The following is a 230,686-nucleotide window of genomic DNA, read 5'->3' on the forward strand; positions in this document are numbered from 1 at the left end:
TTTGATGTTTTCATCTAACAAAAAAAGTTTATTGAAACCAGTTTCAATAAACTTTTAATTTAATCAGTATTACAAAGAGATTCAGAGGTTTTTACCAACCATTTTTTGCCATTAAGCCTTGTTTTAAAATTAAGAATTTAATTTCTGTAGAGAGTCTAGTCTAACTTTTTCTTTAGCATGCATAGAACTCCTAATTCTTCACGTGATAAATTTTCATTCTTTTTTAGTAGTCGATTTATTTCATTTTGAAAATATTTTATAGTTTTTCCATGTATATATTCATCAATAATTCTTGGATCTATATAAGAGCTTCTTGCTACTGAAGGTGTGTTTCCTAAATGTTCACTTACTTTGACTACTGCATTTTTGATATTTTTGTCCAATAGTTTTTGATCTTTTTTATCAATTGCACCAATTTCATCTAATGCCATTGCTGCAATTACTGTTCCTGACCAAGTTCTAAAATCTTTTGCAGAAAATTCTTCACCCATTACTTCTTTTATGTATTCATTTAAATGTTCACTTTTTACATCCTGTTTTATACCATTTTCATCAATAAATTTAAAAATTTCATAACCGGGTAAATCATCAATTTCTTTTACTGTTTTAGCTAATTTTTTATCAATAATGTGTCTTTCTTGTTCTTTTCCAGATTTACCAATGTAGTTAAATGTTAACTCTTCTCCGTTAATAGTTAAATGTTTGCTTCTCATTGTGGTGAGACCATACGTTTCATTTTCTTTTGCATAATAATCACTTCCAGGTCTAAAGTAGGCTGCTTCTAATAAACGAACCATACAAGCCAACACTTTTTCTCTGCTCGGTTCTTGTTGTCTTAGATGCTGGCCAGTAACACGTCTCATGTGTTCTAATTGATCTGCAAAATTTAGGATTCTGTCAAATTTTTGTTTTTCCCGTTTTTCTATGTATTTAGGATTATAGATATATTGTTTTCTGTTTTTATCATCTCTTCCTGTAGCTAAAACTTTAGCACTCTTTTTTGAGCTAATTTCTACTTCTGTCCAAGCAGGAGGAATAACTAATGATTTGAACCACTCTTTTAATTCTTTGTTTTTTATAGTTTGATTTTGATTATCAACATAAGTAAAACCTTTGCCATGTTTTTTTCTGTAATACATTTGGAGATATTTTCTACTAAATTAGAAAAAAAATGAAATCGATATGAAAATATTATTAACTCAAATAAAAAAGCTGTTTGTAAATTAAATACAAACAGCTTTACTAATTATTGACCATTATTGTTACATCGCAACTAAATCTCCAGTAATATCTTTTGAAGGTAATTCTGATTTTCCCATTAGATAGATATCTACTTGTCTTGCAGCTTCTCTTCCTTCAGAAATTGCCCAAACAATTAAAGATTGTCCTCTTCTCATATCACCAGCAGTAAATATATTAGGAACATTAGTTTGGTATTTTCCATACTCTGCTTTGTAGTTTGAACGAACATCTTTATCTATTCCTAATTTATCAGCTAAAGTACTTTCTGGGCCTGTAAAACCAAGAGCTAACAATGCTAAATCGCAAGGCCAAATTTTTTCAGTACCTTCAATTTCTATTAATTGAGGTCTTTGTCCTGGAACCATTTTCCACTCTACATTTACTGTTTTTAAAGCGGTTAATTTTCCGTTTTCATCTTTTATAAATTCTTTGGTATTTATTAACCAATTACGTTCTACACCTTCTTTGTGAGAAGATGATGTTTTTAGTTGTAAAGGCCAAAAAGGCCAAGGAGTTGTTGGTGATCGATGTCCAGGAGGTTTTGGCATAATTTCAAAATTAACTACTGATTTTGCACCATGTCTGTTTGATGTTCCAATACAATCACTTCCTGTATCTCCACCACCAATTACGATTACATTTTTATCTGTAGCCATTACTTGGTTTTTTACTTCTTTACTAAATAATACCTTTGTTTGTTGTGTTAAGAAATCCATTGCTTGCACAACACCATCTGCATCAATTCCAGGAGTTGGTAAACTTCTTCTTTCAGTTGCTCCACCACATAAAACTACAGCATCGAAAGTTTTTAAATCTTTAACATCATAATTAACACCAACATTTACGTTGGTTTTAAAAATTATCCCTTCTGCTTCTAAAATGGCAATTCTTCTATCGATAATTCCTTTTTCCATTTTAAAATTTGGAATTCCATATCGTAATAAACCACCTACCTCATCATCTCTTTCAAAAACGGTAACTGTATGTCCAGCTCTATTTAATTGTTGTGCAGCAGCTAAACCAGCAGGTCCAGAACCAACAACAGCAACCGTTTTTCCTGTTCTTGTTTTAGGTGGTTGTGGTTTAATCCATCCTTCTTTAAAAGCACGTTCTACAATATTTTTCTCAATATTTTCAATAGAAACAGGATCTTCAATAATACCTAATACACATGATTTTTCACATGGAGCTGGGCATAAGCGACCCGTAAATTCTGGAAAATTGTTTGTAGAATGCAAAATCCAAGAAGCTTTTTTCCATTCTCCTTGATGAACCATGTGATTAAAATCTGGAATTAGGTTTCCTAGTGGACAACCACTGTGACAAAAAGGAATACCACAATCCATACAACGTGAACCTTGCTTTGTCAATTCTTTTTCTGAAAGAGGAACTGTAAATTCTTTGTAATTTTTTATACGATCTTTTACAGAAACGTATTTTTCATCTTGTCTTTCAAATTCCTTAAATCCTGTTACTTTTCCCATGACATTATGCTTTTGTTAATTCTTCGAACATTGGTTCTTCTGTTTCTATACGTTTTAATGCTTTTTTGTATTCTATTGGCATTACTTTTACAAAGTTTTTTAAACTTGTATCCCAATCATCTAATAAAGAAGCACCTTTTTTACTATCAGTATATAAAACGTGTTTTTCTATAGTTGTTTTTAAATCTAGTGCATCCATATCTGAAACTTCTTCAAATTCGATTGTTTCAGTATTACAAAGACCGTTTACAAATTTGTTTTCTGGATCATAAACATAAGCGATTCCTCCACTCATACCAGCAGCAAAATTTCTTCCTGTTTTACCTAATACAATAACTTTACCACCTGTCATATATTCACAACAATGATCTCCAACACCTTCTACAACTGCAGTTGCTCCAGAATTACGAACTGCAAAACGTTCTCCAGCAATTCCATTTATAAAAGCTTGACCATTTACAGCGCCAAACAAGCAAACGTTACCAATAATAATATTGTTTTCTGCAATAAAATCTGCTTTTGCTGGTTTTTTAATAATTAATTTTGCTCCAGACAATCCTTTTCCTAAATAATCATTTGTGTTTCCATCTAAAATGAATGTTAATCCATGAGCACCAAATGCTCCAAAACTTTGACCTGCAGAACCTGTGAAATTAATATTTAAGGTATCTTCAGGCAAACCTAAATGACCGTAGATTTTAGAAATTTCGTTACTAACAATTGCTCCAACAGTTCTATCTGTGTTTTTTATAGAGTAAGAAAGATTCATTTTTTCTTTTCTATACAAGGCTCTATGAGAGTCTTTTAAGATAGTAAAGTCTAAAACATCTTCTAAATTATGATCTTGTTGTTCTGTATTTCTTACAGGAAGATGGTTGTAACCAACTGGTCTATGTAAAATACTTGATAAATCTAAACCTTTTGCTTTGTAATGCTTAATAGCTTTGTTTGCATTGATTTTATGAGTTTGACCCACCATTTCTGCCAATGTTCTAAAACCAAGTTCTGCCATTATTTTTCTTAATTCTTCAGCAATATAATAGAAGAAATTAATGACGTGTTCTGGAGTTCCTTTAAAGTTTTTACGCAATTCTTTATCTTGAGTTGCGATACCAACTGGACATGTATTAAGATGACATTTACGCATCATAATACAACCTGAAGCTACTAAAGGAGCTGTTGCAAAACCAAATTCTTCTGCTCCTAATAATGCTGCAATTGCAACATCTCTACCCGTTTTTAATTGTCCATCACATTCTACAACAATTCTACTTCGTAAATTATTCATTACTAAAGTTTGTTGTGCTTCAGACAAACCAAGTTCCCAAGGTAAACCTGCATGTTTTAATGATGTTAAAGGAGATGCTCCAGTACCACCATCATAACCAGCAATTAAAACTACATCTGCTTTTGCTTTTGCAACACCAGCAGCAATGGTTCCAACACCTACTTCTGAAACTAATTTCACATTAATTCTTGCTTCACGATTTGCATTTTTTAAATCGTAAATTAATTGTGCTAAATCTTCAATTGAATAAATATCGTGATGTGGAGGAGGAGAAATCAATCCAACAAAAGGCGTAGAATTTCTTGCATTTGCAATCCAAGGTAACACTTTGTGTGCAGGTAATTGACCGCCTTCACCAGGTTTTGCACCTTGTGCCATTTTAATTTGAATTTCTCTTGCATTTGTTAAATAGTGAGAAGTAACTCCAAATCTACCAGAAGCAACTTGCTTTATAGCAGAGTTTCTGCTATCACCATTGATATCTTTTTGAAAACGTTTTCTATCTTCTCCACCTTCACCTGAATTAGATTTGCCTCCAATTCTGTTCATTGCAATTGCTAAATTTTCATGTGCTTCTCTAGAAATTGAGCCATAAGACATGGCACCAGTTTTAAAACGTTTTACAATTTCTGTCCAAGGTTCTACTTCATCTAAAGGAATTGGATCTAAATTATCAAACTGAAACAGACCACGAATAGTCATTAAATTTTCAGCTTGTTCGTTAATGGCTTTTGAATACACATCGTAACTTGCTTGATCGCTTAAACGAACCGCTTGTTGTAATTTTGCAACTGTAGTTGGATTGAATAAATGACGCTCGCCATTTCTTCTCCATCTGTAATCTCCACCAATATTTAGTCCTAAGTTTTTATCAATTTGTTTGTTAGGGTATGCTTGTTTATAACGTTGGTCTATTTCTTTTTCAATTTCATACAATCCAATACCTTCTATTCTTGAAGCTGTATATGGGAAATATTTTTCTACAAATTGAGAGTTAAAACCAACAATTTCAAAAATTTGAGAACCTCTATAAGAATGTAATGTTGAGATTCCTATTTTGTTCATCACTTTTAAAATACCCTTTCCTATTGCAGTATTAAAATTATCTACAGCTTTTTGCTCATCCATATCAGTAATAAAGCCTTCTTTTACTTGCATTCTGATGATTTCGTTAACCATATATGGGTTGATGGCACTTGCTCCATAACCAAATAAAGTTGCAAAATGATGTGGTTCTCTTGGTTCTGCAGATTCTATAATTATATCAAAATAAGAACGTTTTCTTAAACGATTTAATTGATGATTTACATACGAACAAGCTAACAAAGCTGGTATTGGCGCTAACTCTTGATTTACACCTCTATCAGAAAGTATAATAATATTTGTTTTTCTTTCTAGAGCTTTTTCAATTTGAATGATAATATCGTCTAAAGCATCTTCCAAACCATTTAAACCTTGTGCTTTTGGATATAAAATTTCAATAGTTTCTGTTTTGAAACTCTCTACATCTATATTTCTGATTTTTTCTAAATCTGCATTAGAAATTACAGGGTTCTGGATTCTTAATTTTCTACATTGACGTTCTGTTATGCTAAAAATATTTCTATCTTTTCCTAAATTTAAACTGATGTCTGTTACAATATTTTCTCGAATTCCGTCTAAAGGCGGATTTGTAACTTGTGCAAATAATTGTTTAAAATAATTAGAAATTAATTGAGGTCTATCAGATAAAACTGCTAAAGGAGTATCAATTCCCATAGACCCTAAAGCTTCTTTACCAACTTGTGCCATTGGTGTAATTACTTCTTGAATATCTTCAAAAGTGTAATTAAATAAACGTTGGCGTGTTTTAATATCGATAGTTTCTATTGGACAAGTTTCGCTTGTATATGGAACATCTTTTAAATGCAAACGTGTTTTATCTAACCATTCTTGATAGGGTCTTTCTGAAACAATTTTACTTTTTATTTCTTCATCACCAATAATTCTACCCTCATTCATATCTACCAAGAACATTTTTCCTGGCTCTAATCTTCCATGTTCTTTTACATCTTCTGGTGCAACATCAACCACACCAATTTCTGATGACATGATTAATTTACCACTTTTTGTTACAGTATATCTAGATGGTCTTAAACCATTTCTATCTAATAAAGCACCAATATAATCTCCGTCTGTAAAAGGTACAGAAGCTGGACCATCCCAAGGTTCCATAATACAACCATTGTATTCGTAAAAAGCTTTACGTTCTGCAGACATGGTTTTGTGTTTTTCCCAAGCTTCAGGAATCATCATCATCATAATTTCTGGCAATGAACGACCAGTATGTGTTAATAATTCTACAACCATGTCCATAGAAGCAGAATCTGATTTTCCAGGTAAAATAATTGGGAATAATTCTTCTATTTGCGGGCCAAAAACATCACTTTTCATGATTTCTTCTCTTACACGCATTCTACTTACGTTTCCGCGTAAAGTATTAATTTCTCCATTTTGACACATGTGTCTAAATGGTTGTGCCAATTCCCAAGTTGGCATAGTGTTGGTAGAAAAACGTTGATGCACTAATGCCAAACGTGTTACCAAATCTTTTTCTTGAAGATCTTTGTAATAAGGACCAATATCTTCAGGCATAATAATACCTTTATATATAATGGTTGTTATTGATAAACTTGAAACGTAAAAATATCCGCTTTCAGAAGTTTTTGATTGTCTTATTTTATGCTCTGCAATTTTACGAGCAGCATATAGTTTTGCTTTAAAAGTAGCTTCATCTAATTCTTCAATTTTAGCTACAAAAATTTGTTCAATATTTGGTTCTGATGCTAATGCAATTGGACCTAGTTGAGAAGAATCTACAGGAACTTCTCTCCATCCTAAAATAGAAAGTCCTTGTGCTTTTATTTCGTTTTCAAAAGTAGATTTGCAAAAATTATATTGATTTTTTGCTTTTGGTAAGAAAACCATTCCAACAGCATACTCTCTTTGTTCAGGAATAGAAAAGTTACAAACTCTATTAAAGTATTCATGAGGAATGTCTATTAATAAACCAGCTCCATCTCCTGTTTTTCCATCTGCACTAACACCTCCTCTATGTTCTAGTTTTACTAGGATTTCTAGAGCATCATGAATGATTTGATTTGTCTTGTCTCCATTTAAATTACAGATAAATCCTGCACCGCAATTTTCATGTTCAAACTCTGGTAAATATAAGCCTTGTTTCTCCATATTTTATTGAATTATATCGGCTAATTTATATTTTTTATTGAGAAAAACGTAGCGTTTATAAGCTTTTAATATAATTTTTATGATGAAAATAAAATATGGGTATAAATAATTCAATTATAATAATTAAACGTTATTATATTGTCATATTCATAAAAAACACAAAAACCTGCAAATCTGATCAAATTTGCAGGTAAAATTTATGTTTTTTAGTGTGATTAATGTTCGTTTAAACGAAAATCTGGATATGCGTCCATACCATGTTCATGGGCATCTAAACCTTCTAGTTCTTCTTTTTCGCTAACTCTAATTCCAACAGTTTTCTTTAAAGTAAAAATAATTAAGAAAGAAGTTATTAAACAAAATGCAGCATAACAAGCAACACCTATTAATTGAGTTAAGAAAGTATGTTCTGCATTCGTAGAAAAAATACCTACAGCTAAAGTTCCCCAAACTCCACAGATTAAGTGCACTGCAATTGCTCCAACAGGATCATCTAATTTTATTGCATCTACACAACTTACAGCAAATACAATTAATACTCCTGCAATAGCTCCTATAATTATGGCGCTTTCAGGAGTCATAACATCTGCACCTGCAGTAATTCCTACTAGTCCACCTAATATACCATTTAAAAACATAGTTAAGTCTAAGTTTTTGTATTTGATAAAAGATACAAGTGCAGCCACAACACCACCAGCAGCAGCAGCTAAACAAGTTGTAACTAAAGTTAAAGAAGTAGACTCTGGGTTTGCAGACAATACAGAACCACCATTAAAACCAAACCATCCTAACCAAAGTACTAAAACTCCTGCTGTTGCTAAAGGTATATTATGACCAGGTATTGCTTGTGGTTTTCCGTTTTTGAATTTTCCAATTCTTGGACCTAATAACCAAACAGCAACTAATGCTGCCCATCCACCAACAGAATGTACCAATGTAGAACCTGCAAAATCATAGAATCCTATTTGGTCTAAGAAACCACCACCCCATTTCCAAGAACCTACAATAGGGTATACTAAACCTACATATATGATTGTAAAAATCATAAAAGGACCAATTTTCATTCGTTCTGCAACTGCACCTGATACAATTGTAGCAGCTGTTGCTGCAAACATTCCTTGGAACAGGAAGTCTGTCCACCAAGTGTAACCACCATCTGCATATTCTGCAGTCATACCATTTTCTGGTGGTGTAATACCAAAACCTGCAAAATCTATAAAGCCAATAGAGTCTTCTGCAAAACCTGGATACATTAAGTTAAAGCCACCTATATAGTATAATAATAAACCTACTGTTATGATAAATATATTTTTAAATAGAATGTTTATTGTGTTTTTCTGTCTAGTTAAGCCAATTTCTAAAAATGCAAACCCTGTGTGCATAAAGAAAACTAATGCTGTACAGATCATCATCCATACATTATTTGTTGTAAGTAATTCCATGTTTTTTTATTTTGATATTTTCTTTAAAGTTTCTCCTCCTTTTTCTCCTGTTCTGATTCTATATGCTTCAGTGATATCTGATACAAAAATTTTACCATCACCAACTTCTCCAGTAGCTGCAGATTTAAGTAATGCATTAATGGTTATTTTTTCGAAATCATCATTCACTACTATAGATAAATATCTTCTTTGAATATCGCTTGTACTATAGCTTATACCTCTATATACATGACCTTCTTTTTCGTTACCTAAACCTGTTACATCCCAATAAGAAAAGAAGTTTACATCAACTTTATGTAAGGCCTCTTTTACAGCTGAAAATTTTGATTTTCTAATGATTGCTTCTATTTTTTTCATAATTATTAAGTTTTTAATTGATATTAGAAAGAGTAAACTGCTGCAATAGTTAGAGCGCTTACACTTTTTTCTGTAGGAAAAGCTTCTATAACACCATCTTTAGATGAGTCTAATCTTAAATCTGTAATTAATTTTAAGTTTTCTGTTAAAGTAGTATTAGCTGTTAAGGTAAATGCAGTTACACTAGCGTCTGAAGCTCCATTTGCTTGAAAAAATTCTGGTCTAAAACCTAAAGCAAAAGTATCTGAAAAAGAATTTTGCAAATACAAAGCAATTCCTTGGTAGCCAGCATCTGCATCAGAAGAGTGAGAATACGCTGCATTTATTCCAAAATAGAACGTGTCTGATAAATCAAAACCTCCTGTATAATCAAGAAAAATATTATCAGTAATTCCACTTCCATCTACACCTCCATAAATAAAATTTAAGTACTGGCCTTTATAACCAACCTGAGCACCCAATTGCATTTCACCACCAACATTACCATCTGCACTAGATATTGCATGTGAGTTTGTTACTGCTAACATTAAAGATAAATCTTCTGAAGCTGCGTAATCTAATTTTACACCAGTATGAGAAAATGGTCCAGCATTAAATAAGTAAGAAACTGTGTAGTTAAAATTTGCAGCAGGAGAAATAACTTCATACCCTAAAAAAGTGTTAAACTGACCAGCAGTAATTGTAACTTTTTCGCTAACTCTATAATAAGCATATAATTGGTTTATTGCACCAGCTAAGTTTGCATCGTCTGCTTTAGGTCCAAATGCAATATCTGCAATAACTCCAGCTTTTCCTTTTTGATATGCAAAAACGGTATTAGCAAACCCTAAACCAAAACCATTTGCATTTTGTGGGTTGGCAATTAATATACCAGGAGTTCCAGAGCCATCTACAAAATTTGTAGTTCCATAAACATCTACAGTTCCACTTAATGTAAAAGTTCCTTTTTCTTCTTTTTCCTGTGCAGTAATTATTAAACTACTTGCTAATAATAAAGTAAAAATAATTTTCTTCATGATAATTGTTCTTTTAGTTGTGTTTTGTTTTTATTGAACGGGTCAAATGTATATATTAAATTTAAATAAACAAGGGGGTGTTTTTGTAAATAGGGTATTTTTAAAGTTAATGCCCTAAAAAAATAGGGGGTATAAATAATAATAATTCATTTTATAATTTTTAAAGTATTTAAAAAATAGGGTTTTTTAAAAAATAACACATAATTTTATGATATCGATAAAAATGCACTTTCTGAAAAAAAAGTTCATTTTATTGTATTTTTGAAGTATGAAATACCCATTTTCTTATATCATTAAGCTTCAATTTTTAGGATTTCGATTTTCTGGTTGGCAAAAACAAACCAATTCTAAAGCTTTGCATGAAATGGTAGATAAAACATTATTGTATGTTTTAAAAGATGTTTCTTTTAAAACCATTGGTGTTGGTAGAACAGATGCTAAGGTTTCTGCAAATTCTTATTATTTACAGCTATTTATAGTTGATGAAATTGAAGAAGCTGATTTTTTGATTTCTTTAAACTCAAATTTTTCTTCTGATTTTAGAGCGCTTTCTATTGATAAAGTTGCAAGAAGTTATAATATTATAAATGCCCCGAAAATTAAGGAGTATCATTATTATTTTTCTTTTGATGGAAAGAACCATCCGTTTGCTGCACCTTTTATGGTTTCTGTTAATGATGTTTTAGATATTGAAACAATGATAAAAGCTGCAAAACTTTTTAAGGGAGAACATTATTTTCATAAATATTGTACGAAGCCATCTGTAAATACAATTTTTAAAAGGATAATTGATTCTTGCGAAATAGTAGAAAACGATATTTTAACTGCAAATTTTTTTCCTGATAAATCTTATATATTAAAGGTGAAAGGAAAAGGTTTTTTACGGTATCAAATTCGATTAATGATGGCGACTTTGTTTGAGGTTGGTAAAGGAAATTTAGATTTAAATTTTATCAAAGCTTCTTTAAAAGAAGATAATGATAGAATGTTTATGAGAAATATTGCGCCTGCATCTGGTTTACAACTCTATAATATTGAATTGGAACTATAGTTGGTAGATAAGCCTGCGTGAGCGATAGGAACGACATCCTCTGAACTTGTTTCAGAGATATAGTGGATAGCGCGTTTTTTGTTTTTTACAAAAACACGCCCAAAATAAAAAATCCAACTTTTAAAAAGATGGATTTATATATAGTTCTCGACTGCGCTTGAACAGACAAAATTTTATCCTTTTATAACGCCTCTTGAAATTACTATTTTCTGAATTTCTGAAGTTCCCTCATAAATCTGTGTAATTTTTGCATCACGCATTAAGCGTTCTACATGGTATTCTTTTACAAAACCATTTCCACCATGAATTTGAACAGCTTCTACAGTCTGTTCCATAGCTACTTTGCTTGCGTATAATTTTGCCATTGCAGAAGACATATCGTAATTATTACCTTGGTCTTTGTCCCAAGCAGCTTTCATAACTAACATTCTTGCAGCTTCAATTTCTGTATACATGTCTGCTAATTTAAAGGCAATTGCTTGGTGATTGCAAATTTCTGTTCCGAAAGCTTTACGTTCTTTAGAGTATTTTAAAGCCAATTCATAAGCGCCAGAAGCAATACCTAATGCTTGTGCAGCGATACCAATTCTACCTCCAGAAAGTGTTTTCATTGCAAACTTAAAACCAAAACCATCTTCTCCAATTCTATTTTCTTTAGGTACTTTTACATCGTTAAATTGTAAGGTGTGTGTGTCTGAACCTCGAATTCCTAATTTATCTTCTTTTGGTCCAATATGAAAACCTTCTGTTCCTTTTTCTACAATAAAAGCATTAATTCCTCTATGTCCTTTAGCTCTATCTGTTTGCGCAATTACCAAATAAACGTCTGCGCGCCCACCACTAGTAATCCAGTTTTTTGTTCCGTTAATTACATAATGGTCGCCTTTATCTTCTGCAGTTGTTGCTTGTGAAGTTGCGTCAGATCCTGCTTCTGGTTCACTCAAACAAAATGCACCAACAAATTCACCTGTAGCTAATTTTGTTAAATATTTTTGTTTTTGATCTTCGTTACCATAGGCTTCTAAACCATAGCAAACTAAAGAGTTATTTACGGAAACAATTACAGAAGCAGAAGCATCAATTTTAGAAAGTTCTTCCATAATTAATACGTAAGAAATAGCATCCATTCCACTTCCTCCATATTTTGGATCTACCATAATTCCTAAAAAACCAAGTTCACCCATTTTTCTAACAAGTTCGTTTGGGAATTCTTGTTTGTTATCTCTTTCTATAACACCAGGTAATAATTCTGTTTGTGCAAAATCTCTTGCAGCATCTCTAATCATTAAGTGTTCTTCTGTTAAACCAAAATCCATAAATGTATTTTTATTATATTCGTAATTTAAGGCTGTAAAGATATCGATTTCGTAACATATTTTCAATAGAGTTTTGTTATTTTTACATATATGAATAAAAGTAAGGTTTTTGTTGTAGGATTAATGTCTGGAACGTCTTTGGATGGTGTGGATTTAATTTATGTAAAATTTGATAAAAAAAATTATAAAAATTTTAAAATTTTAAATACACAAACTATTTCGTATCCAGAAGATTGGAAAAACACTTTACAAAATGCAATCCATTTTTCTTCTGAAGAATTAAAAGATTTAGACATTAAATATGGTGCTTATTTAGCGAAAGTGATTCATAGCTTTATAGTTAAAAATGAAATTAAAGTTATCAATTTTATAGCATCTCATGGACATACAATATTGCATGAGCCAAATAAGGGGATTACATTGCAAATTGGTGATGGGCAAACAATAGCAAATCTCACAAACCAAAAAGTAATTTGCGATTTTAGAACACAAGATGTGAGATTAGGTGGTCAAGGAGCACCTTTGGTTCCTATTGGTGATGAACTCCTTTTTGCTGATTATAATTTTTGTTTAAATTTAGGTGGGTTTTCAAATATTTCCTTTAAAAAGGATGGAAAAAGAATTGCTTTTGATATTTGTCCTGTAAATATTGTGTTAAATTTTTACGCAAATAAATTAGGTCTTGAGTATGATGAATTTGGAGAAATAGCATCTAAAGGAGAAATTAATCAAAAACTTTTAAATGATTTAAATTCACTAGACTTTTATCAGCAAAAACCACCCAAATCATTAGGTTTGGAATGGGTTCAAAAAGAAATTTTTCCAATAATTGATAAAAACGAAGCTAAAATACCATCCATTTTAAGAACTTTTGTAGAGCATATTTCCATGCAAATAAGTAAAATAATTATCGATGACGATTCTGTTTTAGTAACTGGGGGAGGTGTTTTTAATCTTTTTTTAATGAAACGGATTGAATATTATTCAAATATCAATATTAAGCTTTCAAGTAGAGAATTAATTGATTTTAAAGAAGCGCTTATTTTTGCTTTTTTAGGATTGTTAAAGTCTGATAATCAGTTAAATTGCTTGTCATCAGTAACTGGAGCTAAAAAAGATCATTCTTCTGGGGTTATTTTTTATCCTTAGGAATTTAATAAAAAATTTGAGCAGTCATTTTTTTACTGTAAATTTGTGTGTACTACAACGTATAAAATAATAACTCTAAAATCACTTTTAAGAATGAATCAACTTTAACTTCTCTAATTTTAATTTCGAAGAAAATTGTATCAGAAAAAAGAAAACCATAAGTTGAAAAATTATCAAAATTAGAAATGAAAGAATTATTAAAAATATACGAAAACAAGCAGCCAGAAATTGTTTTTCATTGGAAAGATCAAGAAACAGATGCAGAAGGTTGGACAGTTATAAACTCGCTTAGAGGTGGAGCTGCTGGTGGAGGTACAAGAATGCGAAAAGGCTTAAATATGAATGAAGTTTTGTCTTTAGCAAAAACAATGGAGGTAAAATTTACAGTTTCTGGACCAGCAATTGGAGGTGCAAAATCTGGAATAAATTTTGATCCAAATGATATTAGAAAAAGAGGTGTTTTAGAACGTTGGTACAAAGCAGTAACTCCACTTTTAAAACATTATTATGGTACAGGAGGAGATCTAAACGTAGATGCAGATAAGGATGTAATTCCAATTACAGAAAGTTGTGGAGTTTGGCATCCGCAAGAAGGTATTTTTAATGGACATTTTAAACCATCTGAAGCAGATAAAATAAATAGAATTGGTCAGCTACGAATGGGAGTAATAAAAGTAATTGAAGACAAAAAGTTCTCTCCAGATTTGTCTAAAAAATATACAGTTGCAGATATGTTAACAGGTTATGGGGTTGCAGAAGCTGTTAAACACTATTACAACATTTATGGTGGAGAAATAAAAGGTAAAAGAGCAATTGTGCAGGGTTTTGGAAATGTGGGTTCTGCAGCAGCTTATTATCTAACACAATTAGGTGCAAAAGTTGTTGGAATTATAGATAGAGATGGAGGTTTGATTAATGAAGAAGGATTTTCTATGGAAGAAATGACCAATTTATTTTTATCTAAAGATGGAAATAAATTAGTGTCTGAAAATATGATTCCTTTTGATGAAATTAATCAAAAAATTTGGAGTTTACCAGCAGAAATTTTTATTCCTGCAGCAGCTTCTAGATTGGTTTCTCAAGAACAAGTTCAACAAATGATAGACACAGGTTTAGAAGTAATTTCTCCTGGAGCAAATGTGCCTTTTGCAGATAAAGAAATTTTCTTTGGGCCAATTATGGAGTATACAGATAGCCACTTAAGTTTATTACCAGATTTTATATCAAACTGTGGTATTGCAAGAGTTTTTGCTTACTTAATGGAAGCAAAAGTAGAATTACCTATGCAAGATGAGGCTATATTTAAAGATACCTCTAATATTATTAAAAAAGCATTGCAAAAAACATTTAAAAAGAGTGCTTCTAAAACAAAAATTTGTTCAACAGCATTCGAAATCGCACTAAAACAACTAATTTAAACTAGTATATATGGAATCAGTAATTATCATCGTTTTTGTAATGGGCTATTTAGCCATTACTTTAGAACACAATTTAAAATTAGATAAATTAATCCCTGCCTTAATTATGATGGCAGTCTGTTGGGCTTTAGTCGCTCTTGGAGTTGATAATTTTTCTAATTGGTTTGATTCCGAAAATCATGGTTTAGTTGATGGTTTTGCATCAATGGTGCATGATGATAAATTACATTTAGTTGAAGAAACTTTGTTGCATCACTTAGGTAAAACAGCAGAAATTTTAGTTTTTCTTTTAGGTGCAATGACAATTGTAGAAATTATCGATTATTTTGATGGATTCTCTACCATTAAAGGTTATGTAAATTTTAAAGGTAAAAAGAAATTGTTATGGATGTTTGCTGTTCTAGCATTTATACTATCTGCTATTATAGATAATTTAACAGCTACTATTGTATTGATTTCTATTTTACAGAAAATTGTAAAAACAAGAGAAGAAAGAATTTGGTTTGCAGGTTTAATTATAATTGCAGCAAATGCTGGTGGAGCTTGGTCTCCTATTGGAGATGTTACTACTACAATGCTTTGGATTGGTAAAAAAGTAACCACACTAAAGTTAATAGAATACTTATTACTACCATCTCTACTTTGTATGGTGGTACCAACTTTTATTGCTTCTTTTTTACCGGCTTTTAAAGGAGAGATAGATTTTGATGAAAATGAAGTAGAGAAACCAAAAAGTCCACATAGTGCAAGAATGTTATATTTAGGATTAGGAGCTATTTTATTTGTACCAATTTTTAAAACAGTAACACATTTACCACCTTACGTTGGTATGATGTTGTCTTTAGGTATTGTAGCAACTTTTGCAGAAATTTATAGTAATTCTAAATTTTCTATTTCAAGTGTAGAGGGAGAGCAAGCAGATGAACACTCTTTAGGGGCGCATCACAGTCCAGTTCATGCTTCGTTATCAAAAATAGAAATGCCAAGTATACTTTTCTTTTTAGGAATATTAATGGCAGTTGCAGCTCTAGAGTCTTTAGGTATTTTATTTAACTTTGCCTCTACATTACAAGAAAGTGTACCTATGATGGGAACAGAAATGCATTCAGAAGGTGTAACAGGTGTTTCAGATTTAGTGGTTATGTTATTAGGTGTTGGTTCTGCAGTTATAGATAATGTACCATTAGTTGCAGCAAGTTTAGGAATGTTTTCTGAACCTTTAGATAATGAGTTGTGGCATTTTATAGCTTTTTCTGCGGGTACTGGAGGTTCTATGTTAATTATTGGTTCTGCTGCTGGTGTTGTAGCTATGGGTATGGAAAAAATAGATTTTTTCTGGTACTTAAAAAAAATATCTTGGTTAGCATTAATTGGTTTTGTGGTAGGTTCTGCAACATTTATGTTAACTAGAACGCTATTTTAATTAAATAATAACAAATTAGAAAATGTCATTTTGTAAACTAACAAAGTGGCATTTTTTTTGATTTAAATAAAATGGATTCTTTTATTTGAAACAATTTAAAAAGAGAATCCTCGTTAAAAGAGTAGAACATAAAAAAAGAAATTGAATGTTGTCATTTTTTCAAGAAAACAAAGAAATTTTAGAAGAAGCTATACCAGAAGAAAAAACATTGTCTATTTATAAATTAATAATGGATGGTGGTTTAGGAGGGCAAATTATAATTGCTATTCTTTTTATCTTATTAGCAGTTGGTCTGTATATTTATTTCGAACGTTTTTTTGCTATAAAATCTGCTTCTAAAGTAGATAAAAACTTTATGAATCAAATTAAAGATTATGTTTCTAATGGTAAATTAGAATCTGCAGACGCGCTTTGTAAAAGCAAAAATACTCCAACAGCAAGATTAATAGGAAAAGGAATTTCTAGAATAGGAAAACCTTTAGAAGATATAAATACTGCAATTGAAACAGCTGGTAAATTAGAAATTTATCAATTAGAAAAAAACGTAAGTGTTTTAGCAACAATTGCAGGAGCAGCACCAATGATTGGTTTTTTAGGAACAGTTATAGGGATGATAGTTGCCATACATGAAATTGCAAATGCAGGTGGTCAAATAGATATAAAGATGCTTTCTGATGGATTGTATACAGCAATGACAACAACAGTTGCAGGTCTAATTGTAGGGATTATATCATACATAACTTATAATCATTTAGTGGTAAGAACTAATAAAGTGGTGTATCAAATGGAGGCAAAATCTGTCGAGTTTTTAGATTTGTTAAACGAGCCAGTATAAAGGGTTCAAGACTTAAATTTTGAACATTGAACATTGAATTTTAAATTTTGAACACGAAACATGAATCTAAGAGGAAGAAATAAAGTAGACCCAACATTTAATATGTCTTCAATGACAGATATTGTTTTTTTATTGCTGATATTTTTTATGTTAACATCAACTTTGGTAACAGTAAGTGCCATAGATGTTTTATTGCCAAAAGCTGGAGGTAAAACAGAAAATAATAAATCTGTTGCAGTAACAATAACTAACAAATCATTATTTTATATTGATAAGACAAAAGTAAGTTCGTCAAAATTAGAAAGTGAAATTTTAAGAAGCATAGGTGCAGATAAAAAGAAAACTATTGTTATAAGAGGTGATAAAGATGTTCCTTACAAAAACGTGATGAAAGTAATAGATATTGCTAATAAAAATAAATTAAAAATGATTTTAGCTGTAAAAGGTAAATAACAAAAGTGCTATTCCTACAAAAGCAGGAATCTAAATATAAAATGGAATTTTTAAACACAAGACATAAGCGAAAATCAGCAGTAATTACTGCTATAATTTTGATGTTTTTAATCTTCGGAATTTTAAACTACGGAATGCAATATTTAGATCCACCAGAAGAATATGGTTTGGCAATTAATTTTGGAAATTCGGAAGTTGGTAGTGGAGAGCCAGTTTTTAAAACTAAAAAAGTTGCTACTCCAAAAGTTATAGAAAAACAAAAGGTGATTGAAGAGGTGAAAGAAACTCCTAAAGAAATTATTAAAGAGGAGGTGATTACAAATGACACAGATAAAGATGTTCCTGTTATAGAAAAGAAAAAAGAGGTTAAAAAAATAGAAAAGAAAGAAATAAAAAAAGAAAAACCAAAAGAAAAGTCAAAACCTAAGCCTTCTAAAGAAAATCAAGATGCGTTAAATAATTTATTAAATGGCAACTCTTCTGATGGAAAACCAAAAGGAGAAGGAGATGATTTAAAACCTGGTGTAAAAGGAAAAGAAAAAGGAGATGCAGAGTCATCTAAATATTATGGAAATACAGGAAATGGCTCTGGAGGAAATTATAATTTAGCAGGTAGAAAAGCATTGTCTAAACCCAAAGAGCAACCAGATTGCCAAGAAGAAGGTATTGTTGTAGTAAGAATTCAAGTAGATAAATCTGGTAAAGTTATTTATGCTCTACCAGGAGTAAAAGGCACTACAAATTCTGCAGCTTGTTTGTTAAAACCAGCTAAAGCTGCAGCTCTAAAGACTAAGTGGAATGTAGATGAAAAAGCTCCTTCTAAACAAACAGGAACTATCATTTATAAATTTTCTCTCTCTAAATAATCATGTATTTTTGCGTTTCTGTCATTCCTGTATAAGCAGGAAACTCATATTAAAATTATGACTTACAAAGAAACTTTAAATTGGATGTTTGCGCAATTACCAATGTATCAAAGAGAAGGTAAAACTGCATTCAAAAAAGATTTAACAAATACTATAGCATTTTCTAAAGAATTGGGTTTTCCTGAAAGAAAATTCAAGTCTATTCATGTTGGAGGTACCAATGGGAAAGGGTCTACAAGTCACATGTTAGCTTCAATTTTGCAAGAAGCTGGTTATAAAGTTGGGTTGTACACCTCACCACATTTAAAAAATTTTACTGAAAGAATTAGAGTTAATGGTGAAGAAATTCCGAAACGAAAAGTAACTTCCTTTATTAAAAAGAATAAGCTTTTTTTAGAGAAACAAAAACTCTCTTTTTTTGAGATGACAGTAGGTTTAGCTTTTGATTATTTTGCAAAAGAAAAAGTAGATATTGCTATCATTGAAGTTGGTTTGGGAGGTAGGTTAGATTCAACAAACATTATTACTCCAGAGGTTTCTGTAATAACCAATATTGGCTTAGATCATACACAGTTTTTAGGAGAAACATTACCAGAAATAGCTTTTGAAAAATCGGGTATTATTAAAAAAAACATTCCTGTTGTTGTTGGAGAAAAACAAGTAGAAGTCAAAGAGGTCTTTCTAAAAAAAGCCAATGAAACAGATTCAAAGTTATTTTTTGCATCAGATAGTCTAGAAAATTATCAAACAGGTTTGTTAGGAGATTATCAAAAAAATAATTCTAAAACAGCAGTACAAGCTTTAAAACATTTAAATGGTTTTTCAATATCTAAAATAAATATTAAAAACGGATTATTAAATGTCGTAAAAAACACCAACTTAAAAGGAAGATGGCAAATTTTACAAGAAAAACCAAAAGTAATTTGTGATACAGCCCATAATAAAGATGGATTAAGTATTGTTATGAATCAACTAAAAAAAGAACCTTTTAAAAAATTACATATTGTTTTAGGAGTTGTTTCAGATAAAAAGTTAGAGGATGTTTTGCCATTATTTCCTGTTGATGCGCAATACTATTTTTGCAAACCAAATATCCCAAGAGGGCTTTCTGAAGAAGAATTGTGTAAAAAAGCGTTTCATTTTAATTTATTTGGTGAAAAATTTTCATCAGTAAAAAAAGCTTTAAAAAATGCCTTACTAAATGCAAATCAACAAGATACAATTTATGTTGGAGGGAGTACTTTTGTTGTTGCCGAAATTATTTAAAATAAAGTTCATTTTTCTTTGTAGAAATGAAAAAGCACTTTATATTTGCATCCGCTAAGGGCAATTAGCTCAGTTGGTTCAGAGCACTTGGTTTACACCCAAGGGGTCAGGGGTTCGAATCCCTTATTGCCCACTTCAAAATCCTTCACAATTTGTGGAGGATTTTTTTTTTGTTTACCATTTTATTTTGGTATTACTTATAATGCTATTTTTCGTACATTCGCTTTTTGAAAAAGAATCCAAATTAGAATTAATGAATATTGATTTTTTAGAAAATAAATATCTGTAAGAAATGAAAAATTTTGCCTTAATTGGAGCAGCAGGTTATATTGCTCCAAGACATTTAAAAGCAATAAAAGATACAGATAATAACTTAATTGCTGCGCTTGATAAGTTTGACAGTGTTGGTTTTATGGATAGTTATTTTCCAAATGCAGATTTTTTTGTTGAGTTTGAAAGGTTTGATCGGCATATAGAGAAATTAAAAAGAAAAATACGATATAGGTTTGACTTACATTACTTCTAAAGGAAAATGTTACGACATTTCTTGGAAAGGAGATGAAAGTAAGTCAGGAGGAATAGCTACAAATATTGGAGTTCATTTCTATGATATGCTTTCTTGGATTTTAGGAGATGTTCAAGAAAATTTTGTTTATTTAATAGAAAAACATAGAGCAGCTGGTTATTTAGAATTTGAAAAAGCAAGAGTTCGTTGGTTTTTATCTATTGATGAAAATGATTTGCCAAAAGAAATTAGGCAAAATAATCAAAGAACCTTTAGATCAATTTCTATTGATAAAGAGGAGTTAGAATTTAGTGAAGGTTTTAAAGATTTACATATTAAAAGCTACAAAGAAATTCTTAATAATAAAGGTTTTGGACTTGAAGAAGTAAAAAAATCTATAAAAATTGTTCATGATATAAGAAATGGACAGATACTGAAAACCGGAGAAAAACACCCTTTTTTAAGTAAATAAATAAACTATATTTGCAAAAAAAAACATGAAAATAGGTATAACATTTAGTTCTTTTGATTTGCTACATGCAGGTCACATTAAAATGTTAGAAGAAGCCAAGAGAGAATGTGATTACTTAATTTGTGGTTTACAGACAGACCCTACAATTGATAGGCCAGAAAAAAACAAACCAATACAGTCAGTAGTTGAAAGGTATATTCAGCTAAAAGGATGCAGGTTTGTAGATGAAATAGTACCCTATGCAACAGAACAGGATTTAGAAGATGTTTTAAGGTCTTTTAAGAATGATGTAAGAATTATTGGAGATGAATATGAAAAGAAAAAATTTACAGGAAGAGAATATTGTGAAGAAAAAGAAATTGAACTGTATTTTAATAAAAGAGAACATCGTTTTTCTAGTAGTGGATTAAGAAAAGAAGTACGAGAAAAGGAAAATTTTAAAAAAAGTATCTCTTAAATATATGGATATTTCTATTGTAGGCTCTGGTTATGTTGGATTAGTTTCTGCGGCATGTTTTTCTGAAATGGGAAACAAGGTTATTTGTGTAGATAGTGATGTGAATAAAATAAAAGGTTTAGAAAAAGGTGTTGTTCCTATTTTTGAACCAGGTTTGGAATCTTTAATTTTAAAGAACTTAAAAAATAAAAATTTATTTTTTACAACCAATTTAAAAGAAACTCTAAATAGTTGCGAAATAATTTTTATTGCAGTAGGTACACCAATGTTAAAAGATGGTTCTCCAGATCTGAAAGATGTTTTTGAAGTTGCCAAAATTATTGGAAAATCACTAAGAAAAGATATAATAATAGTTAATAAATCAACTGTCCCAATTGGAACAGCAGACAAAGTTCAATTCATTATTAAATCAGAATTAGACAAAAGAGAAATAGATATAAATTTTAAAGTAGTTTCAAATCCAGAATTTTTAAAAGAAGGTTCTGCTATTAATGACTTTATGAAGCCAGATAGAGTAGTCATTGGTGCAGATTCAGATTTTTCTTTCAATAAAATGAAGCAATTATACTCTCCTTTTTTTAGAACTTATGATAGATTTATTACAATGGATGTTCGTTCTGCTGAAATGACAAAGTATGCTGCAAACACAATGTTAGCTACAAAAATTTCTTTTATGAATGAAATAGCTAATATTTGTGAAAAAGTAGGGGCAGATGTTAATAAAGTAAGACTAGGTATTGGGTCTGATAAAAGAATAGGCTATAGTTTTATTTATCCAGGAGTAGGGTATGGAGGATCCTGTTTTCCAAAAGATGTAAAAGCTTTAGATAAAATTGCAGAAGATTATGGATATAAAGCTAATTTAATTAGAGCTGTAGAGAAAATAAATGAAACTCAAAAATTAGTAATTGTAAACAAAATAATAAAAAAATTTGGAGAAAACCTTTCTGGACGTACTTTTGCACTTTGGGGCTTAGCATTTAAACCTGGTACAGATGATATGCGTGAAGCACCATCAATTAATACAGTAAATGAATTAGTTAAAAGAGGAGCTAAAGTCAAGGCTTATGACCCTAAAGCAATAAAAAAAGCAAAAAACCTATACTTTAAAGAGATGAAAAATATTGAATATTTTGAGTCAAAATATGAAGTTCTAAAAGAAGCAGATGCACTTATACTGTTAACAGAATGGAAGGAGTTTAGGTCACCAGATTTTAATGAAATAAAAGCACAATTAAAGTTCCCTATTATTTTTGATGGTAGAAACCAATACAACGCTTTTAATTTAGTTGAAAACGGTTTCGAATACTATCAAATAGGAAAAATCTAAGGCAATGGAAAAGTCAACAAAAATATATATTGCAGGTCATAAAGGCATGGTTGGATCTGCGGTTTGGAGAGCTTTAGAAGAAAAAGGGTACACCAATTTAGTAGGTAAATCAAGCAAAGAATTAGATTTAAGAAATCAAAAAGAAGTTGATTCTTTTTTAAACTCAGCAAAACCTGAAATTATTATAAATGCAGCAGCAAGAGTTGGTGGTATATTGGCTAATAATGAATATCCATATCAATTTTTAATGGAAAATTTGCAAATTCAAAATAATTTGATTGATGGAGCTTTAAAATTAGGTGTTGAAAAATTCATTTTTTTAGGTAGCTCATGTATATATCCAAAATTTGCATCTCAACCCTTAAAAGAAGAGTACTTATTAACAGATTCTTTAGAGCCAACCAATGAGTGGTATGCGATTGCAAAAATTGCTGGAGTTAAAGCATGTCAAGCTATTAGAAAACAATTTAAAAAAGATTATGTAAGTTTAATGCCAACAAATTTATATGGATATTTTGATAATTTTGATTTAAAAACATCCCATGTATTGCCTGCCATGCTTCGTAAATTTCATGAAGCAAAATTAAATAATAATGCCTCTGTAGAGTTATGGGGTAGTGGAACACCAATGAGAGAATTTTTATTTGTAGATGATATGGCAGAAGCAGTAGTATATGCTTTAGAAAATAAATTGCCAGAACATTTATACAATATAGGTTCAGGTAAAGATATTACTATTAAAGAATTAGCGGAAACTATACAAAATGTAGTTGGTCATAAAGGAGATATTATTTGGGATACAGAAAAACCTGATGGTACCCCAAGAAAATTAATGGATGTCTCTAAAATGAAAAATTTAGGATGGAGTTTTTCAACAGAACTTAAAGAAGGAATTGAAAAAACCTATACATGGTTTCTCGACAATATAGAAGATATAAAAGAGGTAAAATTAGAAGCTAATTAAGCATGAAAGTAGCATTTATTACAGGAGTAACTGGGCAAGATGGAGCTTATTTAAGTGAGTTTTTGCTAAAGAAAGGGTATCAAGTTCATGGAATGAAAAGAAGGTCATCTCTATTTAATACAGATAGGATAGATCATCTATATCAAGATCCACATGTAGATAATAGAAATTTTTTTCTGCACTATGGAGATATGACCGATAGTACAAATATTACTCGTTTAATCAAAGAAATTCAACCAGATGAAATTTATAATTTGGCTGCAATGAGTCATGTTGCTGTTTCTTTTGAGACTCCAGAATATACAGGTAATGCAGATGGTTTAGGTACATTACGTATTTTAAATGCAGTTCGTTTATTAGGTTTGGAGAAAAAGACTAGGATTTATCAGGCATCAACCTCAGAATTATATGGTAAAGTGCAAGAAGTTCCCCAATCAGAAACAACACCTTTTTACCCTAGATCACCTTACGCAGTTGCAAAAATGTATGCCTATTGGATAACTGTTAACTATAGAGAGGCTTATGGTATGTATGCTTGTAATGGAATTTTATTCAATCACGAATCGCCTTTAAGGGGAGAAACTTTTGTAACTAGAAAAATTACAAGAGCAACTTCAAGAATTGCATTAGGCCTTCAAGATAAATTATTCTTAGGTAATTTAGATGCCAAAAGAGATTGGGGGCATGCAAAAGATTACGTAAGAATGATGTGGATGATTTTGCAAGCAGAAGTTGCAGAAGATTGGGTAATTGCGACTGGAAAAACAACATCGGTTAGAGATTTTGTAAAAATGAGTTTTGCAGAAGTGGGTATAGAGTTAGAGTTTAAAGGACAAGGAGTTGATGAAAAAGCTTTTGTGAAATCTTGTAATAATTCAGAATACCAAGTTGAAATTGGCAAAGTAGTATTAGAGGTTGATCCAAAGTATTTCAGGCCAACAGAAGTAGATTTACTAATTGGTAATCCAACAAAAGCGAAACAGAAACTAGGTTGGGAATGTAGATATGATTTACAGGATTTAGTAAAAGATATGATGAAATCTGATTTAAAATTGATGAAAAAAGATCAATATTTAAAAACGGGTGGTTATATAACATTAAATTATTTTGAATAGAACTTAAAATCTAAAATTGATACTCATCATTATAAAAATGTTTTTCGTATTTTTGCGCCTTCAAAAAGACATCATACTAAATATAAGATGAATATAAATTTTACAAAAGAAAAAGTTTTAGTTACTGGTGGAGCTGGTTTTATTGGTTCTAATTTGTGTGAAGAATTGTTAGAAAGAGATAATATTGTAGTTTGTCTTGATAATTTTGCTACTGGAAAGAAAGGTAATTTAGCAGCTGTAATAAATAATCCTAACTTTACCTTAATTGAAGGAGATATAAGAAGTCTTAGTGACTGTTTAAAAGCCACAAAAAATGTAGATTATGTTTTGCATCAAGCTGCTCTGGGTTCTGTTCCTAGATCTATTAAAGACCCCATTACATCTAATGATGTTAATATAAGTGGTTTTCTAAATATGTTAATAGCATCTAGAGATAACAATATCAAACGATTTGTTTATGCAGCAAGTTCTTCAACTTATGGTGATTCAGAAGCTTTGCCAAAAATAGAAGATAAAATAGGAAAACCACTTTCTCCTTATGCAATAACAAAATTTGTAAATGAACTGTATGCAGATATTTTTTCTAAAACTTATGGTTTAGAAACTATTGGGTTACGTTATTTTAATGTTTTTGGGAGAAAACAAGATCCAAATGGTGCTTATGCTGCAGTCATACCAAAATTTGTCAGCCAGTTAATGAGTTTTGAATCACCTACAATTAACGGAGATGGAAATTATTCAAGAGATTTTACATATATAGATAATGTTATACAAGCAAATTTATTAAGTTTAGTTGCTGATGGTGAGGCCGTTAATAATGTGTATAATGTTGCGTATGGAGATAGAAATACTTTAAATGATTTGATGAGTTATTTAAAAGAATTTTTATCAGAATATGACTCTAAAATCAAAAATATTAATGTTATTAATGGGCCTATTAGGCAAGGTGATATTCCACATTCACATGCAAGTGTTGATAAAGCAAAAAAATTATTAAAATACAATCCTCAGTTTTCTTTACAAAAAGGGTTAAAAGAAGCTGTAAAATGGTATTGGAAAAATTTATAAATTAATGAAACAAAAAAAGATTGCAATCATAGGATTGGGCTACGTAGGTTTGCCATTAGCAAGATTATTCGCAACAAAATATTCTGTAGTAGGTTTTGATATAAACAAAAAACGAGTTACTGAATTAATGTCTGGAACAGATATTACTCTAGAAGTTTCAGATGAAGTTTTACAATCGGTACTTGTTGATAAAGTTACTGATAATAAAGGTCTTTTTTGCTCAACTTCTTTAAACGATATAAAGGATTGTAATTATTATATAGTTACTGTTCCTACTCCAGTAGATAAAAATAATAGACCAGTTTTAACCCCATTAGTTAAGGCAAGTGAAACAGTAGGTGCTGTTTTGAAAAAAGATGATGTCGTAATTTATGAATCTACAGTATATCCAGGAGCAACCGAAGAAGAATGTATTCCTGTTCTAGAAAAAGTTTCAGGTCTTGAGTATAATATAGATTTTTATGCGGGGTACTCTCCAGAAAGAATAAACCCAGGTGATAAAGAACATACAGTCGAAAAAATACTGAAAGTTACTTCAGGATCTAATTTAGAAATTGGTAAAGAAATAGATGATTTATATAAGTCAGTAATTATTGCAGGAACTCATTTGGCTCCGACAATAAAAGTTGCTGAGGCTGCAAAAGTAATAGAAAACTCACAAAGAGATATTAACATAGCATTTGTAAACGAATTGGCAAAAATATTTAATCTAATGGGAATTAATACTCATGACGTTTTAGCAGCGGCTGGAACAAAATGGAATTTCTTGCCTTTTAAACCTGGTTTGGTTGGTGGACATTGTATTGGTGTTGACCCATATTATTTAGCTCAAAAAGCACAAGAGTTTGGATATAACCCAGAAATTATTTTAGCAGGTAGAAGAATGAACGATAGTATGGGAAGTTATGTAGCATCTCAGGTTATTAAAGCTATGATTCAAAAAGATATAAAAATTAGAAATGCTGAGATTTTAGTGTTAGGGATCACTTTTAAAGAAAATTGTCCAGATGTTAGAAATACAAAAGCAGTAGATGTAATATCTTCATTAGAAGAATATAACACTAATATTACTATTTACGACCCTTGGGCAAATTCTCAAGAGGTAAAACACGAGTATGGTTTGGATTCTTTTGTAGAAAAACCAAATCAAAAATTTGATGCAATAGTTTTAACGGTTGCTCATGATGAGTTTAAGGATTTAGATTTAAACTCTTTAAAAAATGAAAATTGTGTTATCTATGATGTTAAAAATACTTTAGAACCTACACAAAAAGACGGAGGTTTATAGTGCTTATTTAATTTAACTATCTAACTAATTTTATCGTTAATTATAAAATAAAGGATTCTTAAAAATTATACGGAGAATTATTAAAAGATGAAAGAAATAAATTATTTTTCTCATGAAACTGCAATTATAGATGATAATTGTAAAATCGGAAGCCAAACAAAAATTTGGCATTTTACACATGTAATGTCTAATTGTATTTTGGGGGATAATTGCAATATAGGGCAGAATGTAGTAGTTTCTCCGCAAGTTATATTAGGTAATAATGTTAAAGTTCAGAATAATGTTTCCATTTATACTGGTGTAATTTGTGAAGATGATGTTTTTTTAGGACCATCAATGGTTTTTACAAATGTCATAAACCCTAGAAGTGCAGTAAATAGAAAAAATAAATACCTTAAGACTGTTGTCAAAAAAGGAGCAAGTATTGGTGCTAATGCTACAATTATTTGTGGTAATAATATAGGTAAATATGCTTTAGTTGGTGCTGGTTCTGTTGTAACAAGAGACGTTCCTGACTACGCCCTAGTAGTAGGAAATCCATCGAGGCAAATAGGGTGGGTTAGTGAATATGGTCACAGACTAAATTTTGAAAAAAATAATATGGCTACTTGTAAAGAAAGTGATCAAAAATATATCATAGAAAACAATAATGTAAAAAGAATTAAGTAAGAGTTTTAATTTATGAAAATAGATTTTGCAAATTTGAATTTAGCTTATCAAGAACATAAAAGTTCTTTTGATAAAGCTATAAGTAGTGTAATTAATACATCTTCTTTTATAATGGGAAAAGAGGTTACAGTTTTAGAAGAAAAGCTTGCAAAATTTACAGGAGCAGAACATTCAATAACCTGCTCTAATGGAACTGATGCTTTGTTATTAGCTATGATGGCTTTAGAAATAAAACCAGGAGACGAAGTAATTACTTCGCCTTTTACGTTTATTGCAACTGCAGAAACTATTGCTTTTTTAGGCGCTACACCTGTTTTTGTTGATATTGATGAAAAAACTTATAATATCGATGTAGATAAAATAGAAGAAAAAATTACAGAAAAAACAAAAGCAATTATACCAGTATCTTTATATGGGCAAATATCAGATATGGACTCTATTAATAAAATTGCATTAAAATATAATTTATTTGTGATTGAAGACGGAGCTCAAAGCTTTGGGGCAACATATAAAGAAAAGAAAAGTTGTAATACTTCTACAATAGGAACTACAAGTTTCTTTCCAGCAAAACCATTAGGATGTTTTGGGGATGGAGGTGCTGTTTTTACAAATAATGATGATCTAGCAGATAGAATAAAAAGTATGAGAATACATGGTCAAATAAAAAGATATTATCATAAATATATTGGTATGGGAGGACGTTTGGATACTATCCAAGCAGCAGTTTTAAATATAAAACTAGATAATTATAATTATGACATTTTAAGAAGACAAAAAGCTGCTTTTAATTATACAAATTTATTAAAAGATAAGGTTGTTCTTCCTTTTATTGAAAAACATAACACTTCAGTGTGGGCACAATATTCTATTCGAGTAAAAAATAGAGATGTAATTCAGACGGAATTAAAAAAAATGGGAATCCCAACAGCTATTCATTATCCAAAACCATTACATTTACAAGAATGTTTTAAATATTTAGGTTACAAAAGAAATGATTTTCCAATTTCAGAAAAAATTTCTAAAGAAATAATGAGTATTCCTATGAATCCATATATTACTTTCGAAGAACAAAAATATATTTCAAAAAAAATAATTGAAGTAATTTAATATGAAAAACTTTGCATTAATAGGAGCGTCTGGCTACATAGCGCCAAGACACTTAAAAGCTATAAAAGACACAAAAAATAACTTAATTGCAGCATTAGATAGGTTTGATAGCGTAGGTGTTATGGATAGTTATTTCCCAGATGCAGATTTTTTTGTAGAGCCAGAAAGGTTTGACAGACATTTAGAAAAACTTAAGCATGATAAAAATATAGAATTAGATTATGTAAGTATTTGTACTCCAAACTACTTGCACGACTCACATATTAGAATGGCAATGAGAAGAGGTGCAGATGCTATTTGTGAAAAACCATTAGTTTTAAACCCTTGGAATTTAGATGCCTTACAAAGGATGGAAAAAGAATCTGGTCAGAGAGTTTGGAATATTCTTCAACTTAGATTGCATCAAAGTATAATAGATTTAAAAAATAAGGTTGCTAATGCTCCAAAAAACAAAATTTTTGATATTGATTTAACATATTTAACTTCTAGAGGGAATTGGTATTACACTTCTTGGAAAGGAAATCAAAGTAAATCTGGAGGAATTGCAACTAATATTGGTGTCCATTTTTATGATATGCTATCTTGGATCTTCGGTGAAATAAAAGAAAACATTGTTCACGTGCAAACACATGATAGAGCTGCTGGTTATTTGGAGTTTAAGCGTGCTAGAGTTCGCTGGTTTTTATCTATTAATTATGACGTTTTACCTGAAGAAATTAAAAAAACAGGACAAAGAACCTACCGTTCAATAACAATAGAAGGGGAAGAGTTAGAGTTTAGCGGTGGATTTACAGATTTACACACTAGAGTTTACGAAGGAATATTAGATGGAAATGGTTATGGTTTAGAAGAAGCTCGACAAGCAATTCAGATTGTTCATAAAATTAGAAATTCTGAACCAATTGGATTAAAAGGTGAATTTCACCCTTTTGCTAAAAAAGACTTAACAAATCATCCTTTTACACCAAAAAAATAAAAATGAAAAAGAAAAACCTTATTATTTTTGGCACAAGACCAGAAGCCATCAAAATGGCTCCATTAGTTAATCAGTTTTTAGCTGATGATAGATTTATAACAAAAGTATGTGTTACTGGTCAGCATAGAGAAATGTTAGATCAAGTGCTAAGCTTTTTTGATATTTCACCAGATTATGATTTAAGTTTAATGAAACCTAATCAAAACTTATATAATTTAACAGGAGAAGTAATTGCAGGTCTAAAACCAATTTTAGAGTCTTTCAAGCCTGATTTTGTCTACATTCATGGAGATACAACTACAACAATGGCAGCAAGTATTGCCGGTTTTTATTCTGGTGCAAAAGTTTGTCATATAGAAGCCGGTTTAAGAACAAATAACATGTTGTCTCCTTTTCCTGAAGAAATGAATAGACAAGTTGCTGGGAGAGTTGCAACTTATCATTTTGCTCCTACCAATAAATCTCAAGATAATTTGCTTGTAGAAAATATTTCTAAAGACAATATTTTGGTAACAGGAAACACTGTTATAGATGCTTTACTAGAAAGCTCTAATAGAGTAGAAAACCTTAAAAATGAAGATGTAGAATTTTTAAATAACCATATCGATTTTAATAAAAAAATAATATTGGTCACTGGGCATAGAAGAGAAAATCATGGACAAGGGTTTATAAATATCTGTGCAGCATTAAAAGAAATAGCATTACAAAACCCTGATGTAGAAATTGTATACCCTGTACATTTAAATCCTAATGTGCTAAAACCAGTAAATGAACTTTTAAAAGACATCAAAAACATTCATTTGATAAAACCATTATCTTACCCTACATTTGTTTGGTTAATGAATCAATCATATTTAATTATTACTGATAGTGGAGGGGTTCAAGAAGAGGCACCTAGTTTAGGTAAACCAGTTTTAGTAATGAGAGATACTACAGAAAGACCAGAAGCTGTAGATGCTGGAACCGTTGTTTTAGTAGGTACAAATACTGAGAAAATTATAAAAGAAACGCAAGAATTATTAGACAATTCAGAACGCTATTCTTTAATGAGTTCTTTACATAATCCTTATGGAGATGGAAAGGCCTGTAAAAGAATTATAGAGTTTATTTCAAATTTATAAAAAATGAGAGAAGTAAAAGTTGTTACAGTTGGTTTAGGTTATATTGGTTTGCCAACCTCTGCGTTAATTGCACAAAATAAAATTCACGTTCATGGAGTTGATGTGAATCAAAATGTTGTAGATATTATTAATAAAGGAAAAATACACATTGTAGAACCAAGTTTAGATATTGCTGTAGAAGAGTCTGTAAAGACAGGCTTTTTAAAAGCAGATATAAAACCAGCTAAAGCAGATACATATTTAATAGTTGTTCCAACTCCTTTTAAAGGAAATCACGAGCCAGATATTTCTTATGTAGAAGCAGCAACAAAAAATATAATCCCTTTATTAAAAGAAGACGATTTATATATAATTGAATCTACATCGCCAATTGGAACAACTGAAAAAATGATGCGTCTTATTTATAGTGAAAGATCAGAGCTGAAAGATAAATTGAATATAGCTTATTGCCCTGAGAGAGTTTTACCAGGAAATGTAATGCATGAATTAGTTTATAACGATAGAGTTATTGGTGGTGTTGATGAAAAGTCTACTCAAAAAGCATTAAATTTTTATAAACAATTTGTAAAAGGAGAATTACACGCCACTAATGCAAGAACAGCAGAAATGTGTAAATTAACAGAAAATTCTTCTAGAGATGTTCAAATAGCTTTTGCTAATGAACTTTCCTTAATTTGTGATAAAGCAAATATAAATGTTTGGGAATTAATCAATTTAGCAAACAAACACCCAAGAGTAAATATATTACAACCAGGTTGTGGAGTTGGTGGTCATTGTATTGCTGTTGATCCCTATTTTATAGTATCAGATTACCCAATGGAATCTAAAATTATAGGAACTGCAAGAGAGGTTAATAATTATAAATCTTTTTGGTGTGCAGAAAAAATTCAAACAGAGAAATTAAAGTTTGAATTAGCACATGGTAGAAAACCAAGTATAGCTTTAATGGGCTTAGCTTTTAAACCTAATATAGACGATTTAAGAGAATCACCAGCAAAGTATATTGTTAATAAAGTTTTACAAAACGACAATAATGGAGAGTATTTTATTGTAGAACCAAATATAGAAGAGCATAATGTTTTTAAATTAACTGAGTATAAAGAAGCAGTTAGTAAAGCTGATATTGTTGTTTTTCTAGTTGCCCACAAAGAGTTTAAAGACTTAAAAATAAGTTCAACAACAACAATTTTAGATTTTTGCGGTATATAAACTTAGTACTATGAAAAATGAATACGATTTTATTATCGTTGGAGGTGGAATAATTGGTTTAGCAACAGCGTATAAATTGGCTTTAAATAGCCCCGAAAAAACAATTTTAGTTCTTGAAAAAGAATCTAAATTAGCATCACATCAAACAGGAAATAATTCTGGAGTTATCCACTCAGGTATTTATTATACTCCAGGTTCTTTAAAAGCTAAAAATTGTATTAATGGAAGAACTCAATTAATAGATTTTGCTAAAAAACATAATATTAGCCATGAAATGTGTGGTAAATTAATTGCAGCCTTTGAAAAATCTGAACTAGAAACACTTCAAAAAATATATAACAACGGAATTCAAAATGGATTAAAAGATATTAAAATACTTTCATCAGAAGATAGTAAAAAACACGAGCCTTTTATTGAATGTATAGAAGCTATTTTTGTTCCTTATGCAGGTATCATTGATTATAGACAGGTAGTTGAAGTATTATCAAGAGAGTTTCAGAAAATTAATAGTAATAACAAGGTTTTAAAAAATGTAAAAGTTGTTTCTGTTGTTAATAATCAGAATAAAAAATCTATTGTAACAACAAAAGGCACTTTTAAAACCAATTATGCTATATTTGCAGCTGGTTTGCAAGCAGACGAAATGGCAAAATTAGATAATATAGAATTAGATTTACAAATAGTTGGTTTTCGAGGAGATTACTACAATGTTGTAAATGGGGGGCTAAAGAAAGTTAAAGGACTTATTTATCCTGTGCCAAATATAGATCTCCCTTTTTTAGGAGTTCATTTAACAAAAATGCACGATGGTTCTATTGAAGCTGGGCCAAATGCAGTGTTTTCTTTCAAAAAAGAAGGCTATTCTAGAACAAGTTTTAGCTTAAAAGACACTGTTAAAGCATTTCGATTTAAAGGATTATGGAAGCTTTTTTCAGGCTATTGGAAAATAGGATTAGAGGAGTACAAAAGAGCTTTTAGTAAAAAACGTTTTTTAATATCACTACAACGTCTTGTTCCAAATTTAAAAATGGAAGATATAACAAAAGGAAAGTCTGGGGTCAGAGCTCAAGCCTTGAATAGTGAAGGTAATTTAATAGATGATTTTTTGATCAAAAAAACAAAGAATTCATTACATATTATTAATGCACCATCTCCAGCTGCAACAGCCTGTTTAGCTATAGCAGATGAAGTATTAGTAAGATTATTTGATAAAGAAGAAAATAATAAAGTATAATTAATTATATTAAAATGGGAAAATTAAAAGGTTCAAGAGTATTAGTCATTGGAGGAGCAGGATTTATTGGTGGCTTTGTAGTCAGTGAATTATTAAAACACAATGTAAAAGAAGTTGTTATATACGATAATTTTGCACGTGGAAAATCTGATAATATTGTAGAAAGCTTAAAAGACGATAGATGTACGGTTTATCCTTATGGTGGTGATGTAAGAGAAACTGATATTCTTGATACTGCAATGCAAGGTGTAGATTATGTATTTCATTTAGCTGCAATGTGGCTATTACATTGTAAAGATTATCCTCGTACAGCATTTGATGTAAATGTTGGAGGAACATTTAATGTTTTAGAAGCTTGTGTTAAAAACAAGGTTAAAAAATTAGTATCCTCTTCTTCTGCATCTGTATATGGTGATGCAGCTGAGGTTCCAATGACAGAAGCTCACCCATTCAATAATAAAAACTTTTACGGTGCCACAAAAATAGCAGGAGAAGCTATGGCAACTGCATTTAATGATCGTTACGGTTTAGAAGTGGTAAGTTTACGATATATGAATGTTTACGGTCCAGGTCAAGACCAACACGCAGTTTACAGCGGTGTAGTGCCAATTATGTTAAATAAAATTGAAGCTGGTGAACAACCCGTAATTAATGGAGATGGAAGTCAAGCTTACGATTTTATTTATGTAGAAGATGTGGCAAGAGCAAATATAGCTGCATTAGAATCGGATGTTAAAATTGGAAACTATAATGTTGGTACAGAAGTACAAACAACTATAAAGCAATTATGCGACACTATTTTAGATTTAAAAAGGTCTGATTTAAAAGTAAAATACGTACCATATTCTGCAGATGATGCTCGTGCATTAGTACAAAATAGAATTGGCTCACGTAAACGTGCCGAAAACGAATTAGGATTCTTATATAAGGATTCGTTAAGAGAAGGATTACAAAAATTAATCGACTGGAGAAAATCAGTTGGTATAGACAAAGCATAAGCATCATGAATATTCCACTAATAAAACCCTTCATTACTCAAGAAATTAAGGATAAGGTTATTGAAGTTCTTGAAAGCGGTTATTTAACTGAAGGACCAGTAACTAGAGAATTTGAAAACAAATTAAAAGATTATCTAGGGTGTAATTATTTAATGGCTGTAACTTCAGCTACTACAGGACTAGAAATGGCTCTTAGAGCCTTAAAAATTGGTCCTGGAGATGAGGTTATTGTTCCAGATTATACGTATCCAGCAACTGCATCTGTTGCACCAATTGTTGGTGCTAAAGCAGTTATTGTAGATGTTGCTAAAGAAAATATGTTAATTGATTATGATGCTTTAGAAGCGGCAATAACGCCTAAAACTAAAGTGATTATACCAGTATCATTATTTGGTGCACCTTTAGATTATGATAGATTAAATGCTATTAAAAAGAAGCACAATTTATACATTATTGAAGATGCAGCTTGTACTATTGGTGCAGATTTTAAAGGCGAAAAGGTAGGTAAACAAGCCGATATTACGGTATTTTCTTTACATCCAAGAAAATTTATTACTACTGGTGAAGGTGGTGTGGTTACCACACAAAGTAAAGAATTAGCAGACTGGATGAATTCATACAAACATTTTGGTATGGACATGACTGGTGCTTCTCGCGAAGGTATTCATTTTAGTAATATTGGAACCAACTACAAGTTAACCAATTTACAAGCAGCAGTTGGTCTAGGTCAATTAGATCATATAGAAGTATTGCTTTCTAAACGCATAGAGTTAGCAAATAACTACGAATCAATGCTTAGAGGAGTAGAAGGTGTTACTTTAACTCATTTTTCAGACAAAGAAACTTGCGCATCGTGTACCTGTGATACTAAACAATGTAAACATTCTTATCAAACTTTTTCAATTTTTGTAGAAGATAGAGATCGTATTATGACAGAAATGCGAGCTAAAGGCATAGAAGTTCAAATTGGAACCTATTCTTTACACATGCACGAAGCATTTCAGAATAATCCTTTAGTAGAAATTAAAGGAAATATGGAAAATAGCCTATGGTGTTATAAACATGCATTAGCATTACCATTGTACAACGATTTAACTCCTGAATTACAGGAACGTGTTGTTACAGAATTAAAAGCTTGTTTATAGTATGTGTGGAATTGTAGGTGTTTTTAACGTTAACCAAGAAACTGTTTATAGAGACCAATTAAAATCTATGGCAGAACAAATAGCCCATCGTGGTCCAGATGGACATGGGTTTTTTGTAAAAGAAAATATTGGTTTAGCGCATAAACGTCTAGCCATATTAGACACAACAGATAAAGGTGCTCAACCAATGAGCTCTAAAAGTTTAAAATGGACTATTATTTTTAACGGTTGTATCTACAATTTTTCAGAGTTAAAACAAGAGTTAAAATCTAAAGGACATACCTTTAATTCTGAAACAGATACTGAAGTTATTTGTGAAGGGTTAGATGCTTACGGCACAGAATTCTTTGAACGTTTAAACGGCATGTTTGCAATTGCAGCTTGGAATAATGAAACAAAAGAATTATTTTTAAGTCGTGATCGTTTTGGAATTAAACCTCTTTATTATTGGTTCAATGGAAAAACCATTTGTTTTTCTAGTGAAATAAAAGCTATTATAAAGCACCCTAATTACAAAATGGATGTAGATTTAGATGCTCTAAACGAATATTTTACATTTCAAAATGTTTTTTCTTACAACACTTTATTTAAAGGAGTACATATGTTGCCTCCTGCAAATACTATCAAAATTGATAGTTCTTCAACTTTTGTAAAACATAATTCTTGGTGGGATTATGATTTTACGAAAACGGATGAAAACATGTCTTTTAAAGAGGCGAAAAAAGAAACCAAACGCTTGTTTAAACAAGCAGTGACAAGACAAATGATTGCAGATGTGCCAGTTGGCTCATATCTTTCTGGAGGTATGGATTCAGGGTCAATTACAGCTGTAGCTTCAAGTCATGTAGATAGGTTGTCAACATTTACTTGTGGGTTTGATATGAGTGAAACCACAGGAAGAGAAGCAAATTTTGATGAGCGAAGAGATGCAGAATTAATGGCAAATCACTTTAAGACAGAACAATTTGAACAAGTAATGAATGCTGGAGATATACGTTGGTCTTTACCAAAATTAGTGTATCATTTAGAAGATTTACGTGTAGGGATGTCTTACCCTAATTATTATATTGCACGTTTAGCATCAAAATTTGTTAAAGTTTGCCTACAAGGAACAGGTGGAGATGAGTTATTTGGAGGCTACCCTTGGCGTTATTATAAAGTATTTGATTCTTTAAATCAAGAAGAGTTTTTTAATCAATATTATGATTTCTGGCAACGACTTGTTCCTGATACAGAAAAAAAAGAACTTTTTACAAATGAAGTTTTTGAAAATATTGATATTGACGAACCTCGAAAAGTTTTTGAAAGAGTATTTACCTTTAATGATAAATTAAAATATGATACCCCTGAGCAGCATATAAACAATTCATTATATTTTGAAATTAAAACTTTTTTGCCTGGACTTTTTCTAGTTGGAGATAAGTTAGCAATGGCGCACGGTTTAGAAGAACGTTTTCCTTTTATGGACAATGATTTGGTAGATTTTGCAATGAAAGTTCCAGTAAAACATAAATTAGGTAATTTAGAAAAAGAAATAGAAAAAATTGATGAAAATCAAACTGCTACCAATAAGAAAACAATTTCATATAGAGAGTTTGATGATGGAAAAAATGTGTTAAGAAAGGCGATGATAGATTTTATTCCAAAAGAAATAATCAATAGAAAAAAGCAAGGTTTCTCTGCACCTGATGAAAGTTGGTATAGAGGTGAAAATGCAGAATATGTAAAAGAACTGTTATTGTCTGAAAATACAGTAAGTACCAAGTACATTAAAAAAGAATATATTTATAAAATTGTAGATGAACATATCAATAAAGGAATTAACCACCGATTATTAATATGGTCTTTTATGAATTTTGAATGGTGGTGTAAAATATTTATTAATGGAGAATCTGTTTAATAAATTAAAAAAAATATTTCATTTAAAAAGATTAGAAATAAAAACTAATTATAACCGTGTTCTACCCTTTAATGAGTTATTAACTGATAGATGGGAAAAAGCAAAATTTCTTGGTTTTGGAGAAGGAACAAGTATATATGATAGTTCAATAGTACTTGGAGAAGTAAAAGTAGGAAAAAACACTTGGATAGGAGCAAATACAGTATTAGATGGTTCAGGAGGGTTAGAGATTGGGGATAATTGTTCAATCTCTATTGGAGTTCAAATTTATAGTCATGATTCTGTTGCTTGGGCAATATCTGGAGGTAAAGAACCTTATGTTCATAAAAAAACCATTATTGAAGATAATTGCTATATAGGTCCTAATACCATAATATCAAAAGGGGTTCAAATAGGTAAAGGATCTATTGTAGGAGCAAATAGTTTTGTAAATAAGTCAATTCCTGAAGGGAGTAAATATGCTGGAAACCCAGCCAAAAAAATTTAATATGATTGAATTAGAACCAAATATAGAAAAAGCATCAGTTCAAATCTGTAGCAGATGTATATATGATGAAAGGGTTAATGCAATTACTTTTGATGATAAGGGGGTTTGCAATTACTGTAAGCAAATTGACAGTTTACAGAAAGAATATGGTACTGGAACAGAAAAAGGAAATAAAGCACTAAAGTCTATCATACAAGAAGTAAAAAAATCAGGAAAAGGAAAAAAGTATGATTGTGTAGTGGGCGTTAGTGGAGGTACAGATTCGTCATATATGTTGTATTTAGCTTTAAAATGGGGTTTAAGACCATTGGCAGTTCATTATGATAATACTTGGAATAGTGCTATTGCAACTGAAAATATTAGAAAAGTACTATCAGCATTAAATGTAGATTTATATACACATGTTACAGATAATAAAGAATCGGATGATATCTTTAAATCTTTTTTTAAAGCCAGTGTTGCAGAAATTGAAGCATCCACAGATTTAGCTTTAGCGGAAACGATGTATAGAGCAGCTTCTAAATATAGTGTTAAATATGTTTTTGAAGGACATTCTTTTATAACTGAAGGAATTACACCTGTAGGTAGAAATTACTTTGATGGTAAGTATATTCAATCCATTCATAAAAAGTTTGGGTCTTTAAAAATGAAAACTTATCCATTAATGACCTTTTCAAGATTCTTATATTGGACAGTTTTTAAAAGAATTAAAAAAATTAGACCCTTTTGGTATATTGATTATAATAAAGAAGAGGCTCGTGCCTTTTTAGAAAAAGAATATGATTGGGAATACTATGGAGGTCATCATTTAGAAAATAGAATGACTGCTTTTTATCATAGCTTTTATATGCCAAAAAAATTTAACACAGATTTTAGAAATAATACACTGTCTGCAAAAGTTAGAATGGGTAAAATGACAAGAGCAGAAGCTTGGGAAGAATATAATACAGAACCTCATTTAGAAGAAGATTTATTAGATTATTTTAAAAAACGACTATCTTTAAAAGAAGAAGAATTTGATGAAATAATGAGCAGACCTTCCAAATCTTGGTATGAGTTTCCTACCTATAAAAAACGATTTGAAAAATTAAGACCTCTTTTTTTTACATTAGCCAAAGCTAATTTAGTGCCTATGAGTTTTTACTTAAAATACTGTTTTCCATCAAAAAAAAATTAAATTGATATGATTACAATTGTAGATTATGGTATGGGAAATTTAGGTTCTGTTTTTAATATGTTTAAGAAGATTGGAGTAGAATCTAAAATTACCTCAAATTTAGAAGAAATTAAAAAGGCAGAAAAGATATTATTACCTGGTGTTGGTTCATTCGATAATGCAATGAAGAGGTTAAATGAATCTGGTATTAGAGTAATTTTAGATGCTAAAGTTATTGAGGAAAAAAAACCTATTCTAGGTATTTGTTTGGGGATGCAGCTATTAACTTTAGGAAGTGAAGAAGGGAAAGAAAAAGGTTTAGGTTGGATTAATGCTAATACAAAGAAATTTCAGTTTTCTAAAGAAAAGAAATTGAAAGTACCTCATATGGGTTGGAACATAGTTGCTAATGCAAACAAAAGTAAATTGACAGAAAATTTTGCAGAAGAACCAAGATTTTACTTTGTACATTCTTATTATGTTGAAGTAGAAAATCAAGAAAATGCTATTTTAAAAACGAATTATGGTTTAGAATTTGATTCAGGAATCCAACATAACAATATTTATGGAGCTCAATTTCATCCAGAGAAAAGTCATAAATTTGGGATGAAACTATTTGAAAATTTTGCAAAAATTTAAACTATGCTTCAAACTAGAGTAATTCCTTGCCTATTACTAAAAGATGATAGTTTAGTAAAAACGGTTAATTTTAAAAAACCAAGATATATAGGAGATCCAGTAAATACTGCGCGTATTTTTAATGAGTTAGAAGTAGATGAATTGGCTGTTTTAGACATCACTGCCACTAATAATAAAAGACAACCAAATTTTAAAATTCTTTCAGAATTAGCAAACGAATGTTTTATGCCTTTGGCTTATGGTGGAGGAATTAGAACTTTTGAGGATGCAAAAAAAATGTTTCAAATAGGCATAGAAAAAGTAATTGTAAATACGATTGCTTTTGAAAAACCAGAATTTATAACGCAATTAGCTTCTCACTTTGGTAATCAGGCAATTGTAGCCTCTATTGATGTTAAAAAGAATATGTTTGGTAAATACCAAGTGTATTCAAATTCAGGAAAAACAAAACAAAAAGTAAATGTAATTGATTGGGCTAAAAAGCTAGAGCAATTAGGAGCAGGAGAAATTTTATTGACAGCAATTCATCAAGAAGGAACTTGGAAAGGTTTTGATATTGAATTAGTAGAAAGTATCACAAATATAGTAGACATTCCTGTAATTGCCAATGGCGGTGCTGCAAACCTAAAAGATATAGAGGTAGTTGTAAAAAAAGGAAATGCGTCAGCTGTAAGTTTGGGTAGTATGGTGGTTTATCAAAACAAAGGAATGGGCGTTTTGGTTAATTTTCCAGACAATCAAAAATTAAAAAAAGCGTTGAATGGTTAATAAGAAAGTAGCCTTAATTGGCAATATGAATAACAATTTCAGTGCTTTTTGTAAATACTTAATTAATAATGGTATTGATGCAACGCTATTTCTTCTAAATAATGACTATTTTCATCCATCACAAGATTCTTTTAATAATGAATGGGAGTCATATACACATCAATTAAAATGGGGATCTATTGAAACTTTTACGCCATTTTTTTTTAAAGAAATAAAAAAAAAGTTCTCTAAATTTGACTTCTTAGTTGGATGTGGAACAGTACCAGCTTTTTTTTACAAGGCTGGTTTAAAATTAGATATTTTTATACCTTATGGTTCAGACTTATACAGTATCCCTTTTTATAAAATAATAAATCCTAAAAGACAAATTTTAAGCTTAAAAATTTCGAATAATCAAAAAAAAGGAATTAAGGAAGCTGCTTCTATATTTATGGCGCCTACAGGTGGTCTTTTAGAAAAATCTCTTAAAAAAATAAAGATAGCATCAAAAGTTTATCAAGCTGGTGTACCAATGGTGTATTACAAAGACTATTATTCTTCTGATTTTAATAAAATGAAAGAAGATTCTGATGTCTCAAAAAAGATGATGGAATTAAAAAAACAGAATAAAATTATTGTTTTTCATAATTCTAGGCATTATTGGAAAACTAAAGAAGATTATTATTCCATTAAAAATAATGACTCTTTATTCAAAGGTTTAAAGCTATTACTGGAAGAAACAAAAAAAGAGAACAGGTTTCATATAGTTACTTTTGAATATGGTGTAGATGTAGATGAATCAAAAAAATTGATTAATGAATTAGATATTGAAAATTATGTAACTTGGCTTCCCAAGTCTAATAGAAATGATGTAATGATAGGTATGAGTTTGTCAGATATTGTTGTGGGAGAATTATATCATAGTTACTTTTCTTATGGTGTTATATATGAAGCATTGGCTTTAAAAAAATTAATAATTCACAAGAGAACAGATTCTCTATATGAAAATTATTATGATGAGCTATACCCAATGTTGTATGCTGATGACCCTAAATCAATAAAAAATATTCTCTTATCTATCCAAGATAAACCAGCATTGTTAAAAGAAATAGGAAATAGTGGATTTGATTGGTTTGTAAAAAACATGGTCAATCTACCAGTAAACACTTTAAAATCATTACTAGAAAACTAATGAGTTTACTCAAGAAGAGCTTAAAAGATACTGTTTTTTATACAATAGCAACTGCTGGTGGTAAAGTGGCGAGTTTGTTAATCATTCCGTTTTTAAATACACTTTTAAGTGTAGAGAAATTTGGAGAGTATGATTTGTTTTTAATTGCTTCTAGCTTTACAATACTTATTATTGGTTTTGGTATAGATTCTGGTTTTGCAATTCTAGTTTCAGAAAATAAAGATAATAAAAGACTTTTAGGTTATCTTTTTACAAAGTCGTTACTAATTTCTGTTTCAGCACTTATATTTTTAGCTGTTTTAGGCTACTTAATAAATTTATACAATCATTTTTTTAATTCTTATATTTTATTCTTATTAGTATTGTATGTAATGTTTTCTTACATTACATATGCAGTATTTAATTTTATAAGATGGATTGGTAATTCTAAAATGGCAGCATTAATCAACTTCGTATCTTCTGTTTCAGGAATACTTTTTGGAATTACCTTATTATATTTTTATGAAAGGGTTATCGAAAGTCTTTTTCTAGGAATGGTTATTGGTAGTTTTTTAGGAGCAGTTTTAAGTCTATTAATTATAAAAGAGTATTTAATTTTTAGAAATGTTGTGGGTGGAAAAAAGAAATTAAAAGAATTATTTAAAATATCTATCCCTTTTGTACCTACATATCTATCAAATTCTTTTTCTGCTTTTGCAGATAGATTTATTATTTTAACCTTTATTGGCGATATTTATTTTATTGGTTTGTATGCCTTACTTTATAGAGTTTCTCAAATAGGAAGTTTAACAGTTACCTTAATATCTAAAGGTTTTTTACCTGTAATGTACCAAAATTATGAATCTGAAAATGGTAGAAAATTTAATAAAAAAGTTTTTGATTTATTTGTTATAGTATTAATTCCTGTATTCATTTTTATAATTTTATCAAAAGAAATCTTAATTAAAATATTAGGGGGTGCAAATAGTCAAGATTATCTTATTTATGCGCATTTATTACCGTCTATTTTTTTAAGTTCTATTATATTTTCAGGTATGGCTATAAATGGTTTTGGTTTTACGATTAAAAGAAAAACCGTTTATGTGTCTATTATATCAATTTTTGGAGTACTAATTAATTTTATTATTTGCTATATATTTGTACCTACCTATGGTTTTCCAATTATTATTACATCCACTATCTTATCTTCAATTATTTCAGCAAGTATTTATACTATAATGTCAGAAAAATTATTTAAGTTCAACTATAATTTGAAAATAATGGGTGCTATTTATTTATTACTCTTTGTAATAAGTCAAATATTTATTTATAAAAATTAAAAATAGAAATAATGTGTGGTATTGCTGGTTTTATAGATTTTAATAATACAACAGACCAAAATGTATTAAATTTAATGATTGATACGCTTTCTCATAGAGGACCTGATGGAGATGGAGTAGAAATTGTTAAAAAGAAAAATTATACATTAGGATTAGGTCATAAAAGGTTATCTATAATAGATTTAAGAGCGTCAGCAAATCAACCAATGAACTTTGGGAGTTTAAAAATTATCTTTAATGGAGAGATTTATAACTATAATGAAATTAAAGAAGAATTAAAAAAAATAGGACATAGTTTTAAAACTGATTCTGATACAGAAGTTATTTTACACTCATTTAAAGAGTGGGGAGAAAAATGTGTAGATAAGTTTATTGGAATGTTTGCATTTTTAATTTTTGATGAAGAAGCTAATGAAATATATATTTTTAGAGATAGAGCAGGGGTAAAACCTGTCTATTATTATGAGGATGAAGGATTGTTTTTGTTTTCTTCAGAATTAAAATCTTTTCATCAACATCCAAATTTTAAAAAAGAAATAGATAATGATTCTGTAGGTATGTTTTTTAAGTATGGCTATATTCCAGAGCCATATTGTATTTTCAAAAATGCCAAAAAGTTACTTTCGGGTCATTTCTTAAAATACAATTTAAACACTCAAAAAAAAGAAGTTCTTAAATATTGGGATGTTAATACATTTTATAAAGAAGAAAAACTTAATATAACAGAAGAAGAAGCACTCTCTAAATTAGAATCTTTATGTAAATCTGCTTTTCAATATAGAATGGTTTCTGATGTACCAGTTGGGGTGTTTTTAAGTGGAGGTTATGATAGTACTTTTGTAACAGCTTTACTTCAAAAGAATCAAAAAGAAAAAATTAAGACGTTTACTATTGGTTTCGAGGAAAGTGAATATAACGAAGCTACTTATGCTAAAGAGGTTGCAGAGTATTTAGGAACAGAACATTATGAATATTACTGTACGTCTGAAGATGCAAGAAAAGTAATTCCTTTACTACCAAAGATGTATGATGAACCTTTTGGAGATAGTTCTGCAATACCAACATATTTAGTAAGTAAGATGGCTAAAGAAAAAGTAACTGTAGCCTTATCTGCAGATGGTGGAGATGAAATTTTTGCTGGATACAATAGGTATAAAAATATAGTTGGGTACTATAAAAAATTACAAAAAATCCCCAAAATAACGCAACCAATCTTAGGTTATTTTTTATCTAAAAAAGTTACACACCCTATTTTTAATTTATTTTTTGGAAAAAAATCAAAATCATATTATGATGGCTTGTCAGCTGTGTTAAGTTCAAAAGGAAATTTTAAGGAAATAGTAGAGATGTCCGTCACTAAAATGAGTACTTTCGAAATAAACAAAGTATTAATAAATAAATTTAAAAGTAAACCTAACAATTTTAAAAAGGCTAATGAACAATACAGTTTATTAGACACCTGCTTATCTGTAGATTATGGAACATATTTGGTTGATGATATTTTAACAAAAGTAGATAGGGCTGGTATGGCAGTTTCCTTAGAAGGTAGGGAACCACTTTTAGATCATAGAATAATTGAGTTTGTATCTAAATTACCAGATAATTTTAAGATTAATGGCTCTGTTCAAAAGTATCTTTTAAAGAAATTAACACATAAGCTAATACCGAAAGAGATGTTAGACAGACCCAAAACAGGTTTTTCAATCCCATTGATTAATTGGTTTAGAGAAGATTTAAAAAAATTATTACTAGAAAGTTTGGATGAAGATAGAATAAAAAAGCAAAACCTATTTAACGTAAGTTATATTAGTAGCGCAAAAAAAGATTATTTAACTGGTAATAATGAGTCATTTTATTTTATTTGGAATATGTTAGTTTTCCAAATGTGGTATAAAGAGTGGATGGAATAACTTAAAAAGAATGGCTTTTAAATCAAACAAATTTATTTTTACAGCGTCTGTTGGTGTTTTTATATTTTTACTTACTTTAAGTTTAAGTTTTTTATTTTATTACTCATTATTTATAGTTATTGGGAAAATTATTTGTTGGAAACTATCGTCTAATAAAGACGAAAAAAAAATATTATTAAACTTATTCTATATTGTTTTACCATTTTATGTTTTATATTCTTTTATTGCTTATCAAGGTTATTTATTAGAGAATAGATTTTTTATTTTTTCAGATCAAATTTTTTTTTATTCAAATATTGAAGAGTTAATATCTACATCTAATTCTTTTTGCGATGTTTTTAAAAAAACGATGATAGAAAGAATTCATTATGATTATGAAGGCTATTTTTTATTAGCAGGAACTGTTGGTTATTTTGCGGAAAACTATTTAGATGGTAATAGTTTATTTATTCAATCAATACTCGTTAGTTTTTTTTCAGTATTAATCAACATATATTTAGTTAAAGTTTTATGCTTTTATATCCCTAAAAATAAGGCATATAAATATGCACTTCTTTTTGCTTTTTGCTCTCCAATACTATATTATTCTCCCTGGATTTTAAGAGATATGCCAATTGCGCTTTTCTATACAATTGCATTTTATTTAATACATAAAAAATGGAATGTATTTAATTTTATTACATTTATTGCTTTAATTCTTATAACTATACAATTCAGAACAGAACATGGTTTATTTTTATTAGTTTTTCCCATACTTCATACCTATTTAAACAAGCAATACAATTACTTTATAAATAAGATTTGGCCAATTATATTTTTAATAACGTCTATTGTTTTTATATATATATTTGGATTGTTAATACCACAAATAGAAAAGTCAATTCAGACTATAGAAAGGTATAATAAATTCACCAATGAATCTTTAAATGATGGTTTTGGTGCTAAATTATATAGCTTACCACCTGTTATCAAAGAATTTGTTTTAATGATTAATTCACAAATCACCCCACTTCCACCTTGGGTAAATTTAAATTTTGATCATAGTTGGATAGGTGTAATTATGGGGTTGTTAACATTTGTTTTTGCAGTATATTGGTCAAAAGTTTTTTTAGTGACATTTTTTTCATTGTTTAAAAAGTCAATTAGAAAGAAAACTCCTAAAATAATTCACATCTTTTTGGGTATCTTTTTTTTATTTTTACTTTCCAATGTTTCTAATATAAATGTTAGAAGACTTATTGCTGTTTATCCAATATTTTTTTTAATTTATGTTTATATAAAAGAAAGTAATTATCAAAATTACCTTTATAAAAAATATAATCAATATGCTAATTTGGTGTATTTAACATTGATTATTCTATATATATCAATAAAATCTATTTTATGAGGATATTATGTGTTATAGATAGTTTAGGGTCTGGTGGAGCACAAAGACAATTAGTAGAGTTAGCTAAAGGGTTTAAAGAAAATGGAAATGAAGTTACTTTTTTAATATATCACAATATTATTTTTTTTAAATCGGAATTAGATAAATTTAAAATTGATGTAATTGTGGTAGAGGAAAAAAATTATTTTAAAAGAATTTTAAAAGTTAGAAAAAAGATTAATGAAATAAACCCAAATTCTATTTTATCTTTTCTGCAAAGTACTAATTTTATTACTACTTTAGCTGGTTTTCCCATTAGAAAATGGAATTTAGTTGTAGGAGAACGATCTGCAAACCCTAAAATATTAAAGTCATTTAAATTACGATTTTTTAGGTTTTTCCATTTATTTACAGATCATATTGTTGCTAACTCTACTGAAAATCTAAAAATTATAAAAAAAGTAAACCCTTTTTTATCAAAAAAGAAAATGTCATGTATATATAATATAATAGATGATATTAATTGGAATTATGATAACAATGATGATGAAAATAAGGATAATGAAAATAAATTTATAATTGTTATTGCTGCTACATACATAGAGCATAAAAATACTATTGGTTTAATTAAAGCAGTAAACCTTCTGCCTTTAAATCTTAAAAACAAATTAGTTATTGAATGGTATGGAAGAATAGGTAATGATAACACTTTTAAAGAATCTAAGAAGTTAATAGAAACCTATAATTTACAATCTTCAATTTTTTTGAACCCTCTTACAAAAGAAATAAAAGAAAAATATAAAAAGGCTGACGCAATAGGGTTATTTAGTTTTTACGAAGGATTTCCTAATACTTTATGTGAAGGAATGATGATGAAAAAACCTGTTATAGCCTCTAATGTTAGTGATGTGTCTTTATTTATAAAAAGAAAGGATTTGTTATTTAACCCAAAAAATATAGATGACATCAAAAAGAGCTTAATAGTATTGCTAAATTTAAATATGCAAGAACTAAAAGAAATAGGTGAGTATAATAATTTTTTAGCCAAAGAATATTTTAATAAAAAAGAAATAGTAGATAAGTATATTGATCTTTTACATAATAACAAATAATTGTTTTCTAAAAAAATAATGATTAAAGTGATATCTTTTTGATGCTTAAATAAATGTTTTAAAAAAATGATAAAGAAAAAAGTACTTTTTGTAGGGTCTTTTAAAGAGCAAGGAAAAGACGGTACTGTTGGTGGTCAAATGTTTGCTTGTAAGTCTTTAGTAAGTTCAGAAATTTCAAATAAAGTAGAATGGATTTTATTAGACACTACAGCAAAAACAAATAGACAAAGAAACTTTCTTTCAAGGTTTTATCCAGCTTTTATAAGGATAATTAAATGTACTTACCATATAGTTTTTTCTAAAGTAGACATTGTTATGGTATTTACATCTAGTGGCTATAGTTTTCTAGAAAAAGGACTTATAATAAAAATAGGATCATACTTTAATAAAAAAACAATAATAGCACCAAGGTCTGGTTTTTTAATTGACGAAATTCAAAAAAACAAGAAATTCAAAAAAAAAGTTAAAAGTATATTGGAAAAGTGTACTTATGTAATTTGCCAAGGAACATTTTGGAAAGAGTTCTTTAAAAATAAATTTAAAACCTCAAAAGAAAAGTTAGTGGTAATACCAAATTGGATTTCTGTAGATTCATATTATTCAAATAAAAAAACTGTAAATTCTCCTATAAAAATACTGTTTTTAGGATGGATTACTAAAAATAAAGGTATTTTTGATCTAATTAATGTAATAAAAGAAATAAAAGACAAAGATTTTATATTAGAGTTAGGTGGTAATGGGGATGAATTTGAAAATATAAAAGAAATCATTTTAAAAGAAGGACTGCATAATAAAGTTAAACTTTTAGATTGGGTATATGGAGAAGAAAAAAAACAGTTATTAGGTAAAGCAGATATTTTTGTTTTGCCTTCATATAGAGAAGGAATGCCAAATGCACTTATTGAAGCTATGTCTTCAAATACGGCTGTAATATCCACAAATGTTGGAGGTATTCCTGATTTAATTACTCCAGGTTTCAATGGTTTTTTAATCGAACCAGGAGATGTTGTAAGCTTAAAAAAAGCTTTATTAAGTTATATAGAAGATAAAGAAAAAATTACATTATTTGCAGAAAAAGCTTTAATTCATGTTAAAGAGAATAACTCTGTAGAAAGTGTCGTACAAAAATTTAAGAATATATTTGAATAATAAATTAAGGTTTATTCAAAAAAATAAATTTATGAAACAAATATTACAATCCTTTAAAACAGGAGTTACAGAATTAGCAGAATTGCCTTCACCTAAAGTAAAATCTGGACAAGTATTAATTCAAACTACTAGAAGTCTAGTTTCTTTAGGTACAGAACGTATGTTAGTTGAGTTTGGTAAAGCCTCTTTAATACAAAAAGCAAGACAGCAGCCAGATAAAGTTAAAATGGTTTTAGATAAAATAAAAACAGAAGGCTTAATGCCAACTATAGAAACTGTTTTTAATAAATTAGAACAACCATTACCATTAGGTTATTGTAACGTTGGTAAAGTTGTTGCTGTTGGTAAAGGTGTTACAAATTTTAAAGTTGGAGATAGAGTAGCTTCTAATGGACAACATGCAGAATTTGTTTCTATCCCAGAAAATTTGGTAGCACATATCCCAGACAATATATCTGATGAAGAGGCTTCTTTTACAGTAATTGGTTCCATAGGTCTACAAGGTATTAGATTGGTAAATCCAACTATGGGAGAAACAGTTGTAGTCATAGGTTTAGGTCTTATTGGGCTTTTAACAGCAGAAATGTTAGTGGCAAATGGTTGTAAAGTTATTGGTTACGATTTAGATGATGCTAAAGTAGAAATTGCAAAAAGTAAAGGAGTTCTTGCTTTTAATCCTTTAAAAGGAAATGATCCAGTTAAATTTGTACAAGAAAATACAAACGGAATTGGAGCAGATGCAGTATTAATTACAGCATCAGCAAAAACAAATGAAATCATATCTCAAGCTGCTAAAATGAGCAGAAAAAGAGGTAGAATAGTTTTAGTAGGTGTAATTGGATTAGATATTTCTAGAGCAGACTTTTATGAAAAAGAACTAAGTTTTCAAGTATCGTGTTCTTACGGACCTGGAAGATATGATGATGATTATGAATTTAAAGGAATAGACTATCCACTACCATTTGTAAGATGGACAGAAAAAAGAAACTTTGAAACTGTTTTACAATTAATTTCTTCTGGTAAATTAGAAGTTAAAAACTTAATTTCTGAAGTAATTCCTTTAGATGATTTTGATAAAATATATGGAGATATAGGTAATTCTAAATCCATAGCCTCTATTATAAAATATAATGAGAATAATGTTCCAGAACATACTATTGTTGTAAATAAAAAAGAAACTTCTCCAACAAAGGGAGGGATAGGAATTATTGGTGCAGGTAATTTTACAAAAATGACAATGCTGCCAGCCTTAAAAGGCACCAATGCAAATATAAAACATATTGTTTCTTCTGGTGGTGTTAATGGTACAGCACTAGCGCAAAAGCACAATATTGCACAAAGTACTACAGATTATGATCTGGTTTTGGATGATAAAGCAGTAGATTTGGTAATGATTACCACACGTCATAATTTACATGCAGATATGGTAATTAAAGCTTTAGATAAAAACAAACATGTTTTTGTAGAAAAACCATTAGCTTTAAATAATGAAGAATTAGAGAAAATACAAGAAAGTTACCAAAACAGTAAAGGAACTTTAATGATTGGTTTTAATCGTCGTTTTTCTCCACACACTCAAAAAATAAAATCACTAATAGGTAATGCACCTATGAATATTGTTGCAACCATGAATGCTGGAGAAATTCCATCAGATGTTTGGGTACATGATATGAAAATTGGTGGAGGTAGAATTGTTGGTGAAGCTTGCCATTATTTAGACTTAATGGTTTTTTTATCTGGTAGTAAGATAAAATCGGTTTGTATGAATGCTTTAGGAGAAAACCCTGCAGAAAATACAGATAACGCTTCTATTTTAGTAAAAATGGAAAACGGTTCTACAGGAGTTGTAAATTATTTTGCAAATGGCTCTAAATCTTACGCTAAAGAAAAGCTAGAAATTTTTTCTCAAGAAAAAGTTTTGGTAATGGATAATTTTATAAAAACTTCAGGTTATGGAGTAAAAGGTTTTTCTAAATTAAAAACCAAGTTAGATAAAGGACATAAGTCACAATTTGGTCAAATAGTCGAAAAAATAAACCAAGGTTCTGTAGAATTAATTCCTTACGAAGAATTAATAAACGTTACAAAAGCAAGTTTTGCAGCGATACAAAGTTTAAAAGAAGGTGCTTGGGTAACTGTAGAATAGTCTATTATAATAATTATGATACAGAAATTAAAAAAAATAACAAACCTCCTTTCCAATATGGGAATGAGGTATGTTTTTTTTAGAATATTTTATACATTAAAAACTAAATTAGGGGGGCAAAAAAAAACGTTTCCTATTCAGCCAGATTTTAAAGAATACACAAATTTAAAAAATTGGAAACAAAATTCACCTCCCTTTTTCTTTTACGGAAAAGAAATTAATGGATTAAAAAAACAACCTAGCGAAATACTTAAAAATAACTTAGAAGATTTAAAAAATGGGATTTTTACTTTTTTTAATAAGACTAAAATTGATTTAGGTATAGATTACGATTGGCTAACTAATCCATTAACAAATTATAAATATGATATTGATAAACATTGGTCTGAAATTCAAGATTTATCAAGCGAAGCTGGAGACATTAAGTATGTATGGGAAAAGGCTCGATTTTCTTTTTTATATGATGTAATTCGTTATGATTATCACTTTAATGAAGATGAATCTGAATTTGTTTTCAAAGAAATTGAGGGTTTTATTGATAAAAACCCAATTAACCAAGGGCCAAATTACAAATGCAGCCAAGAAACAAGTTTAAGAATATTAAACTGGACATTTGCTCTAAATTATTATAAAGATTCGGAAAACTTAACAAGCGAATTATTTAATAAAATAATGCATAGTATTTACTGGCAAATTCATCACGTATATCATAATATTCATTTTTCTAGAATAACAGTTCGTAACAATCATGCTATCACAGAAACCTTAATGCTGTATCTTTCAGAAAAATTATTTCCTTTTTTTCCAAATGTAAAAAAATGGAGTGTAAAAGGTAAAAAATGGTTTGAGCAAGAAGTTGCATATCAAATTTATGAAGATGGTACTTTTTTGCAATTTTCTATGAACTATCATAGAGTTGTAATACAATTATTAACTTGGGGTATTCAATTGGCAAAGTTAAATAAAGACACTTTTAAACCTGTTGTGTATGATAGAGCTCAAAAATCACTCGATTTTTTAGATGCTTCAAGTGATATAGTTACAGGAAAATTACCAAATTATGGTTCTAATGATGGAGCATTGTTTTTTAAATTAACCAATGATGATTATAGGATTTATACTTCTCAATTAGACGATTTACGAGCTGTTTTATATGGTTATAAATATTCTGATTCCAAAAGTTCATTTTGGTATGGAATTCAGTCCAAATTGAAAAAAAGTAAAGAATTATCTACATTAAATAAATTTGAAAAAAGTGGTTATTATATCATTCAAGATGGCAATACAAAAACTTTTATAAGATGTGGCAGTTATAAAGACAGACCTTTTCAATCAGACAACCTGCATTTAGATATTTGGGTAGATGGTGTTAATTATTTAAGAGATTCTGGTTCGTATAAATACAACGCAGATATTGAAGATGTTAATTATTTTACTGGAGTAGAAGGACATAATACAGTTAGTGTGTCTAAAGAAAATCAAATGTTAAAAGGAAGTAGGTTCATCTGGTATTACTGGGTAAAGAAAGCTAAAGCAACCCTGCTAAAAGAAAATAATGTTTTTAAATTTGATGGGACTATAAATGCATTTCAACAAATTAATCATAATATAGAGCACCAAAGAAAAATAACAAAACCTAGAGGAGATAATTTTTGGGAAATAAAAGATATAGTTACTAATATTGGAAATAGGAAAATATATCAATATTGGCATTTAGATGCAATGTATTTAGATAAAATTGAAATTGTAACTAAAGATAAAAATGGTAAAAAAATAAAACCGTTAATTGAAGAAAAATGGTTTTCTGGCTATTATGGTTTTAAAGAGAAGTCAATAAGACTTACATTTGCCACAGAAGAAAATGTATTTAATACTACAATAAGAATTCATAACTAGATGAGAATATTACTTATTCATCAATATTTTTTAGAGAAAGGAGATGGAGGAGGCTCTAGGTTTAACGAAATGTCTAAAGTTTGGGCTAGTGAAGGACATGATATCATAGTTCTTTCTGGAATGGTTCATTACAATACAGGTAAAAAGGAAGACAGGTACAAAGGGAAATTTACTTATAAAGACAATCAATTTTACCAAAATGTAGATGTGATTCGTTGTCATGTTTCAGAAAGTTACAACGTGAACTTTATTGGAAGACTTTGGGCATATTTTTCTTTTGTGTTTTCTAGTATATATGCAGGTTTATTTAAAACAAAAGGCAAATTTGATGTTATTTTAGTAACTTCTCCACCTTTATTTGTTGGTATAACTGCTTATGCTTTATCTAAAATAAAAAGAGTTCCTTTTATATTTGAAATTAGAGATTTATGGCCAGAATCTGCTATAGATACTGGAGTGTTAAAGAACAAGTTAATTATTAAATTTGCATATTGGTTTGAAAAATTTATATACAAAAAAGCAAAACTAATTAATGTATTAACACCTGCTTTTAGAGATAAGTTGATAAATGATAAAAATATACCCAAAAGTAAAGTTATTTTTATACCAAATGCAGCAGATTTTACTTTGGCAGAAGAAATTCAACAAAACTTTAATGCACAACAATTTAAAAAAGAATTAAATTTAGAAGATAAATTTGTTATAACTTACGTTGGCGCTCATGGGGTTGCAAATCATTTAATTCAAATTATAGATGCAGCAGAAAAACTAAAAGATACTAATGTTGTATTTCAGTTGATTGGAGCAGGAATGAGAAAAGAAATTTTAATAGAAGAAGCGAGAAAAAGAAATTTAACAAATGTTATTTTTAGGGCTCCAGTTTCAAAAAAAGAAGTTTTTAAATATATTTTAGCTTCAGACGCAGGGGCATCTATATTAAAAAAAGTAGACACTTTTAAAACGATATATTCTAATAAAACCTTTGATTATATGTCATGTAAAAAGCCTATATTGTTAGCTATTGATGGTGTTTCTAGAGATTTAATAAATCAAGCAAAATGCGGAGTTTATGTAGAGCCAGAAAACACAAATGCTATTGTTAAAGGTATTAAAGAACTTTTAGATAAAAGTGATGAAGAAATTATTAGAATGGGAGAGAATGGGTATAGTTTTGCGAAAGAACATTTTGATAGAAACCAATTAGCAAAAGAATACTTAAAAAAAATTGTAATAATTTTGTAAATGATTTATAAAAAATTTTTTAAACGTTTTTTTGATATCGCAATTGGAATGATTGGTGTTGTTATTTTTCTGCCTTTTTTTATAATTGTATTTATTGCATTAGCTATAAGTAACAAAGGTACACCATTTTTTTATCAAAAAAGACCTGGTTTGCATGGGAAAATCTTTGAAATTATCAAGTTTAAAACTATGAATGATAAAAAAGATGAAAATGGAAATTTACTACCAGATGCTAAAAGAATAACAAAAGTTGGCCAGTTCGTTAGAAAAACCTCTTTAGATGAGTTGCCTCAAATAATTAATTTATTAAAAGGAGATATGACCATTATTGGTCCAAGACCATTATTACCAAGTTATTTACCTCTTTATAATGATAGACAAAGAAAAAGGCATTTAGTAAAACCGGGAATTTCTGGTTATGCCCAAGTAAATGGTAGAAATAATATTAGTTGGGAGAAAAAATTTGAGTTAGATGTTTGGTACGTAGAAAATTACTCTTTTTTAGTAGATCTTAAAATATTTTTTAAAACTTTCTTAAAAGTTTTTAAATCTGATGGGATAAATACGGAAAATGAAGTAACCACTAAAAATTTTGAAGGAAATGGATAGTATTTGCTTTTATGGTGCTAGTGGTCATGGAAAGGTATTGTTAGACTTGGCAATAGATTGCAATAAAGGAGTAGTTGTGTTTGTTGATGATAACCCAGCAGCATCAAGTATTAAAAGTATTCCAGTTGTTTTATCTAAAGAAATAGAGAAGTATTCAAATTTTAAATTTATAATTAGTATTGGGAATAATTTAATTAGAAAACAAATTTCTGAAAAAATAGATTGTAATTTTATAAAATTAGTCCACAGTAGTGCAATTCTATCCGAATCTGTAAGTATTTTAGAAGGCACTGTTATAATGCCAAGTGTAGTTATAAATGCAGATACAAAAATAGGAAAACATGTTATAATAAATACTGCAGCTGTAGTAGAGCATGATTGTTTTATAGATGATTTTGTGCATATTTCTCCTAATGCAACTTTAACAGGAAATGTTTCTGTTGGCAAAGGAACACATATTGGGGCTGGTTCTGTAATAATTCCTAATATAAAAATTGGAGAAAATGTTACTATAGGAGCAGGATCCATAATAATAGAAAATATTCCAGATAATGCTGTAGTTGTTGGTAATCCTGGTAAAATAATAAGATACAATAGTTAATATGAAGTCAAAAATCTGGTTATCCTCACCACATATGGGAGGTAACGAATTAAAATATATTAATGAAGCTTTCGAAAATAATTGGATAGCACCTTTAGGACCAAATGTAACTGGTTTTGAAGAAGATTTAAAACAATTCTTAAACTCTAGAAAAGAAGTGGCAGCACTTTCATCAGGAACAGCTGCAATTCATTTGGCTTTAATACAATTGGGGGTATCTAAAGGAGATGAGGTTATTTGCCAAAGCATGACTTTTTCTGCTTCTGCAAATCCTATAGCGTATCAATTTGCTACACCAATTTTTGTTGATAGTGAAAAAGATACTTGGAATATGTGTCCTGTTCACTTAGAAGAAGCAGTTAAAGATAGAATTTCTAAAGGTAAAAAGCCAAAGGCTATTATTTTAGTTCACTTGTATGGTATGCCTGCAAAAGTTGATGAAATCCTTGCGATTTCTCAAAAATATAATATACCCATTGTAGAAGATGCTGCAGAAGCTTTAGGCTCTAAATACAAAGGTAATTATTGTGGCACTTTTGGTGAATTTGGAGCTCTATCTTTTAATGGTAATAAAATTATTACTACTTCTGGAGGAGGAGCATTAGTGTGTAATAATATAGAATCAAAAAACAATACTATTTTTTTAGCTACACAAGCAAGAGATAATGCACCTCATTACCAACACTCTCATATAGGTTTTAATTACAGAATGAGTAATGTAGTTGCAGGTATTGGTAGAGGTCAAATGGAAGTTTTACAAGATCATGTTTCTTTAAGGAGAGAAATGAATAAATTCTATGAAAACCTTTTTAAAGATGTTCAAGGAGTAACTGTATTTAAAGAACCAACAAATAAACTTTACTCTAATCATTGGTTAAGTTGTATCCTAATAGATCCTAAAAAATCAAATTTTTCTAGAGAAGATTTAAGGCTATCTTTATTAGAAGATAATATAGAGTCTAGACCTTTATGGAAACCAATGCACTTGCAACCAGTTTTTGAGAAACACCCATATTATGGTGAAACTATTGCTGAATCACTTTTTGAAAATGGTTTATGTTTACCATCGGGATCTAATTTATCTAAAGATGATAAGGAAAGAATTTCTTTATCAATCAAGAAATTGTTGTAAATTGCGCTCGTATATTTATATGTATGTTAAAAAGATTTGTTTTACAAAGCCTAAATAAATACACCTCTAAATGGTTGGTTTTATTTATAGATACACTATTAGTTCTATTATCTTTTGGGTTTGCATATTTAGTTCGATTTAATTTATCATTAAACTTTAACTTAGAAACACTTTACAGACAGTTACCATTAATAGTAATAATATCTATTTTTAGTTTTTTGGTAGTAGGGTCTTATAAAGGTGTAATTAGACATACAGGTACTAAAGATGCTTTTAATGTTTTTTTAGCGACTTCACTTTTGTCTTTTTTAATAATAATATTTGTTTTAACTAACAGAGTCTTTAAGATTGTTGAAAGTTTTACAATTCCAATTTCAATTGTTTTAATTCACTACTTAATAAGTAATTTTATTTTAATATTAAGTAGGTTTGTATTTAAAGCCTTTTACGAAATAATTTCAACAGAACTACAATCAGTTACAAACGCACTAATTTATGGAGCAGGAGATTCTGGATTGATTACTTATGGAGCATTAAATAGAGATACAAAAAACAACTATGATATCTGTGGTTTTTTAGATGATGATCCAAACAAAATAAATAAAAAAATAGATAGAATAAAAATATTTGACCCAGCTAAACTCACAAAAGAATTTATTCAAAAGAATGATATTACTGAAGTTATTATATCAATACAAAATATAAAGCCTAACCGTTTATTAGAAATTACAGATAAATTATTAGAATTTAATATAAAAGCTAAAATAGTCCCACCATTGTCACAATGGATTGGTGGAGATTTGCAAGCCAACCAAATAAAACAAGTTAATATTGATGATTTATTAGGAAGAGATAAAATCGATATTAATAACCCTATTGTAAAAAAAGAAGTTATTGGTAAAAAAATATTAGTTACTGGTGCAGCTGGCTCTATAGGAAGTGAAATATCTAGACAACTAGCATCATATCAATTAGATAAATTGATATTGGTAGATCAAGCAGAATCTCCTTTATATAATCTACAACAAGAATTGTATCAATCTGGGCATAAAAATTTTATTGCAATTGTTGGAGATGTAAGAGATAAAAAAAGAATGGACCAGATTTTTTCTGAATACTTACCAGATAAAGTTTTCCATGCTGCAGCCTATAAGCATGTTCCTTTAATGGAACTATCTCCTTATGAAGCCATTAAAATAAATATTTGTGGGACTAAAAATATATCAGATTTATCTATAGCGTACAATGTAGATAGATTTGTAATGATTTCTACAGACAAAGCTGTGAACCCTACAAATGTAATGGGTGCAACTAAAAGAGCTGCAGAAATGTACATAAGTTGTTTAAGTCAGCAAAAAAATATAAAAACCAAATTTACAACAACAAGATTTGGAAACGTTTTAGGTTCAAATGGTTCTGTGATTCCACTATTTAAAAATCAAATTAAGAAAGGAGGTCCATTAACAGTAACTCATAAAGATATTACACGTTATTTTATGACTATACCTGAAGCCTGCAGATTAGTTTTAGAGGCTGGAACAATGGGAGAAGGTGGAGAGATTTATATTTTTGATATGGGTAAGTCCGTTAAGATTTTCGACTTAGCCAAACGAATGATATCTTTATCGGGTTTAACTTATCCTACAGATATAGATATTAAAATTACTGGACTTAGGCCAGGAGAAAAGTTATATGAAGAATTGTTAGCCAATGGAGAAAATACATCGAAAACCTATCATGAAAAAATAATGATTGCTAAAACAAATTTTATCGACAGAGAAGTAATTAAAGAGGAAATAGAAAATTTATGTTTAAATAATGAAACATATTCGAATAATAATATTGTTTTAGCGTTAAAAAAAATAATACCTGAATATGTTTCTCAAAACTCTGTTTATCAAAAATTAGACTTAAAAGTTGATAAATAAAAAAATTAAATAGTATTTTCGCAGCAAATTTTAACTATGAAATTATTTTTTGAAAAATCCTTTTTTTTAATAGGTTTATTTATAATATTAACATCTTGTGTTTCTAATAAAGATATAGCTTATTTTCAAAATGATCATATAGATCAAGAAAATGTAAATAATGTTTATGAAACGGTTTTTAAACCAGATGACTTGCTGCAGATAACAATTTCTTCGGATGATTTAGAAGCTGTAAAGCCATTTAACCTACCAGCAGTTTCTTTTTCTACCTTAACTAATTCTGCTATAGGGCAACCACAACAATTATCTTATTTGATAGATAGTAAAGGAGAAATTGATTTTCCAATATTCGGTAAAATAAAAATTGGTGGACTTACAAGAGAAGAAACGATATCTTTACTTAAAAAAAAGTTAGATCCCGAATATGTGAAAAATCCTACAATTAATATTAGGATTGCAAATTTTAAAATAACCGTTCAAGGAGATGTTAAAAATCCAGGTACTTATACTATACCTAATGAAAGGATTAGCATTTTAGATGCAATAGGTTTAGCAGGTGATCTTAATATTTCAGGTAGAAGAGATAATATTATGGTGTTAAGGGAGGAAGGTAATAAGAAAAAGCAGTATAAATTAGATTTAAGATCTAATAAAATATTAACCTCTCCCGTTTTCTATTTACAACAAAATGATGTTGTATATGTAGAACACAATTATGCAAGAATACAATCTGCTTCTAGCAATAGCAATACGACTTTATTTATTTCTATTACGGGTTTAATTATTACAATTGTTTCTTTGTTAACAAGATAATTTATGAACGAAAATAATTTATTAAATTCTCAGTTAGAAGAAAATGATACTTTAAACATTAGAGAGCAAGTAGAAAAGTATCTTTATCATTGGAAATGGTTTGTATTTGCTATTATTTTCTCTACGTTAAGCGCTTTTTTATATTTAAGGTATTCAACAGCTAAATTTAGAGCGTTTGCTACAATAATGATAAAAGATAATCAGAAATCAGGTATCTCAAAAGAATTATCTGCAATAGCAGATTTAGGGATTGTAGGGACAGGCTCAGTCAATAATACTGATAATGAAATAGAAATCATTAAGTCAAGAAAAATTATTGGTAAAGCGATTGATTCACTAAATTTAAATATTTCTTATCTAGTAGAAGGTAGAGTTAAGCAAACAGAATTATATAAAAATAAACCTATAAGGTTTAGACCATTAAAATTTAAATCAATAGATAAAAACTCTAATTTTTCTCAACTAGATACATTGTATATAGTTGCAATAAAAGATTTAAAATCGTATGATTTTATAAATTCAGAAAAAAAAATCATAAAATCTCATAAATTTGGAGAAACTATCAGAACTAAACACGGTAATTTTGAAATAGAAGGTCTTCCCTTTTTAAAAGATTATCTAGGCACGGAAGTATATATTAAATTAAATAGAAAAGAAAGAGTTATAGATAGTTATAAATCTAGGGTAATAATTAATTCAATCGGTAATAATTCTAGTGTATTAAGATTATCTATTACTGACCCTTTAAAAAATAAGGCAGAGGATTTTTTAGATGAATTAATAAAACAATACAATTTAGATGCTGTTAATGATAAGAATGAAGTTTCTGAAAAAACAAGAGATTTTATTGCTGATAGGATTGAAAAAATAGGTCAAGACTTAAGTCAAATTCAAGATAGTGTCAAAAATTTTAAAGATATAAATGATATTTCTGGTCTCTCAATTGAAGGAGAGCTAGCTTTAGAAAACTTATCAGTAAATAATAATAAAGTTATTGAAATTAAATCTCAACTATTGCTATCTAGAAGTATTTATAATAATTTGAGTAAAGATAATAATGGAGACGAAACATTACCACCAAATTTGGGGTTTAAAGATTCAAATATATCAGAATCAATTATAAGATTTAATGAGTTAGTTACAAGAAAAAATGCATTAAGTATAAATGCAGGAGAAAAGAATCCCTTATTAGTACAATATAAAATTGATATTGCAACACAAAGAAATAATTTGAAAAGAAGTATAAGAAATACTATCAAATCTTTAGAAGCAGATTTAAACCAATTAAATAATGCTGCACTAATAGCTAAAAATAAAGTTTCTTCTATCCCATCTCTAGAAAGGGGATTTATAGATATTGCTAGGCAACAAAAGATAATATCAGGTTTGTATTCATACTTACTAAAGAAAAAAGAAGAAACTGAAATATCTTTAGCGGTGACAGTTTCTAATGCAAAAATAATTGATAAGGCTTATAGTTCTGGAGTTCCAGTATCACCAAAAAAGAATATTATATATTTAGCAGCTATTCTATTTGGACTTTTAGTACCATTTATAATAATCTATCTAAGAAACTTATTAGATACAAAAGTTCATAATAAAAAAGATATTGAAAGTCTTCTTTCAGTTCCTTACTTAGGAGATATTCCTAAATCTGAATCCAATGAAAAAGTTATTGTAGGAAGTGGTGCTCGCTCAAGTGGTTCTGAAGCCTTTCGTTTAATACGAACCAATTTAGATTTTATGTTAGCTAATAAATCTGCAAATGCTAAAAAATTTCTATTTATTACTTCTACTACTAGTGGAGAAGGAAAATCTTTTATATCTATAAATTTAGCTGCGACTTTAGCTCTTTCTGGTAAAAAGGTGCTGCTAATGGGTATGGATTTAAGAGCACCAAAAGTTACTGAATATCTTGGTTTGGAGAGTAAAAAAGGAATCACAAACTACATTACTAATAATGCTCTTAGTTTAGAAGATTTAAAATTTAGTATACCTCAAGCTAAAGGGTTAGACATTATATCATCTGGAGCAATACCACCAAACCCAGCAGAATTATTAAACAGTAAAAGTATTGATGATTTATTTTTAGAAATTAAGAATAAAGAAGATTATGATTATGTAATTGTAGATACTGCTCCAGTTAATTTAGTTACTGATACATTATTAATTTCTAAATATGCAGATATGTTTCTATATGTAGTAAGAGCTAACTATTTAGATAAAAGACTCCTTAGCGTTCCTCAAGAGTTATACACTAGTAAAAGGTTGCCAAATATGTCTATAGTATTAAATGATACAGATCCAAAAAGAAGTTATGGTTATGGATATGGAGGATATGGTAGTTATGGGTATGGATATCTTTCTGAGGAAGAATCAAAACCTTGGTATAAAAATATATTTTCTAAATAATTAAAAAAGGAGCAATTAGCTCCTTTTTTAATGAAATATTTGACAATTATTTAGCAATAATTTATTAATATTATTTAAGTTTTTTTTAGTACCAACCTTTGTAAGTAACTTTAAATGATTAAGGTGATGCGTGTCAGAACCAACAAAATCGTACATATTTTCTTTTAATAGTTTATTGCAAATCTTTTGAACACCTTTACCATATTGTTCTGTTAAAGACAATAAATTTAATTGAAAAAGACAACCAGCTTTCTTTAATTTATAATAATTATTAAAATCATTATGATAAAAGTTATAACGCTCTGGGTGTGCTAAAACTGGTTTGTAACCTTTTAACTGGATATCAAATAAAATGTCATATAAATTAAGAGGAGCATTAAAATAAGACATTTCTACGAGTATGTAATTGTCTTTCAAAGTAAGGATGTCATTATTTTCTAAACGAATTGAAAAATGTTCGTCCATCATATATTCTGCAGCAGCTCTAATGGAAATATCATTCAGATTTCTTCTAACAAGTTCCTCTTTTACTTCTTTTAGTTTTTTCTTTATGGTTTCTGAAGAATTAGGGTATACATCACCCAAAACATGAGGTGTTGTTATGAAATTTTTAATTCCATAAGAGCTCATTTTAGAAATTAACTCAATAGAATTGTTTAAATCTTTTGCTCCATCATCAATACCTGGAAGTAAATGAGAATGAATATCAACAAAATTTTCTGGAAAAAAATCTTTTAGAGGTATTTCTTTTTTCTTAAAAAAAATCATATTTAAATTTATTACAAATTTACAAAAATTAGCTTACTATTTAACAATTTTTGGTCTGTCTATTAAAAATAATCTATACGAAAACGATTGAAGTTTTTCTTGCTATTGCTCATTGTTTTTAGTTATTATATCTTTGAATAAAACTATTAATTATGATTTTAATTGCAGACGGAGGTTCCACAAAAGCAGATTGGATTGCTTTAGGTAAAGATAAAAATGAATTGTTTAGAACAAGGACTTTAGGATTAAATCCTGCAATTGTTCCTAAAGACGAATTAGAAAATAGAATCATTAATATGTTTGAGCTTATAAATGTAAAAAGTGAAGTTGAAGAAATTCATTTTTACGGAGCAGGTTGTGGTACACCAAAACCAGTTCAGATACTAAAAGAAGTTCTAGAATCTATATTTATCAATGCAAAAGTATATATTGCAGAAGACATGTTAGCTGCTGTGTATGCAGCTACAGGAAAAAACCCAGCTTTAGTTTGTATTCTTGGAACAGGATCTAATAGTTGTTATTATAATGGAACTGAAATGGAAATGTTATCTGCTTCTTTAGGTTATATTTTAATGGATGAAGCAAGTGGAAACTATTTTGGAAAACAATTAATAAAAGATTTTTATTATAAAGAAATGCCAAATGATATAGCTATTAAGTTTAATGAAGAATTTAATTTAGATGCAGATTATATTAAATTAAACTTATATAGAGAACCTAACCCTAATATGTACCTAGCTTCTTTTGCAAAATTTATGTTCGATTTTAAAGAGGAAAAGTATATTAAAGGACTGATTAAAAAAGGCTTTCAAGAGTTTTTTAAATATAGAGTTTTACCTTATAATAAAACTAAAGAAACTCCAATTTACTTTATTGGTTCTATAGCACATTATTTTAGAGATATTTTAGAAAGTATTGCGATTAGTAATAATTTGCAAATAACAGATGTAATTCAAAGACCAATAGACAATTTATTAGAATATCATAAGAATAATATCAATTAATAAAACTTAGTAATCTTTCTAATTGCATACCTCTTGAGCCTTTAATTAATATTGATTGTTGTTCAAGAGGTACTTTTTTAATATATTTTTCTAAATCTGTATAGGATTTAAATTTTTTAAATGAAGTATTTGTTTCGTAAAAAAGTGCCCCTACCAAAAGAATTGTATCAATTTTTAAGTTTTGAGCTAAATTCACAATCTCTTGATGTTCTAATTTACTACTTTCTCCCAATTCAAACATGTCTCCTAAAATAGCAGTTTTGTTCTTTTCTTTTAAAATAGAAAAATTTTCTAATGCAGCCTTCATACTTGTAGGATTTGCATTATAGGCATCTAAAATGATGGTATTAGTATTTTTATTTATAATTTGAGAACGATTATTTGTAGGGAAATAATTTTCGATTGCATTTTTAATTTTATGTAAGTTAATATTAAAATGCGTTCCTATAGAAATTGCTGCTGCAATGTTATTGAAATTGTATTTACCAATTAAATTACTTTGTATATCTGTATTTTTATAGGATAACTTCACAAAAGGGTTTACTTCTAAAAACTGTATACTTTTATCAAAAAACAGTCTGTTACAATCTTTTGTTTTTTCTACTTGTATGTTGTCATTTGGGTTTACAAAAACAGTTTTTTTATGCTCTTTTATATAGTTGTATAATTCACTTTTTCCTTTTATAACACCTTCTATACCTCCAAACCCTTCTAAATGTGCTTTGCCAAAATTTGTAATGTATCCAAAATCGGGTTCGCAAATAGAAGTTAAAAATTCAATTTCTTTTTGATGGTTTGCACCCATTTCTATAATTGCAATTTCTGCATTTGATGTTATAGAAAGTAGTGTAAGTGGTACTCCAATATGATTGTTTAAATTGCCTTTTGTTGCAGTAGTTTTATATTTTTCTGATAAGACACAATTAATTAATTCTTTAGTAGTTGTTTTTCCATTGCTCCCAGTCAACCCAATAACTGGTATTTTTAATTGTTTTCTATGATAGTTTGCTAATTTTTGTAGCGTTGTCAAAACGTTGTCAACAAGAATATATTGATTATTTTTTTTATATGAAGCTTCATCAATAATTGCATATTCAGCACCAAGTTCTATTGCTTTCTCTGCAAATTGATTTCCATTAAAATTATCGCCTTTTAAGGCAAAAAAAAGTGAGTTTTTCCTAATATTTCTAGTGTCTGTATCTACTAAAAAATACTTTTTATAAAGTGAGTAAAGGTCTTCTATGTTCATTTTTTAAATATAAAAAAACCTCATTGTATTTAATACAATGAGGTTATGTTTTTTTAAAAACTATTTTTTATCTACGAGTACTTCTAGCAGTTCTCTTTTTGTAAGTCATTGGGCCAACTTTATCAGAAACACATCTAAAACCAATATAATTAGTTGCCATATATTCTGGTAAATAACGTCTTTGAGCTGGGTCTAACCAATACTCTCTATCAGACCAAGCACCTCCTTTATAAACCCTAGACTGATCACTAATTAATGTAGTTCTCCTTTTAGAATCGTTTATAATAATTTCTCTACCTGTAATAGAATCAAACTGAACAGTTGGTCTTCTTGGAGAGTTGTACATACTAGGATTTGATGCAAACTGATCTTCATCATCATTATAAAACCTAGAAGAGTTTAAATCACCATCGTTAATATTTCTGTTGTCAGAAACTGTAAAGTTTCTTCTAAGAGTAACATCGTCTTTAGTAATTGGTATATATTTTATACTTCCAGGCAATTGTTTAGGAATAATTTTACCATTTGGTAAAGTATCATATTCTACAGCTGCGCCTGCAGAAACATCAGCAATAACAACGTTACCATCTTCATCAATCATTTTTTTAGTAAAAATGTTACCTCTAAAGTAATTGAAATCATTGGCTTCATTGTCTATTATAGGTCTATACACATCTGCTACCCATTCTGCAACATTTCCAGACATATCATACAAACCAAATGCATTTGGTGGGTAAGATTTTACTCTAATAGGTATATCAGAACCATCAGAACTCCACCCAGGTAAACCACTATATTGGCCTTTACCTTGTTTAAAGTTTGCTAATTGGTCTCCTCTAAAACGTTTTTTCTTTTCTCTAGTATACTTTCCATTCCAAGCATATTTTTTTCTACCTCTAATATTATTATACTCTCTATTTTCTATAGTTGCTTTTGCAGCAAACTCCCATTCTGCTTCTGTTGGTAATCTAAATTTAGGACCTATTACACCATCTGCTCTAGTAATTTTTCTTCCTTGAAATGCATTTTTATCTTTTCTTACAGCACCTCTTGTTCTAATTCCTCTTCTATAAATAGTAGTGTCTCCATCAAAAAGTTTAGAATCATCAGCTAAAAATACTTCAGTATCAAAATAATTTCTGATAGTATCCATTGCTAAAATATTTTTAATATATCCTTTATCTATTAGCCTTTTTAAATTAACAGCATCTGTTCTCCATTTGCAGTATTGGTTTGCTTGAATCCAGCTTACACCAACTACAGGATAATCTGCATAGGCAGGATGTCTTAAATAGTTCTCTGTTAGGATATCTGTATTTCCTAAACTTTTTCTCCAAACTAAAGTATCTGGTAAAACAGAACTATAAATATGTTTGTATTTTTCTTCAGATGGTGGAAAAACATCCTTTATATATTGTACATATAAAAAATATTCAGAGTTAGTTACCTCTGTCTCGTCCATGAAAAAAGAACGTACATGTAGTTTTTTTGGAGTTGTATTCCAGTCAAACATTACATCATCTTGAACTTGTCCCATTGTAAAAGATCCTCCTTCTATAGCTACCATACCTAATGGTGCTTCTTGACCTTCAAAAGAATTACCTCTTATGTAGTTACCGTTTTTAGGATTGTTAAACTCTAAACCAGTTAATTTAGATTTACCTGCAGTAGATCTGCTACAGCTAGATATAAGTAGTGCTGTTAATACAACAAAAGAAATTTTTAATATGTTTTTCATTTTCTAAAAGAAAAATATTAGGGTTTTTATTATAGCGATGCAATTTACAATAAATATACTTTCAAGCAAGTAAATTACTAATTTTAACGCATCATTTTTTTGATTATATGTATTCAAACGATTACAATTTAAATTTAGTATAATTTATCTACACAAGTACTAAAATATCTATAAATTATTTGCGTTATTTGAATACGATTATGAAAAGACATTTTTTTTTACTTTTTTTTAGTTTTTTATCACAGCAATTTATAGCGCAAGTAACAACATCTGTTCTTGCAGAAGGAGATTGGTATAAGTTTTCTATTGATACAACAGGAGTGTTTAAGATAGATAAAAATCTTTTACAACAAATAGGAGTTTCTACCAATAACTTAAACCCAAAAAAAATTCATATTTACGGAAATGGTGGGCAGTTATTACCTGAGTTAAATAGTGATTTTAGATATGAAGACTTGCAAGAGAATGCTATTTATATAGAAGGTGAAGATGATGGCGTTTTTAATAATAACGATTTTATACTTTTCTATGGGAAAGGGCCTCATGATTGGGCAGTTAATCCGTCTCAAAAAACAGCGAGACACAGACAAAATATTTACTCTGACGAATCTTATTATTTTATTAAGGTAGATAATAATGATGGTAAAAGAATAGAACCTGCTAGTTCTATTACAACAAATGCAACAACACAAATTACAAAGTTTGATGATTTTACTTTTATAGAAAAAGAAGAAAGAAACTTAATAGCAGCAGGAACTCAGTGGTTTTACAATACAGATTTAAATATAGAAAACAAACAAGATTTTGTAATTCCATTTCCGAATGCAGTTGTTGGAGAAGATATTTCTGTAAGAGTTAGAGGTGTTTCTAATTCTGTTGTATCTTCTGTATTAAATGTAAAAGTAAATGGACAAAGTATATTTGATTTAAATTTTTTCGGAGTAAATCCTGCATCATTAACTAAAGCAAATACATCAGAAAGGGTAGCTAACATTCAAAACAGTTCAAATTCAATAGCAATAAGTTTAGAATATGATAATGGAGGAAATCCTTCTGCAAATACATTTTTAGATTACATAGAAATTGTTGGTAAAAAAGAGCTAATTGCAGAGAATAAACAATTTTCTTTTAGAAGTTTTGAACAGTTTGATGCTACAGGCATTGTAGAATATCAAATAAGAAATGCAAATAATATTTTTCAAATTTGGGATGTATCTGATTATATAAATCCAAAAACGATTGTAAATCAAGATACAGGACCTAACTTTACTTTTAAAGCTGGTGGATCAAACTTAAAAGAATACATTGTTATAGGGCAAACAGATTTTTATATCCCTAAAAGCATTCAAAATGCGAAAGTGGTAAATCAAAATTTACACGGAATTCAAAACGTAAATTATTTAATTGTAACCATTCCAGAACTATCTAATCAGGCTCAAAGATTAGCAGACTATCATCAAACAAACTCTAACTTAACAACAAAAGTAGTTATGTTAGATGCTATTTATAACGAGTTTTCTTCAGGTTCTAAAGATATTACTGGGATTAGAGATTTTGTTAAACATGTATACAGCACCAATACATCACCAGATAAAAAGTTAAAATACATTTGTTTTTTTGGTGATGCTTCTTATGATTATAAAGATAGAATTACTGGTAATAACAATATAGTTCCTGTAAAATTATCTACAAATAGTTTCAATTTAGCATCTTCTTATGTGACAGATGATTATTTTGTGATGTTAGATGCCAATGAAGGTACAATGCTAAGTAATCATACCATAGATGTTGCTTCTAGTAGAATTCCTGTTTCTACAGTTTCTCAAGCAAAAGATGTTGTAGATAAAATTTTATCCTATTACAGTAAAAATAGCATTGGAGATTGGAGAAATACAATAACAATGCTAGCAGATGATATAGATGAGGCAGGAGAAGAAATTCTGCAACAAGGAATAGAAACAATTTCTGATGAAATCAAAAATCAAAAACCTATTTTTAATGTAAATAAAATTTATATAGATGCATTTGTACAACAAAATTCTTCAGGAGGAGAACGTTATCCAGATGTAAATCAAGCCATTAATAATGCTATCGAAAAAGGTACTTTAGTTTTTGATTATTTTGGTCATGGAGGAGAAGATGGTTTTGCTTCAGAAAAAATCTTAGACAAACCACAAATACAATCTTTTAATAATGCAAACACATTACCTTTATTAATAACAGTTACTTGCGATTTTTCAAGATTTGATAATCCCAATAGAATTACAGCAGGTGAGTTAACTTTATGGAATAAACAAGGTGGTGCTGCAAGTATGATTACCACAACTAGAGAAGTTTTTATTAACGTTGGGCAATTATTTAACCAACAATTAATTCGTGTTTTATTAGAATTTAATAACGAAGATTTAACCATTGCAGAATCTTTAGTCAAAGCAAAAAACAACTCTTCAAGCACACAAAAGTTTTTTATTTTTCATTTTGGAGATCCTGCAATGAAATTAGCCATTCCAGAACCAAGTGTAAAAATTACAAAAATGAATGGTAAAGATTTTATTCCTACTCAAATAGATACATTAAAAGCACTCTCTAAAGTTAATTTTGAAGGAGTTATTGTAGATAATGCAAACAATGTATTAAACAATTATAATGGTTCTTTATCAACCACAATTTTTGACAAACCTATAGATAAAGAAACTTTAGACAATGATAATTTTGGAATTAAAATGACTTTTGATACTCAAGATAGTAAACTATTTAGAGGAAAATCTTCTGTAGAAAATGGTGTTTTTAAATTCGATTTTATTGTGCCAAAAGATATAAAAGTGGCTTATGGTAAAGGTAAATTAAGTTTTTATGCAGAAAATGGCGAATCTGATAAAGCTGGAGCTAATTTTGATATTGTTGTTGGAGGTATTAACAAAAATGCTCCCATAGACAATGTAGGCCCAGAAGTACAATTGTATATGAATGATGAATCTTTTATAGATGGTGGTAATACTAATGCTTCACCTAATTTAATAGTGGTTTTATCAGATGCTAGTGGTATAAATACCTCTATAACTGCTGTAGATCATGATATTGTTGGTATTTTAGATGGAGATACTACAAACCCAATCATTTTAAACGATTTCTATCAAACAGAATTAAACGACTTTACAAAAGGAAAAGTTATTTATAAACTTAGAGATTTAGAAGTTGGTCCACACACATTAAAAATAAAAGCTTGGGATACGTACAATAACTCATCAGAAACTACGTTAAATTTCGTGGTTGTTAGTGATGCTATTTTAAATTTAGAAAACGTTTTAAATTATCCAAATCCTTTTGTAAATTACACAGAATTTTGGTTCAATCACAACAAACCAAATGAGCCTTTAGAGGTTCAAATTCAGGTGTTTACTGTTTCTGGTAAACTGGTTAAAACAATTAATAAAAATGTACAAACTACAGGTAATTTAGCAAGAAGTATTACTTGGAATGGCTTAGACGATTTTGGCAACAAGATAGGAAAAGGAGTCTATGTTTATAAGTTAAAAGTAAAATCAACAATTAGTAATTTAATATCAGAGAAATACGAAAAATTAGTAATACTACAATAAAAAGTAGATATTTGTAAAATAAATTAGAATAAAAAAGTCAAATGAAGAAAGTAATATTATGTTTTTTACTTTGTGGTTTTGTAGCGATTAAAACATCAGCACAAACAAATACACAAAATACAGGAGGAATTACAACAGCAACACCATTTTTATTAATTGTTCCAGATGCTAGATCAGGAGGTATGGGAGATATAGGAGTTGCTACAAGTGCAGATGCGTTTTCTATTTTTCACAATCCTGCAAAAATGGCATTCAGTAATAGACAGGTAAAAACAGGAATTACATATTCTCCTTGGTTAAGAAACCTTACAGACGATATTTTTATAGGAAGTGGTTCTTATATGAATCGATTCAATGAAAATGCTGCTTGGGGTGCAGAATTCAGGTATTTTTCTCTAGGTCAAATAGATTTAACAGATAGTAGTGGGAACCCAAATGGTACAATAAATCCTAACGAATTTGTTTTTACGGGATCCTATGCATTAAAATTAAGCGAAACTTTTTCTATGGGAATAGGTCTAAAATACATTCGCTCTAATTTAGCATTTAATGGTACAGCAGGAAATACCTTACAACCAATAAACTCTTTTGCAGTAGATGTTTCTGGATATTACCAGTCTTTAGAAGAAAATTATGGTAATTTTAATGGACGTTACAGATTAGGTTTTAACATTACAAACTTAGGGCCTAAAGTATCTTATACTCCTGGAGAAGAAGATTTTGTGCCAACTAATTTAAAATTTGGTGGAGGTTTCGATTTTATTTTAGATGATTATAATACCATTTCTACTACTGTAGAATTTACAAAATTGCTAGTACCAACTCCACAACCAGATGGTTCTCATGAGAATAAAGGTTGGATAGAAGGTATTTTTAGTTCATTTGGAGATGCTCCAGGTGGTTTTAGTGAAGAAATGAAAGAATTTACGTATGCATTAGGTGGTGAATATTTATATAACAATGCCTTTGCTTTAAGAGCAGGTTATTTTCACGAGAGTCAAGATAAAGGAAATAGACAATACTTTACTTTAGGAGGAGGTTTTAAAACAAATGCGTTAAATATAGATTTATCATATTTAATAAATTCTTCAGATGTAAACAATCCTTTAGAAAACTCTTTACGTTTTTCATTATCTTTTGATTTAGGTGAAGTTTTTGAAGATTTTTAAAAAGTCAGATTTTTTTAGTAAGTTTATAACATTATATAAAAGCAGTCAATTAAGGCTGCTTTTTTTGACTTAAATATTTATATGAGAAAAATCGAAATCTCAGCCAATGCAACACTTTATAAAGATATTTCAGAGCTTTCTTCTGATGATAAAATGTTGATGCATAAAGCAATAGAAGCTAGAGGAAATGCCTATGCACCTTATTCTAAATTTAATGTGGGAGCAGCTTTATTACTAGAAAACAAAGAAATAGTCTTAGGAAATAACCAAGAAAATGCAGCATATCCATCAGGTATGTGTGCAGAAAGAGTTGCAATTTGGAAAGCAGGCTCCTCTTTTCCTGGTGTAAAAATTAAAAAATTAGCAATTACTGCAAGTTCAACAATTTCTAAAGTAGATAAACCTGTAGGACCTTGTGGAGCTTGTAGGCAAACATTATTAGAATTCGAAATCAACCAAAAAGAACCTTTTTCTGTTATTTTTATGGGTGAAGTTGGAGAAGTTATTAAAACAGAATCCTTACTTTCTTTACTCCCTTTTTCATTTGATAGCTCTTATTTATAAATGAAAACAGATATTTCTTCACGCCAAGACATAAAACTCATTATTTCTAAGTTTTATGATTTATTGTTAGATGATAAAATAATGTTACCATTTTTTCAAGATATTGTTGCAAAAAATCATTTAGAAGAACATTTAGAAAGTATTACTAGTTTTTGGAATGATATTTTATTTGATACCAAAACATACTACAGCAATGTAATGCAAAAACATTTAGATAAAAATCAATTTATTAGTTTTAAAAAAGAACATTTTACCATTTGGATGTCGTATTTATTTCAATCTATTGATGCTAATTTTAGTGGGCAAATTGCTGATAATATGAAAGTCAGAGCTACTTCAATAGCAACAGTAATGCAGCTTAAGATGAATGTTTATAAAAAATAAATATTTAATTCTTTAATAAAATCACTATTTATTTACGGTTTGACTTTCCCATTACTATGCATGCATAGTAAATTTAATTTTTAATCTTTACGTACATTTAGGGTATAAACAAACCATTTATGATATCTTCAAGAATTACTGGTACAGGAGCATTTATTCCATCAATAATAAAGACAAATAATGATTTTTTAAATCACGATTTTCTTAATGAAGATGGTTCTACATTTTCATCGGAAAACGATGTAATTATAGAAAAATTTAAAGCAATTACAGGTATAGAAGAAAGGCGTTATGCAAAACCTAACTATACCACTTCAGACTTGGCTTTTTTTGCAGCTCAAAAGGCAATTAAAGATGCCAATATAAATTTAGAAGAACTTAACTATATAATTGTAGCTCATAATTTTGGAGATGTAAAGTCTACAACCAATCAAAGTGATGTATTGCCAAGTATAGCCACAAGAGTTAAACAAAAATTAGGTATTAAAAACCCTAATTGTGTGGCTTACGATATTTTGTTTGGTTGTCCTGGTTGGATTGAAGGTGTAATCCAAGCACAAGCTTTTATAAAAGCAGGAATTGCAGAAAAATGCTTAGTAATTGGCGCAGAAACATTGTCTAGAGTTGTAGATAAACACGATAGAGATTCAATGATTTATAGTGATGGAGCTGGAGCATGTATTGTAGAAAAAACAGATGCACAAGATGCTGGTATTTTAAGCCATGCAACACAAACTTTTGCAAAAGAAGAAGCTTATTTTTTACATTTTGGAAGTTCTTTTAATAATACTGAAGATAAGAATACACGTTATATAAAAATGTATGGTCGTAAAATTTATGAGTTTGCTATTACAAATGTACCAGCAGCAATGAAAACTGCTTTAGACAAAACAGGAGTTGCTATAGATGACGTTAAAAAAATATTTATTCATCAAGCCAATGAAAAAATGGACGAGGCTATTATAAAACGTTTTTACAGGTTATATAAAAAACCAATTCCAGAAAGTATTATGCCTATGAGTATTCATAAGTTGGGTAATAGTTCTGTTGCTACAGTTCCTACTTTATTAGATTTAGTTTTAAAAGGAAAAATAAAAAACCAACAAGTAAATAAAGGAGACGTTATTATTTTGGCTTCTGTAGGTGCAGGAATGAACATTAATGCTATTGTTTACAAATATTAAATTTCTTCAAATTATTACCAATACCTAACGAATTCTAATTCGTGATAAAAAATATGAATTTCAGTATTAAAATTTAATCTGAAATAGTATTTTTGCGCATGCAACAACACAACGTACTTATTTTAGATTTCGGTTCGCAATACACACAATTAATTGCGAGAAGAGTTAGAGAATTAAACATTTATTGTGAAATTCATCCTTATAATCATCCTCCAAAAAATCAATCAGAATTTAAAGCTGTAATTCTATCAGGAAGCCCAAATTCTGTAAGAGGAGAAAATGTTTTACATCCAGATTTAACTGAAATTAGAGGAAAAAAACCTGTTTTAGCAGTTTGTTATGGTGCACAATATTTGGCACATTTTTCTGGTGGAAAAGTAGCGCCATCAAACACAAGAGAATATGGTAGAGCAAATTTATCGTATTTAAAAAATAATGAAACTTTTTTTGAAAATATTTCTGAAGGTAGTCAAGTTTGGATGAGTCATTCAGATACTATTAAAGAATTGCCAACCAATGGCACGCTTTTAGCAAGTACAAAAGATGTAGAAAATGCTGCCTATAAAATAGAAGGCGAAGAAACGTATGCAATTCAATTTCATCCAGAAGTATACCATTCTAAAGACGGAAAACAGCTGTTAGAAAATTTTTTAGTTAAAATAGCAGGAGTTGCACAAACTTGGACTCCAGATTCTTTTGTAGAAAGTACTGTAGCAGATATTAGAGAAAAAGTAGGGAAAGACAAAGTAGTTTTAGGGCTTTCTGGAGGTGTAGATTCTACTGTAGCAGCAGTTTTATTAAACAAAGCAATTGGAGAAAACTTATATTGTATTTTTGTTAATAACGGACTTTTAAGAAAAAATGAGTTCAAAAGTGTATTAGCTCAATACGAAGGAATGGGATTAAACGTTAAAGGTGTAGATGCATCTGCACGTTTTTTAAAAGCTTTAGAAGGAGTTACAGATCCTGAGAAAAAAAGAAAGGCTATTGGGAATGCATTTATAGAGGTTTTTGATGATGAAGCTCACAAAATTACAGACGTAACTTGGTTAGCACAAGGTACAATTTATCCAGATGTAATTGAGTCTGTTTCTGTAAATGGAGGACCATCTGCAACTATTAAAAGTCATCATAATGTAGGAGGTTTGCCAGATTTTATGAAATTAAAAATTGTAGAACCTTTAAAAATGATTTTTAAAGATGAAGTTAGAAGAGTAGGAGCATCTATGGGAATAGATCCAGAACTTTTAGGACGTCATCCTTTTCCAGGGCCTGGTTTAGGAATTCGTATATTGGGAGATATTACTGCTGAAAAAGTAAGAATTTTACAAGAAGTAGATGCTATTTTTATCAACGGATTAAAAGAAGATGGTTTGTATGACAGGGTTTGGCAAGCAGGAGCTATGTTATTACCTGTAAATTCTGTAGGAGTGATGGGTGATGAAAGAACTTATGAAAAAGTAGTTGCATTAAGAGCTGTAGAAAGTACAGATGGAATGACTGCAGATTGGGTAAATTTGCCTTATGAATTTTTGCAGAAAACATCTAATAAAATTATAAACAATGTAAAAGGTGTAAATAGAGTAGTATATGATATTAGTTCTAAACCACCTGCAACAATAGAATGGGAATAAAGTATATGAAACACGTTAAATTTTTTGTTATTCTATGTATTTTAACGTTTACCATTTCTTGTGGTCAACAAAAAAAATACGTTCAATATAAAGTAAAAGAAGGAGAAACCATAAGAACCATAGCTAAGAGATTAGATATGAAAACAAAGGATTTATTGCGTTTGAATCCTGATGTTGGTAGAAGACCAGAAGCAAATACAGTAATTGTTATCCCAAATAAAAAAATGAAAACTACAGATACATCTGTAGTTGATAAGAATGTTGTAGATGAGAATACAAAAGAAATAAAAGAAGATGTAACCAACACTGACACCAAATTAATATCAGAAAAAGAAAAACAAAGAAATCTTCTTATAGAAGAATTAGAGAAAAAATATAAGATTCATATTGTAAAAAAAGGAGATAATTTCTTTAGACTTACTCGTTTTTATAATGTTACTAAAGATGAGTTGATTGCTCTAAACCCAGAACTCTCTGAAGGGTTAAAACTAAATCAAATTATAAAAATAGTACCCATAGAAGAAGTTTTTGAAGAAGATGATTTTTTATATAAAGATGAAATAGAAGAAGGTATTTCTATAAAAGCTGCTTTAATGTTGCCATTTAGAGCCAATAATTTAGACAGTTTAAGCGCTCAAAAAATCTTTTCAAAAAGTAGGTTGGCAAATATTGTTACAGATTTTTACATGGGAGCAGAAATTGCAATCGATTCTCTTAGAGATCAAGGTATAGAAATTAATTTAGATGTTTATGATACTGGAGATAATAGTACAAAAATAAAAGATATTGTTGCAAACAATAATTTAAATGATAACGATGTAATTATTGGGCCACTGTATTCTGAAGAAGTGCAGTTTTTGGCAGATAAGGTAAAGGTACCTGTTGTGTTTCCTGTATATTCTAAAAGACAATCAGAATTTTCTTCTAGAAGAATTGTAAAGACATCACCCAATAAAAAATTGTTTCGAAAAAAACTATTGGATTATATTGAAGAGAATTTTCATGATGGAAATATTATTGTAATTGGTGATGGTAAAAGCGATTCAAATTTCAACTCTAAGCAAGTAGAAAATATTTTAGAATCTCATGACTCTATTAATAATGTAACAGTAGTTATTCCAGAAAAAGGATACATTAAAAGAGAAAAAATTACAGATGCACTAAAACCTAATTTCAATAATATTGTAATCATGACAACTGATGATAATGTAATTGTTGCAAGCGCAATTAATAGTCTAATTAGTTTGCCTGAAGACGTTACAGTAAGTGTTTTTACTTTTGATAGAGTAAGTGCCTACAACAAAATTGATAATTTAAAATTAGCAAAGATTGGATTTACGTATGTAAGTGATGAATATATTAGAGAAGATTCTTACAAAGCAAAAGTATTTAACCAAAAATATTTAGAGAAAAACGGAGCTTTACCTTCTTTTTACGCTACAAAAGGATTTGATGTTACTTACGATATTTTAATGCGATTGGCATCAGGAAAATCTTTAAAATCTACTTTTGATGAAGGATATTCTTATAGATTAGAAAGTAAGTTTGACTATACAGATAAAATATTTAAAATTACTGAAAATAAAGGATTGTTTATCATTAGGTACAATCCAGATTTAACTTTAACAAGAATTAAGTAGTTTTAAACGAGACATAAAAAAAATCCGATGAAATAATTTTTCATCGGATTTTTTTTGTGAATTAAAACGAAAAATTAAATCTTTTTCATTTGTTGTTTCATCATTTGCATTTGCTCTTTTAACATCCCATGTTTATCTAATTTTTTAGCTTCTGCCATTAAATTTGTAGCTTCACGTTTACGTCTTTTGGTCATTGCTATTCCAGCTAATTGTAATTTAGCCATTGCTAAATCATGATCCATAGATAAGCCCAACTTTACAGCTTTTCGCAAATATTTTTCTGATTGTGTAATGTTTGTTTGACTTAAAATAATACCATGTAAGTAGTTGTAATAACCTTGTTGTTTTACAGTTAAAGCAGCTTCAGGATTTTTTATATATCCTAACCATTTTTTTGTGCCCTCAAAATTTTGCTTACGCAATTGTAAAAAAGCCATTAAAATAAACTCGTTTTTAAAATACAATAACACAAAAATTCCAGCTAAAAGTAAGATAGAAATTCCATTCATTATATTTCCTTGACTAAATTGAAATATTGCCCAACCTGTAATTAAGACTGCTAATGCTAATTTTATATTTTTATGAAACATAGTTGTTTTTCTTTATTTATAATGAAGTGCAAAAATACATTTTAATATGAAAATACCTATTGAGGCATACATTACTTTTTATAATATTTTTGATTTTTAAAATGCGCTAAGGTTCCTAAAATTACAAGAAAACCTATAGAGTAGTAAACAGAACTTGGGGTAATTACTCTATCACCACTTGCATAAGAATGTAAGCCAGATAAGTAAAAATTTACGCCAAAAAATGTCATCATAATAGAGTAGAAAGCAATAATAGACCAAAGATTAAAAGTAAATCTACCTCTTAAACCAGGAATTAAACGCATGTGTAAAACAAAAGCGCAAACCATAATAGAAATTAAAGCCCAAGTTTCTTTGGGGTCCCAACCCCAATAACGTCCCCAACTTTCATTTGCCCACATTCCACCAAGAAAGTTACCTATAGTTAGCATTATTAAACCAATGGTTAAAGCCATTTCATTAATAATTGTAATTTCTTTAATATTAATTTCCATTTTTTCTTTGTTTTTATCATTGGTAAAAACCATTAGAAATAAAGCAAATACACCTAAAATCATTCCTAAAGCAAAAGGACCATAACTAGCTACAATAATAGAAACATGAACCAACATCCACCAAGAATTTAACACAGGTTGTAAATTTGCAATCTCTGGATCTAACCAATTTTGATGTGCAAATGCTAAAATAATTGCAGTTAAAAATGTGGTGGCTCCTACTGTTAATTCAGATTTTCTACCAAAAGCCAATCCAAAAAGCATTAAAGACCAAGCAACATAATTAATAGCTTCATAAGCATTACTCCAAGGAGCATTACCACTAATATACCAACGCATTCCAAGACCTGTTGTTTGAAGCAGAAATAAAATACCTGCAATTCCGATAAGCGTTTTTACAGTAATATTTACCCATTTTTTAGTGGAAAATATTTTAAAAAAAACAAATACAATTAGGAAAAAACTTAAAATGCCATAATACATTGCCAATTTAGAAAATGGCTGAATTTTATTATAAGCAATTTCTAAATCTATTTTATCTTCTGATGGATAAACTGCAGCACCATATTTCTTTTGATATTTTTTAATTCCATCTAAAATCTGGTTGGCTTTAGTATAATCATTTGTTTTTTTAGCACTTTGCAAAAGTTGAATGTAAAGAGGCAACAATTTAGGAACATAAGCAGAATCTGCAGTTTTAATCAATTTTTTAGAGGCATTTAACTCTAATTGCGAAACCCAAGTATTATTTTCATCATTAGGAATAGGGTAGATGCGTAAAACACTTCCACTTAAAGCCCCAGAAAACAACCAAATTCTTCTCCCTATTTTTACTACATCTTTTTCAAATTTACTCTGTATGTTTTTCTTTTGTGCTTCTGCAATGTAACTATCTATTTTAGAAGCTCCTCTAGTATCATAAAAATCTGATAAACGTGCATATTTTGCATCTTTAGCAACTCCCAAAATTTCTCTAATTTCTGTATTACCTTTTTCTAAATACACTATAGGCACTTCAAACCAAAGTCTAGGGTTTTCTATAATAGATAATAAAACTTGGCTAGACTCTAAGTTTTTAAAGCTATTGGTATTACTTACTTTTCTAACCAATTCAGATGCAAAAGTATGTGCAGGTTTCATTCTTCCTCCAGCATCTTGTATAATTAATCTATTAAAATTTTCTGCATGATTGGCATCTACTAAATTGGCTTGTAAAATAGAATCTACTTGTTGGTCTGTAATTTTATTTGGTAAATGATTGTTGTGCTGTGCAAAACTAAAGCTAGAAAGAAATAATGCTGCTACAACAGACATTGTTAATTTCTTTTTTCTGATTTTTTTCAGTCCTTTTTTTAAATCATCAAAACGTGTGTTTTTGGCAAATAAGATGCAAATTAGTCCTGTATATAGAAGAGAATATCCTAAATAGGTTAAAAAAGTTCCTAAAAAATCATGGTTTACAGATAAATGTGTTTCTTCTGTTGGACCAGATAAATCGTAACTAGATTGGAAAAATTTATACCCTTTATGATCTAAAATATGATTCATATAAATACGATAATCAAACGTTTCTTTAGGGTCTATTACAGTTACTTCACTTGCATAAGAAGCTGCGTTTTCAGAACCTGGATATTTTTCTAATTGAAAATCATTTAGTTTTATAGAAAAAGGAGTTTCTAAAATTTTTGCACCATATAACATTCTAAAATTTAAACCTCCTACTTCTATTTGTTTAGAGCCTTGAGAGTTAAATTTACCACCTGTTAATTCTACTCTTTTAGTATCTCCATTACTTTTTACATCAACAACAATAACATCTAATTTCTTATCATCTTTTGGTCCAGAAACAGTTTTCATAACTCCTTTACTTGGGTATTGAGGTACTACAAATGGCAAACCAGCAACATTATACAAAGCACGTAAATTAAAAGCTTGTATACTATCTTTGGTAATAGTTCCTTCTTTTCTAGATGCCATTACTTGATAAACACCATCAGATTTTGTGCTAATTTTTAAAGAGTCGTTTCTTTTAAAAATGTTGATAGATGCATTTTTATCTTTTGTATTATAACCAACTAAAATATTATGAATATTTTGTACAGTTCCAGATTTTATATAATGTTCATGTCTGTTTCCACTAGAAGATTCTACTAAAAATAGATGCTCAATTCCGTTTTCATCTGCGACTAATTTTTTTTCAGCCCATGGTATGTAGTCTACCAATTCAAAACTAAAATCTTGTTCTATATCACCAGTTTTAAAATTATCTGCATAAGACCAAGAATTTTTACCCCAAGCAGAAAGTAATAAAGGTTTATTTATTTCTGGTTTTTGAACCTTTCCATTATCTACAATCGCATTTAAATAAGTTGTTTCCGATAAAAATTGGTTGGTAGTTTCTCCCTCATTAATAAGCATTAATCCTTCATAACCAATATAACGTGTAACACCAGCACCAACTAAAATGAATAAAAACGCAGCATGAAACATTAAAACTGGCCACTTTTCTTTTCTATACAATCTGTATCTAAAAATGTTTCCAAAGAAATTTATAACAAAGAAAACCATAATCAACTCAAACCACCAAGCATTGTAAATAAGTGCTTTAGAAGTTTGTGTACCAAAATCGTTTTCAATAAAAGTGGCTACTCCCATTGCAGTTGCAAAAAGAATAAACAAAAATGCCATTAAACGTGTAGAATAGAGAAAGTTAAATATTTTTTTCATCTGAAAAAAGTGCGTTTTAAAAGAGTTACAAATTTAAGTATAATAGCACAAATAATCTTGTAAAGAGCGGTATATTTAGGTGTTAAAATTATTAAAACAAAAAAATATATATGCCAGAATTTCATGTTATTCCTAAATCTATAAAAACAGAAGTAGAAAAAGCACTTTCTTACTACCCTGAGTTAAAACATTGTAAGATTGTTTTTAAATTTAAAAAGAACATTAAAAAATCTACTATGCAAGCTCAGCCTACATTTGATAGTTTTTTTAAAACTAGAAAACATAGGAGTTACCAAATTTTAATTAGCGAAAAATTTAAAATTGCCAATAAAGAATTCTCTACAAGAGATATTCCTTCAGATATTTTTATTGGATGGATTGGTCATGAATTAGGGCATATTATGGACTATCAAAAAAGAAGTAAACTCAATTTAATTTGGTTTGGAATTAAGTATCTTCTTTTTGATAATCATATTATAGAAGCAGAGCAAACCGCAGATAAATATGCTATTGAACATAAAATGGAATATTATATTTTAAAAACGAAAGACTTTATTTTAAATAACGCAGACATCTCAGAAACATATAAAAAACGAATTAAACGTTATTATTTATCTCCTGAAGAAATTATGGTTTTAATTGAAGATAGAGATAAGTTAAAAGAAGTTATAGGTTAAGAAAAATATGAAGAATATTGCAATTGTTGGTTTTGGTCCAAGAGGTTTGTATGCTTTAGAGTGTTTTTGCGAAGCAATACAAAAAGAAAATTTAAAAAAATTTTCTATTACCATTTTTGAGGCAAGAAAAGAGTTAGGAACAAGTTTTGTTTGGCATACAAAACAACCAGATTTTAATTGGGTTAATATCTCTGAGAGAGGTTTACAAAAATTACAAGGCAGAAAAGAAATAATTATTAGAGGTAAAAAATTAATCGCTTTTCCTTCTTACCATCAATGGAATACAGAAAATTATAGTGTTAGAAATGATGTAGATACATTTCCGCCAAGAAATAAAATTGGAAAATATTTAAACGAGAGAAGTCAAAGTATTGTTCAGTTTTTAGTTGATATAGATTTACTTACTGTTCAAAAATCACACATCACAGAAATTACACTAAAAAATGATAAAATAAAGCTAAAAAATTTAAATAATCAGGTTTTTAATTTTGATGAGGTTGTGCTTACTATTGGTCATCAACCTACAAAAATTGATGAAGATATTGTAACGTTTAGAACACAATCTTTCGAGAATAATTGTGTTGTTTTAGAAGAAACTTACCCAACAGAAAATATTGTAAAAGATTCTTTTGATACGACTGATAAAACCATTGCAATTCGTGGTTTGGGTTTAGCTATGATAGATGCTGTAAGAGCATTAACTATTGGTAAAAATGGTGAATTTAAAACAGTAAATATTGATAAAAACAGGGTAGAATTTAAAAGTAATAATACTATTCCTAAAAAAATAGTTCCTTATTCTTTAGATGGTTTACCAATTGTACCCAAACCTTTGAATATAGATTTAGATAATCAATTTAAAGTTTCTAAAATACAATTACAAAAAATTGAAAACACAATTACAGCAATTGCAAAAGGAGAGAAAATAACAAACCCTATTGATTTATTTATTGAAACAATTGCAGATATTGGTGCAGATGTTTATTGTTGTTTAAAAAATAAAAAATCAGGTAAATTCTCTAAAGAAGCTATTAAAACGATTTCTGAAAAATGGTTGAAAGACAATTCTTACACTCACCAAACAATACAACCTACAAATATTGAGACTTTAGAAATTATAAAATCTTTTGCTAGCATGGCTTGTGGAGATGTACAAATTACTTTAGATTATTGTTTAGGTCAAGTGATTAGGCATTGTCAACCTACCTTATATAAAGCGTTTTCACACACAGCTATAGATGAAGAAATTATTGCCAATATAATAGCATTTGATGAAAAAATGAAACGCTATTCTTATGGGCCACCAGTAGAAAGCATGCATCAATTAATTGCTTTGGCAGAAGCAGATATTCTTGATTTTAGATTTGTAAATAACCCCAATATTTTATTTATAAATGATGGTTGGGAGTTTAAAAAAGAAAACCAATCTATAAAAATACATGGTATTATAAATAGTGTATTGAGCTCACCAAAATTATTGGAAGTAACCTCTCCCTTAATACAGAATTTACTAAAAGACAATTTAATAAACCCTATACATTCTAAATTAGGTGTGCATACTCAAAAAGACGGCATTATTTTAAATTCTAATGAAGATAAAATTGCGAATATTGCAGTTTTAGGAAGATTGGCAAAAGGAAGCGTAATTGGCGTAGATGCAATTTTAGAGTGTTTTGGACCAAGAATTAAAGATTGGGCAAAAGGTTGTGTAAGTAGGCTATAACTTTGGTTGTTTCTCACTTAAATATTTCCAATAACGTTTAGGAACGTGCCTAACATGTAGTTTCATGTTTTTACGTTCTTTAATGTTTGTGGCACTAAAGTAATCTTGCCAAAGCTTTTGGAAATCGAATTCTTCTTCCGCGAAAAAATTAGAATCTGTTTTAGAAAAGTCGAAATTTTTAGGAAAATCCAGGTGTATAATTTCTAACTGATGTAAATCATAAAATAAGCCATAACCTCTTTTTATATCATATATTATCCATTTTTGGTCTGCATATCTACTTTTAAAATGTTTAGAAATAAGTGGTAATACATTAAAATCTGGCTCTATATTTGCAAAGTAAATATTGTCTTTAGTGAGTTTAAATCTTACAAAAGCTTCCATTCTGTGCTTTTCTCTACTAACATTTTTTGCTATTTGCGAAGTTTTTAAAATACTAGAATGTGTAAAATCGTTTTCAACATTTAGTAAACTTTTAAAAATATAAATAATGTAGTTTGCTAAAATATTTTCTATACCTATTATTTCACTTAAAAAAGCATAATAAATTCTGGAGCAGGTTAAAGATGTAGTTTTTTTCTTCAATCCTTTCCAAACTCGGTCTGCATTATCTTTGATGGTAGGTATATTTTCGTTTTCCGAAAAAATATTCTCTTGTACTAAAAATGTATTCTGAATTGTAAATTTTTCTAATTTATAGTCGAAAATATAGAAAATGCAGCTTAAAAAACCATCAAAAGAACCGTCATAAATTAAATTTTTTTCTTTCATTTTAAGAAAACAAATTCAATTGCGGACTTAACAATTTATCATATTTACTGGAAGAATTTCTTAAAATAAGTGCTTTTAATTTTTCTGCGGATAAATCTCTTCTTTCAAAAAGATTGCTATCACACACTAAAAAATATTGAGCTCTATTAAAAGCAATTCCTATTTTCTTTAAATGATCCCAATTCAATTTTCTGTATTTTCTTGCCATTAATATTTTACCTACAGATTTCATGCCCACTCCAGGAATTCTAGCCAACATTCTTTTGCTTGCCTTGTTTACATCTATAGGGAATTCATGTAAATTTCTAAGAGCCCAACTTAATTTTGGGTCGATGTCTAAATCTAAATTTTGATGATTTAAGTTTACAATTTCATTGGTTTGAAAACCATAAAAACGCGTCAACCAATCTGATTGATACAGCCTATTTTCACGCAACATAGACACTTCACTACCAATATTGGGCAAACGATTGTCATAACTAATAGGAACATAACCCGAAAAATAAACGCGTTTTAAATTATAATTTTTATAAAAATGTTCTGATGTTTTTAAAATCTGAAAATCATTTTCGCCACTTGCCCCTACAATCATTTGTGTGCTTTGACCTGCAGGAGCATATTTTGGTGTACTTTTTATAATTTTCTTTTCTGACTTATATTGAATGATTTCTTCTTTAACCTTGTTCATAGGTTTTATAAAATCATCAAAATTTTTATCGGGAGCTAAAAGTTTTAAACCAGATTTTGTTGGGATTTCTATGTTTACACTTAACCTGTCTGCATACAAACCTGCTTCACGCATTAATTCGTCTGATGCTCCAGGAATGGATTTTAAATGAATATAGCCATTAAAATTTTCTTCTAAACGCAGTTTTTTGGCAACAGCCACCAAACGTTCCATAGTATAATCTGCACTTTTAAAAATACCAGAACTTAAAAACAAGCCTTCTATATAATTTCTTCGGTAAAAATTGATGGTTAAATCTACTACCTCTTGTACTTTAAAAGCGGCTCTTTTTACATCATTACTTTTTCTAGTAACACAATAAGCACAATCAAAAATACAATAATTTGTTAGCAATATTTTCAACAAAGAAACACACCTACCATCTTCTGTATACGAATGACAAATTCCTATTCCTGTAGCATTTCCCAGACCTTTATTTGTATTGGCTCTTTTGCTTCCACTTGAGGAACAAGAAACATCATATTTAGCAGCGTCTGCTAATATTTTTAGCTTTTCTAAAGTTCTGTCAAAAGACATAAGTTATTGATATGTAATGTTTTTTTGTTAATTTTTTTTTGAAGAAAAAGTAATGTAAGTTACGAAATTATTACAGTATTTCTTGACTGAAAAATAACATTTAACACTTCTCAAAAAGCAATATTTTTTAATTCTAAAAATTGTTATTTTATGGTTTTGAGTGAGTGCGTTAGGGATTGAAATGGCATCCTTTTTATGCTTAGTTTAATGGAGATTAGTAGCTTTTAAATTCGATTGTTTTTTTGAAAGAACAGATGCTGAACTAAATTCAGCATAAAAAGATATAATGGAAAGCCCGTTAAAACGCCCAAATAAAAATTTTTAAAATAAAACTAGCTATTCACAAATTCTTCCCACTCTGCAAATTTATCTTCTTTCATAACACGTTCCATTTTTACTTGTCCGCCTTTTTTCTTGTTTTTATCACTCCATTCGTGAAATTTTTCTACAGGAATTAATTGTACTTTAACACCTTTTAAAGCTTTACTTCTGGCAACTTTGTAATTTTTATTAGCCTCTTTTAAAAAGTTATCTAAAGCAGTTGCCACTTCTTCTTCGTCTTTTTTTAAATCGGTTCCTAAATACCAAGAATGATAAAATTCGCCATCTTCAAAACGTTTTGCACATATTGTATATTCTGGGATTAATGTATCGAATTTTTCTTCTAAACTTTTAATAGCATCATCCATTTTATTAACAGATAATTGCGAACCTACTGTGTTTAAAAAGAATTTGGTACGTCCTGTAATTTTTATTTCGGCTCTTTCTACATCTGTAAAAGCAATCGTATCTCCAATTAAATAACGCCAAGCACCAGAAACTGTACTTATAATTAAGATATAATCTTTGTTTGGTTCTACTTCTTGTAAAGTATAAGCAGGTGCGTTTTGTTTTAAAGAACCATCTTCATTTATAAAATCGGGATTCATAGGTACAAACTCGAAGTAAATTCCGTTTTCGGTATTTAATTGCATAGCGTCTGTTTCTGGGCGAACTTGTGTTGCAATGTAACCTTCTGAAGCTAAATAGGTATCTATTACTGTAACTGGTTTTCCTAAAAGTGCTTTGAAACTTTTTTCATAAGGCCCAAAAGCAACACCTCCAGAAGTATACACTTGTAGGTTTGGCCAAATTTCGTGTATGTTTTCTAAATTATGATGTTCTATAACCTTCTGTAACATTAACTCTATCCAAGCAGGAATGCCACTTAATGCACCAATATCCCAAGTTTTGGCATTTTCTGCAATGTGTTGTACTCGTTCATCCCAATCTTCTATTTTTGCAATTTCTTCTCCTGGTTTGTAATATCCTTTAAACCAAAAAGGGATGTTGCTGGCACTAATTCCGCTAATTTCACCTTCTAAATGGTCGTTTTTTTCTTCTAAATCTGTAGAGCTTCCTAACATCATAATATCTTTCTCGAAGAAATCTGCAGGTAAATCGAAATTACTTAGAGATGTAACTTGTTTAATACCAGAGCTTTTTATGGCATTAATCATTTCGTCTGTTACAGGGATTCTTTTGCTCGATTTTCCTGTGGTTCCAGAACTCAATGCAAAATAGGAGGGATTTCCAGGCCAAGTCACATTTTCTTCTCCATTGTGTAATTTGTGCCACCATTCTTTATCGATACTATTATAATCGAAATAAGGGACTTTATCTGAAAATGTTTTTTGAATAGATTCTGAATTTAAAATCTTTTCAAATTGATATTTTTCTCCAAATTGAGTTTCTTTAGCAGTTTCCAACAAGTTTTTTAAAACTTTTTCTTGTGCTTCTATATGATTTGTTTCTGAAGAAATGGTATCTGTTAAATTGATAATTCCTTTTATAATATTTCCTAAAATTGCCATTGGTTGTATTTTTACACAAAGATGGCTTGAGATAAATTATTATTTTAACTCGAATGATTTTTTGGTTGATGCGATTAAGAAATAATGAGGTTTTTGCTAATGTTTTTGTATATGGTTTCTTGTGTGGTTAAGCACTGAAATTAGCAAATAAATCACAGATAGAAAGTCCGCGAGACTTCAGTAAGTAGGCTTTTACTAGATTTTTTTTACATTGTGTTGGTAGTAATAATTATTTATGTGTCATTATAAAATTCAAAACACCTTGATACATAAGATTTACTTGCTCAATTTTGTATTCATCATATTTTCCGTGAGCAGCTCTATTTCTCAAATCAAGCCAAGCTGTAACATTTTTTTGCTCTAAAATTCCGTAAGCATCCACTTTTACAAGTTCAGCATTTAATAAGTTCGCTTTTTTAGGTATTAAATTTCCAGCTTTCTCAAATTCTATTGGAACAGAATAATTTCTACACAAGAGTCTCAAATGTTCCTCTAAAGTTGAGCCAATCATTACTGCAGCTGGATCTTTATATTTATGGTCAAGTAAATGTTTACTCATATCTAAAAAGTCTGCAAAAATTTCAGACGAGACTAATTGTTTTAATGAAATCAACCAATCATTTTCTATTTCACTTTTAATTGCTAGTAGTATATTAATTCCTATTTTGGTTTTATCTAATCCATCACCTTGAACTTGAGTATTGAAATTCTTATAATATGGATGATCTTCTCCATATAGATTAGATATGAATGATAATGAAGCAGTTCTAAATCCCATTTGTAATCCTGAATCTACAGCATCACCAAACATTTCATAATATCGTTTTGTCTGCAATACTTTTTGTCCTTGATTTAGTAGGAAATCTATTCTATTCTTTAAGTGATCTTTATTCATTTGAGTTTTATTACTGCCAGCGTATTCTCGTATATAACCGAGTATAAATTAATTATATACGAAGTTAGTAAAAGTTACTTAAAAATAATTTTAGAAACAAACTAAATTACTCTACGACACTATCTATCAGAATAGTTAGTAAATCTATAGCTGCTTGTGCAATTTTAGTTCCTGGACCAAAAACACCAACTGCACCTGCATCAAATAAAAATTGATAGTCTTGTGCAGGAATTACACCACCTACAATAACCATAATATCTTCTCGTCCGTATTTTTTTAATTCAGCAATAACTTGCGGGACTAAAGTTTTGTGACCAGCAGCCAAAGAAGAAATTCCTAAAATATGTACATCGTTTTCTACAGCTTGTTTTGTGGCTTCTTGTGGAGTTTGAAATAAAGGACCTATATCTACATCAAAACCTAAATCTGCATAACCAGTTGCTACCACTTTTGCACCTCTGTCATGACCATCTTGCCCGAGTTTGGCAATCATAATTCTTGGACGTCTACCTTCTAATTCTGCAAATTTATCTGCTAGTTTTGTTGCTTTTTTAAAGAGTTTATCGTTTTTTATTTCTTTACTATACACACCAGAAATGGTTTTAGTTACGGCTTTATGTCTGCCAAAAATAATTTCTAAAGCATCAGAAATTTCACCTAATGTGGCTCTATTTCTAGCTGCTTTTACAGCTAAATCAAGTAAATTTCCTTCTTTAGATTTTGCAGCATTGGTTAAAGCTACTAAAGATTTTTTAACTTCTTGTGTATTTCTTTCAGATTTTAACTTCTCTAAACGTTCAATTTGAGATTTTCTTACAGCTTCATTATCTACTTCTAAAATATGAAGCGGATCTTCTTTTTCTAATTGATATTTATTAACACCAACAATAACATCTTGTCCACTATCTATTCTAGCTTGTTTAATTGCAGCAGCTTCTTCTATTCTTAATTTTGGGATTCCTTTTTCAATGGCTTTTGTCATTCCCCCTAAATCTTCTACTTCATTAATTAGTTTCCAAGCCTTGTTTGCAATTTCTTCTGTTAATTCTTCTACATGATAACTTCCAGCCCAAGGATCTACAGTTTTGGTAATATGTGTTTCTTGCTGCAGATAAATTTGTGTATTTCTTGCAATTCTTGCAGAAAAATCTGTAGGTAGTGCAATGGCTTCATCTAGTGCATTTGTATGTAGACTTTGTGTGCCTCCAAATGCAGCAGCCATAGCTTCTATTGTAGTTCTGGCAACATTATTAAAAGGATCTTGTTCTGTTAAGGACCATCCACTTGTTTGACAATGTGTTCTTAAAGCCAAAGATTTTGGATTTTTTGGATTGAATTGCTTTACAATTTTTGCCCATAACATTCTTGCTGCTCTTAATTTTGCAATTTCAGTAAAATGATCCATACCAATTGCCCAGAAAAATGACAATCTTGGTGCAAAAGCATCAATATCCATTCCTGCTTCAATTCCTTTTCTAATATATTCTAAACCATCAGCTAAAGTATAAGCCAACTCAATTTCTGCAGTTGCTCCAGCTTCTTGCATGTGATAGCCAGAAATAGAAATCGAATTGAATTTTGGCATATTTTTGCTAGTATATTTAAAAATATCTGCAATAATTTGCATGGATGGAGAAGGAGGGTAGATATACGTGTTACGTACCATAAACTCCTTTAAAATATCGTTTTGTATGGTTCCAGAGAGTAATTCTGGTGCAACTCCTTGTTCTTCAGCAGCCACAATATAAAATGCTAAAATGGGTAAAACTGCTCCATTCATAGTCATAGAAACCGACATTTTATCTAAAGGAATTTGATTAAACAATACCTTCATGTCTTCTACAGAATCTATGGCAACACCTGCTTTACCAACATCTCCTTGCACACGTTCATGGTCAGAATCGTAGCCTCTATGAGTTGCTAAATCAAATGCAACAGACAATCCTTTTTGACCTGCTTCTAGATTTCTTCTGTAAAAAGCATTACTTTCTTCTGCTGTAGAAAAACCAGCATATTGCCTAATTGTCCAAGGTCTTCTTACGTACATTGTACTATATGGACCTCTTAAATTTGGAGCGATTCCTGCAACAAAACCTTCATGATTAAATGATTTTTTTACTTGAGATGTATTTTTTTTAATTTTTATATGTTGCGTATTTTTTCTAGTCATTATCTATGTCTTCTTCTTCTAACTTCATCATATTGTACAACTTCGTGCCAATATTTTTAGACTCAATTTTCTTTTTGCTAATTCTTGAGTAACTTTTATAAATATAAAATAAACATATTGTACCACATATAATTACACCTGCTATTATAAAGTTTACAATGTTTCCAAAAGAAGAGTGAAATTTGTCTTCTAAAAAGTAAAGTGAGATAATTGTAAATAGAATAAAACCAATAATATAAGTTGGGAGCTTTTTTTTAATACTTACAATTTCTTTTTTTACTTCCTTTTGTTTTTGCTGAAGGCTTGCTATTTCTTTATTTTTTTTCATTCTCACAGGTCTTAAAGAATCTCATTATCTAATCGTTCTTTTTCAGAAGATTCAGAAATTCGATTTTTATTTATGGGGACAACTAATGTTTTTATATTTCTTTGCTTTACAAAAGGATACAATTGTATGTTATGCTGCATTTTATCTTTTGGGTTTTGTTGTAAATTAGAACCTAAAAGTAGTAGTTCTTTTTTGTAAAAAAGCTCTTTGTCTTTGCTATCGTTTTCTTTTATTTTTTTTTGTATTACTCCTTCTTTTAACTGTTTTAAAAATCCACCACTTTTTTCTATTTGTTTAAAAACAACGAGTGCTTTTTCTGCAAGCTGCTCTGTTAAAGATTCTATATAATAGGAGCCTTCTGCAATTTGGCTTGCATTTTTAAAACCACTTTCTTGTTGTAAAATTAACAGTTGATTTCTTGAAATACGCTCTCCAAATTCGTTTGATTTTTGATAGATTGTATCATAAGAAACATTAGCAATGGTATTTGTGCCTCCTAAAATAGCACTCATACACTCTGTTGTGGTTCTTAGCATGTTTACATTGTAATCATATAGTGTTTTGTTACGCAAACTTGGTTTTGTGAAAATATGCGCTTCTAAATTGCTAATACTATATACATCAAGCAATGAAGACCATAAAAGCCTGAAAGCTCTTAATTTAGCAATTTCGAAAAAATAATTTCCACCAACAGCAAAAGTAAAATGGATTTTAGAGGCAACTTCTGCTCCAAAATGATTTAAATATTCGTTGGCATGTGCCAAAGTATAAGCCAATTGTTGTGTACTGTTTGCTCCAGCATTTTGATATAAATCTAAAGAAACTGAAATACAATTATTAGTGTTTTTTACGATAGATTCTAATTTTTGGTGATCTAAATTTAAATTTGAAAACCAATTTCCAGTTTCTGCTAAATGTCCGATAATATCTGTTTGAAAAAAGGTTTTTTCTGAGTTGATATATTTTGATAATTCTATTTGAAAATCAGCATTTAAAAAGGAAAAATTAAAATATAGAATTGTAGTTTTTAAGTCTACTTTTTTTAAAAGTAATTTGTAATTAAATTTTTTATCTGCTTTAAATTGGATTGCATTAGCTCCTTTTTTTAACGCATCTAACGCAAGAGAGTTTGCAATTTTTTCGTCATCAATAAAAACTGACTGACAAATATTAAATTCTTTTTCTGAAGTTTGTATTTTATGATTTGTTCTGTCTTCTTTTGTATAGAAAGGCCTTACAACAATTCCTTCATTATTTTTCCAAAGAAGTGTATCATTATAGTCTGCACCTTTTAAATCTACTTGAATTTTTTGTTTCCAGGCATTTGGTGTAATCTTATCAAAATTGTCAAATAGAGATGTTTTCATTATTTTTTTATAGTATCAAATTCTATGATATATATGTCTTCATTTTCTTTTTTCATCAAATACTTTTCTCTTGCAAATTTTTCTAGTTGAAGAGAGTCTTTGAGTTTGTTTATTAAGCTATTATTTTCTTTGTTCTTCTTTTCATAGAATTTTATTGTAGACTCTAGTTCTTTTATTTCTTTTCCTAATTTGTAATTAAGAAAAGTGTTTTGGTCAAAGAACAGCATCCAAATTATAAAAAAAGTTAAAATTATAACATAGGTGTTTGTAAATAAACGAACTATTTTATTCTTTTTAAATTTTTTAAACGTCATAAACCTACAGCCTTTCGTTAATTACGGTTCTAACAATATCTATAGCAACAGTATTGTATCTGTCATTAGGTATTATAAGATCTGCAAAGTTTTTAGTGGGTTCTATAAATTGTTGATGCATAGGTTTTAAAGTGTCTTGATAACGATTTAAAACCTCGTCAATATCTCTACCTCTTTCTGTAATATCCCTTCGAATTCTTCTTATTAAACGCTCATCAGTATCTGCATGAACAAATATTTTAATATCAAACAAATTTCTTAATTCTTTGCTGTTAAATATTAAAATTCCTTCTACAATTACTACTTTTCTAGGATGTGTTTTTACAGTATCTTTTGTTCTGTTATGGGTTACAAAAGAGTAAACAGGTTGCTCAATAAATTCTCCTGTTTTCAATTTTTTAAGATGTTTTACCAACAAATCAAAGTCTATTGCTCTTGGATGATCAAAATTTATTTTTGTTCTTTCTTCGTAAGATAGATCATCAGTAGCTTTGTAGTAAGAATCTTGAGAAATTACACAAACTTCATCTGTGGGTAGTTGTTTTACAATTTGATTTACAACAGTAGTTTTACCACTTCCTGTTCCTCCAGCAATTCCAATGATTAGCATAAGATTTTAATTGGTATAATTTAGAGCACTAAAATAATAAAGATTTTAGAATATTGTGTTGTTTTTTAAAGCTTATCCTGGTTCTTTCTCTGACCCCACTTCATGAGTAATTAAGCCCTTAAAAGCATCAAAAACAGTGTTTCCTTCATACAATACTTTGTATACTTCATTAGATATTGGCATGTCTATATTGTATTCTTTTGCTAATTCCATGATAATTTTAGCAGTTTTAACACCTTCTGCAACCTCATTCATGTTATTAATAATTTGATCTAGCTTTTTGCCTTTTCCTAATTCATAACCAACATGATGATTTCTACTTTTTGAGCTTGAACAGGTAACAATTAAATCGCCCATACCAGCTAAGCCAGCAAAAGTTCTCTGTTTACCACCCATTGCAATTCCTAATCTTGAAATTTCTGATAATCCTCTTGTTATTAATGCAGAGCGTGTGTTTTCGCCAGCATTAGCTCCATCACTCATTCCAGCTGCAATTGCCATTATATTTTTTAAAGCGCCTCCTAATTCACAACCAATTACATCTGTATTTGTATATACCCTAAACAAACCAGAGTTAAAAACAGTTTGTAACTTTTTGGCAATAGATTTATCTACCATTGCAATAACAGCAGCTGCAGCTTTACCAAAGTGAATTTCTTTGGCTAAATTAGGACCTGTTAATACTCCAGCAGGATGACCAGGCATTATTTCTTCTATAATTTGACTCATCCTCATTTTAGTGCTAATTTCTAAACCTTTTGCCAAGCTAACTATGGGTACCCAAGGCCTTATATGGGGTTTTGCTTTTTCTAAAACGCTTCTAAAACTTTGAGAAGGAATACCCATGACAATAACATCTGCATTTTCTACAGTTTCTTTTATAGAATTTGATGCAACCAAACCTTTGTGTAATTCTGCATTGGGTAAATATTTTTTATTGGTTTTAAATTGATTAATTTCATTGGTTGTATTTATATCTCTTGCCCATATAATTGTATCACTATTCTTTGCAGTTAAACAAGCTACAGTTGTTCCCCAAGAACCTGCACCCAATAAGCCTACTTTTAGTTTCATATAAATAAATTTAAAATTAAAGCTGCTTTTTCTGATTTAAAAAAGCAAATTACAAGATTACTGCAATATAAAGATTTTAAATTTTAAGCAGAAAAAGAAAAAAAGTGTCGGGATGAGAGGATTTGAACCTCCGATCTCTGGTCCCCCAGACCAGCACTTTAACCGAACTAAGCTACATCCCGAAATTTACTGATAAATTTAAAAAAGAAAATCTCAAAATAAATATTATTTTGAGATTTTTATAAAGAGCCAATGGAGGGACTCGAACCCACGACCTGCTGATTACAAATCAGCTGCTCTAGCCAGCTGAGCTACATCGGCTTTTTTTGAATTTTGAGTGCGCAAATAAAGTATAAAATTTAAAAACTACCAAAATAAATTTATTTTTTTTACAAAAAAAAGCTTCAGATACTGAAGCTTTTAAAGTCAAGAATAAATAATTTTACATTGTGTAAAAGAATTGCTCGTTGGCAATCTTTCCATTCTGCACTTCAAAAACGCAAACTTCTTCCATTTGTTGCCTTCCTCTACTTTTAAATGTTACGTCAAAACTCATTTTACTTGTAAAATGATTATCTGCAACAACAGGTTCAGAAATTTCACTACTATGAAACTCTTCTACATCTTCTAACCATTGTTTGCTTTTTTCAAAAACATTTTCTTTACCAGAGACAACCTCTCCACTTGGTACACCAGGCATTTCTCTACTTACTACATTGTCTGCGTATAATTCTTGGATGCACTCTAAATTTTTTCCTTCTTGGCACATTTGTTTCCATTTTTGTGCTACTTCTTGGGTATTCATAATTTTGTTTTTTTGATTGACTTTAAAGTTATGAAAAAAATAAAAAAGAGAATATTAAATTATTGTTAGAATTTTAAATGCATAATGCTTTATGAAAAGTATTAGTTTGACTGCTTTGAAGACGACAGTAAAGCCAATTTTTAGAGAGCCTTTTTAACTTACAGCTTCTTTGTAAACTTTTAAACAACGCTCTCTGGCCTCTTTATGATCTACAATTTCTTTAACATAGGTTAGTTCTTGAAATTCTGGCACCCATTTTTTGATATATGCTAAATCTTTATCAAACTTTTTAATTTGAGTTGTTGGGTTAAAAATTCTAAAATATGGAGATGCATCAACACCAGAACCTGCAACCCACTGCCAGTTACCTACGTTACTAGCCATTTCATAATCGTGCAATTTTTCTGCAAAATAGGCTTCTCCCCATCTCCAATCGATTAATAAATGTTTGCATAAAAAACTCCCAACCAACATTCTTACCCTGTTATGCATAAAACCTGTTTGGTTTAATTGACGCATTCCTGCGTCTACTAAAGGATAACCAGTTTGTCCTTCACACCATTTTTTAAACTCTTCTTCGTTATTTCTCCATTCAATTCTATCGTATTTCGATTTGAAAGCTTCTTTGTGCGTGTGTGGAAAATGCCAAAGAATTTGCATAAAAAATTCACGCCAAATTAATTCTTGCCAAAAAATTTCGTTTTTTTCTGAAGTGGCTTTTTTAATCATTTTTCGAATACTTACTGTTCCAAATCGTAAATGTGGACCTAATTTGGAAGTAGCATCTTTTGCAGGAAAATTTCTAGTGTCTTCGTATTCTTGAATTAACGTAGGTGTAACATCATAATCTTCTATTTTTTGTTTGGATTTGGTAAAACCTAAATCAGACAGCGAAACGTTTGGTAAACGTGTGTTTTTTACTAAGTTTTTTAAGAAAGAATTGGTGTAATAAATATCTAAATTATAGGTTTTAAATTGTTCTTTCCAAACTTTCATATAAGGAGTATAAACCACATAAGGGCTTCCGTCTTTTTTTACAACTTCATCTTTTTCAAAAATTACTTGGTCTTTAAAAGTTTTAAAATTGATGTTATTATCTGCTAATAATTTTTCTATTTCTTCGTCTCTTTCTTTTGCATACGGTTCGTAATCTCTATTCGTAAAAACAGTATCAACTTTATAATCCTTTATTAAATTTTGATAAATTTCTTTTGGAGTTCCATGAAAAATTGCCAAACTACTATCATTTTCTTCCTGCAAAGTTTTTCTCATTTTCTGCAATTCATCAAAAATAAAAGTGACTCTTGCATCGTCTTTTGGTAGTTTATTTAAAATATTTTCATCAAAAATAAAAATTGGAAGAACAGGATAATCACTTTTTAAAGCATTGTAAAAACCGATATTATCATCTAATCTTAAATCGCGTCGAAACCAAAAAATATTTATTTTGTTTTTCATTTACTAAATCTTAATTTTTAATAATAACCTCTCGACTGCGCTCGAGAAGACACTAAAATACCTTTTACTTGTATTCTCCAAAAATTTCTACTAATTTTTTTTGTCTGTATGCAAATATTTCTTCCAATTTTGGCTTCACTAAAAAAGGATGCACCATTTGCCCTAAAATTCCCATAGGTACTTTGTAATCAATGATGTCTTCCATTTCTACACCACCTTTAATTTCTTTGATAAAATGTTTATGGTGCCATAAAGCATAAGGTCCAAAACGTTGTTCGTCTACAAAGTATTCTTTGTCTTTTACATGCGTAATTTCTGTGACCCATTTTGTTTTTATCCCCAAAATTGGTGTTACAATATACTGAATTATCTGCCCAGGAAACATAGGTCTGTCTGCTCCAGAAAGTATATCGAAACTCATATAATCTGGAGTAATTGTTTTTAAATTCTTCGGATTTGACAAAAACTCCCAACCTTTTTCTAATGAAATAGGTAAATTTTGTTTTTTATGAAGTGTATATATTTTCATTTTAATTGTGTATTAAAACATAAAGATTTAAAGAGGTTGCAATGCACAACCAAATCATATATGGAAGTAATAAATATTTATAATTTTTTACTTTATCACTTAATTTAAAGAAGTAATAAAAGAGGAGCGAAGTGAGTAATATCAAGTTTATCAACCCAAATAAAACCAAATGTTGGTTGAAGAAAATAAAATTCCAACTGACATTTAATATAAATTGAAACAGAAAAACAAGTTGCATTTTTTTTGTGTTTTCTTTAGAAAAAAGTTTGCCTAAATAGATTGAAAAGCAAATCATAATCAACGTCCAAGAAACACCAAAAACCCAACCTGGAGGTGTCCAAGGAGCTTTGTTTAAGTTGATGTACCAATCTGTCATTGGACCATTTTTCATCAACCAATTTCCAATTGCTAAGCCACCAAAATTGATGATTAAAAATAATATAGTAAGCTTTAATTGTTTCATTTTAAGAATTTGCTTTCAACTTTTCTATTTCTTTTAATAGATTGTCTGCTTCTAAATATTTCTGATCACTATCACTTCTGTTGATAGATTGCAGTTTAAAACCTTCTTCCATCAATTTTTTATATTTTTCTTGTAATTTTTCTACTGCTGATTTCTTTTTGAAAAGTCCGAACATAGCTTTAGTTTTAGTTAGATTTTGTCTGTTTTAACGCAGTCGAGAACTATAATTATATGAAACTCTCTATTGCATTCGAGGAAATAGGTAATATTTTATATTAGGTGTTTAGTAATTTTAGAATTCAATGGTTTTGTAATTGAAAAATAATAATCGATTAATTTTCCTTCAGGTGAAACCAAGTATTTTTGGAAATTCCATTTTACAGTAGAACTTTTTTTGTTATTAAATTCTCTACTTGTTAACCAAGTATATAAAGGATGTTGATTTATACCTTTTACATCTACTTTTTCTGTAATTAAAAAAGAAACCCCATAATTTACTTCACAAAATTCTTGTATTTCTGAAGCGTTTCCTGGTTCTTGTTTCCCAAATTGATTGCAAGGAACTCCAATTACAACTAGGTTTTCTTTGTATTGATTGCTCAGTTCTTCTAACTCTTTATATTGTGAAGTAAAGCCACATTTAGAAGCTACATTTACAAATAAGATGAATTTTCCTTTAAATTTTGAAATTTGTATAGGCGAATTTTGGAGACTATTAATCTCTATATCATATATATTGCTCATAGTTTGGAATTAAATTTTAAAACTTACAATTCCGCAGTCTAACTCAAAAATTTGACCAGAAATGGAAGTTGCTTTATCAGAAATTAAAAAAGTTGCCAAATCTGCAACCTCATTAGGCTTTAAAAACTTTTTAAGAGGATGACGTTCAGTAATATTGTCAATCATTCTCTCATTTCTTAAAAGTTTAGAAGCTAAGTCTGTGTCTGTTACTGTAGGTGCAATTGCATTAACACGAATTGTTGGAGCCAATTCTGCTCCTAAAGATTTTGTTAAACCTTCTACAGCAGATTTTGCTGCTGCTACACTTGCGTGAAAAGGCATACCTAATTTGGCAGCAACTGTGCTAAATAATAAAATAGATGGATTGTTTCCGTTTTTTAATTTTGGTAAATATTGTTGAATGGCTTTTACTGCTCCCACAACATTTATTTCAAAATCATTTCTAAAATCTTCTAATTTGAGTCTAGAAATTGGTTTAAGGTTGATACTTCCAGGACAATAGATTAAAGTGTCTATTTCTTCTACAGATGGTAAATCTTCTGTAAGTATATCACAAGAGTGGTGTGTTAAATTAGTGTGGGAAAGCAGAGGAGGAGTTCTACTAATATTAATTATCTTATTATCTTTTAATAAAGAATTGATAATAGAATTTCCAATTCCTTTGCTTCCACCAATCACTAAAATTTTATTCATAATGCGCTTTATCTTCTACCTTTTAAGCGCTTTTCAATTTTTTGTTTAACTGCTGTTAAGCGCTTCATTTGATCCATAATTTCTGGATCTTTTTCTAATTTATAAACTTCATTTAATTCTAAAATTAGTGCTTTAACTTCTCTAGAAGCTAAAATTCTATCACTAGTAGTTTTAAACGAAAATTTTCTGTTTTCAAACTCAGTAGCTCTCTCTAATAATTCCATTCTATATTTTTGCTTTTATCTAATTTGGCAATATAAATATAAAAGTTAGAAATGCAAGAAAAATTGGAGTTAATTATGCTGTTAATGGTTTTCCTTTAAGACGTTTTTCAATTCTTTGCTTAATTGCAGTTAAACGTTTCATAATATCCATTAGTTTTTGATCTTTACTTTCTTTGTAAACTTCGTTTAAACTTAAGATTAATGATTTTGCTTCTCTTGCTGCCAAAATACGATCACTCGTAGTTGGAAATCTCATTTTTCTAGTTTCAAATTCTAAAGCTTTGTTTATTAACTCCATAATTTAATATTTTAAAGTGTTTTGTAATTCTGTAATTTTTTCTTGATTATTAAATTTACCACCAAAATAAGAGGTAACTGTTGATGAGGTATCGTCTTTAATACCTCTAGATGATACACAAAGATGCTTTGCGTCTACTATAACAGCAACATCTTCTGTGTTTAAAATGGCTTTTAATTCCTCAGCAATTTGATTGGTTAATCTTTCTTGTACTTGAGGTCTTTTGGCAAAATATTGCACAATCCTATTTAATTTAGATAAGCCAATTACTTTTCCAGAAGAAATATATGCAACATGTGCTTTACCAATTATAGGAACAAAATGATGCTCGCAATTAGAATAAAAAGTAATGTTTTTTTCTACCAACATTTGGTTGTATTGATATTTATTATCAAACAATGCCACTTTTGGCTTGTTGGCAGGATTTAAGCCAGAAAAAATTTCGTCTATATACATTTTGGCAACTCTTTTTGGAGTGCCTTTTAATGAATCATCTTTTAGATCTAACCCCATAACATCCATTATTTCAGAAAATAAATGTGCTATTTTTTGTTTCTTTTCATTATCAGAAAGTTTAAAAGCATCTTTTTTCATTGGAGTTTTTAAACCTGTAAAGAGGTGGTCATCTCCAACTTCTTCAATTGAAAAACCGTTAAGTTTTTCTGATACTTCTTTTTCTTTTAATAAGGTTTCTGTAATCATTTTTTGTCTTTTTAATGTGCTGTCTTTAAGTACTCTAATCTTAAAAGCAAAGCACGATTTGTTATCTTTTTGCTATAGAGTTATTTGATATTGTTTTTTGTCTAGAACATTTAAATCTTCCTTTTTCGAAAGTTCTTAATTCTTGATGTTTTGTTTTTCTTCCTTGCACTCTTTTTCGCCACATTTTGAAGCTTTTTGGCTTCATTTCTTTTCGCATTAAATTAATAACCTCCTGTTCTTTTAATCCAAATTGAAATTGTATTGCTTCAAAAGTTGTTCTGTCTTCCCAAGCCATTTCTATAATTCTATCAATAGCTATACCATCTAACTGTGTCATCTATAGAATTAATTTATGGGTTCATAAAATTCGTACTGTTTGTCATTTTTTATTTTTAAGTCTATGATTTTATCAATAAACATCTTGTTTTCTTTTAGTAGCTTGTTATTTTTAAATCTTACAAAATTACCTTGTGCATGAATGCTAAACCCACTTGTCTTGTAAGTGTGTAATTGATAAAAAGGAATTGCCCAACTAAATGTTTGTAAACCTTTGTTAATATGTACCAAAATTCCTTTTTCTCTAAGTTCTAAATTTGCGTAGTTAATGTCTGAAACAGAATTCATATACTTGTAAAAACCAGGACTTACCTCATCAATCATCATTCTTTTAGAACCTACACCACCTAATTTTATTGCTTTTAAGAATGAATAGGATTTGCCTAATAAATCATTAAAAATTGCAACTGCTTCTTTATTTGTATGTGTAGTATTATATATCATTTACACATCAAATATAATAATGTTTAATTTATATTTGAAATTGTTAAACAAAAATTAACATAACATTATAATTTGTTAGGAAAGTGAGAGTTAATCATTTTTGAGCATTTTATTTCTGTCTGAAATAGTGTGTTTTTTTAAAATACGATAACTCTCTTGTAAAACTTTTGGGTTTTTTGTGAGTCTCCAAAGAATATCACTTGCTTTTTTTCTTGCAGATTTTGCATCTATAATTGGTTTAGGGTAATCATCTCCTAAAATAAAGTTGTTAAACTGTTGGTCTAAATTGGTCATTAAATAGGGTTCATGAATAAATGGCAAAGGTAAATTAGCCAATTCTGGCACCCATTTTTTAATGAAAATAGCATCTGCATCATGCTCTAAACTGTTTTTTATTGGGTTGTAAATTCTAAGAATATTTATACCAGTTTCACCAGCGTTTATTTGTAGTTGTGGAAAATGAATTCCTGGCTCAAAATCTAAAAATAATTGAGACAAGTGTTGAGAGGCAGCTTGCCAAGGTTGCCATAAAATGTGAGTAAAAAATGAAATGAGCATTGCTCTCATTCTAAAATTTAAATACCCAGTTTCTTTTAAGCATCTCATAGAAGCATCTACAATTGGAAAACCTGTTTTGCCCTCTTTCCATGCTTGTTGATATTGTAATGAAACACTTTTTTTTAATTTTTGATATCCTTTATTAATGCTCTCATGTTCCATAATATGTTCCATTTCAAACTTCTGAATAAAGTGAGCTTGCCAACGCAAACGAGATACAAATGCGCCTAAATGTTTTTTGTTTGTTTCATTTTTAAATTCTTCTGCTTTTTGAAAAATTTGACGAATGGAAACATTTCCCCAAGCAATGTATGGTGATAATCTGCTACAACTTTCTCTTGCTAATGCTGGTTTAGAAATATGATACATGTAGTTTTTATGGCGTGTTTCAAAAAAAGTATTCGCGTATTTCCAAGCCATTTCTGTACCTCCTTTCTGGAAATTTCTATTCTCAGGAGTTTTTAGGCACTCAATAATAAAGTACTTCTCTAAAGCTGAAATTTCATTTACGCTGAGAAGTTTATCAGAATTTAGTTCAATTTTAAACTGATTAGCATCCATGTATGCATCCCATTTTTCGAACCAGTCTTCTCTATTTAATAAGCCTCTTAAAACACCATTGTTGTTGTTCTCTATCCACTTTATTGAGTTGTTTCTGCAATACCTTGCAAAATCTTTATCTCTATTGTAGGTAACCAATAATCCAGTTTCTTGATGCGAAAAAACAGTGTTAATTTTATAAGAATTTAAAAGTTGATTAAAAGCAGAAATTACTTCTGTTTTAATAGCTAAAACTCTAGAATCGTATTTTTTTAATTGTGTATTTAAATCGTTTATAGATTGTTTGATAAAGTTCCAATGACGCGTATCATAATGAGGGTCTTTTAATAAAGAAGATTCGAAAACATATAAAAAAAGTACACGTTTTTTGGTTTGCAAAGCATTATAAATTGCCTCATTATCTTGTAAACGTAAATCACGTTTTAACCAAACAACATGTATTTCTTCTTTATTAATACTCATTAACGTTTTCTATAATATGACTTGCTTTTTCTTTTATTTTTGTTCTTTCTTCTGTAGACATTTTATTTAACAAGCTATACATCATTTTCATTCTAAAGTTAGAAGATAATTGTGCTTTTTTATCATCTAAAAAGTTCCAATATAAAGTGTTGAAAGGGCATGCGTTTTTTTCGAACTTTTTCTTTTTATCATAAACACAAGTATCACAATAATTGCTCATTTTATGAATGTAACTTCCGCTAGAAACGTAGGGTTTTGTAGCGATTTTACCACCATCTGCAAATTGGCTCATTCCTCTTGTATTAGGTAATTGTACCCACTCAATTGCATCTACATAAATACCCAAATACCAAGCATCAATTTCATTTGGATGAATTTGTGTTAATAGCGCAAAATTGCCAGTTATCATTAATCTTTGAATGTGATGTGCATATCCATTATCTAAAGAATTATTGATGGCATTTTTTAAGCAATTCATCTTTGTTTTTCCAGTCCAGAAGAAGTCTGGTAATTTGTTGTTATTATCTAAAAAGTTTTCTTTTTTGTAATCTGGCATCAACATCCAATACATACCTCTCATATATTCTCGCCAACCTAAGATTTGTCTTATAAAACCTTCTACTTGAGAAATATCGATTTCTTCTTTTCTTGCTCTGTAAGTTTCTAAAGTCTTATTTATAATTTCCCTTGGTGAAATCATTTTTGTGTTCATAGCAAATGAAATCCTACTATGAAAAAGGTAGATTTTATCTGTATGCATAGCATCTTGGTAATCTCCAAAATGAATTAATAAATGTTCACAGAAATAGTCTAACTGAGCTAAAGATTGCTTTCTTGAAATAGGATATTCAAAGTATTTAGGATGAATTTTACCAATAGTTTTTATGTTGGTCTTTTTTATATCATTTAAAATATTTTCAACATTATTATCAAAATTAATTTCTGGCGGAATTAATGCATCTCCTTTCCATTTTTTTCTATTGCTTGCATCGTAATTCCATTTACCACCTTCAGGTTGTTTATCTACCATTAATATTTGATGTTTTTTACGCATATTTCTGTAGAAATTTTCCATCAAATATTGTTTCTTTCCTTTGAAAAATGTGGCTAATTCTTCTCTTTCTGTATAAAAGTGTTCTGTTGAAAATTTTTGAAATTCAATTTTTAAATTTTTAGAAAAATTTTGCAATTGTTGGTCTAACCTGTATTCATCTGGTTGTTGATATTCGAATTTCTCAATATGATGTTCTTCGATTAAGAACGAAAGATTTTCTACTAAATTCTGGGTGTTTTTTTTATCATTAATATGAAAGTAAATTATATTATGATTTGCTTTTTTTAATTCGCCAGCAAAATTTCTCATTGCAGCAAAAAAACCAACTACTTTTTGTATATGATGTGTTGCATAATCTGTTTCTTGACGCATTTCAAAAAAACAATATGTAACGTTTTTATCGGTTTCTAAAAACCAAGAATGCTGGCTGTTTAGCTGATCTCCTAAAATTAATCGCAATTTTTTCATTTTAAAATAACGTTTTTTCTAGCCATAACTTTCGGTATTTATAATTTGGGTCATAACGTTCTGCCTGCAATTTTGTATTGAATTTTCTATCTCTTGGGTCATTTCCAACACCAGCTACGTACATCCAATTTCCATAGTTGCTATGTACATCGTAATCAATCAGCATCGATTCGAAATAAGCAGCACCAATTCTCCAGTCTTGCAACAATTCTTTAGCAAAGTATGATGCAACATTTTGTCTTCCTCTATTGCTCATCCATCCAGTTTCTTTGAGTTCTATCATATTGGCGTTAACAAAATGGTCTTTTGTTTTACCTTGAATCCATTGTTGAATGATTTTTTCATTAACATTCCAATTGTAATCTCTATCTAATATGCCTCCTATTTTAAAAATTTTAGTATTGTATTTTAAAGAAATGTATTTAAAATAATCTCTCCAAATCAATTCAAAAATTACCCAATAAGTAGATTGATTTGCACCAAATTGAGCTTCATATTCTTTTATTTTCCAATAAATAGTTTTTGCAGAAATGCTACCATTTGCAAGCCAAGGAGAAAATTTTGAGCTATAATCTTTCCCTATTAAACCATTTCTTGTCTTTTTGTAAAAACCAACTTTTTTTGTTTCAAAAAAATAATATTCTAATCTTTCTAAAGCTTTATTCTCTCCTCCTAAATACGGAAATGCTGTTTTATTAGGAACATGAAAAACTGAAAAGCCCAAGTCTTTGAGAGTAGGAATTTGAGTGTTGTTTTTAATGAGATTTTCTGTAGGTTTTTTTGTTACAGATACTTTGTTTTGTATGGTTACTGTTTTTTCAATCTTTTTTCTAAAAACAGTAAAAGTGTTAGGTATTTTAGAAAAATCTTTCGAGACTAAATCTGGATGATACAAAAATTGATCATAATCTTCTCCAAGTTTTATATTTTCTGAAATGGTTTTGTTTACAAGATTGTTTGTTTGGACTTCTTCTGTAGTCCATTCTTTTTGAGTATAAATTGTATCTACTAGAAAATCATCACAAAGTGTGTGTAATTTATTTTCAGGGCTCTCAAAATAGGTGAAAAGTGTAATATTTAGGTTTGCTAAATTTTTCTGTAAATTGTTTATAGTTTCAATTAAAAACTTTGCTCGAAACTTTTCTGTTTTTAAAAAACCAAATGGGTCTTTGACAAAATATTTTGGGTCAAAAAAGTAAACAGCAATTACTTTATGATGATTTTTAGTTGCTTTGGTTAAAGAAATATTATCCTTAACTCTTAGATTATTTCTAAACCAAACTAACCCTGTTTTGCTTTGTTTTTGCTGCATTTTTTGCTACAATATTTTACGTTATCCCAATTTTTCTCCCATTTTTTTCTCCATGTAAAAGGTCTCTTACAAACTGGGCAATCTTTGGATGGAAGATGTTCTTTTTTCAAAAAAAACTATTTGTTAATGTTGTTTATCATACCATTAAAAACAAACCAATGAAAAGGCATCACTGCATACCAATACAATCTACCTGCCAAACCATGAGGTCTAAAAGTTGCAGTTTGATACAAAAAACCATCTTCAATTTTAAATTCTAACCAAGCTTCTCCAGGTAAAATCATTTCTGCATACAACAATAGTTTTCCTTTTTCTTTATCAGCATAAATAACTCTCCAAAAATCTAATGCATCACCTGCGTATAATTGTGTTGGATGTCTTCTTCCTCTTCGTAAACCTGCACCTCCAAAAAACTGATCTATAAACCCACGTATTTTCCAAAGAAATGTTCCATAATACCAACCAGTTTCTCCACCAATTGCCCAGATTTTATTTAAGGTTTTTTCTCTATTTTTTACTTTTCTTTTTTTGAAATCTTTAAAGCAGCCATATTCTGGAACATTCACAAATTCATGAACATAATTTTTTAATTTACCACTACTAACGTAAGAATCTTTCCAACTAGAAATAATACTATTTTGTTCTATTTTTTTGAAAGCCAATTCTACAGCTTTTTTATAGCTCATAGGTTTAACTCCAATAATTTTATTAATATTACTTTTTACTCCAATTACTTCTACACCCATAGAATTAACTAGAGAACTTGCTAATTTGTAAGAGGTAGAAGTAACAAAGTACAACCAATATGAGGAGAGTTTTGGAGTCATTATTGGCACTGTAAAAATCCACCTTTTTAATTTTCTTACTTCTGCAAATTGCAACAACATTTCTTTGTAAGTCAAAATTTCTGGACCAAAAATGTCGTGAGAAGTGTTGTATAATTCTTTTTTACCCAAAGATTTGTGTAAAAAAGTTAGTACATCTCTAATTGCCAAAGGTTGTGTTTTAGTATTTAACCATTTTGGTGCAATCATTGCTGGTAATTTTTCTACCAAATCTCTTATAATTTCAAAAGAAGAACTTCCAGAACCTACAATAATACCTGCTTTAAAAGTTGTTAACGCATATTTTTTTGAAGCGAGTGCAATTTCTACGTTTTTTCTTGATAATAAGTGTTTAGATAGTTTTGTGTCGTTTGTAATTCCGCTTAAATAAATAACTTGTTTTAGAGAAGATATTTCTGCAAAACGCTTAAAGTTATATGCGCATTTTTCTTCTAAAGTATGAAATTCTTTTGCAGAATTAGACATAGAATGTATTAAATAATAGGCAGTTTCTATGTCTTTTGGAATGGCAGAAAGCGAGTGAGCGTTTAAAAAATCTGCCTCTATTAATTCAATATTTTTTTGACTTTTAAAATAACTTTCTGCTCTTTTCTTGTCTCTAACAGGACAAATTATGGTATGCCCATCATTTAGTAATAGCGGAATTAAACGTTTACCAATATAACCTGTTGCACCTGTTACAAGAATTTTCATACACTTTTTTCTGTTTTTTTAGGTCTCTGATAAGAAAGTTGTTTTTTAAATTTAGGAATTGCATACGTGTCTAAACCATTTATGGTTGCTACGTTTCCTTTTGATAGATTGATAAGACCATCTTTTTCTAGCAATTCATCTTTAATATATAGTTCTTGAATTTGAGCTACAATTAACATCACATCATTTGAAGGAACATAAATTTCTTCTACAAATTTCATACTCATTTGCACTGGACTGTTTTTTACAAATGGTACCTTAAAATTGCCTTTGTATTCTTCTTCTAAATTTGTCATATCAAACTCAGATATTTCTTCTGGATATTTTGCAGAAGTATGATGTGCATCATCAATAATATCTTCATAAATATGATTAATGGTAAAAAAACCTAATTCTTTTATATTTTTATGAGTGTTTCTTGGCACAGTTGTAGGTCTTAAAACAAACCCCAAAGTTGGTGGGTTAGAGCCTAAATGTGTTACAGAACTAAAAACAGCAACATTGGTGATTCCTTCTTTTGAAATAGAAGCTAATAAATTCGCAGATTTAAATCCAGAGCAACTATTTATTAAGTTTATTTTGTATATTTTTTCTAAATTCTGTATATCACTAAAGTTGAAAAAAGCCATTAGTAAGATTTGTAATTATTAATTTTAATATCTTTTGCTTTTAAATCGTGCATTAAATTATATAAGCCAAAAAATGTTCTATTGATGTAAATAAAATGCTTGGAACCCCTATTTCCATTCATGTTTTTAAGTTCTGTGCTTTTTGCATATTTAGCTCCAAGTTCTGATAATTTTCCGAAGAATACTTCATCAGAAAAATCAAATATTTCTTGGTGAAAAGGTTGTGTAAAAAGACTTAACATTTCATGAAACATTGCTCTAAAAAACACCAACTCTTCTTTAGAATCATCTTTTCTTAAAATTTCTAATTCAAATAGTTTTTCTTCAAAATAAGTTGGGTTGCTAAGGTTTTCTTTTTTTGCCAATTCAAAATATGGAACATAAAAATCATTGGGAATTGTTTTCATACAACCAAAATCTATTACAATTAAGTTGTTCTCTGGAGAAATTAAAAAATTTCCAGGGTGAGGGTCTGCGTGTACTTTTTGTAATTTATGAATTTGAAACATGTAAAAATCCCACAAAGCTTGTCCCAGTTTATTTGCAGTTTCTTGGTTTTTGAATTTAAATTCTGATAAATGCACGCCATTCATCCAATCCATCGTAATAATTCTATCTGAAGATAATTCAGGATAATAATTGGGAAAATTTAAATTTGGTATGTGTTTACATGCTTCTACAATAGCTTGACTTTGTTCAACTTCTAATATATAGTTGGTTTCCTCAACCAACTTGTTTTCAACTTCTTTAAAATATTTATCAGAATCTTTTCCTCTAATATTAAACATTTTAATAGCAATGGGTTTTACCAAGGCTAAATCTGAAGCTATGCTTTCTGCTACACCTGGATATTGAATTTTAACAGCTAATTTCTTTTTGTTTTTTTCTGCTTTATGAACTTGACCAATACTTGCTGCATTTACAGAGACAGCTTCAAATTTGTCATAAATTTCATTAGGATTTTTGCCAAAATACTTTTTAAAAGTTTTGGTAACTAAAGCTGGAGAAAGTGGTGGGACAGAAAACTGAGAAAGCGAAAATTTTTCTACATAAGCTTGAGGTAAAATGCTTTTTTCCATACTCAACATTTGGGCAACTTTTAAAGCACTACCTTTTAATTTTTTCAAACCATCATAAATATCCTCAGCATTGTTTTCATTTAAACGTGCTTTTGCCTCAACTTCTGTTTTGGTAATTTTATCACCATAATATTTTAAATAATTTACACCAATTTTAGCACCAGTGGTTACTAATTTAGATGCACGTTGCATTTTGGAAGTTGGAATGGAATCTATAGTTTTCATAGCTTCTGTCTTAGTTAAAATTTACTTTTTCTTTTAAAATGAATTTCCCAAAATCAATAATACTTTTTAAAGGCTTAATATCCATTAAATCAAAACGAGCATTGATTGATTTTTCAATAAAAATATCTGTTTTTTCAAAGGATGGAGAAACATCATCTAACCAAAATTTTATTGTGATTACTAAGTGCATCCAAGAAGATTCTTTGATAGAAGTGTTCTGAATTTTTTCTAAAGTTTCTTGTTTCAACTCAATTCTTTCAATGTTTAAATCTTCAACAAATTTTGTGTATTCTGTTTTTAAAGACTTTAATGATTTTAGTTTTTTTAGGTCTTTTTTTACACCTTCTAAAACATAAACAACATAACTTCTGTTGGCTGTTAAGATTTCGAAAAAAGTAAAATAAAAACTTAGTAATTTATTTTTAGCATCATAGTTTTGATAATCATCGCTTTTATGCAAAATTGTTATTGTATGATGAAAGAATTCTGAAAAAATAGATTCCTCTACTGCTTCAAAAGACCCATAGAATTTATAAAAATCAGATTCTTCAAAGTTATTTTCTTTTGCAAAACTGAAAACAGATTTTGGTTGATGATTGTTTTCTAAAACAAATTCCATATACCAAGAAATAATGTTGTCTTTGGTGATGTTTTTTTTGCGAGCCATAATTATATTAATTTTAAGTAAAGATACAAATGTTTAATTTATTTAATCATTTGTTAAACAATAATTTTTTGTTAAAAGTAGAAATGATTTTCTTTCATTTAAATATTAAAGACAATAGAATATTTATATTTGTTTTAAAATCCTAAATTATTTTTATGAAACTTAATTTTAAGCCATTATTATTTGCTTTTTTAACACTTTCTCTTTTTATAATTAGTTGTGATAAAAAGAAAAAAGAAAATCAGAAAGAAGTTGTAAAATCAACTACAAAAAATGATAATGTTGCAACCCCAGAAGGAATGGTTTGGGTAGCTAAAAAAACTTTTTTAATGGGGGCAAAAGCTTCTGATAAATATGCAATGCCAAGAGAAAAACCTGCACATAGAGTAGAAGTTGATGGATTTTATATAGATGTACACGAAGTAACTAATAAACAGTTTCGAAAATTTGTAGAAGCTACAAAATATGTTACAGTTGCAGAAAGACCTATAGATTGGGAAGTGATTAAGAAAGATTTACCTCCAGGAACTCCAAAACCTGCAGATTCTATTTTACAACCTGGAAGTTTAATTTTTAACAAACATGCAAAAGGTGTGGTTTCTATGGCAAATTATGGTCAATGGTGGAAATGGCAAGTTGGTGCAAATTGGAAACAACCAGAAGGTCCAGGAAGTTCTATTAAAGGGAAAGATAATTTTCCTGTTGTACATGTTGGTTTAGAAGATGCTCAGGCTTATTGTAAGTGGTCTAATAGAAGATTGCCTACAGAAGCAGAATGGGAATCTGCAGCACAAGGAAAATTTGAAGATAATATTTACACTTGGGGAAATAAGTTTAAAGATTTGAATAATAATGCAAATACTTGGCAAGGAGTCTTTCCTACAGAAAATATTTCTGAAGATGGTTTTGAATATATTTCTCCAATAAAATCCTATCCACCAAATAATATTGGGTTATATGACATGGCTGGAAATGTTTGGGAAATGACAACAGACTTGTTTAATGTAAATTATTATCAAACTTTAAACCCAGATGAAGTGTTAAAAAATCCAAAAGGTGCAGATAAATCTTATTCACCAAGCAATCCTTATCAAATAGAGTATGTTATGAAAGGTGGATCTTTCTTGTGTCATGAATCTTATTGTGCAAGTTTTAGAATTTCAGCAAAAATGGGAATGGAGCCAAGTTCAAGTTCGGATCATATTGGTTTTAGAACAGTTGCTACTAAAGAAATGTTATCTAAATAAAATTTGATTTTAATGAGAGTGACAGCATGATAAATTCTTATTGAATTTTTAAAAAAAAACTTAAAAAAAAATACAATGATGCCCAAAATGGTTGATAATTTTTAAATAAAAAATCTTTATATTATTCAAGTTAATTTTATGGCTAAAAAAACTTATTACTCATTTTTAAATATTTAGTACCAAATTAAATATTGCTTTTTACGTTTGTATGATATATTTAAGTGATTTTTTTATGTCCAAAAAAACTTCAATAGAGTTTGTTTTCTTTGTTATTCTAGGATTCTCTAGATAGTGAAACATATTTGGTAAAGCTCTGTGAGTATTCATAAAGGATTTTTTGCTATTTTATGCATATACCAGTATCTTCCTGTCTCTAAATTATAGCTTTTTTGGTTGATATAACTCTGATACTTTTCATTCCAGCTCTGTAAATCTAAAAGCCAAAAATTTAAATTTTGATAATTGTGAATCAAATTCATTTTTAAGGTAATTTCTTTTAAATCATGTCTAGCATTACTTTTTGAGTTTTTTAGTTAACCATATTTAAAATACCTTTGAATATGAACTTGACAGCTTTATAGTTAGCTTTTTGTATACTTTTTTAATAGCTTTTAAAATAGATTTTTGACCATCAAAAGTAATCATCACACAAAAAAAGTTTATTGAAACTGGTTTCAATAAACTTTTTTTTTTAATCAAAATAATAAGAATTACAGAAGAATTTACCAACTATTTTTGGCCATTAAGCCAATTATAATAATAATCTTGATTTATAAATCAAATCTATCTAAATTCATCACTTTTGTCCAAGCAGCAATAAAATCATTTACAAATTTTTCTTGTCCATCATTTGCTCCATAAACTTCTGCTACAGCTCTTAATTCTGTATTAGAACCGAAAATTAAATCAGCACGAGTTCCAGAGAATTTCATTGCGTTTGTTTTTCTATCCCTTCCAATAAATTCTTTTTCTTCAGAATTAGCAGCTTTCCATGTTAATGAAAAATCAAGGATATTTGTAAAGAAATCGTTTGTTAAACTTCCTGTTTTATCAGTAAACACTCCATGTTTAGAATTATCATAATTAGAACCTAAAACCCTTAAACCACCTACTAAAACAGTCATTTCTGGAATAGAAAGTGTTAATAAATTGGCTCTATCTACTAACAAATCTTCAGCAGCAACATCTAATTTAGGACTTATGTAATTTCTAAACCCATCTGCTAAAGGTTCTAGATAGCCAAAAGATTCTAAATCTGTTTGTTCTTGAGAGGCATCTCCTCTTCCTTGTGTAAAAGGTACAGTAACAGTATAACCAGCATTATTAGCTGCTTTTTCTACACCAACATTTCCTGCTAAAACAATTAGATCTGCCATAGAAACTTCACCATTAAAGTCATTTTGAATGCCTTCATAAACAGCTAATACTTTCTTTAATTCGTCTGGATTGTTTACAGCCCAATTTCTTTGAGGTTCTAAACGAATTCTACCTCCATTTGCTCCACCCCGTTTGTCAGAACCTCTAAATGTAGATGCAGAAGCCCAAGCAGTTTTTACCAATTCAGAAACAGATAAATTACTATTAGAAATCATCTTTTTTAAAGTTTCTATATCAACATCACTTAAAGTATAATTCACTTTAGGAATTGGATCTTGCCATAATAATTCTTCTTCTGGTACTTCAGGGCCTAAATAACGATCAATTGGTCCCATATCTCTATGTGTTAGTTTATACCAAGCTCTTGCAAAAGCATCTTCAAATGCTTTATGATCTTTATGAAAACGTTCAGATATTTTTCTATATGTTGGGTCCATTTTTAATGCCATATCTGCAGTTGTCATCATTAAAGCTTGTGTTCCATTTCCACCAGCTTTTGGCGCTCTTTTTGCATCAGGATTACTTGGTGTCCATTGATGTGCGCCAGCAGGGCTTTTAGTTAATTCCCAATCATAATTCAATAATACATCAAAATAATCTGCATCCCATTTTGTGGGGTTAGGAGTCCAAGCTCCTTCAATACCACTTGTAATGGTATCATCTAAAACACCAGATTGAAATGTGTTTTTCCAACCAGTACTCATTTCTTCAATAGATGCTCCATGTGGTTCTGTACCCACATATTTTTCTGGATCTGCTGCACCATGAGCTTTTCCAAAAGTATGACCACCAGCTACTAGAGCAACTGTTTCTTCGTCATTCATAGCCATTCTACCAAAAGTAATTTTAATGTCGTGTGCAGATTTTAATGGGTCTGGAACTCCATTAGGCCCTTCTGGATTTACATAAATCAATCCCATGTGAACTGCACCTAAATGTCCTTCTAAATCACCATCACTTGTATCATATCTTTCATCATTATCTAACCAACCAGTTTCGCTTCCCCAATAAATATCTTGCTCTGGTTCCCAAACATCTTCTCTTCCTCCAGCAAAACCAAAGGTTGGAAATCCCATAGACTCTAAAGCACAGTTTCCTGCTAAAATCATTAAGTCTGCCCAAGAAATTTTGTTTCCATATTTCTTTTTTATGGGCCATAAAAGTAGACGAGCTTTGTCTAAATTTCCATTATCTGGCCAACTATTTAAAGGTGCAAATCTGTGTGTGCCAGAAGCAGCTCCTCCTCGTCCATCTCCAACTCTGTAGGTACCTGCACTATGCCAAGCCATTCTAATCATAAAACCTCCATAATGTCCATAATCTGCAGGCCACCAATCTTGCGAATCTGTCATTAAATCAATTACATCTTGTTTTAAAGTAGCAAAATCTACACTATTAAATGCTTTTTTGTAATCAAACTCCTCACCTAAAGGATTAGATTTTGAAGCATTTTGACGTAAAATATTTAATTTTAACTCATTAGGCCACCAATCTCTATTATTAGTTCCTCCTCCTGCAGTTTTTTTTTGAGAGCCGCTTAAAAAAGGGCATTTTTCGCTGTCTTTGTTAATGTCAAAACTGTTTGTATTATCCATTATATGTTTTTTTAGAAATTCTTAATCCAAATTTACAATTTTTATTTTGATAATTTTTATCTATACTTTTTATATTGTTATAATATAAAACTATAGATTTATCTATTTAGGGGCACTAAATAATTTAAGGAATTCCAACATAAATAATTCTTATTGTAATATAAAAAATAAAATTTTTAGTTTGTTTTTTTAACTGTTTTTACCATGTATTTTTGCCAACTGAAAAAAGAATATTAAACTATAAAAATTATATAAAATGGCAACATTAGTTGGTAAAAAATTTCCAAATTTAAGCGTAGATGCAATGAATGAAATGGGAGATACATTTAAATTAAATGTTTTAGAAGAAGCACAAAAAAGCGGTAAAAAAGTTTTGTTATTCTGGTATCCTAAAGATTTTACATTTGTTTGTCCAACAGAATTGCACGCTTTTCAAGCAGCTTTAGGAGAATTCGAAAAAAGAAATACAATTGTAATTGGTGCTTCTTGTGATACACCAGAAGTGCATTTTGCTTGGTTAAGTACATCTAAAGAAAATGGAGGTATAGAAGGAGTTACTTACCCTATTTTAGCAGACAGTAATAGAAATTTATCTTCAGTTTTAGGTATTTTAGATATTACTAATGAAACTTTTGATGAAGCTTCACAAACAATTCAAGTAGAAGGAGACAACGTAACTTACAGAGCAACGTATTTAATTGATGAAGAAGGAACTGTTTTTCATGAAGGAGTTAATCACATGCCAGTTGGAAGAAATGTAAGTGAGTTTTTAAGATTGATTGATGCGTATGCTCACGTTCAAAAAAACGGAGAAGTTTGTCCTGCAAATTGGGAAGAAGGTAAAACAGCAATGGCACCTAATGCAAAAGGAACTGCAGAGTATTTAGCAGCTTACTTAAACTAATATTGTTATGTTACAAGAATTAACAGAAGATAACCTACATGTAATTATAGAAGGAAACAATAAAGTTGTTGTTCAATATTCTGCGACTTGGTGTGGAAATTGTAGAATAATGAAACCTAAGTTTAAAAAGCTTTCAACAGAAATTGATACCGTTAAATTTGTAATTGTAGACGCAGAAAAATTTCCAGCAAGTAGAGAATTTGCAGATGTAAGTAGTTTGCCAACATTTGCAACATTTGTAGATGGTAAATTTGTAAATCAAGTACAAACCAATAAGTTTGATGTGTTAAAAGATCTGGTTAAAGAAATAGTTTAGTAAATTAGAAAAGCGTTTAACTATTCATATTTAGAAGTTTTAATAATTTAATTTAACAAAAAAAGTTCCTTTCCTTTGGGAAGGTTAGGATGGGATTATGAAGTTACCAGTAATAAAACACTTAACTAATTTTATCGAAGAAAACGATCAAGATTATATATTAGAAACAATTGAAACTCTAGAAAGCTTAACAGAAGTATCGTCTTTAAAAGATGAAGAACTAGATGTTATTGGAGAGTTAATTTCTAATTTATATGGAGCAGTAGAGATAGATAAAATGATAAAAAAAGGCACACCAAAAAAAGAAGCATTAAATTCTTTTATGAAACGTGTTTTAGGGTCTATAGATAATTAAATTGTAACTATTTATAATCTATACTTTTACACCAAATAAAAAACTACTTTGCAATTTTACAAGGTAGTTTTTTTTGTGCCTTATAATTACGTATTTTTGGGCGTTACCTAAAGGTCGCGCTTTCCACTATATCTTTTTTGTAAAAAACAAAAAAGGATGTCGTTTCAATCGCTAACGCTGGCCTATTTAATGACAATTTGACCAAACCCAACAAATGGCACGTTTTTTAACGTATTCATTCTATAGTATAAAAGAAAAATATGAGTTTTTTTAAAAAAATATTTTCAAAAGAAAAAAAAGAAACCTTAGACAAAGGTTTAGAAAAATCTAAAGAAAGTTTCTTTGGTAAACTAACCAAAGCAGTAGCAGGTAAATCTAAAGTAGATGATGATGTTTTAGATAATTTAGAAGAAGTTTTAGTAGCATCAGATGTAGGTGTAAATACCACATTAAAAATTATAGATAGAATAGAAGCAAGAGTAGCCAAAGATAAATACGTTGGTACAGACGAGTTAAATAAAATTCTTAGAGAAGAAATAGCAGGATTATTGTCTGAAACTAATTTGGGTAACGAAACAGAATTTAAAATTCCAGAAATACCAAATGATGCTTCTGGAAATAAAATGCCTTATGTTTTAATGGTTGTAGGTGTTAATGGAGTTGGTAAAACAACTACCATTGGTAAATTAGCAAGTCAATTTAAAAAACAAGGATTAAAAGTTGTTTTAGGAGCAGCAGATACTTTTAGAGCAGCAGCCATAGACCAATTACAAGTTTGGGCAGACAGAACAGAGGTGCCAATTATACGTCAAGAAATGGGTTCAGATCCAGCTTCAGTTGCTTTCGATTCATTAAAATCTGCAGTGAATCAAAATGCAGATGTGGTAATTATAGACACAGCTGGGCGTTTACACAATAAAGTAAATTTAATGAACGAACTAACAAAAATAAAACGTGTAATGCAAAAAGTAGTAGCAAATGCTCCTCATGATGTTTTATTAGTGCTAGATGGTTCTACAGGACAAAATGCATTTGAACAAGCTAAGCAGTTTACCAAAGCAACAGAAGTAACTTCTTTAGCTGTTACAAAATTAGACGGAACAGCAAAAGGTGGAGTCGTAATTGGTATTTCTGATCAATTCCAAATTCCTGTAAAATATATTGGAGTAGGAGAAGGGATAGATGATTTGCAGGTGTTCAATAAAGTAGAATTTGTAGATTCTTTTTTTAAATAAACTATGAAGAAAAGTATAAGATAAAGGCACTGTCCAAGATTTTGTGTAAATAAAATTTCAGAGGGTTTAACTTATTTAGAGTTGAACCCTTTTTTCAATTATAGCCAAAAATTGATTAAGTATTAGTTCTCAATTATGAATTGGTTGTTTCCATTTTTTTTGGTTACTTGTATTAAAAATCTCTTTCCTTATTTTACAGTCATATATAGTGAACTCACTATATATCATATCTACCATAGGTGGAATAGGAACTGTGAGAAGGTAATACTATTTTTTGCTCAAAAATTTGTTATCTTGCTTGTATGAAAAAATTAGTCTCATTCAGTTTATATATTTCTATCATTTTTAGTTGTAGTAATGATGAAATGGTACAACACAATAACAATATTAAATTCTCTTCTCCTGAAGCTCAAGGGATGAATTCGAACCTTTTAAATTCTGCTTATATTGAGATGCAAAATAAAGGTTTTGTAGATGGTATTCTTATTGTTAAAAATGACTTTATTGTAGGAGAAAAATATTTTAACGGTTATGATAAATATAAGCCTCATAACGTTAAGTCTGTATCTAAAAGTATTTTATCTGCTGTTTCTGGCATAGCTATAGACGAAGGTTTGATAAATATGAACGATAGACTATTACAGTTCTTTCCTGAGTTTGATAATCAAGTGTTGGATATTAGAAAGAGAGATATTACAATAGAACACTTATTAAAAATGAGAATGGGAATTTTAGCTGACTGGGATTACGTTGGTGGTAACAATGTTTATCTTAACTTATATAATTCTAGTAATTGGGTAGAGAGTACAATATTGCATCCTTTAACTTATAATCCTGGAGAGGTGATGAGTTATAATACATTTCAAACACACTTATTGTCTGTTATTATATCTAAAACATCTCAGAAAACTACATTTGACTATGTAGTAGATAAGTTGTTTAAACCAATGAATATTAGTTTAGATAATTGGGAAGTTGATCCTCAAGGAAATTATTTTGGAGGTAATTCTATGTTTATAACTCCTAGAGAAATGTATTTGTTTGGTAAACTATATTTAAAAGGAGGTAAGTTTAATAATAAACAAATAGTTCCAAATAATTGGGTAGAGTCATCGCTATTATCGACCACTAATTATAATAATTTTAGCATAGGAAAACTAGAAAATTATAATTATGCTAGCTTATGGTGTTTGGGAGAAATAAATAAACATAAATTATTTATGGCTTATGGTTTTGGTGGGCAATTTATAATTGTTTTTCCTGATTTAAACTTAATCATTGTAACTACAGCAAAACATGATATAGACTTTAATTCAGCAGATAACCAAGAAGAAATTTTGTTAGGCTATGTTTCTAAATATATAATACCCTCAATTAATTAAAAGAGAATTTATATCAAATCTATTGATGAATACTCTTTTTTCTTTTTTGTATTATAGACTTCTTTCTTATCTACTACTAAAGCGTTTATCTATTATAAATACTTGGAATATTTTTGGTACTTGTACTCATTTCAAAAACAATTTACAATGCTTTGTGTAACCCAAACTTAACCTTATGAAAAAGTGTTTTGCTGTCGAGCTTTCTATATAGTGACAGGCATAATAATGATAATTATAACTTGATTTTTCACAATCTTTTGTATGTTCATATTACTATAAGTAATTCCATTTTGCCTCTTTATTTTAGTAAAATAAGCTTTAAAGACTTTATTATTTGGTAATTCTTTTACAAAGTTTAGTACAATCTGGACTTCAAATTGTTCTATATCTCTTATTTAAGAGAATTAGTTTTTGCTATTCTTTAAAATTAATTAGAAATTATTTTTCTATGTAAAAATAGAACAGTTTACATATCTATTTTGTGTCCCAATTCTTTTCGTAGTAAATTTGAAAAAAAAAGTTTAATTTCTATGAATAAAAAATCTTGGCCTACAAAAAAGGCAATGCAACAAGTGTATGAAATGAAACTTTGGGGTAATAATCAAACTGAATTTTATTCAGGAGATGGTTCTCATCATCCAGAAATTGTTATTCCATACGTAGAGGTTATAACTTCTTTTTTGGCTTCTTTTAAAGAACCAATCTCTGTATGCGATTTAGGTTGTGGAGACTTTAATATTGGTAAACAACTAGTAAAATATACCAAAAATTATATTGCAATAGACATTGTTAAAAACTTAATAGATTACAACAAACAAAAATTTATAGCAGATAATTTACAGTTTTATTGTTTAGACATTGCAAAAGACAATTTACCTAAAACAGACTGTGTAATTTTAAGGCAAGTATTACAGCATTTATCAAATGCAGAAGTTGGTAATATTGTAAATAAATTAGTAAAATATAAATTTGTAATTCTTACAGAACATTTACCAAATGATAATTTTATCCCCAATAAAGATATTATATCAGGACAGGGAATTCGAATAAAAAAACAAAGTGGAATCAACCTACTAGCTTCTCCTTTTAATTTTAAAGTTAAAGAAGAAAAACAATTATTATCTTATACGTTAAGTGATAAAAAAGGAATGATTATAACAACTCTTTACAAAGTATTTTAAGAAGATTAAATAACAATGGCACAACAATTGTTTTTATAGTATTGATGATTTTTTAAATATTATCTATTTATTTGATTATCAATAAAATAAAAACAAAACATTGATGGCGATTTTATGAGTTTCATAAATCAATGTCAGTATGACAGATATACAGCAAATGAGCAAACCAAAAGTAATGCATATAGACAATTTGTCGCTTCACAGTATGTTAAATGAAGATTCTGAGTTAATCCCTTTAATGACACCAGAAGATGAAGAAATTATTAACAAAGAAAGTGTACCAGAAATTTTACCAATTTTACCTTTAAGAAATACGGTTTTATTTCCTGGAGTTGTAATTCCGATTACAGCTGGTAGAGACAAATCTATTCAACTAATAAAAGATGCAAATAAAGGCAATAAAGTAATTGGTGTTGTAGCACAGAAAAATGAAGATGTAGAAGAGCCAGAGTTAAAAGACATTCATACTACTGGTGTTGTTGCGCAAATTTTACGAGTTTTAAAAATGCCAGATGGTAACACTACAGTTATTATTCAAGGTAAAAAACGCTTTGAAATTGATGAAATTGTTCAAGACAAACCTTATTTAAAGGCAAAAGTAAAAGAAGCTTTTGAAGATAGAGAAATTGATGATGTTAAGGAGTTTGACGCCATTATAGACTCTATAAAAGAACAAGCTTTAGAGGTAATTAAAGAAAATCCAATGTTGCCAAGTGAAGCTTCTTTTGCCATTAAAAACATAAAATCAAATTCTTTTTTGGTGAATTTCATTTCATCAAATATGGATTTATCTGTCGCGCAAAAACAAGTAATTTTAGAAAAAGACAATTTAAAAGAACGAGCTTTATTAGCTTTAAAAAATTTAAACAAAGAACTTCAAAAATTGAAATTACGTAATGATATTCAGTCTAAAACGCGCGAAGATTTAGACCAACAGCAACGTGAATATTATTTACACCAGCAATTAAAAACCATTCAAGAAGAGTTAGGTGGTGCTTCTAATGATCAAGAATTAGAGGAAATGCGAAAGCAAGCAAAATCTAAAAAATGGAATAAAGAAGTTGCAGATACTTTCGATAAAGAAATCAACAGATTAAAAAGAATGAATCCTCAAGCTGCAGAATATGGTGTGCAGCGAAGCTATTTAGAACTATTATTAGAACTTCCTTGGGGTATTTATTCTGAAGATAAATTCGATTTAAAACACGCAACAAAAGTATTGGATAGAGATCACTTTGGCTTAGAAAAAGTGAAAGAAAGAATTATAGAGCATTTAGCGGTTTTAAAGTTAAGAGGAGATATGAAATCTCCAATTATATGTTTATACGGACCTCCAGGAGTTGGTAAAACCTCTTTAGGAAAGTCGGTTGCAGAAGCATTAGGACGTAAATATGTACGTATGTCTTTAGGTGGTTTACGCGATGAAGCTGAAATTAGAGGGCATAGAAAAACCTATATTGGAGCAATGCCTGGACGTTTAATTCAGAATTTGAAAAAAGCTGGAACTTCCAACCCAGTTTTTGTACTGGATGAAATAGATAAACTTGGGCAAAGTCATCAAGGTGATCCATCTTCTGCAATGTTAGAAGTTTTAGATCCTGAACAAAATGAAGCTTTTTACGATAATTATTTAGAAGTTGGTTATGATTTATCTAAAGTGCTTTTTATTGCAACAGCAAATAATTTAGGGCAAATTCCTTGGGCATTACGTGATAGAATGGAAGTTATAAATGTTACTGGATACACAATTGAAGAAAAAATAGAAATTGCCAAAAGACATTTATTGCCTAAACAATTAAAAGAACATGGGTTAACTACAAAAGATTTAAAGTTAGGCAAACAACAAATAGAAATTATTGTAGAGGGTTACACACGCGAGTCTGGTGTTAGAGGTTTAGAAAAGAAAATTGCCAAAGTGGTACGTTTTGCTGCAAAATCTATAGCTTTAGAAGAGGAATATGATGTTGCAATTTCTTCAGAAAAAATAGAAGAAATTTTAGGAACTCCAAGAAATAGAGACAAATACGAAAACAATGGAGTTGCTGGTGTGGTTACAGGTTTAGCTTGGACAAGCGTTGGTGGAGATATTTTATTTATAGAGTCTATATTATCAAAAGGAAAAGGAACACTTTCTATTACTGGTAACTTAGGAAATGTAATGAAAGAATCTGCAACTATTGCACTACAATATATAAAATCGAATGCAGAAGAATTTGGGATAAACCCAGAAATTATGGAGAAGTACAATGTACATATTCATGTACCAGAAGGAGCAACTCCAAAAGACGGCCCAAGTGCAGGAATTACAATGTTAACATCTTTGGTTTCTTCTTTTACACAACGTAAAATTAAAAATAAGTTGGCAATGACAGGAGAAATTACTTTGCGTGGTAAAGTATTGCCAGTTGGCGGAATTAAAGAAAAAATTTTAGCAGCAAAAAGAGCAAATATTAAAGAAATTATTTTGTGTGAAGACAACAAAAAAGATATTTTAGAAATAAAAGAAAGTTACTTAAAAGGTTTGACTTTTCATTATGTTTCTGATATGAAACAAGTTATAGAAATTGCACTTACCAAACAAAAAGTAAAAAAAGCTAAGAAGTTAGCTTAGTTAAAGAGGCTGTCTAAAAAGTAGTTATGTATGTCAAACTGAGCCTTTCGTCTTTGCTCAAGACAGGCTTTGTTGAAGTTTTATAATTCATTGATTATCAATTGTATTAAGACAAGTTCAATACAACAAGTAGTTAATTTATTTACTTTTTAAACAGCCTCTTTTTTACAGATAAAATAAAAAGTTTAATTTCGATAAAATTTTTGATATGAGTAATAATTACGATGTTGTTATAGTTGGTGCAGGTACTGCAGGATTAATGTTGGCAAGAGAGTTTGGTAAAGCAAAAATAAAAACATTACTCTTAGACAGGAAAGATAATTTATTAGAATTTTCTTTTAATACTTTAGGAAGTTTTATCAATTTAAAAGATTTTGATTTAACCGAAAATGTGGTTGCTCAAAAAATTGATACCTGTACATTCCACTCAAAAAATATAACAAGAAAAATTAAAGGTGATGCCTATATTTTAGATAAGAAAAAAGTACATGAAGAGCTTTTATCATCTATAGATTCTAAGTATATAACAACCATTTTAAAAGTTAATATTAAAGATATTCACAAAGATGAAACAGGAAATTTTACATCTGTAACAGACACAAAAAAAAACGAATATTTTGGTAAAATTTTTATTGATGCTTCTGGTACAAATGCAGTAATTAGTAAAAAAATTGGACTGCGTTCAAAAAAAGTAGATTTGGCAACAGGAGTTGAATATAATGTGCAATATCATGGAAACCCTCAAGAGGCGCATCTCTTAGTTGGAAAAGCATATCAAGGAGGTTATGGGTGGATTTTTCCACTTCAAAACAAAAGAGCAATTATAGGTTTTGGTACTTTTGATGAAAAAATTGTTAAAGAATTAAAACAAAGGTTAAATAGCATTCTCAATTTACCAAAAATAAAGAAATTAGTCACAAAAGATAATGAATTGGTAGAAGGAGGTAGCATACCTTTAACACCAGTTTTAGATAAGTTTGTATTAAATAATTTAGTATGTGTTGGAGATAGTGTTTCTCAAGTAAATCCTATTGTTGGAGAGGGTTATAAATTTATCTTTGAAGCAGCAATAATGGCATCAAAAGCAATAGAGAAATCTTTAAAGAGTAATGATTTAAGTTATTTATCTGAATACGAAACTGTTTGGAAGAAACGCTTCTTCGATAACTATTCCCGTTCAAAAAAATCTCAACAGAAATTATTTAAATATTCTCAAAATGATCTTTTAATGGATTTTGCTTTTTTAATGATGAAAATAAGATCAGATGCTAGTATTATTAGGTCTTTGTCTGGAGAATATGGCTTAGATAAAATAGAAAATTAATTTTTTCTACTTTTATTCGGTTTTAGGTTGGCTTTGCCAAATTACATTCATAATTTTCCATTGGCCATTTACTTTGGCTAAGTGAAACAAATCAATACCCCATTCTGCAGTTAATTTTGCAGAAGCAGTTTTAGAATTTACATCAAAAATTTCTATTTTTTTAGGAGAGTCTTTGGTAACATTTTTCCCACTTTTATTCCATCTTGCAGATAAATTAACCAATTGTTTGTAAGTCATTTCTAAATTATCTACGTACTGTTTTTTATCTGGATGAAACCAATATCCAACTTTACGTAAAGTGGTATCTACGCTTTTTTCTATTCTTGTAGAATCTACCAAATACAAACCTTCTACATAATCTAAAATAGCATTTTCTACTTCTTTATAGTTAGGAGTTTTTTTTACAACTTCAATTTTATCTTGTGTTGTTTTATTGTTAGAAGTTTCACAAGAATATGTAAGCAGTAATATTAATAAAATGGCTAAAAAGAAATGTCTTTTTTTCATAATAAGTTGATTTATAAATGAATGCTAAAGTTAAAAGAAAATATGGGATTTTCTTTTTTTAAAGCATTTTTAACTTATTGAAGCTAAAAAATCTTTCTTATTTGAAGAATTCTTTGGAGTTTTCCCAATGAACGTCCATTTCTGCTAAAGACATATCAGATAGTTGTTTACCTTCTTTTTTCGCAGCTTTTTCTAAGAATTGAAAACGGTTGATAAACTTTTTATTCGTTTTTTCCAAAGCATTTTCTGGGTTTACACCAATAAAACGTGCATAGTTTATCATAGAAAATAAAACATCGCCAAATTCTTTTTCTATGTTTTGTTGGTTTCCTTTTTCGATTTCTTCATTAAGTTCAGCAAGTTCTTCTTGTACTTTTTCCCAAACTTGTGCTGGTTTTTCCCAATCAAAACCTACACCTGCAACTTTATCTTGAATTCTACTGGCTTTTACAACAGCAGGCAAACCTTTTGGGACACCTTCTAAAACAGAATTTTTACCTTCTTTTAGTTTTAATTGTTCCCAATTACGCTTCACATCATCTTCATTTTCAACCTTTACATCTCCATAAATATGTGGGTGTCTGTCAATAAGTTTATCACAAATAGAATTGGCTACATCTGCAATATCAAATGCATTTTTTTCGCTACCAATTTTTGCATAAAAAACAATGTGTAGCAACACATCACCCAATTCTTTTTTAATTTCTGGTAAATCGTTATCTAAAATAGCATCAGCCAACTCGTAAGTTTCTTCTATGGTTAGATGACGCAAACTCTCTAAAGTCTGTTTTTTATCCCAAGGACATTTTTCCCTGAGTTCATCCATAATATCTAACAATCTGTTAATTGCTGTTAACTGTTGTTTTCTACTATTCATTTTTTTTGAGTTTTAAGGTTGAGATTTCTCAATCGCTTAAAAAAGCTCATTTCGAAATGACATAAGTTTTCCGATTTTTTTCTAAAAACTATTCAGATTCAGTTTCATCGGAAACCTTTTCTACTTTAGAAAAATCCATACCAGCTTTAACAAGTGTATTAAACCACTGGATTACTTTTTTAATATTAGATGTGTAAACTCTTTCATCATCATAATTTGGTAAAACCTCTAAGAAAAAAGCTTCTAATTTTTTAGAACTTTCTTTGTGCGATATAGCTTCTTCTCCAGCTGTTTTTTTATACATGGCTGTAAAAACATCTAATAAAGGTATGTCTTCTTCGTACGTATAAATAGCTATATTTTCTAATAAGCTTACATTTTGTGCTGCATTTATTGCCAATCTTTTTTTGTCTAATAAAGATTCTGCTATCACAGCATTTTTAGATTGAGAAATTACTTGAAATAATCCTGGTTTACCAGTTACAGCTATAATTTTACTAAATTCCATTTGTATATTTTTTTGTCTTTTATAAGACTATTTACCTTTTTTTGCTTTCGGAAAACGCATTCTGTAATCAGATCTAATTTTTCCTTTAGAAATATTTTCTAATTTCTTTTTAATTAACCTTTTCTTTAATGTAGATAGTTTATCTGTAAATAAAATACCTTCTATATGATCATATTCATGCTGAAAAACTCTGGCAGCTATACCCTCTAAAGTTTCTGTATGCTTTTTAAAGTCTTCATCTTGATACTCAATTGTTATTTTTGGCTGACGAAAAACGTCTTCACGAACATCAGGTATACTTAAACAACCTTCGTTAAAAACCCATTCTTCTCCTTCTTCTTTTATAATTTTTGCATTTATAAAAACCTTATTAAAATCTTTTAAAGCAGTTCTATCTTTTTCAGATAAATCTTCATCTTCTGCAAAAGGAGAAGCATCAATTAAAAATAAACGAATGGCTTTACCAATTTGTGGTGCAGCCAATCCAACACCAGAAGCATTGTACATTGTTGCTCTCATGTTGGTAATTAATTCTTTTAAATTGGGGTAATCTTTGTCTATTTCTTCGCAAACTTTGCGTAAAACAGGATCTCCATAAGCAACAATAGGTAATATCATTTATTTTGATTTTTAACGGTGCAAAAATACAAATTAGAATTGCGAATAACCAACTTATTAGAAGCGTTTTTATTGATTGTATAAATAAGATTGCAAGATAATTGTGGCACTAATTTCATCAATTAAACCTTTGTTTCTTCTTTGTTTTCTTTTTAAACCACTATCAATCATAGTTTGAAAAGCCATTTTAGACGTAAAACGTTCATCAATTCGTTGAATAGGAATATTAGGAATCTCTTTTTGTAACTTTTCTAAAAAAGGAGCAATAAAAATGGCACTTTGGCTATCAGAATTGTCCATTTGTTTGGGTTTACCAACAACAAAAAGAACTACTTTTTCTTTAGAAATATACTCTTTTAAAAAAGAAATTACCTCTTCTGTAGGAATTGTGGTAAGTCCTGAAGCAATAATTTGTAATTCATCTGTAACAGCAATACCTGTTCTTTTTTCACCAAAGTCGATGGCTAAAACTCGTCCCAAATCTATAATATTTTTGCAAAAATACAGTTTACAAATCAATAGCAATAAAAGAATTTAGTTTTTATTGGGTTGATACCTAGGCAATTTAGATGAATTGTTGTTTTGTTTGTATATTCATAATTAAACAACTACTAATAATCTGTTTAAAAAACGTATATTCGTTTTGATTTTTGTAGATACATTTATATTTGCATAAATTAATTTATTATAATGAAAGAAATAAGACAAATTATAGAGTCAGCTTGGGAAAATCGTGAGTTATTAAAAGATGAAAACACGATTAATACCATTAGAAAAGTGGTTGATTTATTAGATAAAGGAGAGTTAAGAGTAGCAGAACCAGTAAATGAAGGTTGGCAAGTAAATGAAGGTTGGCAAGTAAATGAATGGGTAAAAAAAGCTGTGGTTTTGTATTTCCCAATTCAAAAAATGGAAACTTTAGAAGCTGGAATTTTTGAGTATCATGATAAAATTCCTCTAAAGAAAAACTTTGCAGAAAGAGGTATTAGAGTTGTACCAAATGCAGTTGCAAGACATGGAGCATTTATTTCTCCAGGAACCATTTTAATGCCAAGTTATGTAAATATTGGTGCTTATGTAGATGAAGGAACTATGGTAGATACCTGGGCTACAGTAGGTTCTTGTGCACAAATTGGAAAAAACGTGCATCTTTCTGGTGGAGTAGGAATTGGTGGTGTTTTAGAGCCATTGCAAGCAGCTCCTGTAATTATAGAAGATGGTGCTTTTATTGGCTCTAGATGTATAGTTGTAGAGGGTGTTAGAGTAGAAAAAGAAGCAGTTTTAGGTGCAAATGTAGTTTTAACAATGAGTACCAAAATTATAGATGTTACTGGAGATAAACCTGTCGAAACAAAAGGAGTTGTTCCTGCTAGATCTGTTGTAATTCCTGGTAGTTACACCAAAAAATTTGCTGCTGGAGAATATAATGTACCTTGTGCATTAATTATTGGAAAAAGAAAAGAAAGTACCAACAAAAAAACATCTTTAAACGATGCATTGCGTGAGTATGATGTAGCTGTTTAAAATATTCTATGACAAAGATTACTGCAATTATACCTACTTTAAATGAAGAAATTCATATAGCTGATGCTATCCAATCAGTAAGTTTTGCAGATGAAATTATTGTGATAGATTCTTACAGTTCAGACAAAACTGTAAAAATTGCAGAGCAATTTAATGTAAAAATCATCAAGCGTAAGTTTGATGATTTTTCTTCTCAAAAAAACTTTGCTATAAGTCAAGCCAAACATGCTTGGATTTACATTTTAGATGCAGATGAAAGAGTTACACCAGAAGTAGAAAAAGAGATTCTGAGCGCAGTAAAAAAACCTAATGGAAATGTAGGTTTTTTTCTAAGAAGGAGCTTTTATTTTGCAGGTAAAAATATTAATTACGGAGGTTGTCAAAGAGACAAAGTAGTGCGTCTGTTTTTAAAAGAGCACTGCAAATATAAAGGTGTAGTGCACGAAACTATTTATACAGAAGGTAAATTAGGTTTTTTTAAAAACAAAATAGAACATTATTCTTATAAAAATTATGATCATTATATTTCTAAAATGAATCATTATGGGACGTTAAGAGGTAAGCAATATTTTGAAGAAGGTAAAAAAGTAAATTTATATCATATACTCATAAAACCACCTGCACGTTTTTTTATTCATTATTTTATAAGGCTAGGTTTTTTAGATGGTTTTCCAGGCTATATTTTTGCCAAAACTCAAGCTTATGGTGTTTATAATAAGTATATTAAACTTTGGCTGCTAAAAAAGGGGCTAAAATAACTCTTCCTAAAAAAATTAATTTTTTAAATAAAAAAAATAATTTTTTACACACCTATTTAATTTATAAGTAAATAATGTTAGGATTTGCCAAAAAGGTCTTATAATTTCTCTGACTGCTTTTTTCCAAATTAACATATTGTTTTGCTGTATGGTACTACCTCCCATTTTTTTATCAATACTAACTACGTATTGTTTGTTTGTAGAGTATAAAGGTACTTTATGCTTATAAACATCTTGTTTCATTACATCTATAGGTGCATAATAATTACTTAAATTATTTGTTAATTTTTGGGCAGCATTTTTACCAATAATCTGACCAATCATTAAAACTGGAGGCATTAAGTATTTTGTAAGTAATTTGCTTTTTTCAAGTGAATAAAATCCTTTTTTACCAGAAATGTCCAAAAAATCGTTAGTTGTAATTTGTTGTAAAAGTTGTTCTATATCTGTAAGAAAATCTTTATGAAGTAAAGCATCGTCCTCTAAAATAATCGAAAAATCTTCTGGTTGTTTAGAAATGAATTCCCAAAGCTTAAAATGAGTCAAGCAAATACCAATTTCTCCATCATTTGGAAAAGGAAAATGTGCTAAAATATTGTGTTTTTTCTTTTCTTTTTTAATGAAATCTCTGTCCAATTCTTTCCCATAAACTGCAGAAATTCGAGTTATAGGAATATTTAGTTGTTTAAACTGATTTTCCATAAAATCTCTACGATCTTTGCTTTTATCTAGGTTTATGTAATAGAATTTGTAAGAACTCATATTTTTATCCAATTTTTACAAGCCACTTCGTTCTCTTTTTCTACAAACCAATTTTTAGGGGCAATGATGGTTTTTTCTTCATTTTTATTTAACCAAGCTCCCCACCAAGAAAAACTACTGTTTGCAGTAATATTATGGTTGCATAAACTCATTAAATACATATCTTCATGAGGTATAGATTTAATATCTACATACACCACATTTTCAATCTTTAAATGTTCTTTTGTCCAAGAAATATCATCAGAAAATACAAAAAAGATTGTATTTTTAAATTTATGATTAATGGTGTTTATTGCTTTTTTATAATATTCTAAATCGCAAGTGCCATGAACTTTATTTGCTTTTTCATCAGAAATATAATCTCCTCTTCTAATGTGTAAAGAACAACTATTTTTAGCTGTTAAAATTTGTTCTGCAACTAAAATACAATCGTTAGATAATTTTGTGTTAATGCTAAAATCTTCTAACAAAATAGCTCTTATTTCTTTAAAATATTTTTCTGTTTGGAAGTACCCTTTTATATATTCATTACCATTAAGTTCTTTGAATTTTGGGTTGAAAAGTAAACTTTTTTCTTTTTTTGATTTCTTAAAACCAATTTTACTTAAAAAAACACTAACTGGATCTGCTATTTTTAAATCAATTTTAAATTTATCTAATTGATATCCACCATGTAATTTGTAAGTTTTGAATTTAGAGATATCTAGTTTTACATCATAGCCTTTAACTGACAAACTTTTAGCATACGCATACTGAAACATTTGGTTTCCAAGTCCACCAAGAATTCTAACTATAACCATATAATGTAAACTTCTAAATTTAGAGCTATTAAGCAAAAGTACGAATGTTATCACAATTTTCTTTTATCAATTTGAGGATAAAAGAATAGAAAACAATAAATTTGTGGCACTTTTAAAAATATGAAATACACAAAAGCCCTTTCCTCAGAAATATTTACAATAATTTCTAAAGCATCTAAAGAGTTGCAGCTAGATAGTTATGTAATTGGTGGTTTTGTACGCGATTTTTTCTTGAAAAGAGGAACAGCTAAAGATGTAGATGTTGTAGCAATTGGCAGTGGAATAGATTTAGCTTTGAAAGTTTCTGAAATGTTACCCAAAAAACCCAAAGTGCAAGTTTTTAAGACTTATGGCACTGCAATGTTACGTTATAAAGATATAGAAATTGAGTTTGTTGGTGCAAGAAAAGAATCTTATACAGAAGAAAGTAGAAACCCAAATGTTTTTGAAGGCACTTTACAAGACGATCAAAACAGAAGAGATTTAACAATAAATGCATTGGCATTGAGTTTAAATGAAGACGATTTTGGTACACTTTTAGACCCATTTAATGGTATAGAAGATTTAAAAAACAGAGTTGTTAGAACACCTCTAAACCCAGATATTACGTATTCTGATGACCCTCTAAGAATGATGCGTGCAATCCGTTTTACAACACAATTAAATTTTAATATAGAAAAAGATTCTTTAGATGCAATTACTAGAAATGCATATAGATTAAAAATAATTACTAGAGAACGTATTGTAGATGAGTTGCATAAAATTTTAGCTTCACCTAAACCCTCTATTGGTTTTTTGTTATTGGAAAAAACAAGCTTGTTGCATCAAATTCTTCCTGAATTAACTGCATTAAAAGGGGTAGAAGAAGTTGAGGGGCAAAAGCATAAAGACAATTTTTACCATACTTTAGAAGTGGTAGATAATATAGCAAAAAATACAAATGATGTTTGGTTACGTTGGGCAGCTTTGTTGCATGATATTGGTAAAGCACCCACTAAAAAGTTTAGTAAAAAAGTAGGATGGACGTTCCATGCACATGAATTTGTTGGATCTAAAATGGTTTACAAATTATTTAAACGTCTTAAAATGCCACTAAATAACAAAATGAAATTTGTTCAGAAAATGGTTTTATTAAGCTCAAGACCTATTGTTTTGGCAAGCGAAGTTACAGACTCTGCAGTAAGACGTTTAATTTTTGATGCAGGTGATGATATTAATGCGTTAATGACATTGTGTGAAGCAGATATTACCACGAAAAACCCAAGAAAATTTAAGCGCTATCATCAAAATTTTGAACTAGTAAGAACTAAAATTAAAGAAGTAGAAGCGCGTGATAAAATACGTAACTTTCAGCCTCCAGTTTCTGGAGAAGAAATTATGAGTGCTTTTAATTTAAAGCCTTGTAGAGAAATAGGGCAAATTAAAGAAGCCATAAAAGAAGCTATTTTAGATGGTAAAATTCCTAATGAATACCAGGCTTCTTATGATTTTATGATTGAAAAAGGGAAAGAGTTGGGGCTTAAAAAAGTTTGAAACAGTAACCTTTTTTAAAATCGATATTGATAAATTAAACCCGCAGATTGGTAACTATCTACAGAGTTTATATTAAGACTGTAATTTATACCCACAGAATAATTTTTAGAAAAATTTACTAATAATCTTAACTTTACAGGAAAAGCAATTGAACTTAAAGAGAGTTCTTTTACAGAATCATCAGGCTTATTTTTTAAAAAACTAAATGTTTCTGCCCAAGTAATATATGATGCGTGTGTTCTATAAGTTTCTCTAAAAAAACCAATTCCTGCAAAAACTTCAAATTTAAACCATTCATCTATTTTTATATTTCTACCATAAAGTAGATTTGCAGAAATATTAGCTCTACTAGTTTCAATCTTTAAAATTTTTAAAAACCAGTTAAATGTTCCATCAACAGATAAAGCAAACAGGTTTTTATTATATCTTGTCGCTAAAAAAAAATCAGTATATATAAATGAATTACTGTTAGTTCCGTTTTCTGGTTCATATTCACCTAATGTTACAGATAAAGACTCAAACTCTAACTTATTTTGAGAGTAAGTTTTGATAAAGAATAGTAAAATACCAATTGTTAGTATTATTTTTTTCACAACTTTTTATTTCAAAAATATATAAAATACTTTTAAAAATAACTTTAATTAAGTTTGTTTACCAAAAAAAGTTTTGTAACACATTATCAACCAAGTAATAAAGAACACAATTACTCCTAAGTGTAGTTTACCTAGAATAAATTTAGAAATGATAACAGGACATAAAATATCAATAGGAAATATTGCTAAAAAGATAAAGTTTGTCCAAAGTAATATTTTATCTACCCTAGTTTTTTTTGAGAAAAGGTACCAAATTCCATAACCAACCATGGCAATAACGTAAGTATGTAATTCAGAACTTAACCCAAAAAGAATTAAATAACCCATTAAAATGCCAAGATACTGAGCTCTTAGTGCAAAATAGTTTTTAAATTTTTTAATATGAAAGGCTGCAGATAGAAAAAGAATACAAAGTACAACCATAGAAATTTTTGAAGCATAGTTGTTTATTTCTGGTGTAATAGTATATACTGCTCTGTAAATACTGTAAAATCCTTGCATTTTAGAATGTCCAGAAATTGCTTCTACCCAAGATTGATAATACACTATTAGTTCGTTAAAATTAAACCGAATTAAGGGTAAAAAAAATAAAAACAAACCTATAAGAATACTGTACAAAACATTTTTCCAAAACTTTGGATAAAATATAAGCATCGATAATTGAAAAATTCCATACACTTTTGTAAACCCAGAAATAGAGATTAAGATTATTGCTAAAAAGGATTGCTTTTTTTCTAATAGCGTGTAAGAAAATAAAAATAGTGCAGCAACAATAGGGTTAAACTGCATAGATAACATTGTTGCAAAGAGCAATAAACATGAAATAAAAAAAAGAAACTTCTTTTCTTTAAATTGATACTTGTCTGGTAAATTAAAAATAGATAAATAAAATAAAGAGTAGGTGAAAAAATTCCATAAAAATGCACCAAGCCAAGTAGGAACTAACGTAAATGGTGTAAATAATATAGAAAATAAAGGCAAATAAATAAAAACATCTAAAGGATTCCCTTTTAAGTTTAAATGATCCCAATCTGAATATGGATTTACATTACTCCAAAAATCAACAGAACCATAATAAAAAATTTGAAAGTTGTTGTAAGATAAATTAATTACTTCTTTTAGAGTAATTGCAAAAGCAAAAAACAATCCAAATAAAAAAATACTTTTTGGTGTTTGAAAAGAAGTTTTTTTAAACGTAGTAATTTTGTTTAAAATAAATCTCATTTTAGCTTAAAGATTGCATAGTAACCAACTTAAAGTACTCTCCTTTTTTAGCTAGTAGCTCCTCGTGTTTTCCTTGTTCAACAATTTGTCCTTTTTTCATTACCACAATTTTATCTGCTTTTTGTATGGTAGATAATCTGTGAGCAATAACTAAAGAAGTTCTGTTTTGCATCATTTTTTCTAATGCAACCTGTACCAACTGCTCTGATTCTGTATCTAAAGCAGAAGTTGCTTCATCTAAAATCATAATAGGAGGGTTCTTTAAAACAGCTCTAGCAATGGATAAACGTTGTTTTTGTCCACCAGAAATAGTATTTCCACTATCTCCTATATTATTTTTGAATTGATCTGGTAAGTCTTTTATAAATTCATAAGCATTTGCAATTTTAGCAGCTTCTAAAATGGCTTCTTCGCTTGCGTTTTGTACTCCTAATTTGATGTTATTTTCTATAGAATCATTAAATAAAATTGAATCTTGAGACACAATCCCCATTAAATTTCTTAACGATTTTTTTGTGATGTTTTTAATGTTTTCACCATCTATAAAAACATCACCTTTATTAACGTCATAAAAGCGCGTAATTAAGTTGGCTAAAGTAGATTTTCCACTTCCAGATTGCCCAACCAAAGCAACAGTTTCCCCTTTATTAATGGTTAAAGAGAAGTCTTTTAGAACATATTCTTTTTTATATTTAAAAGAAATATTTTTAAACTCCACTTTATCTATAAAATCTTGTTTTACAATTGCATCTGGCTTGTCTTTTATACTGTTTTCGGTATTTAAAACAGACATAATTCTTTCTGCAGAAGCTTCTCCTTTTTGAATATTATAAAAAGTTGTTGTTATTAATTTAATAGGATTTAAAACAGTGTAAAACAACACAATGTATCCCATAAATTCATCTGGTTGCAAGGCACTTGTATTCGATAAAACTTCAGTTCCTCCATACCATAAAATGGCAATAATGGTTGCAGAACCTAAAAATTCACTCATTGGCGAGGCTAAAGTTTGTCTATGAAAAACATTTGTCATTAACTTTTTAAAACTAAAAGTAGAGTCATTAAATTTTTGCTCGATAACATTTTCTGCATTAAACCCTTTTATAATTCTTAAACCTGTTAATGTTTCTTCTATAAATGATAAAAAATTACCTGTTTCTTTTTGAGCTTTTATAGAGTTAGCCTTTAATTTTTTACTTATAGAAGAAATGATGAATCCAGAAACAGGAAGTAAAATAAACACAAATAGTGTTAATTTTACACTCATAAAAAACATAATTGCAATAGAAATGATAACCGTTAATGGCTCTCTAACAATTACTTCTATAGATGTTAAAATAGAGTTTTCTACTTCTTGAACATCAGAAGTCATTCTTGCAATAATGTCTCCTTTTCTTTTTTCTGAAAAATAGGAGATGGGCAATTCTACAATTTTACTGTATAATTTATCACGTAAATCTTTTACAATTCCTGTTCTTAAAAAAGTAATTGCATAGGATGCTAAATATCGAAATAAATTTTTTAAGAAAAATAAAGAAAGTGCCAGCAAACAAATAAATAATAATGCTTTTAAATTTCCTTCAGCTTCAATTTTTGCACCAATAAAGTGATAAAAACTCTCTTTTAAGTACGAACCAATATTAGTAATTCCATCATAAGTTGGCTTATCTACTATTTTTTTTTCAGTACCAAAAAGAATACCTAAAACAGGTATAAAAGCTAAAACAGAAAGGACATTAAAAATAGCATATAAAATGTTGAATAGAATGTTTAAAACTGTAAACTTCCTATACTTTTTTTCATATTTTAAAATGTCTTTAAAATAGCCCATTAATTTAAGTTCATTTCTTTTATAATCCTTTGGATTTTAGTATCTAATTCTGCTTCTACTTGTTCAGCATTTTTAGTACTATTTAAAGGAGTGTTTACACTAAAATAAAACTTTATTTTTGGTTCTGTTCCACTTGGTCTTGCAGCAATTCTTGTACCTTTTGTGGTTTGATAAATCAACACATTAGATTTAGGTAAATCAATTTTTGTTTCTACACCAGTTATTAAATTTTTCTGAATTGAAGCATCATAATCAGAAAGTGTTTCAATTTGTTCACCATCAATTTCTGTAATTGGATTGTTACGCATATCACTCAACATTTGTTGAATTTCTGAAGCACCATCCATTCCTTTTTTAGTAATTGAAATTAAATGCTCTTTGTAGAAATTATTTTTAACATAAATATCTAATAATTCTTCGTAAAAAGAACTGCCATTTTGTTTTGCTAGAGCAGCAACTTCGCAAGCTAAAAGTGTGGCTGTAACTGCGTCTTTATCGCGAACAAAATCGCCAACCATATATCCAAAACTTTCTTCACCACCACCAATAAAGTCAAGTTTAGAAGCATCTCTAATTAATTTTGCAATCCATTTAAAACCTGTTAAGCAAACTTTAGTTTCTACACCATAGTTGTTAGCTACGTCATTTACCAATTCAGTAGATACAATTGTAGATCCTACAAATTGATTTCCGTTAATTCTGCCTTCTTCTTTCCATTTTCTAAGAAGAAATTCAGTCATCACAACCATAGTTTGGTTTCCATTCATCAATTTCATATTACCATTAGTATCTCTAACAGCAACTCCTAATCTATCACAATCTGGATCTGTACCAATTACAATGTCTGCTCCAATTTTATTAGCTAAATCAGTTGCCATTTTTAAAGCTTCTGGTTCTTCTGGATTTGGAGATTTTACAGTAGGGAAATCTCCATCAGGTTTTCTTTGCTCTTCTACAATATGCACATCTGTATAACCAGCTTTGGCTAATGCATCTGGCACAGAAATAATAGATGTTCCATGCAAAGAAGTAAACACTATTTTTAAATTTTTTCTATAAATATTCTCAGATAAAGAACCATTTTTAACTGAACCATCAATAAAAGCGTCATCTATTTCTTTGCCTACAACTTCAATTAAGTTTTCATTAGCATCAAACTTAATTTCAGAAAAATCTAACGAATTTACATTTCCAATAATTCCACTATCATGAGGAGGTACAATTTGCCCACCATCTTCCCAATACACTTTATAACCATTGTATTCTGGTGGATTATGAGAAGCTGTTAAAACAATACCAGCATCACAACCTAAATAACGAACCGCAAAAGACAATTCTGGAGTTGGTCTTAAATCTTCAAACAAAAATACTTTAATATTATTTGCAGATAAAACATCTGAAACTACTTTAGCAAATTTTTTGCTATTGTGTCTACAATCATAAGCAATTACTACACTAGGTTGTTCTTTTTTTACATTTTCTAAAATATAATTAGACAAACCTTGTGTTGCTCTACCTAAGGTGTATTTATTAATTCTGTTAGTTCCAGCACCCATTATTCCACGCATACCACCTGTACCAAATTCCATATCTTTATAGAATCTGTCGGCTAAATCTGGTGAGTTAGTATCTAATAATTGTTGAATTTCTTTTTGTGTTTCAGCGTCAAAAGTTGGAGATAACCATTGTTTTGCTTTGTCTAAAATTTCACTCATTTTAGGATGATTTTTTAAGTTGATAGTGAATTGCAAATATACAGTTAGAAATTTAGTTTTTCTTTTATTGTATAGTGTTTTTCGTTGTTATTTGTTTTTATTATGAGTTCGCCAATAAAACCAGCTAAAAATAATAAAGTTCCTAAAATCATAGAGGTTAGAGCGATGTAAAACCAAGGATTGTCAGTCACTAAAATGGTTTTTATGCCTTTATAAACTTTATATAATTTGTATGCACCAATATAGAAGGCAGAAGTTGTACCAAAAAGGAACATTAAAGTTCCCCAAAGACCAAAAAAGTGCATAGGTCTTTTACCAAATTTAGATAAAAATGAAATGGTAATTAAATCTAAAAATCCATTTACAAATCTATCCATACCAAATTTAGTTTCTCCGTATTTTCTAGCTTGATGTTGTACTACTTTTTCTCCAATTTTAGTAAAACCTTCATTTTTTGCTAAAACTGGGATGTATCTATGCATTTCTCCGCTAACTTTTACGGTTTTAATTACTTCGTTTTTGTAAGCTTTTAAACCACAATTAAAGTCATGTAATTTTAAGCCAGAAGTTTTTCTTGCAGCTGCATTAAATAATTTAGAAGGAATGTTTTTGGTGATGACATTGTCATAACGCTTCTTTTTCCAGCCAGAAATTAAATCAAAATTTTCTTTTATAATTAAGTTGTATAATTCTGGAATTTCCTCTGGATTGTCTTGCAAATCTGCATCCATCGTAATCACAACTTCACCTTGTGCTAATTCAAAACCAGCATCTAAAGCTTGTGATTTACCATAGTTTTTCTGAAATCGGATTCCTTTTATCTCTTTATGACTTGCAGATAATTTTTCGATGACTTGCCAAGAGGTATCTGTACTACCATCATCAATAAAAATAATTTCATATAAATAACGATTGGATTGCATAACTTTTGCAATCCAATCGTATAATTCTTGTAAAGATTCTTCTTCGTTAAGAAGGGGTATTACTATCGAAATATCCATAGTATGAGTTCAAAATTTTGTAATTAAAATTCAAAGTTACTGTTTTATGAATATATAGAACGTTTATCTTTAAATTTAATAAGTATCTTCTTCTACATGTTTTGTAATTGCAGCTACAATTGCAGATATAACAAATCCTACAAACGCCATAAATAGTACTCCAATAGCATCTCCTATAAGAGTTCCTTGAAATTTAGAAGTCATTTCTATTTGTGCATCTATTTGCTCTTCTGTTAAACCAGCATCTACCAATCCTGTTCTTGTAACTTCTTCTAACTGAGTATAAAATTCTGGTTCTATAAAACCTGTAAAGATATGTTGATAAATAATACCAATTAAAGTACCAATTACAACAATACCTACTCCAATTTTAACTCCTTGTCCCCAACTCATAAAACCACCATTGATTTTTTTATAGGCAGACATACCAATTATTGGGAAGGCAATAAGCGCAACAACCATTATACCTAAGTTAATGTAACCTCCTTTAGGATCTAAATGCATTCCTAGAGCGTAAACAATTAGACTAGATATTACTAATACCAGACCATAATATAGACCGTTGTTTAATATAATACTTTTACTACTTGCTTGATTTTCCATTTTTTACTGTTTTAGTTAGTTATACAAATATATTCAATTCATTTAGATAGTTTTTGTTTTTTATAAATTTTGTAAACTATCAAAACAATTAATTAGTAATCAAACTCTTAAAAATGTTACAAAAAATTACTGTTTTTTTGGTTGATAAAATAAAAATCTGTTGTAAATTTGCAGTGGCAAGTCCTACACAACTAGCTCCCTTTGAATCCTCCAGGGTGGGAACACAGCAAAGGTATTAGGTTGTAGCAGTGTGATGTAGATAGCTTGCCATTTTTCTTGTTCTGAATTTATTTCAGAATCCCATCAAGTTTCCTTAAATTTATTTTTTGTTAATTCGTAATTCATAATTAGAAATTTACTTTTATGTCTAAAATTGTATTAATTACTGGAGCTTCTTCTGGAATTGGAAAATCGATTGCAACCTTTTTATCTAAAAAAGGATATACAGTTTATGGCACCAGTAGAAATCCTAAAAATTTAGAAAAATTTTCTTTTGAGTTGATTGCTTTAGATGTTTTAAAGGTTGATACAATTAAATCAGCTATTGATTTTATTATAAAAAAAGAAGGAAGACTAGATGTTTTGGTAAATAATGCTGGAATGGGAATTACAGGCCCAATTGAAGATACACCAACAGACGAAATGAGAGCTGTTTTTAACACTAACATGTTTGGTGCTATTGATGTCATGAAAGCTGTTTTACCACAAATGAGAAAACAAAAGTCTGGAACTATTATAAACGTAACTTCTATTGCTGGTTATATGGGCTTGCCTTTTAGAGGCTTATATTCTGCCACAAAAGGAGCTTTAGAAATTGTTACGGAAGCTGCAAGTATGGAGGTTAAAAACTTTGGGATAAATGTTGTAAATGTTGCTCCTGGAGATTTTGCTACCAATATTGCTGCTGGTAGATACCATACACCAGTGTTTGAAAACTCTGCTTATAAAGAAAATTACCAAGCGAATTTAGATTTGATGGATTCACACGTAAGTGGTGGAATGGATCCTGTAGAAATGGCAAAAGCTGTTTACAAAATTATAAATACAGATACCCCTAAAATTCATTACAAAGTTGGCGGATTTATGGAAAAATTCTCTATTGTTTTAAAACGAATTTTACCAGATAGAGTTTATGAAAAACTCTTGATGAATCATTATAAATTATAATTTAACATTTCCTTTTTTTTGATTGTTTATAAATGGTAGAAAAATAGTTTTTATTACTGCCAAAAAATTATAAGTGAGTAACTATCTTTGCGTTAGGGATTGCAGCATTTGTTTGAGCTCTTTTGTGAAGAATGAACAAAAAGCGAGTGCGAAAAGCCCGACCTTTTTAGGGAACGCCCAAATAAATAAAAATTACACGTAAATACATATAAATGAAATTTTTTATAGACACTGCAAATTTAGAGCAAATTAAAGAAGCACAAGCTTTAGGAATTTTAGATGGAGTTACCACAAACCCATCTTTAATGGCAAAAGAAGGAATTACTGGAGAAGCCAACATTATTAACCATTACAAAGCAATTTGTGAGTTAGTAGATGGCGATGTTTCTGCAGAAGTAATCTCTACAGATTTTGATGGAATGGTTAGAGAAGGAGAAGCTTTGGCAGCTTTAAATCCGCAAATTGTGGTAAAATTACCCATGATAAAAGATGGCGTAAAGGCATGTAAATATTTCTCATCTAAAGGAATCAAAACCAACGTAACTTTGGTTTTTTCTGCTGGGCAAGCATTATTAGCTGCAAAAGCAGGAGCTACTTATGTATCGCCTTTTATAGGACGTTTAGATGATATTTCTACAGATGGTTTAAACTTAATCGCAGAAATTCGTCAGATTTACGATAATTACGGTTTTGAAACAGAAATTTTAGCAGCTTCTGTGCGTCATACAATGCATATTATAGATTGTGCTAAATTAGGTTCTGATGTGATGACTGGACCTTTAAGCGCCATTGAAGGTTTGTTAAAACACCCTTTAACAGATATTGGTTTGGCTAAGTTTTTAGCAGATTATAAAAAAGGAAATTAATCCCATCCTAGTCTTTCCTAAGGGAAGGAACACTCTTGTGTGAAAAGTGAGTTGAAATTAATTTTTAAAATTATTTTTTTGAAGCTATTTCCTGCTTTCACTACTCGCTTTTTTTATTCAAAAAAGAATAAAAAAGAGCTCAAACAGGTCGTTCAATCAGGGCTAAACTTGTTTGCTAACAATTACTATAATTAAATTGCTTTTTGTGAGCAAAGAGACTAACATAAACATTCCCAGCAAGAGTTCCTCTCCTTTGGAGAGGATAGGAGAGGTTTTTTTTCCCAAAAAAGAACTCGCACAACTTGTAATTACAGCATGTCATCAATTTCATATTAATACTGTTGTAATTTCTCCAGGTTCACGAAACGCACCACTTACTGTTGGTTTTTCTAATCATCCAGAAATTAAAACTTTAAGTGTTGTAGATGAAAGATGTGCAGCCTTTTTTGCCTTAGGAATTGCGCAACAAACGCAAAAACCAGTAGCAATTTTATGTACTTCTGGTTCTGCGTTGTTAAATTATTATCCTGCAATTGCAGAAGCTTTTTATAGCAATATTCCATTAGTGGTTATTTCTGCAGACAGACCCAAACATTTAATAGATATTGGTGATGGGCAAACTATTAGACAAGAAAACGTGTTTGCAAATCATATCTTATTTTCTGCAAATTTGGTTGAAAGTGATTCTTTTATAGCTCAAAACAAGCAACAAATAGCTGAAGCTTTACAAATAGCAACATCTCAAAAAGGTCCAGTTCATATAAATGTTCCTTTTGATGAGCCTTTGTATGAAACTGTAAATGAAATGCAAGAATTTCATTTTCCTCATATTAGTATGAGTTCTTTAGATAATTCTCATATTAATTATGAAGCGTTATCTAAAATTTGGAATGCAGCAGAAAAGAAAATGATTTTGGTAGGCGTAAATTATCCTGATGCAGCATTGCATAGTTTAATAGATTTGTATGCAGAAGATGACTCTGTTTTAATCTTAACAGAAACAACCTCTAATTTACATCATAAAAAAGCAATTAACTCTATAGATCAATTAATTTTTTCTTTAGAAGATGCTGAGTTTAAAGAGTTACAACCAGATGTTTTAATCACTTTTGGAGGGATGATTGTCTCGAAAAGAATCAAGCGTTTTTTAAGAGATTATGCTCCAAAACATCACTGGAACATAGATGAAAAAAAAGCTACAAATACGTTTTTTTGTTTGTCGGAATTTATTCAAATAAAACCTGTAGATTTCTTTACTCAATTTAATCAGTTTATAGAAGTTTCTAAAAGTAATTATCAACCAAAATGGCTACAGATTAGAGATTACAGAAGAGCAAAACATAGCGAATATTTTAAAGATTTAAACCACTCAGATTTTAAAGTTTTCGAACAAGTTTTAAATACAATTCCTAATAACTGTCAATTACAAATTAGTAATAGTGCTATTATTAGGTATGCACAATTATTTACCATAAATAAAACAGTTGAAGTTTTTTGCAATAGAGGAACAAGTGGAATTGACGGAAGCACAAGTACAGCAATTGGAGCCGCTTTTGCATCAAAAAAACAAACTGTTTTTATTACAGGAGATTTAAGTTTTTTTTACGATTCTAATGCACTTTGGAATAAAAACATTCCTGCTAATTTTAGAATTATTTTAATTAATAATTCTGGTGGAGGAATTTTTAAAATAATTCCAGGGCCAGGAACTACAAATGCCCAAAAGTATTTTGAAACACCACATTGTTTAACTGCAGAACATTTGGCTAAAATGCATAATTTTAATTATGTAAAAGCAAACTCAAAAGAAACTGTAAAAAATGGATTGGAAGTTTTTTTCGAAACATCAGAAAGACCAAAAATACTAGAAATTTTTACACCAAGTGCAGAAAATGATGTAGTTTTAAAAGACTATTTTAAATATATAAAATAATGGATAATCAAGAAGAAGAAAACAATTTTAAAGCTTTTGAGTACGACTTTAAAGAAGGAGATAAAGTAAATTTAGTAATTGAAACTGAAACAGGTTTGGGTTATACAGTTCTTATAAATGAAGAATTTGATGGTTTGCTTTTTAGGAGTGAAGTTTTTCAAGAATTGGAAGAGAATATGGAAGTTACTGGTTACATCAAAAATATTAGAGAAGATGGTAAAATAGATGTTTCTTTGCGTCCACAAGGTTTTAGAAATGTTATTGGTTCTGATACAGATAAAGTTTTAAGTAAACTAAAAGATAGTAGAGAAGGTTTTTTGTTGTTGACAGATAAAAGCTCTCCAGATTCAATACGTTTTCACATGAAAATGAGTAAAAAAGCTTTTAAAAAAGCTGTTGGTAATTTATACAAACAAAAACTAATTGTTATTAAAGAAGATAGAATTGAATTGGTAAAATAAAAGGAATGAAAAAGTTTATTTTTTGCATGTTTATTTTGAGCTCAGCATTAGTCAATGCTCAATTTACAGAAACATTGTCTTCAGATAGACCAGGTCAAGCTTTGTCTTCTAGTGTGGTTGGTAAAAACGTTTTTCAAATTCAAGCTGGAATTGATTTTTTGGAGAATACGTCTAACTTTTATCCAAATTCTTTTTTTAGGTATGGTTTGTCAGAAAGGTTTGAGTTAAATACAGGATTTATATTATCTGGAAACAAATTTACAAACAATTTAGAATCTCTAGCAATAGGAGCTAGGTATGTTTTAAATAAAAACCCAGAAGCCAGTTTAAAATCGAGTTTGCAGTTTTCTTATGATATTGGAGCAACGAATAATAATTCGCAATTAACCTATATTTTAGGAAGTTCTTTTTCTGAAAACCTTTCTTACACAGTAAATTTAGGTATTAACTTTAATAAAGATTTTGCAATAAATAACGGAATTTATATTTTTAATATGTCTTATGCTTTAAATGATAAAATGGGTGTTTTTCTAGAACCTTATGGTACATTTTTAAAAAACACTTTCCAATTTAATATAGATTCTGGAGTTTATTACTTACTAAATAACAATTTTCAATTAGATGTTTTAGTTGGTAATAGTGATGGTTTTTTTGCTGGAGCTGGTTTTACTTGGAGAATTCCCTCTAAAAACAACTAATTACATACCACCCAATCTTAAAATATTTTCATAAAAAGCATCCGCATTTGGGTCAGCAGGATCCATTTTACCATAACCAATTTTATAATATTTTAAGGCTTTTTTTATGTTTTTACCTTCTTCATAATATCTACCAATATAATAGTCTCCTAATGGAGATGCAGGAAAAAGTTTTAAAATCATCTTACCAAACTCTCTTAAATGGTCGCCATTTTCTTTTTCAATTACAATTTTTTCAACAGCATAAATATCTCGTTCTCTAATTCCTAAGCTGCTACCAAAAAGAAATTCAATTTCTAAATATTTATTCTCTAAATACGCAATCGCATCAATAGGAGATAAATCTTTAATATTTTTATCAAACTCTTCTTTAGAAATTGCAGAATAAATTTGAAAAACTTTGGTCAATGCTCTTGGAATAGCTTCACTTATAGCAGATATACTATTAGAAGTAACAATAGTATCATTTATAATATTTAAGTTTTTTATTTCTAATGATTTTAAACCCCTTTGTAACTCTCCAATTTTAGTTTGTTTTTTTGTTGAAAATGATGTGGAATTGTTAGTGTAGAAGTAAAAAGTATTGTCTTCTTTTTGAAATTTTCCTAAATTGTAAGATTGAAATTGTTGTCCTACAAAATCTGAAAAAGTTGGATTGATGCAAATGTAAGAGTTGATAAAAGGCGTTGGTTCTTTTAAATAATGTGTAATTAAATTGGCAGAGGTTCCTTCTCCAATCAAAGAAATAAAAGGAGAAGTTCTATAATTACTTTCCATATAAAAAATAACTTCATCTCTTACAAATTGATAAAAAGCGTTGTTATCTGCAGTTAATTTTCCTGTATTTATATCAAAATAAGTATCATTTTTTCTACTTTTTTCCATAGAAATTCCTACAACAATTTGTTTAGGAGCTTTATCTTTTGCAGCAAATAAAACAGCATTTCCTACATAGGCATCAAACAAATATTCTGCATCGAAAACAACAGCTAAAGGATAGTTTTTTATACTATCTTTTTCATAGTCTTTTGGAATGTAGATTTTTAAATTTCTAGTAGTTTCTAATATCTCAGACTCAATATTTTTATCAATAATTTTTTGTGAAAATCCAGAGAAGTAAAAAAGAATAAATATTAATGTTATTGATTTCTTAATCATCATATAGAATGTTTATTTTTGTAAAACAAATATTTTGTTCTCTTAAAAGAACGTCCAAAATACAAAATTATGATACAACCTGAATGGAAAACTGTTAAAGAATATGAAGATATTACTTATAAAAAATGTAATGGTGTTGCAAGAATAGCTTTTAATAGACCCAATGTAAGAAATGCTTTTAGACCCAAAACTACATCAGAATTGTATGATGCTTTTTATGATGCAGGTGAAGATACATCAATAGGAGTAGTGTTGCTTTCTGCAGAAGGACCAAGTACAAAAGATGGTGTGTTTTCTTTTTGTTCTGGTGGAGATCAAAAAGCAAGAGGACATCAAGGTTATGTGGGTGATGATGGTTATCACAGATTAAATATTTTAGAAGTTCAAAGATTGATTCGTTTTATGCCAAAAGCAGTAATTGCAGTAGTTCCTGGTTGGGCAGTTGGTGGTGGACATAGTTTACATGTTGTTTGCGATTTAACTTTAGCCTCTAAAGAACACGCTATTTTTAAACAAACAGATGCAGATGTAACGTCTTTTGATGGGGGTTATGGTTCTGCATATTTAGCAAAAATGGTTGGGCAGAAAAAAGCGAGAGAAATTTTCTTTTTAGGAAGAAATTATTCTGCACAAGAAGCCTATGAAATGGGAATGGTAAATGCAGTAATTCCTCATGATGAATTAGAAAGCACTGCTTACGAGTGGGCACAAGAAATTTTAGCAAAATCTCCAACATCTATAAAAATGTTAAAGTTTGCGATGAATTTAACAGATGATGGAATGGTTGGGCAGCAAGTATTTGCTGGAGAAGCAACACGTTTAGCTTATATGACAGACGAAGCAAAAGAAGGTAGAGATGCGTTTTTAGAAAAAAGAAAGCCAAATTTTCCTAAAAAATGGATACCATAGTTCAGTTGGCAGTATTTTAGTATCCAGTTGGCAGTCAAAGTTTTTGGTAAAGCAAGAGAATATGCTTCCTTGTAAAAAAAAATATAATATTAACATAACAGTTTCTTTTCTTTGGGAAGATTAAGATGGGAATGAAATCACAGGTAGTTACTTTTTTAATAAAATGTCCAGATCAAAAAGGATTGGTAGCAAAAATTACTAGTTTCTTTTACGATAAAGGATTCAATATTTTAAGTTGTCAGCAATATGTAAATTCAATTGAAAATACATATTTCATGAGAGTTCGTTTAAATGCAGATGGCACCAGTATTTCTAAAGAAAAATTAGAAAGTAGTTTTTTAGAATTAGCAACACCTTTACAATTTAGTTGGTCAGTAAATTATGGAGATAAAAAACAAAATGTAGCTATAATGGTGTCGCATACAAGTCATAATTTATACGATTTGTTAGAACGTTACAAAGAAGGTAGGTTAGATTGTAATGTAAAAATGATTATTAGTAATCACGATAAATTAAGACACATTGCAGAAATGTTTAATGTTCCTTTTTATTATTTACCAGTTTCGAAAGAAACAAAATCAGAGCAAGAATCTCAAATAAAAGAATTATTAGACTCTAATAATATCGATTTAATTGTAATGGCAAGATATATGCAGATTTTATCATCAGACTTTATCAATCGTTATCCAGAGAGAATTATTAATATTCATCATTCTTTTTTACCTGCTTTTCAAGGAGCAAATCCTTATAAAAAAGCCTATGAAAGAGGTGTAAAGTTAATAGGTGCAACAGCACATTATGCAACAGAAGACTTAGATGAAGGTCCAATTATTGAGCAAGATGTGAAACCAGTTACTCATGAAAGTACACCAACAACGTTAAAAAGAATTGGTGCAGATATAGAAAAATTGGTACTGGCAAGAGCTGTAAAAAATCATTTGAATAACCAAATTATAGTTTCAGGAAATAGGGCAATAGTATTTCCGGAAGCAGGAGAGTAAAAAAGAATTACAAATGAATAATTACGAATTAAAGTTTAAAAACAATTTTCGTAATTAGTAATTTAAAATTAGTAATTTATTATGAAAATAATCTGCATTGGGCGCAATTACGCAAAACATATAGAAGAATTAGCAAATGAAAAACCAAAACACCCTGTTGTTTTTTTAAAGCCAGATTCTGCAATTTTACCTCGAAAAAATCCTTTTTTTATTCCTCCTTTTTCTGATGATGTACATTATGAAGTAGAAGTTTTAGTGAAAATTAATAAAGTAGGGAAACATATTGATGCAAAATTTGCTCATAAATATTATGATGAGGTTGGTTTAGGAATCGATTTTACTGCAAGAGATGTACAGCAGCACTGCAAAGAAAAAGGTTTGCCTTGGGAAAAAGCAAAAGCTTTTGATGGAAGTGCAGTTGTGGGTGAATTTTATAAAAAAGAACAATTCGATTTAGAGAATTTAAAATTTCAACTGTATAAAAATGATGAAATTGTTCAAGATGGAAATACTAATGCAATGTTGTGGAAAACAGATGAGTTGATTGCTTATGTTTCTCAATATTTTACCTTAAAAAAAGGAGATATCATTTTTACAGGAACACCAGCAGGAGTTGGAAAAGTAGTAGAGAATGATGTTTTAAAAGGAGTTTTAGAAGGTAAAGAATCTTTTAATATCAGAGTAAAATAAAACGTAAAAAAAATAAAATAAGTTTTAATGATGATTATCAAACCTTTGTTGAAGCTAATTAGACCTTGTAAATAAAAGTTCGGTCTATTTTTGTAAGAGAAATTATCAAATTCATAGCCTCTAATTAATTATATAAAATGATTAAAAAAATACTCTTCTCAGCCATACTATTTGCAGTTATTTCTACAAGTTTTAATGCTCAAAATACTGCTTATTATGTAAACCAACAAACAGGTAATGATTCTAACAATGGATTAACATCTGGCACACCTTTTAAAACGCTTTCAAATATTCCTAAAACTGTAGCATTAAATGGAGGTGTTGCTTTTGAAATTATTTTAATAGGAGAATTTGTAAATAATGGGTATTATTCTAGTGGAACAACAAAACATACTTACACAAATATTGCAAATCCTTTTTTATGGAATTCTGAAAACACACTGTCTTTCAGTAATTTTAAAGGAGAATTAGGTAAATATATCACTATAAAACCCTTTAACAGCTCTACAATTTTAAAAGGAAATGGGAGCAATATTTTAAGAGTTCAAAACTCTGAGTATTTAATTTTTGATGGCTTAAAGATTGAAGGAGAAGTGCAATCTATCCCATTGTCTTTAGCCAATGATTTACAATTTTCATATTTAGATTTATCTGTAAATGAAGATGCAGATGCTACAAATGATATAGATCGCTACAACCCAACTTTGGCTCAAATTCGTGAAAGAGACACAGATGATTGTATTACACCTGGTTGCGATCCTTCTGTGGCTGGTTCATTACCTAAAATTAATGACAAACCTTTAGTAAGAGCTTCTTATGTAGATACTAGAGGCTTTTATTTAAGCAAAATAAACAATATTAAAATTTTAAATAATACCATAACTCAGATGCCTGGAGGTGGATTGAGAGTTTCAGAAGGAGAAGATATAGAAATAATTGGTAATGAAATTTCTTACTGCTCTTTGCGTTCTTATTCTGGTACACATGGTTTGGTAGTTACAAAAGCAACAAGTTCTAGAACATCAACCTCTGGGGTTTCAAATGATAAAGATTATAGGATTAAAATTTTAAGAAATAAAATCCATCACAATTATAACGAGCAATATTCTTGGGCACCAGATAAAGATAAAATTACACCTCATATAGATGAAGGAAAAGGAATTTCTCTGCAAAGAAACCAAACCACCTATAAATCAGATGGAACTACCATTAAAGTAAATTGGGAAAATGGTAGAATTTTGGTAGCCAATAACTTAGCTTATTTTAATGGTTTTAGTGGGGTACATTCTAATGATGGAGATAGAGTAGATTTTATTAATAATACATCTTACTTTAATTCATATACAAAATCGATTACAGAAGATACAGATGGAAATCCAAACACATTTCCTACATCTTCTAATGGAGGAAATATAGGTATAAGTATTAGTGATGGTTTAGATTGTAAAATTATCAACAACATCTCTGTAATAGATTCTAGATTAAGTAAATCTGCTGTTGCTGTAAAAAACGGTTCAACTGCAGCCAATGTAACTATTAGTAACAATTTAATTTATGGAACTACATTGCAAGGAGTTGTAGGTACAATTAATGAAAACGCAACAACTAATGGTTTGCAAACCAATTCTATAAAAGCAGATCCACAGTTTGTAGACCCTGTTAACTTTGATTTCCGTTTAAAAATTACATCACCAGCAATCAATTCTGCAGACAATTCCATTGCACCTTCATCAGACTATAATGAAGATGTAAGGTTTGGAACTGCAGATAGAGGAGCTTTAGAGTTTGATGCCAATGTAACTTTATGGACAGCAGGTTCTGGAAATAAAAATTGGGCAGATGCTGGCAATTGGTCAGCTGGAGTTCCTTTAAATAATACTTATGCTATAAATGTTCCAACAGGTTTAGCAAACTATCCAGAAATTACGACACAGAATATTGCTTTAAAAGATATCTATATAGAATCTGGAGCATCCTTAAATATAACACCAACAGGTTCTTTAACATTAGAAAGAGATTTAACTCAAGATGGAATTTTTAAAATAGCATCAGATGCAACCAACAATGGGTCTTTTATGATAAAAGGAATTCAAAAAGGAACTGCAAATGTTATTTATGATAGATATGTAACTGACAAATGGCATTTAATTGCAGCACCAGTTAATGGGCAAAACATTAATACTTTTACTGGTTTGCTTACCAAAAAAGTGGAAGCTGGGAAACCAGATAAATACCCAATTGCACCTTATGATAATAGTTTGGCAGATGATTTAAGGTATACATATTACACTGATGGTGCTCCAAACGATATTGCTACAGCAGGTATTTTTACTATCGGAAAAGGCTATTCTGTTAAAAAAACAACTTCTGGTATTTTTTCTTTTTCAGGAGCTTTAAAAACAAGTCCAACTGCAATTGTTTTACAAGATGGAGTTTCTGGTTCTGTAGGTAATAAATGGAATTTAATAGGAAATCCATCTACAGCATTTATCAATTTAAATGATAAAGCCCATGCAACAAATAACATTTTAACAGCAAATGCTAGTAAATTAGATCCTTTAAGAGTGGCTATTTATATATGGAATGCTGCAAACGAAGAATATGATATTATAAATCATTCTTCTGCTACAGCACAATATGCAGCACCTGGTCAGGCCTTTTTTGTACAATCTGCAAATGGAGGAGGTATTTTAAATATTACAGAAGAAATGCAAAGTAACCAAACTGGAAAAGCATTTTTTAAAGCTGCAAACTCTACTAAGAATCTTGAAATTAACTTAGCTATTACTGCAAATGATATTTCTAAAAAAACAATAATTAAATATTTAAAAAATACAACAACAGGCTTAGATTTAGGTTATGATGCAGGAACATTTTCTGCTGTATCAAGTAGTTTTGATGTATATACCCATTTAGTTTCTAATAGTAAAGGACACAATTTTGCATTGCAATGTTTACCAAATTCTGATTACGAGAATATGGTTGTTCCAGTAGGAATTACTGCAAATAAAAATACAGAAGTAACATTTACAACAGCTACTTTAAATTTGCCAAAAGACATTAAAGTGTTTTTAGAAGACAAAGAAACGGGTTCTTTTACAAGATTAGATGAAGCAAATTCTGAATATAAAGTTACATTTACAGAAAATGTAAACGGAATTGGACGATTCTTTTTACATACAGCTTCTAAAGCATTATCAAATAATACAGAATTACAAAATAATGTTAGCATCTATCATTTAGACAAACAAAATTTAAGAATTGTAGGAATTCAATCTGGAAACGCAACTCTAGAAATTTACAATTTGTTAGGAACAAAAGTTTTTAAATCAAATTTTAAAGCAAATGGTGTAAATAAGGTGAAACTTTCTAACTTAAATGTAGGGGTTTATTTAGTAAATATTCAAACAGAGCAAGGCAAAATTTCTAAAAAAATTTTAATAGAGTAATCTGTTTTTAGATAAAGTTAAACCATTTTTAGCATATTTATATTTTGTTAAAAATGGTTTTTTTTTTTGATTTTTATAAGAGTTATCTTATAAATAAAATAAATGATATGATTTTAGGAATAATTTTACTGTATTGGATTGGAAAGTATTTCTACAAACTAGCAGAAAAATATCGTAAGAATAAATGGGGCTTTGCTATATTAGGCATTGTTTCTTACTATGGAGGTATTTATATAACTGCATTTTTAATAGGAATAATTGCAGAAATTTTTTCACCTAATTTTTTTGAAGGATTTAACGAAACCGTTTTTGCACTAATTTTAATTCCTTTTGGGTTTTTAAGTTGTTACTTACTGTATTCTTATTTACAAAAAACTTGGAAAAAAAATGACACAAGATTTAATAATACAATTGATGAAATAGGAAGTAAAGAAACATAAAAAATAATGGTAGTTTTATTAATAGTGTTTTCTTTATTTGTAGTTAGGCTTTATTTCTTTTTAGCTAAAAAATATAATAAAAATCTTTTTTTATATCCTATTCTAGGAATTGCATCTTTCTTAGCTTGTTATTATTTATTTTTAACGCTTTCCATTATTCTATTTTCTTTACTAATAAATGAGTATTACTTTGATAATAAATTAGTGATGGGTTGTTTTGCGATTCCTTTTGCTATTTTTATTACTGGAATGTATTACAAATTTTTAAAAAATAAGTTTAAGACTGAGGCAAAAAAAAAGAGCATAGGAATATAGGAAATTCTAAAACAAAATTTTAGATTGAAATTTTTAGGATATATCTTTCTTTTTTACGTAGGCATTTATTATTACAGACTTGTAGAAAATCATCATAAAATAAGTGGATTTTTGACGTATTTGGTATTGTTGTTATCTTGTTGAAAGTTTAATATATCCTTTGTGGTTGAGATTTTTAATCATCAAGAAATTACAGATTTTAATCTTTATAAAGTTTATCTAAAATCTTTTACTGTAGGACTTTTAGGTGTTTTTTTAATTTTTCAATTATTGAATTTTATCTGGAACAAAAAAGAAAAAGTAGATAATAAAGAAATAGATAAAATAGGCGATTAGTATTTTTATTTTATAAAATGAAAAAAGATTTTTTTAAATTTAACATTGCTTAGTATATTTTGCTTTTATAAATAAATTACCTTGCAAAACATTGAATAATATTATAAAATGAACAAAAAAAACACCCTATTATTTTTATTTTTCATCTTTTCTAAATTTTTATTTTCTCAGACAATAGTAAATATTCCAGATACAAATTTTAAAAACTATTTATTAGATCATAAAGGTATCAATACTAATAACGATTCTGAAATTCAGATTTCAGAAGCAGAAGCTTTTACAGGAAAGATAGATGTAAAGGGTTCTGGAAAGCTCGAAAGTCAAAAAGTAAAAGACTTAACAGGTTTAGAGGCTTTTACAGCATTAACAGCATTAGATTGCTCTTTTAATGGTTTAAACACTATAGATGTGTCAAAAAATGTAGCTCTAATAGATTTGCATTGTGATAACAACGAATTAACTAATATTGATGTTACTAAAAATATTAAATTAGAAGAGTTAGAATGTTTTAATAATAAAATAGCAACTTTAGATGTTACTCAAAATATAGAATTAGTTAAACTTTGGTGCACAAAAAATCTATTAACCAATATAGACGTTACTCAAAATACTCGATTAAGACTTTTTGAAATTGCAGAAAATCAATTTACAAACTTAGATGTTACAAAGAATACACAATTAACAACGTTGGTAATAAGTAGAAACAATTTTACAGGTATTGATATTTCTAAGAATACTCAATTATTAACTTTTTATGCAAGAGCAAATGATTTGAAAAGTATCGATTTTTCTAAAAATTTTAAATTAGATGATATTGTGTTAATAGGCAATGATTTAACATCTTTAGATATGTCTAAACATGCTAATACAACCCGTTTATTGGCTTATGCAAATGCAAACTTAACCTGCGTAAAAGTTGCTGATGAAAATGTAACCCCACCTACTTGTAGTTCTACAAGAAGAAATGGTTGGTGTTTAGATGAGAATGTAGTTTATAGCGAAACTTGCTCAACAGCAAATGTAAACAATGAAGAGTTTTTAAAAGATATTACACTATTTCCAAATCCAGTAAATAAAATTTTACACATATCTACCCAATCTATTAAAAAGGTTAAGCATATAAAAATTTACAATATTTTAGGAGAAATGATTAAAGAAACTTCAGAGCAAATAATAGATGTATCTAAACTACCTAAAGGCGTCTATTGGTTAAAAATTGAAAGTAATTCAAATAAAATTGCACTTAAAAGAATTGTAAAACAATAAGCTAAGTTCCCTAAAATCTATTAGTTTTGCTTTATGAAAGCAGAAATAATAACCATTGGAGATGAGATTTTAATTGGACAAATTGTAGATACCAATTCGCAATTTATTGGTCAACAATTAAATAAAATTGGTGTTTCTGTTTATCAAATTACATCAATTCAAGATGATAAACAGCATATTTTAAACGCGCTAAAAGAAGCGCAAGAAAGAGTTGATATTGTTATTATTACTGGAGGTTTAGGTCCCACAAAAGATGATATCACTAAAAAAACAATCGCCCAATTTTTTAAGGATGATAAATTAGTAGAATATCCAGAAGTAATTGCACATATCAAAGGATTGTTTCAAAAAATAAACCATCCTTTTAGAGAAATTCAACGATATCAAGCACAATTACCATCCAAAGCAACCTTATTAACGAACAATTTTGGTACTGCACCAGGAATGTGGTTCTATGAAAATAAAACTGTATTTGTGTCACTTCCTGGAGTTCCTTATGAAATGAAAGGTTTAATTACCAATCAAGTTTTACCTAGAATTCAAAAACAATTCAAATTACCATTTATCATTCATAAAACAATTATGACGTATGGACAAGGAGAAAGTACCATTGCAGAAAGAATTGAAGATTTTGAAGACAATTTACCATCACATATAAAATTAGCGTATTTGCCTTCTTTTGGCAAAGTAAGATTGCGTTTATCAGCCAAAGGCAATGATAAAGAATTGTTAGAAAAAGATTTGCAAGAAAAGATTGATGCAATATATCAACTTATTCCAGAAATTATAACAGGTTTAGATGATGATGCTTCTTTAGAAAAAAGAGTAGGCCAATTATTAAAGAAAAACAACAAAACCATTTGTACAGCAGAAAGTTTAACAGGTGGTAAAATTGCAGCTACATTAGTTTCAATACCTGGTGCATCTGCTTATTATAAAGGTAGTTTTGTAACCTATTCTGCTGAAACAAAAATTAACTTATTAGGAGTATCAAAAAAAACAATCGAAAAACATTCGGTTGTAAGTGCTTCAGTAGCTTTAGAAATGGCAAAAAGAGCCAAAGAAAAATTGCAGACCAATTACGCAATTGCTGTTACAGGAAATGCAGGGCCAACCACAGACCATAATGATAAAAGTGTAGGTTTGGTGTATATAGCTTTAGTTGGTGATGATAAAGAGTTTGTAGAGGAGTTTAATTTTGGGCAACCTAGAGAAAAAGTAATCAATAGAACTGTAAATAAGGCATTAGAAATTTTACAAAAAGAATTGCTATAAAAAATTGTAAAATTGTTTTGTTCACTATTGTAATTATTTGTAGATTTGCACCTCGTTTAGAGATAACACTATAAATACTGTCGAAAAGATGTCTAGAGTTTGTGAATTAACAGGAAAAAAAGCAATGGTTGGGAACAACGTTTCTCACGCTTTAAATAGAACAAAGAGAAAGTTTGACGCTAATTTAATGACAAAGCGTTTTTACATTCCAGAAGAAGATAAGTGGATTACTTTAAAAGTATCTGCATCTGCTTTAAAAAATATTAACAAGAAAGGAATTTCTGCAGTTATAAAAGAAGCAAGAGCTAACGGATTTTTAACTAAATAATAGCTCAAGCTTATAAAATTATACAGAGATGGCAAAAAAAGGAAACAGAGTTCAAGTAATTTTAGAGTGTACAGAGCACAAAGCAACTGGTAAACCAGGTACATCTAGATATATTACAACTAAGAACAAGAAGAACACTCCAGATAGAATGGAAATTAAAAAATTCAATCCTATCTTAAAGAAAATGACTGTTCACAAAGAAATTAAATAATAAAAATAGTCTAGAACTCAGAACAGAGCATATAGATTTAAAACATTTAGACAATGGCAAAGAAATCAGTAGCATCGTTACAAACAGGATCAAAAAGATTAAGTAAAGCTATCAAAATGGTAAGATCTCCAAAAACTGGAGCTTATATGTTTGTAGAATCAATTATGGATCCTTCTAAAGTAGACGCTTTTATATCTAAAAAGTAATTACTTTTATAAAAAATTAAAAAAGCAGTAACTTAATTACTGCTTTTTTTTGGTCTTTACTTAAAATCAATCTTATAAAAATTTAAAGATTTTTTTTAAGAATTATTTTTTAAAGCCTCATCTATCTTCATCAACTCTTCTTTAGAGAAATCTGTATTTTCTATAGCTTTAACACTGTCTAAAATTTGTTCGGTCTTACTAGCACCTATTAAAACAGATGTTATTCTATCTTCTCTTAAAATCCAAGAAATAGCCATTTGTGCTAAATTCTGGTTTCTATCTTTAGCAATTTCATTCAATGCTTTAATTTTAGGAAGTGTTTCCATTACATTTTCTGTACTTAAAAATGGACTCTCTTTTACAGCTCTAGAGTCTTTGGGCAAACCTTTTATGTATTTATTTGTTAGCAATCCTTGTGCTAATGGAGAAAAACAAATAGCTCCAACACCAGAATTACCTAATAAATCTAATAAGCCTTCTTCTATCCATCTATCAAATAAACTATATCTTGGTTGATGAATTAAACATGGAGTTCCTAGGTCTTTTAGAATTTTAAAAGCCTTTTTTGCTTCTTTTGGTTGATAATTAGAAAGCCCCACATACAAAGCTTTTCCTTGTTTTACAATCAAATCTAAAGCACCCATAGTTTCCTCTAAAGGTGTGTTGTAATCTGGTCTATGATGATAAAAAATATCTACATAATCTAAATCCATTCTTTGTAGACTTTGGTCTAAACTAGAAACCAAATATTTTTTTGAGCCCCAATCTCCATAAGGTCCATCCCACATTTCATAACCTGCTTTTGTAGAAATAATTAATTCATCTCTATAATTTTTAAAATCTTTTTTTAAGATTTTACCAAAATTTCTTTCTGCAGAGCCTGGAGGAGGACCATAGTTATTGGCCAAATCAAAATGCGTTATTCCATTATCAAAAGCACATTTTAAAAGGTTTCTAGAGTTTTTAAAACTATCATTATCACCAAAGTTATGCCATAAACCTAAAGAAATTTCAGGTAATAATAAACCACTATTGCCTGTTCTTCTATACTTCATTTTTTTATAGCGATTTTCATCAGCTATGTACTTATTTTTTTTACTCATTTTTTATTGATTTTCTAAAACCCAATGTAGCTAATAAACCCACAATAGGGATGATTGTAAATGTTGTAAATAAATGTTGATATTCTACAATTGTCGGATTTTCGCCTAACATGTATCCATTAAAAAGCGACATAAAAATGTCTGGTGTAAACCCTACAACAGAAATAATACCTACTAAAGTTCCAGTAAATTGAATAGGAGTTTTTGTTTCTTCTATAATAGCAAAATACAAGCCTCTTAATGAATACGTGCCAAATGCCATAAATATAAAGGTTGTAAAAGATAATATTATAGGCTGATGATTAAAAAAACCAAAACCTAAAATTATAGAGGTTATGATTAAAACAGAAAAACTAGGAACAATTAATTTAGATGGAATAAATTTATCTGCAATCCAACCTATAGAAATAGCTGCTAAAGGTCTTAAATATTGAATAAATACTGCAAAATATGTAGCTTCTTCTAAAGAGTAATTCCACACATCTTTGGCATAAGTTCCATAAACTCCTGTAAGTTTATAAGAGCAATAAGCACAAAAAATAATTAAAGAATGGTACATTACTTTTTGTTGTTTCATTAAAGAAAAGGCTTTTTTTAAGTTGAATTGAAATTCTTTTCCATTTTCGAATTTTACATCTTCTTTTGGCAAAACTTTCCAAACTAAAAATGAAATAAAAAAGACAATAAAAGTAATAGTACCAATAATGTATTGTAGGGTTTCTACCTTGTTTTCAAACGTAATTTTTACTCCTTTTTCTGGAAAGAAAAAAGTTAAAATCCCTGCTCCAGACAAAGCTATTGTTGCTGCAAAAAAGCCTCTTCCACCATCTAAAAGCCCAAAAGATAAACCTTGGTTGTGCTCATTACCCCATTGTCTGGTTGCTTTTATTAAAGAAGCCCAAAACAATAAAATTGTAGAAATTCCCCAAAAAGCATATAAGATTTTTAATGTAAAAATAGATGGAATAAACGTCATCCAAAAACCACCAATAGCTGTTAAAGCTAACGATATTGATAGTAATTTCCTTGCTTCCCACTTATCTGCAATAAAACCACCAAAGAAGTAAGAGAGTACAGCAGTAATTCCATATAAAGCTTGAGCCTCTCCAATCTGCGCATCAGAAATAACAAAAGCTTCTCTAATAACAGGTTTAAAAACACGCATTAAAATAAAAGGCAATAAAAAAATGGCTTCCCCAGCAATAATAAGGGCAAACATAGAGGTAATCTTATTTTGATGTTTCAAAGTTTTTTGGTTTGAACTTTAAATGTACGAAAAATGAATACTGTAAGCTACAAAAGAGCTTCTTTTAATAGCGTAATTGGGTGCTTGGCAATACGTTTTGTACCATCGTAAATTTGATGACGACAACTTGTCCCAGCTGCTGCAATTTCTGTATCAGGACTACAATTTCTTACTTTTGGAAATAAAGTATCTTCACCTACTTGCATAGAAATAGCATAATGTTCTTTTTCATAACCAAAAGAACCAGCCATACCACAACAACCTGTATTTAAAATAGTTACAGTATAGTTTTTAGGAAGATTTAAAATCTGAAAACTAGCATTTGTACTTGATAATGCTTTTTGATGACAATGCCCATGAATTTTTAATGTCTTTTTTTCTGATGTAAATAAAGTCTTATCAACATTTCCTTTTTCAATTTCATTGGCTAAAAACTCCTCAAAAGTAAAGGTGTTTTTTGCAATTTTTTCTGCGGATATTTTATCGTCTGCCAAACGAATATATTCATCTCTAAAGGTTAAAATTGCTGACGGTTCAATACCAACTAAAGGCGTATCTTTAGAAATCAAATTTTTAAAAGCTTCAATATTTTTATTACAAACTGCTTTGGCTTCTTTTAAAAACCCTTTAGAAATATAGCTTCTTCCAGATTCTTCGTGCTCGATAAAATTGATTTTATAACCTAATTTTTCCAATAAGAAAACAGCGTCTTTACCAATTTCTACATCATAAAAATTGGTGAATTCATCATTGAAAAGAAAAACAGTTTTTTGAGGTTGAGATTTCTCGACTTTAGCCTGTCTTGAGCTTGACGAAAGGCTCGAAATGACATTCTGATTCGAAATGACATTGGATTTGTCATTTCGACTTTGTGGAGAAATCTTATTATTAACATTGTGCTTTTTATACCATGATTTCAGAGTTTTTGAAGCTAATTTAGGAACACTTCTTTCAACTGCAACTCCCATCGCTTTTTTTGCAAAAGAAGTATTTAAAATAGTATTTGAAATAGCAGGAGTAAGGCTGCCTAATTTGTTTAATTTTGCATTATTAGCAAATAATTTGCTTCTAAAAGAATACCCATTGCTTTCTTGATATTGATATAAAAATTCTGCTTTTAAAGTTGCAATATCTACGTTACTTGGACATTCTGAAGCACATGCTTTACAGCTTAAACATAGGTCAAAAACTTCTTTTAACTCTTTATGATTAAACTTGTTTGCTTTGTTTGAATTGGTTAAAAATTCACGAAGTGTATTTGCTCTAGCTCTTGTAGTGTCTTTTTCGTTTTTTGTAGCTCTGTAACTTGGGCACATGGTTCCTCCAGCTTCTAAAGGTTTCCTACAATCTCCAGAACCATTGCATTTTTCTGCGAGTTTTAAGATTCCTTCACTATCAGAAAAATCTTGAATGGTTTTTATTTGGGGTTCAATTCTATCCACTTCATAACGCAAATTTTTATCCATGGCAAAAGCATCCGTAATTTTTCCTTGATTAAAAACATTGTTTGGGTCAAAAGCTTTTTTAATACGTCTTAATAATTGGTAGTTTTCTTCGCCAATCATTAAAGGGATAAACTCTGCACGTACAATTCCATCTCCATGTTCTCCAGAAAAAGAACCTTTGTATTTTTTTACTAATTGGGCAGTTTCTGTGGTTATTTTTCGGAATAAAACAACATCTGCTTTTTTCTTTAAATTTAAAATCGGACGTAAATGCAATTCTCCAGCTCCTGCATGTGCATAATAAATAGCATCTTGCTGATATTTGTCCATTATTTTAGTAAATTCTTCAATATAATCTGGTAAATCTTCTAAAGCCACAGCAGTATCTTCTATACAAGCTACAGCTTTCATATCGCCAACCATATTTCCTAAAGCGCCTAAACCAGCCTTACGTAAATAATGCACTTTTGCAATATCTTTTCCATACACTTTTGGGTGATGATACCCAAACTTGTTTTTCTGTAAATCTTCGATTAATTTATCAGCTAATAATTCTGCTTCTGGCAATGTATTTGCAGCAACTTCTAACATTAAAACAGCTTCTGGATCTCCTTGTAAAAAGAATCGGTTTTTTGCCAATTCTCTATTGTTTTTGGTACAATCTAAAATGGCTTTATCCATTAATTCACAATTGTACAAATTGTGATTCATAGCTGTTAATGTTGCTTTTAAACTTTTATTTATACTCGTAAAATGAGAACAAACCATGATACTTTCAGTAGGAGGTAAGTCGTCTAATTGTAGTGTAATGGCTTTAGAAAAAGCCAATGTTCCTTCACTACCAGAAAGGAATTTAGCAACATTTATGGTTGGTTCTGTACCACCAAATAAATCTGATTTTAAAAATTCATCAACTGCATACCCAGTATTTCTTCTATGGATTTCTGGTTTTGGAAACTCCTTTTTTATTTCATCCTGTGCAGAATCATAAATTAATTCTGAATATATGCTTTTATAAATTTGCCCCTCTAAAGTTTCTTCTTTTGTTTTTTCTAAAAACTCTTGTGATGTAATTTCTTTAAATATTGCTGAAGAACCATCACTTAAAATAGCATCAATTTGTAAGACTTTATCTCTAGTTACGCCATACTTTATAGAAGTACTTCCAGAAGAATTGTTACCAACCATTCCTCCAATCATACATCTATTAGAGGTTGAGGTGTTTGGTCCAAAAAATAAGCCAAAAGGTTTTAAGTATAAGTTTAAAGAGTCTCTAACAATACCTGGTTGTAGGGTAATTGTTTTTGCTTTCTCATCCAAAGAAATAATATTGGTAAAGTGTTTAGAAACATCTACTACAATTCCATCTCCCACACATTGTCCAGCCAAAGAAGTTCCTGCTGTTCTTGGTATTAATGTAATGTTATTTTTAGTTGCAAAACTAATTAAGATTTTGATGTCTTTTTCATCCTTTGGAAATGCAACTGCCAATGGAATTTTTCTATAAACAGAAGCATCTGTAGCATATAAAGTTTTATGTAAATTATCAAATAAAACATCACCAGAAAGTGAATTATGTAAATTTTCTAAAGTAGCAGTATTTATCATCAAAAAATGTAAAAAGTATCTTACTTACAAATATCTGAATAATAATTTCAATATATTAAGTTGAGGAAAAGGGATTGCGAATTTTTATGGATTTAGTAATTTATAAAGGCTGTAATTAAGAATTTAAAAATTAAAGAGCAGTATACAAGATTGGTGGAAGTAATGTGTAGATTTCTAGATTAGCTTATTTTTTTCTCAAAGGCTATAAAATGAGTAGTACTTTTATTATATAAGGGTATTATTTTAACCTCACATTTGTATGTTGTTTTGTCTTTTTTATAATTAATAATGGTTTCTTTAAAAGGTTTGTTTAGTAAAATTTTTTCTCTAATGCTATTTTTGTTTTTTAAAGATGTTTCTTTGCCTTGTAAGAAATTAGGTTTTTTATGTATTGCGTATTTTTTTGAATATCCTGTCATAGTTGTAAAACCATCATTAACCCAAATTATTTTTTGATTGATATCTGTAATTACTATTGCATCATAATCATTTTTTGCGATGGCTAAATTTAAATCATTTTTCCAACTAAATTTTTCAGCAAATGAAAGTATTTCTTGCCTTTCTTTTAGTTTTTTTGATATTTTCATTCTTTTGGGATAACCTTCCATAAAAATATCCCAACTTATCAATGGCATAGATTTAGATTGCGAATGTCTAATTTTATTTTTTATTTTTTCATACTCTTCTTTTGAAAAATTGGATAAGTACAAATCTAAGCCCATCATAACTACAAAGTTTTAAAAATAATTTTTCTTTTAAAGAGGTACAAAGTTAGTTTTTTTAGCTGTAGAAAAAAACTAAACTACATTACAATATCATTTTTCCAAGTATAAGGTTCAGGGATGTCTGTGTCGTCTATCAATTGTCTAATATCTATTTCTATGCCTCTACTTAAATCCGTAATTGGTACATCATTTGGGCCACCCTCAAAAGGGTTTTCTGTATTTTCTCCTATAATTTCCATTGTATGAAATACCCAAGATAATAAAGCACTAAAAGGAATTGAAAACCACACAAAATGGTGGGCAATAAATTCTTGAATTAAATGTCCCCAATTGGTTTTAGATTGGTGTGTAGCTAAATCTTCTACAATGTGTTGCCCAATACTTTCAAAACCTTCCATAATCCCAAAAGGCAAAAGAATAATAAAAACCCAAACAAACATATAATTTAAGGTGGCATACTGTCTTGGATAAGGAAAGTTTTTAATGCGCTCAGATTTTCCTTGTAAAGTGTACAGTTCTTTTAAAACATTCATCATTTCCATGTGTCTAAAATCTTCTATTAAGCCAGTATTCATCAGCTCTTTTAAACGTTTAGACTGAATTCCTAATAGTTGAGAAGGTTTATTTCCTTTTTTAAAAACTTCTGCATATTCTTCTGCTGTTATGTAAGGTTTTATGGCTTCTTCAATAGCAACTGTATCTTCGCAAACTAAATAATGGTTCTTTTTAAACTCTTTATTCGATTTTTTATCTTTAACATGTGACTCCCAAGGTTTATCTGCTCTTAATTGATAACGCAAAGCTGTTAACCAAGCAATATGTCTGTGTACCAGTTCTTTTTTAATTTCCTGTAAGTTGGTATTTGCTAATGTTTTTTTAGAGTGTTGAACATCAATAAAATCTTTTACCATTATTGTCCAAGTTCTTGATGTATTTACAATTCCACCCCAAATTTTTCTAGCTTCCCATAATCTATCATAAGAAGCATTGTTTTTAAAACTGATTAAAAAGGAAATGGCTGTACCTAAAACTCCTAAAGGCAACCAAGGCACATGCAACCATTTTAAACCTAGAATATCAAATAGAATAACAGGAATTGCGCCTATCAATAAAAAAAGAAAAAGATCTCTTCTTGTCCATTTTAAAACTGTTTTTACAGGAAATATTCTTTTGATATACATAAAATCTTAAATCAATGTTAAAGAATCAAATATAACCTTTTTGAATTCATATATTTGTTAGATAACCAAATTTTAGCCACTGATGAAAAAAGTATTACTACTGTTCTTGTTGTCTTCATTTACAATGTTTAGTCAACAAGTAGATTTATCTTATTATTTGCCAAAAGCGAATTATAATTCTGCGATTCCAACTCCCAAAAGTGTAATTGGTCATGAAGTAGGAGAGTGGCATATTACCCATGATAAATTGGCTGAATATATGAAAGTTTTGGCAGCTTCTTCAGATAGAATTTCTATTGAAAATAGAGGTACTACTTTTGAAGGAAGACCTTTGTTGTTACTAACGATTACATCACCTAAAAATCATCAGAATTTAGAAAATATTCGTAAAACTCATATTAATGCCACTAATAACTCTGTAGATGTATCTAACAATCCAATAGTGGTGTATCAAGGATTTTCTATTCACGGAAACGAACCTAGTGGCTCTAATGCTGCACTAGCTGTTGCGTATTATTTAGCAGCTTCAGAATCTGCAGAAGTAAAAGATTTGTTAGATAATACAGTTATTTTATTCGACCCTTCTTTTAACCCAGATGGATTGCAACGTTTTGCATATTGGGCAAATACCAACAGAAGTAAAAATATCAACCCAGATCCTAATGATAGAGAATACACAGAGATTTGGCCAAGAGGAAGAACCAACCATTATCAGTTTGATATGAACAGAGATTGGTTGCCTGTACAATTGCCAGAAAGTAGAGCAAGAATTGCAAGTTTTCATAAATGGTTGCCAAATATTTTAACGGATCATCATGAAATGGGAAGCAATTCGAGTTTCTTTTTTCAACCAGGAATTCCAAGTAGAACAAATCCTTTAACACCACAAATGAATCAAGATTTAACAAAAGAAATTGCAACTTATCATGCAAAAGCTTTAGATAAAATAGGTTCTTTATATTACTCTGAAGAAAGCTTTGATGACTTTTATTATGGTAAAGGCTCAACTTTTCCAGATATTAATGGAAGTATAGGAATTTTATTTGAACAAGGAAGTTCTAGAGGTCATGCACAAGAAACAACTAATGGGATTTTAACATTTCCGTTTACGATTAGAAACCAATTTACAGCAGCACTATCTACTTTAGAAGCAGCCAGAAAAATGCGCGTAAAAATTTTAAAATACCAACAAGATTTTTATAAAGAAAGTAGAAATACTGGTAGTAAAAAAGCAATTGTTTTTGGTGATGAAAAGGATGCTGCTAAAAGTTTTCATTTGGCAGAAGTCATTAAACGCCATCAAGTAAAAATTCACGAAGTGAAAGCAGATTTTACAGAAAACGGAAAAACATTTAAGAAAGGATATAGTTATATTGTTCCTATGAACCAGAAAAATCAACGTTTGGTAAAAGCGATGTTCGATGTTCGTAAGACATTTAAAGATAGTCTATTTTATGATGTTTCTGCTTGGACATTTAACCACGCATTTGGTGTTGATTTTGCAGAAAATATATCGCTTTCTAAAGCAGGAAATGAAATCACAGATTTAAAAATGAAATCTGGTAGTGTTTCATTTAGAAGTGATTATGGATATTTAATGCCTTGGAATGAATATTATACTCCAAAAGTTTTAAATGCTATTTTGCAAAAAGGAATTCGTGCGAAAGTATCTATGAAAAACTTTAAAAATGGAGGAAATTCTTACGAATATGGGACTATTTTTATTCCTGTACAAAACCAGAAATTAAATGCAACAGCATTGTATCAATTTTTAGAAAAATTAGCCAAAGAAAGCCACGTTTCAATTACAGGAGTTTCTACAGGTTTAAATGATGGAATTGATTTAGGGTCTAATAATTTTAGTGCTATTACCAAACCAAAAGTTGCGATGTTGGTTGGAGATGGAATTGCAGGAAACGATTCTGGAGAAATTTGGCATTTGTTCGATCAACGATTTGATATGCGTCTAACAAGAATAGATACACGTTATTTTAGACGTGTAAATATTAGCAAATACACACACATTATTATTCCAAGCAGTGGTTTAGAAAAAAGTGCTGTAGAAAAAATAAAAACTTGGGTTAGAAATGGTGGAGTTGTAGTTGGTTATAAAAATACAGCAAGATGGTTGGCAAGTAACAAAATGATTAGTTTAAACTTTGATAGTGCAAAAATTGACACGATTAAAGGAGTTTCTTTTGAAGATAGATCTTTACAATCTGGAGCTCAGTATATTGGAGGGGCTATTTTCGAAGCAAATATAGATCGTTCTCACCCAATTAACTTTGGTTATAAGAATAATAAAATAGCTTTGTTTAGAAATTCAACATTATTTATAAAAGCAGATAAACGCAGTTATAATAATCCTATTCAGTACACTTCCAACCCGTTATTAAGTGGTTATATTTCTAAAGAAAATGCCAAAGTAATTAAAAATACTGTTCCATTTAAAGTGCAACGTTTTGGTAGAGGTAGAGTTATTGTTTTTACAGATAACACCAATTTTAGGGCTTTTTGGTATGGTACCAATAAGTTGTTAATGAATGCTGTTTTTTTTGGTGATAAAATGTAGGTTTTTTAAATTTTAGTTTCAGAGTTTCAGAGTTTTCTCTTTTTCTCGCAAAATTTTAAGGTTGCAAAGTAAAACCTAATTTGTTATCCTGTAAAGATTTTCTCTAAAGTTTTGTGAGAGGTTTTATAGCACAACAAACTTTATGTTTTACTTTAAAATCTAACTTCTGACAATTTCTATCCCATCAAATAATTATTATCAAACTTATTTATTCGTTTTCCTTATTATCTTTGGATAAAGAAATGTTTCTTATCAACCAACTATTTTATGAAATTGAACAAACTGTCATTTATTTTATTTGTAGGTACTTTTATCACTTTAAATTCTTGTAAGAAAAATCAAGAAAAAATATTAGAAACAAGACCAAATGTTATTGTAATTCTTGCAGATGACATGGGGTATTCAGATATTGGAAGTTATGGAAGTGAAATTGAAACACCTAATTTAGATGCTTTGGCAAATAACGGAATTAGATATACACAATTTTATAATACATCTAGATGCTGTCCAACAAGAGCTTCTTTATTAACAGGTTTGTATCCACATCAAACAGGTTTGGGTTGGATGACAAAAGTTGATTTAGGGAAACCTGGATACACAGCAGAATTAAATAAGAATTGTGTAACCATTGGAGAAGCATTGCAAAATGCTGGTTATTCTACCTATATTTCTGGAAAATGGCATGTAAATAAAGATGATGAAAGTGCCCAAGATAACCCAAACCATAATTGGCCTTTACAAAGAGGTTTTGATGGTTTTTTTGGGATTTTAAAAGGGGCTTCAGATTATTTTAATCCTGATAATCTATATAATGGAAATACACACATTCTGCCCCAAAAAGATTTTTATTTTACAGATGCTGTAAATGATGCTTCTGCTAATTTTATAGAAAAACATGTAGCAGAAAAAGACAATCCATTTTTTATGTATGTGGCACATATTGCTCCACATTGGCCAATTCAAGCAAAGCCAGAAGACATCAAAAAGTATCAAGGAAAATATATGCAAGGCTGGGATGTTTTACGAAAAAGGCGTTTTGATAAAATGAAAAAGTTGGGAATTATTCCTGCAAGTGCCATACTTTCTAAAAAAGATGCAGACATTCCAGATTGGGATTCGCTTTCTGAAGAAGAAAAAATAGAAATGGATAAAAGAATGGCTATTTACGCAGCTCAAATAGATTGTATGGATCAAGGAATTGGACGTATTATTTCAACCTTAAAAAAACACAATCAATTAGAGAATACCTTAATTCTTTTTCTTTCTGATAATGGAGGTTGCTTGCAACCAATTTCTAGAGGAGAAAGTAAAGAATTAGCAGATTTAGGAACCAAAAAATCTTTTGAAAGTTATGGGAAACCTTGGGCAAACGTGAGCAATACACCCTTTAGAAATTATAAAAAATGGGAACATGAAGGAGGTGTTTCTACACCATTAATTGCTCATTGGCCAAAAGGCATCAAAGAAAAAGGAACTTTAAAAACTCAAATGGGGCATGTAATTGATTTTATGCCAACTATTTTAGAAGTTGCAGATGCAGAATATCCAAAAACATACAAAGAAAACAAAATTACTCCTTTGGAAGGAGAAAGTTTAGTTGTTACTTTTAATGAAGACAAAACACATGACAGAGCTATTTATTTTGAACACACAGGAGCAAGAGGAATGCGTGATGGAAATTGGAAATTAGTTTCTTTAAATATGCAAAAATTCCCCTATTATAAAGATTGGGAATTGTATAATTTGAAAGAAGACAGGTCTGAAACGAATAATTTAGCAACAAAATATCCAGAAAAAGTAAGAGAACTAAATGATAAATGGTATGCTTGGGCAAAAAGAACCAATGTACTTCCTTTAGATGGTAGAGGATGGTATCAAAAAATTAATTTCCCAGATAAAGTACAACAACTAGAAAGTAAGTAGAGTATTGTAACAAAATAAAATATAAATCGTCTTATTTATACAACCAACTAAATTGTATATGAGTTTCTTTAGAGTATTATTTGCTATTATATTTCCTCCACTGTCTGTTATAGATAAAGGATGTGGATCTTTCTTTATTATTTTTTTATTAACGCTTTGTGGCTGGATTCCTGGAGTTATAGGAGCTTTAGTTATTCTGAATAATCCTAAGAATTAGTGTTTCTTGCAAAGTTGTAAAGAAGCAATGTTTTTTTGTTTGTAATAGTTTCAAATTTTCAAAGTTGAGATTTCTCCACAAGGTCGAAATGACATTCGTTAGAGTTTTTCAATTTTGCTAACAGCTAACAGCTAACAGCTAAATTCTAACTAACCTGCTCTCCATTCTTAATCTTATCAGAAGCTTGTAATAAAACCACATTTCCATCAGAATCATAAACACCTAAAACTAAAACTTCACTTTTAAAATTTGCAATTTGTCTTGGATTAAAGTTAATAATAGCAGAAACTTGTTTATGAAGCAACTCTTCTTTTGTATATAAATCTGTGATTTGAGCACTCGATTTTTTTATTCCTAAATCGCCAAAATCTATAGTTAATTGATAGGCTGGTTTTCTAGCTTTCGGAAAATCGTTTACTTCTATGATTGTTCCTATTCTTATATCAACTTTCAAAAAGTCGTCAAAAGTTATTTCTGGTTTCATATTTATTTCCAACCTTTTCTTATCATTAACTGTTCAATATGTGCATAATGATGTTGACAATGCCATTCGTAAATTCCAATATTTTCTTTTAAACTCACTTTCTCATTTCCATCAGGATGAATAAAAGTTTTATCTAATTGTTCATCAGATAAACCTCTTAAAAAATACACCCATTTAGAGTGGAGAGCTTTTAAGGCATCAATAGATAAAAAAATTGGCGCAGATTTAGAATCGTGTAATTCTGCCCAACGTTCTTCATAATATGCTTTAATTACAGGTTTATCTTCAGTTAAAGCCCATTTAAAACGAGTGTAAGAATTATGATGGCTATCATAACAGTGGTGAATTACTTGTCTAATTGTCCAACCATTTTCTCTGTAAGGTGTGTCTAATTGATTTTCAGACAATTCTCTTACTAAATACTCCAATTCTTGCGGAAATCGTTCTAAAACAGAAATCCATTGTTCAATATCTTTTTTAGTAATATTTTCTGGAATAGTAGCTTTTCCAATGGGGTATTTTAATTCCTCTAAAGTCATTATTTTTTAGTAATTTTTTTTATAAAACGTTTAGAACTTCTGTTTTCTGGATTAATTGCTAACGATTTTTTAAAATTAGCAATGGCATTTACAGTATCTTTCTTTAAATAGTAAGCTTCTCCTAAACTATTAAAAACATTTGAACTTTTTGGATATAAAACAGCATTTATTTTAAAAATTTCTATGGCTGAATCAAAATCGTCATTTCTAATGTATCTGTAACCCATTCTATTAATATTTCTTTCTTTAACTACTGGATTTAAAGAGTCTTTTTGCTGAATTTTTTGGTAGGCAGCCAAGGCTTTATCAAAATCTTTATTATTAAAATATTCAATTGGCGTTTTTTCTCCTTTTTCTAATTTTCTAAAATGATATTTTACATCTTTATGCTCTCTTTTTGGAGCTAATTGAATGTGCATTTCTGGTTTGCTAACAAACATCATTTTTTCATTCAACTCTTTCATGTAAAAAGAACTGTCATTCACTTTTAGCAATTCTATATCATCATTTCCTCTCCATTTTGCGTGTAAAATAGCATCTTTGTAATAGATTTCTATCACTTCATTGGCATTGAATAAATACCTGCCTTCTGTATTTTTAATAAAGTCCTCAGTGTTTTTTTGCGATGTACAACTAGCTAATAATAAAAGTAGAAATAAAGGATATAGAAATTTTTTCATAATAGGTTGGATAAAATTGATTCTCTATTTTAGACGACTAATTTATGGGTTTTGTTACAAAAAAATTAGTTGAATTTAAACTATTCTTAAATACTAAGGTCAAAGATTAAATTAGATTTTATGAAATTATCCTCATTTGTAATTCCTTTTCTTTGTGTTTTGTTCTTTAACTGTAGTTCTCCTTCTGTAAGCATAGAAGACGATATAGATACAGTAAATACTCCAACAAGTGCTAGTAAACCTAACATTATTTTAATCATTGCAGATGATGTAAGCAAAGATGCTATACCAAATTATTCAGAAGGAAGTACAAAAGCAAATATGCCAAATTTACAGTCTTTAATGAGTGCTGGGATTACCTTTGATAATGTTTGGACTTACTCTGTGTGTTCTCCAACAAGAGCCTCTATAATTACTGGTAAATATGGAATTAAAAATGGAGTTGTTAAGGTTAATGATCAAATGCCTACTTCGCAAACCTCTTTACAAAAATACATTTCAGACAATACAAATAATGGGTATGCAAGTGCAATTTTTGGGAAATGGCATTTAACGAATAATACCAATGATGCTTTAACAATGGGAGTTGATCATTTTGCAGGAATTAAAAGTGGAGGTGTACAAGATTACTACAATTGGGATTTAATTACTAATGGAACAACGACAAATTCCACTGAATATATTACAACAAAACTAACCAATGATGCTATAGCTTGGGTTGATACGCAGACAAAACCGTTTTTCTTATGGATGGCATATACTGCACCTCATACACCTTTTCATTTAGCTCCATCCAGTTTACATTTTCAAGGAAATTTAGCTAATGATGCTGCTACAATAGATGCAAATCCTTTGCCATATTACATATCTGCTTTAGAGGCTTTAGATTCAGAAATGGGTAGATTACTAAATAGTTTACCAACAGAAATAAGAGCAAATACAATCATTATTTTTATTGGTGATAATGGAGCCCCAAATCAAGTGGCCCAATCTCCTTACAACAGAAGAACAGTTAAAAACAGCTTGTATCAAGGAGGAGTTAATGTGCCAATGGTAGTTTCTGGAGTTGGAGTAAACAGAATGGGAGTTAGAGAAGCTGCATTGATTAATGCTACTGATTTATACAGCACAATTGGAAATATAGTCGGAATTTCTAACACAGAAATTCATAACAGTAAGAGTTTTTATAACTTGCTAACGGATGCAAATGCTACAAAAAGAGATTATGTTTATTCAGAAAAAGAAGATGCATATACCATTAGAAATGCAAATTACAAATACATAAAATTTGATAATGGTTCAGAAGAGTTGTACAAATTATCAACAGATGCATACGAAAAATCAAATTTAATAGGCACGACTTTATCTGCTGAAGCTATTGCAAATAAAGCAGCTTTAATTACAGAAGCAAATAGTATTCGTAATTAATAAATTTGCGATTTTCCCTTTTTTATAGGTTTAGATAATCACTCTAACTCTTGTGGAGAAAACTTTTTAAATTATATTTTTGAAGTTATTTCCTACTTTTTAAACTTGCTTTTTCTTGAGATAAATTTAGTTCAGGCTCTCAAAAAGAGCTTAAAAATTAAGCCTGCTTTGAGCGGATTATAAAAATTCAATCAAGGCTCAATTAAAACAATTTTATTCTTAATTTTCGGATTAAAGAGGTTTTTTTAGTTTTCAAATAATCTTATCTTTATGCAAAATCTAATCAACCTTAATTATGAAATATATTAAACTTCTTGCAATTACATTGGTAGTAGTGTCTTGTAAAGAAACCAAACAAATAGAAGATTTAAACACCAAAGCAAAGCGTATTCATGAAAAAGTAATGACTTTAGATACGCATGTAGATATTAATGTTGCCAATTTTACAGATAGTATTAATTATACACAAAAATTAAGCAACCAAGTTAATTTACCAAATATGGAAGAAGGTGGTTTAGATGTCGCCTTTTTTATTGTATACACAGGTCAAGGAGATTTAACAGAAGAAGGTTATGACAAAGCGTATAAAAACGCAATGAGCAAGTTTAAGGCTATTCATAAACTTACAAAAGATATTGCTCCCAATAGAATTGGTTTGGCTGTTACTTCTGAAGAAGCAAGAAAAATATATGCATCAGGAAAAAAAGTAGCAATGATTGGGGTAGAAAATGCATATCCTTTAGGAACAGATATTTCTAGAGTAAAACAGTTTTACGATTTAGGAGCAAGATATATGAGTCTTTCTCATAATGGACATAGTCAGTTTTGTGATTCTAATACAGGAGAAAAAGATAACGTTTGGTTGCATAATGGAGTAAGTGATTTAGGAAAAGAAGTCATTAAAGAAATGAACAAATGGGGGATAATGATTGATGTTTCTCATCCATCAAAAAAAGCCATGAAAGATATGATAGCACTTTCTAAAGCACCAATTATAGCTTCACATTCTTCTGCAAGAGCATTATGTAATCATAGTAGAAATTTAGATGATGAGCAATTACAATGGATGAAAGAAAATGGTGGAGTTGTACAAACAGTCGCTTTTAGCTCTTATGTAAATACAGAAAAACATAATGCTTACAATAAAGCTTTGTCAGAAAAAATAAAAGAATTAGCAAAAAAAGATAGTTTAGTAATAAAATCTTGGGCAGAAGTAAGAGAGTTAGAACAAAATGATAGAGATGCTTATATTTCTTCTTACAGAAAATTACAAAAAAAAGCTAAAACCTTAGTTGCAGATGTAGCACCTGTAAATGTTGCTGATTTTGTGGATCACATAGATTATTTGATAAAAAAAATAGGGATTAATCATGTAGGAATAAGTTCTGATTTTGATGGAGGAGGAGGAGTAGAAGGTTGGAATGATGCTTCTGAAACCTTAAATGTTACTAAAGAATTGGTAAAAAGAGGATATACAGAAACGCAAATTGCTCAACTATGGAATGGTAATTTATTACGTGTTTTAGATGAAGTTGAAAAAATTGCACAAGAAATTCAATCTAAATCATAAAAGAAATAAAGTTTTAGAAACTAAAAAACCATCTCACAAGAGATGGTTTTTTTAACTAACTAATTCAAATAATTTACACAATGAAGAGGTTTACTACGTCTCTTCAAATTATATTTAGCAATCAGTGTGCCAAAAAATATTTGAATTTATATTTTTAATTTTTTTAACAAAATTTTTACAAATCTTGAGCATGCTTATGCGCTTTATAAGAAGAACGAACTAAAGCACCACTTTCTACATACATAAAACCCATTTCCAAACCTATGGTTTCATATTTTTTAAATTGGTCTGGAGTGATAAACTCTTTTACAGGTAAATGTTGTTTAGTAGGTTGTAAGTATTGACCAATCGTAATAATATCACAATTTACTTCACGTAAATCTTTCATGGTTTGTATCACTTCTTCTTCGGTTTCACCCAAACCTAGCATCAAACCAGTTTTGGTTCGCATTCCGTTTTCTTTTAAGTATTTTAAAACCCCTAAACTTCTATCATATTTTGCTTGAATTCTAACTTCACGAGTTAATCTTCTAACAGTTTCCATATTATGAGAAACTACTTCTGGATGCACTTCTATAATTCTGTCTATTTGTTTGGTGTTTCCTTGAAAATCTGGTATTAAAGTTTCTAAGGTTGTAGTTGGGTTTGCTCTACGAATGGCATCCACAGTTTCTGCCCAAATTATAGAACCACCATCTTTTAAATCGTCTCTATCTACAGAGGTAATTACAGCATGTTTTATGCTCATAATTTTTATAGAACGTGCCACTTTTTCTGGCTCATCCCATTCTACAGTTTCTGGTCTTCCAGTTTTTACACCACAAAAACCACAAGAACGTGTACAAATGTTTCCAAGAATCATAAATGTAGCAGTTCCTTCTCCCCAACATTCACCCATATTTGGGCAACTTCCACTTGTACAAATAGTGTTTAATTTATACTTATCTACCAAACCTCTTAGTTCTGTATATTTTTTACCAACAGGTAATTTTACACGCAACCATTTGGGTTTTTTAGGTCTTTCAGGAAGAATAACAGAGTCTACAGCCATTTACGTTCTTTATTAAAGTGCAAAGATACGAAGTAAAAAACAGAAAAGAAAAGTTAAAAGTTACAGTATTCTGCCAGTTTTCTTTTCCAACGATAAGTTTTTTCTATGGAAGTTATTTTAGCTTTCTTCTCTTCTTCTGATAAATTTTTTGAAGCAAGAATTTCTTTCTTTTCATACTCTAATTTTTTTAATAATATAGATTGAAAGTTATCTTTTCCTGATGCTTGAATTTGATTTGTAAACATTTATGTGATTTTAATATATTAAAATAATCTTTATTTTTTTTAAAATTAGGCAACAGTTAAAAACCAAATACTAAATCCAATTAAAAACACAATTCCAACTACACTTAAAATTCTTAAATAAATTCCTGGTTGATGTTCTTTTGGAGTATGTTTTCCAGTGATGAGTTTATAATTTAAAATTGCGTAAAAAGGAGCTGTTAAAAAAGATAAAATTGTTGCAATTTTTACCAACAATCCCATATTATCCAAAAAATATTTTAAAATTAAAAAAGTACCTGCGAATAAAAAAAGTATCCAAAACCAGTATCCAAATTTTAATTCTTTATTCAATAAGATTTTTGTAGTTCTATTCATGGCTCTTGGTGAAGCATCCATAGTTGTAATAGTTGTACTAAACATTGTTGTAAATGCAGCAATAGTAATAAATATATATGAAAATTCACCTAAATTTTTGGTATATAAATTAATAAGTTGTTGTGCAAAAACACCTCCTTTATTTGAGAATGTTTCTCCAGATTTGTACATCACCAAAGCACCTAAAAGCACAAAACAAATTCCTAAAAAAAGTGTTCCTATGTATCCAATATTAAAATCGAAAATAGCATCTTTTGGTTTGGTTTTTACAACTGTTGTTTTGTCTTTTTCTACAGACCAAATAGAATGCCAGATCGAAACATCTAGAGGAGCAGGCATCCAACCTAAAAAAGCAATTAAAAAAGTAATTTCTACAGTTCCAGATGGTAAAATTTGTGTGACATCAAAAGCTTCTTTTGTACTAAAAAGTGCGACTAAAACTGCAATTATGGTGCTAATTGTTAAGATTACAATAATGTATTTCATTAAGTTATCTAATAACTTATATTTTCCGACAACCAAAAAAAGCAAACTAACAAAAAGTAAAATAGTGGCCCATAAAACCAAATCATTTGTAAAACCAAATAATTGTGAAGCCAGCCCAGCAGTTACAATAGTTACAGCTGCTTGAATGGTAAACATGGTCGCAAAATTAATGATATAATAAGCGATTAAAACGCCTTTCCCTAATTTTCGATATCCATCTAATAAAGTTTCTCCAGTTGCAGTTGCATAACGTGGGCCAAATTGAAAAAAAGGATATTTAAAAAGATGTACCAATAATAAAGCCCATAACAAACCAAAACCAAATTCTGCACCAGCTTTTGTAGACTGTACCAAATGCGAAACCCCAATTGCTGCTCCTGCAAATAGTAAACCTGGACCTATAGATTGTAAAAAGGATTTTTTCATTTTAAGACCTCTTAATAATTTCTGCCAACAACTTTTTAGCACGTAACAATTTTACTTTTACGTTATTCATTGGTTCTTTTATTTGATCAGAAATTTCTTTGTAACTCAATTCTTGGAAGTAACGCAACTGAATGACTTCTTGGTATTTAGGTTTTAACTGTTTAATATCTCTTAACAGTTTTGCTAAATTTTGTTCTGTAATAATTTTGTCTTCTGGAGTAGGACTTTCATCAACCACTAAATAGGCTTTTTCTTCTTGTTCTTTAGAAGTATCTGTAGCAATAGAAACCTTTTTTTTACGTAATAAATCAATATGAACATTTTTAGAAATGGTAATTAACCAAGTCTTAAAAACGTATTTATCTTCATAAGAATTAATTTTATCAAAAGCTTTAGAAAATGTTTGAATGGAAATATCCTCAGCATCATTTTCGCTTTTTGTACGTTTTAATTGATAATTATAAACGTCTCCCCAAAAAGTATCTAACAAATATCTAAATGCAGATTGATTGCCATTTTTGGCTTTAGAAATCTGTATTTCGAGGTTTTTATTGTTTATTTCCAATGATTTGGTTTTGACCACAAATTAGTAATAAAAATTGAAAACTGAAATAGTAGTAGCCCAATTTCTAAAAAAGGAAGGAAATAAGAGATTTGTGGTTCTTTTAATTTTTTTGCTGAAAAGCCAATAACAATAAACTGAATCAAATAATAGGTTAGAAATAGTGGTAAAATAATTTTCCAAGACTCAAAGAAAAATAGTAAAGTTCCCAAAAGATAAAAAAACACTTTAGAGATAAAGAATAAACCTAAAAAGAACTGATGCTGAGTTTTATAATGATTTGCTGTAGAAATATGTCTTCTTTTTTGGCGAAACCAAGCTGTAAATGATTTTGGTGCTAAAGATTCAGTAAAACTTTTTTCAGAAGTACAAATAGTTGTATTTTCTTTATTTGCAGCATCTTGTATAAACAAATCATCATCACCAGATTTAATATGTATATGGTTTATAAAACCTTTTACATTAAAAAACTCTTCTTTTTGGTAAGCTAAATTTCGACCAACTGCCATGTATGGAGCACCCATTTTGGCATAACTAAAATATTGAATAGCAGTTAGTAAAGTTTCAAATCTAACAAATAAATTAACAAGCGATTTTTCTTGCTTGTATTTTCCATAACCTAAAACTATGGTTTTTTCTTTGGTAAATTTTTGACTCATTTCTGCAATCCAATACTTAGAAAGTGGTTTGCAATCTGCATCTGTAAACAGTAAATGCTCGTGGTTTGCAGCTTTAATTCCTAAAGTAAGTGCATATTTTTTATTTCCCCAAAAAGCTTCAATATTTTCTACATCTATAATTTTAATGTTCTGATGATCTTTTTTAAAAGACTCCATTACTTCTAGAGTTGCATCAGAAGAAGCATCATTTATCAAAACTATCTCAAAATCAGTATATTTCTGATTGATGATTGAGGGTAAGAAATTCTTTAGATTTTTAGCTTCATTTTTGGCACAAATAATTACAGAAATAGGAGTTCCTGTAGCTTTTTTTAGTCTTTTATCTTTTTGATTTTCAAGTAAAAAAGTAGAAAAAACAAGGTAGTAAATAATCTGAATTACTGTAAATACTACAAAAGCGTAGAAAAGCACAGATAATATCATTTTTTAAAAGAAAATATTATTTATGTTGAGGTTCTGCACAAGAATCAAATTGATCTGGTGTTTTTCCACAAAAACCACAAGACTCTCCAGTTTCATTTAACATAGGGTTCTGACTTGCGCAAGTTCCTGCAAATTTACCATCTTTTTTTGCCCAAATTTTTATCGCAATTCCAGCAACTCCAAGAGCTAATAAACCTAAAGTAAGTAGTAATAACTTCATAAAAAACAATTATAACACAAAGATACATATTCTAATTGTCAACTTAAAAAAACTAGTAATAATATTAAAGTGTGTTCTATAATTTTTAAGCAATTTTAAATAATATATTTTTTTTTAAAACTATTTCGTTTTTCTCGGGTCAAATTAAATGTAAATTAATAAACTTATAAAATGAAAAATCAATTAATTAGAAATTTAGCAATTTTATTTATTGCTTCAGGAGTGTTTTACGGATGCAGTTCATCATCTAATGAAGAAGAAGAACCAACTACAGGAACATTGCACAATGCTTTTGCAGAATTTGATGCAACAGAAACAGATATTTATCTATCTGGAAGTAATGTAGTAATAGAAACTACTGGATTACCAAATCATACAACTCCATATTGGAGCACAAGCCATCCATTATATGTAGCTCCTACAGTAACAAGTTCTGGGCAAATGACACCAACTAGAATTGATACTTCTGGAAGAGATAATTCTTCTTCTTTAACAGTTTCTGCAAACCCAAGTGTAGCAAGTTCTACATCTAATACTCAATTAGGAGCTATTGGTATTGCAGTAAGTGGTGCTTATATTTATAACGATCAAGAAGGTAATGGACAGTTAGATGCAGCTGCAGGAAGTTTAGATTATTCAGGAGGTCATATTGGACCTTCAAATTACCATTATCATTTAGAACCTTTAGCTTTTTCTGATGATGATGACAAATTAAATGGTATTATTTCTGACGGATTTTTTATTTATGGAAGAAAATGTAATTCTACTGGCACTTATCCAACAGATTTAGATGCTTCAGGAGGACATACAAGTACAACACAACATACAACAACAGCTGAATATCATTATCATATTATTAACGAATTATACTCAAATACAGGCAGGTACATTGTCTTTGCAGGACCATATAAAGGAACTCCGAATGCGATTAATTAATTATATTTTTTTATTTTTTTTACTTGTTTTTGGTAGTTGTAATAATACTGCCAAAAGTAAGTTTATAGCTTCTGAAAAAAAGATACATGATATAAGTATAATAAAAGAGGAAGTGAAACTAAATCCTTTAAAAGGGCAGTGGTTTTATAAGGGTAAACCATTTAATGGATTTGCTGTTAATTATTACGAAAACCAAGTTCTATCAGAAAAAATAGGTTTTTTTAATGGGAAAAGAGAGGGCAAAGCCTTTAAATATTTTAAAGATGGTTCTGTAAAATATGAAGCAAACTACGTTAACAATAAGTTGCATGGTGTAAAATTGAATTATTTTAAAAACGGAAACATTTTCTCTGAATCTAATTACGTGAATGGTAAAAGACATGGACTTCAAAAAACTTGGTATATTGATGGTCAGTTGGCAAAAAAGAAAAATTTAAGTGAAGGTAAAGAAAAAGGATTACAACAGGCTTGGTTAGCAAATGGAACAATCTATGTAAATTACGAAGCAAAAAATGGACGTATTTTTGGTATGAATCGTGCAAATTTATGTTATAAATTAAAAAAAGAACAAGTTCAATATGAAAGTAAATAGTTTTTTGTTAGGATTTATTTTTCTTTTTTTAAGCTGTAAAAATTCAGCAAAAAAAGAAGAAACAAGTAGAGTAGACGCTTTACCTTATTTTAATGAAGCCTCTTTTACTCCAAAATGGGTTCATCCTAAAAGTGATGAACTTAAAAGTTTTCATAAAATTCCAGATTTTAATTTAATAAATCAAAATGGAGAAAAAGTAACTCAAAAAACTTTTGAAAATAAAATATATATAGCAGATTTTTTCTTTACCTCTTGCCCAGGAATTTGCCCAATGATGACAGCAAATATGTATAAATTGCAAGAAGAATTTAAAAATGATACTAATGTTTTATTGCTTTCGCATTCTGTTACACCTGTAAAAGATTCAGTTTCTAAATTAAAAGAATATGCTGTAGAAAATGGAATTATTGATGCAAAATGGCATTTAGTTACAGGAGATAGAAAAGAAATTTATGATTTAGGAAGACAATCTTATTTTGTAGAAGAAAACTTAGGAGAACCATTGGGGATTGATGATTTTTTACACACAGAGAATTTTGTTTTAATTGATAAGAAAAAACATATTAGAGGTATTTATAATGGGTTAAATAGAGCTTCAATTGCTCAATTAATTATTGATATAAAATCTCTACAAAAAGAAATTTAAAGTTAATTTAGCTGTTATTTAAGCCTTTCGTCTTCGCTCAAGACAGGCTTTGTCTAAAATCTATGTAATTGATTTTGAATAAATAAGATTTCTCCATTACAGTTGAAATGACAAACTTTAATACTTTTAAGACAGCCTCCTTTTTATACAATCACATTTACTTCAATTTCTAAAGAAATACGAAATTTTTTTAAAATCGTTTTTTGAATTTTTTTCGCTAATAGGTAGATTTCTTCACCAGAAGCGTTTCCATAATTTACCAAAACCAAAGCTTGCTTTTTATGCACACCAGCATCACCAAAACGTTTTCCTTTATAACCACTTTGTTCTATTAACCAACCAGCAGGAATTTTGTAGGTAATGTTTCCTTGAACGCAGTCCAAAGGTTTTATTTCGTAAAATGGGATATTTGGATATTTTTTTTGAAGTTCTAAAAACTGTTCTTTTAAAATTACAGGGTTTTTAAAAAAACTACCACTATTACCAATTTCTTTTGGATCTGGTAATTTTGACTTTCTAATGGCAATTACTGCATCAGAAATATCTTTTAAGCTCGGATTTTTGATGTTTTTAGATGCTAATTCAGTTTCAATGGCACCATAAGAAGTATTTAAATTATGGCTGTTTTTTGTTAGTTGAAAACTTACAGAAGTAATAATGTATTTGTCTTTTACTTCATTTTTAAAAATTGAATTTCGATATCCGAAACTACATTCAGAATTTGAAAAAGTAACTCTTTTACCAGTTTCAATTTCAATGGCTTCCACTTTTGTAATTGTATCTTTTACTTCAACTCCATAAGCACCAATATTCTGTATTGGGCAAGTACCAACATTTCCAGGAATTAGTGATAAATTTTCTAATCCACCATAATTTTGAGCAATACACCACAAAACAAATTCATGCCAATTTTCGCCAGCATTTACAGTTAAGTAAATATCATTATGATTTTCTCTATCAATAGAAATTCCTTTGATATCAATATGAACGACAAGTTTTTCAATATCTTTAGTAAGCAACATATTGCTTCCGCCAGAAATTAAAAAAAGTTCTTTTTCTGTTTTTAAAAGTTGTTGTAATTGATATACAGAATCAACAGAAACAAAACGTTTTGCAAGCACATCAATACTAAAAGTATTGTAGTTTTTAAGTGATATGTTTTGTTGGATGTTCAACTAATTGGGATACTGTTTCAAAGCTTCTGCTAAAATTTCTACAGACTTAATTAAGTCTTGTTTATTTAAAACATAGGCCATTCTTATTTGGTTTTTACCTTCTCCTTCTGTAGAATAAAATCCGCTTGCAGGTGCAACCATTACAGTTTCATTATGATGATGAAATTTTTCTAATATCCATTGTGCAAAATCATCAGAATCTTTAACAGGTAGTTCAGCCACACAGTAAAATGCACCTTTTGGATTGGCAACTTTTACACCATCAATTTTTTGTAGTTCAGTAATTAAAGTATTTCTTCTTTCTACATATTCTTCTTTTACATCATCAAAATAACTTTGTGGTGTTTCTAAAGCAGCTTCGCTTGCAATTAATGCATACGTAGGTGGGCTTAATCTTGCTTGTGCAAATTTAATTGTAGTATTTATAAACTCTTCGTTTTTAGAAGCAATACAACCAATTCTTGCTCCACACATACTATATCTTTTTGATACAGAATCAATAACAATGGCATTTTGGTCTAAACCTTCTAAAGACAAAACAGAAGTGTGTTGCAAACCATCATAAGTAAACTCACGATAAACTTCATCTGCAATTAAAAATAAATCGTGTTTTAAAACAATTTTTTTTAATTTTTCAATTTCCTCTTTAGAGTATAAATATCCTGTTGGATTTCCAGGATTACAAATTAAAATTGCTTTGGTTTTTTTAGTGATAAGTTGCTCAAAATCTTCAATTTTTGGAAGTGCAAAATTATCTTCAATTTTAGAAATTACAGGAACAACTTTAACTCCAGAAGCAGTAGAAAATCCGTTATAATTTGCATAAAAAGGCTCAGGAATTATAATTTCATCACCAGGATCTGTAATGCTACCAATAGTAAATAATAAAGCTTCAGAACCACCTGTAGTTACTACAATGTTGTTAGCAGAAACATTTATATTATGTTGTTTATAATAGTTTGCAAGTTTTTCTCTATACTCTTCAGCACCTTCAGAACGAGCATAAGCCAAAGTCTTTATTGTATTATTTTTTACAGCATCTAGAGCAACTTGTGGTGTTTTTATATCTGGTTGCCCAATATTTAAATGATACACTTTGGTTCCTCTTTTTTTTGCATCCTCAGCAAAAGGTACCAATTTACGAATTGGTGATGAAGGCATTTGAATTCCCTTTTTAGATATTGAAGGCATAATAATATTTTAAGTATTTAGCGATACAAATTTGCAAAATATATTTTATTTATCACATTTTATTGTAGAAACTTTAAAGGTTAAATATTTGCTAAAATTAATTGTATAAAAAGTTAGATTTGTATCTTCATACTAAATAAATTTTTTCTTTTGATTTTTAAACCATTATTATATTTTTTTCTATTTTTTGTCTGCTTGACAACCTACTCTCAATCAGGTTTTAATTTTTTAGACGCTTCTAAAAAGAAGCAAATGGTTAAGTTTCAAAAAGTAAATAACCTAATTGTGATACCTTTAGAAATTAATGGAAAAAAACTTTCTTTTATTTTAGATACTGGAGTAAATAAAACCATACTTTTTAATTTAGAAAAGAACGATAGTTTACAACTTTTAAATACCAAGAATATACAACTTAGAGGTTTAGGAAAAGGAGAGTCTGTAAATGCTATTATCTCAAAAAAAAATAGGATTCAATTAAAAGGTTTACTAAACAAAAACGAAACTATTTATGTTGTTTTAAAAGACTTTTTTGACTTATCTGGTAAAATGGGTAGAACAATTCACGGAATTATTGGATATAGTGTGTTTAAAAATTTTATTGTAAAGGTAAATTATCAAACTAAAAGGTTAATTTTTTACAACCCCAAATACTACACTTATAGGAAATGTAAAAAATGTTTTACAACACCATTAAGTTTTTTTCAAAACAAACCTTTTATAAAAGCAAAAGCAGTTTTAGACACTGTAAATAATACAGTTACAGATGTTAACATGCTAATAGATAGTGGTGGTAGTGATGCATTGTGGTTGTTCGAAAAATCTAAAAAAGAGATAAAAACCCCCATAAATTATTTTAATGATATTTTAGGTGAAGGTTTAAGTGGAACTATTTATGGAAACAGAAGCAGAATCCCTAAATTTATCTTAGGTAATTTTGAAATTAAGCAGCCTACAGTTTCTTTTTTAGACTCTACATCCACAACAAATGCAAGGAAATTTAAAGGTAGAAATGGTAGTATTGGTGGGGGTATTTTAAGTAGATTTTTAGTTTGGATAGATTATCCAAATAAAAAAATAACTTTTAAGAAAAACGGATCTTTTAAAAAACGGTTTAATTACAACATGAGTGGTTTAGATGTTGTTTACAGTGGTAAAGAAATTGTAAGAGAAAAAATAACACAAAGTTTTAATAGTGATTATAACCAAAGTTTAAGTGATAACAATACCATATCATTTGTTTCAAGTTATAAATATAGATTTAAACCCTCTTATAAAATTAAGAGAGTGGTTAAAAATTCTTCTGCAGATAAAGCAGGATTAAAAGTAAATGATAAAATTATAAGTTTAAATGGTAAAGCTATTCATAACTTTACTTTGGCAGATATAATTTATAGATTCCAAGAAAAAGACGGAAAAAAAATAAAACTCTACATAGATAGAAATGGAAAAAAAATGAAATTTACTTTTAAGCTAGAAAAGAAAATTTAACTATCAGAGAGCAAACTTTTTTCTTTTAATAAAGAAATTCCACGATCTACAAAACCTTTAATTTTAATTACTTTCCTTGGGTTTTTAGCGTTGGAAAAAATAGTAATAGACTTAGAAAAACCTCCTGGCCTTTTTGTATCATAAGAAACTTTAATCTCACCTTTTTCTCCAGGCATAATAGGTTTTTCTGGCTTTTTAGGCACAGTACAACCACAAGAAGACTGAATATTTTTTATAATTAATGGTTTATCGCCAATATTTGTAAATACAAAAGTGCGTTCTCCATTATCACCTTTAGCAATTTTACCATAGTTAATAGTTTCTTTTTCAAATTTAAACTCTTGAGCTGATAAAGAAAAGTGAACAATTCCTATAAATAGTAAAGTAAATAGCGTTTTCATTTTATTTGCTGATATATCCTTTAATTTTAATTTTTTTTCTTTTATTTTTTGCATTCGAAAAAATAATAATTTCTTTTGAAAAACCGCCAGTTTTAGAAGTATCATAAGACACAGTTATTGTTGCTTTTTCTCCAGGCATTATAGGTCTTTCAGGTTTTTTAGGAACTGTACAATCGCAAGAGGTTTTAATTTCTTTTATAATTAATGGCGCATTTCCAATATTTGTAAACTTAAAAAGACGATTTCCATCATCACCTTTTTTAATTTTACCATAGTTAATAGTTTCTTTTTCAAATTTAAATTCTTGTGCAGAAATTGCAATAGAAAAGAAGAATACTATAATAAAGACAGATGCTTTTTGCATATTACAAATTTACAATTTTAAAATGATAAAATAATCAACGTCTAATTTTCTCTAGAAAAAAGAGAATTGTATTTTTGCCAACTATATATCAAAAAGGATACCAAAAGCATGACAATTCCATCTAAATATGATTCAAAGCAAGTAGAAGATAAATGGTATGATTACTGGATGAAAAATAATTATTTTCATTCAACACCAGATGAAAGAGAGCCATATACCATTGTAATTCCTCCTCCAAATGTTACTGGAGTTTTACATATGGGGCACATGCTAAACAACACCATTCAAGATGTTTTAATAAGACGTGCTCGTTTATTAGGTAAAAATGCTTGTTGGGTTCCTGGAACAGATCACGCATCTATTGCTACTGAAGCTAAAGTTGTTGCCAAATTAAAGGAACAAGGAATTAAGAAAAGCGATTTAACTCGTGAAGAGTTTTTACAGCATGCTTTTGATTGGAAAGATGAATATGGAGGTATTATTTTAGAGCAATTAAAAAAGTTAGGTGCTTCTTGTGATTGGGAAAGAACTGCTTTTACAATGGATCCAGAAATGTCTGAATCTGTAATTAAAGTTTTTGTTGATTTGTATAACAAAGGTTTGATTTACAGAGGTTATAGAATGGTAAACTGGGATCCAGAAGCAAAAACTACTTTGTCTGATGAAGAAGTAATTCACGAAGAAAGACAAGGAAACTTATATTATTTAAAATATAAAATCTTATCCCCAACCCTTTCCGAAGGAAAAGGGACTGAGCAAAAAGTTATTCATAACAGTGATAGTTCCTCTCCTTTGGAGAGGTTAGGAGAGGATGAGTATTTGGTTATTGCAACTACAAGACCAGAAACTATTTTTGGAGATACTGCAATTTGTATCAACCCTAATGATGAACGTTTTTCACATTTAAAAGGAAAAAAAGCAATTGTTCCTTTATGTGGAAGAATTATTCCGATTATTGAGGATGAATATGTAGATTTAGAATTTGGAACTGGTTGTTTAAAAGTAACGCCTGCTCATGATGAGAATGATAAAAATTTAGGAGATAAACATAATCTAGAAGTTATCGATATTTTTAATGATGATGCTTCTTTAAATTCTTTTGGATTACATTATCAAGGAAAAGATAGGTTTGTAGTTCGTAAAGAAATTGCTAAAGAACTTGAGGAAAAAGGTATTTTAGTAAAAACGGAAGTCCATACCAATAAAGTAGGAACTTCAGAAAGAACAAAAGCAGTGATAGAACCAAGATTATCAGATCAATGGTTTTTAAAGATGAAAGATTTAGCTACACCTGCTATAAATGCTGTTTTAGGAAAAGATAAAGAAATCAATTTATATCCAAAAAAATTCGAAAATACGTATCGTCATTGGATGGAAAATGTGCGTGATTGGAACATTTCTCGTCAACTTTGGTGGGGACAACAAATTCCAGCTTATTATTATGGTGATGGTAAAGAAGATTTTGTAGTTGCAGAAACTAAAGAAGAAGCTTTTGAATTGGCAAAAAAGAAATTAGCTGTCTCTTCGAGCGCAGTCGAGAAGTCATTTAAGATTGAAGATTTAAGACAAGATGAAGACGCTCTTGATACTTGGTTCTCTTCTTGGTTATGGCCAATGTCAGTTTTTGATGGAATTAGAAACCCAGAAAACGAAGAAATAAAATACTATTATCCAACAAACGATTTAGTTACAGGGCCAGATATTTTATTCTTTTGGGTAGCAAGAATGATTGTTGCTGGTTATGAATATAAAGATGAAAAACCTTTTAAAAATGTTTATTTAACAGGTTTAGTTAGAGACAAGCAAAGACGTAAAATGTCTAAACAGCTTGGAAATTCTCCAGATGCTTTAAAATTAATTGAAGAATATGGAGCAGATGGAGTAAGAGTTGGTTTGTTATTGAGTTCTGCTGCTGGAAACGACTTGATGTTTGATGAAGATTTATGTCAGCAAGGAAAAGGATTTGCTAACAAAATTTGGAATGCTTTTAGATTGATAAAAGGTTGGGAAGTTGATGCAACTTTACAACAACCAGAAACAGCCAAAATTGGCTTGGCTTGGTATGAAGCAAAGTTTCAAAAAGCATTAACAGAAATAGAAGATCATTTTTCTAAATATCGTTTATCTGATGCTTTGATGGCAATTTATAAACTAATCATGGACGATTTTTCTTCTTGGTTATTAGAGATTGTAAAACCAGGGTATCAACAACCTATTGATAAAACTACGTTTGATGCTATTATTGGAGTTTTAGAAAATAACTTAAAAGTATTGCATCCATTTATGCCTTTTTTAACAGAAGAAATTTGGCAGCATATTACAAAAAGAACACCTGAAGAAGCTTTAATTATTGCAAAATATCCAGAATTAAAAGATTTTGATGCTGATATTATTACAGATTTTGAATTTGCAACAGGTGTCGTTTCTGGAATTAGAACCATCAGAAAAGAAAAGAATATTTCTTTTAAAGATGCTATTGAACTTTTTGTTGTTGATAATGATAAAAAATCAAAACAATTTGATGTTGTTATACAGAAACTAACAAATACATCAACCATAAATTATGTTTTAGAAAAAGTAGAAGGCGCATCTTTTAGAGTAAAATCGAATGAATATTTTGTGCCAATTTCTGCAGCAAATATCGATGTTGAAGCAGAAATAAAGAAACTAGAAGCAGAATTAAAAAGAGCAGAAGGTTTCTTATTTGGTATCACAAAAAAATTATCAAACGAACGTTTTGTTTCTAATGCTCCAGAACAAGTAATTGCTTTAGAACGTAAAAAAGAGGCAGATACCATTGCTAAAATTGAAACAATTAAATCTAGTTTAACTAGTTTACAATAAAAAAAAGGCTGTCTTAAAAGTATTTAAGAATGTCAAACTGAGCCTTTCGTCTTCGCTCAAGACAGGTTTTGTAGAAGTTTTATAACATACTGGTTATTAGTTGTATTTAAACAATCTCAATATGAAAAATAAATTTTTTTTTTGATTTTTCAGACAGTCTCTTTGGTTTTTATGAGGTTGCTAAAACTTTATCATGGTTTTTATAGAATTGCATAATTACAAAAGCACCAATAACGGAAGAAGCCATTCCTTCTATCAATAAAGTTATAAAAACTTCTGCTAAAGTTATTTTTCCACCAATTAAAAAAGAATTGTCCATTACTAATAAAAAGTCTGGGTTTATAAATTCTATATAACCCACAACACCTATAATAGATAATATTACAGCCAATGCAGAGGTTTGTATTCCTATTCCTAAATTTGTTGTATAATTAGTGTCTCTATTTTTATAAATATTTGTTTTTATAGCTTGACGTATACCAATAGCAACAAATAATAAATTCATAAACCTTAAATATGGGTTTTCCTCTAATCCAAAAAATTTACAGATAAAGAAAAAACCTCCAATTAAAAAGGTAATAAGTAATGCGTATTTAATAATAATATTTACTTGATTCATTTTTGTTTAGTTTATTAGGTTATTAGTTAAACAAAAATAGTAATTTTATATTTTATTTTTCTTAAAGAAACTTTAAAACTCTAAACGTCAGTATTTAAATGTAATTTTTAAGTAAAAACAATTATTTCCATTTTTATAAAATTTTACTATAATTTACTTAGTAGCATATAAATTCTTATATTTATTAACAGAATAAGTTTTAATACATTAAAAAAAATAGATTGATTATGAAAAGAATTTTTTTACCACTATTGTTTCTATTATTATTAACTACTTGTGTATCAAAGAAAAAATATGCAGCATTAGAAACTAAATATAAAGATACAAAAGGAAATCTTCAAAAATTAGAATTAAAATTTGCTGAAATTGATAGAAGAGTAGCTGCCTATAATGAAAAAATTAGTTCTTTAAAAGAAAACAAAAATAGTGTTACTATAGAAGAAGAAAAAGCCCTAAAATATGATGTAAAAGATGGTGTGCCTGTACTTTCTAAAAAAGGAAGAAAACTTATGGATGAAACTATTGCAAAAATAGATCCTAAAAGAATGGCAAAAGCAAAAACGTTTAAAGACACTTTAAATTTAGTGGTGGCTTACAACGTTTTTAAAAAGACATTTGTTGCTAATGAACTTCAAAATTCTGATGATATAAATATTAACATAGAACAAACTGTGGTAATGATTTCTGTTTCTGATAAGCTTTTATTTAATAAAGGTAGTTATAAAGTAAGAAAAGAAGCCTATACCTTAATTACAAAGCTGGCAGATATTATAGAGTCTGAACCAAGTTTAGATGTAATGATAGAAGGTCATACAGATTCTCAAACCATTAATAACCAAAGTGTACAAGACAATTGGGATTTAAGTGTAAAAAGAGCTACATCTATTGTTAGGCTTTTACAAAATAAATTTAAAATTGATGGGAGCAGATTAATTGCTTCTGGTAGAGGAGATACAATGCCATTATACCCAAATACTAATAGCGAAAACAGAGCAAAAAATAGAAGAACAAGAATTGTAATTTTACCAAACTTAGATAAATTCTTTGCTTTATTAACAGAAGAAGGTGTTATAAAAAAATAGTGATATTGATAGTTGTTTGAAGTTTAAAAAAATGACAATTACCTTCTAAATAATGTTTATTTAATATAAAGATAAGATTCATAAGATAGTTCATTACGCCTCATAAAAGTGACTTTAAAACCCTTACTATCATTCTTTAAGGTTAAAAAATTATTGTTTATTTCATAATGAGTGGCGTTTGCTAGAGCATCAAAATAATGATCTTCAAATTTTACGGCTTCATCATTGCAATCTACCAAAAACCTAAAGAAATTTGAGGTATCTATTGTAGAGTCTAGCTCAGAAAAGCTGAATTTTCCTTCAAAATTGTTTATACCACCATGACCACCAAAGTTATAGTATTTTTTATCGTTTTTATATTTTGTATTCCCTAAAACCAAAAAAGGGGGATTGTTGCGACAAGGAAAACATATATTTTTTGATTTTAAATATATATTATTAGGAGCTTTAATATCTACAACTAACCATTCTCCTACTAAATTTGGTTTTATACTTTCATCTTTAAAAGTATAAATTCCTTCGTTTATTTTAACTTCATTTAAAACAAAAAGAGAATCAACATTAAAAAAGCCATCGTATTCAATAGTTAAAGCACAATTTTTATTAATTGTGTTTATTTTGTCTAAACTTTTTTGTTCTACCTTATATTTTTTAGCTTTAAAAAAATCACTATGAATATTAGTTAAATAATAATCAAAATATAAACTATCTGAGAATGTAATTTCATTACCAGATAAGATAGCAAAGCCAGCTTTTGGTTTAGCAAGAAAATTATCTTTTTGTGAACAAGAACAGATAGTAATAACAAAACTTAAAAAAATAAATAGTTTTTTCATAATTGTAATTTTACTAAAAGTACAAAAAAAAATGAAAATTAATATATGATTAAGTATATAATTTGTTAAGAATGAGTCATTTTATTGATAACTTCTGAATGTTTTGGAAATTCATCAATTAATCTTTTACAAAAGGCAACACAAAATATCTAAAGTCAAAACCAAGAGAAACTCTACAGCCTACAAAAAGCAAAAGAATCTTTTTTAAAAAAAATCTACTACGAAATAATTTGCAGGTACTGTAAATTGTGGGACTTCTCCATTCTTAAAATCAGCACCTATCATTACAAAAGCATAATCTCTTTTTGGTGAAAATAAATGCAATTTTACGGCAGATCCTATATAAAATGCCAAATCTCATCTTGGCTTATTTTATGAAAAGCAGAAAATTTATTAGAAGTCAATAGAAAATAAATACTAGTACAATAGTTTCTGTCTCCAATAAAATTGTTTCCTAAATCTTTAGAAGCTATTATTCCCTTCACTTCTGTAAATTCCTTTAAAATAACCACCTTCAGGATGTTCTGTTAATTTAAAACAACTAATTATTTTTTTTGCAACCACAATTTAAAACTTCTAGTTTTCATTATAAAATCTGCCATATCTTTTCCCCAAACTTGATAAGAAATTTGTGAAGGATGCACACCATCACTAAAAAAAGTAGAAACATCACCAGCTATATTGTGTCTCTTTTGCCAACTTTTTAAAGTAACAATTTCATTATTGTAATGTACATTGCTTTTCTTTTTAACTCTATGATACAGTCTTTTTCCAAGAATTTCTACTAAATTACCTATGACAAATTTGATAGTTTTTGTAAATGCAGGAAACTCTTTAATTGGTGGCATATTTGTAAAATAGATAGGAGTTTTAGGAAATTTACGCTTTAATTCTCGAATCAATTTGTTTATTTGAAACATCCATAAATTAGGAGAATTTAGTTTAAAAGCATCATTACCACCCAAACCTATAACAATTATATCTGCATTTGCTTCCTCTATTTTTGGCACAAGTTTTAAACGAACCAATCTTGCTGTATAACCGCTTTTTGCATAAACTCTCCATAATACAGAAACTTTTGTCTGTTCATTTATTTGTTTTGCTAAAGATCCAGGAAACCCATTTTTATGAAAATCTACGCCAACACCAGCTATTGTACTTTCACCTAAAAATATAATTTTAAGTGTTTTGGGAGAGGTTGTTTTTAAATATCCTTTTGGTTTCTTAGCTTCTGGAAGTCTAGGAGTTTCTTTACGTATCTTTTTTCCTTGTATATAAAGTATAGGCAACAAAGGAAAAGAAATGATAGCACCAAAAATATATTTTAAACTCATTTAATTTATTTACTTTTTAATTCGTTCGCTTTTTTTATGATTGCCTTTAAACGTTCTTTATTCTTTTGCTTCTCTAGTTTTACTTTATTTGTTTTTTGATGCATCAATTTTGAATGCTTCGCTTTATTAACTGTATTTTTTGCTTTTCCTTTTTTGGGCATAAAAATTTAAATATTCTGTTTGTAACGAAGTTAAATCTTTTATAGACGAGTAGCAAAACTTTTTTTATCAACCTTTTTTTATTGAATATTATGTAATTTTACACATCTATGGAAGCACTTACTTTAACAACTCCAGCTTTATTGTTTTCTGCAATTTCTTTAATAATGTTGGCATATACCAATCGTTTTTTAGCGTATGCAGCTGTAATAAGAAATTTGCATGATAAATATTTACAACGCAAAGAAGCATCACTAATTAGGCAAATAAAAAATTTAAAATTACGTTTAAATCTTACAAGATGGATGCAGATATTTGGCATTTCTAGCCTGCTATTTTGTGTTTTAACAATGTTCTTAATTTATATTCATTTAAATAATACTGCAGTTTGGGTATTTGGCTTCGCTTTAATTTTATTAATAATTTCTCTAGCTTTACTGGTAAAAGAAATACAAATTTCTACATTAGCTTTGCAACATCATATTGCAGATATAGAAGATAATTTAAAGAAAGAATAAAGAAAAAAATAAGTAGTTATTGGTAAACGAAATCAAGCAGAATTTTATTTGTATTTCGTTTTCTATTCAGTTTTTTTTAGCTAATTTTATTGTCATTTAAAAATAAAAAAATGCTAAAAAAAATTGCACTAGTTTCTCTAGTATTCTTCACTTCTTTACAATTCGCACAAACAAAAAACAGTTTACTTTGGAAAATTTCTGGTAATGGTTTAACAAAAGATTCTTACTTGTATGGTACCATGCACGTAAGCCAAAAAATTGCATTTCATTTAGATGATGTTTTTTACGATGCTTTATTAAAAAGTGATTTTGTAGGTTTAGAAACAGACCCTTCTACGTGGTTAGATCACATGTTTAATTCTCCAGAAGAACTTAGTTTTATTCGTGGTTTTTTAAATAATAGTACAGACTTTTATAACAGCCCTTTTAAACTTGACGAACCAAAACAGCAAGAAATGATGTTTTATTTGTCTAGAGAAGATATTCTTTTAAACGGAATTTTGTATAGAACCAATCAAATGATGCAAAATTTTCAAGAAGATACTTTCTTAGATATGTTTATTTATCAAACGGGAAAAAAGAATGGTAAAAAAATATATAGTTTAGAAGATTATAAAGAGTCTTCTTCACTAGTTAAAAAAGCCACAACTTCTGGTAAAGTTATGAAAGATAAACCAGATGCTTGGCTAGAAAGCAAACTAAAAGATGAGAATTATTTAATGCTACTAAACAATGCATATAGAGATCGGAAAGTAGCTTTTTTAGATTCTATAAATACAGCTATGTATTCTAAAAGCTATATGCAAAATATGCTATATATAAGAAATGAAAATATGGCAAATAGTATAGATTCTATCACTAAAAAAGGGGCATTGTTTTCTGCAGTGGGTGCAGCTCATTTAGGAGGAGAAAAAGGTGTAATTGCTATTTTAAGAAATAGAGGTTATACAGTAGAAGCTTTAACTTCTAATATTACAGAAAAAGCAGAAATTGCTAAAAAAGAAATAGAAAACAAGGTTATAGATGTAGTTTTTAGAGAAGAAACTACAGAAGACGGCTTTTTTACAGCAAAGTTGCCTAATAAAATGTATGAACTAAACATATTAAACAATACGTCATACATCAGTCCAGATTTAACAAACGGAGCTTATGTAATTATTACAAGGATGAATACTTTTTCTAAAATTCATGGAAAAGAAATAAAAGATAAAAATTTTGATAAACTTTTATTCGAATCAATTCCAGGAGAAATTGTATCAAAAAAAGAAATTACAAAGCAAGGTTTAAAAGGATTAGATATTTTAAACCTTACCAAAACTGGTAATTACCAACGTTATCAAATATTTTTTACCCCTTTAGAAGTGCTCATTTTTAAAATGAATGGAAAAAATGATTACGTAAAAACATTTGGCAATACTTTTTTTAATTCTATTAAATTTAACAACCTTTCTAATGAGTTAGTTCCTGTAAGTCCAACAAATAATGGCTTTAAAGTTAATTTACCAAAGTATCATACATTTACAAATAAATCTTATCAAGGAAATAGAACATTACAGGCTATAGACAAAACAAGTAACTATTATTTTGTTAAAGAGGTAACTTTAAATGATGTAAGTTATATAGAGGAAGATGCTTTTGAGCTGGAGAGAATTCAAGAGCGATTTTGTAAAAACTTAGAACTAAAATACAATAAAGGTGTTTTTGAAACTGATGATAAAGAAAGTTTTATTAGTAATACGCATTTAAAAGAAGCTAAAAAAGAATTGTATCTAAAAACGATTACTAATGGAAGTCACTATTATTTATTAGGTTTTGTAACAGAAACTAAAGATGTCTCTTCAAAGAAAAAATTCTTTGATTCTTTTGCAATAACTAATTTTGATTATGCTGATAAAAAATTTGAAATAAAGAAAGATACTTCTTTGTATTTTTCTGTAAACACAAATGTAGAGCCTTCTTTTAATAGATTTAGTTTTGGTCAAAATGCTAAAAAGAAGCCTTATGCATCTTATGTGAAATCTACTTTTTATACCAACAATACCAACGAAAAAATTTTTGTAAAACTAAAAAAGTTGAACGATTTAGCGAGCTATGAAAATATAGATTCGCTATGGAAAAGGAGGGGATACAAAAAAAACAAACATAATAGAATAAATGCACTCCTAAATAAAGTTAGATTAAATTTAGATAACTTCTCGAGTTTTAAAGTATTAGATAAAAAAAATATAAAAAAAGGCAAAGACAAGAATAACAACCATTATTATTCTTACTATTTAAAAGATTCTTTAAGCAGCAAAGCAATTAAAGTTAAAAATATTTTAGTAACTGGTGCTATATATGAGATAAAAACTTTGGTAGATACTACTTATACAGAAAGTAAATTTGTAAAAGAATTTTATAATACGTTTACTCCCAAAGATACAATTTTAGGAAAAGATTTATTTACAGAAAAAACCACACAATTTTTTACAGCCCTTAAAAATAAAGACAGTTTGGCTTTAGATAGTTATGATGTGGTAGATTTTAAGAAAAAAGATATCAATGCTTTAATTAAAATATTAAAAAAATATGAGTTTGCAGATAACCAACTTATCATAAAAAAACACCTAATTAAAGAGTTGGGTAAATTTGATACAAAAAAAGTAAAAAGATTTTTAGATAACCTGTATATAAATTCATTTAAAAACCCCAGCAATCAAATTACTATAATTAATAGTGTTTTAAATAAAAATTCTGATGAGTCTTATGAGCGATTTTTAAAATTATTAGAGCTAGACATACCTTTATCATCTAATAAGTTTGAGATGAATAGGATCTTAAAATCTGTTGGAGACTCTTTATCATTGGCAAAAAAAGTATTTCCAGAAATTTTAAATTATGCCACAATACAAGAATATAAAGAACCAATTTACGGTTTGTTGGTAAAATTGATAGAGAAAAATTATGTAAAAAGTAACGACTATAGCAGTTACAAAACTCAAATTTTAAACCAAGCTAAGATTGAATTAAAAAGACAATTAGGAAAAAAACGAAATAACGGTTCTTATGTAAGTAAAACAGATGGAGATTTATTAAAACTTTATGTAAAATTACTTTTTCCTTTTCGAAAAGATAAAAATGTAAAAACATTCTTTAAAAATGTTGCTTTTGTAAAAAATGCAGATGTAAAATCTACTTTAATTGCTCTTCAAATTAAAAATTCAGAGAAGTATGATAAAGAAATTTTTAATGAGTTAGTTTCAGAATTAACAAGTAGAGGTATTTTTTACGAAAAATTATTTAAAATAAATAAAACAACACTTTTGCCAAAAAAATATAGGAGTAAAGAAGAAGTTTACAAAGCTATTTTATTTAAAAGCACAATTAAAAAAGAGTTGAATGATAGTATTGTTTTTTTAGGAAGAAAGAATTTTATGATTTCGAATAAAAAATATGAAATGTATTTTTATAAATCTAAAATTCATAAGAATAGTTCTCAAACTTATGGTAAAGATTGGAAAATGAATTATATAATAGTAGCCAATATAGATGATAAAATAACAATTAAATCAATAAGAGACAGAAAAAATCAAAACTTAGACACAACCAAACCAATAGAAGAAGTAATAGATAATTTGGTAGAGAAAAATCGATTGAAACATCGTAGAAGAGTAAATTTAAATTCAAATAAGTATAATAATAGAATATTTTAAAAATTAATATTAAAAACAAAACTCGCTTCAAAATTTTTGAAGCGAGTTTTTTATGGATAAAATTTATAAAAAAAAATTAAGCTAGCATAGTAACTGGATTTTCTATAAAAGTTTTTAAAGTTTGTAAAAATTGAGCGCCAACTGCTCCATCTACGGTTCTATGGTCACATGTTAATGTTAACTTCATTGTATTACCAACAACAATTTGACCGTTTTTAACAACTGGTTTTTCAACAATAGCACCTACAGATAAAATAGCTGAATTTGGTTGATTGATAATTGAAGTAAAGTTTTCGATACCAAACATACCTAAATTAGAAACTGTAAAAGTACTGCCTTGCATTTCTGCAGGAGTAATTTTTTTATGTCTTGCTTTTCCAGCTAAATCTCTAACAGTTGCTCCAATCTGAGTTAAACTCATTTGATTTGTGTGTTTTATAACTGGCACTAATAAACCTTCGTCTACAGCAACTGCAACACCAACGTGAATATGACTGTGATAAATTGTAGTATTATCTGTCCAAGAAGTATTTACTTGCGGATGTTTTTGTAAAGCCATTGCACAAGCTTTTACAACCATATCATTAAAAGACACTTTTACATCTGGAATTGCATTGATGGTTTTTCTAGAAGCCATTGCATTGTCCATATCAACCTCAATATTTAGACTAAAGTCTGGTGCAGAAAACTTAGAGTTTCCTAAAGATTTAGCAATTGCTTTACGCATTTGCGAGTTTTTAACTTCTTCCGATTTTTCTTCTCCAGTAACAGAAAATGATGGAGTAGAAGCACTTGAAGCTGGTGAAGGAGTTTCTACAGAAACTGTAGCTGTTGGTGTGTAGTTCTCAACATCCTTTTTTGTAATTCTTCCGTTTTCACCAGAACCAGAAACGTCTGCTAAATTAATTCCTTTATCTGAAGCAATCTTTTTAGCTAATGGTGAAGCAAAAATTCTTCCTCCAGAATTGTTAGTAGTTGTATTAGAAGATTTTGCTTCCTCTTTTTTATCAGAAGATTTCTCTTCTTTTTTCTCATCTTTCTTTTCAGATTTTTTATCAGAAAATTTCTTTGGTACTGCACCACCTTTTTCTACAATTGCAGAAACATCTGTACCTTCTGGACCAATAATTACTAATAAACTATCTACAGGTGCAGTTTCTCCTTCTTGCACTCCTATATGCAATACAGTTCCTTCGTAAAAAGACTCAAACTCCATTGTTGCTTTGTCAGTTTCAATTTCTGCAAGCATATCACCTTCTTCTACTTTATCACCTACTTTTTTTAACCATGTTGCTACAGTTCCGTCTGTCATGGTATCGCTTAAACGAGGCATAGAAATTACTTCAACTCCATCAGGAATTTCAGCAGAATTATCATTAGAACTTTCATCTTCAGAAGATTTTTCTTCCTTAGATTCTTCAATTTCGTTTTCTTTAGATTCTTCTTTTTCTTCTGCATTTTCATCAGTAGAACCTGCTCCACTTAAAATATCAGAAATATCTTCTCCTTCTTCTCCAATAATAGCTAATAATTTATCTACAGGAGAGGTTTCACCTTCTTGAATACCTATGTGTAAAAGAGTTCCTTCATGAAAAGACTCAAACTCCATAGTTGCTTTATCCGTTTCAATTTCTGCTAAAATATCGCCTTCTTCAACTTTATCTCCAACACTTTTTAACCATTTTGCAACAACACCTTCTTCCATGGTATCGCTTAATCTGGGCATATTTATTACTGTAGCCATATATTTTAACTTATAAAAGGGTAATCTTCTTGTTCATAAACCATATCATACAATTGCTGAGTTTCTGGATATGGAGATTCTTCTGCAAATTGTTCACATTCTTTAACCATAGCTTTCACTTCTTTATCAATTGCAGCAATATCTTCTGTAGTAGCGTAATTTTTTTCTAAAATAACTTCTTTTACTTGCGTAATAGGATCTATTTTTTTGTATTCTTCTACTTCATTTTTTGTTCTGTAGTGTTGTGCATCAGACATTGAGTGTCCTCTATATCTGTAAGTTTTCATTTCTAAGAAAGTAGGGCCATCTCCACGTCTTGCTCTTTGTATTGCTTCATCTACAGCTTCTGCTACTTTTATAGGATTCATTGCATCTACAGGTCCACAAGGCATTTCGTAACCCAAACCAAGTTTCCAAATATCTGGATGGTTTGCAGTTCTTTCTACAGAAGTACCCATTGCATAACCATTATTTTCACAAATAAAAACAACTGGCAATTTCCAAAGCATTGCTAAGTTAAACGCTTCATGTAAAGAGCCTTGTCTTGCAGCACCATCACCAAAACAAGTTAGAGTAACACCATCGCTTCCTTTGTATTTATCTGCAAATGCAAGTCCAGCACCTAAAGGAATTTGTCCTCCAACAATACCATGTCCTCCGTAAAAACGAAATTCTTTAGAGAAAATATGCATAGAACCTCCCATTCCTTTAGAAGTTCCAGTGGCTTTACCATACAATTCTGCCATAACACGTTTAGGATCTTCTCCCATACCAATGGGTTGTACGTGATTTCTGTAGGCAGTAATCATTTTATCTTTTGTCAAATCCATAGCATGTAAAGCACCTGCTAAAATAGCTTCTTGACCATTGTAAAGATGTAAGAAACCTCTAACTTTTTGTTGAATATATACTGATGCTAGCTTGTCTTCAAACTTACGCCAGAAAAGCATATCCTTGTACCAATCTAAATAGGTTTGTTTGGTAATTTTTTTCATTCTAGTAATTGTTGTTTGTTTTTTTTAATTATTTAACTGATTTTAAATAATCGAAATACAAAAATAACTGTTTTGCTTAGAATAAAAAAACGAGTGAAGTGTAATTTATTCCAAAAAAGAATTAATTATTTATTTTTAGCAATAACAAGCGTTGCTTTGGCATCTGTAGCTAAATTCCATTCGTTAGAAGATATTAACATTCCAGCATCATTATATACTTTAAAAGCGGCTGTATTTGGTCCTGAAGAACCTTGATTTAAAGCTTTAAAGGCTATTTTATTAATACCAACTCTAAGAGGTATGTTAAATTTTTGATAGCTTTGTCTTAATGTTATATTTACCACTACTGGAATATCGTTTACATATATTGTAACCCTATCTCCATCAGGATATTGAAAATCCCTACATATAATATTTACACTTTTAGAATCAGTTCTAAAACTACCTAAATCTTGATCTATTTTTGGATATATATATTGACCATTAATTTTTTTAAAAGCTTTTAAAAATGTTTGCTCTCTGTGTTTTGCTTTTGTTAAAATACCTTTGTTATTAAGTTGGTCATCAGATTGTTGTTTTTTTAACTTTTCTTTTTCTTTATCATAAGCAACTTTAAAACCATTTGTTGGATCTACAACTATTGATGTAGGTTTTTTTACCTCTGTTGCATTTTTTGTATTTAAAGTTTTAATTTTTCCTTTTTCTTTTGTACCATTATTTTTATCTAACTGTGCAGATATATTACATACAGAAAGTAGAGAAATTGTAAGGAAAAATATGTTTAATTTTGTTTTCATCAGTTTTTTTAAATCTAGCAATCTAAGTACAAATATAATGCCGATTTTAAGTGAACCCGTTTAGAAATTGTTAAAATTAATTACTCTATTGGAAAATTAAAGTATTTTTTAGGAAAAGGTTCATTTCTTAATGTAAAATGCCACCACTCATTTTCATAAGGTCTAAAATTATGACTCAGCATTACTTTACGAAGTAGCATTCTGTTTTCTGTCTGTTTTTTTGTGATTTTTTTATAAAAAGGATGGGATTGAACTCCAAAAAAATCATAAGGACTTCCCATGTCTAATTCTTTACCCGTTTTTAATTCTATAACCGTTAAATCTACAGTACTACCTCTTGTGTGTCCTGATTTAGAAGATATGTAACCTCTTTTAAACAACTCAGATTTTGGAACTTTAGGATAGTATTCTTTTTTCATTAAAGTATCACTCAAAACTTTAGCCCACTTTACAAAATGATCTACTGCTTGTTGAGGTCTGTAACCATCAAAAACTTTTAAACTCAATCCTTTTTTTCTTAATTCTTTTTGTACTTTTTGCAATGCCAAAGCAGTTTCTTTAGTTACAATAATGCAGTTGTTATGATAGCCATCTATAGGTTTTCCAATAAAATTATTAGTACTTAAATACCTTAATTCTGATTGTATGGTTTTATCTATATCAGACAAATACACAAAACCATTTGGTAAGTCTTGCGCATTTAAAAAAATAGAAAATATAAGAAAAATTAAAAGTGCAACGTTTTTCATCATCATCAAAAATAAGAAATTTATTAAGAGTATGCAGTACTATACCTTGCTAAAAAATACTGATAAATACCATAACATAAGAAACCCAAAGCCATTAATCCCATTAAAATGTTACCCCAAGAAAAACTTTGTAGAAAGTTAAACATTTCTTCTACACCTTTTATAGAGTTAGAGTTTTTTTTATAAGAAGCAACAAGCACAAAAAAACCAAAAATAATAAAAGCAACACCTCTTGCAAGATGACCAAATTTGCCTGTTTTTTCTAAAATATTGTTAGATTCTATTTCTTTTTTTTGTTTTATATCGTCTAAAAATTTATTGCTGTAACCTTTATAAAATTGGTAAAATCCAATAAAAATTAAAACAATACCTATAACATATAATAATAGAATGCCATTTTCATTTTGTATCAAATACTTAACAGCATTTTCTTTTGAGTTAGAGCTAGGATTGTTTTTTATAATACCAGTTATAACTGATATTGCTAACATTCCGTAAATTATTCCACTAAAAAAATAACCAATTCTTTTTAAGATTCCAGTTTTATCAGAACCTTCATTTTTACCATCTAAAAAAGAAGAATACAACCTCCAAAAACTATACATTAACAAACCAATAGCAATTAGAATTAATAGTACTTGTCCAAAGGGCTGTTCTTTTAAAAACTGAATTACTCCATCTTTACCAGATATTTTGCCACCCATATCTATGGCTGCTAAAAAGGTTAATATGCCAATTAAAGCATAAATAATTCCTTTTGTAAAAATTCCTATTTTTCTGATGTTGTTAAGTAATGTTTTGTTCATAACAAGTCAAAAATAGGTTTTAATTCAAGAAAAGTTTATTCCATATCAATAAAACATTAATTCAAACAAGATATTAAACTAGTTAAAGTTTATTAAAAAGCAGTACAAAAGTGCTGTTTTAGTAGTTGATTTTTATATCTTTAAAAAATATTTTAAATAATGATAAATAAAGAGAATTATAAAGTAAAAAGTACAATTAAGCTTAAGAGTTTTAGTACTAAAGAGGTCATTGATAATGCAGAGAAAAAGCTAAAAAAGATTAGGAAAAAATTAAGCGATTTGCAAAACCAAATGTATGCAGAAGGTAGAAGTGGTGTTTTAATCTGTTTGCAAGGTATGGATACCTCTGGTAAAGACAGTCTTATTAGAGAAGTTTTTAAAGATATAAATGCAAGTGGTGTTACTGTACATAGCTTTAAAGTACCTACAGAGTTAGAATTAAAGCACGATTTTTTATGGAGGCATTACATTGTATTACCAGCAAAAGGAAAAATTGGTATTTTTAATAGAACACATTATGAAAATGTGTTGGTTACAAGAGTACACCCAAATTATATTTTAGGAGAAAACATTCCTAAAATTAAAAGTGTAAAAGATGTTAATGATGCTTTTTTTCATAATAGAATGGAAAGAATTAATCATTTTGAAAACCATTTGGTAGAAAATGGAACCTTAGTTTTAAAGTTTTTTCTAAACATATCTAAAGACGAACAAAAAAATAGACTGTTAAGAAGACTTAATAAACCAGAAAAAAATTGGAAATTTTCTGAAGCAGATTTAAAAGAACGCAAACTTTGGGATAAATACATGTTTTGTTATGAAGATTTGTTAAACAGAACATCAAAAGAAAATGCGCCTTGGTTTGTTGTTCCTGCAGATGATAAACCAACTGCACGTTTAATTTTAGCAGAAATTTTACTTACAGAATTGGAAAAACAAAATTTTAAAGCACCAGTTTTACCAAAAAAGATAGCAGAGAACATAGAAAATTTTAAAGCACAATTAAATAACGAATAAACTAAAATAAGTTCAAAATTTTGAATTCAAAATTCAAGATTTGGACTTTAACCTTAAATTTTAAACCTTGAATCTTAAACTAGATAAACCAATAGTATTTTTCGATTTAGAAACAACAGGAGTTAATATTGCCACAGATAGAATTGTAGAAATATCAATTTTAAAAGTATTTCCAAACGGAAATAAAGAAAGCAAAACGTGGTTGGTAAACCCAGAAATTGAAATTCCACAAGGAGCAACAGATGTTCACGGAATTACTAATGAAAAAGTAGTAACTGAGCCAACTTTTAAAGAATTAGCTCCAGAAGTTAACAAAATGATAGCAGGTTGTGATTTAGCAGGTTTTAACTCTAACAGATTTGATATTCCGCTTTTGGCAGAAGAGTTAATGCGTGCAGGAATCGATTTTGATATGAAAAATAGAAAAGCCATTGATGTGCAAGTTATTTTTCATAAAAAAGAGCAAAGAACATTAAGTGCAGGCTACCAGTTTTACTGTGGTAAAGAATTAGAAGGTGCTCATGGAGCAGAAGCAGATACAAATGCAACCTACGAAATTTTGTTAGCACAATTAGAAAAATACGATGATATCGAAAACTCTGTAGATGCCTTAAGCGAATTTTCTTCACATGGTGTAAGAGCCGATTTTGCAGGTTTTATTTTGATGAATGACGATAATCAAGAAATTTTTTCTTTCGGAAAATATAAAGGAAGAACTGTAGAGGAGGTATTTAAAGAAAATCCAGGGTATAATAATTGGATGCAAAATGCAGACTTTCCACTTTATACAAAAAAAGTTTTAAGAGAGATTAAAGAAAGAATGTCAGCACCAAAAAATACAATGTCAGATGCAGAAAAGTTAGCGGCTTTGCAGCAAAAATTTAATTTACGGTAATTATTGCAATCTATCATTTAGAAATCAGCCTTTTTAGGCGATTGAGAAATCTCATTAATTATTCTAATAATGAAAAAAATAATCTTTTTACTATTCATTAGTTTACAAATAAATGCCCAGCAAATTAATTTTAGCGGAAAACTTTTAGATTTAGATACTAAAGAACCTATTGTATATGCAAATATTAGTTTTTTAGATTCTAACAAAGGAATTTCCTCTACAGAAGATGGAGATTTTAAACTATTAATAGATAAAAAATATTTAGAAACTAAAATTCATATTTCTTGTTTAAACTATAAAGATACCATTGTATTAGCAAAAGATTTATATCAAAAAACGCTTTATTTAAAATCAAATATAGAAGCTTTAGATGAAGTTATCATTCAAAAGAAAATAAATAAAGAGGTTGTTTTAGATAGAGTAAAAAAGAAAGTGCAAGGCATCCATTCTTCAGGAATGAGAATGATTGCGAAGTATTTTCCAAATTCTAAGAAGAATAAATGTTGTAGCTACATATCTACAATAGAAATTCATTTTTCTAAAAGACATTCAGAGCAATCTAAATTTAGGTTTCGAATTTTTGATAAAGATAAAAATACAGGATTACCAAATAACGATTTATTAAAAATAAATTTGCCACTAACTTTAAAGAAAGGCGAATTAAAGTTAACTGTAAATTTAGAAGATTACGATATTGAAATGCCAGAAAATGGTTTATTTATAGCTTTTGAAAAACTATTTATACCATTTAACGAATATGGTCAAAAAACAAAAGAAGATAAGGTGTTATATTCACCTATAGTTGGTTTTACAAAATATCCAAAAAAGAAAGACAATGCGCTTTATTTATATGTAAAAGGAAAATGGCTAAAGTGGGGTTTAAATAAAGTAAAACATTATAGTAAATATGCACCAGCCATTTCTTTAAAATTGACAAATTAAATACATTAAAAATGTTTACTCATTATAAAAATTTACCCAGTAATTCGCGTGTTTGGATTTACCAAGCAGACAGAGAATTTACTGAAAAAGAAGTTGAATTTATTGCCCAAAAAGCTGAGCAATTTATCAATAAATGGACACGTCATGGAGATGATTTAAAAGGCTCTTTTACCATAAAGTACAATCAGTTTTTTGTACTGGCTGTAGATGAAAGCTTTAACAACGTTTCTGGATGTTCTATAGATAGTTCTGTACGTTTTATTAAAGAATTAGAAAACGAATTACAGTTAGATTTAATGAACAAACTAAATGTAACCTTTAAAGATAACGAAAATATAAATTTAGTAAAACTATCTGATTTTCAAAAGTTTGCAAAAGAAAAGAAGATTACTTCAGAAACCATCGTTTTTAATAATATGGTTGATAATAAAGCAGATTTTGAAAACAATTGGGAAGTTCCTGCAAAAGAAAGTTGGCACAAACGCTTTTTGGTATAACTATTGGTTTAAGTTATAAAATAAGATGGTAAATAAGTTGCGTTAAGGATTGAGCTTCTGTTTGAGCTCTTTTTTATATTTTAGTTCGAGGAAATTTGCTGTTTATGCAAATTTATATCGAGAACAAATCTAAAAAAAGCGAGTAGCGAAAGCCTGTTAAAACGCCCGAAAAAAGAAAAATTTAGCATGAAGAAAAACATTATATTCCTCTTTTTAATCACTTTAGCATACAATATAAACTCACAACGTATTGATCCTTTAGTGACAAAAGATTTTGAAGCTCAAAAAATTTGGGTAGATAGTATTATAAATAATATGACTATAGATGAAAAAATTGGTCAGTTATTTATGGTACAAGCTTATTCTAATTTGGATCAGAAGCATGAAGATTTTATTACAAAAATGGTTACCAAATATCATGTAGGTAGTTTAATTTTTATGCAAGGTACTCCAGAAAAACAAGCTGTTTTAAATAACAAATATCAAGCTGCTGCAAAAGTGCCATTATTAATTGGTTTTGATGGTGAGTGGGGTTTAGACATGCGTTTAAAAAATACCTATAGATTTCCATGGAACATGACTTTGGGTGCAATTCAAAATGATTCTTTAGTTAAAGAATTTGGAGAACATTTAGGAGAACATTGTAAAAGATTGGGTATTCATGTAAATTTTGCTCCTGTTGTAGATATTAATGTAAATCCAGAAAATCCAATTATTGGCAACCGCTCTTTTGGAGAAAGCAAAGAAAATGTGACTCAGAAAGCCATTGCTTTTACACAAGGCATGCAAAGCAAAGGAGTTTTGGCAAACGCAAAGCATTTTCCTGGACATGGAGATACTGCTGCAGATTCTCATCATACATTACCTGTTTTAAATTTTGATATGGCTCGTTTAGATTCTGTAGAGTTATATCCTTATAAAAAATTATTTGATGCAGGTGTAGCTAGTATTATGACAGCACATTTAAGCATACCAAGTTTAGAACCTGATGATAAATTACCAACATCGCTCTCTAAGAATGTAGTTACAGATTTATTACAACATAAATTAGGTTTTAATGGTTTGATTATTACAGATGGTTTAAATATGAAAGGAGCTACCAATTATGCATCTTCTGCAGAGATAGATTTGGCAGCCATACAAGCAGGAAACGATTTGTTGTTAATTCCGCAAAATGTACCAGCCACAGTAAATTTAATGCAAAAAGCTATTGAGTTAGGTACATTAACAGAAGAACGTTTGGATTTTTCTGTAAGAAAAATTTTAAAAGCAAAATATTGGGCAGGTTTACACAATTACCAACCTGTTAAACTAGATAGTTTACAAGCAGATTTAAATAGGGTAGAAGATGAGTTGTTGCACAGAAAATTGGTTAAAAACTCTTTAACAGTTCTTAAAGATAGCGTCTTAAACATACCTATTACCAATCTAGAAAAAAGAAAGATTGCCTATGTACATTTGGGTGATGATAAAGGAATGGATTTTGTAAATATGCTTAAAAATTATGCAGAAATTACTGTAGTTAATGATAAAAATTTAGATGGATTAATAAAAAAACTAAGACCATATAATTTGGTAATTGTTGGTTTCCACAAATCAAATTTACATCCTTGGAAAAGTTATAAATTTAAAGATAAAGAATTGGTTTGGTTGCAAGAAATTGCTAGGAAAAAGAACACTATTTTAGATGTTTTTGCAAGTCCATATAGTCTTTTACAAATTAAAACATTTACCAATATAGAAAGTGTTGTTGTATCATATCAAAATAGTAAATTGGCACAAGAACTTTCTGCACAGCTTATTTTTGGAGCTTTTGGAGCCAAAGGAAAATTACCTGTTAGTATCAAAAAAGAATTTTTAGTAGGTGATGGTTTAATCACCTCTAATTTAAGTCGTTTTGAATATACCATACCAGAAGCAGCACAATTATCTTCTATAAAATTACAAGAGATAGATTCTTTGGCCAATATCATATTAACAAAAAAAATGGCTCCAGGCTTTCAAGTTTTGGTGGCTAGAAATGGTAAAGTAGTCTTAGAAAAAAGTTATGGTTACCACACAGAAAAAAAGAATAGAAGAGTTAAAAATACAGATCTTTATGATTTAGCATCACTCACAAAAATATTAGCTTCTTTGCCTTTAATTATGAAGGCAGAAGAAGATAAAAAAATTTCTTTAAATGAAAAATTAAAAGAACTTTTACCAAGCTTTAAAAACACCAACAAAGCCAGTGTTTCCTTAAAAGAAATTCTTTCTCATTATGGTAAGTTAAAAGCATGGATTCCTTTTTATAAAGGCACACAAGATAGTATTACAGGAGAGAATTTGTCCGAATTTTACAGTCGTAAAAAATCAAAAAAATACACTATAAAAGTTGCTAAAAATTTATATCTAAATAGAAATTACAAAGACAGTATTTACAAATACATTAGAGAGGTAGATCAAAGAGAAAGAGATGGTTATAAATATAGCGATTTAGGATATTACATTTTTAAAGAAGCCATAGAAAAGCAATATAAAAAACCTTTAAATACCTTAGTAGATGAAGAGTTTTATCAATCTTTAGGAGCCAATAGAACTACGTATTTGCCACTTCAAAAATTTTCTAAAAAAGAAATTGTTCCTACAGAAAAAGACGATTATTACAGAGATCAACTTTTACATGGTTATGTGCATGACATGGGAGCAGCCATGTTAGGTGGTGTAGGAGGTCATGCAGGATTGTTTGCCAATGCAAATGACGTTGCTAAAATTATGCAAATGTATTTACAAAAGGGTTTTTATGGTGGCAAACGTTATTTAAAAACAGAAACTGTAGATAAATTTAATCATAGATATTTTTCTGATAAAAAAGTAAGAAGAGGTTTAGGTTTTGATAAGCCGCAACTTAACGATCGTGTAAAAGCAACCTGTGGTTGTGTTTCTGATGAAAGTTTCGGACATTCTGGTTTTACAGGAACGTACACTTGGGCAGATCCTAAAAGTGGTATTGTGTATGTGTTTTTATCAAACAGAGTCTATCCAACAATGGAAAACAGAGGTTTGGTAAAAAGTAATATGCGTACAGAAATTCAGCAAATTATTCAAGATGCTATTATAGAATAATTTTTTTTAGAAGCTATTTTCTGCTTGGAGTTTATCTTGAGCGAAGTCGAAAGTCGCTCGCTTTTTTATGCTGAATTTATTTCAGCATCTCACTTATTTAATTACATGTTTCATTATTACAAAAGATACTAAATCGAGTTCAGTATAAAAAAGAGCTCAAACAAATGCATAATCATGGCTAAACTTGTTGGCTAGCTTTGTGCTATTAATTCTATATGCTTTTTGGTATTTGTGGGAGCAAATTTGCTATATACAAGTATTAATAATGCAGAAATGGTAATGTAAAACCAACCATAAACAGCACCCAAAAACCAACCAATTATAAAAGCTTGTAACCCATAAAACAAAGAACAGAATGCATAATTTAAGCTAAATTTAAAGGTATCTATAAACTCGATTTCATCTATTTTCTTTACAGCAATTTTCCAAATTAAAAAAGGAATCAAACTGTTTAAAATAATAAGATAAAATAAAGGCTGTAAATAATTTTTTTTAGGTGCTTTCTTAGCAGGAAATTCATTGTCCTGAATCATTTTATTTACTTTTTCTACATCAGTAAAATCTACCTGAGCTTCATTTAGTTTTTGTAAAATAGTATCATAATTTTCATCATCAGGTATATGAACGCTTAATTGTTTAAGCTGTGTACTTACCTTTTCCTTTAAAATATTTATAGCTTTTGCAGGAGAATTATTTTTATAAATAACATCTGTAGCAATAGGCTGTCCATAATGTATAGCCACTTTTGCAGGATATTCAGATGCATGCTGATAAGTAACACCTACAGGAATAACTGTAATTTTTAAATCTGTATGCTTTTCTAAAGCACCAGCCACAATTCTTGTAAACCCTTTACTTAAAGGTCTTACAGTTCTGTTTTTATGATGACTCCCTTCTGGAAAAATCATTAAAGTTTCACCTTTTTGTAAAATTTTAAAGCACTTTTCAAAAATTTCTTGATTATTAGCCAATTGTTGTATGCCATCTCTAATTCTATAAATTGGCATTAAATACAAAGACTCTAAAATTTTTTTGACTATTGGATTTTTAAAAGAAGCTGCTCTTACTAAAAAATGATTTTGTCTATTATTTGTAGTTGTAACATACAAAGGGTCTACCAAACCATTTGGGTGATTTACAGCAAACAAAACAGCCCCTTTTTTAGGAATGTTTTTTCTGCCTTTAACACTAATTTTTTGAGTGTAAAAAAAGAGACCTAATTTTATATAAGCCCAAACCAATGTAAACCAAACTTTTTGCATCATAGTAGACTAAGCATTTTGTTTTACAATTTTACTCTTATTTGGTTTTCTTCCCCAAAAAGTAGCGAGTGCCATTCCAGAAAACACATCCCAAATACCCCAAAAAGCAGCCAATAAAGCCATGCCTCCTAAACCATCAAAAAAACCAAAAATTAATAACAATCCTAAACCGCCATTTTGTATGCCAGTTTCCATAGCAATGGTTTTGGTGTCTTTTTTATTTAAACCAAAAGTTTTTGCAGTTGTATAACCCAATATGAAAGCAAAAATATTATGAAAAATCACTAGAAATAAAACATGGTGAATGTGGTTTATAAAGATGTCTAAATTTTGTGAAAAAGCAATAAATATTAGGGCAATAAAAACCAACATAGACAAGGGTTTTAGTATTTTTTCTATTTTGTTTGCCATTTCAGAGTGGTAATGTTTAATTAACATTCCAAAAAATAAAGGTACTCCTAATATTAAGGAAACTAACTTTAATAAATCTACCCAATTCAATTCAACAGTTTTTAGAATTTTATGGGTTGGCTCATACAAACTACCCCAAAATTGTAAGTTAAAAGGCGTCATAAAAATACAAATTAAGGTGGCAAATGCAGTTAAACTTACAGAAAGTGCTGCATTTCCTCCAGCCATTTTACTAAAAAAGTTAGAAACATTTCCTCCAGGACAAGCTGCAATCATCATCATTCCTAAAGCAAAACTTGGATGAGGTTTTATAATTAGAATAGCTAAAAAAGTAAAGGCTGGTAATAAAATAAATTGCGACAAAACGCCTACACCAAGTATTTTTGGTTTTTTAATAAGCCGTTTAAAGTCGTCTACAGAAATTCCTAAAGCTACTCCAAACATAATAATGGCAATAGCTATGTTTAAAACCCATAGACCATTTTCGTCAAAGTTTATTTTTATGGAATCTATATCTACTGGTTTTTGCATTTTTTTAGTTTCAAGGTTTTAAAGTTTAAGTTGAAATTTTTCCATAAAGTCGAAATGACATTCGTTAGATTTTTTAAATTTACTAACTGCTAACTAATTTTTAAAAGCATATTCAATAATGTTAGCGCCCATTTTTAGGGCTTTTTCACGAACATTTTTAGGGTTGTTGTGTATAATTCCATCTTCCCAACCATCACTTAAATCGGTTTCATAATCGTAAAACACCACCAATCTTCCTTCGTAAAACAAACCAAAACCTTGAGCCGCTTTTTTATCATGCTCATGTATTTTAGGCATACCATTAGAAAATTTAAAAGTTTGATTATAAATAGGATGATTAGTTGGGACTTCTTTAAACTCTAACTTAGGAAACACTTTTTTTAGCTCTCTTCTAATAAATTTATCCAAACCGTAATTGTCGGAAATATGCAAAAACCCTCCAGAAATTAGGTAGTTTCTTAAATTATTGGCATCATCATCAGAAAATAATACATTTCCATGACCTGTCATAAATAACAACGGAAAATTAAAAATGTCTTCGCTATTAACTGCAACAGTTTGCGGGTTTTTAGAAATATTGGTTTTAATGTTTTTATTTGCAAATTCTACTAAATTCGGAATCGCAGTTGGGTTTGCATACCAATCTCCACCACCATTGTATTTTAAAATAGCCACATCTTGGGCGTTTGTAGATAAAATAAAAAAGACGAAAAAAAGAAAACTAATTTGTTTCATATATAATGTTCTCGATACAATTTCTATAAAAATTAGAAACTACTCGAACTGAAATTTTGTTATTAAAAAAGCAAGATAGTAAATTAGAAATAAGATTAAAATATTCTATTCTAAAAAAGTATTTTAAATTTATACAAAAGATTCTGAAACAAGTTCAGAATAAAAAAACGCCATTAAAATTTTAATGACGTTTTAGAAAATTACATTCTCTTTTTCAAAAAAAAAATTAAAATCTATACCCTAAAGAAATGCCTCCTCTAAAGGCAAATTCTGGGGAGTTTTTACTAAATCCTAAATTACGGCCAAACCCAAAATAGGTTTCTAAAATCATTCCTTTTTTGCTTATCCATTTTCTACCCATTGCACCTCCAATATTTACATCAAAATAGTCTTTGTTATTAATGTTAGAAAAATGGTCTTCTATGTTTATTCCTGATGCAAATTTTGAGAATACCTCAAAGTAGTAGCCATTATTTCCATTTACTTGATTGTTAAAGAAATAAAATCTATAAAAGGGAGTAATCGCAAATTTTTCATAGTAGGTTTCTTCTGGTTTAAAGTTGATAAATAAAGAAATACCATAGCTCATTTCTTCTCTATAAAGTTTTTCATAACCAATATCTATGGCTGTAAAAATGGCCAAATCAAATACATCTAATTTTATTTCTTTTGTGTGGAGAGTATCTTTCTTTTTTTCTTGACCATATACAGATATCGAAATTAATATGATTAATATTACAAGTACTTTTTTCATGACATAAAAGGTTTTTAGTTTTAGCCAAATTAAAATATGATATAAAATAAAGAGTCCAGAATTCTTTAAAATCAAATAATTCTGGACTCATTTGTATAATTCTGGACTAATTTTTTACTCAGAAACTTGAATCTTGGACCAATTTATAATACTGGAAGTGTCATTTCGACCTTGTGGAGAAATCCTAAATCTATAATAAATTTAAAAATTATTATTAAACGCTATAAATAATCGAATGATTAAAGTTCACTACTCCTCTTTTTTATCAGCTAACATTAACCTATCCAAAGATTTTTGATATTCAGTAGGAGTGTAACCTGTATGTTTTTTAAAGGTAGCATAAAAAGAAGATTTCGAATTAAAACCAGATTCTAAACCAATAGAAGTAATAGTGTAATTTGTATATTCTTTATTGGCTAAAAGCTTTTTTGCAAGGTCTATTCTAAACTCATTAATATAATCATTAAAGTTTTTATCAGAAAATTGTTTAATGATATTAGATAGTTTTATTGTATTTAAATCTACTTCATTAGCTAAGAAATCTAAACTTAATTTAGGTTGTGTAAAAAGCTTTTTCTCATCAATTAAAACATTTACTTTGTTAAATAACAGTTTTTTATCTTCTTCTTTTTCTGTATCTTCTTTATTATTACCTTCAAGAATAGAATTAAAATTTAATTGTTTTCTTAAATCTTTTCGCTCTTTTAATAAACGTAATTGAATAATGGCTTGGTAGCCTAACCAATAAATTAAAATGGTTGTAAAAATTCTTAATGGGTAATAAGAGTAAATAAATTCTTTAAAGTTTAAAGCAACAGTAATTGCCAATGCAACAATCCAGAAAATATAGGTAAATAAACCAATTTTAAAGCATGTGTAAATCCATTTTAAATTATCATAAGATAATATTTTAGTAAATAACTGTTCTTTTTTTGTGAGTATTTTAAAAGAATAACTAAAAATTAATAAGGATACAATTAAGCTGAAAATTTCTTCAAAAGAAGTGTATTTCTCAAAAAGATGCGCAATATCTTTTGTGTTGGTATCACTAAAAAAGGAAACAAAACCAATTCTTATAGAAATAATCAAAACAAAAATGGGTAATACTATTTTTAGTAGATTTTTACTTCTTTTTTCAATTTCTAAATAATGGATTAGAAACATATAAAAGAAAGGTGCAATTAAAAAATGCCAAGGAATATGTATGTAATCTAAAAAGAAATATTCGATAAAAAAGTTTTTAGCAAGAATCCAAGATTGAATGTTGTTTAAAGAAATTGATAATACCAATAAATTGATAAAAATGATACTTTTTTCTCTTCCGTTTTTTGAAAATAAAATTACAAAACAGAATAAAAATCCATGCAAAGCACTAATTAATAGAAATAAGTTAAAGATATCTTTTACAGTCAATTTTAAGGGTTTTAAAAGTAAAGATACATTTTTTTGTCATTCCTGCTTAGACAGAAATCTAAACTAATTCTTAAAAAGTGAATTATCTGAATTATAAAAAACGACAACTTTACTTTAGGATAAAAAAGCTAACTTATTTATTATGGATTCCTAACTACAGAGTAATAACAAACTTTTGGAAACTACTGATTGACAAAAGAAACCAAATTTACAGCAACCAAAGCAGCAGTTTCTGTTCTTAGCCTACTTTCTCCTAAAGAAATAGGAGTGAAGTCTTTTTCTAAACACTTTTTAATTTCTTCGGAAGAAAAATCTCCTTCAGGCCCAATAAGAATGGTCGTTTTTTCTGAAGGATTTATTACCTTTTTTAAATGATTTTTTTCTCCTAATTCTGAGTTTTCGACGATAGATTCACAATGAGCAATACAAACTTTTCCATCAAAATCTTGATTTATAAACTTATTAAACTTTGTGGGTTCGTTCAGTTTTGGAAGTGTGAATTTTAAAGATTGTTTCATTGCAGACTGAATAATTTTTTCAAATCGTTCTAATTTTACAACTCTTCGTTCAGAATTTTGACAAATAATAGGTGTAATTTCATCAATGCCAATTTCTGTAGCTTTTTCTAAAAACCATTCAATTCTATCGTTGTTTTTTGTTGGGGCAACTGCTATATGTAAGTAGTAATTCCAAGGTTTTTGCTTCTCTTCAAAAGAAATAATTTCAGCCAAGCATTTTTTATCATTAGCTACAATAATTTTTACCTCAAATAAAAAACCTTTTCCATTGGTTATTTTTAAAATATCATTTTCTTTTTTACGTAAAACACGCACAATATGTTTGCTTTCAATTTTATCAAAAGTAATTTGTTTGGTATATTTAGATATTTCTGAATTGTAAAATAGTTGCATGCTGTTTATTCAAAGTTCTTTATTTAAAATTCAAAGTTATGGAAATTGATTTTGTGTTGTTTTTAAAATTTCAAAGTTGAGATTTCTCCATAAAGTCGAAATGACAACCGTTAGAAAATTTTAAATTTGCAAAAACCTAACAGCTAACAAATATCTTTCCTATAGGTTCTTCGTCTTTTATGAGTAACAGGGTTAAAATGTTTCCAAAGGTTATGAATGGCTTTATTGTCTTCTAGTTCTGGTGTTCTAATACAGTTATCTATTCCTTTTGCAGCAAAAGTTTTTGCAAATTGATCAAAAATAATAGCATGCACACCTTTATTTTGATATTCTGGATGCACACCAATCAAATAAAACGTAACATCTTTTGCATTTTTTCTAGCATTTAATAAATGAAACAATCCAAATGGAAATAGTTTCCCTTTTGCCTTTTGCAAAGCTTCTGAAAAAGAAGGCATTACAATTGCAAAAGCAACTAATTTATTGTCTTCACCTACCACGAATTTTATATATTCTGGATTGATAAATGAGATGTATTTCTTTTTAAAATAAGCAATCTGAGCATCAGAAATTGGGACAAAAGTAGAGAGTTTAGAATACGTTTTATCAAAAACGTCAAACATTTCATCTACATAGGGCATGATATCTTTTGTTTTGGTAAAATTTAAAGCTTTTAGTTTAAAACGCTTTTTTATAATGTTGCTAACTCTGCTAAAGTAAGCACCATCTACATTTTTAAATTTGAACTTATTTTCTAAATACTCTTTTTCTTTTACAAAACCCAATTGCTCTAAATGCTCTTTGTAATAAGGGTGATTGTACCAAGTAATCATAGTACCTAAATGATCAAAACCATCAATTAAAACACCAGTTTTGTCTAAGTTGTTAAAACCAACAGGGCCTTCTATATATTCTAAATTATTTTGAACCCCAATTTCTTTAACTTTTTCTAAAAGAACTTTGGTTACATTAAGATCATCAATTACATCAAACCAACCAAAACGCATTTTTTTTATTTGTTGTTTCTCTACTTCAAACCAATTGATAATAGCTACAATTCTGCCAACAATTTTATCATCTTTAAAAGCTATAAAAAATTGAGCATCTGCATTTTCAAAAACTGGATTTATTTTTGGATCAAAATTATCAACTTCATCCTTAATAATAGGAGGTACCCAATATTTATTGTTTTTGTATAGCGAAAAAGGAAACTTTACAAACTGTTTCATTTCCTTTTTAGAAGTAACTTTTTTTAAAGTAATCATAAAATTAGCATCAAATTAATTTCGTTTTCGCCTTTTTCTTTTTTTAGAAGTTGTTTTCTTTTCTTTTTTCTTGAAAATGTTAAATAATCTGCTAAAAAAACCACCTTGTTTTTTATTGTATCGTGAAATTGGTGTGTCTTTAATTGTTTTGCCATTAGCATCTAAATCTTTGAAAGTATCTTTATGTTTATCAATTCTATAAGACAATCCCAAGCCACCATAAAAGCCTTGTGCATTGCCTTCTACCAAATACCTTCCAGAAGCGTTAATCTGAATGTCTTTGGTAAATAAATAAGCCAACCCTGCACCAAGATTTATATTATTTTGAAATTTTTGAAACACACCCTGATTTTCAAAAAAAGCAGACCATCTGTCACTAAAATTTTGTGTGGCAGTTATAATATAAGAAAATTCTGCAAAATCAGAACCTGCTTTGTCATAATAAAAATTAGTAATTACATTTAAATCTCTGCTTAAATTGTTTTGCAACAAGACACCTATTTTAGGAGTAATGCCACCAGTTTTATAAATTTCGTTTACAAAATCTGTGTTCATGCCCACATAAATGGCCACAGAAGGTATTAATCTTTTAGTATCAAAGGCATTTCTTCTTACCCAGCTTCTAACTTCTTTAGACTTGTCTGTATATTTTTGTTGAAAAAGCAAGTATTTAGCACCTATTGTAAACTTGCTAAATCCCGAAGAAAAATAATGAGAAGTAAAAATATTTTTAAAAGCGACTTTGTCTCTTTGGTATGTAAATTGAGTATTAATTTCTAGTTTTTCTGAAAAAAAACTGGTTCTAAATAAAAAATCAGCTCCAAAAGATTGTGGTCTAGAAAATGTAGGTTGTATAGCTGTGTTTCTAAAAAAAAAGTTGCTTTCTAGTTGATAAACACCTTTACCAACACTATATGGGCTCTCAGAAAAGCCAGGTTTGTTAGAGTTAATTACATCTGTATATTGTGCGTGTATTTGTAAAATTCCGAAGAAAAAAAACACAAAAAACGATTTTAAAAAAGAGGTCTTCATAAATTAGAATACAATGTTAGAATAGGGTATCTATCAATCTTCACAAACATAGGCTAAAAAACCTATTTTTTAAAAGCAAACGATACTTTTTTCAGTTTAAGAAAGTTTTATAGATAGTTAACGCTTTAATTGCGATCAAAATTGTTATTTTTGATTGATTTTTATTACAAACATAAATTTTAATGGGTTTACTAAAAACAATATTTTTTATACTTCTATTTTATTACGCTTTTAAGTTTTTAGCAAGGTTGTTTGCACCTTTTTTAATAAAGAAAGCTGCAGAAACCATTCAGAAAAAAGCAGAAAAACAATATGGAGGTCAACAACAAAAACAAACTGTGCCAGAAGGAGAAACAGTAATTGATAAAAAACCAAGAAACCAACAACAAAGTAAAGATTCTGTTGGTGAGTACGTAGATTTTGAAGAAATAGACTAACCATAACGTTTAAAAAACGTTTCATTAAAAAAGATTCACTTGAAAATTTTCACTAAATTTTTACCTTATTTGGTTGCCATTATCATTTTTGCATTGGCTTCTATTATTTATTTTCACTCTGTTTTAAAAGGGCAAAAACTAAATCAGTCAGACATTACCCAGTTTAAAGGAATGGCTAAAGAAATTACTGATTTTAGAACACAGAATAATAAAGAACCTTATTGGACAGGTGCTTCTTTTAGTGGAATGCCTGCTTATCAAATAAGTACTTATTATCCTAACGATTTTATAAGAACTTTAGATAGAACTTTACGTTTTTTACCAAGACCTGCAGATTATACTTTCTTATATTTTTTAAGTTTTTTTGTATTAATGATGGCTTTAAAAGTAGATTGGAGACTGGCAATTTTAGGAGCACTCGCCTTTGGCTTTTCTACCTATTTGATAATCATTTTTGGAGCTGGTCATAATGCAAAAGCGCATGCAATAGCTTATATGCCTTTGGTTTTGGCTGGTGTTTTGTGGGTTTTTCAAAAAAAGTATGTACTGGGTTTTATAGTTACTGGAGTTGCAATGGCTTTAGAAATTTATACAAATCACCCTCAAATGACATATTATTTAGGCTTCTGTCTACTTATTTTGGGAATTGTAGAATTAATCAATGCAGTAAAAGAAAAAGTGTTGCCCAAATTTATAAAACAAGTAGCAGTAATTATAGCAGCTATAGTTTTAGGAATTGGTGCAAATGCGCCTCGTTTAATGGCAATGAAAGAGTATGCAGATCATAGCACAAGAGGTAAATCTGAGTTAACCATCAATCCAGATGGAACAAAAAAGGAAGCTACAAAAGGTTTAGACAAAACTTATATTACAGAATACAGCTATGCTAAATTAGAAACATTTAATTTGTTTATCCCTCGTTTTATGGGAGGAGGAACTCAAGAAAAACTTAGTGTAGATTCCAATTTATATGAAACGATAAAAGAAAGCAAATTAGGAAAAAGAGGGGCAGATTATTTCACAAACCCAGCTTTAACTTATTGGGGAGACCAAACCATTGTAGAAGCACCTGCATATATTGGTGCAGTTATTTTCTTTTTATTTTTCTTGGGAATTTTTTTAGTAAAAGGACGCTTAAAGCAATGGTTAGTAGCTGCAACTATTTTCTCAATAATTATGAGTTGGGGACGTAATTTTGATTTGGTAACCAATTTTTTTATTGATTATTTTCCACTTTATAATAAGTTTAGAGCAGTTTCATCAATACAAGTTATTGCAGAATTATGTGTACCAATTTTAGCAATTTTAGGATTGAAAGCATTCTTTTCATCAAAAATTTCTTCTGATGAAAAACAGGCAGCACTTAAAAAAGCAGTGTATGTTTTTGGAGGTTTAGTAGTAGTAGGTTTTTTATTAGCTCATGGTTTTTCTTCTTTTGAAGGGATAAGAGATAGTACCTACTTAAACATAGAAAAGGAATATCAAATAAAAAATGTTTTAGATGCTATAATTGCAGATAGAGAATCGATGCTATTAACAGATTCTTTACGTTCTCTATTTTTAATGTTACTTACTGGAACAGTTTTATGGATGTTACTAAAAAACAAATTAAAAAAAGGAATTGTAATTTTGGCAATTTCTGTTTTTGTGTTGTTCGATTTAGTTTCCGTTGATAAAAAATATGTAAATGAAGATGATTTTAAGAAGGCTAAACAAATAGAAAAACCTTTTACAGCTTCTGTTGCAGATAAAATGATTTTGCAAGATAAATCCCATTTTAGGGTAGGTAACTTTACAGTAAATCCTATAAATGATGGTAGTACTTCTTATTTTCATCAATCTATTGGTGGGTATCATGCAGCAAAATTAGGGCGTTATCAAGAATTGTTCGATTTTCAAATTGCCAAAAATAATATGGAAGTGTTAAATATGCTAAACACCAAATATTTTATCATTGGCAATGATAAAGGAGAAAAACAAGCACAGTTAAACCCTGATGCAAATGGAAATGCTTGGTTTGTAGATAACTTTAAAGTTGTAAATTCTGCCAATGAAGAAATCAAAGCATTAGATTCTTTAAATACCAAAACTACAGTTGTTATTACAAAAAACGATTTTGGAAAAATTCAAGCAAATTTAAATGCCAATATTCAAAAAGATTCAACAGCAACTATTGCACTTATTAACTACAACGTAAATTCTTTAATTTACGAGTCTAAGACCCAAAAAGAGCAATTTGCAGTTTTTTCTGAAATTTATTATGAAGATGGCTGGAATGCTTATATAGATGATGTATTAACGCCACATTATAGAGTTAATTATGTTTTAAGAGGAATGGTTATTCCAAAAGGAAAGCATACCATTGTCTTTAAATTCGAACCAAAAGTAATTCAACAAGGAAAATTAATTTCTCTTACTTCTTACAGTTTACTATTGTTGATTGGGGTTGGATGGGTTTTTTACGATAAAAAGAGAATAAGAAAAAATGTACACTAAATTACCTACAAAGCGTTACCAACATACATTAGCTTTCTTACAAAAAGTTGTTCCTGCACCAGCCACTATTTTAGATTTGGGTATTAGAAACCCCTTTTCTGAAATTATGGAGCAAAATGGTTATACAGTTATCAATACAGAAGGAGAAGATTTAGATGTATTGCCAGATGTTGTAAAAAAGCATAATGTTGATGCTGTAACAGCGTTCGAAATTTTTGAACATCTATTAGCGCCTTTTAACGTTTTAAGAGCTATAGAAGCCACTAAATTGGTAGCTACAGTTCCTTTAGATTTATGGTTTGCAAAGGCTTATAGAAGTAAATCTGATAAATGGGACAGACATTATCATGAGTTTGAAGATTGGCAATTTGATTGGTTGTTAGAAAAATCAGGTTGGAAAATTCAAAGCAAAGAAAAATGGACAAGCCCAATACATAAAATTGGTTTTAGACCCATTTTAAGAAAATATACGCCCAGATATTACGCGATTTATGCAACAAAATAAATCGAAAAGTCTTAGTATTTTAATGATTGTTGATGGATATTATCCTGCAGATATTAGAGTTAGAAAAGAAGCTGAGTCTTTAGCTAAGAAATACAAAGTTTTTGTACTCTGTTGCAAAAAAGAAAACGAAACAGAAATTGAGATTATTGAAAGTGTAACTGTTTTAAGAAAGATATTCTACAAAAGTTTTACTGAAAAAGGGATTATTGATATGCGATTGGCAGTCAATTTTATACATCCAAAATTTAAAAAAATATTGCCTAAAGTTATTCAAGAAAATAAAATTAACGTACTACATGTACATGATTTGCCCTTAGCTAAAACAGGTGTATTGTTGGCAAAAAAATACAATTTAACCTCTATTTTAGATTTGCACGAAAACTACGCTGCAGCTCTGTTAACATGGTTTTCTTGGCGTAAAAACCCCATTATCCGATTTAAAAATAAATTATTTTTCGGTTACAAAAGATGGCAAAATTACGAAAACAAGATTGTAAAAAAATATGACAAGGTTATTGCAGTAGTAGAAGAAATGAAAGAACGAATTGTTGCAGATACCAACTTGTCAGAAGATAAAATTACGGTAATTACCAATTCAGAGAAAACTACATTTGCAGATCATTTTACAGCTAAAAAAGAAACTTTCTTTAAGGAATATAAAGATAATTTCATCATTTCTTATGTGGGAGGTTTTGGACCTCATAGAGGTTTGCAAACAGCAATTAAAGCAATGAAAACTTTAACCAAGAGACTGCCAAATGCATTACTAGCTTTAGTTGGCCCATCAAATAAAGATGTTAAAAATTATTTAGAAAATTTAATTGATAGTTGTGGAGTTCGAGACCATGTTGTTATTTATGATAGTCAGCCATTTGAAAATGTGGTTAAAATTATGAAGAGTTCAAGTCTAAATATTATTCCTCATATTTCCAATTTGCACACAGAAAGTACAATTCCACATAAATTATATCAAATTTTATTGTCAAAAAAACCGTTATTAGTTTCAGATTGTGCACCCTTAAAAAGAGTGGTACAAAAAGATGATATTGGTTTTGTATTTGAAGCAGGAAACGCAAATAGTTTTTCTGAAAAAGTTTTAGAAATTCATAATAATTATAAAAAAGCAAATCAAAAAGCAGAAAAAGGTTTTAATTTGGCTTACAATGGCGATTTAAACTGGGAGTTTACAGCAAAAAAACTACTACATTTATACGATAATTTAGCAAATTGAAAGTTTTAATAATCACATATTATTGGCCTCCAGCTGGTGGTTCTGGTGTTCAACGTTGGTTAAAGTTTGTAAAATATTTACAAGACTTTGGTATTGAGCCTGTTGTTTATACTGTAGCGAATGCTAATTATCCAAAAGAAGATAAAACACTATTAAGTGAAATTCCTAAAAATATAGAGATTTTAAAACAACCTATTTGGGAACCAACAAATTTATTTTTTTGGAAAAAAAACAAGTCTAACAAAGATGGAATCTCTAATATTAATAAAGGTGGTTTTTTGTCTTTTTTAAGAGGGAATTTTTTTATTCCAGACCCTAAAATATTCTGGGTAAAATCTTCTGTAAAATTCCTTCATACATACATTCAAGCAAATAATATTAAAACAATTATTTCTACTGGACCACCACACAGTATGCATTTAATTGCTCAAAAATTAAAGCAAAAAAACACCATCAAGTGGATTTCAGATTTTAGAGATCCTTGGTCTGATTTGTATTATAACAAAGATTTTAATCAACTTTCTTTTGCAAAAAAGCAAAATAAAAAATTAGAAAAAGGTGTTCTTCAAAATGCAGATTGTATTGTAACTGTAAGCAATACTTTAAAAAAAGAATTTTCAAAAACAGCCACTAAAGTAGCAGTTGTAACCAATGGTTTTGATGACGAGGTTTTAAACATAGCACCAATAGTTTTAGACAAAAAATTTACAATTTCTTATGTGGGGCTTTTACCACCACAAAGCAACCCCAAAATACTTTTTAGTGCTTTAAATGAACTTTGTACTGAAAAAGAAAGCTTTAAAAATGATTTACAGTTAAATTTTATTGGTGATATTTCTGATGAAGTAAAAAAAGCCATCTTTGAAAATCGATTAAATAATTACACTAATTTTATGGGTTATGTTTCTCATAAAAAAGCTATATCATATCAAAAAAAATCGCAGGTTTTACTGTTGTTAATTCCTAATGTAAAAAAATCTGAAGGGATTTTAACAGGAAAATTATTTGAGTATCTGACTGCAAATAGACCTATTTTAGCTTTAGGGCCAAAGCAAGGAGATTTAGCTGCCATTTTAAAAGAAACCAATGCAGGAAGTGTTTTTGGTTTTGATGATAAAAAACAGTTAAAATCGAAAGTTTTAGAACTATATCAACTATATAAAGATAAAAATTTGAATGTTTTAACCACTAATATTCAAAAATATCACAGAAAAGAATTGACGAAACAATTGGCATCCATAATTAAAAGTTTACATTCGTAAAATGGGAATTATATTAAAACAATCTTTTAGAAATACCATTATTATTTATGGTGCTTTTTTAATTGGAGGTATTAATACTATCGTTTTTTACCCAAGAATTTTGGAATCAGAATTTTATGGAATGGTTACTTTTTTGCTATCTGCATCTAATTTAATTATGCCTTTAACTGCTTTCGGAATTCAATATACCATAGTAAAATTTTATTCCTCTTATAAAACAAAAGAAGAAAAAGACAAATTTTTATCCTCTGTCATATTTCTACCACTTTTTATAGCATTACCTCTTGGTTTTTTATGGGATTATGCCCATGAATGGATTATGAGTAGGGTTACAGAAGAAAATCAAATTATAGAAGATTACACATTTTCAATCTATTTAATAGCCATTGCTTGTGCTTATTTTGAGCTTTTTTATTCTTGGACAAAAGTGCAACTGCAAACCGTTTTTGGAAACATTTTAAAAGAATTGTGGAATAGAGTTATAGTAATGCTTTTATTACTAGCTGTTTTTTTAGGGTTTTTAACAAAATCTGAATTTATTTTCTATTTAACAGGAGCTTATCTTTTAAGAGTTTTGGTAATGATGGGCTATGCGTTTTATATGTATTTGCCTAAATTTTATTTTAAATTACCTAATAACTTTTCTGAAATCATTAAATATTCACTTTACATTATTTTAGCAGGAAGTGCAGGAGCAATTTTATTAGATATAGACAAAATAATGATACCAGGAAAAGACACCATAGAAAAAGCTGCATACTATTCTGTAGCCGTTTTTATAGGTTCTTTTATTGAAGCACCAAGTAGAGCAATGACACAAATTTTGCAGCCTTTAACTTCTAAATCTTTAAATGAATTTAATAACAAAGAAGTAGAGAATTTGTACAAAAAGAGTTCTATTAATTTATTTTTGGTAGGTGGTTTGTTTTTCTTATTGGTAAATTGTGGTGTAAGTGAGTTGTTTAAAATAATGCCAGAAAAAGGATATGCAGGAGGAGAATATGTAGTTTTAATGATTTCTTTAGCCAAATTATATACCATGTTTTTAGGTAGTAATGGAGCTATTATAAGCAACTCTAAATTTTACAAAGTTACTTTACCTTTAGCACTAGGAATGTCTTTATCTGTTTATTTATTAAACAAATTATTTTATTTTAATCTTGATAAAGGTACAGATGGTTTAGCTATGGCAACATTGTTAACAATACTAACTTTTAATACAGTTAAATTGTGGTTTGTGTACAGTAAATTTAAAATAACTCCTTTTACCTCTAAGTCTTTTAAAATGTTTGTTATCATTTTAATGTTGTTATTAGGCTTTTATTTTTGGGATTTTAACTTACCAGCAATAGAAATTGGTCACTTTTCAATTTCACCTTTAATCAACATTATCTTAAAAAGTATCTTAATTATTATTATATATATTTACTTAGTTTTAAAATTGAAAATTTCAAATGAATTTCATGTTCTACTAAAACGCTTTTACAAGTAACAATCTATATAATCTGTTATAATATGCCATAGAAGTGCTATTGCAATAACTCTTGTTTTCTTAAAAAATAAGCCAAAAACATAAAAGCCTATTGCAATATAAGAATGTAAAGGATGAAAGTTAATACTACATCTATTGCTTTTAAATATTGGATTGGCTAAAAGATGGTCTAAATCGATTAGCATAGCAGATAAAAAAATTAAATAAACTATTTTCCAATTTGCTTTAAAGAAAAAATACGCAATAAAAAGCGGTACTATAAAATGGAATCCATAATGTATGATAAACTTAACTGTCATAAATAAAAAAGGCTTATCTTTTACAATAAGCCTTTATATAAATTGTTAGTACAACAATATATTGGGGGAATAATACTTAACAAAAGTATTATTTTCTTTTGATAAAAAAATTAACATACGTTAAATTATTTCTTAGAGTAAATATCTTTTCTAATTCTACTTAATTGTACTGGTGTAATGTTTAAAAAAGAGGCAATATGATACTGTGGAATCATATTTTCTATATCAGGATTATTCTTTTTAAGTTTTAAATACCTTTCTGTAGCATTTAACACAGATAAATCATAAATTTTAGACTCTAACTCTAAAAAAACTTGCTCTAAAACTTTAGAGTATAAGTTTGCTAAATCAATATTAGTTTTTGTAAGTTCTTTAAACTTTTTAAAGTTAATAACATACAATTTGCAATCAGTTAAGCAATCATAAGAAAATTTAGAAGGTTTGTTTAAAATTAAACCTCCTAAAGATCCTACAGGTCTTATAGAGGTAAATATACTTCTAGTATATTCTTTGCCTTTCTTATCAATAAAATAAGATCTAGCAACTCCATATTTTAAAATATATATATTTTCTGGAATCGTATTTGCTTTTACAATAGCATCTCCTTTTTTTAATAAAAGTGGTTTTGCTAAAGAGAAAAGGCTTTTTTTTGAGCCCTCAGATAAATTAGCAAATTTATCTAATGTGCTTTTAATTGTTTCCATTAATAAAGTAAACTACTTTTTTTGGGGGATTTTTTTAGTAGCCTATCAAAGTTACAGTTTTTTTTCTAAAAAGCTAATTGTATTTGGACCTTCCATAAATAAAAGGTCTAAAATTGATAAATTAGGAAGAAAACCATATTTATCATCAAACATTTGTGTATATGGAGCTATAAATTCTTCAGGTTGATTTTTTACATCAGACAAATTTCTAAAGTCTTTTGTTACTTCACAACTGCTATAACTATTTGTTTTGGAAAACTCTGTATTTAATTGCAATGCATCCATAACAAACAAAAAAGTATCTATAGTTACACCTTGTAAATACGTATATTTTTTTGTGAAAATAGGTAATAAATCATCTTCATAAAACTCGTAAAAAGGAGAATTTCTGTAAGCGGTTTGCAAAGATTTTAAATGATGATCTTGCCAAGCAACATCATTTTCTACCAACATGTCTTTGGTTTTTTTTCTGGTAGAAGTGTCTTTATTTCCGTTTTTTACAGGAATATTTAGCAATTGTTTTCCACTAGAATTATAAATATAACATCTATTTCTATAACTCTGTTTCTGAAAATTGTCTTCCATTTCAAAAACTACTTCTTTTGCTTTTACTATTTCAGCATATTGAGAAATAGGAGAGAAGTATGTTGGAATAAACAATGACATATTGTTTATTTTTTAGCAGATTTCTTCTTTCCTTTATAAAAACTATATCCAATATAAAGTGCAATTAATCCAAATACTAAATATCTGTAAGAAACAGATTTTCCATCTCCATGAACAGTTGTAAACATCCTATCCCAACGAATTGATTTTAGTTTTGCACCAAAAGAAGGAGCATCTGCGTCCCAACTAAACCAAACCATTACTGGTTTTCCTAAAACGTGGTCAAAAGGTACATACCCCCAATAACGTGCATCTAAAGAATTGTGTCTATTATCTCCAATTAAGTAAAAATAGTCTTGTTTAAAGGTGTAAGAATCTGCTTTTTCTCCATTAATATAGATATTTTCTCCAACAACTTGTAAATCATTATGTTCATAATTTTTTATGATTTGCTCGTAAAAAGGTAAAGATTCAGCATCTATTTTTACGGTTGCTCCAGCTTTAGGAATATAAATAGGGCCAAAGTTGTCTTGGCTCCATCCTAACTTTGCAACATGAGGGAAAATGGCATTGTCTTTTCTGTGATTTACTTTTCTAACTGATAATGTTAAACTATACTTTTCAAGTCTATCAGCTTCTTCAGTTGTCATATTTATGTTGATTTTGTTTGCAATCATAGTAGATTGCATTTTCAACTTATTAGCTAAAACTTGAGTAATATTACCAGCCACTTCTGTATATAAAGAGTCGCTACCTATTTCTATCAAATTAATGTCTTCATCATCATAAAATCTTTGTTGAACTTTTGGATTATTCCAATATTTTGTTTGTATCCTATATATAGGAGCCCTTGCAACTACTTCAGTTATTATTGAATCTTCCTTTATTTTAGAGAAAAGAGCATCTTTGTTAAAAACATTTTGTAAGCTAGAGTCATTCCAATATTTTGAACTTACTGAGTAAACTCTTGATTTTTCATTATCTAATAAAAAATTCGGAAAAGTACTTTGAGTTATTGGTTTTTTAGATTCATAAGTGTAATAAAACTGCAACTTGGCTCTGTCTGGTAATACATTCTTTTTTCCATTAATGTAAAAATAACCATTTTTCATTTCTAAAGAATCTCCTGCAATACCTACACAACGTTTTACATAATTGGTTTTTTTATCAACTGGTTTATAGGTGAATTTTCCAGAATTATCACCCCACATTGTTTTTAGAGTATCTGCTGGCCAATTAAAACAAACAATATCATTGTTTTTAATTTTTTGCAAACCAGGTAGACGTAAGTATGGAAGTTGTGGCTTTTTTAAATAAGAAGCAGTTCCTGTAAAAGGTAAAGAATCATGCACCATTGGTGCAGCAATTACTGTAGATGGAACTCTAGCTCCGTAATGAAATTTACTCACAAACAAATAATCTCCAACCAACAAAGATTTTTCTAAAGAAGATGTTGGTATTGTAAAAGGTTGCATAAAATATGTGTGCACTAAAGTTGCTGCAATAATTGCAAAAGCAATAGAGCTTACCCATTCTCCTAATTCAGAACGTGGTTTTAAGCTTCTTTCTGCATTGTATTTTGCGTCTGTAGCGTAATTTATGTAAAAAATATACAAACCTAAAGTTGCAATAACCAAAAAAGAATCTATTTTTTTGTAAAAACCAAAGGTTCTAATAGTTTCAATCCAAATTACTGGAAACATCAGTAAATTTACAATGGGGATAAACAATAAAATAATCCACCACCAAGGTCTTTTAATTATTTTTGTAAGAATAATTCCGTTATAAATAGGAATTGCAGCTTCCCAAGCTTTTCTACCAGCTTTTACATACAGTTTCCAAGTTCCTAAAAAATGAATTACTTGTACTACTAAAAAAAAGATAAACCATTGTGTAAATGTCATAACTATACTTTTCGTGTCAGGTCGAGCGCAGTCGAGACCTTAATAATAAAAACCTCTCGACTGCGCTCGAGGAGACATATTTATTTTAATTAGATAACGTTTGTTCTTTATTGTTACCGTTTTTAACGGATGTTTAACACATCTTTCATTGAGAAAACACCTTTTTTACCAATAATCCACTCTGCAGCTACAACAGCTCCTAAAGCAAAGCCTTTTCTGTTGTGTGCAGTGTGTTTAATTTCTATTGCATCTACTTGAGAATCATACCAAACTGTATGTGTACCAGGAACATCTGGAATTCTTTTTGCTACAATAGGTATGTTTTCTTCTGATGTTTTATCACCTAAAACCCATTTTTCTTTTGTTGTGTTTTCTATAATTCCTTCTGCTAATGTAATTGCTGTTCCACTTGGAGCATCTAATTTTTTGGTGTGATGTATTTCTTCCATAGAAATATTATAATCTTCTAATGTAGCCATCATTTTTGCTAATTGTTTGTTCAATTCAAAAAAGATATTTACACCTAAACTGTAGTTAGAAGCATATATAAAAGCACTGTTTTTTTCTTTGCAAAGAGCAACAGCTTCTTCATATTTGTCTAACCAACCTGTAGTTCCAGAAATAACAGGAACGTTATTATTAATACAGTTGGTAATATTATTAAAAGCAGAGGAGGGTACACTAAAATCGATAGCAACATCTGCTACTGTAATATCTATAACATCGTCTACATCTTTTCTAATTACAATTTCATGTCCACGAGATAAAGCAATTTTTTCAATTTCTTTACCCATTCTTCCATAACCAAGTAAGGCAATTTTCATGTTAAAAAGTATATTTTAATGTTAGACCCACTTTAGGTGCTTCTATTAATATAGGGTCGTTTATAAAAGTTGGTTTAAAAGATAGGTTATCATCTGTGTTAAATTGTAATAAATGTGCGTTTACACTGGCTTCTACAATTTGTAATACATATAAAATTACTGTGGTAAGTAATGATAAATCTCTATTTTCTCTTAATTGTTCTTGTGCTCTTTCTAAAGTTTCTGTAGAAATTGTTAAACCACTAGCCGTAAACTCATCTTCTAAACCTTGCTTTCTTAGTTTAAAAGCTCTTCTGTATCTTTTGTACTCACTATTATTGTCTAGATAATAATAAATACTTGTACCTAATGCTCCCCAAACTATAGGAGCTTTCCAGTATTTTTTATTATAAATTTGTCCCATTCCTGGAAAAATAGCGGAATAAAATGCAGCTTTAGATGGTGCTAAAGGGTTGTATACACCTTCAGTTTTAATATTTCCTTTTATTTTTAAATCTTTTACTTGAATAGAGTCTTTTTGTGCAAAAGAAATTGCTGCAAAAAATGTAAAAAATAGGATAAATATGTTCTTTTTAAAAGACACTTATTTTAGTAAGTTTTTAATACGATTAAAATCTTCTTCTGAATGAAAAGGAATAGAAATTTTTCCTTTGCCATTTGCACTTACAGAAACGTCTATTTTATGACCAAAGTAGGCACTAATATCTTTGATGCTATTTTTAATATAGCTTGGTATTGGTTTTTTCTTTGGTTTTGCAATGGTTCCTGTTTTTAAACTCTTTACCAAGTCTTCAGTTTGTCTTACTGATAGTTTTTCACGTAAAATTTTCTCGTAAATTGCTAATTGATCTTCGGTGTTTTCTACATTAATCATGGCACGACCATGTCCCATAGAAATAAAACCATCACGCATTCCTGTTTGTAAAATAGGATCTAATTTTAATAAACGTAAATAGTTGGTAACAGTAGAACGCTTTTTACCAACTCTGGTACTTAATTCTTCTTGCGTTAACTGAATCTCATCAATTAATCGTTGGTAAGATAAAGCAACTTCTATTGGGTCTAAATTTTTGCGTTGTATATTTTCAACCAATGCCATTTCTAGCATTTCTTGGTCGTTTGCAAGCCTAATATAAGCTGGTATGGTTTTACTACCAATTAATTTTGATGCTCTAAAACGACGCTCACCAGAAACTAACTGGAACTTATTACCTTCTAATTTTCTTACTGTAATAGGTTGGATAACACCTAGTTCTCTAATAGAACTTGCTAATTCTCTTAGTGCTTCCTCATCAAAATAAGTTCTTGGTTGGTAAGGATTAACATCTATTAAACCCAACTCAATTTCTATAATATTACCTACAACTTTATCTGCATTTTTATCTGATGCAGAGTTTAAGTTTGGAGATTCTTGCAACAAAGCCGATAATCCTCTTCCTAAAGCTTGTTTCTTGGTTGCTTTTGCCATTTTACGAATTCTTTTTTAATAATTCTTGTGCCAAATTTAAGTAATTTACAGCACCTTTAGAGGTTGCATCGTAAGCAATTATACTTTCGCCATAACTTGGTGCTTCTCCTAAACGTGTATTTCTTCTAATAATTGTATCAAAAACCATGCTAGAAAAATGTTTTCTAACCTCATCAACTACTTGATTAGAAAGGCGTAATCGAGAATCGAACATTGTTAATAGTAAACCTTCTATATCTAGTTCTGAATTATGAATATTCTGAACACTTTTAATCGTATTTAATAATTTTCCTAAGCCTTCTAGAGCAAAATATTCACATTGTATAGGAATAATTACAGCATCTGCAGCCACTAAAGAGTTTAAGGTAATTAAACCTAAAGAAGGAGCACAATCTATTAAAATATAGTCGTAATCGTTTTTAATTTCTACTAACGATTTTCTTAACATATATTCTCTTTCTTGCTTGTCTACCAGCTCAATTTCTATAGCTACTAAATCTATATGTGCAGGAATAATATCTACATTAGGAGAATTTGTCTTAACAATGGCTTCTTTTGCAGAAACTGTGTGTTCTAAAACTTGGTAAGTTCCAAATTCTACAGGCTCAACATCTATACCTAATCCAGAAGATGCATTCGCTTGAGGATCAGCATCAATCAATAATACTTTTTTCTCTAAAACACCTAAAGAAGCTGCTAAGTTTACGCTAGTTGTTGTTTTTCCTACACCACCTTTTTGATTGGCAATTGCAATAATTTTCCCCATTGTTAGAGTTGTCTTTATAAGTAGTAAAATTACATTTTTTTCTGTTTTTTTTAGGTGAAAGATGTTAACAAAAGTGTAATTTTTCAAAACACTGTTTATCAGTTGTTTATGTTTGTTTTATTGAGTTTTTTAAACAAATTTTAATAGAAAAAAAACCGAAGTAAAAACTTCGGTATAGAATAGTTGATGAATTGTTATTTGTTGGGTGTATTTTTTAAAATCTCTACCAAAAATTTCCAAAACTTTTGTGTTGATGAAATACTTGCACGTTCATCTGGAGAATGAGCACCTCTAATGGTTGGTCCAAAAGAAACCATATCCATTTTTGGGTAGTTTTGACCTAAAATACCACATTCTAAGCCTGCATGACAAGCTGCAACATTGGCTTTTTCTCCGTGTAAATTTTCATATAAATTTGCAACAACTTCTAAGATTTCTGAATTTACATTGGGTTGCCAACCAGGATATTCTCCAGAAAAATCAACATTAAAGCCAGCCAATTCAAAAGCAGATTTTAATGAATTTGCCAAATCCAATTTGCTAGTTTCTGATGACGAACGCGTTAAACAACCTATTTTTATGTCGCCATTTTTAACAATAACTCTTGCAATATTGTTAGAAGTTTCTACCAAATCATCAATATCTGGACTCATTCTATACACACCATTTACAGCAGCGTAAATAGATTTTATTAAACTTTTACTTGTTTCTTTACTAAGTGATGTTTCTGGGACTTCTGTAGAAGAAAAGTTTATTTCTAAATTAGGTTCTAACGTTTTAAACTCTTCTTTGATTTTATCAATTTCTGTTAAAAAAGAAGATTCTATTAGTTCGTTATTAGCTTTATCTGTTGCAATTATTGAAGTACTTTCTCTTGGGATAGCATTTCTTAAACTTCCACCATCAATTTCACAGATTTGGATAGCGTTTATAGCTGAATAATGCACTCTATTCATTAGTTTATTAGCATTTCCTAATCCTTTAATGATGTCCATTCCAGAATGTCCTCCATTAAGCCCTTTTACTTCTATTTTATAAGCAATAAAATGATCAGGAATTGCTTCTTTAGAGTAGCTTTTTGTTGCTGTTATGTCAACTCCACCTGCACAACCCATTCCAATTTCATCATCTTCTTCTGTATCTAAGTTTAGTAAAATATCACCTTTTAAAATTCCACCTTTTAAACCCATTGCACCTGTCATTCCTGTCTCTTCATCAATGGTAAATAGAGCTTCGATATTTGGATGTTGTATGTTATCAGAAGATAAAATTGCCATAATTGCTGCAACTCCAAGACCATTATCTGCGCCTAAAGTAGTTCCTGCTGCTTTTACCCAATCACCATCAATAATCATTTTAATGCCTTCTTTATCAAAATCAAAAACAGTATCGTTGTTTTTTTGATGTACCATGTCTAAATGGCTTTGTAAAACAACCGTTTTTCTATTTTCGAAACCTTTTGTAGCAGGTTTTGTAATGATAACATTTCCTACATTATCAACAAATGTTTCAAGGTTTAAACTTTTACCAAAATCGACCATAAATTGGATGACTCTTTCTTCTTTTTTTGAAGGACGAGGTACTGCATTTAAATCTGCAAAATGATTCCAAACAATTTTTGGGGCTAAATTTCTTACTTCTTTACTCATTTGTATGTTATTATTTATGCTATAAATTTAGTTGATTTCTATGACAATTTCCTGCGTTTCTTTTCTAACTTTTGCCAAATCTTTCATATAACAATCATCTGCTCTAAAACCAACAGGTAAAACTAAAACCGATTTTAAGTTTCTTGCTTTTAAATTTAAAATTTTGTCATATTCTGCAGGGATAAAACCTTCCATTGGACAGGCATCAATTCTCTCATTTGCACAAACCGTTAGTAGCTTTCCTAAAGCTAAATAGGCTTGATTTTTGTTCCAAGTAAATAATTCTTCTTGCGTTTTTTTCTCAATTTCAGCAGTTAAAAACTCTTTGAATGGATTGATAATTGCATCTGGCGTATTTCTAATTTTTTGAACCAAATTAAAGTAGTTTGTCACTTCTTTTGTTGTATATTTTTCTGGAATACAGATTACCAAAACATGAGAAGCTTCTAATACTTGGGGTTGATTCCAAGAATGGGCTACCAACTCTTTTTGAATTTCTTTATTTTGCAAAACAACCAACTTTAAAGGTTGTAAACCGTAAGAAGTAGCTGTTAGATTAAATGCTTCCTTTAAAGTATTTATTTGCGATTGTGAAAGTTTTTTTTCAGTATCAAATTTTTTAACAGCATAACGCCATTTTAAACTGTCTATAATATTCATTTATTAATTTTTGTACTACAAAAATACATCAATAATTAGTGGGTATTAAAAAAGAAATGATTGTAAAAATTGATGCTTCTATAAATTTACCCTTTGTAATTATCTATAATTTTGAAAAAAGTTTCTGGTTCTGGTCTAACTCGATAATTATCAGTTAAATCTGCAAAAATAATCGTATTATTTTTATCAGTTATAATTACTGTTGGCAGTATTACATCAGAATCATAACCCAGTACTTGAAAACCTGTTGGCAAACCATTTTTATGAAAAATACCTAAATTTTTAGCTATTTTATGGTCTGCATCAACCAAAAAGTGAAAAGGTACGTTATACTTTTGTGCTAAATTTTCTGTAAATTTATGAGGTTGAGAACTGATTAGCACCATATCTACATTTCTTTTTTCAAGTTCTTTGTATTGATGAACAACTTCTTTTATTTGTGCCATACATAATGGGCACCAATTGCCTCTGTAAAATAAGAATATTTTAAACTTTCCTTTTAGGGAGGAGGTGTTTACAGGTTGTTTTTTGCTGTTTTCTAATGTGAAATTTTGTAATTTTTTTCCTACTTCTAAAACAGTTTTGTTTCTATTATTAAATGAAGAATACCATTTTAAATACCCAAGCCAACCTAAAGTTAATGATGCGTTTAAAAGTAAAGTTTCTCTATTAAAATCAAATAAACTTAATAACGCACTTAGTAGGATTACAAATGAGTAAGGAGCTAAATTTTTTGATGTTCTTGCTGTAGGTTTTATAAATAACATTAAAAAAAATACAACTATAGTTAAAGAAGAAATAAGGATGCTTATATCTTTACTATTGTAGTTTGTGTTGATGATGGTATATATAAATGTAACCAAGGCAAAAACAGGTAGACTACTAATAAAGAGCGATTTTAAAATATTTTTCATAAATTGATAGTCGATAAAAAGAAAGCCAAATTACGCGATTTATTATTTGCTATGAAAGAAGATTTTTTACATTATGTATGGAAATATCAGTTGTTTTCTATAAATGATTTAAAAACTACTGCAAAAGAACCATTAACGGTTTTAAAATCTGGAAGACACAATGAAAATGCAGGACCAGATTTTTTAAATTCACAATTAAAAATAAACAATCAACTTTGGATTGGGAATGTAGAGATTCATATAAAATCTTCTGATTGGTATGCACACAATCATGAAATTGATGCAAATTATGATGCTGTTATTTTGCATGTTGTTTGGGAAGATGATGCCAATATTTACATGAAAAATAATGCACTTTTACCTACTTTGGTTTTAAAGGATGTTTTAATGATTTCTGCCTTGAGAAATTATCAAAATTTATTTTCATATCAAAAAAGATGGATTCCTTGTGAAAAAGAAATTGCAACAATAGATTCTTTTACTCTAGAAAATTGGAAAGAACGCTTGTTTTTTGAGCGATTAGAAAGAAAATCTGATGAGATGAAAGCTTATTTAGAAATGAATAAGAATAATTTTGAAGCAACATTATTTCAGCTTTTGGCTAAAAATTTTGGGTTAAAAGTTAATGGAGATGCTTTTTTAAATTTAGCAAAATCTATTGATTTTTCTATATTAAGAAAGGTTAGTTTTAATGAACATCAATTAGCAGCTTTACTTTTTGGACAAGCTGGTTTTTTAGAAGAATTTACCGAAGATGAATATCATCAGAATTTAAAAAAGGAATACGCTTTTTTAAAGCATAAGTACAATTTGGTGCCAGTTGCAAATCAGCAATTTTCTTTTTTTAGAATGCGTCCACCAAACTTTCCAACAATTCGCATTGCGCAATTGGTTTCATTATATCATCAACATCAAAATTTATTTTCGAAAATATTAAATTTAAAAAGTTTACATGAATTTTATGAATTGTTTAAAATAACAACAAATACTTTTTGGATAACACATTATACATTTGACAAAATTTCTAAACCATCACCCAAAAAATTAACAAAACCTTTTATAGACTTGTTGTTGATTAATACAATTATTCCACTACAATTTTTGTATCAAAAAAATAGAACAGAGGCAAGTAATGATGATTTTTTAAAAGTGATTCAAGAGATAAAACCAGAAAAGAACAGTATTA

Annotated in this window: 209 protein-coding genes, 3 tRNA genes, 1 other RNA gene and 2 pseudogenes (1 of these 215 cut by a window edge); 109 read left to right on the top strand and 106 right to left on the bottom strand. The window is 29.1% G+C overall.

Going from position 1 to position 230,686, the window contains the following annotated elements:
* Positions 1-155 precede the first annotated feature (155 nt).
* The 6 genes from ACY2RW_RS03080 to ACY2RW_RS03105 form a co-directional block, all read right to left on the bottom strand.
* Positions 156-1,139: a DNA topoisomerase IB gene (locus ACY2RW_RS03080; RefSeq protein ID WP_490121237.1), complete on the bottom strand. Its 984-nt coding sequence runs from the start codon at positions 1,137-1,139 to the stop codon at positions 156-158.
* 123 nt (positions 1,140-1,262) lie between these two features.
* A complete protein-coding gene (locus ACY2RW_RS03085) occupies positions 1,263-2,726 on the bottom strand; it encodes a glutamate synthase subunit beta (protein WP_490121238.1) in 1,464 nt (487 codons plus the stop codon).
* 4 nt (positions 2,727-2,730) lie between these two features.
* On the bottom strand, positions 2,731-7,242 hold the full coding sequence (gene gltB, locus ACY2RW_RS03090; RefSeq protein ID WP_490121239.1) for a glutamate synthase large subunit: 4,512 nt from the start codon (positions 7,240-7,242) through the stop codon (positions 2,731-2,733).
* Positions 7,243-7,457: 215 nt separating this feature from the next.
* Positions 7,458-8,684, bottom strand: a complete 1,227-nt coding sequence (locus ACY2RW_RS03095; protein WP_490121240.1) for an ammonium transporter — start codon at positions 8,682-8,684, stop codon at positions 7,458-7,460.
* 6 nt (positions 8,685-8,690) lie between these two features.
* Positions 8,691-9,041 carry a P-II family nitrogen regulator gene (locus tag ACY2RW_RS03100; RefSeq protein WP_490121241.1) on the bottom strand — a complete coding sequence of 117 codons (351 nt, stop codon included), beginning with the start codon at positions 9,039-9,041 and terminating at the stop codon, positions 8,691-8,693.
* 23 nt (positions 9,042-9,064) lie between these two features.
* On the bottom strand, positions 9,065-10,057 hold the full coding sequence (locus ACY2RW_RS03105) for an outer membrane beta-barrel protein (protein ID WP_490121242.1): 993 nt from the start codon (positions 10,055-10,057) through the stop codon (positions 9,065-9,067).
* Positions 10,058-10,325: 268 nt separating this feature from the next.
* Here ACY2RW_RS03105 and ACY2RW_RS03110 point away from each other — a divergent pair, with 268 nt between their 5' ends.
* Positions 10,326-11,108 (top strand): tRNA pseudouridine synthase A, encoded by a 783-nt coding sequence (locus ACY2RW_RS03110; RefSeq protein ID WP_490121243.1) that lies wholly within the window; start codon positions 10,326-10,328, stop codon positions 11,106-11,108.
* A gap of 173 nt (positions 11,109-11,281) precedes the next feature.
* Here the strand turns inward: ACY2RW_RS03110 and ACY2RW_RS03115 are convergent, their stop codons facing one another.
* Positions 11,282-12,424 (bottom strand): acyl-CoA dehydrogenase, encoded by a 1,143-nt coding sequence (locus ACY2RW_RS03115; RefSeq protein WP_490121503.1) that lies wholly within the window; start codon positions 12,422-12,424, stop codon positions 11,282-11,284.
* A gap of 90 nt (positions 12,425-12,514) precedes the next feature.
* On the opposite strand from ACY2RW_RS03115, the gene ACY2RW_RS03120 reads away from it, so the two are divergent.
* The 43 genes and pseudogenes from ACY2RW_RS03120 (at position 12,515) to ACY2RW_RS03330 (ending at position 61,248) form a co-directional block, all read left to right on the top strand.
* On the top strand, positions 12,515-13,573 hold the full coding sequence (locus tag ACY2RW_RS03120; RefSeq protein ID WP_490121244.1) for an anhydro-N-acetylmuramic acid kinase: 1,059 nt from the start codon (positions 12,515-12,517) through the stop codon (positions 13,571-13,573).
* A gap of 185 nt (positions 13,574-13,758) precedes the next feature.
* Positions 13,759-14,991 carry a Glu/Leu/Phe/Val dehydrogenase dimerization domain-containing protein gene (locus ACY2RW_RS03125; protein ID WP_490121245.1) on the top strand — a complete coding sequence of 411 codons (1,233 nt, stop codon included), beginning with the start codon at positions 13,759-13,761 and terminating at the stop codon, positions 14,989-14,991.
* 10 nt (positions 14,992-15,001) lie between these two features.
* Positions 15,002-16,414 (top strand): sodium:proton antiporter NhaD, encoded by a 1,413-nt coding sequence (gene nhaD, locus ACY2RW_RS03130; protein ID WP_490121246.1) that lies wholly within the window; start codon positions 15,002-15,004, stop codon positions 16,412-16,414.
* A gap of 145 nt (positions 16,415-16,559) precedes the next feature.
* On the top strand, positions 16,560-17,249 hold the full coding sequence (locus ACY2RW_RS03135) for a MotA/TolQ/ExbB proton channel family protein (RefSeq protein ID WP_490121247.1): 690 nt from the start codon (positions 16,560-16,562) through the stop codon (positions 17,247-17,249).
* 60 nt (positions 17,250-17,309) lie between these two features.
* Positions 17,310-17,702 carry an ExbD/TolR family protein gene (locus ACY2RW_RS03140; protein ID WP_490121248.1) on the top strand — a complete coding sequence of 131 codons (393 nt, stop codon included), beginning with the start codon at positions 17,310-17,312 and terminating at the stop codon, positions 17,700-17,702.
* Positions 17,703-17,743: 41 nt separating this feature from the next.
* Positions 17,744-18,568, top strand: coding sequence for an energy transducer TonB (locus ACY2RW_RS03145; protein WP_490121249.1), 825 nt, complete (start codon positions 17,744-17,746; stop codon positions 18,566-18,568).
* Between the two features lie 57 nt (positions 18,569-18,625).
* Positions 18,626-19,834: a bifunctional folylpolyglutamate synthase/dihydrofolate synthase gene (locus ACY2RW_RS03150; protein ID WP_490121250.1), complete on the top strand. Its 1,209-nt coding sequence runs from the start codon at positions 18,626-18,628 to the stop codon at positions 19,832-19,834.
* A gap of 58 nt (positions 19,835-19,892) precedes the next feature.
* A tRNA-Val gene (locus tag ACY2RW_RS03155) sits at positions 19,893-19,967 on the top strand.
* Positions 19,968-20,126: 159 nt separating this feature from the next.
* Positions 20,127-20,811 (top strand): annotated as a pseudogene (locus ACY2RW_RS03160) (Gfo/Idh/MocA family oxidoreductase).
* Between the two features lie 25 nt (positions 20,812-20,836).
* A complete protein-coding gene (locus ACY2RW_RS03165; RefSeq protein ID WP_490121251.1) occupies positions 20,837-21,268 on the top strand; it encodes an adenylyltransferase/cytidyltransferase family protein in 432 nt (143 codons plus the stop codon).
* 4 nt (positions 21,269-21,272) lie between these two features.
* Positions 21,273-22,598 (top strand): UDP-glucose dehydrogenase family protein, encoded by a 1,326-nt coding sequence (locus tag ACY2RW_RS03170; protein ID WP_490121252.1) that lies wholly within the window; start codon positions 21,273-21,275, stop codon positions 22,596-22,598.
* A gap of 4 nt (positions 22,599-22,602) precedes the next feature.
* Positions 22,603-23,562, top strand: a complete 960-nt coding sequence (locus ACY2RW_RS03175) for a GDP-L-fucose synthase family protein (RefSeq protein ID WP_490121253.1) — start codon at positions 22,603-22,605, stop codon at positions 23,560-23,562.
* Between the two features lie 2 nt (positions 23,563-23,564).
* Positions 23,565-24,677, top strand: coding sequence for a GDP-mannose 4,6-dehydratase (gene gmd / locus ACY2RW_RS03180; RefSeq protein WP_490121254.1), 1,113 nt, complete (start codon positions 23,565-23,567; stop codon positions 24,675-24,677).
* Positions 24,678-24,764: 87 nt separating this feature from the next.
* On the top strand, positions 24,765-25,745 hold the full coding sequence (locus ACY2RW_RS03185) for an SDR family oxidoreductase (RefSeq protein WP_490121255.1): 981 nt from the start codon (positions 24,765-24,767) through the stop codon (positions 25,743-25,745).
* 4 nt (positions 25,746-25,749) lie between these two features.
* Positions 25,750-27,033: a nucleotide sugar dehydrogenase gene (locus ACY2RW_RS03190; protein WP_490121256.1), complete on the top strand. Its 1,284-nt coding sequence runs from the start codon at positions 25,750-25,752 to the stop codon at positions 27,031-27,033.
* 87 nt (positions 27,034-27,120) lie between these two features.
* On the top strand, positions 27,121-27,702 hold the full coding sequence (locus ACY2RW_RS03195) for an acyltransferase (protein WP_490121257.1): 582 nt from the start codon (positions 27,121-27,123) through the stop codon (positions 27,700-27,702).
* A gap of 12 nt (positions 27,703-27,714) precedes the next feature.
* The gene (locus ACY2RW_RS03200) at positions 27,715-28,809 is read left to right on the top strand and encodes a DegT/DnrJ/EryC1/StrS family aminotransferase (RefSeq protein ID WP_490121258.1); all 1,095 of its coding nucleotides are present in this window, start codon (positions 27,715-27,717) and stop codon (positions 28,807-28,809) included.
* 1 nt (position 28,810) lies between these two features.
* Entirely contained in the window at positions 28,811-29,785 is a 975-nt protein-coding gene (locus ACY2RW_RS03205; RefSeq protein WP_490121259.1) for a Gfo/Idh/MocA family protein, read from the top strand.
* Positions 29,786-29,787: 2 nt separating this feature from the next.
* A complete protein-coding gene (wecB, locus tag ACY2RW_RS03210; RefSeq protein ID WP_490121260.1) occupies positions 29,788-30,906 on the top strand; it encodes a non-hydrolyzing UDP-N-acetylglucosamine 2-epimerase in 1,119 nt (372 codons plus the stop codon).
* Between the two features lie 3 nt (positions 30,907-30,909).
* A complete protein-coding gene (gene wecC, locus ACY2RW_RS03215; protein ID WP_490121261.1) occupies positions 30,910-32,115 on the top strand; it encodes a UDP-N-acetyl-D-mannosamine dehydrogenase in 1,206 nt (401 codons plus the stop codon).
* Between the two features lie 10 nt (positions 32,116-32,125).
* Complete coding sequence (gene lhgO, locus ACY2RW_RS03220; RefSeq protein ID WP_490121262.1) at positions 32,126-33,349, top strand: L-2-hydroxyglutarate oxidase; 1,224 nt, start codon at positions 32,126-32,128, stop codon at positions 33,347-33,349.
* Between the two features lie 14 nt (positions 33,350-33,363).
* Positions 33,364-34,347: an NAD-dependent epimerase/dehydratase family protein gene (locus ACY2RW_RS03225; protein ID WP_490121263.1), complete on the top strand. Its 984-nt coding sequence runs from the start codon at positions 33,364-33,366 to the stop codon at positions 34,345-34,347.
* 5 nt (positions 34,348-34,352) lie between these two features.
* Entirely contained in the window at positions 34,353-35,492 is a 1,140-nt protein-coding gene (locus ACY2RW_RS03230) for a DegT/DnrJ/EryC1/StrS family aminotransferase (RefSeq protein ID WP_490121264.1), read from the top strand.
* 1 nt (position 35,493) lies between these two features.
* Positions 35,494-37,392, top strand: a complete 1,899-nt coding sequence (asnB, locus tag ACY2RW_RS03235; protein ID WP_490121265.1) for an asparagine synthase (glutamine-hydrolyzing) — start codon at positions 35,494-35,496, stop codon at positions 37,390-37,392.
* The gene (locus ACY2RW_RS03240; RefSeq protein WP_490121266.1) at positions 37,376-37,879 is read left to right on the top strand and encodes an acyltransferase; all 504 of its coding nucleotides are present in this window, start codon (positions 37,376-37,378) and stop codon (positions 37,877-37,879) included. Before asnB (ACY2RW_RS03235) ends, ACY2RW_RS03240 begins: the two co-directional genes overlap by 17 nt.
* 1 nt (position 37,880) lies before the next feature.
* Positions 37,881-39,056 (top strand): N-acetyl sugar amidotransferase, encoded by a 1,176-nt coding sequence (locus ACY2RW_RS03245; RefSeq protein WP_490121267.1) that lies wholly within the window; start codon positions 37,881-37,883, stop codon positions 39,054-39,056.
* Positions 39,057-39,062: 6 nt separating this feature from the next.
* Positions 39,063-39,674 (top strand): imidazole glycerol phosphate synthase subunit HisH, encoded by a 612-nt coding sequence (hisH, locus tag ACY2RW_RS03250; RefSeq protein ID WP_490121268.1) that lies wholly within the window; start codon positions 39,063-39,065, stop codon positions 39,672-39,674.
* Between the two features lie 3 nt (positions 39,675-39,677).
* A complete protein-coding gene (locus ACY2RW_RS03255; RefSeq protein ID WP_490121269.1) occupies positions 39,678-40,442 on the top strand; it encodes an AglZ/HisF2 family acetamidino modification protein in 765 nt (254 codons plus the stop codon).
* The gene (locus ACY2RW_RS03260; RefSeq protein WP_490121270.1) at positions 40,435-41,613 is read left to right on the top strand and encodes a glycosyltransferase family protein; all 1,179 of its coding nucleotides are present in this window, start codon (positions 40,435-40,437) and stop codon (positions 41,611-41,613) included. Before ACY2RW_RS03255 ends, ACY2RW_RS03260 begins: the two co-directional genes overlap by 8 nt.
* Positions 41,613-42,932, top strand: coding sequence for an oligosaccharide flippase family protein (locus ACY2RW_RS03265; protein ID WP_490121271.1), 1,320 nt, complete (start codon positions 41,613-41,615; stop codon positions 42,930-42,932). Before ACY2RW_RS03260 ends, ACY2RW_RS03265 begins: the two co-directional genes overlap by 1 nt.
* An 11-nt stretch (positions 42,933-42,943) precedes the next feature.
* Complete coding sequence (asnB, locus tag ACY2RW_RS03270; protein ID WP_490121272.1) at positions 42,944-44,842, top strand: asparagine synthase (glutamine-hydrolyzing); 1,899 nt, start codon at positions 42,944-42,946, stop codon at positions 44,840-44,842.
* Between the two features lie 10 nt (positions 44,843-44,852).
* Positions 44,853-46,229 (top strand): hypothetical protein, encoded by a 1,377-nt coding sequence (locus ACY2RW_RS03275; protein ID WP_490121273.1) that lies wholly within the window; start codon positions 44,853-44,855, stop codon positions 46,227-46,229.
* Positions 46,226-47,320, top strand: coding sequence for a glycosyltransferase (locus ACY2RW_RS03280; protein ID WP_490121274.1), 1,095 nt, complete (start codon positions 46,226-46,228; stop codon positions 47,318-47,320). Before ACY2RW_RS03275 ends, ACY2RW_RS03280 begins: the two co-directional genes overlap by 4 nt.
* Positions 47,321-47,386: 66 nt before the next feature.
* Positions 47,387-48,469: a glycosyltransferase family 4 protein gene (locus ACY2RW_RS03285; protein ID WP_490121275.1), complete on the top strand. Its 1,083-nt coding sequence runs from the start codon at positions 47,387-47,389 to the stop codon at positions 48,467-48,469.
* 31 nt (positions 48,470-48,500) lie between these two features.
* The gene (locus tag ACY2RW_RS03290; RefSeq protein ID WP_490121276.1) at positions 48,501-50,615 is read left to right on the top strand and encodes a bi-domain-containing oxidoreductase; all 2,115 of its coding nucleotides are present in this window, start codon (positions 48,501-48,503) and stop codon (positions 50,613-50,615) included.
* Between the two features lie 15 nt (positions 50,616-50,630).
* Positions 50,631-52,511 carry a heparinase II/III domain-containing protein gene (locus ACY2RW_RS03295; protein ID WP_490121277.1) on the top strand — a complete coding sequence of 627 codons (1,881 nt, stop codon included), beginning with the start codon at positions 50,631-50,633 and terminating at the stop codon, positions 52,509-52,511.
* Positions 52,512-53,753, top strand: coding sequence for a glycosyltransferase family 4 protein (locus ACY2RW_RS03300; protein ID WP_490121278.1), 1,242 nt, complete (start codon positions 52,512-52,514; stop codon positions 53,751-53,753).
* 3 nt (positions 53,754-53,756) lie between these two features.
* Complete coding sequence (locus ACY2RW_RS03305) at positions 53,757-54,362, top strand: sugar transferase (protein ID WP_490121504.1); 606 nt, start codon at positions 53,757-53,759, stop codon at positions 54,360-54,362.
* Positions 54,355-54,963 (top strand): acetyltransferase, encoded by a 609-nt coding sequence (locus ACY2RW_RS03310; protein WP_490121279.1) that lies wholly within the window; start codon positions 54,355-54,357, stop codon positions 54,961-54,963. Before ACY2RW_RS03305 ends, ACY2RW_RS03310 begins: the two co-directional genes overlap by 8 nt.
* A gap of 1 nt (position 54,964) precedes the next feature.
* Positions 54,965-56,095, top strand: coding sequence for a DegT/DnrJ/EryC1/StrS family aminotransferase (locus ACY2RW_RS03315; RefSeq protein ID WP_490121280.1), 1,131 nt, complete (start codon positions 54,965-54,967; stop codon positions 56,093-56,095).
* A 23-nt stretch (positions 56,096-56,118) separates the two neighbouring features.
* Positions 56,119-58,023: a polysaccharide biosynthesis protein gene (locus ACY2RW_RS03320; protein ID WP_490121281.1), complete on the top strand. Its 1,905-nt coding sequence runs from the start codon at positions 56,119-56,121 to the stop codon at positions 58,021-58,023.
* Between the two features lie 36 nt (positions 58,024-58,059).
* Positions 58,060-58,836 (top strand): polysaccharide biosynthesis/export family protein, encoded by a 777-nt coding sequence (locus ACY2RW_RS03325; RefSeq protein ID WP_490121282.1) that lies wholly within the window; start codon positions 58,060-58,062, stop codon positions 58,834-58,836.
* A 3-nt stretch (positions 58,837-58,839) separates the two neighbouring features.
* A complete protein-coding gene (locus ACY2RW_RS03330) occupies positions 58,840-61,248 on the top strand; it encodes a GumC family protein (protein ID WP_490121283.1) in 2,409 nt (802 codons plus the stop codon).
* Between the two features lie 27 nt (positions 61,249-61,275).
* Here the strand turns inward: ACY2RW_RS03330 and ACY2RW_RS03335 are convergent, their stop codons facing one another.
* A complete protein-coding gene (locus ACY2RW_RS03335) occupies positions 61,276-62,016 on the bottom strand; it encodes a tyrosine-protein phosphatase (protein WP_490121284.1) in 741 nt (246 codons plus the stop codon).
* A gap of 152 nt (positions 62,017-62,168) precedes the next feature.
* On the opposite strand from ACY2RW_RS03335, the gene ACY2RW_RS03340 reads away from it, so the two are divergent.
* Positions 62,169-63,020, top strand: coding sequence for an N-acetylglucosamine kinase (locus ACY2RW_RS03340; protein ID WP_490121285.1), 852 nt, complete (start codon positions 62,169-62,171; stop codon positions 63,018-63,020).
* Here the strand turns inward: ACY2RW_RS03340 and ACY2RW_RS03345 are convergent.
* Both ACY2RW_RS03345 and gldJ read right to left on the bottom strand, forming a co-directional pair.
* Positions 63,013-64,269 carry a UDP-N-acetylmuramoyl-tripeptide--D-alanyl-D-alanine ligase gene (locus ACY2RW_RS03345; RefSeq protein WP_490121286.1) on the bottom strand — a complete coding sequence of 419 codons (1,257 nt, stop codon included), beginning with the start codon at positions 64,267-64,269 and terminating at the stop codon, positions 63,013-63,015. The two genes, ACY2RW_RS03340 and ACY2RW_RS03345, sit on opposite strands and share 8 nt — an antisense overlap.
* Positions 64,270-64,336: 67 nt before the next feature.
* Positions 64,337-66,007: a gliding motility lipoprotein GldJ gene (gene gldJ, locus ACY2RW_RS03350; protein ID WP_490121287.1), complete on the bottom strand. Its 1,671-nt coding sequence runs from the start codon at positions 66,005-66,007 to the stop codon at positions 64,337-64,339.
* Between the two features lie 200 nt (positions 66,008-66,207).
* Between gldJ and porU the strand changes: the two genes are divergently transcribed.
* The 7 genes from porU (at position 66,208) to ACY2RW_RS03385 (ending at position 76,181) form a co-directional block, all read left to right on the top strand.
* Positions 66,208-69,606 carry a type IX secretion system sortase PorU gene (gene porU, locus ACY2RW_RS03355; protein ID WP_490121288.1) on the top strand — a complete coding sequence of 1,133 codons (3,399 nt, stop codon included), beginning with the start codon at positions 66,208-66,210 and terminating at the stop codon, positions 69,604-69,606.
* A 41-nt stretch (positions 69,607-69,647) separates the two neighbouring features.
* Complete coding sequence (gene porV, locus ACY2RW_RS03360) at positions 69,648-70,775, top strand: type IX secretion system outer membrane channel protein PorV (protein WP_490121289.1); 1,128 nt, start codon at positions 69,648-69,650, stop codon at positions 70,773-70,775.
* Positions 70,776-70,856: 81 nt separating this feature from the next.
* Positions 70,857-71,339 carry a cytidine deaminase gene (gene cdd / locus ACY2RW_RS03365; RefSeq protein WP_490121290.1) on the top strand — a complete coding sequence of 161 codons (483 nt, stop codon included), beginning with the start codon at positions 70,857-70,859 and terminating at the stop codon, positions 71,337-71,339.
* The gene (locus ACY2RW_RS03370) at positions 71,340-71,723 is read left to right on the top strand and encodes a group III truncated hemoglobin (protein WP_490121291.1); all 384 of its coding nucleotides are present in this window, start codon (positions 71,340-71,342) and stop codon (positions 71,721-71,723) included.
* A gap of 119 nt (positions 71,724-71,842) precedes the next feature.
* Positions 71,843-72,907, top strand: coding sequence for a 3-oxoacyl-ACP synthase III family protein (locus ACY2RW_RS03375; RefSeq protein WP_490121292.1), 1,065 nt, complete (start codon positions 71,843-71,845; stop codon positions 72,905-72,907).
* Positions 72,908-73,005: 98 nt separating this feature from the next.
* The gene (guaA, locus tag ACY2RW_RS03380; RefSeq protein WP_490121293.1) at positions 73,006-74,541 is read left to right on the top strand and encodes a glutamine-hydrolyzing GMP synthase; all 1,536 of its coding nucleotides are present in this window, start codon (positions 73,006-73,008) and stop codon (positions 74,539-74,541) included.
* Positions 74,542-74,546: 5 nt separating this feature from the next.
* Positions 74,547-76,181, top strand: a complete 1,635-nt coding sequence (locus tag ACY2RW_RS03385) for a LysM peptidoglycan-binding domain-containing protein (protein WP_490121294.1) — start codon at positions 74,547-74,549, stop codon at positions 76,179-76,181.
* Between the two features lie 74 nt (positions 76,182-76,255).
* Here ACY2RW_RS03385 and ACY2RW_RS03390 read toward each other — a convergent pair whose 3' ends face one another.
* Both ACY2RW_RS03390 and ACY2RW_RS03395 read right to left on the bottom strand, forming a co-directional pair.
* Entirely contained in the window at positions 76,256-76,771 is a 516-nt protein-coding gene (locus ACY2RW_RS03390) for a DUF2892 domain-containing protein (protein ID WP_490121295.1), read from the bottom strand.
* Positions 76,772-76,842: 71 nt separating this feature from the next.
* Positions 76,843-79,992: a cytochrome c biogenesis protein gene (locus ACY2RW_RS03395; protein ID WP_490121296.1), complete on the bottom strand. Its 3,150-nt coding sequence runs from the start codon at positions 79,990-79,992 to the stop codon at positions 76,843-76,845.
* A 110-nt stretch (positions 79,993-80,102) separates the two neighbouring features.
* On the opposite strand from ACY2RW_RS03395, the gene ACY2RW_RS03400 reads away from it, so the two are divergent.
* Together ACY2RW_RS03400 and ACY2RW_RS03405 are read left to right on the top strand one after the other, a co-directional pair.
* Positions 80,103-80,669 (top strand): hypothetical protein, encoded by a 567-nt coding sequence (locus tag ACY2RW_RS03400; protein WP_490121297.1) that lies wholly within the window; start codon positions 80,103-80,105, stop codon positions 80,667-80,669.
* Between the two features lie 7 nt (positions 80,670-80,676).
* On the top strand, positions 80,677-82,392 hold the full coding sequence (locus ACY2RW_RS03405; RefSeq protein ID WP_490121298.1) for an FAD/NAD(P)-binding protein: 1,716 nt from the start codon (positions 80,677-80,679) through the stop codon (positions 82,390-82,392).
* Here the strand turns inward: ACY2RW_RS03405 and ACY2RW_RS03410 are convergent.
* From ACY2RW_RS03410 to ACY2RW_RS03565, 32 genes are all read right to left on the bottom strand, one after another.
* Positions 82,387-83,163, bottom strand: coding sequence for a TIGR03915 family putative DNA repair protein (locus ACY2RW_RS03410; protein WP_490121299.1), 777 nt, complete (start codon positions 83,161-83,163; stop codon positions 82,387-82,389). The genes ACY2RW_RS03405 and ACY2RW_RS03410 overlap by 6 nt on opposite strands.
* A 1-nt stretch (position 83,164) precedes the next feature.
* Positions 83,165-84,427, bottom strand: a complete 1,263-nt coding sequence (locus tag ACY2RW_RS03415) for a putative DNA modification/repair radical SAM protein (protein WP_490121300.1) — start codon at positions 84,425-84,427, stop codon at positions 83,165-83,167.
* 332 nt (positions 84,428-84,759) lie between these two features.
* On the bottom strand, positions 84,760-86,280 hold the full coding sequence (locus ACY2RW_RS03420; RefSeq protein WP_490121301.1) for a GH3 family acyl-acid amido synthetase: 1,521 nt from the start codon (positions 86,278-86,280) through the stop codon (positions 84,760-84,762).
* Positions 86,281-86,509: 229 nt separating this feature from the next.
* Complete coding sequence (locus tag ACY2RW_RS03425; RefSeq protein ID WP_490121302.1) at positions 86,510-87,175, bottom strand: hypothetical protein; 666 nt, start codon at positions 87,173-87,175, stop codon at positions 86,510-86,512.
* Positions 87,176-87,281: 106 nt separating this feature from the next.
* A complete protein-coding gene (scpA, locus tag ACY2RW_RS03430; protein ID WP_490121303.1) occupies positions 87,282-89,345 on the bottom strand; it encodes a methylmalonyl-CoA mutase in 2,064 nt (687 codons plus the stop codon).
* Entirely contained in the window at positions 89,338-89,673 is a 336-nt protein-coding gene (locus tag ACY2RW_RS03435; protein ID WP_490121304.1) for a hypothetical protein, read from the bottom strand. The genes scpA and ACY2RW_RS03435 overlap by 8 nt, the downstream gene beginning before the upstream one ends.
* An 11-nt stretch (positions 89,674-89,684) precedes the next feature.
* Entirely contained in the window at positions 89,685-91,040 is a 1,356-nt protein-coding gene (locus ACY2RW_RS03440) for a methylmalonyl-CoA mutase subunit beta (protein WP_490121305.1), read from the bottom strand.
* Positions 91,040-91,354 carry an FtsB family cell division protein gene (locus ACY2RW_RS03445; RefSeq protein WP_490121306.1) on the bottom strand — a complete coding sequence of 105 codons (315 nt, stop codon included), beginning with the start codon at positions 91,352-91,354 and terminating at the stop codon, positions 91,040-91,042. Before ACY2RW_RS03445 ends, ACY2RW_RS03440 begins: the two co-directional genes overlap by 1 nt.
* 4 nt (positions 91,355-91,358) lie before the next feature.
* Positions 91,359-91,964 (bottom strand): uridine kinase, encoded by a 606-nt coding sequence (gene udk, locus ACY2RW_RS03450; RefSeq protein ID WP_490121307.1) that lies wholly within the window; start codon positions 91,962-91,964, stop codon positions 91,359-91,361.
* A 72-nt stretch (positions 91,965-92,036) separates the two neighbouring features.
* Positions 92,037-93,038: an NAD(P)H-dependent glycerol-3-phosphate dehydrogenase gene (locus ACY2RW_RS03455; protein WP_490121308.1), complete on the bottom strand. Its 1,002-nt coding sequence runs from the start codon at positions 93,036-93,038 to the stop codon at positions 92,037-92,039.
* A gap of 107 nt (positions 93,039-93,145) precedes the next feature.
* Positions 93,146-93,220, bottom strand: a tRNA-Pro gene (locus ACY2RW_RS03460).
* A 65-nt stretch (positions 93,221-93,285) separates the two neighbouring features.
* Positions 93,286-93,359 (bottom strand) — tRNA-Thr (locus ACY2RW_RS03465).
* Between the two features lie 121 nt (positions 93,360-93,480).
* The gene (locus ACY2RW_RS03470; RefSeq protein ID WP_490121309.1) at positions 93,481-93,843 is read right to left on the bottom strand and encodes a SnoaL-like domain-containing protein; all 363 of its coding nucleotides are present in this window, start codon (positions 93,841-93,843) and stop codon (positions 93,481-93,483) included.
* A gap of 153 nt (positions 93,844-93,996) precedes the next feature.
* Entirely contained in the window at positions 93,997-95,301 is a 1,305-nt protein-coding gene (locus tag ACY2RW_RS03475) for a cryptochrome/photolyase family protein (protein ID WP_490121310.1), read from the bottom strand.
* A gap of 64 nt (positions 95,302-95,365) precedes the next feature.
* Positions 95,366-95,830, bottom strand: a complete 465-nt coding sequence (locus tag ACY2RW_RS03480) for an SRPBCC family protein (RefSeq protein ID WP_490121311.1) — start codon at positions 95,828-95,830, stop codon at positions 95,366-95,368.
* Position 95,831: 1 nt separating this feature from the next.
* Positions 95,832-96,293, bottom strand: a complete 462-nt coding sequence (locus ACY2RW_RS03485; protein ID WP_490121312.1) for a TspO/MBR family protein — start codon at positions 96,291-96,293, stop codon at positions 95,832-95,834.
* A 1-nt stretch (position 96,294) separates the two neighbouring features.
* Complete coding sequence (locus tag ACY2RW_RS03490; RefSeq protein WP_490121313.1) at positions 96,295-96,468, bottom strand: Lacal_2735 family protein; 174 nt, start codon at positions 96,466-96,468, stop codon at positions 96,295-96,297.
* Positions 96,469-96,563: 95 nt separating this feature from the next.
* The gene (locus tag ACY2RW_RS03495) at positions 96,564-97,037 is read right to left on the bottom strand and encodes a glutathione peroxidase (RefSeq protein WP_490121314.1); all 474 of its coding nucleotides are present in this window, start codon (positions 97,035-97,037) and stop codon (positions 96,564-96,566) included.
* Positions 97,038-97,046: 9 nt separating this feature from the next.
* Entirely contained in the window at positions 97,047-97,730 is a 684-nt protein-coding gene (locus tag ACY2RW_RS03500; RefSeq protein ID WP_490121315.1) for an SDR family NAD(P)-dependent oxidoreductase, read from the bottom strand.
* 8 nt (positions 97,731-97,738) lie between these two features.
* Positions 97,739-97,954: a hypothetical protein gene (locus ACY2RW_RS03505; RefSeq protein WP_015480840.1), complete on the bottom strand. Its 216-nt coding sequence runs from the start codon at positions 97,952-97,954 to the stop codon at positions 97,739-97,741.
* Between the two features lie 73 nt (positions 97,955-98,027).
* Positions 98,028-98,252, bottom strand: coding sequence for a hypothetical protein (locus ACY2RW_RS03510; protein ID WP_490121316.1), 225 nt, complete (start codon positions 98,250-98,252; stop codon positions 98,028-98,030).
* A gap of 3 nt (positions 98,253-98,255) precedes the next feature.
* A complete protein-coding gene (gene folE / locus ACY2RW_RS03515; RefSeq protein ID WP_490121317.1) occupies positions 98,256-98,954 on the bottom strand; it encodes a GTP cyclohydrolase I FolE in 699 nt (232 codons plus the stop codon).
* 61 nt (positions 98,955-99,015) lie between these two features.
* Complete coding sequence (locus tag ACY2RW_RS03520; protein WP_490121318.1) at positions 99,016-99,291, bottom strand: TIGR03643 family protein; 276 nt, start codon at positions 99,289-99,291, stop codon at positions 99,016-99,018.
* A gap of 8 nt (positions 99,292-99,299) precedes the next feature.
* Positions 99,300-99,734 (bottom strand): hypothetical protein, encoded by a 435-nt coding sequence (locus ACY2RW_RS03525; RefSeq protein WP_490121319.1) that lies wholly within the window; start codon positions 99,732-99,734, stop codon positions 99,300-99,302.
* A 90-nt stretch (positions 99,735-99,824) separates the two neighbouring features.
* Entirely contained in the window at positions 99,825-101,315 is a 1,491-nt protein-coding gene (locus tag ACY2RW_RS03530) for a cryptochrome/deoxyribodipyrimidine photo-lyase family protein (protein WP_490121320.1), read from the bottom strand.
* A complete protein-coding gene (locus tag ACY2RW_RS03535) occupies positions 101,305-102,837 on the bottom strand; it encodes a cryptochrome/photolyase family protein (RefSeq protein WP_490121321.1) in 1,533 nt (510 codons plus the stop codon). Before ACY2RW_RS03535 ends, ACY2RW_RS03530 begins: the two co-directional genes overlap by 11 nt.
* Before the next feature lies 1 nt (position 102,838).
* On the bottom strand, positions 102,839-104,149 hold the full coding sequence (locus tag ACY2RW_RS03540) for a DASH family cryptochrome (RefSeq protein ID WP_490121322.1): 1,311 nt from the start codon (positions 104,147-104,149) through the stop codon (positions 102,839-102,841).
* The gene (locus ACY2RW_RS03545; protein WP_490121323.1) at positions 104,119-104,259 is read right to left on the bottom strand and encodes a DUF2256 domain-containing protein; all 141 of its coding nucleotides are present in this window, start codon (positions 104,257-104,259) and stop codon (positions 104,119-104,121) included. The genes ACY2RW_RS03540 and ACY2RW_RS03545 overlap by 31 nt, the downstream gene beginning before the upstream one ends.
* Positions 104,260-104,265: 6 nt before the next feature.
* Entirely contained in the window at positions 104,266-105,687 is a 1,422-nt protein-coding gene (locus ACY2RW_RS03550) for an SDR family oxidoreductase (protein ID WP_490121324.1), read from the bottom strand.
* Positions 105,684-106,316: a flavin reductase family protein gene (locus tag ACY2RW_RS03555; RefSeq protein ID WP_490121325.1), complete on the bottom strand. Its 633-nt coding sequence runs from the start codon at positions 106,314-106,316 to the stop codon at positions 105,684-105,686. Before ACY2RW_RS03555 ends, ACY2RW_RS03550 begins: the two co-directional genes overlap by 4 nt.
* The gene (locus ACY2RW_RS03560; protein WP_490121326.1) at positions 106,316-107,620 is read right to left on the bottom strand and encodes an ABC1 kinase family protein; all 1,305 of its coding nucleotides are present in this window, start codon (positions 107,618-107,620) and stop codon (positions 106,316-106,318) included. The genes ACY2RW_RS03555 and ACY2RW_RS03560 overlap by 1 nt, the downstream gene beginning before the upstream one ends.
* A gap of 10 nt (positions 107,621-107,630) precedes the next feature.
* Positions 107,631-108,287: a TetR family transcriptional regulator C-terminal domain-containing protein gene (locus ACY2RW_RS03565; protein WP_490121327.1), complete on the bottom strand. Its 657-nt coding sequence runs from the start codon at positions 108,285-108,287 to the stop codon at positions 107,631-107,633.
* Positions 108,288-108,442: 155 nt separating this feature from the next.
* On the opposite strand from ACY2RW_RS03565, the gene ACY2RW_RS03570 reads away from it, so the two are divergent.
* A complete protein-coding gene (locus ACY2RW_RS03570; RefSeq protein ID WP_490121328.1) occupies positions 108,443-109,534 on the top strand; it encodes a formylglycine-generating enzyme family protein in 1,092 nt (363 codons plus the stop codon).
* Positions 109,535-110,304: 770 nt separating this feature from the next.
* Here ACY2RW_RS03570 and katG read toward each other — a convergent pair.
* Entirely contained in the window at positions 110,305-112,506 is a 2,202-nt protein-coding gene (gene katG / locus ACY2RW_RS03575; RefSeq protein WP_490121329.1) for a catalase/peroxidase HPI, read from the bottom strand.
* A 256-nt stretch (positions 112,507-112,762) separates the two neighbouring features.
* Between katG and ACY2RW_RS03580 the strand changes: the two genes are divergently transcribed.
* From ACY2RW_RS03580 to ACY2RW_RS03615, 8 genes are all read left to right on the top strand, one after another.
* A complete protein-coding gene (locus ACY2RW_RS03580) occupies positions 112,763-113,410 on the top strand; it encodes a peroxiredoxin (RefSeq protein WP_490121330.1) in 648 nt (215 codons plus the stop codon).
* A 7-nt stretch (positions 113,411-113,417) separates the two neighbouring features.
* Positions 113,418-113,726, top strand: a complete 309-nt coding sequence (locus ACY2RW_RS03585; protein ID WP_490121331.1) for a thioredoxin family protein — start codon at positions 113,418-113,420, stop codon at positions 113,724-113,726.
* Positions 113,727-113,823: 97 nt separating this feature from the next.
* Positions 113,824-114,081 (top strand): DUF6952 family protein, encoded by a 258-nt coding sequence (locus tag ACY2RW_RS03590; protein ID WP_490121332.1) that lies wholly within the window; start codon positions 113,824-113,826, stop codon positions 114,079-114,081.
* Between the two features lie 260 nt (positions 114,082-114,341).
* Complete coding sequence (gene ftsY, locus ACY2RW_RS03595) at positions 114,342-115,316, top strand: signal recognition particle-docking protein FtsY (protein ID WP_490121333.1); 975 nt, start codon at positions 114,342-114,344, stop codon at positions 115,314-115,316.
* A 302-nt stretch (positions 115,317-115,618) separates the two neighbouring features.
* Entirely contained in the window at positions 115,619-116,698 is a 1,080-nt protein-coding gene (locus ACY2RW_RS03600) for a serine hydrolase domain-containing protein (RefSeq protein WP_490121334.1), read from the top strand.
* Between the two features lie 530 nt (positions 116,699-117,228).
* A complete protein-coding gene (locus ACY2RW_RS03605; protein WP_490121335.1) occupies positions 117,229-117,879 on the top strand; it encodes a methyltransferase domain-containing protein in 651 nt (216 codons plus the stop codon).
* A 139-nt stretch (positions 117,880-118,018) separates the two neighbouring features.
* A complete protein-coding gene (lon, locus tag ACY2RW_RS03610) occupies positions 118,019-120,490 on the top strand; it encodes an endopeptidase La (RefSeq protein ID WP_490121336.1) in 2,472 nt (823 codons plus the stop codon).
* 208 nt (positions 120,491-120,698) lie between these two features.
* Positions 120,699-121,814, top strand: coding sequence for a lycopene cyclase family protein (locus ACY2RW_RS03615; protein WP_490121337.1), 1,116 nt, complete (start codon positions 120,699-120,701; stop codon positions 121,812-121,814).
* Between the two features lie 12 nt (positions 121,815-121,826).
* On the opposite strand, the gene ACY2RW_RS03620 is transcribed toward ACY2RW_RS03615, so the two are convergent.
* The 5 genes from ACY2RW_RS03620 to ruvX form a co-directional block, all read right to left on the bottom strand.
* The gene (locus ACY2RW_RS03620) at positions 121,827-122,321 is read right to left on the bottom strand and encodes a nuclear transport factor 2 family protein (RefSeq protein WP_490121338.1); all 495 of its coding nucleotides are present in this window, start codon (positions 122,319-122,321) and stop codon (positions 121,827-121,829) included.
* A 97-nt stretch (positions 122,322-122,418) separates the two neighbouring features.
* The gene (gene mazG / locus ACY2RW_RS03625; protein WP_490121339.1) at positions 122,419-123,198 is read right to left on the bottom strand and encodes a nucleoside triphosphate pyrophosphohydrolase; all 780 of its coding nucleotides are present in this window, start codon (positions 123,196-123,198) and stop codon (positions 122,419-122,421) included.
* Between the two features lie 88 nt (positions 123,199-123,286).
* Complete coding sequence (locus tag ACY2RW_RS03630; protein WP_490121340.1) at positions 123,287-123,706, bottom strand: DUF5606 family protein; 420 nt, start codon at positions 123,704-123,706, stop codon at positions 123,287-123,289.
* Between the two features lie 27 nt (positions 123,707-123,733).
* Positions 123,734-124,324 carry a peptide deformylase gene (gene def, locus ACY2RW_RS03635; protein ID WP_490121341.1) on the bottom strand — a complete coding sequence of 197 codons (591 nt, stop codon included), beginning with the start codon at positions 124,322-124,324 and terminating at the stop codon, positions 123,734-123,736.
* A gap of 69 nt (positions 124,325-124,393) precedes the next feature.
* Positions 124,394-124,804, bottom strand: coding sequence for a Holliday junction resolvase RuvX (gene ruvX / locus ACY2RW_RS03640; protein WP_490121342.1), 411 nt, complete (start codon positions 124,802-124,804; stop codon positions 124,394-124,396).
* Positions 124,805-125,014: 210 nt separating this feature from the next.
* Here ruvX and ACY2RW_RS03645 point away from each other — a divergent pair, with 210 nt between their 5' ends.
* A complete protein-coding gene (locus ACY2RW_RS03645; protein WP_490121343.1) occupies positions 125,015-125,848 on the top strand; it encodes a 2,3,4,5-tetrahydropyridine-2,6-dicarboxylate N-succinyltransferase in 834 nt (277 codons plus the stop codon).
* A gap of 8 nt (positions 125,849-125,856) precedes the next feature.
* Entirely contained in the window at positions 125,857-126,606 is a 750-nt protein-coding gene (locus tag ACY2RW_RS03650) for a glycosyltransferase family 2 protein (protein WP_490121344.1), read from the top strand.
* Positions 126,607-126,621: 15 nt separating this feature from the next.
* Here ACY2RW_RS03650 and ACY2RW_RS03655 read toward each other — a convergent pair whose 3' ends face one another.
* Together ACY2RW_RS03655 and ACY2RW_RS03660 are read right to left on the bottom strand one after the other, a co-directional pair.
* Positions 126,622-127,368 (bottom strand): glycosyltransferase family 25 protein, encoded by a 747-nt coding sequence (locus ACY2RW_RS03655; protein WP_490121345.1) that lies wholly within the window; start codon positions 127,366-127,368, stop codon positions 126,622-126,624.
* Positions 127,365-128,168: an alpha-1,2-fucosyltransferase gene (locus tag ACY2RW_RS03660; RefSeq protein ID WP_490121346.1), complete on the bottom strand. Its 804-nt coding sequence runs from the start codon at positions 128,166-128,168 to the stop codon at positions 127,365-127,367. The genes ACY2RW_RS03655 and ACY2RW_RS03660 overlap by 4 nt, the downstream gene beginning before the upstream one ends.
* A gap of 120 nt (positions 128,169-128,288) precedes the next feature.
* On the opposite strand from ACY2RW_RS03660, the gene ACY2RW_RS03665 reads away from it, so the two are divergent.
* A complete protein-coding gene (locus ACY2RW_RS03665; protein ID WP_490121347.1) occupies positions 128,289-129,701 on the top strand; it encodes a CCA tRNA nucleotidyltransferase in 1,413 nt (470 codons plus the stop codon).
* 14 nt (positions 129,702-129,715) lie between these two features.
* On the opposite strand, the gene ACY2RW_RS03670 is transcribed toward ACY2RW_RS03665, so the two are convergent.
* The 6 genes from ACY2RW_RS03670 to ACY2RW_RS03695 all read right to left on the bottom strand — a co-directional run bounded on the left by ACY2RW_RS03670 (position 129,716) and on the right by ACY2RW_RS03695 (position 136,668).
* Positions 129,716-130,294, bottom strand: coding sequence for a hypothetical protein (locus tag ACY2RW_RS03670; RefSeq protein ID WP_490121348.1), 579 nt, complete (start codon positions 130,292-130,294; stop codon positions 129,716-129,718).
* A 48-nt stretch (positions 130,295-130,342) separates the two neighbouring features.
* Positions 130,343-131,518, bottom strand: coding sequence for a glycosyltransferase family 87 protein (locus ACY2RW_RS03675; RefSeq protein WP_490121349.1), 1,176 nt, complete (start codon positions 131,516-131,518; stop codon positions 130,343-130,345).
* Position 131,519: 1 nt separating this feature from the next.
* Positions 131,520-133,349, bottom strand: coding sequence for an ABC transporter ATP-binding protein (locus ACY2RW_RS03680; RefSeq protein ID WP_490121350.1), 1,830 nt, complete (start codon positions 133,347-133,349; stop codon positions 131,520-131,522).
* Complete coding sequence (locus ACY2RW_RS03685; RefSeq protein WP_490121351.1) at positions 133,349-135,064, bottom strand: phospho-sugar mutase; 1,716 nt, start codon at positions 135,062-135,064, stop codon at positions 133,349-133,351. Before ACY2RW_RS03685 ends, ACY2RW_RS03680 begins: the two co-directional genes overlap by 1 nt.
* A 44-nt stretch (positions 135,065-135,108) precedes the next feature.
* On the bottom strand, positions 135,109-136,065 hold the full coding sequence (locus ACY2RW_RS03690) for a glycosyltransferase family 2 protein (protein WP_490121352.1): 957 nt from the start codon (positions 136,063-136,065) through the stop codon (positions 135,109-135,111).
* Between the two features lie 75 nt (positions 136,066-136,140).
* Positions 136,141-136,668 carry a DUF4199 domain-containing protein gene (locus ACY2RW_RS03695; RefSeq protein ID WP_490121353.1) on the bottom strand — a complete coding sequence of 176 codons (528 nt, stop codon included), beginning with the start codon at positions 136,666-136,668 and terminating at the stop codon, positions 136,141-136,143.
* Positions 136,669-136,842: 174 nt separating this feature from the next.
* Between ACY2RW_RS03695 and ffs the strand changes: the two genes are divergently transcribed.
* From ffs to ACY2RW_RS03725, 6 genes are all read left to right on the top strand, one after another.
* Positions 136,843-136,941, top strand: an RNA gene (gene ffs, locus ACY2RW_RS03700) — signal recognition particle sRNA small type.
* A gap of 90 nt (positions 136,942-137,031) precedes the next feature.
* Complete coding sequence (locus tag ACY2RW_RS03705) at positions 137,032-137,835, top strand: SDR family oxidoreductase (RefSeq protein WP_490121354.1); 804 nt, start codon at positions 137,032-137,034, stop codon at positions 137,833-137,835.
* Between the two features lie 212 nt (positions 137,836-138,047).
* A complete protein-coding gene (gene fsa / locus ACY2RW_RS03710) occupies positions 138,048-138,701 on the top strand; it encodes a fructose-6-phosphate aldolase (RefSeq protein ID WP_490121355.1) in 654 nt (217 codons plus the stop codon).
* 262 nt (positions 138,702-138,963) lie between these two features.
* Positions 138,964-140,634 (top strand): 2-succinyl-5-enolpyruvyl-6-hydroxy-3-cyclohexene-1-carboxylic-acid synthase, encoded by a 1,671-nt coding sequence (gene menD, locus ACY2RW_RS03715; RefSeq protein WP_490121505.1) that lies wholly within the window; start codon positions 138,964-138,966, stop codon positions 140,632-140,634.
* Positions 140,634-141,095, top strand: a complete 462-nt coding sequence (locus ACY2RW_RS03720) for a S1 RNA-binding domain-containing protein (RefSeq protein ID WP_490121356.1) — start codon at positions 140,634-140,636, stop codon at positions 141,093-141,095. Before menD ends, ACY2RW_RS03720 begins: the two co-directional genes overlap by 1 nt.
* 5 nt (positions 141,096-141,100) lie before the next feature.
* Positions 141,101-141,793, top strand: coding sequence for a transporter (locus ACY2RW_RS03725; protein ID WP_490121357.1), 693 nt, complete (start codon positions 141,101-141,103; stop codon positions 141,791-141,793).
* Here ACY2RW_RS03725 and ACY2RW_RS03730 read toward each other — a convergent pair whose 3' ends face one another.
* Positions 141,794-142,954 carry an alpha/beta hydrolase-fold protein gene (locus ACY2RW_RS03730; RefSeq protein WP_490121358.1) on the bottom strand — a complete coding sequence of 387 codons (1,161 nt, stop codon included), beginning with the start codon at positions 142,952-142,954 and terminating at the stop codon, positions 141,794-141,796.
* A gap of 66 nt (positions 142,955-143,020) precedes the next feature.
* Here ACY2RW_RS03730 and ACY2RW_RS03735 point away from each other — a divergent pair, with 66 nt between their 5' ends.
* The 12 genes from ACY2RW_RS03735 (at position 143,021) to ACY2RW_RS03790 (ending at position 153,377) form a co-directional block, all read left to right on the top strand.
* The gene (locus tag ACY2RW_RS03735; RefSeq protein ID WP_490121359.1) at positions 143,021-143,860 is read left to right on the top strand and encodes a 1,4-dihydroxy-2-naphthoyl-CoA synthase; all 840 of its coding nucleotides are present in this window, start codon (positions 143,021-143,023) and stop codon (positions 143,858-143,860) included.
* A gap of 131 nt (positions 143,861-143,991) precedes the next feature.
* Positions 143,992-144,861 (top strand): formyltetrahydrofolate deformylase, encoded by an 870-nt coding sequence (purU, locus tag ACY2RW_RS03740; RefSeq protein ID WP_490121360.1) that lies wholly within the window; start codon positions 143,992-143,994, stop codon positions 144,859-144,861.
* 81 nt (positions 144,862-144,942) lie between these two features.
* Complete coding sequence (locus tag ACY2RW_RS03745) at positions 144,943-145,551, top strand: fumarylacetoacetate hydrolase family protein (protein ID WP_490121361.1); 609 nt, start codon at positions 144,943-144,945, stop codon at positions 145,549-145,551.
* A gap of 137 nt (positions 145,552-145,688) precedes the next feature.
* A complete protein-coding gene (locus ACY2RW_RS03750) occupies positions 145,689-149,000 on the top strand; it encodes a T9SS type A sorting domain-containing protein (protein WP_490121362.1) in 3,312 nt (1,103 codons plus the stop codon).
* Positions 149,001-149,107: 107 nt separating this feature from the next.
* Complete coding sequence (locus tag ACY2RW_RS03755) at positions 149,108-149,440, top strand: hypothetical protein (RefSeq protein ID WP_490121363.1); 333 nt, start codon at positions 149,108-149,110, stop codon at positions 149,438-149,440.
* Between the two features lie 6 nt (positions 149,441-149,446).
* The gene (locus ACY2RW_RS03760) at positions 149,447-149,755 is read left to right on the top strand and encodes a hypothetical protein (protein ID WP_490121364.1); all 309 of its coding nucleotides are present in this window, start codon (positions 149,447-149,449) and stop codon (positions 149,753-149,755) included.
* Positions 149,756-149,917: 162 nt separating this feature from the next.
* Positions 149,918-150,091 carry a hypothetical protein gene (locus ACY2RW_RS03765; protein ID WP_490121365.1) on the top strand — a complete coding sequence of 58 codons (174 nt, stop codon included), beginning with the start codon at positions 149,918-149,920 and terminating at the stop codon, positions 150,089-150,091.
* A gap of 108 nt (positions 150,092-150,199) precedes the next feature.
* Positions 150,200-151,357, top strand: coding sequence for a T9SS type A sorting domain-containing protein (locus ACY2RW_RS03770; RefSeq protein WP_490121366.1), 1,158 nt, complete (start codon positions 150,200-150,202; stop codon positions 151,355-151,357).
* 33 nt (positions 151,358-151,390) lie between these two features.
* The gene (locus tag ACY2RW_RS03775; protein WP_490121367.1) at positions 151,391-152,632 is read left to right on the top strand and encodes a competence/damage-inducible protein A; all 1,242 of its coding nucleotides are present in this window, start codon (positions 151,391-151,393) and stop codon (positions 152,630-152,632) included.
* A gap of 88 nt (positions 152,633-152,720) precedes the next feature.
* A complete protein-coding gene (rpmB, locus tag ACY2RW_RS03780) occupies positions 152,721-152,960 on the top strand; it encodes a 50S ribosomal protein L28 (RefSeq protein ID WP_077809621.1) in 240 nt (79 codons plus the stop codon).
* A gap of 28 nt (positions 152,961-152,988) precedes the next feature.
* Positions 152,989-153,171, top strand: a complete 183-nt coding sequence (rpmG, locus tag ACY2RW_RS03785; RefSeq protein WP_068364892.1) for a 50S ribosomal protein L33 — start codon at positions 152,989-152,991, stop codon at positions 153,169-153,171.
* A 53-nt stretch (positions 153,172-153,224) separates the two neighbouring features.
* The gene (locus ACY2RW_RS03790) at positions 153,225-153,377 is read left to right on the top strand and encodes a DUF4295 domain-containing protein (RefSeq protein ID WP_490121368.1); all 153 of its coding nucleotides are present in this window, start codon (positions 153,225-153,227) and stop codon (positions 153,375-153,377) included.
* 95 nt (positions 153,378-153,472) lie between these two features.
* On the opposite strand, the gene mgrA is transcribed toward ACY2RW_RS03790, so the two are convergent.
* The 5 genes from mgrA to ACY2RW_RS03815 form a co-directional block, all read right to left on the bottom strand.
* Positions 153,473-154,480 (bottom strand): L-glyceraldehyde 3-phosphate reductase, encoded by a 1,008-nt coding sequence (mgrA, locus tag ACY2RW_RS03795; protein ID WP_490121369.1) that lies wholly within the window; start codon positions 154,478-154,480, stop codon positions 153,473-153,475.
* The gene (locus ACY2RW_RS03800; protein ID WP_490121370.1) at positions 154,473-155,726 is read right to left on the bottom strand and encodes an MFS transporter; all 1,254 of its coding nucleotides are present in this window, start codon (positions 155,724-155,726) and stop codon (positions 154,473-154,475) included. Before ACY2RW_RS03800 ends, mgrA begins: the two co-directional genes overlap by 8 nt.
* A 47-nt stretch (positions 155,727-155,773) precedes the next feature.
* Positions 155,774-158,779, bottom strand: a complete 3,006-nt coding sequence (locus ACY2RW_RS03805) for an FAD-binding and (Fe-S)-binding domain-containing protein (RefSeq protein ID WP_490121371.1) — start codon at positions 158,777-158,779, stop codon at positions 155,774-155,776.
* 179 nt (positions 158,780-158,958) lie between these two features.
* Complete coding sequence (locus ACY2RW_RS03810; protein WP_490121372.1) at positions 158,959-159,504, bottom strand: PAS domain-containing protein; 546 nt, start codon at positions 159,502-159,504, stop codon at positions 158,959-158,961.
* A gap of 77 nt (positions 159,505-159,581) precedes the next feature.
* A complete protein-coding gene (locus ACY2RW_RS03815) occupies positions 159,582-160,685 on the bottom strand; it encodes a bestrophin family protein (RefSeq protein WP_490121373.1) in 1,104 nt (367 codons plus the stop codon).
* Between the two features lie 82 nt (positions 160,686-160,767).
* Here ACY2RW_RS03815 and ACY2RW_RS03820 point away from each other — a divergent pair, with 82 nt between their 5' ends.
* From ACY2RW_RS03820 to ACY2RW_RS03830, 3 genes are all read left to right on the top strand, one after another.
* A complete protein-coding gene (locus tag ACY2RW_RS03820) occupies positions 160,768-163,257 on the top strand; it encodes a M14 family zinc carboxypeptidase (protein WP_490121374.1) in 2,490 nt (829 codons plus the stop codon).
* A gap of 267 nt (positions 163,258-163,524) precedes the next feature.
* Positions 163,525-165,180 (top strand): arylsulfatase, encoded by a 1,656-nt coding sequence (locus ACY2RW_RS03825; protein ID WP_490121375.1) that lies wholly within the window; start codon positions 163,525-163,527, stop codon positions 165,178-165,180.
* A 58-nt stretch (positions 165,181-165,238) separates the two neighbouring features.
* Positions 165,239-165,397, top strand: coding sequence for a YqaE/Pmp3 family membrane protein (locus ACY2RW_RS03830; protein WP_076686390.1), 159 nt, complete (start codon positions 165,239-165,241; stop codon positions 165,395-165,397).
* 145 nt (positions 165,398-165,542) lie between these two features.
* Here the strand turns inward: ACY2RW_RS03830 and ACY2RW_RS03835 are convergent, their stop codons facing one another.
* The 3 genes from ACY2RW_RS03835 to ACY2RW_RS03845 are packed head-to-tail and all read right to left on the bottom strand — an operon-like array spanning position 165,543 to position 167,100.
* Positions 165,543-165,881 carry a tRNA-binding protein gene (locus tag ACY2RW_RS03835; RefSeq protein ID WP_490121376.1) on the bottom strand — a complete coding sequence of 113 codons (339 nt, stop codon included), beginning with the start codon at positions 165,879-165,881 and terminating at the stop codon, positions 165,543-165,545.
* 2 nt (positions 165,882-165,883) lie between these two features.
* Complete coding sequence (locus tag ACY2RW_RS03840; protein WP_490121377.1) at positions 165,884-166,420, bottom strand: YfiT family bacillithiol transferase; 537 nt, start codon at positions 166,418-166,420, stop codon at positions 165,884-165,886.
* Positions 166,420-167,100 carry a tetratricopeptide repeat protein gene (locus ACY2RW_RS03845; protein ID WP_490121378.1) on the bottom strand — a complete coding sequence of 227 codons (681 nt, stop codon included), beginning with the start codon at positions 167,098-167,100 and terminating at the stop codon, positions 166,420-166,422. Before ACY2RW_RS03845 ends, ACY2RW_RS03840 begins: the two co-directional genes overlap by 1 nt.
* A gap of 120 nt (positions 167,101-167,220) precedes the next feature.
* On the opposite strand from ACY2RW_RS03845, the gene ACY2RW_RS03850 reads away from it, so the two are divergent.
* Positions 167,221-168,528, top strand: coding sequence for a sulfatase-like hydrolase/transferase (locus tag ACY2RW_RS03850; protein ID WP_490121379.1), 1,308 nt, complete (start codon positions 167,221-167,223; stop codon positions 168,526-168,528).
* A 295-nt stretch (positions 168,529-168,823) separates the two neighbouring features.
* Positions 168,824-170,098 (top strand): dipeptidase, encoded by a 1,275-nt coding sequence (locus ACY2RW_RS03855; protein ID WP_490121380.1) that lies wholly within the window; start codon positions 168,824-168,826, stop codon positions 170,096-170,098.
* 175 nt (positions 170,099-170,273) lie between these two features.
* Here the strand turns inward: ACY2RW_RS03855 and lipA are convergent, their stop codons facing one another.
* From lipA to ACY2RW_RS03885, 6 genes are read right to left on the bottom strand one after another with little or no spacing between them, the layout of a single operon-like run.
* Entirely contained in the window at positions 170,274-171,149 is an 876-nt protein-coding gene (gene lipA / locus ACY2RW_RS03860) for a lipoyl synthase (protein WP_490121381.1), read from the bottom strand.
* Between the two features lie 53 nt (positions 171,150-171,202).
* The gene (locus ACY2RW_RS03865) at positions 171,203-171,394 is read right to left on the bottom strand and encodes a hypothetical protein (protein WP_490121382.1); all 192 of its coding nucleotides are present in this window, start codon (positions 171,392-171,394) and stop codon (positions 171,203-171,205) included.
* Positions 171,395-171,439: 45 nt separating this feature from the next.
* Positions 171,440-172,660 carry an Nramp family divalent metal transporter gene (locus ACY2RW_RS03870; protein ID WP_490121383.1) on the bottom strand — a complete coding sequence of 407 codons (1,221 nt, stop codon included), beginning with the start codon at positions 172,658-172,660 and terminating at the stop codon, positions 171,440-171,442.
* A 1-nt stretch (position 172,661) separates the two neighbouring features.
* Positions 172,662-173,225 carry an RNA polymerase sigma factor gene (locus ACY2RW_RS03875; protein ID WP_490121384.1) on the bottom strand — a complete coding sequence of 188 codons (564 nt, stop codon included), beginning with the start codon at positions 173,223-173,225 and terminating at the stop codon, positions 172,662-172,664.
* Positions 173,216-174,325, bottom strand: a complete 1,110-nt coding sequence (locus tag ACY2RW_RS03880) for a glycosyltransferase (protein WP_490121385.1) — start codon at positions 174,323-174,325, stop codon at positions 173,216-173,218. The genes ACY2RW_RS03875 and ACY2RW_RS03880 overlap by 10 nt, the downstream gene beginning before the upstream one ends.
* 16 nt (positions 174,326-174,341) lie before the next feature.
* The gene (locus ACY2RW_RS03885; protein WP_490121386.1) at positions 174,342-174,545 is read right to left on the bottom strand and encodes a membrane or secreted protein; all 204 of its coding nucleotides are present in this window, start codon (positions 174,543-174,545) and stop codon (positions 174,342-174,344) included.
* Between the two features lie 171 nt (positions 174,546-174,716).
* Here ACY2RW_RS03885 and ACY2RW_RS03890 point away from each other — a divergent pair, with 171 nt between their 5' ends.
* Genes ACY2RW_RS03890 through ACY2RW_RS03900 form a run of 3 tightly spaced genes read left to right on the top strand, consistent with a single transcriptional unit; the run spans position 174,717 to position 176,719 of the window.
* Positions 174,717-175,481, top strand: a complete 765-nt coding sequence (locus ACY2RW_RS03890) for a YHYH protein (protein WP_490121387.1) — start codon at positions 174,717-174,719, stop codon at positions 175,479-175,481.
* Positions 175,468-176,073: a toxin-antitoxin system YwqK family antitoxin gene (locus ACY2RW_RS03895; RefSeq protein WP_490121388.1), complete on the top strand. Its 606-nt coding sequence runs from the start codon at positions 175,468-175,470 to the stop codon at positions 176,071-176,073. The genes ACY2RW_RS03890 and ACY2RW_RS03895 overlap by 14 nt, the downstream gene beginning before the upstream one ends.
* Positions 176,060-176,719, top strand: coding sequence for an SCO family protein (locus ACY2RW_RS03900; protein WP_490121389.1), 660 nt, complete (start codon positions 176,060-176,062; stop codon positions 176,717-176,719). Before ACY2RW_RS03895 ends, ACY2RW_RS03900 begins: the two co-directional genes overlap by 14 nt.
* A gap of 143 nt (positions 176,720-176,862) precedes the next feature.
* On the opposite strand, the gene murB is transcribed toward ACY2RW_RS03900, so the two are convergent.
* Together murB and ACY2RW_RS03910 are read right to left on the bottom strand one after the other, a co-directional pair.
* Positions 176,863-177,894 carry a UDP-N-acetylmuramate dehydrogenase gene (gene murB / locus ACY2RW_RS03905; RefSeq protein WP_490121390.1) on the bottom strand — a complete coding sequence of 344 codons (1,032 nt, stop codon included), beginning with the start codon at positions 177,892-177,894 and terminating at the stop codon, positions 176,863-176,865.
* Positions 177,895-179,085 carry a pyridoxal phosphate-dependent aminotransferase gene (locus tag ACY2RW_RS03910; RefSeq protein WP_490121391.1) on the bottom strand — a complete coding sequence of 397 codons (1,191 nt, stop codon included), beginning with the start codon at positions 179,083-179,085 and terminating at the stop codon, positions 177,895-177,897.
* Between the two features lie 252 nt (positions 179,086-179,337).
* Between ACY2RW_RS03910 and ACY2RW_RS03915 the strand changes: the two genes are divergently transcribed.
* Positions 179,338-180,573: a retropepsin-like aspartic protease gene (locus tag ACY2RW_RS03915; protein WP_490121392.1), complete on the top strand. Its 1,236-nt coding sequence runs from the start codon at positions 179,338-179,340 to the stop codon at positions 180,571-180,573.
* On the opposite strand, the gene ACY2RW_RS03920 is transcribed toward ACY2RW_RS03915, so the two are convergent.
* Positions 180,570-180,974 carry a DUF1573 domain-containing protein gene (locus tag ACY2RW_RS03920; protein WP_490121393.1) on the bottom strand — a complete coding sequence of 135 codons (405 nt, stop codon included), beginning with the start codon at positions 180,972-180,974 and terminating at the stop codon, positions 180,570-180,572. The two genes, ACY2RW_RS03915 and ACY2RW_RS03920, sit on opposite strands and share 4 nt — an antisense overlap.
* Position 180,975: 1 nt before the next feature.
* The gene (locus tag ACY2RW_RS03925) at positions 180,976-181,338 is read right to left on the bottom strand and encodes a DUF1573 domain-containing protein (protein WP_490121394.1); all 363 of its coding nucleotides are present in this window, start codon (positions 181,336-181,338) and stop codon (positions 180,976-180,978) included.
* 108 nt (positions 181,339-181,446) lie between these two features.
* Here ACY2RW_RS03925 and ACY2RW_RS03930 point away from each other — a divergent pair, with 108 nt between their 5' ends.
* On the top strand, positions 181,447-184,182 hold the full coding sequence (locus tag ACY2RW_RS03930; protein WP_490121395.1) for a valine--tRNA ligase: 2,736 nt from the start codon (positions 181,447-181,449) through the stop codon (positions 184,180-184,182).
* Positions 184,183-184,351: 169 nt separating this feature from the next.
* On the opposite strand, the gene ACY2RW_RS03935 is transcribed toward ACY2RW_RS03930, so the two are convergent.
* Positions 184,352-184,801 (bottom strand): hypothetical protein, encoded by a 450-nt coding sequence (locus ACY2RW_RS03935; protein WP_490121396.1) that lies wholly within the window; start codon positions 184,799-184,801, stop codon positions 184,352-184,354.
* 227 nt (positions 184,802-185,028) lie between these two features.
* Between ACY2RW_RS03935 and ACY2RW_RS03940 the strand changes: the two genes are divergently transcribed.
* Entirely contained in the window at positions 185,029-185,883 is an 855-nt protein-coding gene (locus tag ACY2RW_RS03940) for an OmpA/MotB family protein (protein WP_490121397.1), read from the top strand.
* Positions 185,884-185,939: 56 nt separating this feature from the next.
* Here ACY2RW_RS03940 and ACY2RW_RS03945 read toward each other — a convergent pair whose 3' ends face one another.
* The 4 genes and pseudogenes from ACY2RW_RS03945 to ACY2RW_RS03960 form a co-directional block, all read right to left on the bottom strand.
* The gene (locus ACY2RW_RS03945) at positions 185,940-186,719 is read right to left on the bottom strand and encodes an META domain-containing protein (protein WP_490121398.1); all 780 of its coding nucleotides are present in this window, start codon (positions 186,717-186,719) and stop codon (positions 185,940-185,942) included.
* 204 nt (positions 186,720-186,923) lie between these two features.
* Positions 186,924-187,231, bottom strand: a pseudogene (locus tag ACY2RW_RS03950) (cupin domain-containing protein).
* 33 nt (positions 187,232-187,264) lie between these two features.
* Positions 187,265-188,053: an SGNH/GDSL hydrolase family protein gene (locus tag ACY2RW_RS03955; RefSeq protein ID WP_490121399.1), complete on the bottom strand. Its 789-nt coding sequence runs from the start codon at positions 188,051-188,053 to the stop codon at positions 187,265-187,267.
* 5 nt (positions 188,054-188,058) lie between these two features.
* Positions 188,059-188,214: a hypothetical protein gene (locus ACY2RW_RS03960; RefSeq protein ID WP_490121400.1), complete on the bottom strand. Its 156-nt coding sequence runs from the start codon at positions 188,212-188,214 to the stop codon at positions 188,059-188,061.
* 108 nt (positions 188,215-188,322) lie between these two features.
* Here ACY2RW_RS03960 and ACY2RW_RS03965 point away from each other — a divergent pair, with 108 nt between their 5' ends.
* Both ACY2RW_RS03965 and ACY2RW_RS03970 read left to right on the top strand, forming a co-directional pair.
* Positions 188,323-188,730 carry a DUF2721 domain-containing protein gene (locus tag ACY2RW_RS03965; protein WP_490121401.1) on the top strand — a complete coding sequence of 136 codons (408 nt, stop codon included), beginning with the start codon at positions 188,323-188,325 and terminating at the stop codon, positions 188,728-188,730.
* Between the two features lie 110 nt (positions 188,731-188,840).
* Positions 188,841-192,422, top strand: a complete 3,582-nt coding sequence (locus ACY2RW_RS03970; RefSeq protein WP_490121402.1) for a TraB/GumN family protein — start codon at positions 188,841-188,843, stop codon at positions 192,420-192,422.
* 76 nt (positions 192,423-192,498) lie between these two features.
* On the opposite strand, the gene ACY2RW_RS03975 is transcribed toward ACY2RW_RS03970, so the two are convergent.
* The 5 genes from ACY2RW_RS03975 to ACY2RW_RS03995 form a co-directional block, all read right to left on the bottom strand.
* Positions 192,499-194,166, bottom strand: coding sequence for a dihydrolipoamide acetyltransferase family protein (locus tag ACY2RW_RS03975; protein ID WP_490121403.1), 1,668 nt, complete (start codon positions 194,164-194,166; stop codon positions 192,499-192,501).
* Positions 194,167-194,171: 5 nt separating this feature from the next.
* A complete protein-coding gene (gene pdhA / locus ACY2RW_RS03980) occupies positions 194,172-195,161 on the bottom strand; it encodes a pyruvate dehydrogenase (acetyl-transferring) E1 component subunit alpha (RefSeq protein ID WP_490121404.1) in 990 nt (329 codons plus the stop codon).
* A 125-nt stretch (positions 195,162-195,286) separates the two neighbouring features.
* Positions 195,287-195,958, bottom strand: a complete 672-nt coding sequence (locus tag ACY2RW_RS03985; RefSeq protein ID WP_490121405.1) for a hypothetical protein — start codon at positions 195,956-195,958, stop codon at positions 195,287-195,289.
* Positions 195,959-196,038: 80 nt separating this feature from the next.
* Positions 196,039-196,707, bottom strand: coding sequence for a M15 family metallopeptidase (locus tag ACY2RW_RS03990; protein ID WP_490121506.1), 669 nt, complete (start codon positions 196,705-196,707; stop codon positions 196,039-196,041).
* Positions 196,708-196,730: 23 nt separating this feature from the next.
* On the bottom strand, positions 196,731-197,513 hold the full coding sequence (locus ACY2RW_RS03995; RefSeq protein ID WP_490121406.1) for a DUF1206 domain-containing protein: 783 nt from the start codon (positions 197,511-197,513) through the stop codon (positions 196,731-196,733).
* 159 nt (positions 197,514-197,672) lie between these two features.
* Here ACY2RW_RS03995 and ACY2RW_RS04000 point away from each other — a divergent pair, with 159 nt between their 5' ends.
* From ACY2RW_RS04000 to ACY2RW_RS04020, 5 genes are all read left to right on the top strand, one after another.
* Positions 197,673-198,530, top strand: a complete 858-nt coding sequence (locus ACY2RW_RS04000; protein ID WP_490121407.1) for a PPK2 family polyphosphate kinase — start codon at positions 197,673-197,675, stop codon at positions 198,528-198,530.
* A gap of 67 nt (positions 198,531-198,597) precedes the next feature.
* Positions 198,598-199,425, top strand: coding sequence for an exonuclease domain-containing protein (locus ACY2RW_RS04005; protein ID WP_490121408.1), 828 nt, complete (start codon positions 198,598-198,600; stop codon positions 199,423-199,425).
* A 69-nt stretch (positions 199,426-199,494) separates the two neighbouring features.
* Complete coding sequence (locus tag ACY2RW_RS04010; protein ID WP_490121409.1) at positions 199,495-200,367, top strand: carboxypeptidase-like regulatory domain-containing protein; 873 nt, start codon at positions 199,495-199,497, stop codon at positions 200,365-200,367.
* 11 nt (positions 200,368-200,378) lie between these two features.
* A complete protein-coding gene (locus ACY2RW_RS04015) occupies positions 200,379-200,864 on the top strand; it encodes an ABC transporter ATPase (RefSeq protein ID WP_490121410.1) in 486 nt (161 codons plus the stop codon).
* A gap of 186 nt (positions 200,865-201,050) precedes the next feature.
* The gene (locus ACY2RW_RS04020) at positions 201,051-203,969 is read left to right on the top strand and encodes a serine hydrolase domain-containing protein (RefSeq protein ID WP_490121411.1); all 2,919 of its coding nucleotides are present in this window, start codon (positions 201,051-201,053) and stop codon (positions 203,967-203,969) included.
* A gap of 191 nt (positions 203,970-204,160) precedes the next feature.
* Here the strand turns inward: ACY2RW_RS04020 and ACY2RW_RS04025 are convergent, their stop codons facing one another.
* From ACY2RW_RS04025 to ACY2RW_RS04060, 8 genes are all read right to left on the bottom strand, one after another.
* Positions 204,161-205,234, bottom strand: coding sequence for a 1-acyl-sn-glycerol-3-phosphate acyltransferase (locus ACY2RW_RS04025; RefSeq protein WP_490121412.1), 1,074 nt, complete (start codon positions 205,232-205,234; stop codon positions 204,161-204,163).
* A 6-nt stretch (positions 205,235-205,240) separates the two neighbouring features.
* On the bottom strand, positions 205,241-206,173 hold the full coding sequence (locus ACY2RW_RS04030; RefSeq protein ID WP_490121413.1) for a bile acid:sodium symporter family protein: 933 nt from the start codon (positions 206,171-206,173) through the stop codon (positions 205,241-205,243).
* Between the two features lie 93 nt (positions 206,174-206,266).
* Positions 206,267-206,908: a DUF4159 domain-containing protein gene (locus ACY2RW_RS04035; protein WP_490121414.1), complete on the bottom strand. Its 642-nt coding sequence runs from the start codon at positions 206,906-206,908 to the stop codon at positions 206,267-206,269.
* A 226-nt stretch (positions 206,909-207,134) separates the two neighbouring features.
* On the bottom strand, positions 207,135-207,662 hold the full coding sequence (locus ACY2RW_RS04040; RefSeq protein WP_490121415.1) for a hypothetical protein: 528 nt from the start codon (positions 207,660-207,662) through the stop codon (positions 207,135-207,137).
* 249 nt (positions 207,663-207,911) lie between these two features.
* Positions 207,912-209,075, bottom strand: coding sequence for an AraC family transcriptional regulator (locus ACY2RW_RS04045; protein WP_490121416.1), 1,164 nt, complete (start codon positions 209,073-209,075; stop codon positions 207,912-207,914).
* 182 nt (positions 209,076-209,257) lie between these two features.
* Positions 209,258-209,986: a 16S rRNA (uracil(1498)-N(3))-methyltransferase gene (locus ACY2RW_RS04050; protein ID WP_490121417.1), complete on the bottom strand. Its 729-nt coding sequence runs from the start codon at positions 209,984-209,986 to the stop codon at positions 209,258-209,260.
* 143 nt (positions 209,987-210,129) lie between these two features.
* Positions 210,130-211,251, bottom strand: a complete 1,122-nt coding sequence (locus tag ACY2RW_RS04055; protein WP_490121418.1) for a GTP cyclohydrolase — start codon at positions 211,249-211,251, stop codon at positions 210,130-210,132.
* A 15-nt stretch (positions 211,252-211,266) separates the two neighbouring features.
* Positions 211,267-212,283, bottom strand: coding sequence for a transporter (locus ACY2RW_RS04060; protein ID WP_490121419.1), 1,017 nt, complete (start codon positions 212,281-212,283; stop codon positions 211,267-211,269).
* Between the two features lie 182 nt (positions 212,284-212,465).
* Here ACY2RW_RS04060 and ACY2RW_RS04065 point away from each other — a divergent pair, with 182 nt between their 5' ends.
* The 6 genes from ACY2RW_RS04065 to ACY2RW_RS04090 are packed head-to-tail and all read left to right on the top strand — an operon-like array spanning position 212,466 to position 219,706.
* Positions 212,466-212,720 (top strand): DUF4834 family protein, encoded by a 255-nt coding sequence (locus tag ACY2RW_RS04065; RefSeq protein ID WP_490121420.1) that lies wholly within the window; start codon positions 212,466-212,468, stop codon positions 212,718-212,720.
* A 39-nt stretch (positions 212,721-212,759) separates the two neighbouring features.
* Positions 212,760-215,216 (top strand): YfhO family protein, encoded by a 2,457-nt coding sequence (locus ACY2RW_RS04070; RefSeq protein ID WP_490121421.1) that lies wholly within the window; start codon positions 212,760-212,762, stop codon positions 215,214-215,216.
* Entirely contained in the window at positions 215,206-215,721 is a 516-nt protein-coding gene (locus ACY2RW_RS04075; RefSeq protein WP_490121422.1) for a class I SAM-dependent methyltransferase, read from the top strand. The genes ACY2RW_RS04070 and ACY2RW_RS04075 overlap by 11 nt, the downstream gene beginning before the upstream one ends.
* On the top strand, positions 215,708-216,952 hold the full coding sequence (locus tag ACY2RW_RS04080) for a glycosyltransferase (protein WP_490121423.1): 1,245 nt from the start codon (positions 215,708-215,710) through the stop codon (positions 216,950-216,952). The genes ACY2RW_RS04075 and ACY2RW_RS04080 overlap by 14 nt, the downstream gene beginning before the upstream one ends.
* The gene (locus ACY2RW_RS04085) at positions 216,949-218,214 is read left to right on the top strand and encodes a glycosyltransferase family 4 protein (protein ID WP_490121424.1); all 1,266 of its coding nucleotides are present in this window, start codon (positions 216,949-216,951) and stop codon (positions 218,212-218,214) included. Before ACY2RW_RS04080 ends, ACY2RW_RS04085 begins: the two co-directional genes overlap by 4 nt.
* A 1-nt stretch (position 218,215) precedes the next feature.
* On the top strand, positions 218,216-219,706 hold the full coding sequence (locus ACY2RW_RS04090; RefSeq protein ID WP_490121425.1) for a lipopolysaccharide biosynthesis protein: 1,491 nt from the start codon (positions 218,216-218,218) through the stop codon (positions 219,704-219,706).
* Here the strand turns inward: ACY2RW_RS04090 and ACY2RW_RS04095 are convergent.
* The 11 genes from ACY2RW_RS04095 to ACY2RW_RS04145 all read right to left on the bottom strand — a co-directional run bounded on the left by ACY2RW_RS04095 (position 219,697) and on the right by ACY2RW_RS04145 (position 229,500).
* The gene (locus tag ACY2RW_RS04095) at positions 219,697-220,005 is read right to left on the bottom strand and encodes a DUF6122 family protein (RefSeq protein WP_490121426.1); all 309 of its coding nucleotides are present in this window, start codon (positions 220,003-220,005) and stop codon (positions 219,697-219,699) included. The two genes, ACY2RW_RS04090 and ACY2RW_RS04095, sit on opposite strands and share 10 nt — an antisense overlap.
* A gap of 125 nt (positions 220,006-220,130) precedes the next feature.
* A complete protein-coding gene (locus ACY2RW_RS04100; protein ID WP_490121427.1) occupies positions 220,131-220,709 on the bottom strand; it encodes a Crp/Fnr family transcriptional regulator in 579 nt (192 codons plus the stop codon).
* A 51-nt stretch (positions 220,710-220,760) separates the two neighbouring features.
* Entirely contained in the window at positions 220,761-221,375 is a 615-nt protein-coding gene (locus ACY2RW_RS04105) for a WbqC family protein (protein ID WP_490121428.1), read from the bottom strand.
* 5 nt (positions 221,376-221,380) lie between these two features.
* Positions 221,381-223,219, bottom strand: a complete 1,839-nt coding sequence (gene lepB / locus ACY2RW_RS04110; RefSeq protein WP_490121429.1) for a signal peptidase I — start codon at positions 223,217-223,219, stop codon at positions 221,381-221,383.
* A 122-nt stretch (positions 223,220-223,341) separates the two neighbouring features.
* Complete coding sequence (dapB, locus tag ACY2RW_RS04115) at positions 223,342-224,043, bottom strand: 4-hydroxy-tetrahydrodipicolinate reductase (RefSeq protein ID WP_490121430.1); 702 nt, start codon at positions 224,041-224,043, stop codon at positions 223,342-223,344.
* 1 nt (position 224,044) lies between these two features.
* Positions 224,045-224,626, bottom strand: coding sequence for a DUF5683 domain-containing protein (locus tag ACY2RW_RS04120; protein WP_490121431.1), 582 nt, complete (start codon positions 224,624-224,626; stop codon positions 224,045-224,047).
* A complete protein-coding gene (locus ACY2RW_RS04125) occupies positions 224,627-225,511 on the bottom strand; it encodes a ParB/RepB/Spo0J family partition protein (RefSeq protein WP_490121432.1) in 885 nt (294 codons plus the stop codon).
* Position 225,512: 1 nt separating this feature from the next.
* Positions 225,513-226,277 (bottom strand): ParA family protein, encoded by a 765-nt coding sequence (locus tag ACY2RW_RS04130; protein ID WP_490121433.1) that lies wholly within the window; start codon positions 226,275-226,277, stop codon positions 225,513-225,515.
* 194 nt (positions 226,278-226,471) lie between these two features.
* The gene (locus ACY2RW_RS04135; protein ID WP_490121434.1) at positions 226,472-227,926 is read right to left on the bottom strand and encodes an aminoacyl-histidine dipeptidase; all 1,455 of its coding nucleotides are present in this window, start codon (positions 227,924-227,926) and stop codon (positions 226,472-226,474) included.
* A gap of 27 nt (positions 227,927-227,953) precedes the next feature.
* On the bottom strand, positions 227,954-228,586 hold the full coding sequence (locus tag ACY2RW_RS04140; RefSeq protein ID WP_490121435.1) for an NAD(P)H-dependent oxidoreductase: 633 nt from the start codon (positions 228,584-228,586) through the stop codon (positions 227,954-227,956).
* A gap of 86 nt (positions 228,587-228,672) precedes the next feature.
* On the bottom strand, positions 228,673-229,500 hold the full coding sequence (locus ACY2RW_RS04145; RefSeq protein WP_490121436.1) for a peroxiredoxin family protein: 828 nt from the start codon (positions 229,498-229,500) through the stop codon (positions 228,673-228,675).
* A gap of 3 nt (positions 229,501-229,503) precedes the next feature.
* Here ACY2RW_RS04145 and ACY2RW_RS04150 point away from each other — a divergent pair, with 3 nt between their 5' ends.
* Positions 229,504-230,686, top strand: partial view of a DUF2851 family protein gene (locus tag ACY2RW_RS04150; RefSeq protein WP_490121437.1) — the 5' portion only. Its footprint extends 140 nt past the window's final position; the window shows 1,183 of its 1,323 coding nt (coding positions 1-1,183); it begins with the start codon at positions 229,504-229,506; its stop codon lies off the right edge, out of view.

It is taken from the genome of Polaribacter sp. 2305UL8-11 (assembly GCF_058147165.1).

Bases quoted from the DNA above. Each gene is read 5' to 3' on its own strand.
- ACY2RW_RS03080 (WP_490121237.1), bottom strand. From the start codon at position 1,139: ATGTATTACAGAAAAAAACATGGCAAAGGTTTTACTTATGTTGATAAT.
- ACY2RW_RS03085 (WP_490121238.1), bottom strand. From the start codon at position 2,726: ATGGGAAAAGTAACAGGATTTAAGGAATTTGAAAGACAAGATGAAAAA.
- gltB (WP_490121239.1), bottom strand. From the start codon at position 7,242: ATGGAGAAACAAGGCTTATATTTACCAGAGTTTGAACATGAAAATTGC.
- ACY2RW_RS03095 (WP_490121240.1), bottom strand. From the start codon at position 8,684: ATGGAATTACTTACAACAAATAATGTATGGATGATGATCTGTACAGCA.
- ACY2RW_RS03100 (WP_490121241.1), bottom strand. From the start codon at position 9,041: ATGAAAAAAATAGAAGCAATCATTAGAAAATCAAAATTTTCAGCTGTA.
- ACY2RW_RS03105 (WP_490121242.1), bottom strand. From the start codon at position 10,057: ATGAAGAAAATTATTTTTACTTTATTATTAGCAAGTAGTTTAATAATT.
- ACY2RW_RS03110 (WP_490121243.1), top strand. From the start codon at position 10,326: ATGAAATACCCATTTTCTTATATCATTAAGCTTCAATTTTTAGGATTT.
- ACY2RW_RS03115 (WP_490121503.1), bottom strand. From the start codon at position 12,424: ATGGATTTTGGTTTAACAGAAGAACACTTAATGATTAGAGATGCTGCA.
- ACY2RW_RS03120 (WP_490121244.1), top strand. From the start codon at position 12,515: ATGAATAAAAGTAAGGTTTTTGTTGTAGGATTAATGTCTGGAACGTCT.
- ACY2RW_RS03125 (WP_490121245.1), top strand. From the start codon at position 13,759: ATGAAAGAATTATTAAAAATATACGAAAACAAGCAGCCAGAAATTGTT.
- nhaD (WP_490121246.1), top strand. From the start codon at position 15,002: ATGGAATCAGTAATTATCATCGTTTTTGTAATGGGCTATTTAGCCATT.
- ACY2RW_RS03135 (WP_490121247.1), top strand. From the start codon at position 16,560: ATGTTGTCATTTTTTCAAGAAAACAAAGAAATTTTAGAAGAAGCTATA.
- ACY2RW_RS03140 (WP_490121248.1), top strand. From the start codon at position 17,310: ATGAATCTAAGAGGAAGAAATAAAGTAGACCCAACATTTAATATGTCT.
- ACY2RW_RS03145 (WP_490121249.1), top strand. From the start codon at position 17,744: ATGGAATTTTTAAACACAAGACATAAGCGAAAATCAGCAGTAATTACT.
- ACY2RW_RS03150 (WP_490121250.1), top strand. From the start codon at position 18,626: ATGACTTACAAAGAAACTTTAAATTGGATGTTTGCGCAATTACCAATG.
- ACY2RW_RS03165 (WP_490121251.1), top strand. From the start codon at position 20,837: ATGAAAATAGGTATAACATTTAGTTCTTTTGATTTGCTACATGCAGGT.
- ACY2RW_RS03170 (WP_490121252.1), top strand. From the start codon at position 21,273: ATGGATATTTCTATTGTAGGCTCTGGTTATGTTGGATTAGTTTCTGCG.
- ACY2RW_RS03175 (WP_490121253.1), top strand. From the start codon at position 22,603: ATGGAAAAGTCAACAAAAATATATATTGCAGGTCATAAAGGCATGGTT.
- gmd (WP_490121254.1), top strand. From the start codon at position 23,565: ATGAAAGTAGCATTTATTACAGGAGTAACTGGGCAAGATGGAGCTTAT.
- ACY2RW_RS03185 (WP_490121255.1), top strand. From the start codon at position 24,765: ATGAATATAAATTTTACAAAAGAAAAAGTTTTAGTTACTGGTGGAGCT.
- ACY2RW_RS03190 (WP_490121256.1), top strand. From the start codon at position 25,750: ATGAAACAAAAAAAGATTGCAATCATAGGATTGGGCTACGTAGGTTTG.
- ACY2RW_RS03195 (WP_490121257.1), top strand. From the start codon at position 27,121: ATGAAAGAAATAAATTATTTTTCTCATGAAACTGCAATTATAGATGAT.
- ACY2RW_RS03200 (WP_490121258.1), top strand. From the start codon at position 27,715: ATGAAAATAGATTTTGCAAATTTGAATTTAGCTTATCAAGAACATAAA.
- ACY2RW_RS03205 (WP_490121259.1), top strand. From the start codon at position 28,811: ATGAAAAACTTTGCATTAATAGGAGCGTCTGGCTACATAGCGCCAAGA.
- wecB (WP_490121260.1), top strand. From the start codon at position 29,788: ATGAAAAAGAAAAACCTTATTATTTTTGGCACAAGACCAGAAGCCATC.
- wecC (WP_490121261.1), top strand. From the start codon at position 30,910: ATGAGAGAAGTAAAAGTTGTTACAGTTGGTTTAGGTTATATTGGTTTG.
- lhgO (WP_490121262.1), top strand. From the start codon at position 32,126: ATGAAAAATGAATACGATTTTATTATCGTTGGAGGTGGAATAATTGGT.
- ACY2RW_RS03225 (WP_490121263.1), top strand. From the start codon at position 33,364: ATGGGAAAATTAAAAGGTTCAAGAGTATTAGTCATTGGAGGAGCAGGA.
- ACY2RW_RS03230 (WP_490121264.1), top strand. From the start codon at position 34,353: ATGAATATTCCACTAATAAAACCCTTCATTACTCAAGAAATTAAGGAT.
- asnB (WP_490121265.1), top strand. From the start codon at position 35,494: ATGTGTGGAATTGTAGGTGTTTTTAACGTTAACCAAGAAACTGTTTAT.
- ACY2RW_RS03240 (WP_490121266.1), top strand. From the start codon at position 37,376: ATGGAGAATCTGTTTAATAAATTAAAAAAAATATTTCATTTAAAAAGA.
- ACY2RW_RS03245 (WP_490121267.1), top strand. From the start codon at position 37,881: ATGATTGAATTAGAACCAAATATAGAAAAAGCATCAGTTCAAATCTGT.
- hisH (WP_490121268.1), top strand. From the start codon at position 39,063: ATGATTACAATTGTAGATTATGGTATGGGAAATTTAGGTTCTGTTTTT.
- ACY2RW_RS03255 (WP_490121269.1), top strand. From the start codon at position 39,678: ATGCTTCAAACTAGAGTAATTCCTTGCCTATTACTAAAAGATGATAGT.
- ACY2RW_RS03260 (WP_490121270.1), top strand. From the start codon at position 40,435: ATGGTTAATAAGAAAGTAGCCTTAATTGGCAATATGAATAACAATTTC.
- ACY2RW_RS03265 (WP_490121271.1), top strand. From the start codon at position 41,613: ATGAGTTTACTCAAGAAGAGCTTAAAAGATACTGTTTTTTATACAATA.
- asnB (WP_490121272.1), top strand. From the start codon at position 42,944: ATGTGTGGTATTGCTGGTTTTATAGATTTTAATAATACAACAGACCAA.
- ACY2RW_RS03275 (WP_490121273.1), top strand. From the start codon at position 44,853: ATGGCTTTTAAATCAAACAAATTTATTTTTACAGCGTCTGTTGGTGTT.
- ACY2RW_RS03280 (WP_490121274.1), top strand. From the start codon at position 46,226: ATGAGGATATTATGTGTTATAGATAGTTTAGGGTCTGGTGGAGCACAA.
- ACY2RW_RS03285 (WP_490121275.1), top strand. From the start codon at position 47,387: ATGATAAAGAAAAAAGTACTTTTTGTAGGGTCTTTTAAAGAGCAAGGA.
- ACY2RW_RS03290 (WP_490121276.1), top strand. From the start codon at position 48,501: ATGAAACAAATATTACAATCCTTTAAAACAGGAGTTACAGAATTAGCA.
- ACY2RW_RS03295 (WP_490121277.1), top strand. From the start codon at position 50,631: ATGATACAGAAATTAAAAAAAATAACAAACCTCCTTTCCAATATGGGA.
- ACY2RW_RS03300 (WP_490121278.1), top strand. From the start codon at position 52,512: ATGAGAATATTACTTATTCATCAATATTTTTTAGAGAAAGGAGATGGA.
- ACY2RW_RS03310 (WP_490121279.1), top strand. From the start codon at position 54,355: ATGGATAGTATTTGCTTTTATGGTGCTAGTGGTCATGGAAAGGTATTG.
- ACY2RW_RS03315 (WP_490121280.1), top strand. From the start codon at position 54,965: ATGAAGTCAAAAATCTGGTTATCCTCACCACATATGGGAGGTAACGAA.
- ACY2RW_RS03320 (WP_490121281.1), top strand. From the start codon at position 56,119: ATGTTAAAAAGATTTGTTTTACAAAGCCTAAATAAATACACCTCTAAA.
- ACY2RW_RS03325 (WP_490121282.1), top strand. From the start codon at position 58,060: ATGAAATTATTTTTTGAAAAATCCTTTTTTTTAATAGGTTTATTTATA.
- ACY2RW_RS03330 (WP_490121283.1), top strand. From the start codon at position 58,840: ATGAACGAAAATAATTTATTAAATTCTCAGTTAGAAGAAAATGATACT.
- ACY2RW_RS03335 (WP_490121284.1), bottom strand. From the start codon at position 62,016: ATGATTTTTTTTAAGAAAAAAGAAATACCTCTAAAAGATTTTTTTCCA.
- ACY2RW_RS03340 (WP_490121285.1), top strand. From the start codon at position 62,169: ATGATTTTAATTGCAGACGGAGGTTCCACAAAAGCAGATTGGATTGCT.
- ACY2RW_RS03345 (WP_490121286.1), bottom strand. From the start codon at position 64,269: ATGAACATAGAAGACCTTTACTCACTTTATAAAAAGTATTTTTTAGTA.
- gldJ (WP_490121287.1), bottom strand. From the start codon at position 66,007: ATGAAAAACATATTAAAAATTTCTTTTGTTGTATTAACAGCACTACTT.
- porU (WP_490121288.1), top strand. From the start codon at position 66,208: ATGAAAAGACATTTTTTTTTACTTTTTTTTAGTTTTTTATCACAGCAA.
- porV (WP_490121289.1), top strand. From the start codon at position 69,648: ATGAAGAAAGTAATATTATGTTTTTTACTTTGTGGTTTTGTAGCGATT.
- cdd (WP_490121290.1), top strand. From the start codon at position 70,857: ATGAGAAAAATCGAAATCTCAGCCAATGCAACACTTTATAAAGATATT.
- ACY2RW_RS03370 (WP_490121291.1), top strand. From the start codon at position 71,340: ATGAAAACAGATATTTCTTCACGCCAAGACATAAAACTCATTATTTCT.
- ACY2RW_RS03375 (WP_490121292.1), top strand. From the start codon at position 71,843: ATGATATCTTCAAGAATTACTGGTACAGGAGCATTTATTCCATCAATA.
- guaA (WP_490121293.1), top strand. From the start codon at position 73,006: ATGCAACAACACAACGTACTTATTTTAGATTTCGGTTCGCAATACACA.
- ACY2RW_RS03385 (WP_490121294.1), top strand. From the start codon at position 74,547: ATGAAACACGTTAAATTTTTTGTTATTCTATGTATTTTAACGTTTACC.
- ACY2RW_RS03390 (WP_490121295.1), bottom strand. From the start codon at position 76,771: ATGTTTCATAAAAATATAAAATTAGCATTAGCAGTCTTAATTACAGGT.
- ACY2RW_RS03395 (WP_490121296.1), bottom strand. From the start codon at position 79,992: ATGAAAAAAATATTTAACTTTCTCTATTCTACACGTTTAATGGCATTT.
- ACY2RW_RS03400 (WP_490121297.1), top strand. From the start codon at position 80,103: ATGCCAGAATTTCATGTTATTCCTAAATCTATAAAAACAGAAGTAGAA.
- ACY2RW_RS03405 (WP_490121298.1), top strand. From the start codon at position 80,677: ATGAAGAATATTGCAATTGTTGGTTTTGGTCCAAGAGGTTTGTATGCT.
- ACY2RW_RS03410 (WP_490121299.1), bottom strand. From the start codon at position 83,163: ATGAAAGAAAAAAATTTAATTTATGACGGTTCTTTTGATGGTTTTTTA.
- ACY2RW_RS03415 (WP_490121300.1), bottom strand. From the start codon at position 84,427: ATGTCTTTTGACAGAACTTTAGAAAAGCTAAAAATATTAGCAGACGCT.
- ACY2RW_RS03420 (WP_490121301.1), bottom strand. From the start codon at position 86,280: ATGGCAATTTTAGGAAATATTATAAAAGGAATTATCAATTTAACAGAT.
- ACY2RW_RS03425 (WP_490121302.1), bottom strand. From the start codon at position 87,175: ATGAATAAAGATCACTTAAAGAATAGAATAGATTTCCTACTAAATCAA.
- scpA (WP_490121303.1), bottom strand. From the start codon at position 89,345: ATGACTAGAAAAAATACGCAACATATAAAAATTAAAAAAAATACATCT.
- ACY2RW_RS03435 (WP_490121304.1), bottom strand. From the start codon at position 89,673: ATGAAAAAAAATAAAGAAATAGCAAGCCTTCAGCAAAAACAAAAGGAA.
- ACY2RW_RS03440 (WP_490121305.1), bottom strand. From the start codon at position 91,040: ATGAAAACATCTCTATTTGACAATTTTGATAAGATTACACCAAATGCC.
- ACY2RW_RS03445 (WP_490121306.1), bottom strand. From the start codon at position 91,354: ATGACGTTTAAAAAATTTAAAAAGAATAAAATAGTTCGTTTATTTACA.
- udk (WP_490121307.1), bottom strand. From the start codon at position 91,964: ATGCTAATCATTGGAATTGCTGGAGGAACAGGAAGTGGTAAAACTACT.
- ACY2RW_RS03455 (WP_490121308.1), bottom strand. From the start codon at position 93,038: ATGAAACTAAAAGTAGGCTTATTGGGTGCAGGTTCTTGGGGAACAACT.
- ACY2RW_RS03470 (WP_490121309.1), bottom strand. From the start codon at position 93,843: ATGAATACCCAAGAAGTAGCACAAAAATGGAAACAAATGTGCCAAGAA.
- ACY2RW_RS03475 (WP_490121310.1), bottom strand. From the start codon at position 95,301: ATGAAAAACAAAATAAATATTTTTTGGTTTCGACGCGATTTAAGATTA.
- ACY2RW_RS03480 (WP_490121311.1), bottom strand. From the start codon at position 95,830: ATGAAAATATATACACTTCATAAAAAACAAAATTTACCTATTTCATTA.
- ACY2RW_RS03485 (WP_490121312.1), bottom strand. From the start codon at position 96,293: ATGAAACAATTAAAGCTTACTATATTATTTTTAATCATCAATTTTGGT.
- ACY2RW_RS03490 (WP_490121313.1), bottom strand. From the start codon at position 96,468: ATGTTCGGACTTTTCAAAAAGAAATCAGCAGTAGAAAAATTACAAGAA.
- ACY2RW_RS03495 (WP_490121314.1), bottom strand. From the start codon at position 97,037: ATGAGCAATATATATGATATAGAGATTAATAGTCTCCAAAATTCGCCT.
- ACY2RW_RS03500 (WP_490121315.1), bottom strand. From the start codon at position 97,730: ATGAATAAAATTTTAGTGATTGGTGGAAGCAAAGGAATTGGAAATTCT.
- ACY2RW_RS03505 (WP_015480840.1), bottom strand. From the start codon at position 97,954: ATGGAATTATTAGAGAGAGCTACTGAGTTTGAAAACAGAAAATTTTCG.
- ACY2RW_RS03510 (WP_490121316.1), bottom strand. From the start codon at position 98,252: ATGGAGTTAATAAACAAAGCTTTAGAATTTGAAACTAGAAAAATGAGA.
- folE (WP_490121317.1), bottom strand. From the start codon at position 98,954: ATGATTACAGAAACCTTATTAAAAGAAAAAGAAGTATCAGAAAAACTT.
- ACY2RW_RS03520 (WP_490121318.1), bottom strand. From the start codon at position 99,291: ATGACACAGTTAGATGGTATAGCTATTGATAGAATTATAGAAATGGCT.
- ACY2RW_RS03525 (WP_490121319.1), bottom strand. From the start codon at position 99,734: ATGATATATAATACTACACATACAAATAAAGAAGCAGTTGCAATTTTT.
- ACY2RW_RS03530 (WP_490121320.1), bottom strand. From the start codon at position 101,315: ATGAGTATTAATAAAGAAGAAATACATGTTGTTTGGTTAAAACGTGAT.
- ACY2RW_RS03535 (WP_490121321.1), bottom strand. From the start codon at position 102,837: ATGAAAAAATTGCGATTAATTTTAGGAGATCAGCTAAACAGCCAGCAT.
- ACY2RW_RS03540 (WP_490121322.1), bottom strand. From the start codon at position 104,149: ATGCAGCAAAAACAAAGCAAAACAGGGTTAGTTTGGTTTAGAAATAAT.
- ACY2RW_RS03550 (WP_490121324.1), bottom strand. From the start codon at position 105,687: ATGAAAATTCTTGTAACAGGTGCAACAGGTTATATTGGTAAACGTTTA.
- ACY2RW_RS03555 (WP_490121325.1), bottom strand. From the start codon at position 106,316: ATGGCTTTTTTCAACTTTAGTGATATACAGAATTTAGAAAAAATATAC.
- ACY2RW_RS03560 (WP_490121326.1), bottom strand. From the start codon at position 107,620: ATGAAAACTATAGATTCCATTCCAACTTCCAAAATGCAACGTGCATCT.
- ACY2RW_RS03565 (WP_490121327.1), bottom strand. From the start codon at position 108,287: ATGGCTCGCAAAAAAAACATCACCAAAGACAACATTATTTCTTGGTAT.
- ACY2RW_RS03570 (WP_490121328.1), top strand. From the start codon at position 108,443: ATGAAACTTAATTTTAAGCCATTATTATTTGCTTTTTTAACACTTTCT.
- katG (WP_490121329.1), bottom strand. From the start codon at position 112,506: ATGGATAATACAAACAGTTTTGACATTAACAAAGACAGCGAAAAATGC.
- ACY2RW_RS03580 (WP_490121330.1), top strand. From the start codon at position 112,763: ATGGCAACATTAGTTGGTAAAAAATTTCCAAATTTAAGCGTAGATGCA.
- ACY2RW_RS03585 (WP_490121331.1), top strand. From the start codon at position 113,418: ATGTTACAAGAATTAACAGAAGATAACCTACATGTAATTATAGAAGGA.
- ACY2RW_RS03590 (WP_490121332.1), top strand. From the start codon at position 113,824: ATGAAGTTACCAGTAATAAAACACTTAACTAATTTTATCGAAGAAAAC.
- ftsY (WP_490121333.1), top strand. From the start codon at position 114,342: ATGAGTTTTTTTAAAAAAATATTTTCAAAAGAAAAAAAAGAAACCTTA.
- ACY2RW_RS03600 (WP_490121334.1), top strand. From the start codon at position 115,619: ATGAAAAAATTAGTCTCATTCAGTTTATATATTTCTATCATTTTTAGT.
- ACY2RW_RS03605 (WP_490121335.1), top strand. From the start codon at position 117,229: ATGAATAAAAAATCTTGGCCTACAAAAAAGGCAATGCAACAAGTGTAT.
- lon (WP_490121336.1), top strand. From the start codon at position 118,019: ATGACAGATATACAGCAAATGAGCAAACCAAAAGTAATGCATATAGAC.
- ACY2RW_RS03615 (WP_490121337.1), top strand. From the start codon at position 120,699: ATGAGTAATAATTACGATGTTGTTATAGTTGGTGCAGGTACTGCAGGA.
- ACY2RW_RS03620 (WP_490121338.1), bottom strand. From the start codon at position 122,321: ATGAAAAAAAGACATTTCTTTTTAGCCATTTTATTAATATTACTGCTT.
- mazG (WP_490121339.1), bottom strand. From the start codon at position 123,198: ATGAATAGTAGAAAACAACAGTTAACAGCAATTAACAGATTGTTAGAT.
- ACY2RW_RS03630 (WP_490121340.1), bottom strand. From the start codon at position 123,706: ATGGAATTTAGTAAAATTATAGCTGTAACTGGTAAACCAGGATTATTT.
- def (WP_490121341.1), bottom strand. From the start codon at position 124,324: ATGATATTACCTATTGTTGCTTATGGAGATCCTGTTTTACGCAAAGTT.
- ACY2RW_RS03645 (WP_490121343.1), top strand. From the start codon at position 125,015: ATGAAAGAAATAAGACAAATTATAGAGTCAGCTTGGGAAAATCGTGAG.
- ACY2RW_RS03650 (WP_490121344.1), top strand. From the start codon at position 125,857: ATGACAAAGATTACTGCAATTATACCTACTTTAAATGAAGAAATTCAT.
- ACY2RW_RS03655 (WP_490121345.1), bottom strand. From the start codon at position 127,368: ATGAGTTCTTACAAATTCTATTACATAAACCTAGATAAAAGCAAAGAT.
- ACY2RW_RS03660 (WP_490121346.1), bottom strand. From the start codon at position 128,168: ATGGTTATAGTTAGAATTCTTGGTGGACTTGGAAACCAAATGTTTCAG.
- ACY2RW_RS03665 (WP_490121347.1), top strand. From the start codon at position 128,289: ATGAAATACACAAAAGCCCTTTCCTCAGAAATATTTACAATAATTTCT.
- ACY2RW_RS03675 (WP_490121349.1), bottom strand. From the start codon at position 131,518: ATGAGATTTATTTTAAACAAAATTACTACGTTTAAAAAAACTTCTTTT.
- ACY2RW_RS03680 (WP_490121350.1), bottom strand. From the start codon at position 133,349: ATGGGCTATTTTAAAGACATTTTAAAATATGAAAAAAAGTATAGGAAG.
- ACY2RW_RS03685 (WP_490121351.1), bottom strand. From the start codon at position 135,064: ATGAGTGAAATTTTAGACAAAGCAAAACAATGGTTATCTCCAACTTTT.
- ACY2RW_RS03690 (WP_490121352.1), bottom strand. From the start codon at position 136,065: ATGGATATTTCGATAGTAATACCCCTTCTTAACGAAGAAGAATCTTTA.
- ACY2RW_RS03695 (WP_490121353.1), bottom strand. From the start codon at position 136,668: ATGGAAAATCAAGCAAGTAGTAAAAGTATTATATTAAACAACGGTCTA.
- ACY2RW_RS03705 (WP_490121354.1), top strand. From the start codon at position 137,032: ATGTCTAAAATTGTATTAATTACTGGAGCTTCTTCTGGAATTGGAAAA.
- fsa (WP_490121355.1), top strand. From the start codon at position 138,048: ATGAAATTTTTTATAGACACTGCAAATTTAGAGCAAATTAAAGAAGCA.
- ACY2RW_RS03720 (WP_490121356.1), top strand. From the start codon at position 140,634: ATGGATAATCAAGAAGAAGAAAACAATTTTAAAGCTTTTGAGTACGAC.
- ACY2RW_RS03725 (WP_490121357.1), top strand. From the start codon at position 141,101: ATGAAAAAGTTTATTTTTTGCATGTTTATTTTGAGCTCAGCATTAGTC.
- ACY2RW_RS03730 (WP_490121358.1), bottom strand. From the start codon at position 142,954: ATGATGATTAAGAAATCAATAACATTAATATTTATTCTTTTTTACTTC.
- ACY2RW_RS03735 (WP_490121359.1), top strand. From the start codon at position 143,021: ATGATACAACCTGAATGGAAAACTGTTAAAGAATATGAAGATATTACT.
- purU (WP_490121360.1), top strand. From the start codon at position 143,992: ATGAAATCACAGGTAGTTACTTTTTTAATAAAATGTCCAGATCAAAAA.
- ACY2RW_RS03745 (WP_490121361.1), top strand. From the start codon at position 144,943: ATGAAAATAATCTGCATTGGGCGCAATTACGCAAAACATATAGAAGAA.
- ACY2RW_RS03750 (WP_490121362.1), top strand. From the start codon at position 145,689: ATGATTAAAAAAATACTCTTCTCAGCCATACTATTTGCAGTTATTTCT.
- ACY2RW_RS03755 (WP_490121363.1), top strand. From the start codon at position 149,108: ATGATTTTAGGAATAATTTTACTGTATTGGATTGGAAAGTATTTCTAC.
- ACY2RW_RS03760 (WP_490121364.1), top strand. From the start codon at position 149,447: ATGGTAGTTTTATTAATAGTGTTTTCTTTATTTGTAGTTAGGCTTTAT.
- ACY2RW_RS03770 (WP_490121366.1), top strand. From the start codon at position 150,200: ATGAACAAAAAAAACACCCTATTATTTTTATTTTTCATCTTTTCTAAA.
- ACY2RW_RS03775 (WP_490121367.1), top strand. From the start codon at position 151,391: ATGAAAGCAGAAATAATAACCATTGGAGATGAGATTTTAATTGGACAA.
- rpmB (WP_077809621.1), top strand. From the start codon at position 152,721: ATGTCTAGAGTTTGTGAATTAACAGGAAAAAAAGCAATGGTTGGGAAC.
- rpmG (WP_068364892.1), top strand. From the start codon at position 152,989: ATGGCAAAAAAAGGAAACAGAGTTCAAGTAATTTTAGAGTGTACAGAG.
- ACY2RW_RS03790 (WP_490121368.1), top strand. From the start codon at position 153,225: ATGGCAAAGAAATCAGTAGCATCGTTACAAACAGGATCAAAAAGATTA.
- mgrA (WP_490121369.1), bottom strand. From the start codon at position 154,480: ATGAGTAAAAAAAATAAGTACATAGCTGATGAAAATCGCTATAAAAAA.
- ACY2RW_RS03805 (WP_490121371.1), bottom strand. From the start codon at position 158,779: ATGATAAATACTGCTACTTTAGAAAATTTACATAATTCACTTTCTGGT.
- ACY2RW_RS03810 (WP_490121372.1), bottom strand. From the start codon at position 159,504: ATGATGGGCTTAGATTTGTACTTATCCAATTTTTCAAAAGAAGAGTAT.
- ACY2RW_RS03815 (WP_490121373.1), bottom strand. From the start codon at position 160,685: ATGTATATCAAAAGAATATTTCCTGTAAAAACAGTTTTAAAATGGACA.
- ACY2RW_RS03820 (WP_490121374.1), top strand. From the start codon at position 160,768: ATGAAAAAAGTATTACTACTGTTCTTGTTGTCTTCATTTACAATGTTT.
- ACY2RW_RS03825 (WP_490121375.1), top strand. From the start codon at position 163,525: ATGAAATTGAACAAACTGTCATTTATTTTATTTGTAGGTACTTTTATC.
- ACY2RW_RS03830 (WP_076686390.1), top strand. From the start codon at position 165,239: ATGAGTTTCTTTAGAGTATTATTTGCTATTATATTTCCTCCACTGTCT.
- ACY2RW_RS03835 (WP_490121376.1), bottom strand. From the start codon at position 165,881: ATGAAACCAGAAATAACTTTTGACGACTTTTTGAAAGTTGATATAAGA.
- ACY2RW_RS03840 (WP_490121377.1), bottom strand. From the start codon at position 166,420: ATGACTTTAGAGGAATTAAAATACCCCATTGGAAAAGCTACTATTCCA.
- ACY2RW_RS03845 (WP_490121378.1), bottom strand. From the start codon at position 167,100: ATGAAAAAATTTCTATATCCTTTATTTCTACTTTTATTATTAGCTAGT.
- ACY2RW_RS03850 (WP_490121379.1), top strand. From the start codon at position 167,221: ATGAAATTATCCTCATTTGTAATTCCTTTTCTTTGTGTTTTGTTCTTT.
- ACY2RW_RS03855 (WP_490121380.1), top strand. From the start codon at position 168,824: ATGAAATATATTAAACTTCTTGCAATTACATTGGTAGTAGTGTCTTGT.
- lipA (WP_490121381.1), bottom strand. From the start codon at position 171,149: ATGGCTGTAGACTCTGTTATTCTTCCTGAAAGACCTAAAAAACCCAAA.
- ACY2RW_RS03865 (WP_490121382.1), bottom strand. From the start codon at position 171,394: ATGTTTACAAATCAAATTCAAGCATCAGGAAAAGATAACTTTCAATCT.
- ACY2RW_RS03870 (WP_490121383.1), bottom strand. From the start codon at position 172,660: ATGAAAAAATCCTTTTTACAATCTATAGGTCCAGGTTTACTATTTGCA.
- ACY2RW_RS03880 (WP_490121385.1), bottom strand. From the start codon at position 174,325: ATGATATTATCTGTGCTTTTCTACGCTTTTGTAGTATTTACAGTAATT.
- ACY2RW_RS03885 (WP_490121386.1), bottom strand. From the start codon at position 174,545: ATGAAGTTATTACTACTTACTTTAGGTTTATTAGCTCTTGGAGTTGCT.
- ACY2RW_RS03890 (WP_490121387.1), top strand. From the start codon at position 174,717: ATGAAAAATCAATTAATTAGAAATTTAGCAATTTTATTTATTGCTTCA.
- ACY2RW_RS03895 (WP_490121388.1), top strand. From the start codon at position 175,468: ATGCGATTAATTAATTATATTTTTTTATTTTTTTTACTTGTTTTTGGT.
- ACY2RW_RS03900 (WP_490121389.1), top strand. From the start codon at position 176,060: ATGAAAGTAAATAGTTTTTTGTTAGGATTTATTTTTCTTTTTTTAAGC.
- ACY2RW_RS03910 (WP_490121391.1), bottom strand. From the start codon at position 179,085: ATGCCTTCAATATCTAAAAAGGGAATTCAAATGCCTTCATCACCAATT.
- ACY2RW_RS03915 (WP_490121392.1), top strand. From the start codon at position 179,338: ATGGTTAAGTTTCAAAAAGTAAATAACCTAATTGTGATACCTTTAGAA.
- ACY2RW_RS03920 (WP_490121393.1), bottom strand. From the start codon at position 180,974: ATGAAAACGCTATTTACTTTACTATTTATAGGAATTGTTCACTTTTCT.
- ACY2RW_RS03925 (WP_490121394.1), bottom strand. From the start codon at position 181,338: ATGCAAAAAGCATCTGTCTTTATTATAGTATTCTTCTTTTCTATTGCA.
- ACY2RW_RS03930 (WP_490121395.1), top strand. From the start codon at position 181,447: ATGACAATTCCATCTAAATATGATTCAAAGCAAGTAGAAGATAAATGG.
- ACY2RW_RS03935 (WP_490121396.1), bottom strand. From the start codon at position 184,801: ATGAATCAAGTAAATATTATTATTAAATACGCATTACTTATTACCTTT.
- ACY2RW_RS03940 (WP_490121397.1), top strand. From the start codon at position 185,029: ATGAAAAGAATTTTTTTACCACTATTGTTTCTATTATTATTAACTACT.
- ACY2RW_RS03945 (WP_490121398.1), bottom strand. From the start codon at position 186,719: ATGAAAAAACTATTTATTTTTTTAAGTTTTGTTATTACTATCTGTTCT.
- ACY2RW_RS03955 (WP_490121399.1), bottom strand. From the start codon at position 188,053: ATGAGTTTAAAATATATTTTTGGTGCTATCATTTCTTTTCCTTTGTTG.
- ACY2RW_RS03960 (WP_490121400.1), bottom strand. From the start codon at position 188,214: ATGCCCAAAAAAGGAAAAGCAAAAAATACAGTTAATAAAGCGAAGCAT.
- ACY2RW_RS03965 (WP_490121401.1), top strand. From the start codon at position 188,323: ATGGAAGCACTTACTTTAACAACTCCAGCTTTATTGTTTTCTGCAATT.
- ACY2RW_RS03970 (WP_490121402.1), top strand. From the start codon at position 188,841: ATGCTAAAAAAAATTGCACTAGTTTCTCTAGTATTCTTCACTTCTTTA.
- ACY2RW_RS03975 (WP_490121403.1), bottom strand. From the start codon at position 194,166: ATGGCTACAGTAATAAATATGCCCAGATTAAGCGATACCATGGAAGAA.
- pdhA (WP_490121404.1), bottom strand. From the start codon at position 195,161: ATGAAAAAAATTACCAAACAAACCTATTTAGATTGGTACAAGGATATG.
- ACY2RW_RS03985 (WP_490121405.1), bottom strand. From the start codon at position 195,958: ATGAAAACAAAATTAAACATATTTTTCCTTACAATTTCTCTACTTTCT.
- ACY2RW_RS03990 (WP_490121506.1), bottom strand. From the start codon at position 196,707: ATGAAAAACGTTGCACTTTTAATTTTTCTTATATTTTCTATTTTTTTA.
- ACY2RW_RS03995 (WP_490121406.1), bottom strand. From the start codon at position 197,513: ATGAACAAAACATTACTTAACAACATCAGAAAAATAGGAATTTTTACA.
- ACY2RW_RS04000 (WP_490121407.1), top strand. From the start codon at position 197,673: ATGATAAATAAAGAGAATTATAAAGTAAAAAGTACAATTAAGCTTAAG.
- ACY2RW_RS04010 (WP_490121409.1), top strand. From the start codon at position 199,495: ATGAAAAAAATAATCTTTTTACTATTCATTAGTTTACAAATAAATGCC.
- ACY2RW_RS04015 (WP_490121410.1), top strand. From the start codon at position 200,379: ATGTTTACTCATTATAAAAATTTACCCAGTAATTCGCGTGTTTGGATT.
- ACY2RW_RS04020 (WP_490121411.1), top strand. From the start codon at position 201,051: ATGAAGAAAAACATTATATTCCTCTTTTTAATCACTTTAGCATACAAT.
- ACY2RW_RS04025 (WP_490121412.1), bottom strand. From the start codon at position 205,234: ATGATGCAAAAAGTTTGGTTTACATTGGTTTGGGCTTATATAAAATTA.
- ACY2RW_RS04030 (WP_490121413.1), bottom strand. From the start codon at position 206,173: ATGCAAAAACCAGTAGATATAGATTCCATAAAAATAAACTTTGACGAA.
- ACY2RW_RS04035 (WP_490121414.1), bottom strand. From the start codon at position 206,908: ATGAAACAAATTAGTTTTCTTTTTTTCGTCTTTTTTATTTTATCTACA.
- ACY2RW_RS04040 (WP_490121415.1), bottom strand. From the start codon at position 207,662: ATGAAAAAAGTACTTGTAATATTAATCATATTAATTTCGATATCTGTA.
- ACY2RW_RS04050 (WP_490121417.1), bottom strand. From the start codon at position 209,986: ATGCAACTATTTTACAATTCAGAAATATCTAAATATACCAAACAAATT.
- ACY2RW_RS04055 (WP_490121418.1), bottom strand. From the start codon at position 211,251: ATGATTACTTTAAAAAAAGTTACTTCTAAAAAGGAAATGAAACAGTTT.
- ACY2RW_RS04060 (WP_490121419.1), bottom strand. From the start codon at position 212,283: ATGAAGACCTCTTTTTTAAAATCGTTTTTTGTGTTTTTTTTCTTCGGA.
- ACY2RW_RS04065 (WP_490121420.1), top strand. From the start codon at position 212,466: ATGGGTTTACTAAAAACAATATTTTTTATACTTCTATTTTATTACGCT.
- ACY2RW_RS04075 (WP_490121422.1), top strand. From the start codon at position 215,206: ATGTACACTAAATTACCTACAAAGCGTTACCAACATACATTAGCTTTC.
- ACY2RW_RS04080 (WP_490121423.1), top strand. From the start codon at position 215,708: ATGCAACAAAATAAATCGAAAAGTCTTAGTATTTTAATGATTGTTGAT.
- ACY2RW_RS04090 (WP_490121425.1), top strand. From the start codon at position 218,216: ATGGGAATTATATTAAAACAATCTTTTAGAAATACCATTATTATTTAT.
- ACY2RW_RS04095 (WP_490121426.1), bottom strand. From the start codon at position 220,005: ATGACAGTTAAGTTTATCATACATTATGGATTCCATTTTATAGTACCG.
- ACY2RW_RS04100 (WP_490121427.1), bottom strand. From the start codon at position 220,709: ATGGAAACAATTAAAAGCACATTAGATAAATTTGCTAATTTATCTGAG.
- ACY2RW_RS04105 (WP_490121428.1), bottom strand. From the start codon at position 221,375: ATGTCATTGTTTATTCCAACATACTTCTCTCCTATTTCTCAATATGCT.
- lepB (WP_490121429.1), bottom strand. From the start codon at position 223,219: ATGACATTTACACAATGGTTTATCTTTTTTTTAGTAGTACAAGTAATT.
- dapB (WP_490121430.1), bottom strand. From the start codon at position 224,043: ATGAAAATTGCCTTACTTGGTTATGGAAGAATGGGTAAAGAAATTGAA.
- ACY2RW_RS04125 (WP_490121432.1), bottom strand. From the start codon at position 225,511: ATGGCAAAAGCAACCAAGAAACAAGCTTTAGGAAGAGGATTATCGGCT.
- ACY2RW_RS04130 (WP_490121433.1), bottom strand. From the start codon at position 226,277: ATGGGGAAAATTATTGCAATTGCCAATCAAAAAGGTGGTGTAGGAAAA.
- ACY2RW_RS04135 (WP_490121434.1), bottom strand. From the start codon at position 227,926: ATGAGTAAAGAAGTAAGAAATTTAGCCCCAAAAATTGTTTGGAATCAT.
- ACY2RW_RS04140 (WP_490121435.1), bottom strand. From the start codon at position 228,586: ATGAATATTATAGACAGTTTAAAATGGCGTTATGCTGTTAAAAAATTT.
- ACY2RW_RS04145 (WP_490121436.1), bottom strand. From the start codon at position 229,500: ATGAAAAATATTTTAAAATCGCTCTTTATTAGTAGTCTACCTGTTTTT.